The sequence below is a fragment of the Arthrobacter sp. B055-34 genome (genome assembly GCF_059090425.1).
Map to the genome: position 1 here is coordinate 172,046 of NZ_JBNHFQ010000005.1, position 196,554 is coordinate 368,599.

General features: G+C 61.3%; 155 protein-coding genes, 6 tRNA genes, 1 other RNA gene, 4 pseudogenes and 1 riboswitch (1 of these 167 running past the window's edge). Of the genes and pseudogenes, 64 read left to right on the forward strand and 102 right to left on the reverse strand.

Translation table 11 applies throughout. The features are described from left to right. The 7 genes from AC5RWO_RS11670 to nrdH all read right to left on the reverse strand — a co-directional run. Positions 1-993, reverse strand: the 5' portion of a protein-coding gene (locus AC5RWO_RS11670) for a ThiF family adenylyltransferase (protein ID WP_498731535.1). The gene continues 756 nt to the left of window position 1, outside the view; the window shows 993 of its 1,749 coding nt (coding positions 1-993); it begins with the start codon at positions 991-993; its stop codon lies beyond the left edge, outside the window. After that, positions 990-1,985, reverse strand: a complete 996-nt coding sequence (locus AC5RWO_RS11675; protein ID WP_498731536.1) for an SMODS domain-containing nucleotidyltransferase — start codon at positions 1,983-1,985, stop codon at positions 990-992. Before AC5RWO_RS11675 ends, AC5RWO_RS11670 begins: the two co-directional genes overlap by 4 nt. Then, positions 1,972-3,036 (reverse strand): CBASS cGAMP-activated phospholipase, encoded by a 1,065-nt coding sequence (locus tag AC5RWO_RS11680; RefSeq protein ID WP_498731537.1) that lies wholly within the window; start codon positions 3,034-3,036, stop codon positions 1,972-1,974. Before AC5RWO_RS11680 ends, AC5RWO_RS11675 begins: the two co-directional genes overlap by 14 nt. Positions 3,037-3,617: 581 nt before the next feature. Beyond that, entirely contained in the window at positions 3,618-4,592 is a 975-nt protein-coding gene (nrdF, locus tag AC5RWO_RS11685; RefSeq protein WP_101632650.1) for a class 1b ribonucleoside-diphosphate reductase subunit beta, read from the reverse strand. A 159-nt stretch (positions 4,593-4,751) separates the two neighbouring features. Then, a complete protein-coding gene (nrdE, locus tag AC5RWO_RS11690; RefSeq protein WP_498731686.1) occupies positions 4,752-6,872 on the reverse strand; it encodes a class 1b ribonucleoside-diphosphate reductase subunit alpha in 2,121 nt (706 codons plus the stop codon). A gap of 17 nt (positions 6,873-6,889) precedes the next feature. After that, a complete protein-coding gene (gene nrdI, locus AC5RWO_RS11695; RefSeq protein WP_498731538.1) occupies positions 6,890-7,375 on the reverse strand; it encodes a class Ib ribonucleoside-diphosphate reductase assembly flavoprotein NrdI in 486 nt (161 codons plus the stop codon). A 28-nt stretch (positions 7,376-7,403) separates the two neighbouring features. Beyond that, entirely contained in the window at positions 7,404-7,649 is a 246-nt protein-coding gene (gene nrdH / locus AC5RWO_RS11700; protein ID WP_074702172.1) for a glutaredoxin-like protein NrdH, read from the reverse strand. 497 nt (positions 7,650-8,146) lie between these two features. Between nrdH and AC5RWO_RS11705 the strand changes: the two genes are divergently transcribed. Next, positions 8,147-9,070 carry a LysR family transcriptional regulator gene (locus AC5RWO_RS11705; protein ID WP_498731539.1) on the forward strand — a complete coding sequence of 308 codons (924 nt, stop codon included), beginning with the start codon at positions 8,147-8,149 and terminating at the stop codon, positions 9,068-9,070. A gap of 85 nt (positions 9,071-9,155) precedes the next feature. Here the strand turns inward: AC5RWO_RS11705 and metE are convergent, their stop codons facing one another. From metE to AC5RWO_RS11775, 14 genes are all read right to left on the reverse strand, one after another. Next, positions 9,156-11,495 (reverse strand): 5-methyltetrahydropteroyltriglutamate--homocysteine S-methyltransferase, encoded by a 2,340-nt coding sequence (gene metE / locus AC5RWO_RS11710; protein ID WP_498731540.1) that lies wholly within the window; start codon positions 11,493-11,495, stop codon positions 9,156-9,158. 79 nt (positions 11,496-11,574) lie between these two features. After that, a complete protein-coding gene (locus AC5RWO_RS11715; protein ID WP_498731541.1) occupies positions 11,575-12,525 on the reverse strand; it encodes a methylenetetrahydrofolate reductase in 951 nt (316 codons plus the stop codon). Between the two features lie 432 nt (positions 12,526-12,957). Then, a tRNA-Ala gene (locus AC5RWO_RS11720) sits at positions 12,958-13,030 on the reverse strand. A gap of 340 nt (positions 13,031-13,370) precedes the next feature. Beyond that, positions 13,371-13,760: a ribosome silencing factor gene (rsfS, locus tag AC5RWO_RS11725; protein ID WP_498639481.1), complete on the reverse strand. Its 390-nt coding sequence runs from the start codon at positions 13,758-13,760 to the stop codon at positions 13,371-13,373. A gap of 31 nt (positions 13,761-13,791) precedes the next feature. Beyond that, complete coding sequence (locus tag AC5RWO_RS11730; protein ID WP_498731542.1) at positions 13,792-15,204, reverse strand: hypothetical protein; 1,413 nt, start codon at positions 15,202-15,204, stop codon at positions 13,792-13,794. Between the two features lie 35 nt (positions 15,205-15,239). Further along, a complete protein-coding gene (gene nadD / locus AC5RWO_RS11735; protein WP_498731543.1) occupies positions 15,240-15,908 on the reverse strand; it encodes a nicotinate-nucleotide adenylyltransferase in 669 nt (222 codons plus the stop codon). Positions 15,909-15,915: 7 nt separating this feature from the next. Further along, positions 15,916-16,143, reverse strand: coding sequence for a hypothetical protein (locus tag AC5RWO_RS11740; RefSeq protein WP_498639486.1), 228 nt, complete (start codon positions 16,141-16,143; stop codon positions 15,916-15,918). A 137-nt stretch (positions 16,144-16,280) separates the two neighbouring features. Further along, positions 16,281-17,600 carry a glutamate-5-semialdehyde dehydrogenase gene (locus AC5RWO_RS11745; protein ID WP_498731544.1) on the reverse strand — a complete coding sequence of 440 codons (1,320 nt, stop codon included), beginning with the start codon at positions 17,598-17,600 and terminating at the stop codon, positions 16,281-16,283. Positions 17,601-17,657: 57 nt separating this feature from the next. Further along, positions 17,658-18,788, reverse strand: a complete 1,131-nt coding sequence (gene proB, locus AC5RWO_RS11750; protein WP_498731545.1) for a glutamate 5-kinase — start codon at positions 18,786-18,788, stop codon at positions 17,658-17,660. Then, positions 18,778-20,358 (reverse strand): GTPase ObgE, encoded by a 1,581-nt coding sequence (gene obgE / locus AC5RWO_RS11755; protein ID WP_498731546.1) that lies wholly within the window; start codon positions 20,356-20,358, stop codon positions 18,778-18,780. Before obgE ends, proB begins: the two co-directional genes overlap by 11 nt. A gap of 130 nt (positions 20,359-20,488) precedes the next feature. Further along, a complete protein-coding gene (gene rpmA, locus AC5RWO_RS11760; protein WP_169996650.1) occupies positions 20,489-20,752 on the reverse strand; it encodes a 50S ribosomal protein L27 in 264 nt (87 codons plus the stop codon). Positions 20,753-20,807: 55 nt separating this feature from the next. Next, the gene (gene rplU / locus AC5RWO_RS11765) at positions 20,808-21,116 is read right to left on the reverse strand and encodes a 50S ribosomal protein L21 (protein WP_498731688.1); all 309 of its coding nucleotides are present in this window, start codon (positions 21,114-21,116) and stop codon (positions 20,808-20,810) included. A gap of 221 nt (positions 21,117-21,337) precedes the next feature. Beyond that, complete coding sequence (gene thiD / locus AC5RWO_RS11770; RefSeq protein ID WP_498731547.1) at positions 21,338-22,813, reverse strand: bifunctional hydroxymethylpyrimidine kinase/phosphomethylpyrimidine kinase; 1,476 nt, start codon at positions 22,811-22,813, stop codon at positions 21,338-21,340. 66 nt (positions 22,814-22,879) lie between these two features. Then, positions 22,880-22,978: riboswitch (TPP riboswitch) on the reverse strand. 82 nt (positions 22,979-23,060) lie between these two features. Next, positions 23,061-26,468, reverse strand: a complete 3,408-nt coding sequence (locus tag AC5RWO_RS11775) for an Rne/Rng family ribonuclease (RefSeq protein WP_498731548.1) — start codon at positions 26,466-26,468, stop codon at positions 23,061-23,063. Between the two features lie 422 nt (positions 26,469-26,890). On the opposite strand from AC5RWO_RS11775, the gene AC5RWO_RS11780 reads away from it, so the two are divergent. Next, positions 26,891-27,547 carry a vitamin K epoxide reductase family protein gene (locus AC5RWO_RS11780; protein ID WP_498731549.1) on the forward strand — a complete coding sequence of 219 codons (657 nt, stop codon included), beginning with the start codon at positions 26,891-26,893 and terminating at the stop codon, positions 27,545-27,547. Between the two features lie 109 nt (positions 27,548-27,656). Here AC5RWO_RS11780 and ndk read toward each other — a convergent pair whose 3' ends face one another. The 6 genes from ndk to AC5RWO_RS11810 form a co-directional block, all read right to left on the reverse strand. After that, entirely contained in the window at positions 27,657-28,073 is a 417-nt protein-coding gene (gene ndk / locus AC5RWO_RS11785) for a nucleoside-diphosphate kinase (protein WP_498731550.1), read from the reverse strand. Positions 28,074-28,143: 70 nt separating this feature from the next. Further along, on the reverse strand, positions 28,144-28,611 hold the full coding sequence (locus tag AC5RWO_RS11790; protein WP_498731551.1) for a DUF4233 domain-containing protein: 468 nt from the start codon (positions 28,609-28,611) through the stop codon (positions 28,144-28,146). A gap of 3 nt (positions 28,612-28,614) precedes the next feature. Then, positions 28,615-29,967 carry a bifunctional folylpolyglutamate synthase/dihydrofolate synthase gene (locus AC5RWO_RS11795; RefSeq protein ID WP_498731552.1) on the reverse strand — a complete coding sequence of 451 codons (1,353 nt, stop codon included), beginning with the start codon at positions 29,965-29,967 and terminating at the stop codon, positions 28,615-28,617. Further along, positions 29,964-33,251, reverse strand: a complete 3,288-nt coding sequence (gene ileS, locus AC5RWO_RS11800; protein WP_498731553.1) for an isoleucine--tRNA ligase — start codon at positions 33,249-33,251, stop codon at positions 29,964-29,966. Before ileS ends, AC5RWO_RS11795 begins: the two co-directional genes overlap by 4 nt. 346 nt (positions 33,252-33,597) lie before the next feature. After that, positions 33,598-34,341, reverse strand: coding sequence for an SDR family oxidoreductase (locus tag AC5RWO_RS11805; RefSeq protein WP_498731554.1), 744 nt, complete (start codon positions 34,339-34,341; stop codon positions 33,598-33,600). A gap of 18 nt (positions 34,342-34,359) precedes the next feature. Further along, positions 34,360-34,719: a DUF488 domain-containing protein gene (locus tag AC5RWO_RS11810; RefSeq protein ID WP_498731555.1), complete on the reverse strand. Its 360-nt coding sequence runs from the start codon at positions 34,717-34,719 to the stop codon at positions 34,360-34,362. Positions 34,720-34,821: 102 nt separating this feature from the next. Here AC5RWO_RS11810 and valS point away from each other — a divergent pair, with 102 nt between their 5' ends. Then, positions 34,822-37,443, forward strand: coding sequence for a valine--tRNA ligase (gene valS / locus AC5RWO_RS11815; RefSeq protein WP_498731556.1), 2,622 nt, complete (start codon positions 34,822-34,824; stop codon positions 37,441-37,443). A gap of 293 nt (positions 37,444-37,736) precedes the next feature. On the opposite strand, the gene AC5RWO_RS11820 is transcribed toward valS, so the two are convergent. The 10 genes from AC5RWO_RS11820 to AC5RWO_RS11865 all read right to left on the reverse strand — a co-directional run bounded on the left by AC5RWO_RS11820 (position 37,737) and on the right by AC5RWO_RS11865 (position 45,995). Next, positions 37,737-38,357: a DsbA family oxidoreductase gene (locus AC5RWO_RS11820; RefSeq protein ID WP_498731557.1), complete on the reverse strand. Its 621-nt coding sequence runs from the start codon at positions 38,355-38,357 to the stop codon at positions 37,737-37,739. A gap of 55 nt (positions 38,358-38,412) precedes the next feature. After that, entirely contained in the window at positions 38,413-39,705 is a 1,293-nt protein-coding gene (gene clpX, locus AC5RWO_RS11825; protein ID WP_498731558.1) for an ATP-dependent Clp protease ATP-binding subunit ClpX, read from the reverse strand. A 51-nt stretch (positions 39,706-39,756) separates the two neighbouring features. Next, positions 39,757-41,049, reverse strand: coding sequence for an ATP-dependent Clp protease ATP-binding subunit ClpX (gene clpX, locus AC5RWO_RS11830; RefSeq protein ID WP_498731559.1), 1,293 nt, complete (start codon positions 41,047-41,049; stop codon positions 39,757-39,759). A 206-nt stretch (positions 41,050-41,255) separates the two neighbouring features. Then, positions 41,256-41,930 (reverse strand): ATP-dependent Clp protease proteolytic subunit, encoded by a 675-nt coding sequence (locus AC5RWO_RS11835; protein WP_074702141.1) that lies wholly within the window; start codon positions 41,928-41,930, stop codon positions 41,256-41,258. A gap of 51 nt (positions 41,931-41,981) precedes the next feature. Next, the gene (locus AC5RWO_RS11840) at positions 41,982-42,581 is read right to left on the reverse strand and encodes an ATP-dependent Clp protease proteolytic subunit (RefSeq protein ID WP_498731690.1); all 600 of its coding nucleotides are present in this window, start codon (positions 42,579-42,581) and stop codon (positions 41,982-41,984) included. Positions 42,582-42,833: 252 nt separating this feature from the next. Further along, a complete protein-coding gene (tig, locus tag AC5RWO_RS11845) occupies positions 42,834-44,255 on the reverse strand; it encodes a trigger factor (protein WP_498731560.1) in 1,422 nt (473 codons plus the stop codon). A gap of 54 nt (positions 44,256-44,309) precedes the next feature. Continuing rightward, positions 44,310-44,382: transfer RNA gene (locus AC5RWO_RS11850), tRNA-Pro, on the reverse strand. A 111-nt stretch (positions 44,383-44,493) separates the two neighbouring features. After that, positions 44,494-44,564, reverse strand: a tRNA-Gly gene (locus tag AC5RWO_RS11855). A gap of 64 nt (positions 44,565-44,628) precedes the next feature. Next, on the reverse strand, positions 44,629-45,516 hold the full coding sequence (locus AC5RWO_RS11860; protein WP_498731561.1) for an Fpg/Nei family DNA glycosylase: 888 nt from the start codon (positions 45,514-45,516) through the stop codon (positions 44,629-44,631). A 5-nt stretch (positions 45,517-45,521) separates the two neighbouring features. Then, positions 45,522-45,995 carry a ribose-5-phosphate isomerase gene (locus tag AC5RWO_RS11865; protein WP_498731562.1) on the reverse strand — a complete coding sequence of 158 codons (474 nt, stop codon included), beginning with the start codon at positions 45,993-45,995 and terminating at the stop codon, positions 45,522-45,524. A gap of 252 nt (positions 45,996-46,247) precedes the next feature. Between AC5RWO_RS11865 and pepN the strand changes: the two genes are divergently transcribed. The 3 genes from pepN (at position 46,248) to AC5RWO_RS11880 (ending at position 51,459) form a co-directional block, all read left to right on the forward strand. Then, entirely contained in the window at positions 46,248-48,809 is a 2,562-nt protein-coding gene (gene pepN, locus AC5RWO_RS11870; protein WP_498731563.1) for an aminopeptidase N, read from the forward strand. Positions 48,810-48,934: 125 nt separating this feature from the next. Further along, positions 48,935-50,938: a DUF6541 family protein gene (locus AC5RWO_RS11875; RefSeq protein ID WP_498731564.1), complete on the forward strand. Its 2,004-nt coding sequence runs from the start codon at positions 48,935-48,937 to the stop codon at positions 50,936-50,938. A 50-nt stretch (positions 50,939-50,988) separates the two neighbouring features. Continuing rightward, a complete protein-coding gene (locus AC5RWO_RS11880) occupies positions 50,989-51,459 on the forward strand; it encodes an OsmC family protein (RefSeq protein ID WP_498731565.1) in 471 nt (156 codons plus the stop codon). Between the two features lie 67 nt (positions 51,460-51,526). On the opposite strand, the gene AC5RWO_RS11885 is transcribed toward AC5RWO_RS11880, so the two are convergent. After that, positions 51,527-51,970, reverse strand: coding sequence for an SRPBCC domain-containing protein (locus tag AC5RWO_RS11885; protein ID WP_498731566.1), 444 nt, complete (start codon positions 51,968-51,970; stop codon positions 51,527-51,529). 232 nt (positions 51,971-52,202) lie between these two features. Between AC5RWO_RS11885 and AC5RWO_RS11890 the strand changes: the two genes are divergently transcribed. Beyond that, positions 52,203-52,661: a globin gene (locus AC5RWO_RS11890; RefSeq protein WP_498731692.1), complete on the forward strand. Its 459-nt coding sequence runs from the start codon at positions 52,203-52,205 to the stop codon at positions 52,659-52,661. 37 nt (positions 52,662-52,698) lie between these two features. Here AC5RWO_RS11890 and AC5RWO_RS11895 read toward each other — a convergent pair whose 3' ends face one another. Both AC5RWO_RS11895 and AC5RWO_RS11900 read right to left on the reverse strand, forming a co-directional pair. Further along, complete coding sequence (locus tag AC5RWO_RS11895) at positions 52,699-53,340, reverse strand: DUF8185 domain-containing protein (protein ID WP_498731693.1); 642 nt, start codon at positions 53,338-53,340, stop codon at positions 52,699-52,701. Between the two features lie 19 nt (positions 53,341-53,359). After that, complete coding sequence (locus AC5RWO_RS11900; protein ID WP_498731567.1) at positions 53,360-53,848, reverse strand: acyl-CoA thioesterase; 489 nt, start codon at positions 53,846-53,848, stop codon at positions 53,360-53,362. A 124-nt stretch (positions 53,849-53,972) separates the two neighbouring features. Here AC5RWO_RS11900 and AC5RWO_RS11905 point away from each other — a divergent pair, with 124 nt between their 5' ends. Further along, positions 53,973-54,875 (forward strand): acyl-CoA thioesterase, encoded by a 903-nt coding sequence (locus tag AC5RWO_RS11905; RefSeq protein ID WP_498731568.1) that lies wholly within the window; start codon positions 53,973-53,975, stop codon positions 54,873-54,875. Positions 54,876-55,005: 130 nt separating this feature from the next. Here the strand turns inward: AC5RWO_RS11905 and ettA are convergent, their stop codons facing one another. From ettA to AC5RWO_RS11920, 3 genes are all read right to left on the reverse strand, one after another. Then, entirely contained in the window at positions 55,006-56,688 is a 1,683-nt protein-coding gene (gene ettA, locus AC5RWO_RS11910) for an energy-dependent translational throttle protein EttA (RefSeq protein ID WP_074703383.1), read from the reverse strand. Between the two features lie 106 nt (positions 56,689-56,794). After that, positions 56,795-57,142, reverse strand: coding sequence for a DUF6993 domain-containing protein (locus AC5RWO_RS11915; protein WP_498731569.1), 348 nt, complete (start codon positions 57,140-57,142; stop codon positions 56,795-56,797). 190 nt (positions 57,143-57,332) lie between these two features. Beyond that, a complete protein-coding gene (locus AC5RWO_RS11920) occupies positions 57,333-57,899 on the reverse strand; it encodes a single-stranded DNA-binding protein (RefSeq protein WP_498731570.1) in 567 nt (188 codons plus the stop codon). Positions 57,900-58,094: 195 nt separating this feature from the next. On the opposite strand from AC5RWO_RS11920, the gene AC5RWO_RS11925 reads away from it, so the two are divergent. The 6 genes from AC5RWO_RS11925 to AC5RWO_RS11950 all read left to right on the forward strand — a co-directional run bounded on the left by AC5RWO_RS11925 (position 58,095) and on the right by AC5RWO_RS11950 (position 64,925). Next, positions 58,095-58,167 (forward strand) — tRNA-Arg (locus AC5RWO_RS11925). Between the two features lie 68 nt (positions 58,168-58,235). Continuing rightward, positions 58,236-60,173: a glycosyltransferase gene (locus AC5RWO_RS11930; RefSeq protein WP_498731571.1), complete on the forward strand. Its 1,938-nt coding sequence runs from the start codon at positions 58,236-58,238 to the stop codon at positions 60,171-60,173. Positions 60,174-60,233: 60 nt separating this feature from the next. Then, positions 60,234-61,640, forward strand: coding sequence for a glucuronate isomerase (gene uxaC / locus AC5RWO_RS11935; RefSeq protein ID WP_498731572.1), 1,407 nt, complete (start codon positions 60,234-60,236; stop codon positions 61,638-61,640). Beyond that, positions 61,637-63,079, forward strand: coding sequence for a mannitol dehydrogenase family protein (locus AC5RWO_RS11940; RefSeq protein WP_498731573.1), 1,443 nt, complete (start codon positions 61,637-61,639; stop codon positions 63,077-63,079). The genes uxaC and AC5RWO_RS11940 overlap by 4 nt, the downstream gene beginning before the upstream one ends. Before the next feature lie 110 nt (positions 63,080-63,189). Then, positions 63,190-64,419 (forward strand): D-mannonate dehydratase ManD, encoded by a 1,230-nt coding sequence (gene manD / locus AC5RWO_RS11945; protein ID WP_074702126.1) that lies wholly within the window; start codon positions 63,190-63,192, stop codon positions 64,417-64,419. Continuing rightward, on the forward strand, positions 64,416-64,925 hold the full coding sequence (locus tag AC5RWO_RS11950; RefSeq protein WP_498731574.1) for a gluconokinase: 510 nt from the start codon (positions 64,416-64,418) through the stop codon (positions 64,923-64,925). Before manD ends, AC5RWO_RS11950 begins: the two co-directional genes overlap by 4 nt. On the opposite strand, the gene AC5RWO_RS11955 is transcribed toward AC5RWO_RS11950, so the two are convergent. Then, a complete protein-coding gene (locus tag AC5RWO_RS11955) occupies positions 64,922-65,932 on the reverse strand; it encodes a LacI family DNA-binding transcriptional regulator (protein WP_498731575.1) in 1,011 nt (336 codons plus the stop codon). The genes AC5RWO_RS11950 and AC5RWO_RS11955 overlap by 4 nt on opposite strands. A gap of 289 nt (positions 65,933-66,221) precedes the next feature. Here AC5RWO_RS11955 and AC5RWO_RS11960 point away from each other — a divergent pair, with 289 nt between their 5' ends. The 4 genes from AC5RWO_RS11960 to AC5RWO_RS11975 all read left to right on the forward strand — a co-directional run bounded on the left by AC5RWO_RS11960 (position 66,222) and on the right by AC5RWO_RS11975 (position 72,192). Beyond that, positions 66,222-67,238 (forward strand): TRAP transporter substrate-binding protein, encoded by a 1,017-nt coding sequence (locus AC5RWO_RS11960; RefSeq protein WP_498731576.1) that lies wholly within the window; start codon positions 66,222-66,224, stop codon positions 67,236-67,238. Positions 67,239-67,271: 33 nt separating this feature from the next. Continuing rightward, positions 67,272-67,778, forward strand: a complete 507-nt coding sequence (locus AC5RWO_RS11965; RefSeq protein WP_498731577.1) for a TRAP transporter small permease — start codon at positions 67,272-67,274, stop codon at positions 67,776-67,778. An 8-nt stretch (positions 67,779-67,786) separates the two neighbouring features. Next, positions 67,787-69,097, forward strand: coding sequence for a TRAP transporter large permease (locus AC5RWO_RS11970; RefSeq protein WP_498731578.1), 1,311 nt, complete (start codon positions 67,787-67,789; stop codon positions 69,095-69,097). Between the two features lie 215 nt (positions 69,098-69,312). Continuing rightward, positions 69,313-72,192 (forward strand): GH25 family lysozyme, encoded by a 2,880-nt coding sequence (locus tag AC5RWO_RS11975; protein ID WP_498731579.1) that lies wholly within the window; start codon positions 69,313-69,315, stop codon positions 72,190-72,192. Here the strand turns inward: AC5RWO_RS11975 and AC5RWO_RS11980 are convergent. From AC5RWO_RS11980 to AC5RWO_RS11990, 3 genes are read right to left on the reverse strand one after another with little or no spacing between them, the layout of a single operon-like run. Continuing rightward, positions 72,189-73,643, reverse strand: coding sequence for a glycosyltransferase family 2 protein (locus tag AC5RWO_RS11980; protein ID WP_498731580.1), 1,455 nt, complete (start codon positions 73,641-73,643; stop codon positions 72,189-72,191). The two genes, AC5RWO_RS11975 and AC5RWO_RS11980, sit on opposite strands and share 4 nt — an antisense overlap. Positions 73,644-73,685: 42 nt before the next feature. Next, positions 73,686-77,138 (reverse strand): CDP-glycerol glycerophosphotransferase family protein, encoded by a 3,453-nt coding sequence (locus tag AC5RWO_RS11985; RefSeq protein WP_498731581.1) that lies wholly within the window; start codon positions 77,136-77,138, stop codon positions 73,686-73,688. Continuing rightward, on the reverse strand, positions 77,138-78,664 hold the full coding sequence (locus tag AC5RWO_RS11990) for a stealth family protein (RefSeq protein ID WP_498731582.1): 1,527 nt from the start codon (positions 78,662-78,664) through the stop codon (positions 77,138-77,140). The genes AC5RWO_RS11985 and AC5RWO_RS11990 overlap by 1 nt, the downstream gene beginning before the upstream one ends. A gap of 158 nt (positions 78,665-78,822) precedes the next feature. On the opposite strand from AC5RWO_RS11990, the gene AC5RWO_RS11995 reads away from it, so the two are divergent. Next, complete coding sequence (locus AC5RWO_RS11995; RefSeq protein WP_498731583.1) at positions 78,823-80,025, forward strand: CDP-glycerol glycerophosphotransferase family protein; 1,203 nt, start codon at positions 78,823-78,825, stop codon at positions 80,023-80,025. Then, on the forward strand, positions 79,964-82,150 hold the full coding sequence (locus AC5RWO_RS12000; RefSeq protein ID WP_498731584.1) for an acyltransferase family protein: 2,187 nt from the start codon (positions 79,964-79,966) through the stop codon (positions 82,148-82,150). Before AC5RWO_RS11995 ends, AC5RWO_RS12000 begins: the two co-directional genes overlap by 62 nt. A 6-nt stretch (positions 82,151-82,156) precedes the next feature. Here AC5RWO_RS12000 and AC5RWO_RS12005 read toward each other — a convergent pair whose 3' ends face one another. Further along, positions 82,157-83,605: a glycosyltransferase family 2 protein gene (locus AC5RWO_RS12005; RefSeq protein WP_498731585.1), complete on the reverse strand. Its 1,449-nt coding sequence runs from the start codon at positions 83,603-83,605 to the stop codon at positions 82,157-82,159. Positions 83,606-83,840: 235 nt separating this feature from the next. Here AC5RWO_RS12005 and AC5RWO_RS12010 point away from each other — a divergent pair, with 235 nt between their 5' ends. The 4 genes from AC5RWO_RS12010 (at position 83,841) to AC5RWO_RS12025 (ending at position 88,357) form a co-directional block, all read left to right on the forward strand. Continuing rightward, entirely contained in the window at positions 83,841-84,824 is a 984-nt protein-coding gene (locus AC5RWO_RS12010) for an acyltransferase family protein (RefSeq protein ID WP_498731586.1), read from the forward strand. A 56-nt stretch (positions 84,825-84,880) separates the two neighbouring features. Then, positions 84,881-87,022: an acyltransferase family protein gene (locus AC5RWO_RS12015; protein WP_498731587.1), complete on the forward strand. Its 2,142-nt coding sequence runs from the start codon at positions 84,881-84,883 to the stop codon at positions 87,020-87,022. 571 nt (positions 87,023-87,593) lie between these two features. Continuing rightward, the gene (locus tag AC5RWO_RS12020) at positions 87,594-87,923 is read left to right on the forward strand and encodes a hypothetical protein (RefSeq protein WP_498731588.1); all 330 of its coding nucleotides are present in this window, start codon (positions 87,594-87,596) and stop codon (positions 87,921-87,923) included. A 5-nt stretch (positions 87,924-87,928) separates the two neighbouring features. Then, the gene (locus AC5RWO_RS12025; protein WP_498731589.1) at positions 87,929-88,357 is read left to right on the forward strand and encodes a hypothetical protein; all 429 of its coding nucleotides are present in this window, start codon (positions 87,929-87,931) and stop codon (positions 88,355-88,357) included. Between the two features lie 4 nt (positions 88,358-88,361). On the opposite strand, the gene AC5RWO_RS12030 is transcribed toward AC5RWO_RS12025, so the two are convergent. The 11 genes from AC5RWO_RS12030 to mptB form a co-directional block, all read right to left on the reverse strand. Then, on the reverse strand, positions 88,362-89,597 hold the full coding sequence (locus AC5RWO_RS12030) for an IS110 family RNA-guided transposase (protein ID WP_498731590.1): 1,236 nt from the start codon (positions 89,595-89,597) through the stop codon (positions 88,362-88,364). 772 nt (positions 89,598-90,369) lie between these two features. Continuing rightward, complete coding sequence (locus AC5RWO_RS12035) at positions 90,370-93,162, reverse strand: glycosyltransferase (protein WP_498731591.1); 2,793 nt, start codon at positions 93,160-93,162, stop codon at positions 90,370-90,372. A 95-nt stretch (positions 93,163-93,257) separates the two neighbouring features. After that, entirely contained in the window at positions 93,258-95,900 is a 2,643-nt protein-coding gene (locus AC5RWO_RS12040) for a CDP-glycerol glycerophosphotransferase family protein (protein ID WP_498731592.1), read from the reverse strand. Between the two features lie 75 nt (positions 95,901-95,975). Further along, positions 95,976-96,437 carry an FAD synthase family protein gene (locus tag AC5RWO_RS12045; protein WP_498731593.1) on the reverse strand — a complete coding sequence of 154 codons (462 nt, stop codon included), beginning with the start codon at positions 96,435-96,437 and terminating at the stop codon, positions 95,976-95,978. A 91-nt stretch (positions 96,438-96,528) separates the two neighbouring features. Further along, positions 96,529-97,452, reverse strand: coding sequence for a glycosyltransferase family 2 protein (locus tag AC5RWO_RS12050; RefSeq protein WP_498731695.1), 924 nt, complete (start codon positions 97,450-97,452; stop codon positions 96,529-96,531). Positions 97,453-97,457: 5 nt separating this feature from the next. Beyond that, a complete protein-coding gene (locus AC5RWO_RS12055) occupies positions 97,458-98,282 on the reverse strand; it encodes a CDP-alcohol phosphatidyltransferase family protein (RefSeq protein ID WP_498731594.1) in 825 nt (274 codons plus the stop codon). After that, positions 98,279-99,346: a glycosyltransferase family 2 protein gene (locus AC5RWO_RS12060; RefSeq protein ID WP_498731595.1), complete on the reverse strand. Its 1,068-nt coding sequence runs from the start codon at positions 99,344-99,346 to the stop codon at positions 98,279-98,281. The genes AC5RWO_RS12055 and AC5RWO_RS12060 overlap by 4 nt, the downstream gene beginning before the upstream one ends. 5 nt (positions 99,347-99,351) lie before the next feature. Then, a complete protein-coding gene (locus tag AC5RWO_RS12065) occupies positions 99,352-100,143 on the reverse strand; it encodes an ABC transporter ATP-binding protein (RefSeq protein WP_498731596.1) in 792 nt (263 codons plus the stop codon). Then, entirely contained in the window at positions 100,127-100,975 is an 849-nt protein-coding gene (locus AC5RWO_RS12070) for an ABC transporter permease (protein WP_498731597.1), read from the reverse strand. Before AC5RWO_RS12070 ends, AC5RWO_RS12065 begins: the two co-directional genes overlap by 17 nt. An 87-nt stretch (positions 100,976-101,062) precedes the next feature. Then, entirely contained in the window at positions 101,063-101,497 is a 435-nt protein-coding gene (locus AC5RWO_RS12075; protein WP_498731598.1) for a DUF3224 domain-containing protein, read from the reverse strand. A 94-nt stretch (positions 101,498-101,591) separates the two neighbouring features. Further along, entirely contained in the window at positions 101,592-103,121 is a 1,530-nt protein-coding gene (gene mptB / locus AC5RWO_RS12080) for a polyprenol phosphomannose-dependent alpha 1,6 mannosyltransferase MptB (protein WP_498731599.1), read from the reverse strand. A 229-nt stretch (positions 103,122-103,350) separates the two neighbouring features. Between mptB and orn the strand changes: the two genes are divergently transcribed. The 5 genes and pseudogenes from orn to def all read left to right on the forward strand — a co-directional run bounded on the left by orn (position 103,351) and on the right by def (position 105,295). Then, positions 103,351-103,965, forward strand: coding sequence for an oligoribonuclease (gene orn / locus AC5RWO_RS12085; RefSeq protein WP_498731600.1), 615 nt, complete (start codon positions 103,351-103,353; stop codon positions 103,963-103,965). Positions 103,966-104,139: 174 nt separating this feature from the next. After that, a tRNA-His gene (locus AC5RWO_RS12090) sits at positions 104,140-104,212 on the forward strand. Positions 104,213-104,393: 181 nt separating this feature from the next. Further along, positions 104,394-104,528, forward strand: a pseudogene (locus AC5RWO_RS12095) (acyl-CoA dehydrogenase family protein); the annotation flags it as partial. Next, positions 104,486-104,668, forward strand: a pseudogene (locus AC5RWO_RS12100) (acyl-CoA dehydrogenase family protein); the annotation flags it as partial. The pseudogenes AC5RWO_RS12095 and AC5RWO_RS12100, both read left to right, overlap by 43 nt. Positions 104,669-104,722: 54 nt before the next feature. Further along, positions 104,723-105,295 (forward strand): peptide deformylase, encoded by a 573-nt coding sequence (def, locus tag AC5RWO_RS12105; RefSeq protein ID WP_498731696.1) that lies wholly within the window; start codon positions 104,723-104,725, stop codon positions 105,293-105,295. Between the two features lie 27 nt (positions 105,296-105,322). Here def and AC5RWO_RS12110 read toward each other — a convergent pair whose 3' ends face one another. From AC5RWO_RS12110 to rnpB, 4 genes are all read right to left on the reverse strand, one after another. Next, positions 105,323-106,663, reverse strand: a complete 1,341-nt coding sequence (locus AC5RWO_RS12110; protein ID WP_498731601.1) for a glycosyltransferase family 2 protein — start codon at positions 106,661-106,663, stop codon at positions 105,323-105,325. A 130-nt stretch (positions 106,664-106,793) separates the two neighbouring features. Further along, a complete protein-coding gene (locus AC5RWO_RS12115; RefSeq protein ID WP_074702090.1) occupies positions 106,794-107,003 on the reverse strand; it encodes a hypothetical protein in 210 nt (69 codons plus the stop codon). 122 nt (positions 107,004-107,125) lie between these two features. Next, complete coding sequence (locus AC5RWO_RS12120) at positions 107,126-108,601, reverse strand: glyceraldehyde-3-phosphate dehydrogenase (RefSeq protein ID WP_498731602.1); 1,476 nt, start codon at positions 108,599-108,601, stop codon at positions 107,126-107,128. Positions 108,602-108,825: 224 nt separating this feature from the next. Further along, an RNA gene (gene rnpB / locus AC5RWO_RS12125) (RNase P RNA component class A) lies at positions 108,826-109,213 on the reverse strand. A gap of 69 nt (positions 109,214-109,282) precedes the next feature. On the opposite strand from rnpB, the gene AC5RWO_RS12130 reads away from it, so the two are divergent. Both AC5RWO_RS12130 and AC5RWO_RS12135 read left to right on the forward strand, forming a co-directional pair. Beyond that, positions 109,283-110,056 carry a YaaA family protein gene (locus tag AC5RWO_RS12130; protein ID WP_498731603.1) on the forward strand — a complete coding sequence of 258 codons (774 nt, stop codon included), beginning with the start codon at positions 109,283-109,285 and terminating at the stop codon, positions 110,054-110,056. 4 nt (positions 110,057-110,060) lie between these two features. After that, on the forward strand, positions 110,061-111,836 hold the full coding sequence (locus tag AC5RWO_RS12135) for an accessory Sec system protein Asp2 (RefSeq protein ID WP_498731604.1): 1,776 nt from the start codon (positions 110,061-110,063) through the stop codon (positions 111,834-111,836). Positions 111,837-111,855: 19 nt separating this feature from the next. Here AC5RWO_RS12135 and AC5RWO_RS12140 read toward each other — a convergent pair whose 3' ends face one another. Continuing rightward, positions 111,856-112,596: a zinc ribbon domain-containing protein gene (locus AC5RWO_RS12140; protein WP_498731605.1), complete on the reverse strand. Its 741-nt coding sequence runs from the start codon at positions 112,594-112,596 to the stop codon at positions 111,856-111,858. Between the two features lie 83 nt (positions 112,597-112,679). Next, entirely contained in the window at positions 112,680-113,594 is a 915-nt protein-coding gene (locus tag AC5RWO_RS12145; protein WP_498731606.1) for a Nif3-like dinuclear metal center hexameric protein, read from the reverse strand. A gap of 100 nt (positions 113,595-113,694) precedes the next feature. On the opposite strand from AC5RWO_RS12145, the gene msrA reads away from it, so the two are divergent. The 4 genes from msrA to AC5RWO_RS12165 all read left to right on the forward strand — a co-directional run bounded on the left by msrA (position 113,695) and on the right by AC5RWO_RS12165 (position 117,044). Next, the gene (msrA, locus tag AC5RWO_RS12150) at positions 113,695-114,219 is read left to right on the forward strand and encodes a peptide-methionine (S)-S-oxide reductase MsrA (protein WP_498731607.1); all 525 of its coding nucleotides are present in this window, start codon (positions 113,695-113,697) and stop codon (positions 114,217-114,219) included. 117 nt (positions 114,220-114,336) lie between these two features. Beyond that, positions 114,337-115,272: a cysteine synthase A gene (gene cysK / locus AC5RWO_RS12155; protein ID WP_498731608.1), complete on the forward strand. Its 936-nt coding sequence runs from the start codon at positions 114,337-114,339 to the stop codon at positions 115,270-115,272. Positions 115,273-115,315: 43 nt separating this feature from the next. After that, positions 115,316-115,903, forward strand: a complete 588-nt coding sequence (gene epsC, locus AC5RWO_RS12160; protein WP_074702081.1) for a serine O-acetyltransferase EpsC — start codon at positions 115,316-115,318, stop codon at positions 115,901-115,903. A 154-nt stretch (positions 115,904-116,057) separates the two neighbouring features. Beyond that, positions 116,058-117,044 (forward strand): diaminopimelate dehydrogenase, encoded by a 987-nt coding sequence (locus tag AC5RWO_RS12165; protein WP_498731698.1) that lies wholly within the window; start codon positions 116,058-116,060, stop codon positions 117,042-117,044. A gap of 67 nt (positions 117,045-117,111) precedes the next feature. Here the strand turns inward: AC5RWO_RS12165 and gnd are convergent, their stop codons facing one another. From gnd to AC5RWO_RS12195, 6 genes are all read right to left on the reverse strand, one after another. Further along, a complete protein-coding gene (gene gnd / locus AC5RWO_RS12170; protein WP_498731609.1) occupies positions 117,112-118,548 on the reverse strand; it encodes an NADP-dependent phosphogluconate dehydrogenase in 1,437 nt (478 codons plus the stop codon). 159 nt (positions 118,549-118,707) lie between these two features. Next, positions 118,708-119,658, reverse strand: coding sequence for a serine hydrolase (locus tag AC5RWO_RS12175; RefSeq protein ID WP_498731610.1), 951 nt, complete (start codon positions 119,656-119,658; stop codon positions 118,708-118,710). Positions 119,659-119,816: 158 nt separating this feature from the next. Continuing rightward, positions 119,817-119,889 (reverse strand) — tRNA-Val (locus AC5RWO_RS12180). A 62-nt stretch (positions 119,890-119,951) separates the two neighbouring features. Continuing rightward, positions 119,952-120,839: an NAD-dependent protein deacetylase gene (locus AC5RWO_RS12185; protein WP_498731611.1), complete on the reverse strand. Its 888-nt coding sequence runs from the start codon at positions 120,837-120,839 to the stop codon at positions 119,952-119,954. A 7-nt stretch (positions 120,840-120,846) separates the two neighbouring features. Beyond that, a complete protein-coding gene (locus AC5RWO_RS12190; protein WP_498731613.1) occupies positions 120,847-121,305 on the reverse strand; it encodes a peroxiredoxin in 459 nt (152 codons plus the stop codon). Between the two features lie 4 nt (positions 121,306-121,309). After that, positions 121,310-121,729, reverse strand: coding sequence for a DUF3052 domain-containing protein (locus tag AC5RWO_RS12195; RefSeq protein WP_498731614.1), 420 nt, complete (start codon positions 121,727-121,729; stop codon positions 121,310-121,312). A gap of 398 nt (positions 121,730-122,127) precedes the next feature. Between AC5RWO_RS12195 and aceE the strand changes: the two genes are divergently transcribed. The 6 genes from aceE (at position 122,128) to fabF (ending at position 130,148) form a co-directional block, all read left to right on the forward strand. Next, positions 122,128-124,869, forward strand: coding sequence for a pyruvate dehydrogenase (acetyl-transferring), homodimeric type (aceE, locus tag AC5RWO_RS12200; protein ID WP_498731615.1), 2,742 nt, complete (start codon positions 122,128-122,130; stop codon positions 124,867-124,869). Between the two features lie 164 nt (positions 124,870-125,033). Beyond that, a complete protein-coding gene (locus AC5RWO_RS12205) occupies positions 125,034-126,311 on the forward strand; it encodes a PucR family transcriptional regulator (protein ID WP_498731616.1) in 1,278 nt (425 codons plus the stop codon). A gap of 94 nt (positions 126,312-126,405) precedes the next feature. Continuing rightward, the gene (locus AC5RWO_RS12210) at positions 126,406-127,386 is read left to right on the forward strand and encodes an ACP S-malonyltransferase (RefSeq protein WP_498731617.1); all 981 of its coding nucleotides are present in this window, start codon (positions 126,406-126,408) and stop codon (positions 127,384-127,386) included. A gap of 11 nt (positions 127,387-127,397) precedes the next feature. Further along, positions 127,398-128,450, forward strand: a complete 1,053-nt coding sequence (locus AC5RWO_RS12215; protein ID WP_498731700.1) for a beta-ketoacyl-ACP synthase III — start codon at positions 127,398-127,400, stop codon at positions 128,448-128,450. 122 nt (positions 128,451-128,572) lie between these two features. Continuing rightward, positions 128,573-128,818: an acyl carrier protein gene (locus tag AC5RWO_RS12220; protein WP_074702064.1), complete on the forward strand. Its 246-nt coding sequence runs from the start codon at positions 128,573-128,575 to the stop codon at positions 128,816-128,818. A 94-nt stretch (positions 128,819-128,912) separates the two neighbouring features. Further along, positions 128,913-130,148 carry a beta-ketoacyl-ACP synthase II gene (gene fabF, locus AC5RWO_RS12225; protein WP_498731619.1) on the forward strand — a complete coding sequence of 412 codons (1,236 nt, stop codon included), beginning with the start codon at positions 128,913-128,915 and terminating at the stop codon, positions 130,146-130,148. Between the two features lie 122 nt (positions 130,149-130,270). Here fabF and AC5RWO_RS12230 read toward each other — a convergent pair whose 3' ends face one another. The 4 genes and pseudogenes from AC5RWO_RS12230 to AC5RWO_RS12245 all read right to left on the reverse strand — a co-directional run. Further along, positions 130,271-130,774, reverse strand: a complete 504-nt coding sequence (locus AC5RWO_RS12230; RefSeq protein ID WP_074702062.1) for a DUF3145 domain-containing protein — start codon at positions 130,772-130,774, stop codon at positions 130,271-130,273. A 206-nt stretch (positions 130,775-130,980) separates the two neighbouring features. Continuing rightward, positions 130,981-131,934 (reverse strand): tyrosine recombinase, encoded by a 954-nt coding sequence (locus tag AC5RWO_RS12235; RefSeq protein ID WP_498731621.1) that lies wholly within the window; start codon positions 131,932-131,934, stop codon positions 130,981-130,983. A gap of 88 nt (positions 131,935-132,022) precedes the next feature. Then, on the reverse strand, positions 132,023-133,228 hold the full coding sequence (locus tag AC5RWO_RS12240; RefSeq protein ID WP_498731702.1) for a DNA-processing protein DprA: 1,206 nt from the start codon (positions 133,226-133,228) through the stop codon (positions 132,023-132,025). Continuing rightward, positions 133,228-134,535: pseudogene (locus AC5RWO_RS12245) on the reverse strand (YifB family Mg chelatase-like AAA ATPase); the annotation flags it as partial. The pseudogene AC5RWO_RS12245 and the gene AC5RWO_RS12240, both read right to left, overlap by 1 nt. A gap of 19 nt (positions 134,536-134,554) precedes the next feature. Here AC5RWO_RS12245 and AC5RWO_RS12250 point away from each other — a divergent pair. The 5 genes from AC5RWO_RS12250 to AC5RWO_RS12270 all read left to right on the forward strand — a co-directional run bounded on the left by AC5RWO_RS12250 (position 134,555) and on the right by AC5RWO_RS12270 (position 140,694). Next, positions 134,555-135,964 carry a recombinase family protein gene (locus AC5RWO_RS12250; protein ID WP_498731622.1) on the forward strand — a complete coding sequence of 470 codons (1,410 nt, stop codon included), beginning with the start codon at positions 134,555-134,557 and terminating at the stop codon, positions 135,962-135,964. Between the two features lie 130 nt (positions 135,965-136,094). Next, complete coding sequence (locus AC5RWO_RS12255; protein ID WP_498731624.1) at positions 136,095-136,415, forward strand: helix-turn-helix domain-containing protein; 321 nt, start codon at positions 136,095-136,097, stop codon at positions 136,413-136,415. Next, a complete protein-coding gene (locus AC5RWO_RS12260; protein WP_498731625.1) occupies positions 136,412-138,877 on the forward strand; it encodes a phage/plasmid primase, P4 family in 2,466 nt (821 codons plus the stop codon). The genes AC5RWO_RS12255 and AC5RWO_RS12260 overlap by 4 nt, the downstream gene beginning before the upstream one ends. Positions 138,878-139,035: 158 nt before the next feature. Next, a complete protein-coding gene (locus AC5RWO_RS12265; protein WP_498731626.1) occupies positions 139,036-140,412 on the forward strand; it encodes an NUDIX domain-containing protein in 1,377 nt (458 codons plus the stop codon). Positions 140,413-140,421: 9 nt separating this feature from the next. After that, positions 140,422-140,694 carry a hypothetical protein gene (locus AC5RWO_RS12270; protein ID WP_498731628.1) on the forward strand — a complete coding sequence of 91 codons (273 nt, stop codon included), beginning with the start codon at positions 140,422-140,424 and terminating at the stop codon, positions 140,692-140,694. 1,476 nt (positions 140,695-142,170) lie between these two features. On the opposite strand, the gene AC5RWO_RS12275 is transcribed toward AC5RWO_RS12270, so the two are convergent. The 3 genes from AC5RWO_RS12275 to AC5RWO_RS12285 are packed head-to-tail and all read right to left on the reverse strand — an operon-like array spanning position 142,171 to position 143,986. Continuing rightward, a complete protein-coding gene (locus AC5RWO_RS12275) occupies positions 142,171-142,629 on the reverse strand; it encodes an HIT family protein (protein WP_498731629.1) in 459 nt (152 codons plus the stop codon). Continuing rightward, a complete protein-coding gene (locus tag AC5RWO_RS12280; protein WP_498731630.1) occupies positions 142,626-143,459 on the reverse strand; it encodes a macro domain-containing protein in 834 nt (277 codons plus the stop codon). The genes AC5RWO_RS12275 and AC5RWO_RS12280 overlap by 4 nt, the downstream gene beginning before the upstream one ends. Before the next feature lie 17 nt (positions 143,460-143,476). Then, on the reverse strand, positions 143,477-143,986 hold the full coding sequence (locus tag AC5RWO_RS12285; RefSeq protein ID WP_498731632.1) for a TIR domain-containing protein: 510 nt from the start codon (positions 143,984-143,986) through the stop codon (positions 143,477-143,479). A gap of 177 nt (positions 143,987-144,163) precedes the next feature. On the opposite strand from AC5RWO_RS12285, the gene AC5RWO_RS12290 reads away from it, so the two are divergent. From AC5RWO_RS12290 to AC5RWO_RS12310, 5 genes are all read left to right on the forward strand, one after another. Further along, positions 144,164-146,290 (forward strand): hypothetical protein, encoded by a 2,127-nt coding sequence (locus tag AC5RWO_RS12290; RefSeq protein WP_498731633.1) that lies wholly within the window; start codon positions 144,164-144,166, stop codon positions 146,288-146,290. Then, a complete protein-coding gene (locus AC5RWO_RS12295) occupies positions 146,290-147,909 on the forward strand; it encodes a class I SAM-dependent DNA methyltransferase (RefSeq protein ID WP_498731634.1) in 1,620 nt (539 codons plus the stop codon). Before AC5RWO_RS12290 ends, AC5RWO_RS12295 begins: the two co-directional genes overlap by 1 nt. After that, entirely contained in the window at positions 147,902-149,098 is a 1,197-nt protein-coding gene (locus AC5RWO_RS12300; RefSeq protein ID WP_498731635.1) for a restriction endonuclease subunit S, read from the forward strand. The genes AC5RWO_RS12295 and AC5RWO_RS12300 overlap by 8 nt, the downstream gene beginning before the upstream one ends. Before the next feature lie 188 nt (positions 149,099-149,286). Further along, entirely contained in the window at positions 149,287-152,484 is a 3,198-nt protein-coding gene (locus AC5RWO_RS12305) for a type I restriction endonuclease subunit R (RefSeq protein ID WP_498731636.1), read from the forward strand. Between the two features lie 112 nt (positions 152,485-152,596). Continuing rightward, positions 152,597-156,217 carry a tetratricopeptide repeat protein gene (locus AC5RWO_RS12310; protein ID WP_498731637.1) on the forward strand — a complete coding sequence of 1,207 codons (3,621 nt, stop codon included), beginning with the start codon at positions 152,597-152,599 and terminating at the stop codon, positions 156,215-156,217. Between the two features lie 120 nt (positions 156,218-156,337). Here the strand turns inward: AC5RWO_RS12310 and AC5RWO_RS12315 are convergent, their stop codons facing one another. Beyond that, the gene (locus AC5RWO_RS12315) at positions 156,338-156,796 is read right to left on the reverse strand and encodes a DUF2510 domain-containing protein (protein ID WP_498731638.1); all 459 of its coding nucleotides are present in this window, start codon (positions 156,794-156,796) and stop codon (positions 156,338-156,340) included. Positions 156,797-157,105: 309 nt separating this feature from the next. On the opposite strand from AC5RWO_RS12315, the gene AC5RWO_RS12320 reads away from it, so the two are divergent. The 3 genes from AC5RWO_RS12320 (at position 157,106) to AC5RWO_RS12330 (ending at position 166,410) form a co-directional block, all read left to right on the forward strand. After that, on the forward strand, positions 157,106-159,247 hold the full coding sequence (locus AC5RWO_RS12320; protein ID WP_498731639.1) for an AAA family ATPase: 2,142 nt from the start codon (positions 157,106-157,108) through the stop codon (positions 159,245-159,247). A gap of 3 nt (positions 159,248-159,250) precedes the next feature. Next, on the forward strand, positions 159,251-161,008 hold the full coding sequence (locus tag AC5RWO_RS12325) for an McrC family protein (RefSeq protein ID WP_498731640.1): 1,758 nt from the start codon (positions 159,251-159,253) through the stop codon (positions 161,006-161,008). A gap of 95 nt (positions 161,009-161,103) precedes the next feature. After that, positions 161,104-166,410, forward strand: coding sequence for a PDDEXK-like endonuclease domain-containing protein (locus AC5RWO_RS12330; RefSeq protein WP_498731642.1), 5,307 nt, complete (start codon positions 161,104-161,106; stop codon positions 166,408-166,410). Between the two features lie 334 nt (positions 166,411-166,744). Here the strand turns inward: AC5RWO_RS12330 and AC5RWO_RS12335 are convergent, their stop codons facing one another. Beyond that, positions 166,745-169,351, reverse strand: a complete 2,607-nt coding sequence (locus AC5RWO_RS12335; protein WP_498731643.1) for a hypothetical protein — start codon at positions 169,349-169,351, stop codon at positions 166,745-166,747. Positions 169,352-169,781: 430 nt separating this feature from the next. Between AC5RWO_RS12335 and AC5RWO_RS12340 the strand changes: the two genes are divergently transcribed. Together AC5RWO_RS12340 and AC5RWO_RS12345 are read left to right on the forward strand one after the other, a co-directional pair. After that, positions 169,782-170,135, forward strand: coding sequence for an alpha/beta hydrolase (locus AC5RWO_RS12340; RefSeq protein ID WP_498731644.1), 354 nt, complete (start codon positions 169,782-169,784; stop codon positions 170,133-170,135). Next, positions 170,132-170,287, forward strand: a complete 156-nt coding sequence (locus AC5RWO_RS12345) for a hypothetical protein (protein WP_498731645.1) — start codon at positions 170,132-170,134, stop codon at positions 170,285-170,287. The genes AC5RWO_RS12340 and AC5RWO_RS12345 overlap by 4 nt, the downstream gene beginning before the upstream one ends. 107 nt (positions 170,288-170,394) lie before the next feature. On the opposite strand, the gene AC5RWO_RS12350 is transcribed toward AC5RWO_RS12345, so the two are convergent. Further along, a complete protein-coding gene (locus AC5RWO_RS12350; protein ID WP_498731646.1) occupies positions 170,395-171,051 on the reverse strand; it encodes an ATP-dependent DNA ligase in 657 nt (218 codons plus the stop codon). 266 nt (positions 171,052-171,317) lie between these two features. Continuing rightward, positions 171,318-172,715: a hypothetical protein gene (locus AC5RWO_RS12355; RefSeq protein ID WP_498731647.1), complete on the reverse strand. Its 1,398-nt coding sequence runs from the start codon at positions 172,713-172,715 to the stop codon at positions 171,318-171,320. 164 nt (positions 172,716-172,879) lie between these two features. On the opposite strand from AC5RWO_RS12355, the gene AC5RWO_RS12360 reads away from it, so the two are divergent. The 5 genes from AC5RWO_RS12360 (at position 172,880) to AC5RWO_RS12380 (ending at position 178,028) form a co-directional block, all read left to right on the forward strand. After that, a complete protein-coding gene (locus tag AC5RWO_RS12360) occupies positions 172,880-173,962 on the forward strand; it encodes a hypothetical protein (RefSeq protein ID WP_498731649.1) in 1,083 nt (360 codons plus the stop codon). 1,331 nt (positions 173,963-175,293) lie between these two features. Continuing rightward, positions 175,294-175,551: an Hsp20/alpha crystallin family protein gene (locus AC5RWO_RS12365; RefSeq protein WP_498731703.1), complete on the forward strand. Its 258-nt coding sequence runs from the start codon at positions 175,294-175,296 to the stop codon at positions 175,549-175,551. 721 nt (positions 175,552-176,272) lie between these two features. After that, positions 176,273-176,638: a hypothetical protein gene (locus AC5RWO_RS12370; protein WP_498731651.1), complete on the forward strand. Its 366-nt coding sequence runs from the start codon at positions 176,273-176,275 to the stop codon at positions 176,636-176,638. A gap of 123 nt (positions 176,639-176,761) precedes the next feature. Continuing rightward, a complete protein-coding gene (locus AC5RWO_RS12375; protein WP_498731652.1) occupies positions 176,762-176,914 on the forward strand; it encodes a hypothetical protein in 153 nt (50 codons plus the stop codon). 343 nt (positions 176,915-177,257) lie between these two features. Next, positions 177,258-178,028 carry a hypothetical protein gene (locus AC5RWO_RS12380; RefSeq protein WP_498731653.1) on the forward strand — a complete coding sequence of 257 codons (771 nt, stop codon included), beginning with the start codon at positions 177,258-177,260 and terminating at the stop codon, positions 178,026-178,028. Positions 178,029-178,082: 54 nt separating this feature from the next. Here the strand turns inward: AC5RWO_RS12380 and AC5RWO_RS12385 are convergent, their stop codons facing one another. From AC5RWO_RS12385 to ffh, 18 genes and pseudogenes are all read right to left on the reverse strand, one after another. After that, positions 178,083-178,310, reverse strand: a complete 228-nt coding sequence (locus tag AC5RWO_RS12385) for a hypothetical protein (protein WP_498731654.1) — start codon at positions 178,308-178,310, stop codon at positions 178,083-178,085. 110 nt (positions 178,311-178,420) lie between these two features. Beyond that, positions 178,421-178,669 (reverse strand): annotated as a pseudogene (locus AC5RWO_RS12390) (magnesium chelatase domain-containing protein); the annotation flags it as partial. Beyond that, positions 178,669-179,025, reverse strand: coding sequence for a YraN family protein (locus AC5RWO_RS12395; protein WP_264668384.1), 357 nt, complete (start codon positions 179,023-179,025; stop codon positions 178,669-178,671). The pseudogene AC5RWO_RS12390 and the gene AC5RWO_RS12395, both read right to left, overlap by 1 nt. A 129-nt stretch (positions 179,026-179,154) precedes the next feature. After that, on the reverse strand, positions 179,155-179,481 hold the full coding sequence (locus AC5RWO_RS12400) for a DUF2469 domain-containing protein (RefSeq protein WP_074702055.1): 327 nt from the start codon (positions 179,479-179,481) through the stop codon (positions 179,155-179,157). Between the two features lie 89 nt (positions 179,482-179,570). Further along, on the reverse strand, positions 179,571-180,284 hold the full coding sequence (rnhB, locus tag AC5RWO_RS12405; RefSeq protein WP_498731655.1) for a ribonuclease HII: 714 nt from the start codon (positions 180,282-180,284) through the stop codon (positions 179,571-179,573). Continuing rightward, positions 180,281-181,036 (reverse strand): signal peptidase I, encoded by a 756-nt coding sequence (gene lepB / locus AC5RWO_RS12410; RefSeq protein ID WP_498731656.1) that lies wholly within the window; start codon positions 181,034-181,036, stop codon positions 180,281-180,283. Before lepB (AC5RWO_RS12410) ends, rnhB begins: the two co-directional genes overlap by 4 nt. Before the next feature lie 2 nt (positions 181,037-181,038). Next, a complete protein-coding gene (lepB, locus tag AC5RWO_RS12415; protein WP_498731657.1) occupies positions 181,039-181,665 on the reverse strand; it encodes a signal peptidase I in 627 nt (208 codons plus the stop codon). A 120-nt stretch (positions 181,666-181,785) separates the two neighbouring features. After that, on the reverse strand, positions 181,786-182,145 hold the full coding sequence (gene rplS, locus AC5RWO_RS12420) for a 50S ribosomal protein L19 (RefSeq protein WP_074702050.1): 360 nt from the start codon (positions 182,143-182,145) through the stop codon (positions 181,786-181,788). A gap of 232 nt (positions 182,146-182,377) precedes the next feature. Then, positions 182,378-183,169: a tRNA (guanosine(37)-N1)-methyltransferase TrmD gene (gene trmD / locus AC5RWO_RS12425; protein WP_498731658.1), complete on the reverse strand. Its 792-nt coding sequence runs from the start codon at positions 183,167-183,169 to the stop codon at positions 182,378-182,380. Continuing rightward, on the reverse strand, positions 183,170-183,718 hold the full coding sequence (rimM, locus tag AC5RWO_RS12430; RefSeq protein WP_498731659.1) for a ribosome maturation factor RimM: 549 nt from the start codon (positions 183,716-183,718) through the stop codon (positions 183,170-183,172). A gap of 111 nt (positions 183,719-183,829) precedes the next feature. Next, the gene (locus AC5RWO_RS12435) at positions 183,830-184,072 is read right to left on the reverse strand and encodes an RNA-binding protein (RefSeq protein ID WP_074702047.1); all 243 of its coding nucleotides are present in this window, start codon (positions 184,070-184,072) and stop codon (positions 183,830-183,832) included. Beyond that, entirely contained in the window at positions 184,073-184,513 is a 441-nt protein-coding gene (rpsP, locus tag AC5RWO_RS12440) for a 30S ribosomal protein S16 (protein ID WP_074702046.1), read from the reverse strand. A gap of 201 nt (positions 184,514-184,714) precedes the next feature. Next, positions 184,715-185,197, reverse strand: a complete 483-nt coding sequence (locus tag AC5RWO_RS12445; RefSeq protein WP_498731660.1) for a hypothetical protein — start codon at positions 185,195-185,197, stop codon at positions 184,715-184,717. 74 nt (positions 185,198-185,271) lie between these two features. Continuing rightward, a complete protein-coding gene (locus AC5RWO_RS12450; RefSeq protein ID WP_498731661.1) occupies positions 185,272-186,159 on the reverse strand; it encodes a VOC family protein in 888 nt (295 codons plus the stop codon). 101 nt (positions 186,160-186,260) lie between these two features. Further along, complete coding sequence (locus AC5RWO_RS12455; RefSeq protein ID WP_498731662.1) at positions 186,261-187,466, reverse strand: hypothetical protein; 1,206 nt, start codon at positions 187,464-187,466, stop codon at positions 186,261-186,263. 47 nt (positions 187,467-187,513) lie between these two features. Then, entirely contained in the window at positions 187,514-188,224 is a 711-nt protein-coding gene (locus AC5RWO_RS12460; protein ID WP_498731663.1) for an alpha/beta fold hydrolase, read from the reverse strand. A gap of 9 nt (positions 188,225-188,233) precedes the next feature. Further along, positions 188,234-188,767: an NUDIX hydrolase gene (locus AC5RWO_RS12465; protein WP_498731664.1), complete on the reverse strand. Its 534-nt coding sequence runs from the start codon at positions 188,765-188,767 to the stop codon at positions 188,234-188,236. Between the two features lie 91 nt (positions 188,768-188,858). Further along, positions 188,859-190,445, reverse strand: coding sequence for a signal recognition particle protein (ffh, locus tag AC5RWO_RS12470; RefSeq protein WP_498731665.1), 1,587 nt, complete (start codon positions 190,443-190,445; stop codon positions 188,859-188,861). A gap of 88 nt (positions 190,446-190,533) precedes the next feature. Between ffh and AC5RWO_RS12475 the strand changes: the two genes are divergently transcribed. Beyond that, complete coding sequence (locus tag AC5RWO_RS12475; protein WP_498731666.1) at positions 190,534-192,102, forward strand: glucose-6-phosphate dehydrogenase; 1,569 nt, start codon at positions 190,534-190,536, stop codon at positions 192,100-192,102. 98 nt (positions 192,103-192,200) lie between these two features. Here the strand turns inward: AC5RWO_RS12475 and AC5RWO_RS12480 are convergent, their stop codons facing one another. Continuing rightward, entirely contained in the window at positions 192,201-192,539 is a 339-nt protein-coding gene (locus AC5RWO_RS12480) for a P-II family nitrogen regulator (RefSeq protein WP_498731667.1), read from the reverse strand. Next, positions 192,536-193,834 carry an ammonium transporter gene (locus AC5RWO_RS12485; protein ID WP_498731668.1) on the reverse strand — a complete coding sequence of 433 codons (1,299 nt, stop codon included), beginning with the start codon at positions 193,832-193,834 and terminating at the stop codon, positions 192,536-192,538. Before AC5RWO_RS12485 ends, AC5RWO_RS12480 begins: the two co-directional genes overlap by 4 nt. A gap of 177 nt (positions 193,835-194,011) precedes the next feature. On the opposite strand from AC5RWO_RS12485, the gene AC5RWO_RS12490 reads away from it, so the two are divergent. Together AC5RWO_RS12490 and AC5RWO_RS12495 are read left to right on the forward strand one after the other, a co-directional pair. Further along, the gene (locus AC5RWO_RS12490; protein WP_498731669.1) at positions 194,012-195,292 is read left to right on the forward strand and encodes an MFS transporter; all 1,281 of its coding nucleotides are present in this window, start codon (positions 194,012-194,014) and stop codon (positions 195,290-195,292) included. A 177-nt stretch (positions 195,293-195,469) separates the two neighbouring features. After that, positions 195,470-196,267, forward strand: a complete 798-nt coding sequence (locus tag AC5RWO_RS12495) for a dioxygenase family protein (protein ID WP_498731670.1) — start codon at positions 195,470-195,472, stop codon at positions 196,265-196,267. Positions 196,268-196,554: the final 287 nt, after the last annotated feature.

The window sequence follows — 196,554 nt, forward strand, 5'->3', positions numbered from 1 at the left end:
AGTAACAGCAGGGCGCTCATCGGACACTTTGCACCATTCGATAGGAATCTCGGGAGGAATTGCATCGGGTGGAATAGTCGCGGCAACGCCATGCTGACGCGCAACTTGCCGTAGCGCATTTGCAGTTGACGGCAACAGCCTGCCGCCGAGGAGGTGTGGAGGGCCGCCGGCAGGATGTGGAACCGCAAGCATAAAGTACTGCGGTTCGTCGTGGCCAGCGCGAGACGCACAGGCTACAAGTCCTGTGAACAGCGTTGACGACTGACCAACCGAAATGGATGGACGCCCCCTTTGCTTATCCAAGTGTGGGTCATCAAGGTACTCCAGAAGGGTCCTCAACGTCCGCCCCACTCCGAACGGAAGATCGCTGGCCAGGGTAAGGACAGGTAAGCGCGGGTTGGCGGCGATGCCTCGTTTGAACCCTAGGTCAAAACGGCGATCTGATCGACGCGTCAAATAACCCAACTGGAAGCTCTCAGACGGTGCGGACTCCCTGACGACTATGGTTGGGGTTTTGGGGGTCTGATGCAGGACACCACCCACAGCGTGATACATCGCGCTGGAAGCATCGAATTTCCCGCCCACCGCGTCTGCCAGCCATGTCCAGAGACGGTTGAGGAAAGCTTGAATGCCCCCGGCAGGGTCCCACTCGCGGGCAGGATCAAGATATAGGCACAGTCGCTGACCCTGCAGGACGTGAGGGTAGCCGGCAAACCTCAAATGATCGACCTCAACCTGTGGTGGTTGGAGAATCGAGGGTGGGATGCGGACAAACATTTCCTCGTGGTCGCGGAGCGGGAGGCCTTCGGGCTGGCGGTTAAGCTCTGCGGAATTCAGCCGCAGGGTGATGCTCACAGCACCGTCTTCACATGGCTTGGGACCGGACACGACATGCAGGATATCCGGCTGCTCGGCCGCGGCCATGCGCAGTCCGGTGACCGCATCCTTCTGCCATTCCGACAGTGGGCGGCGCACCGACCGCCGCTTGGTCATCCGGCCCGGCCCGTTCGGCCAGTGGTCGTGGTGGAGATCGCGGCGCTGATCCCGAACTTGGGGCTGGTCACTCCAGAGCTCGGCGCCTTGAATCCTGGCCCAAAGATGCCCTGCCAAAGGCTTACGCTCGTATTCTTGTCCGTCTCGCGGTAGGCAGCCTCCATTTCTGCTGCATGTGCATGGATTCGGTCACGGAAGTAGGAGTAGGTGTTTTGGTCCCATCTGTGATCAAAGGTTGCTCCGGAACCGGAAGGATCGGCAATCGAGGGCTTGTACGGCCTTGCCTGCAGCCATGCGTCGAGGTCCTTGACGATGTGCAGGAGCGCTGTGGGCACGCTGCTGTAGTAGCCAGGATTCAGGAGCTTGTTGATCGGGGATACCTGTTCACCGACCAAGGTAGTCAAGATAATAGAGCGGGTCCCGGTGAAAGAGTTCTTATGATCGCGGAGGTATTTGAGTAGCCGAATGACCTTGCGGAAGTTGCCGTTGGCAATTTCGTCCTTATTCCGCATCCAGTCCGTGAATCCCTCCGGATTAGTGTCCTCCCACTGATCCAAGTCGCGGTTTACGATAACTTCCCGGCCGCCGGCAAGCTGGAGATAGGGGACGATGTCGACGTGCATCGAACTTGCGTAAGCGAGCTGAACGCACCGGCATTTCCTCGAGTGCGGCATCTCCTTATAGACGCTGTTGCGGTGAAGCGCGGCATAGACCTTGTCAATATAGGTCTTGGGACTGGCCGACCAGTCCGGATTCTCGTCCATGAGTAGCATGATGTCTGCGTCGAACTCTTTGGTGCCTAGCGGCTTAATGATGGTTCGGTGTGCCCACGAGCCTTGGCGGATCTTGCCGCGGACCAGTGAACCAACTTCTTCATCGGCTTTCAGAGCCCTGTAGATTGAGTCGACTCGGCTATCGAGCAGATCCAAGCTGGGCTGGGGCAGGTTCACAGTGTCCCTGAGAAATGCATCGAAGTAGTCAAGGTGTTGCATGATTCTCCTCAGTGCTAGGTAAAGCGGTGGAGGTCGGGTGTTTCGCAAGCGAGACGTAGGGAGCGGCGTAATGCCCTGCGAACCTTTCAGTGAAATCGGGGCTCAAATCTCGGCTTGCAGACGCCGCGAGGCCGGCTAGGTCGCGTGGATCAGCGTTATCCAGTGCGTATAGGCCACCAGGGACAAGAACATCAAATCGACTGTAGTGGTCCCTTCCGACCAGGTGTTCAGCGATGCCCTGGCCGCCTCGGCTGCTGGCGTTCAGGACGAGGGGTACCGCGCGTCTGGCCCAGCCGGCTATTCCGCCATCGTCAAGCCGCTTTGAATGGTTGGTGAGTTCGTCCATTGTTCCGATGTTTAGAACGCGGATCGCTGACAGCGGGACATCGAGCATGCTGACTGCCTCAGTAATAGCCACAACGGATGGGTTGTTTGCCCAGATGCCGCCGTCCACCAGTCGGTGCCCATCCACACGCGCGGCGGGAAAATAGGTAGGCGCGGCTGAGGTAGCCATTGCCACGTCGACCATGGGAATCTTCCAATCCCTGACGAGGCGGGGATGGTGCGGCGTTTTGAAAATGTGAACGCCGCCCTTTTGCACGTCCCAAGACGGAATGATCAAGCGCTTCTGGCTATCGCCCAGGAGCCGATTGCCCAAGACATCGGTAAGGGCTCGTCGAAGTGCAGCTCCGTCGTATGCCGGGCGGGCTAGTCTTGCAGGCAGGCGCCACCAGCGGCGACGTGAGGCCGGAAAGACAGTTTCGACCAGACCGGTGTAATGTTCCACTATCTCGGACGGCCGCATGCCGGCCGCAAGTGCCAGTGCGACGATCCCGCCGGCCGATGTTCCAGCGATCAGGTCAAAGGTGTCAGTAACGCGGACATCGAGATCTTCCTCTAATCGGGCTAAAACATGTGCGGTAAAAAGGGCCTTGGCGCCGCCGCCGTCGAGTGCCAGGATTTGGAAGCGGTCCGATAGAGTCGTTGCAGGTTGAGGAGATCCGGTTTCGTACTTATTCATCATCACTTTCCTCGGAATAACAGCTTTCATCCGGCGGCCCTTGGACGTTACAGGCGGCAGCTCGACCGTCTACGCCAACTCGATTTCTACTGTGCATTCGAGCCAGATGACCGTATCCTTGCCTACCGCAAGATCGTTCGAGTCTGCTCATTCGGGATCCAGCCTTATGCGTTGAGTGCCCGTCTGGCGATCCACGCGTAAAGACGAGGAGGATCGCCAGACGGGCTCAAACGATTCAGCCAGCGGCGTCGACCGGCAGCCGACCGCTGGTGGATTTCCGTTGCCTGTAGGCATACATCGACTAGCCGGAATCCACGCCTAAGTTGACTGGCTACCATGATCCGGCAGGCTCAATCCCTGCTTCGGACTTCCGCAGAAACTGTCGGTGTAGTTGGAAGACTTCAATTGCCCTGGTCATTTTCTTCCAACTGGGCCTGCATCTCACATCCATCGCCAACGACACCGGTCTTCGTCGACTGTTCGTCCAGCCGCCCACCAACTTCGGCTCTCACAGTTCTTAGTACCCACCTATCTGAGCAATGCTCAGATAGGTGGGTCATTTTGCTCAGATACCGTGAAATTGCTCAGATAGGTCGGGATCTCACAGCCCCTTAGAAGTCCCAGTCCTCGTCTTCGGTGTTGACGGCCTTGCCGATGACGTAGGAAGATCCGGAGCCGGAGAAGAAGTCGTGGTTCTCGTCCGCGTTCGGGGACAGTGCCGACAGGATGGCAGGGTTCACGTCCGTCAGGGACGACGGGAACATGGCCTCGTAGCCTAGGTTCATCAGCGCCTTGTTGGCGTTGTAGTGGAGGAACTTCTTCACGTCCTCTGCCAGCCCCACGCCGTCGTACAGATCGTGGGTGTACTGCACTTCGTTTTCGTACAGTTCGTAGAGCAGATCGAAGGTGTAGTCCTTCAGTTCCTGCCGCTTGGCCTCGTCAACCTTCTCCAGTCCCTTTTGGAACTTGTAGCCGATGTAGTAGCCGTGCACAGCCTCGTCGCGGATGATCAGGCGGATCAGGTCGGCGGTGTTGGTCAGCTTGGCCCGTGACGACCAGTACATCGGCAGGTAGAAGCCGGAGTAGAACAGGAAGGACTCGAGCAGAGTGCTGGCGACCTTACGCTTGAGCGGGTCATCGCCGGTGTAGTAGTCCACGATGATCTGCGCCTTCTTCTGCAGATTCTCGTTCTCGTTGGACCAGCGGAAGGCCTCGTCGATCTCCTTCGTGGAGCACAGCGTGGAGAAGATCGAGGAGTAGCTCTTGGCGTGTACCGACTCCATGAAAGCGATGTTGGTGTACACCGCCTCTTCATGCTGCGTGATGGCATCCGGAATCAGGCTGACGGCGCCGACGGTGCCCTGCACCGTGTCCAGCAGGGTCAGGCCGGTGAAGACCCGCATGGTCATTTCCTGCTCGGCCGGGGTCAGCGTGGCCCAGGACTGCACGTCGTTGGACAGCGGCACCTTCTCCGGCAGCCAGAAGTTGTTGACCAGACGGTTCCAGACCTCCACGTCCTTCTCGTCCTGGATGCGGTTCCAGTTGATGGCCTCAACGTGGTGGAGCAGCTTGACCTTCTCCGTCATTTCTAACCCTCGGATTCCTTTTGTGTTTACTTCAAGTCTAGTTCGCGCGGTGTGGCGGTTAAGCGCCGAAGCCGCGCCCTTTTGGGAAAGGGCGCCGCTCGGTGGGCGTACGACGGCGGGCGCGCACCCGCCGTCGTACTTTTCAGTTGCTTTGGGCTACTACAGCATGCAGCTGACGCAGCCCTCCACCTCCGTGCCTTCCAGCGCGAGCTGGCGCAGGCGGATGTAGTAGATGGTCTTGATGCCCTTGCGCCAGGCGTAGATCTGGGACTTGTTGATGTCCCTGGTGGTGGCGGTGTCCTTGAAGAACAGCGTCAGGGACAGGCCCTGGTCCACGTGCTGCGTTGCAACGGCGTAGGTGTCGATGATCTTCTCGTAGCCGATTTCGTAGGCGTCCTGGTAGTAGTCCAGGTTGTCGTTGGTCAGGTAAGGAGCCGGGTAGTAGACGCGGCCGATCTTGCCTTCCTTGCGGATCTCGATCTTCGACGCCACCGGATGGATCGAGGACGTGGAGTTGTTGATGTAGGAGATCGAGCCTGTCGGCGGGACAGCCTGCAGGTTCTGGTTGTAGATCCCGTGCTCCATGACCGAGGCCTTCAGCTCCCGCCAGTCCTCCTGGGTGGGAATGTGGATGCCGTCGAAGAGCGCCTTGACCTTCTCGGTCTGGGGCTCCCAGACCTGGTCCGTGTACTTGTCGAAGAACTCGCCGCTGGCGTACTTGGACTTCTCAAATCCGCCGAAGGTCCGGCCGGTCTCGATGGCGATCCGGTTGGACGCACGGATGGCGTGGTAGACCACGGAGTAGAAGTAGATGTTGGTGAAGTCCAGGCCTTCTTCAGAACCGTAGTAGACCCGTTCCCGGGCCAGGTAGCCGTGCAGGTTCATCTGGCCCAGTCCGATGGCGTGCGACTGGTCATTGCCCTTGGCGATCGACGGCACGGAGCCGATGTTGGACATGTCCGACACCGCGGTCAGGGTCCGGATGGCCGTCTCGATCGTCCGGCCGAAGTCCGGCGAGTCCATGGTCTTGGCGATGTTCAGCGAGCCCAGGTTGCAGGAAATGTCCTTGCCGGTCTCATCGTAGGACAGGTCGTCATGGTACGTGGTCGGCTGCGAAACCTGCAGGATCTCCGAGCAGAGGTTGGACATGATGATCTTGCCGTCGATCGGGTTGGCCCGGTTCACCGTGTCCTCGAACATGATGTACGGGTAACCGGACTCGAACTGGATCTCCGCCAGGGTCTGGAAGAAGTCGCGCGCCTTGATCTTGGTCTTCTTGATCCGGCTGTCATCCACCATCTCGTAGTACTTCTCGGTCACCGAGATGTCCGAGAAGGGCATGCCGTAGACCTTCTCCACGTCATACGGGGAGAAGAGGTACATGTCCTCGCCCTTCTTGGCGAGTTCGAAGGTGATGTCAGGAATGACGACGCCGAGCGAGAGGGTCTTGATCCGGATCTTCTCGTCCGCGTTTTCACGCTTGGTATCCAGGAACCGGTAGATATCCGGGTGGTGCGCGTGCAGGTAGACGGCACCGGCGCCCTGGCGCGCGCCGAGCTGGTTGGCGTAGGAGAAGCTGTCTTCGAGCAGCTTCATCACGGGGATGACGCCGGAGGACTGGTTCTCGATCTGCTTGATCGGTGCGCCGACCTCGCGGATGTTGGTCAGGGCAAAGGCGACGCCGCCGCCGCGCTTGGACAGCTGCAGGGCGGAGTTGATGGAGCGGCCGATGGACTCCATGTTGTCTTCGATGCGCAGCAGGAAGCAGGAGACCAGTTCACCGCGCTGCTTCTTGCCTGCGTTGAGGAAGGTCGGCGTGGCCGGCTGGAAACGGCCCTCGATGATTTCGTCCATCATCTGGGTGGCCAGCTGCTCGTCGCCGCGGGCGAGGTGGAGAGCCACCATGCAGACGCGGTCTTCGTAGCGCTCCAGGAAACGCTTGCCGTCGAAAGTCTTCAGCGTGTAGGAAGTGTAGAACTTGAAGGCACCCAGGAAAGTTTCGAAGCGGAACTTCTTCTTGTACGCGCGGTCCCACAGGCCGCGCATGAAGTTCATGGTGTACTGGTCAAGCGTTTCACGCTCGTAGTAATCGTTCTTGACCAGGTAGTCCAGTTTCTCCTCAAGGTCGTGGAAGAAGACGGTGTTGTTGTTGACATGCTGGAGGAAGTACTGGTGTGCCGCCTCCCGGTCCGCCTCGAACTGGATCTTGCCGTCGGGACCGTACAGATTCAACATGGCGTTGAGCTCGTGGTAACCCAGGCCCTTGTACGCCGCGGGCAGCTCCGGCTTCGAATCCGCTACTGCTGGGTCTTCAACTGTCGTTTCCAAAAGTCTTCCAATCCTTGTTTCACACGCTCGACGTCGTCAGGCGTGCCCATGAGCTCAAATCTATAAAGGTGCGGTACGTCGCATTTGGCCGCGATCTTGTCCGCGGCCAGGCAGTAGGTAGTACCGAAGTTCGTGTTTCCGGCGCCGATCACGCCCCTGAGCAGCGACCTGTTCCCCTCGTTGCGGAGGAACTTGAGCACTTGCTTGGGAATCGAATTGCGGCCTGATTCCCCACCGTAGGTGGGAACGATCAGAACATATGGTTTCCGGGCATAAATCGTTTCTTCCTGGGTGCGCAGCGGGATTCTTGCCGCTTCCACACCCAGCTTCGTGACAAATCGGTGCGTATTTTCCGATGCCGAAGAAAAGTAGACCAGTGACGCACTGGTCGATGAACCGGGGCCTGCTCCGGAGCCATGCGTCGTGGCTCCTTCGGCCATCAGCGTAGCTGCCATGGAGATTGCCTCCCGACTTTGTTGGAAATCAGGCCACCGAGGTAGCCGCAGACTGGGCGAGCTCGGCGATCTTGTCCGGGCGGAACCCGGACCAGTGGTCCTGCTCGGTGACGACTACAGGAGCCTGCATGTAGCCGAGCGAACGGACGCGCTCCAGTGCAGCCGGATCCTGGGAGAGATCAACGCTCTGGTAGGCGATGCCCTTCTTGTCCAGAGCTCGGTAGGTTGCGTTGCACTGCACGCATGCTGGCTTCGTGTAAACCGTTACAGTCATGGTCCCTCTCCCCTAAAACTTGGTGACTATTAGTCGCTGTCTGTCGGGATTCAAGTTGGTAGTTCAGGTGTTCCTGAGTCTGTCCCTGCCAGCGGTTTCAATCTACTACATCCACTACATCTAGTGCACGCTTCTGGGGCGAACCCCTAGATGATGTATTACAAGTATGTCATTTGTGCGTCCGTCAGTCCACAGGCATTGGGGATAATTCCTGCTCCCGGCCCTTGATTTGGCGCAGTTTTCACTCCCCCGTCCACAAGCTGTGGACAACGATCCCCACAGGAACAAATAGTTCGTGTCGCCGATTCTTCGGGCGTGTCGAATAGCGTCGGCCGTCACCATGGCCAGTGGCCGGTTGCACAGATGTGCTGGATGGATGCTGCTCGCGCTGTAATTGTTGCTCCCGCCGACACCGGCTCTGCCAGGTTCAGCTCTCCTGCCCCCGCCGGTGCATAAGATGCCATTAATACAACATTCGCCGAGCGTGAGGAATTCCGATGGTCAACCCGGTCCATTTGCGCACGCTGCTGGAGGTGACCCGGCGTGGTTCATTCGCTGCCGCGGCCGTGCAGCTCGGCTATACGGCCTCCGCCGTATCGCAGCAGATGTCCGCTTTGGAGCGGGAGGCCGGTGTGACCCTCTTTGAGCGTTCCGCCCGCAGCGTCCGCCCGACCGAGACCGCATTCGTCATGGCCCGCCATGCCGCGAAGGTCCTGACCGACATCGACGCGCTGCTGGCGGCAACCTCGCGCACCCATGACACCACCGCCCAGGAAGTCCGGCTGGGGATTTTTCCAAGTCTGGCTACGTATGCGTTGCCAAGACTGCTCCGCCTGCCGCAGTGGCCCAATCTGGGCATCAATCTGAAAGTTTTCGTGGCGGAACCGGCCCAGACCATCCAGGGCCTACGGACCGGCGGCGAACTCGATCTGGCGCTGGTGTATCAAGTGGGCCAGGGTGGACTGGCCTGGCCGCATTCGATCAACAGGCAATGGCTTGGCGACGATAATTTCCGCGTGGTCCTGCCCGAATCGTGGGGGCTGCAGGCCGGCTCCCAGGTCTCCGCGTCGCAGCTGGCGGAAATGCCCTGGATCATGCATCACCCCGGCACCTCCGATGCCACGGTGATCGAACGGCTCTTCGCCAGCTGCAACCTCCACCCGCGGGTGGTCGCCTATTGCGACGATTTCAACGCCAGCCTGGAAATGGCAGCCGCCGGATTCGGCGCGGCCCTGGTGCCCGAACTGGCCATGCAGCACATGGACAACGGTGTGGTGGTACTGGATGTGCCGGAAATCCGGCTTGCCCGGAACATTTTTGCCCTGCTCATCAATGAAAAGCAGAATGCCCAGGTCGGCCTGTTCATGGAACAGCTCTCCGACATTCTCCGCGGCCTGAGCATCAGCCCGCGGCGCCGCTGATCCCGCTCGGGCCGCCGGTGTAAACGCGATGTCCCGGCCGGCAGCAGCCGGCCGGGACATCGCGTTTTGGGTGTGTTGAAAAGTTCTATCCGGCCAGGCTATCCACCAGTGAGGCGCGCACCGTCCGGGCGGCCTCCACGAGGCTCTCCAGGGAGGCCTTGGTCTCCGGGTAGGCACGGGTCTTCAGACCGCAGTCCGGGTTGACCCACAGCTGCCGCACCGGCACATGTGCGACGGCGGCACGCAGCAGCTCCTGAAGCTCGTCTGCCGATGGAATTCGCGGCGAGTGGATGTCGTAGATACCCGGTCCCACTCCCCTGGCAAAGCCGTGCTGCTCCAGATCCTGAACTACTTCCATCCGGGAGCGGGCCGCCTCGATGCTTGTCACGTCCGCATCCAAGGCATCGATGGCGTCGATGATCTCGCCGAATTCGGAATAGCACAGATGCGTATGGATCTGCGTAGCGGCGGCAACGCCGGAGGTAGCGAGTTTGAAGGAGCCGACAGACCAGCGCAGGTAGTCCGCGTGTTCGCGCCGGCGCAGCGGCAGGAGCTCCCGCAACGCCGGCTCATCGACCTGGATGATTTTGGTGCCGGCTTCCTGCAGGTCCGAAATTTCATCCCGCAATGCCAGCGCCACCTGGTTGGCGGTCTCCTCCAGCGGCTGGTCGTCCCGGACAAAGGACCAAGCCAGAATGGTCACCGGTCCGGTCAGCATTCCCTTCACCGGCTTCTCCGTCAGCGACTGTGCGTACCGCGTCCACGGAACCGTGATGGGTGCCGGCCGGCTGACGTCACCCCAAAGAATGGAGGGGCGGGTGCAGCGGCTGCCGTAGGACTGGACCCAGCCGTGCACCGTGACGTCGAAGCCGTCCAGATTCTCGGCAAAATACTGCACCATGTCGTTGCGCTCCGGCTCTCCGTGGACCAGCACGTCGAGACCCAGTTCTTCCTGCAGTTCGACAACGCGCTTGATCTCGTCCTTCATGAGCTGCTCGTAGGCACCGGCCGCCAGTTCCCCCTTGAGCGCGCGGGCACGGGCCAGCCGGATGTCGCGGGTCTGCGGGAAAGATCCAATGGTGGTCGTAGGCAGTGCGGGCAGCCGGAGCGCGTCCTGCTGCGCGATCCGCCGGCTCTCGAACTCATCCCGGGTGAAGTCGGCCGGGACCAGTCCCCCGGTCCGGGCGCGCACTGCGCTTTGCTGGACGCCCGGAGACTGCTGGCGGGTTTCCAAGATGGCTGCAGCGGCGGCCACCTCTGCGGCAATCGCTTCCGGCTTGCCTACCGCGCGAGCCAGCGTGCGGACTTCGTCCACCTTCTGGTCCGCGAAGGCGAGCCAGCTGCGCAGGACCGGGTCCAGCTGCTGCTCCTGCTCCGCATCGTGCGGCACATGGAAGAGCGAGGTCGACGTCGCGACGGCGAGCCGGTCGACAGACTCCTCCAGACGTCCCAGCTTGGCTGCTGCGGCGGCCAGATCTGCCTTCCAGATGTTCTGGCCGTCCACCAGGCCTGCGACCAGCACGGTGCTGCCTAAAGTCTCCAGCTCCGCCGCGGCGGGGACGGCGCCGTTGACCAGGTCTAGGTGTAGGGCATCGACACCGGAAGCCGCCAGCACGGGCAGCTGCCCGCCCAGCGAGCCATAGGACGAGGTCACCAGCAGCCGCGGCCGCTGCGGGGCCTGAAGTTCCTTGGCCAGTGCGGTGTAGGCCAGCCGGACCGCATCCTCCAGCTCCCCTTCGGACAAGTCGTGGTCGGCCACCAGGGCCGGCTCCTCGAGCTGGACCCACTCGACCCCGGCCGCCGCCAGGGCGCGAAGCACCTCGGCGTAGACCGGCAGCACGTCGGCCAGGCGCGACAGCGGCTCAAAGCCCGCGCCGGCGTCGTCCGCCGCTTTGCTCAGCAGCAGGAAGCTGACCGGCCCCACGAGCACCGGCCTGGTGGTGAAACCTGCCTGACGTGCCGCCGTGAAGTTCTCCACGATCCATTCATTGGCGAGGCGGAATGCCGTCTCCGGTCCGAGTTCGGGGACCAGGTAGTGGTAGTTGGTGTCGAACCACTTGGTCATCTCCAGCGGAGCGCGGTCGGCGTCGCCGCGGGCGAGTGTGAAGTAGGCGTCGAGTCCCAGGTTCCCCTCGCCGTCGAACAGGTCGGCGAAGCGTGACGGCACCGCGCCCAGCGTCACGGCGGTGTCCAGGACCTGGTCATAGTAAGAGAACGACGCCGGGACCGCCGATGCCTGGGCGTCCAGACCGAGTTCGGTCAGGTGCGCGTAGCTGCGGTGGCGCAGGTCCTGGCAGGTTTGCTCCAGCTCGGCTGCAGTGCTGGCGCCGGACCAGAAGTTCTCCAGAGCCTTCTTCAGCTCCCGGCGGGGTCCGATTCTGGGGTAGCCAAGGATGGTGGCAGCGGGAAAAGTATTGTCAGTCATGGGATAAGTCCTTAATTCTGATGTAGCGCAGAAGATGGGTTGCGGCGGTGGCGCTTTGGGCGCCGTCGTGCGTGAGGTTTTATACCCGGGCCAGCACCTTGTGGCGGACCGGGGCAGTCGGTCGGGACAGCTGCAGTTTCTCCAGCAGCTGGAGGGCGGACACATGCTCGTTGAAGGTATAGACATGCAATCCGGGAGCCCCGGCGTCCAAAGCGGCGTTGGCGAGATCGACGGTGGCCTGGATCCCGATGCGCTGACGCGTCGAGTCATCACGGGCGCTGGCCAGCCGGTCGCGGACGGTAAGATCCACGTCGATGCCGGCCAGCTGCGCAAGCCTGTCGAGCCGACGCACACTGGTCAGCGGCATGATGCCGGGAATGATTGGGATGCGGACCCCAGCCTGCCGGGCACGACGCAACAGCGACGAATAATCGTTGGCGTCGAAGAAGATCTGCGTAATTGCGAAGTCCGCGCCCGAGGACTGCTTGGCCAGCAGCACTTCGACGTCGTGCTCGAAGCTGGGCGATTCGGGATGGCGGCTGGAGTAGGCAGCCACACCGATGGCCACTTTCCCGGCCGCCAGGTGGGCGGTCCGTTGGCGTTCAATCCGCCGGATGAGTTCAACGAGTTGTTGCGCGTACCGCAGTTCTCCCGAGGGACGTCCCGAACTGCCGGCAGGGGCATCCCCGCGCAGCGCCAAGATACCCCTCACTCCCCTGCCGAGGATCGCCTCGATGGTGTGCGCCAGCTCCACGCCGCTGCTCCCGACACAGGTCAGGTGGGCCAGCGGCCGCAGCCGGGTCTCGTTCTGCAGTCGTTCAAGCAGCTCCAGGGCGGTCCCCCGGTTGGAGCCTCCGGCACCGTAGGTGACCGAAACGTAGTCAGGGGCAGTGCTTTCGAGTTCGCGGATGGTTCGCCAGAGGGCTTCGTTTGCCTGCGCATTCCTGGGCGGAAAGAGCTCGTAGGACAGGGCGGGATGGTTGGTGATTTCCGCCTCGAGGTGCGGAACCGTGGGGGTTGGCGGTGACATTTGTATCCTTACGGTGAGGTCACACGCGGTTGCGGAGAATCCAGGGCGGAAGAACCGCCGGAGGCAACCCAGCACACGTGCTAGTTCGGAAAGGAGCTCAGGAGCCGGCCTGCGTTGCATGCGGCCGCACGCAACGGGGACTCCTGTGCCAAATGTCAGACCCACACCCGGGGCACCCACACCCTCATCGAGAGGGTCGCTGACCTGTTACGGAAGTAACTTGTCCAGAACTCTACGCACGGGCAGCAGAGCCGACAAGCAAACGGCCGATGTTGACGGCACGTTTCCGTTCTTGACGGCGCCCGCGGCATATGTGACGGGCAGAGCGTCATCCCAAAGAAATGTGACGTGCATACAAGGGGCCGGTAAGCCCGATGGTGATTGCCGGGAAAAAGAAAAGAGCCGCTCAATCTGAGCGGCCCTTTTCATCGGTGGAGCTGAGGGGACTCGAACCCCTGACCCCCTGCATGCCATGCAGGTGCGCTACCAGCTGCGCCACAGCCCCGTTTCCGGTTTCTACCGTGTTGCCCTGACCGGTTTGTTTCCTCCCCGTGCCGCAGCAACTTGAATATTCTATGCAGAGGATCCATCAGATTCCAAATCGAGGCCGCCTCGGCGCCGACTCCCGCATAAACCGCGCCATTCCGCGGCTTTCGGCTCTCAGCTACGAGGTTATCGACGCCGACAAGGTCTGGGTTTGATCTAAATCACATCGCTGTTATTCGCCGGGCCACAGTCACGGCGGCATTTCCCACTGTACGGGCGTGCAAATGCAAAATCCCCGGACTACCGATAACGGTATCCGGGGATTCAGCTCAAAGCCTGAAGCTTCGAGCGTTACTCAATCACTCGCCGTCGGACGCTGTTGCCGGCGCTTCGTCGAGCTGCAGGTCGATCGGCGGGCAGTCCTTCCACAGTCGCTCCAGGGCGTAGAATACCCTGTCTTCCTCGTGCTGGACGTGGATGACAACTGTGGCATAGTCGAGCAGCACCCAGCGCCCTTCGGACCGGCCTTCGCGGCGGACCGGTTTCAAATCATGCTTGTGCAACTCTTCTTCGATGCCGTCAACGATCGCGTTGACCTGGCGCTCGTTGGAGGCCGAAGCAATCACAAAAACGTCAGTGATGGCCAGACGCTCGCTGACGTCGAGGGCGATGATGTCCTGGCCGATTTTGTCGGAGGCAGCCTTGGCAGCCATCCGCGCAATGGAAATCGAATTTTCTGAGGCTGCCATAGGGCTCCTTTTTGGTTAGGTACTAGTGGAACTAATTGCTGAGACCGACGATCATCATAATCAGTCCGGTGATAAAGGCTGCTCCGCCGAGCACCAGAGCCGCGATGACAGCAATCCTGGCGCTGTTGGCCTGGCCAGCGGTCCGTGCGTCCAGTGGGTCCAGGCCATGAGCGCTCCTGGCACTGAGCGGTTCCACTTTCCTGCCGCGCCCATCGGCGACGGCTTCGGCCTGGGCCAGCAGCCTGGACCTGGCTGGCGCTGCCGGTGCGGCCGGCCTCGTGCCCGGTTCCGCTGGTCGAGAGCCGGACGTTGACGGTTTTTGTCCCGGTGTCGCTGGCAAGGACTTGGACTTGGCAGAACTGTTCGGGACAGGGCCGCTGTTGCCCACGGGCTTTCCTGCCGGGGATGGCTTGTCCGCCGGCGCGGGTCTTTCTGCGGGTTCGGGCTTCCGCTGGGGTCCATCCGCCCGCTTCGGGGCCAGCGGCTGGGCCGGTGCAACTGGCCGCATCGGAACGCCTGTCCGAGAGTCCGCGGCCCGCTCCGGCGCATTGCTCACCAGCGGAACGTTGGACGTCGGGGACGGACGCAGAACATGTTTATCGCTGCCAGGCAGACGCACGAATTCCATCGGAGCCGAGGCGATATCACCCGGCCCGGCGGTCTGCCGCCGCTGCTGGTTCTCCTGGCTCAACCGCTGTTTGTCCGCGGCCCGGCGGTTCAGCACCGCCGCACGCTCGGCCAGGGCCTTCTGCTGGGCAAGGATATCCAGATCCACGGTCCTGGGATCCTGGTCCTTGCGCGCCTCCATCATGGAGGCGAGGTTCTTGGCCTGGCCCATCAGCAGTTCCCTGGCCACCAGAGCCTGCTCCACCGTCAATTTTCCGGCGTCGACGGCTTCAGCGGCAGCGTCCGGCAGCGCCGCTTCATCAGTTGTCTGGGGCTCCGCTGCACCGGCGGCTGCGCCAGTGCTCCGGCGGCGGCGCTCCCGGCGTCCGCCCTCGATGGGGGGGCGGTTGGGCCGGTACTGCGCATCGGCCTGCGGTGCTTGAACGGGACGGTCCTTTGCCGGCGCCTCCCCCGCTGCTGCCGAGGCAGGCTTGGCGGGCCGGTTCGTGGGGGCGGCTACCGGCGGGCGGGACGACCCCTCGGTCTGCACGCCCTGTTCCCGTTCCAGTTGCTGCCGCCTCAGTTGGCGCCGGGTAGGTTGCGCCTGCGCGGCAGGAACAACGGGAATCGCCTCAGTCAGGGCACGGTAAGCACGGTGTGCTTCACGATCCCGGGCGCGGGCTTGGGAAGACCGCTCGGTGCCTTCGGACGGGCCCAACGGCGGGGTCGTACTGCCCGCAGTTCCCGCCGGCGTACCACCGCCGTCCGGAGTCCCGCCGGGCCCACGCTGCAGCCGGGCTTCTCTCCGGCTGCGCGGCGTCTGCGATTCCTTACTCATTGATAACTTTTCACCCAGAATGTGGAGGTATACGGCTAGTTTGTTGCAGGGAACCGATCAGCCGGTTCCAGTGCCCGGTAGAGACCGTATTTGGCAATGTACTGTACTACGCCGTCCGGAACGAGGTACCAGACGGGTTGGTCTTCGGCCACCCGGTCCCGACAGTCGGTCGACGAGATGGCCATGGCCGGGACTTCGAGCAGGCTGACGTCCTTGCGGCCCAGATCATGCAGCTCGTGGCCAGGACGCGTGACTCCGACGAAGTGCGCCAGCGACCACAATTCGTCGATGTCTTTCCACGACATGATCTGGGCCAGCGCGTCCGCACCGGTGATGAAGTACAGCTCGGCTTCCGGACGGGCGGCCCGCAAATCACGCAGCGTATCGATCGTGTACGTCAATCCGGGACGGTCGATGTCCACCCTGCTTACCGTAAATCGCGGGTTCGAAGCGGTGGCAATCACTGTCATCAGATACCGATGCTCCGCGGGTGAAACAGACCGGGACGATTTCTGCCAAGGATGACCCGTGGGGACAAAGACTACTTCGTCCAGATCGAAAACCGCCGCCACCTCGCTGGCCGCGACCAAGTGTCCGTGGTGGATCGGATCGAACGTGCCGCCCATGACCCCGAGCCGGAATTTGCGGCCAGAGGCTCTGGTGCCAGGCAGCGTGGCCGCTATTCCAGTTGAGGGGGAAGCCATAGGCACTTTAGCGCTGGGCTTGGCCGTGATCGTGCTTGTTCGGGTGCTGGCGGTGCGGGTCCGCATGCTCCTCGACGGCGGAGTGGCGGTGGCCGACACTGGTAAAGGCGACGGTGGAGAACATCATGATCAGGAAGACCACGAAGATTCCGCCGCCGATGACGAGCGGCGACACCGGAAGTTCAACGTGGGCCTCGCTGGCCACCAGCGCGGCGCCGAATACCTGAGTCAGCATATTTTCTCCCTTGGGAATGGATGGACCGCCTGGGCAGGCGGAAGTTCAGTTCTGTCTAATGGTACGCGTTCGCGCGGCGGAACACCCACCGGCGCGCGTCGGAGCGGCAGGTTCGGGCTGGTGGCCGCGGGGTGTGCTTAGTCCCGGATCTGGCCTTCGCCCTGCACGATCCACTTCGTGGTGGTCAGTTCCCGCAGGCCCATGGGGCCACGGGCATGCATCTTCTGCGTGGAGATGCCGACCTCGGCGCCCAGGCCCAGCTCGCCGCCGTCGGTAAACCGGGTGGAGGCGTTGACGATCACCGCAGCGGAATCAATCTCTGCTACGAAACGGTCGGCGTTACCAAGATCATTGGTAATGATGGCCTCGGTGTGCCCGGTGGTCCACCTGCGGATGTGATCGAGCGCATCGTCCATCGAGTCCACCATGGCGACGGCGAGGTCCATATCCATGTATTCACGGCCCCAGTCTTCATCCGTTGCCCGCTCGACCCGGATTCCGTCCGGCACGATCGCGGCTATGCGGTCATCCACGTGGAGCCGGACTCCGGCCCCCGCGAGCGAGCGGAGCACGTCCACCCCCGCGCCAGCGCCCGAATGCAGGAGCAAAGTTTCTACGGTATTGCACACCGACGGACGCTGCGTCTTGGCGTTAAGCAGGATCTCCACCGCCATTTCGGTGTCCGCGGATTCATCCACGTAGATGTGCACGTTGCCTTCACCGGTTTCGATCACGGGCACCTTGGCCGTATTGAGCACGGTCTGGATCAGCTCGCGGCCGCCGCGCGGAATGAGCACATCCACCTTGCCGCGGGCCTCCATCAGGGCTTTCGCACCCTCGCGGCCGTACTCGTCAACACTCAGCACCGCATCCGCCGGCAGGCCTACCCTGTCCAGCGAATCCCGGATGATGCCCAGCAAAGCAACGTTCGTCTCGGCTGCCGCGCTACCGCCCCGCAGGATGACGGCGTTGCCACTCTTCAGCGCCAGGCCGGCGATGTCCACGGTGACGTTGGGACGGGCTTCGTAGATGGCGGCAACCACGCCCATGGGTACATGGACCTGCCGCAGCCGCAGGCCATTGGGCAGCGTCTGTCCGCGCATCACGGTACCGACGGGATCCGGCAGGCCGGCCAGGCTGTGCAGTGCCGACGCGAGCGAGTCGATCCGGGCAGGATCCAGCTTCAGGCGGTCCAGCATCGCTTTGCTCGTGCCGTTATTCCGGCCTTTCTCGACGTCCAGCCGGTTCGCATGCAGCACAATGTCGCGCTTGGCCACCAGCTGCTCGGCGATCTCTACCAGCGCCCGGTCCTTCCACGCCCGGTTGGCACGGGCCATCCGCCGCGAAGCCGCGCGCGAGCGTTCGGCAATACTATGGACGGCGGCAGTGACATTCGGCTGCTCTGCAGCGGACTGCTCGGTAACGGCCGGGATCTGGGAGTCAGCTGTCTGGGTCATAGTCCGATTTTAGCCGTTATAGTCCTTGACCGTTTTCGCGTTACGTAGCCTGCGGTCCTACAGGACCACGAGGTCGTCCACGTGGATGACCTCGCGCTCATACTGGCGCCCGAGACTCGCCCCCAACTCTTTGGTGGAGCGGCCCAGCATCCGGGGCAGCTCGTAGGAGGAGAAGTTCACAAGTCCGCGGGCGACGATATGCCCGGCCGAGTCGGCCACTTCCACCGGGTCTCCCGGTTCGAAGGTGCCCTTAACCGACGTGATGCCAGCCGGCAGCAGCGAGCGGTGGCGTTCGCGCACGGCCTGCACGGCGCCGTCGTCGATTGTCAGGCGGCCCTGGATGGAGGCCAGGTGCGCCAGCCAGAGCAGCCGCACCGGGCGGCGCGTACCGTTGGTGCTGAACCACGTGCCCACGTCCTCGCCCGCCAGTGCCGCGGCGGCATTGGCCGTTGCCGTTACCAGCGCGGGAATGCCGGACTCCGTAGCCATGGCGGCGGCCTCGACCTTGGTCACCATTCCCCCGGTGCCCACGCCGGCCGTGCCTGTGCGGCCGATGCTGACCCCGTCCAGGTCGGCGGGCCCGGAAACGTGCGCGATCCGCTTGGCCCCTGCCTTCGGCGGCCCGTCATAGAGGGCATCGACGTCGGAAAGCAGGACCAGCGCATCGGCCTTGACCAGGTGGGCCACCAGCGCCGCCAAGCGGTCATTGTCGCCGAACCGGATTTCATGCGTGGCCACGGTGTCGTTCTCGTTAACCACCGGAACGACGCCCAGGTGCAGCAACCGGTTCAGCGCCCGGTAGGCGTTCGCATAGTGCTGGCGGCGCATCAGGTCTTCGGCGGTCAGCAGCACCTGGCTGACGGCCACGCCGTGCGCGCCGAAGGCCTGGGTATAGCGGGCCATCAACAACCCTTGGCCCACGCTGGCAGCCGCTTGCTGGGTTGCCAGGTCACGGGGACGTCGCCCCAGACCCAGCGGAGCCAGTCCGGCCGCGATGGCACCTGAGGAAACCAGGATCAGCTCCGTGCCGGTGTTCCGGCGCGCGGCCAGCACGTCCACCAGGGACAGCAACGCGTCCTCGGAGATTCCCCCGGCCACGGATGTCAGCGACGATGAGCCGACCTTAACTACTACCCTGCCGGCGGTCCGCAGCAGTGTACGGTCCGCCGGTTGAGCGCTAGCTTTCATCGTCTTCTTCCGATGCCCCGCTTCCGGCGTGGTGCTTGTAATTGACTGATTCGGTCCAGATGCCAGCCTTGCGCTCGGCTTCCAGCTCCGCGCGTGCCGCGGCCCTGGCATCCTTGCGCTCCTGCTGTTCTTGACGCTTCTGGCTGCGCGTGGGACGGCCGCTGAAGTCGTCCAGCCGGATATCGGTCCCGCGCGGTGCACCGGCCAGAAGCTCGGCGCCGCCCATCATGGTCGGCTCCCAATCGAAGACAACGGCGTCGTCTTCGCCGATGACCACGGTGGATCCCGGCACGGCGCCGGCTTTGAAGAGTTTGTCCTCGACACCCAGTTTGGCCAGGCGGTCCGAGAGGTAGCCCACGGCCTCGTCGTTGTTGAAGTCGGTCTGCTTGACCCAGCGCTCCGGCTTTTCGCCAAGCACCCGGTACAGCGGCTCGAGGTTCTTTTCTTCCTTGCGGATGATGAACCCGGCCTCGTTGACGGCCCTGGGCCGCAGAACAACCTTGACCGGCGCCGGCGCGGCTGCCGCCTCCTGGCGTGCCGCGGCAACGATATCCGCCATGGCAAAGCTCAGTTGGCGCAGTCCCTCGTGGCTGACCGCAGAGATTTCGAAGACTTTGTAGCCGCGCTTCTCCAGTTCAGGCCGGACGAATTCCGCCATGTCCTTGCCGTCGGGCACATCCACCTTGTTCAGCGCCACCAGCCGGGGCCGCTCGTTCAAGGGCACGACGGCGCCGTCGGCGCCGGCGTAGCTGAGGTCGACGGCGTAGGCAGCCAGTTCCGCCTCGATAGTCTCCAGATCGGAGATCGGATCGCGGTCGGCTTCCAGGCTGGCGCAGTCGAGAACATGCACCAGGGCGGCGCACCGCTCCACGTGGCGCAGGAATTCGTGGCCCAAGCCCTTGCCTTCGCTGGCACCGGGTATCAGTCCGGGCACATCGGCGACGGTGAATCGCACCTCGCCGGCCTGGACTACGCCCAGGTTGGGCACCAAGGTGGTGAAGGGATAGTCGGCGATCTTCGGCCGGGCGGCGCTCAGGGCCGCAATCAGGCTCGACTTACCGGCCGAGGGGAAGCCCACCAGCGCGATATCCGCTACAGTCTTCAGCTCCAGGACGATGTCCCGCTCGTCGCCGGGGACCCCTAGCAGGGCAAAGCCGGGAGCCTTGCGCTTCTGCGAGGACAGCGAGGCATTGCCCAGCCCGCCCTGGCCACCGGCCGCCGCCACATACTCGGCGCCTTCGCCGATGAGGTCGGCCAGCACTTCGCCGTCCTTGGTCTTGACCACGGTGCCGTCCGGGACAGGCAGGATCAGCGTTTCGCCGTTGCTGCCATGGCGCAGATCGCCCTTGCCGAAGTCGCCGTTGCTGGCGTGCCGGTGCGGTGCGTGGTGGTAGGACAGCAGGGTGGTGGTCTGCGAGTCGACCCGCAGGATGACGTCGCCGCCGTTGCCACCGTTACCGCCGTCCGGACCGCCCAGCGGCTTGAACTTTTCACGCTTGACGGAAACACAGCCGTGGCCCCCGGTTCCACCGGATACATGCAATACAACCCGGTCAACGAAAGTTGCCACGTTTATCTCCTTTTACTTCAGGTGATCCCGGTTCACACCGGATGTGCCCATCAGTGATTCTAGTCTGGTTAAACACCAGTGAGGCGGACCCGCGGCCCGCCTCACTGGAAAGCTGATTTACTGCCGAAAATTACTCCGCAGCTGCTGCAGCAACGATGTTCACAACGCGGCGTCCGCGGCGAGTACCAAACTCAACCGCACCGGCCTCGAGGGCGAACAGGGTGTCGTCCCCGCCACGGCCGACGTTGGCGCCCGGGTGGAAGTGGGTGCCGCGCTGGCGGACGATGATCTCACCAGCGGAAACAACCTGGCCGCCGAAGCGCTTTACGCCCAAGAACTGAGCGTTGGAATCGCGACCGTTGCGAGTAGAGCTCGCACCTTTCTTATGTGCCATTTGCTATGCCTACCTTTTTTGTCTATGGAAACTGCTGGAAGCCTGCCGACCGCAGTTACGCGATGGAGGTGACCTTGACCTTGGTCAGTTCTGAACGGTGACCCTGGCGCTTCTTGTAGCCGGTCTTGTTCTTGAACTTCTGGATGACAATCTTCGGCCCGCGAAGATTCTCAATGATCTCTGCAGTGACCTTGACCTTGGCCAGTTCATCAGCTGCAGAGGTAACCTTGTCGCCATCGACCAGGAGCAGCGCGGGCAGCTCGAAGGCGCTACCGGCTCCACCGGGGACGCGGTCAAGGGTTACGAGGTCTCCGACGGAAACCTTTTCTTGGCGGCCGCCTGCGCGGACAATCGCGTACACCACTTGGGAACTCACTTCTCTCGACGTTTAATACAGTTATGCGCTTTGAATACAGGCGGTAAAAGGATGCCTGCCAGCACTGTGCAGTGACGCCTACGGGATTTACCCTTCGAAGGCGTTCGCACCGAAGATCAAGATTACGCTATTTCCGCTATTTCCTGCAAATGGCGCCCGGGCGGCGTGCCGCGGAACTGCACTGTTAGCTCGCCCACACCGGCAGTGGCTCAAGCATAGAGCCTTGGTGCATCGAAAAAGTGGAGCTCGTAGCGGGCCGAATGCTCGAAGGCGGCCATCATCCGTTCGCGCTCCTGCTCCGGCATCTGCTGGGCAGCCGCGTCCATGATTGCCACGGCCTGCCGGGTGGCTTCCGCGAAATCGTCGTCCGCATAGGTCTCGATCCACGCGCCGTAGGGGTGGCCGGAGGCTCCGGCGGACTTGTACCGGCCGTACAGTTCGCTGCCGACGTGTGCATACAGCCAGTAGCACGGCACCACGGCGGCCACCAGCTCGGCGTAGCTCCCCGCAGCGCTGACGGCAAGCAGATGGTCCACGTAGGCCTTGGTGACCGGTCCTTGTGCCGGCGCTATGTTGCGCCCGGCGAGCCATTCGCGGTGCAGCTGCGCCTCGACTTCAAGGCAGTTGTGTGCGCCCTTGGCCCAGAACAGCTGTTCCTGCTCGGTGGGCGCCAGCGCGCTGGCACGGGCCAGTGCCCGCGAGTAGCCATTAAGGTAGCGCGCGTCCTGGGCCAGGTAGTAACCGAACTGCGATTCGCTGAGGGTTCCTACCGCGAGCGACCGCACAAAATCCAGTTCCATGATTTCCGCCCGGATGTCTGCGGTGCGTTCCCAGGCTGCCGTGCTGAACCGGTCCGCCGGACGTGGCGTGTGCTGATGGAAATGGTGGATGGGCCCGCTGCCCTTCCCGACCTCCAGCTCGTCCGCGCGCACCAGCGCGCCGAACAGCCATTCCTTCACCTCCTTGAGCGACTCCGTCCAGTCCCCCGTCCGGGCCTGCACCGTGGCCATCGCCGCCGAGAGCGAGCAGCCGGTCCCGTGCGTGTTTTTCGTCCGCACCCGACCGGTGCGGAATTCAACCACCTCGCCCGCCAGCCGCCCGTTCACGTCCACCAGCGCATCGGGGCAGTCCTCCGCGGGCAGGTGTCCACCCTTGACCAGAACCATGACGCCATGCCTGCGCGAGAGCTCCCGCCCCTGCGCCAGCGCCTCCTGCCAGTCGGCGGCCGTCTCGGCACCGAGCAGCACCGCCAGCTCCGGCAGGTTCGGCGTCACGAGGTGGGCCTGGTTGAGCAACCCGCGCAGCGCTTGCTCCGCTTCCGCTGCCAGCAGTCGGTCTCCGCTGGTGGCCACCATCACCGGGTCCAGAACAACGACGGCGGGGCTCACCTCAGCGAGCCAGCGGCCTACCGTTCCAATCACCTCGCTGTCACCAAGCATGCCGATCTTCACCGCGTCGATGCAGACATCGTCGCTGACCGCGGCCAGCTGCTCGGCGAGGAATGACGGCGGCGGTGTATGGACGGAGCGGACACCCTGGGTGTTCTGGGCTACCAGTGCGGTCACCGCGGCCATCCCGTAGCCGCCGTTCGCCGCGATGCTCTTCAGGTCTGCCTGGATCCCGGCGCCGCCGGTCGGATCGGTTCCTGCAATGCTCAGCACTCTGGGTGTGGTTCGAATGGTCATGGCTGCTCCGTTGCTGCTCAGGGCGGAACACGCACGGCAGACTTCCATGCTGGCCAGCCAGCGGCCCGAAGACTGCAGCGACATCCCTCCGCCAGTCCTAACTGGTTCAGGTTCAACGGGTCTCAAATCTCAGCCGGCTAGTCGCCGGCACCCCGTGTCACTGCTGCCAGCCTAATGCATCAGGGGCGGTCCTTTCGACATGAAAGGACCGCCCCTGATGCATTAGCAGGAATTGCTCAGTGCTGGATCAGAGTTCCGACGCAGGAACTCCGACTCCCAGAATCACCGGCTGCACCGGAGTCTTCTTCTCAGCCTCCGGCTTAGCCGCCGCTTCTTCACGGTCCGCCGACGCATCGGCGCCGCCCGCTCCGGAGACCGGCTGAACCGCCGGGGCAGCCTTCGCGGACTGCTCCACGCCGTCCCGCTGCTCAATGGGTGCCTGATTCGCGGCTCCCTGGGGACTGCTCGCGGCACGACGACGGCGGCCGCGGCGCTCCGGCGGCGCCGTCGCCTCAGGTTTCGCCTCAGGCTTTGCCTCCGGTCCCGGCTCTGGTCTCGTGACGATCTCCGGACTTACCTTGTTGAAGGCATCCGTCAGGCTCGCAAGCGTCAGGGCCGGCTCCTCACTGGCCGCCAACAGGCTGTGCTCGGCACGGGGCAGCACAACCTTTTCGCCGTTGATGGTCAGGACCGGAGCCTCGGGGGCGGCGTCCGGTTCTGCCTTGCGCGCAGCCGATTCTGACTTGAGCGCAGCCTCGTGTTCCTCCGCCTCATGGGCTGCGTGGGTCGCCGCGGCGATGGACGCCAGTGCGGCACGGGCCGCCTGCGCCTTGGCTTGCCGCTCGGCGTCGTCCTCATGCTCCGGTTCCACAACCGCGTCAGGAGCGGAGGGCGCGCTGCCCTGGTTGTTCTGGCTCTTGCTCCGGCGCTTTTCGCTTCGGGACGGCTTCTCCGGCCGCCCCGGCTTTTCGGCGCGGACAAGGTGCTGATGATGCTCGGCAGCAACTGCGGCACGGCGGTGCTCCAGCGGTTCGTCATGGGTGACGACGCCGCGGCCGCCGCAATGCTCGCAGTTCTCGCCGAAGACCTCCAGCAGCCCGGTACCCATCCGCTTGCGGGTCATCTGGACCAGGCCCAGGGACGTCACTTCGGCTACCTGGTGCTTGGTCCGGTCGCGGCCCAGGCATTCCACCAGGCGGCGCAACACCAGATCGCGGTTGGCCTCGAGCACCATGTCGATGAAGTCGATGACGATGATGCCGCCGATGTCGCGCAGGCGCAGCTGCCGGACTACCTCTTCGGCCGCTTCCAGATTGTTCTTGGTGACGGTCTCTTCGAGGTTGCCGCCGGAGCCGGTGAACTTGCCGGTGTTGACGTCAACCACGGTCATGGCTTCGGTGCGGTCGATGACCAGCGAGCCGCCCGAGGGCAGGAAGACCTTGCGTTCGAGGGCCTTGTGGATCTGCTCGTCGATCCTGTTGGCCGCGAAAATGTCCTCTGCGCCGGTCCACTTCTCCAGCCGGTCCACGAGGTCTGGTGCCACATAGGTCACGTAGGCCTCGATGGTGTCCCAGGCCTCTTCACCGGACACGATGAGCTTCGAGAAGTCCTCGTTGAAGACGTCGCGGACCACCTTGATGGTCAGGTCAGGCTCGGCATAGAGCAGTTCAGGCGGCAGGGTCTTATTGGAGGTCGACTTACGTTCGATCCCTTCCCACTGCGCACGAAGCCGGTTGATGTCGTTCATCAACTCTTCTTCGCTGGCGCCTTCGGCCGCGGTGCGGACAATGACGCCGGCGCCCTCGGGAACGTGTTCCTTCAGGATCTTCTTGAGCCGGTTGCGCTCCACGTCAGGCAGCTTCCGGGAGATACCGGTCATGGATCCGCCGGGCACGTAGACGAGGAAACGTCCGGGCAGCGAGATCTGGCTGGTCAGGCGTGCGCCCTTGTGGCCTACCGGGTCCTTGGTGACCTGGACGAGCACCGAATCGCCGGACTTCAGTGCGTTCTCGATCCGGCGGGGCTGGCCCTCCAGATGCGCGGCTTCCCAGTTGACCTCACCGGCGTACAGCACGGCATTGCGGCCGCGCCCGATGTCAACGAATGCGGCTTCCATGCTGGGCAGCACGTTCTGGACCTTGCCGACGTAGACGTTGCCGATCAGGGAGTCCTGCTGCGTCTTGGACACGAAATGCTCGGCCAGCACGCCGTCTTCGAGGACGCCGATCTGGATCCTGTCATCGCGCTGGCGGACAATCATCTGGCGGTCCACGGATTCGCGCCGGGCAAGGAACTCTGCCTCGGTGATGACCTGGCGCCGCCGGCCGGTTTCGCGCGATTCACGACGGCGCTGCTTCTTGGCCTCGAGACGGGTGGAGCCCTTCACCGAGGAGACACGGTCGCTCGGCGGGGTCTCGCTGACCGGACGCGGAGCGCGTACACGGGTCACTGTGTTGGGCGGATCATCGTCCTGCCCGCCGGTGAGTTCGAGGTCTTGGTCGCCGCGGCGCCGACGACGACGACGGCGGGCAGTTACGCCGTCACCGGACTCCGCCGGGGCTTCTTCAATGTCTTCGCCCTGGGTCTCTGTCTCGGTCTCGGTGCCGGTTTCGGCCGCGTCGGCACGGTTCCGGCCCTTGCTGCGGCGGTTCCGGCGGCTACGGCGGCGGCCGCTTTCTTCATCCTCGTCAGCCTCTTCCTCGGCGGCGGCCGGACGGACAGGGCGGACAGCGGTCAGGTCCGGCGCATGGAAGAGGACCTGTACGGGCGATTCGGGGACGGCGAAGGGGCTCAGCACTGCTGGCTCGTTGGCCTCTTCCGCCTGTTCCTCTGACGCCGGCGCGTTCTCGGCAGCCTGGCCGGAAACCGGCTCTGCGGCAGACGGAGCTGTGGTGGACGAATCCGTGGGGGACGCCTCCGGTTCGGCCGCGGCCGGGCTCTCCTGCGGAGCTTTCGGAGCCGCCGTCCGGCGCGCACGGGTACGGGTACGCGTGGCGGGCTCGGCGGTTTCCGAGGAATCTGCTTCGCTAGGCGCCGATACAGTCCCGGATTCGGCGCCGGCTGCGGACTCTACACCGGTGTCGGCGCTGGCATCCGATGCCGTTTCAATGGCGGCTTCCTGCGCGGGGGTGCCGGTTGCGCTGTCCGCGGTGACCTCAGGAGTTCCGGTCCGGGGCTGCGCCTTCCTGCGCTTGCGTGGCGCCTTCGCCTCGGCGGCGTCCTCGGCCGGCTCTGCTGCCGGAGCTGTATCGGCAGCGGCCATTGCGGGGGGCACTGTCGGCATGGGCGGAACTGCGACGCCCGCTGCTGAACCTTCGTCGACCGGTGCCGTCTTGCGGGTCCGGCGCACACGGGTCTTCGCCGGTGCAATTGCTTCTTCCCCGGCGGCCTGGCCGGCGGCTGCTTCCGCGGGCTCCGTTGTGGCATCCGTAGCCGCGGTGGCGGCGACGGCGGTACTCTCCGTCCCTGCTGTCGACGCAACTTCCGCTGTTTCCGCCGCGGGCTTGCGTCGGGCGCGGGTAGCTCGCTTGACCGGAGCCTTGGCCGTGGGTTCGGTTGCTTCTGGTGTTGCGATTGCGGCGGCGCTGTCTGCGCCCGCCGCTCCGGGAGTATCCGACTGATCGGATGTTGCCGGGTTTACCTGTTCATTATCCATTTATTACTGCACTCCAGCCCCTGGAGGCACCGGCCACATTCCGGCACCGCCAAGGAAAGTAGCCGGTTATCCTTCGGGCCACGTGGCCACCCGTCACCGGAAGTCCTTGTCGTATCTCCCGAGCTCGCGCCATCTGTGGGGCGCGGTACACTCAGGGACCAGCGGCGCTTTTCCTACTACCGCATATTTCTCTTCATCGGTAGGGTCATCTGGCGGATTCCGCAGGGCCCATCCGGATGATGGGCTCCGATACCGGAAGCATCGCCGACAAACCTGGAAGCCTGTCGCTGGACCGGTAGTGGCATGTGGTTCCATTACCAGCCAAGAGCCATTCTCTCATATGGGCCCGGTTTTCGTTATCATTTGGCGCTTCTGCAGCGGTTAGAATCGTCCCAGACATTCCCTGATGGAAGAGGAGTCCGGTGAACCACCATGCGGCCGACGCCGAAAGCGGCGCAGAAACCGTCCCGGCCGGACATCGTCCGGACAACGCCGTGGCGGTACATTCGCGGCACAAACCCTTCGCTTGGCTCCTGCTCGCCACCGGCGTCGTCGGTTGGATCGCCTCGGCCATCCTTGTCCTGGAGCGGCTGGCTGTCTACGTAGACCCGAACTACATCACCAGCTGCGACGTCAATCCGTGGGTGTCCTGCGGCGAAGTCTTCAAGACCTGGCAGGCAGCGATCTTCGGGTTTCCGAATCCGTTCATCGGGATCGTGGCCTTTGCCATTCCGATCACGACGGCGATGGCAATGCTCGCCGGCGCCCGGCTCCGCCGGTGGTACTGGATCGGTCTGCAGGTCGGCGTGACCCTGGGATTCATCTTCGTGGTCTGGCTGTGGAGCCAGGCACTGTTCGACATCTTTATCCTGTGCATCTACTGCATAGTGGTTTGGGCCATGATGATCCCGATGTTCGTCATGGTGACCGTACGCAACCTGGTGCATGGGGTGATCAAGGCGCCGGCTGGCGTGGTCGCCTTCGCCAGCGACTGGGCGTGGACCCTGACGATCATCCTCTGGGTAGCCACTGCGGCGAGCGTTTTCATCCGCTTTATGAACGTGTTCCTTGGCGGCTGAGGCAAGCCGCAGTGACGTGCTGATAACCCCCGTACCGCAAAGGCCGCGCACATCCGGCGAGGATGTACGCGGCCTTTGCCGTTGCGGCCGGAGACCGGCTGCGGGAGGTTCAGCTGAACCAGATACCGATCTCGCGCTCTGCGGATTCAGGCGAATCCGAGCCGTGGACGAGGTTCTGCTGGACCTTCAGGCCCCAGTCACGGCCGAGATCGCCCCGGATAGTCCCCGGTGCCGCCGCCGTCGGTTCCGTGGATCCGGCCATCGAACGGAAGCCCTCGATCACGCGCTGCCCTTCGAAGACAGCTGCCGCAACCGGCCCGCTGAGCATGAACTCCACCAGCGGCTCGTAGAACGGCTTGCCGACGTGCTCGGCGTAGTGCTGCTCCAGCAGTTCACGGGTTGCGTTGACCAGTTTCAGCTCGACCAGCTTGTATCCCTTGGCTTCCACCCGGGCCAGGATGGTTCCGGTCAGCCCGCGGGTCACACCGTCCGGCTTGACCAGTACAAGAGTGCGTTCAACGCTCACGTTTTCTTCTCCTCAAATCGCTTCAGTTCTGGCTCGAGAGCCCGTTCAATCCTATGCGACGCCACCGGGGCTAGCCTTCTGCTGCCTCCGGCCCCGGCTGCGGCCTCTCTTCCGGGTGGGTTCGTTCCCATTCGGCTTGTTCGGCGTCGCGCTGGGCATTCTCCCGGTCCAGCCGCATGCCCGTCCTGACGCCGTACCACCATGTCAGCGCGAACAACACGCCGACGACAAACATCATCGGCTCGACGAACCCCGTGGCGATGATCAGCAGCTGCAGGATCCAGCCCAGGGCTATTCCGGCCGGCTTGCGGACCAGCGCGCAGCAAAGGACCAGCACCAGGGCCAGCGCAATGCCGACGCTGAGAATCACCGGCTGCGGGAAGCGGTCCTTGTGCAGCCCGAAAGCCACGAGGGTCCCGAAGAACACGACGAAGGCCTCCAGCAGGAGCACCGTCGAGGCGAACATGACCTTGATGGAACGCCGCTTCTTCGGCATATCCGGACGCCATTCACGTTGTGCTTTTGTCAGTTTTGCCATGTGTTATTTCCCCAGCAGTATGCGTGCATCGGCGACCAAGGTGATGGACCCCGTGATCAGGACTCCGCCGGCGAGATCGTTCTGCGCTTCGGCCCGTTCCACCGCCCATTCGATCGCGTCGTCCAGCTTCTGGGCCACATGGATGGAATCTTCGGCAAATCCGGCGGCCATCGCATCCTCCGCCAGCTGCTCGGCCGGGATGGCACGCGGCGAGTTGGACGCCGTCACGCAGATCTCGTCCACCAGTTCGCCCAGGTGTTCCTTGAGCTGCTCGAGGAGGCCGATGGCGTCCTTTTCCTGCAGCACACCGACGATCGGCACCAGCCGCGAGAGGTTGAAGGCCTCTTTCACCGCGGCGGCCGTGGCGCGCATGCCGTCCGGGTTGTGGGCGGCATCGACAATGACGGTGGGCGCGGTCCGGACCACTTCGAGGCGGCCCGGCGACGTGACCTGGCCGAACCCTTCGCGCAGCAGGTCGATGTTCAGTTCCTTCACGCCGCCGCCCAGGAACGCCTCAAGGGCTGCCACCGCGACTGCAGCATTCTGCGCCTGGTGTGCCCCGTGCAGCGGAAGCAGCAGGTTTTCGTAGCGCCCTGCCAGACCGGCGATGGTTAGCTGCTGGCCGCCGACGGCCATGAGCCGGGACTCGACGCCGAATTCGACTCCTTCGAACCGGAACGGCACGCCCACGTCACGGGCTTTCTCCAGCAGCACCTGGGCCGCATCGGCCGGCTGGGCCGCGCTGATCAGGAAACTGCCCGGCTTGATGATCCCGGCTTTCTCCAACGCGATCTCTTCGGTGGTCTCCCCCAGCAGGTCCGTGTGGTCCAGCGAGATCGGGGTGATGACGGAAACCTGGCCGTCGATCACATTGGTGGCATCCGTGATGCCGCCCAACCCCACTTCAATGACCGCCACCTCAACCGGTTCGTCCGCAAAAACGGCGATCGCCAGAATGGTGACGCACTCGAAGTAAGTCAGCCGCGGCTCGCTCGCAGCAGCCAGTTCGGTATCGACGATTTCGAGATAGGGACGGATTTCATCCCAAATGCGCACGAAGGTCTCGTCCTTGACCGGCTCGCCGTCAATGCTGATCCGTTCGGTCACCTTGGTCAGATGCGGGCTCGTGTAGCGCCCGGTCCGCAGACCATGGGCACGCAGTCCCGCTTCGATAATCCGGGCCGTGGACGTCTTGCCGTTGGTACCGGTCAGGTGGATGCTGGCGAACGCCTTGTTCGGCTCCCCCAGGATCTCCATAGCCCGGTAAAGGGGCTCCATCCGTGGCTCCATTTTGTTTTCCGGAGCACGGCTGAGCAGTTCTGCGTAGACACTCTCTACACCGAATTCGTCGCTCATGATTTTCCCTCTACCTTCTCGACAGTGACTTCCTGGCCGTTGTCCGAAGGCACCAACACCAGCTCGACGGTCAGTGTTTCTTCGGAGACCAGCGACTCATGGGTGCCCAAGGCATCCAGCACCGCCTGCTCTGCGCTGACCGTGGTGCGGATCCTGTCGCTGACCACCAGATCGGCGTCCTTGCGGGCTTGCTGGATGGTACGGACAAAGTCGCGGGCCACACCCTCGGCTTCCAGATCCGGGGTCACTTCCGTGTTCAGCACCACGAAACCGCCGCCGGGCAGTACCGCGACGGAGGCAGAACCTCCACCGGCGCTGTCCGTGACGACCGTTTCCAGCGTGTATTCCTGCGGCTGGAGTTCCAGTCCGCCGGCGGTGACCATACCGGCGTCGTCCACGGACCAATCTCCGGATTTGGACGCCTTGATGGCGGTCTGGACATCCTTGCCCAGCCGCGGACCGGCGGCCCGGGCATTAACCACAAGCTTCTGCTCGATGCCGAACTCCTCGGGGGAAGCGGTACCGGCGTCGATCAGGCGGACGGACTTGATGTTCAGCTCGTCCTTGATGATGTCCTCGTATCCGCCGGCCAGCTCTTCGGCACCGGCGGCAACGACGGTCAGTTCGGACAGCGGCAGCCGCACCCGCAGGTTCGCCGCCTTGCGCAGGCTGGAACCCGCGGAGCAGATGATCCGGGTGCTTTCCATCCGGGTGACCAGATCCGCCTTGGCCGGGAACATGCCGGCATCGGGCCATTCGGCAAGGTGCACCGAGCGGCCTCCGGTGAGCCCGCGCCAGATTTCCTCCGTCACCAGGGGAAGCAGCGACGCCGCGGAACGGCACACCGCTTCGAGGCACGTGAAGAGCACGTCGAACGCGTCCTGGTCCTCGTCGAAGAACCGCTGGCGGCTGCGGCGCACGTACCAGTTGGTCAGCGTGTCCAGGTACTCGCGCAGCGCGTCGCAGGCTCCCGAGACGTCGTAGCTGTCCAGGCTCTCCGTGATGGAGCGGACCAGGTCGCCAGTATGGGCCAGGATGTACTGGTCCAGGGAGTCCAGGGACTCGATCCGTCCGGTGTCGCCGGCAACGGTTTTCGCCTCGTAGCCGGCGCCGTTGTCCGCGGTGTTGGTGTAGAGCTTGAAGAAGTGCCACACGTTCCACAGCGGCAGGATGACCTGGCGGACGCCGTCGCGGATGCCCTGTTCGGTGACGATGAGGTTACCGCCGCGCAGGATCGGCGAGGACATCAGGAACCAGCGCATGGCGTCGGAACCGTCGCGGTCCAGCACCTCGGAGACATCCGGGTAGTTGTGCAGGCTCTTGGACATTTTCTGCCCGTCCGACCCGAGCACAATGCCGTGGCTGATCACGTTGCGGAACGCCGGCCGGTCGAAGAGTGCGGTAGCCAGGATGTGCAGCGTGTAGAACCAGCCGCGGGTCTGGCCGATGTATTCGACAATGAAGTCACCCGGGTTGTGGTGCTCGAACCAGTCCTGGTTTTCGTGCGGGTAGTGGACCTGGGCGTACGGCATCGAACCCGAGTCGAACCAGACGTCCAGCACATCCTCCACGCGGCGCATGGTGGACTTGCCGGTGGGGTCGTCCGGATTGGGTCGGGTGAGTTCGTCGATAAAGGGCCGGTGCAGGTCCGGCTCGCCCGCCTCGTTCAGCGGCAGCCGGCCGAAGTCGGCTTCAATCTCGGCCAGGGAGCCGTAGACGTCCTGGCGCGGGTAGTCTGGGTTATCCGATTCCCAGACCGGAATGGGGCTGCCCCAGTACCGGTTGCGGCTGATGGACCAGTCGCGGGCGTTTTCCAGCCACTTGCCGAACTGTCCGTCCTTGACGTTGTCCGGGATCCAGTTGATCTGCTGGTTCAGCTCGACCATCCGGTCCTTGATCTTGGTGACCTCGACGTACCAGGACGAGATGGCGCGGTAGATCAGCGGGTTGCGGCAACGCCAGCAGTGCGGGTAGCTGTGCTCGAAGCTGGCTTGGCGGACCAGCCGGCCCTGGGCCTTGAGGACACGGGTGATCGGCTTGTTGGCCTCGAAGACCTGCAGCCCGGCGATCTCCGAGAGCGGCCCCTCGCTGAAGTAGGGCAGGAACTTGGCGCCTTCGTCCACGGAAACGATAACGGGGATGCCGTGGGATTCGCAGACCCTCTGGTCATCTTCACCGTAGGCCGGAGCCTGGTGCACCAGACCGGTACCGTCAGTGGTGGTCACATAGTCCGCCACGACGAAGCGCCAGGACGTCCCGGTGCCCCATTTTTCGGCGTCCGTGTAGTAGTCCCACAGCGGTTGGTACTGCAGGCCGTCCAGCTGGGCGCCGGTGTAAGTTGCGGTGACAGCGTCGGCTGCGGCAGCGCCGTCGTCGTACCCCAGGTCCTTGGCGTAGCTGCCCAGCAGGTCCTGCGCGATGAGGAACTTATCCCCCTCGGCGGTGCTGCCGTTGGGGCCAACGGGGACCACTGCGTAGGTGATTTCAGGCCCGACGGCGAGGGCCTGGTTGGTGGGCAGGGTCCAGGGCGTGGTGGTCCAGGCCAGGGCGTTGACGCCGGCCAGCTCGGTGCTGAGCGCGCTTTCACCCGCGATGATCGGGAAGGTCACGGTGACGGTCTGGTCCTGGCGGTTCTTGTAGACGTCGTCGTCCATGCGCAGCTCATGGTTGGACAGCGGCGTCTCGTCCTTCCAGCAGTAGGGCAGCACGCGGTAGCCGCTGTAGGTCAGGCCCTTTTCATGCAGCTGTTTGAACGCCCAGATGACCGACTCCATGTATTCGACATTGAGCGTCTTGTAGTCGTTCTCGAAGTCCACCCAGCGGGCCTGGCGGGTCACATAGGCCTGCCACTCGCTGGCATACTTCATCACCGAGGTGCGGCAGGCATCGTTGAACCTGTCGATGCCCATGGTTTCGATCTGCTGCTTGTCGGTCATGCCGAGCTGCTTCATCGCCTCCAGCTCGGCGGGCAGGCCGTGGGTGTCCCAGCCGAAACGGCGTTCAACCCGCTTGCCGCGCTGGGTCTGGTACCGGCCGACAATGTCCTTGACGTAGCCGGTCAGCAGGTGACCGTAGTGCGGCAGGCCGTTGGCAAAGGGCGGGCCGTCGTAGAACACAAACTCGTTGGCGCCGTTTTCGCCGGCGTCGCGCTGGTCGACCGAGGCCTGGAAGGTGCCGTCTTCTTTCCAGTACTTGAGCACCAGTTCCTCGATCTCCGGGAATTTCGGGGAGCTCTGGGCAGCGGCTGCGCCGGCGGTGGTGGCCTTGGGATAAATCTGGGGCATATTCGTCATCCTGGAAAGACAGCTAGCAAGCGTGGACACTTCCTGCGAGGACGTGCTCTGAACCAAGCAGCCGTGCCAGTTGTCTCAACTCGCCCGGCGGCCGGGAGCGGAACCCGCGGTACCACCTCACTTGCTGACCTCCCCGGGCTCCTCGCGGAACCTGAAGGGGCAGCCCCTCATTCACTGCTGTGACGGGCTTACCCGTCCGGTTCTACTGGGTGCCGCGCCGGTTGGCATGGAACTGTTCTTCCGGAAGCTCACCGGTGATGGCCGGGTCCAAGCTGTTGCCTTCCAGTTTAGATGGCTGCGGCCTCCAATGTCGAAACATCGGCGGCCTGGTGGCGCTTCAGCGCCGGATCAGCTTATGTGCCGCCGCCTGCGCGACCGGCCGGATGACTATCTGGTCCAGATTGACGTGATGCGGCAGATTCAGCGAATAAGCGACGACGTCGGCTACATCAGCGGCGACAAGCGGCTTGTCCACGCCCTGGTAGACCTTGTCCGCCGCGGCCTTGTCCCCGCCGAGCCGGTTGAGCGAGAACTCCTCGGTGCGGACCAGACCCGGGGCGATCTCGATTACGCGCACGTTGTGTTCTGCCTCTTCGAGCCGCAGGGTATTCGCCATCGAGTGCTCTGCAAACTTGGCCGCCACGTATCCGCCGCCGTTTTCGTAAGCCGCCAATCCCGCCGTCGAGGTCAGCAGCAGCACAGAACCTTCGCCGTTTTCGCGCAAGGCCGGGAGGAACCCCTGGATCATGCGCAGCGTGCCGAGGACGTTGACGTTGTACATGCGCTCCCAGTCGGCCAGCTTGCCCTCAAGCATCGAATCCGCGCCGAAGGCGCCGCCGGCGATATTAACCAGCGCATCGATTCCGCCGGTTGCCAGCACATCCTCGACCAGACGGTCCACGGAGGCAGCATCGGTAATGTCGGCGGCATAAGCCGTGGCCCCGGTTTCGGCGGCCAAGTCTTCGAGCCGCTCCGCCCTGCGCGCAACAGCGATCACATCCCAGCCACTGTCACCCAGCGCCCTCACCGATGCCTCGCCGATGCCTGAACTTGCCCCGGTCACTACTGCACGTTTGCTCACAGGACCAGCGTAAGCAGGTCAGGTGCGCAATCTCGCGTTTAAGTACTCGTGTATCACCACCGCCTGGTTGTGTTCTTCGTCCTTCGCGCTGAACAGCAATGTCATCCGGCTGTGTTTCCCTGCGGCGTCGATCAGGACCTGGAGAGCATCGGACTGCCGCAGCTCCTCGCGGTAGGCCTGGGCAAAATCATCGAATTTTTCCGGATCGTGACCGAACTCCTTGCGGAGCCCGTCGGAGGGACCAATGTCTTTGAGCCATAGATCGATGTGCGCGTCGTCCTTCTTGATACCCCGGGGCCACAACCGGTCCACCAGCACGCGGTATCCGTCTGCGGGTTCGGCTTCTTCACAGATGCGTTTGATCCGGATGTTTCCCATAGCCGCATGCTACGCCGGAGAGCGCGCTTCCGGCAGGAGCCCCGTGAACAGGTCCATACCGCGGATATGAATCCGTTCCCGCTGTCATGGGAGAATGACCCCATGGCTGAACATGAACCGGGCACAGACACGCCCGCAACCGTAAACGTCCCCGACAAGCCGGCCCTCGAGGGCCTTGAGGCTGTCCTCACCCAGCGGTGGCGCGAGGAAGGAACCTACAAGTTCAATCCGGACACTACCCGGGAACAGGTCTACTCGATCGACACTCCCCCGCCGACCGCGTCGGGTTCGCTGCATGTGGGCCACATGTTCTCCTACACGCAGACCGACGTTCTGGCCCGCTTCCAGCGCATGCAGGGCAAGAACGTTTTCTATCCGATGGGCTGGGATGACAACGGCCTGCCCACCGAACGCCGCGTGCAGAATTTCTACGGTGTCCGCTGCGACCCGTCCGTGCCGTACAACCCGGATTACCAGCCGCCGGCGAAGCCCGCAAAGAACCAGCGGGATTTCGACGTCGTGTCCCGGCGGAACTTCATCGAGCTCTGCGAGGAGCTTGCCGTCGAGGACGAAAAGGTCTTCGAAAACCTCTTCAGCACGCTCGGCCTGTCCGTCGACTGGGAACTGACCTACCGGACCATCGACGACGTTTCCCGCGCCGTCTCCCAGCGTGCCTTCCTGGCGAATCTGACCGCCGGCGACGCCTACATGGCCGAAGCCCCGACGCTTTGGGACGTCACGTTCCGCACTGCGGTTGCCCAGGCGGAACTCGAAGACCGGGAAATGCCCGGGGCGTACTACCGTTATGCCTTTGAAACCCCGGACGGCGAAAAGATTCACATCGAAACCACCCGGCCCGAACTGCTGGCCGCTTGTGTGGCACTCGTTGCCCACCCCGACGACGAGCGGTACCAGCCGCTGTTCGGTACGAAGGTCAAATCCCCGTTGTTCGGCGTCGAAGTAGAGGTCAAGGCCCACCCGCTGGCTAAGCCGGACAAGGGCGCCGGCATTGCCATGGTCTGTACCTTCGGCGACCTCACCGACGTCACCTGGTGGCGTGAACTGCAGTTGCCTACCCGGGCCATTGTGGGACGGGACGGCCGCATCGCCGCCGAAACTCCGGAATGGATCACTTCCGAAGAGGGCAAGGCAAATTACGCCGAGATCGCCGGCAAGACTGTCTTCTCCGCCAAGGAGAAGGTCGTCGAACTGTTGGACGCTGCCGGAGAACTGGACGGCGAGCCGAAGAAGATGTCCCACCCGGTCAACTTCTACGAAAAGGGCGACAAGCCGCTCGAGGTCGTCACGTCTCGCCAGTGGTACATCCGCAACGGCGGCCGCGACGCCGACCGCCGGGAGCGGTTGATCGGCCGTGGCCGGGACATCGAGTTCCATCCGGCCTTCATGCGTTCCCGCTACGAAAACTGGATCGAAGGACTTAACGGTGACTGGCTGGTCTCCCGCCAGCGTTTCTTCGGGGTTCCAATCCCGGTCTGGTACCCCTTGGATTCCGCAGGGAACCCGGAGTACGAGAATCCCGTGCTGCCGGCGGACGAAATGCTGCCAGTGGATCCGGCAGCGGAAGCAGCCCCGGGTTACGACGAATCCCAGCGCGACGTTCCCGGTGGCTTTACCGGAGACGCCGACGTACTGGACACTTGGGCGACGTCCTCGCTGACACCTCAGATCGTGGGTAAGTGGAGCCGCGACGAAGAGTTCTTCGGTAAGGTCTTTCCGTTCGACCTGCGTCCGCAAGGCCACGACATCATCCGCACCTGGCTCTTCTCCACTGCAGTGCGTGCGGACGCGCTCAACAACTGTGCACCGTGGAAGCATGCCGCGATCTCCGGCTGGATCCTGGACCCGGACCGCAAGAAGATGTCCAAGTCCAAGGGCAACGTCGTGGTTCCCACGGATGTCCTTGAGCAGTTCGGTGCCGATGCGGTGCGCTACTGGGCTGCTTCGGCCAAGCTGGGCGCAGACACGGCCTACGAAATCGCACAGATGAAGATCGGCCGCAGGCTGGCCATCAAGCTGCTCAATGCCTCCAAGTTTGTACTGAATCTGGGGGCCACCGAAACGTCGGTCATCTCCTCCGAGGCATCGGTGATCACCAACCCGCTGGACAAGTCGCTGCTGGGCCAGCTGGCCGATGTGGTCGAGCAGGCTACCGCGGCATTCGAGAAGTACGACTACGCCCGGGCGCTCCAGATCAGCGAGAGCTTCTTCTGGTCCTTCACCGACGATTATGTCGAGCTGATCAAGGACCGTGCCTACGGCGGCGCCGGTGATGCGGAGCAGGCAAGTGTGCTGGCGACGCTGGCCACAACCCTGGACGCCCTGCTGCGACTCTTCGCGCCCTTCCTGCCGTTCGCTACGGAGGAAGTGTGGGGATGGTGGCGCGCCGGTTCCGTCCACCGCACCGAATGGCCGACGACGGCGGCGCTGTCAGGCATCGCCGCGGACGCCGACAAGGATTTGCTCGGCACGGTCGGCCTGGCCCTGGGCGGTATCCGGAAGGCAAAGTCCGAGGCCAAGGTCAAGCAGCGTACCGAGGTCGTGACTGCTTTGATCAGCGGATCCGCGAAGCAGGTGGCACAGCTGGAAGCCGGTCTGGGCGATCTGAAGGCTGCAGGCAACGCCAATGAGCTGAAGCTCACGGAAGCCGACGGTGAACTAACCGTCTCCGGCGTCGAACTCGCCGCGGCTGAAGAGCCGGCGTAACCGGCCGTTAACGAGGGGAAGCCCCATCAGCGTTTAGCCGTTGGTGGGGCTTCGACTCGATGATTCATGTAGTGACATTCAGAATCTCCCGAACTCCGCAGAACTTCAGGTCTTCCAAGCCTTGTCACCGGCTGGCAGTTGGTGGAACTGAGTCCATTCAACTTGTCTCTGAATCTTTGGTGTTCGTTCCCGCATCTTTTGGGGGATGCGTATAAATATTTATACTCCCCCGCAAGCCGACACGCCAGAGGCATCCGGAATTTTTTCCCGCGCGCCCTCCGGCGTGCCGTTGCTTAGCTGAACTCAGGACTGGTAGTGCGCGAACGCTTGATCTCGTAGAAGTACGGGAATTCCGCCAGCGCTACGGCTCCGTCGAAGATCCGGCCGGCCGCATCTCCGCGGGGAATCCGGGTCAGCACCGGTCCGAAGAAGGCGGTTCCGTTGAAAGCGACTACCGGGGTTCCGACCTCGTCGCCCACCAAGCTGATGCCTTCCTCATGGCTGGCACGCAGCTGCTCGTCATACTCATCGGAGGTGGCAAATGCCGCCAGATCCGCTGGAAGGCCCACCTCCGCCAGCGATGCCGTGATGACGGCTTCAATGTCCTTGTTGTCTTCATTGTGGATGCGGGTGCCCATGGCGTCGTAGAGCCGCTTGACGTAGTCGGCTCCGTGCAGTTCCCGCGCGGCAATGATGACACGGACCGGACCCCAGGCGGTCTTCAGGAATTCCTTGTAGTTGTCGGGCAACTCATCCCGGCCATCGTTCAGTACGGCCAGGCTCATGACGTGCCAGTCCACCTTGACCTCACGGACCTTTTCAACCTCAAGCATCCAGCGTGAGGTGATCCAGGCGAACGGGCATGCGGGGTCGAACCAGAAATCAACGGTCGATGGTGAGTTGTTGTCGGACATACTTGGAACTCCTTATCGTGGAAACACTTGTGGTACCAAAATGCGCAACCCGGAATCAGGCGGATTTGTTCCGGCGCAGGGCAGCAACGTCCTGCGGGATCAGGATGGGATTGCCTTTACCCTTGATGACGTCGCCGGTAATGACCACGGAAGCGATATCCTGCCGGCTCGGTATCTCGAACATCACCGGCTGCAGCGCTTCTTCCACAATGGCGCGTAGTCCACGGGCACCTGTCCCCCGCTTGAGGGCGAGTTCCGCCACCGCTTCGAGGGCCTCGGGCTCGAATGTAAGTTCCACGCCGTCGAGGTGGAACATCTTCTGGTACTGCTTGATCAGTGCGTTCTTTGGCTCTGTCAGGATCTGGATCAGCGCCGGACGGTCCAGTTTCGATACCGAGGTGATCACCGGCAGGCGTCCGATGAATTCCGGTATCAGTCCGAACTTGAGCAAGTCCTCCGGCATGACCTGCCCGTGGCTGTCCACGTCCTTCGAAACCTCACGCAGTGCGGCGCCAAAGCCGACTCCCTTGCCTCCGGATCTGCTGTCAACGATTTCCTCGAGTCCGGCGAAGGCGCCGGCCACGATGAAGAGCACGTTGGTCGTATCGATCTGGATGGCTTCCTGCTGAGGTTGCTTCTTGCCGCCCTGCGGCGGAACGGAGGCCACGGTCCCCTCCAGGATCTTCAGCAGTGCCTGCTGGACACCTTCACCGGAAACGTCGCGGGTGATGGAAGGGTTCTCGCTCTTGCGCGAGATCTTGTCGATCTCGTCAATGTAGATGATCCCCTGCTCGGCCTTCTTGACATCATAGTCAGCGGCCTGCAGGAGCTTGAGCAAAATGTTCTCGACATCTTCGCCGACGTAGCCGGCCTCGGTCAGCGCCGTCGCATCGGCTATGGCGAACGGGACGTTGAGACGGCGGGCCAGGGTCTGCGCGAGAAAAGTCTTGCCGCAGCCCGTCGGGCCCACCAGCAGGATGTTGGATTTGCCGACCTCGACGTCGGCCAGGGTGCCGGCATCGGCGGATTCAGGAGAAGCTTCGGATACCGGAACCGGCTGGGTACGCTTGTAGTGGTTGTAGACCGCAACAGCCAAGGCGCGCTTCGCAGGCTCTTGCCCGATGACGTACTCCTGCAGGGACTCGAAGATCTCCCGCGGTTTGGGCAGTTCGAAGCCGACAGGCTCGGCCGCTACCGAAAATTCTTCCGCGAGCATCTCGTTGCACAGCTCGATGCATTCGTCACAGATGTAGACCCCGTGGCCCGCGACCAGCTTCCGGACCTGTTTCTGGCTTTTGGCGCAGAAAGAGCATTTGAGCAGGTCGCCGTTTCCACCAATGCGGGCCATATTCCATCCTCTACCTGGTCGTCTGTCTGGATTGTGCGGCGCCCGTTCCGGTCAGGCGGACTTGTTCCGCCGCTTGGCAACAACGTCGTGGGAAATGAGGGAGGGCTCCCCCTTGCCGTTCACCACATCGGCGGTGATCACGACGGAAGCGATGTCTTCGCGGCTGGGCAGATCGAACATCACCGGCTGCAGGGCTTCCTCGACAATGGCGCGCAGTCCGCGGGCACCTGTCCCCCGCTCGAGCGCGAGCTGGGCCACTGCCTCCAGAGCCTCCGGTTCGAAGGAGAGTTCAACGCCGTCCAGTTGGAACATCTTCTGGTACTGCTTGATCAGTGCGTTCTTGGGTTCGGTGAGGATCTGGATCAGCGCCGTGCGGTCAAGGTTTGACACCGTGGTGATCACCGGCAGTCGGCCGATGAATTCGGGGATCAAGCCGAACTTCAGCAAGTCTTCCGGCATGACTTCGCCATAGCTGTCGGCGTCCTTGCTGGCGTCGCTCAGCGGGGCGCCGAACCCGATGCCCTTGCGTCCGGCGCGTGAACCGATGATTTCTTCCAGGCCGGCGAAGGCGCCGGCCACGATGAAGAGCACATTGGTGGTGTCAATCTGGATGAATTCCTGATGCGGGTGTTTCCGGCCGCCCTGCGGCGGAACGGAGGCTACGGTTCCCTCGAGGATTTTCAGCAGCGCCTGCTGGACACCTTCGCCGGAAACGTCGCGGGTGATGGACGGGTTCTCGCTCTTGCGAGAGATCTTGTCGATCTCGTCAATGTAAATGATGCCCTGCTCGGCCTTCTTGACGTCATAGTCAGCGGCCTGGATGAGCTTGAGCAGAATATTCTCGACGTCCTCCCCGACGTAACCGGCCTCGGTCAAAGCAGTTGCATCCGCGACAGCAAAGGGAACGTTGAGCCGGCGTGCCAGGGTTTGGGCCAGATAGGTCTTGCCGCAACCGGTAGGGCCGATCAGCAGAATATTGGACTTGCCGACCTCAACGTCGTCCAGCGGACTGGTGTCCCCGAGGTTCGCTGAGCTCTTGGGCGCGTGCCCCGACTGGATGCGCTTGTAGTGGTTGTAAACGGCAACAGCCAGTGCCCGCTTCGCCGGTTCCTGTCCGATAACGTATTCCTGCAGGAAGTCGAATATCTCACGCGGCTTGGGGAGCTCGAAGGAACCGAGGTCCGAAACCTCGGACAGCTCTTCTTCGATGATCTCGTTGCAGAGCTCAATGCATTCGTCACAGATATAGACGCCGGGGCCAGCGATCAGCTTCCGGACTTGTTTCTGGCTTTTGCCGCAGAAGGAGCACTTAAGCAGGTCAGCGCTCTCACCAATGCGAGCCATATTCAGTCCCCTTACTTGGTCCTACTGGAATCGGTCAACGCCCGGGAGCGGCAGGTGGAGCTCCCATGCTCAGACGAATGAAGGCGGCTGACTAGCTTCCACTCTAAATCACTTGGCTGACAGTTTCAGTAACCACAGAGCCCGTGGTGCCATGTTAAGCACCACGGGCTGAGCGGATCAGCAATGAAGCTGCCGACACACAATCATTAGGCCTTGTTGATGGCCGGCTTGTGGATCTTACGCGAATCGAGGACCTGATCGATCAGGCCGTAAGACAGTGCGTCCTCGGCGGTCAGGATCTTGTCACGCTCGATGTCGACGTTGACCTGGTCCGAGGTCCTGCCGCTGTGCAGCGCCAGAGTGTCTTCGAGCCAAGTGCGCATACGCATGACCTCGGCTGCCTGGATCTCCAGGTCAGAAGCCTGCCCGCGCTCACCGCCCCCGAGTGCCGGCTGGTGGATCAGCACGCGCGCGTTCGGCAGCGCCAGGCGCTTGCCCGGGGTACCCGCCGCCAGCAGCACGGCGGCAGCGCTGGCCGCTTGTCCGAGGCACACGGTCTGGATCTCGGGACGGATGTACTGCATGGTGTCGTAGATGGCCGTCATCGCGGTGAAGGAGCCGCCGGGCGAGTTGATGTACAGCGTGATGTCGCGGTCCGGATCCGTGGATTCCAGGACCAGCAGCTGCGCCATGACGTCGTCCGCCGAGGCATCGTCCACCTGCACGCCGAGGAAAATGATCCGGTCCTCAAAGAGCTTGGTGTAGGGGTCCTGGCGCTTGAAGCCGTAAGGCGTGCGCTCCTCGAACTGCGGCAGCACATAACGGCTGGTCGGAAGGTTGGCTGCGTGGCCGCCGGCAGCGGCAGCAAAATTGTGGTTCATCGTGATTCTCCTGCTTCTAATGATCGTAGGGCCGTGTCGCAGAACCTGCGATCATGAATCCTGTGAAGTTCCGCCGCCGCCGGTAACGCCGCCGGCGTGGGCCGAAATCTTGTCGAAGAAGCCGTACTCAAGGCCTTCCTCGGCGGTAAACCACTTATCGCGGTCATTATCCTTGAGGATCTGCTCCACAGTCTGGCCGGTCTGCTCCGCGGTCAGCTCCGCCATGACCCGCTTCATGTGCAGGATCAGCTCGGCCTGGATCTTGATGTCGGACGCAGTACCGCCGATGCCGCCGGAGGGCTGGTGCATCAGAATGCGGGCGTGCGGAGTAGCGTAGCGCTTGCCCTTGGTTCCCGAGGACAGCAGGAACTGGCCCATGGAAGCTGCCAGGCCGGTGGCCACCGTGACGACATCGTTCGGAATGAACTGGATGGTGTCATAAATGGCCATGCCTGCCGTCACCGAGCCGCCGGGCGAGTTGATGTAGAGGTAGATGTCCTTGTTAGGATCCTCGGCCGAAAGCAGCAGCAGCTGGGAACAGATGGCATTGGCGTTCTCGTCCCGCACTTCCGAGCCAAGCCAGATAATGCGTTCCTTCAGCAGGCGGTTGTAGATGTAGTCTTCCCGGGTGGCCGGGTCGACGGTGGCCATCTTCGGAGTGGTTGATTCACTGGACATTCTGAAATACCTCTCGCTTGTCCCCACAGGCTGCACCGGTGGCCGGTGCAGTCCCCAGGTTCTTTTTCCTTCTTGGACACTAACGCGGATCAGTGCCCGTTTCTGCCTTATTTACGGGCTGTTCGCTGACGGCGCATCAGCGCGCCGGGACCATGCAGGCAGGTGGTTAAACGCAGCAACCGCCCACCCCGTGAAGGGCAGGCGGCCGCCATGAAACTCTGCTGTTTAGGCCTTGGACTCGGCAGCGCTGTCGTCCGTGCTCTCCTCCGAGACACCCTCTGCCGGAGCTTCCTCCGCCTGAGCAGCTTCTGCCTGCGCAGCCTGGATCATGTCCTCAACGTTCGGCTCTTCTTCGCCGGCGGGGCGGACGAAGTCGCTAAGGTCGACCTCGGCACCGTTGGTGTCCGTAACCTTGGCCAGCTCCAGTACCTTGGCCAGGGCCTTGCGGCGGCGGACCTCGGAAACCATCATCGGCACCTGGCCGCTCTGGTCGATGAGCTGTGCGAACTGGTTCGGATCCATGCCGTACTGGCTGGCGGAGGAAACGATGTAGTCGATCAGCTCTGCCTGGCTGACGCCGACCTCTTCCTTATCCGCCACGGCGTCGAGGATGATTTCGTTCTGGAAGGCACGCTCGGTGTTCTGGCGAACTTCGGCGCGGTGCTCATCGGTGTCGTGCTCTTCGCTGCCGTCGCTGTTCTCCGGGCGGAAGTGCTGCTCGAGCTGCTCTTCAATCACGGACTCGGGAACGGGAACCTCAACGAGTTCCATCAGCTTGTCCAGCACCTTGTCGCGTGCTTCGACGCCCTGCTCCATGACCTTGCTGTCGGCAGCCTGCTTTGCCAGGTCTTCCTTCAGCTCGGCGATGGTGTCGAATTCGCTGGCCAGCTGGGCAAAGTCATCGTTTGCCTCCGGCAGCTCGCGCTCCTTGACGGCCTTGATGACAACCTTGACCTCGGCTTCTTCACCGGCGTGCTCGCCACCGGCCAGCGTGGTCATGAAGGTGGCGTCTTCGTCGGCGCTCAGGCCGGTTACGGCTTCGTCCAGGCCCTCGAGCATGGTTCCGGCGCCGACCTGGTAGGACAGGTCCGCTGCGGAATCGACCTCTTCGCCGTTCACCTTGGCGCTGAGGTCCATGGTGATGAAGTCATCCTGGGCGGCGGGACGGTCGACAGACTTCAGCGTGCCGAACCGGCCGCGCAGGTCGTCCAGGGCCTTTTCGACGTCGGCGTCGCTGGCTTCGGCAGCTTCCACGGTGACCTCGAGTCCGGAGTACTCCGGCAGTTCGATTTCGGGGCGGATGTCCACCTCGACGTGGAAAGACAGCTGGCCTTCGGTGGCAGCCGGGTCCGGGACCTCGGTGATCTCAACCTCGGGGCGGCTCAGGGGGCGGATGCCGCTCTCCTGCACAGCGTTCTGGTAGAAACCGTTCAGGCCCTCGTTGATGGCCGTCTCGATGACGTAGCCGCGTCCAACCCGCTGGTCGATGAGCTTGGAGGGAACCTTGCCCTTGCGGAAGCCAGGCACCTGGATCTGGGAGCCGATTGTCTTGTAGGCCTCGTCAATGCTGGGCTTGAGTTCCTCAAAGGGAACCTCAACATTGAGCTTGACCCGGGTGGGGGTGAGGTTTTCGACAGCGCTCTTCACAGCGTTAGAACTCCTGATAGCTATAGGGGTTGGATCTGCACCAAGAATACAGAGTCGGGGCGACAGGACTCGAACCTGCGATCTCCTGCTCCCAAAGCAGGCGCGCTAGCCACTACGCTACGCCCCGTAGTGCACGGCAAGTCTACGGCCTAAGCAGACTCCGTGCACAATCGGCGGCGGCAAAAGGACTGCCGCCTTAACGAAAAAGACGGACCGCTGCCGGCCCGTCTCATCGCAGAGGGGATGACGGGAATCGAACCCGCGTAATCAGTTTGGAAGACTGAGGCTCTACCATTGAGCTACATCCCCAGGACGTTGAAACTCTAGCATGACCACGGACCTGTTTCGCAAATCGGCGGGAGCGGCGCTCCGTTCAGGCCTGCTGGCAGTCCGGACACCAGTAGAGCTTGCGGTTTCCCATCTCCGCCAGCACCACGTCAGTGCCGCAGACGCGGCAGCCGAGCCCCTGGCGCTGATAGACATAGTGCGCGTTGTCCGGCCACACCGGCCGCCCGCTGCCATCCCGATGTTCGGCGCGCGTGGTGATGATCCGCCCGTCCCGGACACCGTCGTGCATGACCAGGGCAATGTCCTCCCACAGCAGTGCCGCTTCCTCCACTGACAGGCTTTTGCCCGGGCGCCAGGGATTCAGCCCGCCGCGGAACAGCGTCTCCGCCCGGTAGATGTTGCCGACACCGGCGATGACATCCTGGCTCATCAGCAGTGTGCCCACCGCGGAGCCTTTGGATGTCAGCCGCTGGACAAACTCGTCCGGGCCGGCATTCGGCTGCAGCGGGTCCGGCCCCAGTTTGGCGACGACGGCGGACCGCTCGCCTTCGGTGATCACTTCGCAGGCCGTCGGCCCACGCAGATCCGCCCAGCCGTGCGCTGACACGAGCCTGGCTCTCACCTGGCCCACAGGCTCCGGCGGACCGTCGTACGCAGGGTGGGAATCGTCGTCGTACGCTTCACGCTCCCCTACCCGGCGCGGGGCACCAATGCTGGAGGCGCCGCGGAAGGTCTGGTCGCCGCCGAAGTCCCAGGCGCCGTAGAGACCCAGGTGGACGCGCAGAATCAGCTCGTTGTCGAAGTGCAGGAACAGTTGCTTGCCGTGCGCGCGGGCAGCTTCCAGGATGTGTCCGTTGATCCGCTCCGCGCCGGCGGCGAAGCGGCCCTGCGGACTGCTGACGGCGAGGCGCTGACCGCCGAAGACGGAATTGAACTGGGCGGCGAGGCGGTGGACCGAGTGGCCTTCAGGCATGTGCTTTAGGCGGGAACTTCGCCGGTGGTTTCGTACGCGGCGATCTTGCCGATCCGCCGCACGTGGCGTTCGGCGTTGGAGAACGGCTCAGCCAGGAACGCTTCGATGATCGCGGTAGCCTCTTCGACGCTGTGCTGGCGGCCGCCCACCGCGACGACGTTTGCATCATTGTGCTCGCGCGCCAGTTTGGCCGTGTCCAGGTTCCAGGCCAGCGCCGCACGTGCGCCCTTGACCTTGTTGGCCGCGATCTGCTCGCCGTTGCCGGATCCGCCCAGCACGATGCCGAGGGCATCCTGGCCCGCAGTCTGGTCTGCCACGACTGCGAGCGCCGCGTTGATGCAGAACGACGGGTAGTCGTCCTCGGCGTCGTATTCCTTGGGGCCGTGGTCGATGACCTCGTAGCCTTTGCCGCTCAGGTGGTCGATCAGATGGTGGCTCAGCTCGAGTCCGGCGTGGTCGGTGGCAATGTGAACGCGCATATACGGTCCTTCAGGCGGGAGGGGCGGAAGAATGACGGCTTCAAGCCTACTCTGAACCAACGTGCTTGCCAGCGGCCAAGGCCGGACCGGCGCCGCAACGGAACCGCAACTTTTCCTTCATTGCATCACGCCGGTGCTGTACATCCACGGGCCTGGTGAAAGAATGGCCGCACTGTGCACGGGTCCTTTCAGAGCGCCCCTGCACTCCGCACCGTCCCCGCCGGGACCCGCTACGACACTGGAGGCATCACTTTGCCAGGTTTGAATCTGACCCGCGCCGAAGCCCGCGAGCGCGCCGCATTGCTCAACGTCGAGTCCTACGACGTCACCCTGGACCTGACCCGGGGCGAGAAGGTCTTCGGCTCCACAACCGTTGTGAAGTTCTCGGCAACGGCGGGTGCGTCGACTTTTATCGACGCCATCACGGATACGGTGCGCTCCGTAACGCTTAACGGTGTGGATCTGGATCCCGCGGAGGTTTCCGACGGCGTCCGCATCCAGCTGCCCAACCTGGCGGCATCCAATGTCCTCACCATCGACGCGGACGGGCTGTACATGAACACCGGCGAGGGACTGCACCGCTTCGTGGACCCGGTGGACAACGAGGTCTACCTCTACAGCCAGTTCGAGGTGCCCGATTCCCGCCGCATGTTCGCCGTCTTTGAGCAGCCGGATCTGAAGGCTGCCTTCCGGTTCACGGTAACTGCGCCGTCGCACTGGGACGTCATCTCCAACTCCCCCACGCCGGAGCCCGTCCCCGCCGGGTCCATCGAGGAAGGCGGCGCTGCGTCCACCTGGGACTTCGAGCCGACCCCGCGCATCTCCTCCTACATCACCGCGCTCATCGCCGGCCCGTACCAGTCGGTGCGCAGCGAGCTCACCAGCTCCGACGGCCGCACCGTTCCGCTGGGCGTCTTCGCCCGCAAGTCGCTGATGCAGTACATGGACGCGGAGAACATCTTCGAACTCACGCGCCAGGGCTTCGCGTTCTACGAGAAGCAGTTCGGCACGCCGTACCCGTTCGCCAAGTACGATCAGCTCTTCGTCCCCGAGTTCAACGCCGGCGCGATGGAGAACGCGGGTGCCGTGACCTTCCTGGAGAACTATGTCTTCCGGTCCAAGGTGGCCGAGGCCATGGTGGAGCGCCGGGCCATCACCATCCTGCACGAGCTCGCGCATATGTGGTTCGGGGACCTGGTAACTATGCGCTGGTGGAACGACCTGTGGCTGAACGAGTCTTTTGCCGAGTTCATGTCCACGCTGGCTGCCGCGGAGGCCACCGAGTGGAAGCAGGCCTGGACCACCTTCGCCTCGATGGAGAAGTCCTGGGCCTACCGGCAGGACCAGCTGCCCTCCACGCACCCCATCGTGGCGGACATCCCGGACCTGCAGGCCGTACAGGTGAACTTCGACGGCATCACCTACGCCAAGGGAGCTTCCGTCCTGCGCCAGCTCGTGGCCTGGGTCGGCCAGGAGCAGTTCATGGTCGGCGTGCGCGAATACTTCGGCAAGCATGCCTGGCAGAACACTGAGCTGGCGGACCTGCTCTCGGAGCTGGAGGTATCCAGCGGCCGCGACCTGAAGGAGTGGTCCGCGCTGTGGCTGGAGACCGCCGGCGTCAATACAATGCGACCGGAAATCACAACGGACGACGGCGGCAAGATCACCTCATTCGCGATTCTCCAGTCCGCGGTACCCGAGTTTCCGACCATCCGGCCGCACCGGCTCGCCGTCGGCTTCTACAACCTCGATGCCGAAGGCAAGCTGGTCCGCACCCACCGCGAGGAGCTCGACGTCGACGGCGAGCGCACGGAGGTGCCCGAACTAGCCGGCCTCGAGCGGCCTGCCCTGGTGCTCCTGAACGACGATGATCTGGCCTACGCCAAGATCCGGCTGGACGAGGTCTCCCTCGCGACCTCGAAGGTCCACGTGAAGGACTTCACCGAGTCCCTGCCGCGGACCCTGGTGCTCGCCTCCGCCTGGGACGCCACCCGCGACGGCGAAACCCCGGCTCGGGAGTACGCGGAGCTGATCCTGAACAACATCGCCTACGAATCCGATTCCTCGGTGGTGCTGGTACTGCTGCGCCAACTGTCAACCACGCTGGCCTTCTACGTCAACCCCGCGGACCGCAAGCGCCTGACCCTCGCTGCGGCTGACCAGCTGTGGGAACTCAGCCAAAGCGCCGAGGCCGGCTCCGACGCCCAGCTGCAGTTCGTCAAGGCCTTCGCCCTGCATGCCCAGACCGATGCCCAGCTCGACGAAGTGGCTTCGCTGCTTTCCGGCGAGCGGGTCCTGGACGGCCTCACCGTCGATGCTGACCTGCGCTGGGAGCTGCTGACGTCGCTGGTGGCCGGCGGCGAATTCGGGCAGCCGGAGATCGACGCCGAGCTCAAGCGCGACGCCACGGCCACGGGCCAGCGCGCCGCCGCCCTGGCCAAGGCGGCCATCCCCACAGCCGACGCGAAAGCGGCGGCCTGGGACGCCGTCGTCGTTCGTGGTGATCTGCCCAACGCCACCCAGCAGTCCGTCATCGCCGGTTTCAACCGGGTCCACGACACTGCCCTGCTGGAGCCCTACGCCGCTGCGTACTTTGCCGCGGTCGAGGACATTTGGAACACCCGCACGCATGAGATCGCGCAGCAGATTGTGGTGGGGCTCTACCCCTCGCAGCTGGCCACGCAGTCCACCGTGGACCTCACCGATGAGTTCCTCGCGGCGCTCGGCACGGGCTCGCCGGCACTGCGGCGCCTGGTGCTGGAAAGCCGCGACGGAATTGTGCGGGCGCTGAAGGCCCAGGCCGCCGACAAGTAACGACGCCGATAGACCGTCCCCCGACGGTCGCACAGTTCAGGACATGCCTGCGGGACCGGTTCCCCGCAGGCATGTCCTGTCTATATTCTGGCTGGAGGCAGTGCACCGGGCTGCGAGGTGAATCTATGTCCTGGATTGCGATCGGCCAGCTGACCGCGCTTCTGGCGGTCGTTTACATCCCGGGGTACATGGTCCTGCGCGGGCTACGGCTCAACCAGCTGAGGGCCTTGGTCGTCGCCCCCGCGGTCTCGGGGTCACTCGCAGCTGTCGGAACCTCGCTGTGCCTGATCATCGGTATCCGCTGGAGCCTGACGATGCTCCTTGCCGTTAGCTTGTTGGCTGCCGTGCTCGCTGCTTGCCTCTACCTGCTGATCCGGCCAAAGCGGATGCCGCCTGAGCCAGGACCTACCTGGCCGACGCAACTCCTCATAGCTGGCTCGCTGATTGCTGCGGCGGTCCTCAACGGGTGGACCATGCTCGATGCGATGAACAACGTCGATAGAGTCAATCAAGCCTGGGACCCCAGCTTCCACGTGAACGCTCTCCGCTGGATCAAAGAGAACGGGCAGGCAACGCCTTGGGATATCAATCCCATCTACAGCCAGGGAACAGGCTCTTTCTATCCCGCCGGCTGGCACGCGCTGGTGGCACTATCACCAGGTGACGTCGTTACTTCAGCGAACCTGGCCACGCTCATCGTGGCGTGCATCGTGTGGCCGACTTCGCTGACGTACCTGGCCGTGGCTCTGTTCCCGCAACAGAGACTGACATGGGTGCTGACGCCAGTCGTGGCCGCAGGCGTCATTGCGTTTCCCATCATTCAGCAGAGCCGCAGTGCGCAATGGCCCAATTCGTTCGCCGTCGCGTTGGTGCCGGCAGTGCTCGCTTTGGGGATCGAGCTCGCTGCCACTCGGTACCAACAGCGCACAGATCCGCCCGTGGACGTTCGGCCCACCCATCCGGACGGGCGAAACCAGACCGTGAAATCACTGGTGCTCGTGCTAGCGACCGCGGGTGCTGCCTGGATTCATCCCGGTGCCATCTTCGCCCTGATCGCGTTGGGCTGTATCTACGTACTGCGGTACATCGTCCTGATGTACAGGGCCAGCTGGTTGCAGGACCGGCGGCACGGACTTCTCTGGGTTGCCTTCTGGGCTCTTGCTACAGGTGGCACAGTCTGGCTGGTCAGCACCTCCCCCATTGTGGCTGGCATGGCGGACAACACTGCCGTCACAGCGCCGTTGCCGGACGCCGCCGAGCGCCTGTTTTTTGATCTTCCCAGGTCCCCCGATGACGAGCGGATCCAGCTGGGTGACTACAACTTCTGGATCGGCCCGCTGGTTGTCCTCGGCGCCTTCGGTGCAATGCGGCGGAAAAGAAGCTGGCCAGCTGCCGTTGGCCTTGGCGTAACTGTGGTTCTCTACCTGGCCGCCCTGCACCCTGCCAGACCGCTCTCGTGGATGACCGGCCTTTGGTACCACGACGCCGTCCGTATCGCTGCTGTCTCCGCCGTCGTCGCCTGTGTCTTTGCCGCTTATGCCCTCGATCAAATTTTCGCGGCGCTGATACGGTATGTGCCGGTCGATGGACGAGGTGTTGCCGCGGCTGCCGTCGTAGTCGCAGGCGTCTGTACTGTAGTAGCTTCCGGTGCCTTCCGCTATGACACACGTCTGGTAGCGGCAGCGCCTCATTATGACATTGAGTCAGACGAGTTCGGACGCAGCATGCTGTCAGGCGAGCAAGACTTCATCAAGTCGTTGGCCGACGTCCTGCCGGCTGACGCAACCGTCATCGGTGACCCGTTCAACGGATCTACCTTCATTTATGCGCTCACCGGACGACATGTCGTCTACTCCCAGTACGGGTTTGCAGACCGCACGTCGGACGAAAAGTTCCTCCGATCACGCTTCCGGGACATCCATCGCGATCCGGAGGTGTGTGCTGCCTTGAAGCGCGTTGGCGCAGAGTACGTGTACTTAGGCGGTGCCGAACGGGCGCGGCAGTTCAATCCATACCTTCAGTGGCCCGGTTTTTATGGCGTGGACGTTTCCCAAGGATTCGAATTGTTGGCGTCTGCCGAACACGCTGCGCTGTATAAAATCACGGCGTGCAACCGCAGGAGCATGTAGCGACACATTGGCTTCCGGCACATGGCTTCTTTACGTGCTTTAATCCGGTCATGGACCTCAGCAACCACCGCTACCGCATATCGCTCGCCTGGACGGGCAACCGTGGCGAAGGCACTTCGTCATACCGGAGCTATGGACGTGACCACGTCATCACGGCGCCGGGACTTCCGGATCTTGCCGGCACCGCCGACCCCACCTTCCATGGGGACAAAGACCGGTGGAATCCGGAGCAGCTCCTGCTCACCGCACTGTCCCAGTGCCATATGCTCTCCTACCTGCACCTTGCGGTGAAAAACGGCATCGTGGTGACCGAATACACGGACGACGCCGAGGGCACCTTGCACCTGAACCGGGACGGCAGCGGCGAATTTACTTCCGTAACGCTTCGTCCGCGCGTCACTGTTGCGGACCCGGCCCATAACGAACTCGCGCAGAAGCTGCACCACGACGCGAACCAGGTATGCTTCATTGCCCGCAGCGTCAATTTCCCGGTGATGCACGAACCTGTCACCGTGAACTGACCTTGTTCCCGGCCCGGCTGGCCCACGCCTAGGCGGCGCTCGGCCAGGCAAGGCGCCGGTGCGGTGTTCAGCGGCGGCGGGCCAGATCGCTCAACGTGGTGAACCCGGTGCGCCAGGCCGTGAGGTTCATCGCGGCCAGTTCACGGGCCTCCACCATCGACCCGGCGATCTGCTCGAATCCATGCTCGGTCACGAAAAGTCTGGTGCCGGTCCCTTCCGGCTCCAGCCGGAAGGTCACCACGGTACTGGCGCCCAACTGCGGTTCCGTCTCAGGCTGCGCGGCGTAGCGGTACTGGAAAAGTCCGTACGGCTGGACCTGCAGCACCTTCCCGAGGAAACGGCCATGTTCTCGCCACCTGTGTTCGATCCGGCCGCCGTTAACTGCTTCGCAGACCGCACCATCGAACGCATACCAGCGACGGATGGCGTCAGGATCGGTCAGCAGGCTCCAGACTCTCTCGGGCGGCGCATCGATGACCAGATCATGTTCGATGCTGATGTCCTCATGCATGCTTGCGCCCTCCTGATCTCGCAACAACTCCCGCCGCCACCAGACTAAGTCCTCGCCGTGGCCCCGGATGCAGAGCCACGGGGAATTAGCCGCAACGGGCCGACGTTGGAGAGAATGGGTCCAGATACCGACGAACAGGCTGCCAATAGTTATGACTGACAAAGATCTTCCCTCTGCCTCGCTGCCCGAGGCTACCCCTGCTGCCGCCGCGACGGACGGCGCTGCAACGGCCATGCCCCTGCAATCGCGGTTCGGCCAGCCCATCGCGACGCTGCAGCCGGCGGCACGGGCTGCCAACGCGTTCCAGCAGCCGGTGTACACGGACAACTTCTACGATGCCGTGGGCGGACATGAGACTTTCGTAAAGCTGGTGGACGTTTTCTATGAAGGCATCGCCGAGGACGAAGTGCTCCGGAAGATGTACCCGGAGGAGGATCTGGGGCCTGCCACGGAACGGATGCGGATGTTCCTCGAGCAGTATTGGGGCGGCCCCGGCACCTACAGCGAGCAGCGCGGCCATCCCCGGCTGCGGATGCGCCACCAGCCGTTCAAGGTGGATTTCGACGCCCGCGACCGCTGGCTGAAGCACATGCGCAAGGCCGTGGACTCGCTCGAACTGCCGCCACTGTACGAACAGACCCTATGGGATTACTTCGAGCGGGCAGCCCATTCTATGGTTAACAGCGCCTAGCTCACCGTACGGGTATTCCCGCGGCCGAGTGTAAGGCCTAAAGGGACGCGCCGCTACGAACCAGCACGTGGCCCCGGGCCGTCGACAACCGCAGCCAGCGGCCACTGCGGAACAGTGCTGCCGGTTGGTCATCCAAGAAGCCCAGGGTCAGCGCCGCGAATGCCGCACCGGCTGGCAAAGGCACGCTGGCCGCAGGCAATGACCTGCCCCAAACGGCACTGCGAGCATTATTGACAATCAACTGACCCGGTTGCGCCGGCACGGCTGCGGCCACTTCCCGAATTCCCGTCTCGGCGGCAGCCCGCAGCTCCTCGGACGGAATCTGCTCCACGGGTTCCCAGCCCGAGCGCGGCGGCAGTACTCCGGTCCAGGATTCCTTCACCTGCATCGGCGGCAGCGGCAGGACAACGTCATTCTCGGCCATCCGTGCCAGCCTGTCGGCCATCGAGGCCAGCGATACGGTCATTTCGGCCTGGGCCGGACGTCCCAGCGGCATTGTCCGAAGCCCCAGGATGGTCGGCGTTGCTTCCCCCAGCAAGCGCGGCCTCATGAGGCACACATAGGCGGCGAGGACGGCGCCGGAGACCTGCAGGTGCACGGCGCCGTCGTCGGCAGCGCGCGCCCGGGTGATGTATGTGCGCAGGTCCGCTGTCACCTGGGGATCGACCAGGCTCAGCATGATCGTCTCTTCCACGGAATCAGGCACCTGCCCTTTGCGAAGCACGACGGCGGAAGGGGACTGCCGGTCCTTGGTAACGTTCCAGCGCTTTTCGGTACAGGTCCGGCAGTGGTACCGGCCGGCCGGATTCGCGGTTCACCAGTACCATCGTGGTCTCCCCCACGGCGTACGTTGCCGAACCGTCCTCTTCGGAAACGTTGTAGCCCAGCCCAAAGCTGGAGCCGCCCACCTCCGTCACCCAGACATTGACATAGACCGGTTCCGGCCGGAAAAGCAGCGGCGCGAGGTATTCAATCTCCTGCCGGCCCACCAAGGTGAAGTTCCCCGCTCCGGCCAGATCGCTCACGGACAACTGTCCGCCGTCGTCCGTAGTCTGTCCCGAAGGGCTGCCGTGCAGCCGGACGCGTGCCGTCTCCAAGTAGCTCAGAAAGGTCACGTTGTTCACGTGGCCGTAAGAATCGATGTCGCTGAAACGGAGCTGCAACGGGAACCGGGACACTTTAGGCATGAGGCCATCTTCTCAAGCCACGGCCGCGCGGCGCGAACCGGCCGAGGTAGTTGAGCCGGGGGCCGGTGCGAACTAGTCTCGGAAGGGTTCCATTACTCTCGGGTAACGCCGGCAAGGAGATTCCATGACAGCCTCTGACGAGCGCATTGAGCCCACCACGGCCCTGCTGCAACTGCTGGACCTCTCGGACGCGGACGGCGCCAATACCGATGAGGAGATTTTCGTTGGAATTTCGGAGCCGCAGCCTCACGGGCGGGTCTTCGGTGGGCAGGTTCTCGCGCAATCGATCCTGGCCGCTGTCCGCACGGTGGATGAGGCACGGCAGATCCATTCCATGCACGGCTATTTCCTCCGCCCGGGGGACGCCAACGCGCCCATCACGTTCGGCGTGCAGAAACTGCGCGACGGGCGGTCCTTTTCAGCCAGGCGGACCCATGCCTACCAGAACGGCGTGCCCATCCTCTCCATGATCGCTTCTTTCCAGGTACCGGCCGACGGGGTGGACCATCACGAGCCCTTTCCAGAGGGCATTCCCGACCCGGAGTCGTTGCCGAGTACGGCCGATCTCCTGAGCGAATTCGAGCATCCGATCGCGCAGCAATGGGCGCACGAACGGCCCTTCGATATCCGGCACGTGCAGAGCCCCTTGTACCTCCGGGCCGAAGGCGAACGTGAGCCGACCAACGCTGTCTGGATGAAATCCAAAGGCCCGCTGCCAGACGATCTGAACCTGCATCGGGCGGCGTTAGCTTATGCCAGCGATTACACGCTGCTTGAACCGATCCTGCGGCGCCATGGAATAGCGTGGATCAGCCCCGGCATCAAGTTCGCGAGTCTGGATCACGCCATGTGGTGGCACCGGCCGTTCCGGGCGGATGAATGGTTGCTCTATGTCCAGAATTCGCCAAGCGCTTCCGGTGCACGCGGATTGGGCGTCGGCCGGGTCTTCACCCGCTCCGGTGAGCTCGTGGCCACAGTGGCGCAGGAAGGCATGATGCGCATTCCCGTCGAGGCCGTGGACGCATAACGACGCTGCGACCGAATCAAAATAGTCCGTCCGGCTGTCAGCAACCGGACGGACCATTTTCTTCAGTTGTGCGACATCTTCAGTTGCACCATGTTCCAGTGTGCCGCGTATGCAGCTGAGGGGCCGCGATTTAGTCCCGGGTAAGCCGACGGTGCGTAACGCGATGCGGCTTGGCAGCATCCGGACCGAGTCGCTCGATCTTGTTCTGCTCGTAGGCCTCGAAGTTACCTTCAAACCAGTACCAGTTCGCCGGGTCCTCTTCGGTGCCTTCATAGGACAGGATGTGGGTGGCCACCCGGTCGAGGAACCAACGGTCGTGGGAAATGACCACGGCACAGCCGGCGAATTCGAGCAAGGCGTTCTCCAGGCTGGACAGCGTCTCCACGTCGAGGTCGTTGGTCGGCTCGTCGAGGAGCAGCAGGTTGCCGCCCTGCTTGAGGGTCAGCGCCAGGTTCAGCCGGTTACGCTCGCCGCCGGAAAGCACCCCGGCCTTCTTCTGCTGGTCCGGGCCCTTGAATCCGAAGGCGGAAACGTAGGCGCGAGACGGCATCTCCACCTGACCGACCTGGATGAAGTCCAGTCCGTCGGATACGACTTCCCACAGCGACTTGTTCGGGTCGATTCCCCCACGGCTCTGGTCCACGTAGGAAATCCTGACGGAGTCGCCGATCTTCAAATCGCCGCCGTCGAGCTCTTCGAGGCCGACGATCGTCTTGAACAGCGTGGTCTTGCCGACGCCGTTGGGGCCGATGACGCCGACAATTCCGTTGCGCGGAAGGGAGAAAGACAGCCCATCGATCAGCGGGCGGTCGTCGAAGCCCTTCTGCAGGTTCTTGCCTTCGACGACAAGCTGGCCGAGGCGGGGACCCGGCGGAATCTGGATCTCTTCGAAGTCAAGCTTCCGGGCGCGGTCCGCCTCGGCTGCCATTTCCTCATAGCGGGCCAGACGTGCCTTGGACTTGGTCTGACGGCCCTTGGCGTTGGAGCGGACCCAGTCGAGCTCCTCCGACAGTCGCTTAGCCAGTTTGGCGTCCTTCTTGCCTTGAACTTCGAGGCGGGCGCGTTTCTTCTCCAGATAAGTGGAGTAGTTACCTTCGTAGGGGTAGAGATGCCCGCGGTCAACTTCGGCGATCCACTCGGCGACATGGTCAAGGAAGTACCGGTCGTGAGTCACGGCCAGCACAGCACCGGCATAGGACTTCAGGTGCTGTTCGAGCCAGAGCACGCTCTCGGCGTCGAGGTGGTTGGTGGGCTCGTCAAGGAGCAGCAAGTCAGGCTTCTGGAGGAGCAGCTTGCACAGTGCAACGCGGCGGCGCTCACCTCCGGACAGCACGGTTACGTCGGAGTCGCCGGGCGGACAACGCAGCGCGTCCATGGCCTGTTCGAGCTGGGAATCGATGTCCCATGCGTCGGCGGCGTCGATAGCCTCCTGCAGCTTGCCCATCTCGTCTAGCAGCTTGTCGTAGTCCGCATCGGGGCTGGCCATCTCTTCGGAGATCTCGTTGAAGCGCTGGATCTTGCCGTAAATCTCGCCGACGCCCTCCTGGACGTTGCCCAGGACGGTCTTTTCTTCGTTCAACGGCGGCTCCTGCAGCAGGATTCCTACCGAATATCCGGGGCTGAGCCGGGCCTCACCATTGGACGGAGTGTCCAGACCAGCCATGATTTTCAGGATGGTGGACTTACCGGCGCCATTCGGACCGACAACGCCGATTTTGGCTCCGGGATAGAAGGACATGCTCACGTCATCGAGGATGACCTTGTCGCCAACGGCTTTGCGGGCCTTGGTCATTGTGTAAATAAATTCCGCCATGCCCATAAGGCTAGTGGGTGGCGGGGCAGAACTCACATTTGAGGGCCGGCGTCTGCCATGGTCCAAGCCGCCGTTCGCGTGCAGTTAGATGCTTCAGCCGTTGCGGTCAGGAGCCATTGCCGACAAAGCAGTTTCCGGCCGGCAGAACCGGCAGCACTGACATCGCAACCTCGCCTTCACGTACCTGCCCGATAATGCATTGCTCATCTACCGGTGCTGCAGCCTCGATCGCGTCGACGGCCAGGCCCGTGGGAGTGATATCGGCCGAGACCTCAATCTCGTCTTCCGCGAATCCGGCCTCGGTCATCGCTTTGATCATCTGCGACTCATTGGGCCGGGGCGACGAAGCTGCGAGTTTCTCAAGCTGCTCCCGCACGTGCCTTTCGGCTACCTCCACGGCCGACGCTTGCGCCGTCTCGACGGCAGGTTCAGCAGTTTCAGTTGTTGCAGGCACTGTTGCGGCGGCAGGCGCATCGCTGCTTTTCGCTGAATCGGCAGCCCCCGATCCGACAGCCGAGCATCCTGCCAGCGCGAAGCCGGCCGCAAATAACCACGCGGCGTCTGCAAAGCGCGTTTGAACCGAACGTCCCTGCTGATGCGGATTTTTCACGCTGTCATTGTGTCACGCCCCGGCTCCGTCTCTCCTATCCCGCCATCCGCAGTCCGTTCTCATCCCGCTCACCAATCGAAATCGAGTTGTCATCGTTGAAGTCAGGAACTGCCTCCGTTGAAGCGTCCGTTCCCCAGTCATATACCTCTCCTGTGCCGGCGTTGACGCCGTCGGGGGACCTTTGTTCCGCACCGGGGAGCGGCCTCGCTGAGAGCTGCTGGGTTTGCGGTTCCTGCCTCGACGAAATACCGCGAACGAAATTGGTCGTTCCCCAGAACAAGTCATGACCCAGCGAGTCAGCGTCGATCTCACAGGCCGTCCCCTGCCGCCCGTCATCGCTGGTCCATTGGCGAAGCCGGAGCTTGCCAGTAACGATGACGGGTTGGCCTTTCCTCAGGCTTGATCCGATATTCTCGGCCAACTTCCGATAGCACTGCACCGTGTACCAGTTGGTCTGACCGTCCACCCATTCCTGGGTTTCGCGGTCGAATCGCCGCTCTCTGGAAGCCAGCCGGAAGTCAGCACAAGCAGTCCCGCCCCTGGTCGTTCCCGCCTTGATATCGGTTCCTATAATTCCCCGGACAGTAATGATGTCTGTCATGATCCTGCTCCTCCTCACAATGCCGGCGGAGTTACCGACATCCCCAGTCTGCAAATCCCTCCTGCCCAAAAGTAGCCATAGAAGCACGTTTGTGGAGTGCCGGACATCACGCGACGCTGTGCAGGACGAGAAGTGACTTCGAAGAATCGCAGGCAAGAGGATAAACTTGCTGACTGGCGGAGCGTTCCGCCGCCCGCCTCGGTAGCTCAGCGGATAGAGCAGGAGCCTTCTAATCTCTTGGTCGCAGGTTCGATTCCTGTCCGGGGCACGCATAATTAGCATTGCCTGCAGGGCGCATCCGGCGCACTTGCAGTCGGCCGGGGGTACATTACGAACATGCAGACGCACGTCCATTTCCCTGTGAGCACGCTTGCTCTTCAAAGAGGCGGCCTGGTGAAGGCCGTGCGGAACCGTGCCAGCGCCCTTGCGGAAGAAGGCTCGTTCGCAGGAATCCATATCGATGTCCTTGGTTTCCAGCCCCGTCTGTCCAGCACCGTCAAAATGATGAAGGATTCGGGCCACCTTCACCCGGCGGTCCAGGTCAACAGTGTCCTGTACTCGATGGACCCAAGTCCGGAGGCGGAACGTCTTAAACCATCCTTCCCATTCCGGGACAGCGGTCTCACGGGCATCAAGGATGGTGGCAATCCCCGATCGGTACGGTATTTCCGGGACGGCTTACTGGAGATGTTTGTGCGCACCGACTCGGCAGGAACTCCTGTTTACATCGACTACTTCAATTCAGAGCGGCAGCGTGTCCGGCGCGATGAGATGGACAGCGTGGGCAGACTGGTTCGAGTTGTGCATTCCCCTGTTACGCAGGGAGATTCCACGGTTCAACGCTATATAGGCCGGGACGGACAATGCTTTCTAACTATTTGGCAATCACCAGGCAAGAATGACTGGGAACAAGGCTTCCTCTTCGGCCCCAAGCCCCGGAGTTTTCCAGAAATGGGAATCCTATATACCCACGCTTTCGAACAGCTTCTAGCGCAGCACGAGAATGTTGCTATCACATCGGAATTCCGGGAAAACCTGGACATCCTCCGCGACCAGAACCTGGATGAAGTGGTGGCATCCATACGGCACCCTCATCTGAGAAAAATAGTAACTGCGCACAGCAACCATCTTGAACCTCCTTATACCGCTGGCTCCGGCGTAAGCGGCAACTGGCGCAGACTCGTTGAACGCCTCGACGAATTCGACGCGGTTGTGCTGTTGACCAAGGCGCAGCGGGAGGACATGGCAGCGGATTTCGGCCACGCGGAATTGCTGGAAGTCATTCCCCAGGTGGCTCCCCCGCGCAAAGAATCCGCCGTCTCAACGGACCCCAACCGACTGGTCCTCGTGGCCCGAACACACCCGAAAAAACGTGTTGATGAAGCTATCCGGGTCTTCCGAAAGGTCCTTGAAGGCAATCCCAACGCAATCCTCGAGATATACGGCTTCGGCTACAAGGACAAGGAAGAACGCAAGGTCCACCAGCTCATAGCGGAGCTGTCGCTCGAAGATAGCGTGCGTTTCATGCCGTTCACCAGTAATCCGGACGACATCTACGCTACGGCTGCCGCGACCCTGCTGACCTCAGCGTCTGAGGGTTTCCCCCTGATCCTGCTTGAAAGTATGTCTTACGGGGTCCCTGTAGTCGCGTATGACTCCAACTATGGACCGCGGGAAGTGATTATCGACGGTGAGAACGGGTATCTGGCGGACTTCGCCGACAGTGATGCCCTAGCTAAGAAGATCCTGCTCCTAATGCAGGACTATGGTCTACGCACCAGGATGGGAGCGGCCGCCATAGAGACGCTTGGCCGCTTCGATACAAAGCGCTTCGTTGAAAACTGGAAGCGCGTCCTAGGCGCTCCTCCACGTCCGGAACGTGTTACCCGCGTCGCTACCGATGCCGTGGTAGAGCACGTGGAATGGAGTGGTAAGAAACTGTTGGTGCAGGCTCCACGCGGAACTGCGCCCGGGACAGAACTCATCTTCCGCCGCCGGCACACAGACGGTGTCACGGTGGTGCCCGCCTCCAACGGAAGATGGATTGTGGAGCTGCCTGATAGCGAGCCGGGCGATATCTTCGACGCTTTCATCCGGTTCGCCGACCATAGCGAGAAGCGTATGGCTTTCGATATCGTCAACGTCGTCCAAAAACCGCCTATGCAAATCTATGCAACGGCCCACGGGTCATTCTCCGTGCGCCACGTCAACAACAGTGTGGTCGCAAAGGGACGTCGCTGGCTAAAGCGGAGAATCCGGGCTCAAGCGCAGTAGCCGCTGCCAACAAATGGCAACTCGTTGACCACACTTCACGTGCTTGGCAACGATAGTGCAATGTCAATCTCTCTAGCCGCCGAACCTGATCGGCTTCTACCTGCTGAACCCGGCGTCCGAAAGATCGCGCGCGGGCTCCTGGAACTTGTCCAAGACCTGCCTATTATTTCTCCCCACGGCCATGTGGACGCCGCCGTCCTGGATAAAAATTCCCCTTTCCCTGATCCTGCAACGCTGCTGATCAGCCCCGACCACTACGTCACCCGGCTCATTCATGCCAGCGGTGTCCCGCTCAATCGCCTCCGCGTCGGCGGATCCGCCGCGGCCTCTCCCCGCGATGTATGGCGGGAGTTCGCAAAGGCCTGGCCGTTGTTTGACGGCACCGCGTCCGGATACTGGCTGCGGTCCGAATTCGAACACGTGTTTAAGCTCGAACAGGAAATCTCCGAGGCGACCGCCGACGCCACCTTCGATGCCATCCAGAACAGGCTTAGTGAACCCGGTTTCCGCCCGCGCCAGCTCTTCAAGGACTTCAACATTGAGGTCCTTGCCACGACTGACGATCCGCTGGACAGCTTGGAATCCCATGCGGCGCTGGCTGCGGATGGCACGTTCCAAGGTCGGGTTCTGCCTACGTTCCGTCCGGACGCGTACTTGAACATCAGCCATCCGACTTGGATCGAAAACGTAGACCAGTTGATTACCACCGCCGGCGACGGCACCACCGGATACGCGGGCTACATCCGTGCTTTGGAAAACCGCCGGCAGCACTTCGTCGACCACGGCGCCGTCTCCGCTGATCATGGAGTCCGTACTCCGCAGACCCTCAAACTGGACCGCGCGGAGGCGGAAAGCCTCTTCAACAAGGCCCGCCGCGGGGAAGCCACCGATGCCGACCGTGACGCTTTCGAAGCCCACATGATGTACGAGATGGCGCGCATGTCAGTCCAGGACGGTCTGGTCATGACGGTCCACCCCGGCTCATTCCGCAACCACCATCTACCGACCTTCGAAAGATACGGCGCTGACACCGGCCACGACATCCCCTTTGCCGTCAACTACACCGAAGCCATCCGCCCGGTCCTGCAGGACTTCGGGACAGCAGAGAACTTCAACCTGATCCTCTTCACCCTGGATGAAACGGTGTTTTCACGGGAACTGGCCCCCTTGGCCGGCTTCTACCCCGCCGTCTACGTCGGTGCCCCGTGGTGGTTCCTCGATGCACCGGATGCAATGCTGCGCTTCCGCTCAGCCATCACGGAGACCGCCGGGTTCTACCGCTCCTCCGGCTTCATCGACGATACCCGCGCCTTCTGCTCCATCCCGGCCCGCCACGATGCATCCCGCCGGATTGAAGCTTCGTTCCTGGCCCGGCTTGTTGCCGAACACCGCGTTTCCGAGTCCCGTGCCGCCGAGCTCATCGTGGATATTGTCGATGCCGCACCGCGAAGGGCTTTCAAACTGTGACTCCACAAACCGCAACCCAGCCGCTGAACCGGCAGACCTACCGGGCAGGCACCCCAGCGCCGATCCGGATTATCCATATCGGGCTCGGTGCTTTCCACCGCGCCCACCAAGCGTGGTACACGCATAAGGTAGACGCCGACCACGAATGGGGCATCGCTGCGTTCACCGGGCGCAGCCCGCAGGCTGCCGAAACGCTTGAATCCCAGGACGGGCTTTACACCCTTATTGAGCGGGCCGAAGACGCAGACAACTACGAGGTCATCGAAAGCATCAGTGCGGCGTACGACGGCGGCAACATTGGGCGGCTCGCAGAGCTACTGTCGCAACCAACGACGGCGATCGTCACGCTGACGGTGACAGAAGCTGCGTACTACCTCGGCCCCGATGGGCAGCTCGATCTGGCGGCCGAGCCGGTAGCCGCCGACGCTGCCTTACTGGGCCAGTGGTGGAAAGCATCGGCAGCGCTCGTTGGCTCCAGCGGTTCCGGCCGTCGGGGCGTCCCCTCGTCCGCCGCTGCACGGCTACTCACCGGCCTGGATGCGCGGCGAAGGGCAGAAGCCGGGCCATTAGCCGTGGTTTCCTGCGACAACCTCAGCACCAACGGGACGGCTGCACGCAATGCCGTACACGGCCTCGCATACGCCGTAGCACCGGAACTGGCAGACTGGATCGATAAAAACGTGTCCTTCGTGGATACATCCATTGACCGGATCACGCCACGGACTACGGATGAGGATATAGCCGGCGTAGCCGCTGCAACCGGCTTTGCGGACCGGTCCCCGGTAGTAACGGAACCGTTCCATAGCTGGGTCCTCTGCGGCGAATTCCCTGCCGGCCGGCCTGCCTGGGAGGATGCCGGCGCAGTGTTCGTCGACAGGATTGAGCATTTTGAACGGCGCAAGCTGTGGTTGCTTAACGGAGCCCACTCCCTGCTGGCCTATGCTGGCCAACTCCGTGGCAGCCACACCGTAGCGCAGGCCTTGCATGATCCCGTTTGCGCTGCCTGGATCGAGGAATTCTGGGATGAGGCCGCGGAACATCTTACGGAGCCGGAGCTCAAGGTCGACGAGTACCGGGCGGCGCTGCTGGCAAGGTTTGGCAATTCGCGCATTGCCCACATGCTGGCCCAGATCGCCATCGACGGGAGCAGCAAACTGCGCATGCGCGCCGTTCCTGTGATCCGGGCGGAGCGCTCCGCCGGACGCCCTGGACGGGCAGCTGCCCGCCTGATTGCCGCATGGATCGACTACCTGACAAAAGCCAGTAACGACGGCGCGGACGTGCGCGATGCCGAGGCTGAACGCATCATGCCGCTGCTGACATTGGACGGGCTGGAACGAACTGCCGCGCTGGTGAAACTACTGGACTCGGAATTCGCCGCCGAAGACGGCGTCGTTGAAATGGTCCATGCCCTGCGCGGATCGTTCATAGACCAGTAAGGGCAACGGGCGCTAGGTCGGAAACCCGGCAACTTGTGGCAACTCCTTGCCACCCGGTTTCCGGCCTAGCTACGGTTACGTGGAGATTTGAAATCATTGAAAGGCCTATCTTGAAGATCATTGCTGCTGATGTCATTGTGACCAGCCCCAGCCGGAACTTTGTGACGCTGAAAATCACCACGGATGACGGTGTTACCGGTCTGGGAGATGCCACTCTGAACGGCCGCGAGCTGGCCGTGGCGACTTATTTGAAGGAACACGTTGCGCAGCTGCTGATCGGCAAGGATCCGCACCGGATTGAAGACACTTGGCAGTTCCTCTACCGCAGCTCATATTGGCGCCGGGGTCCTGTCACCATGGCCGCCATCGCCGCCGTCGATATGGCTTTGTGGGACATCAAGGGCAAGGTTGCCGGGCTGCCGGTCTACCAGCTGCTGGGCGGCGCATCAAGGACGGGTCTGCGCACATACGGGCATGCCTCCGGCCGCGACATTCCGGAGTTGTTCGACTCCATCCGCCAGCATTTGGAAGAAGGCTACAAGTCCATCCGTGTGCAGACGTCCGTGCCAGGGATCAAGGCACTCTACGGCGTTGCTGCCCAGGCACAGGCCACGGGTGAACGCTATGACTTCGAACCCGCCGGCCGAGGTGCACAGCCGACCGAGGAAGACTGGGACACCCGCGCCTACCTGCGCCACCTTCCTACTGTCTTCGAAGCGGTCCGTAACGAGTTCGGCCCGGAACTGCCGCTCCTGCATGACGGCCATCACCGCATGACACCGATCCAGGCAGCCAAGCTGGGCAAGTCACTGGAGCCGTACGATTTGTTCTGGCTCGAGGACTGCACGCCCGCTGAGAACCAGGAAGCTCTCCGGCTGGTCCGCCAGCACACCACCACCCCGCTGGCGATCGGTGAAATCTTCAACACGGTCTTCGATTTCCAGACGCTGATCAAAGAACAGCTGATCGACTATGTCCGTGCGGCTTCGACCCACTTCGGCGGCATCTCTCCGCTGAAGAAGGTCATGGACTTCGCCGCCCAGTACCAGGTCAAGTCGGGTTTCCATGGCCCTACGGATGTCTCCCCGGTCGGCCTTGCAGCGCAAACCCACGTCGGGCTGGCTATCCACAACTTCGGTATCCAGGAATACATGGAGCACAGCGAGAAGACCAACACAGTGTTCGAGCAGTCGATGGTCTTTGCCGACGGTTACCTGCACCCGGGCGACAAGCCCGGACTCGGCATTGAGCTGAATGAAGAAGCCGCAGCTTCCTTCCCTTACCAACAGGCCTACCTACCGTACAACCGTCTCGCCGACGGGACGGTGCACGACTGGTGACCACCTCGGGCCCCTACCACGTGGTGCTGATGGGCGTTTCCGGATCCGGAAAGTCCACTGTCGGTGAACTCCTGGCTGAGCGCATCGGCGCCGAGTTCACCGACGGAGACGCCCTTCATCCCCCGGCCAACGTGGACAAAATGGAGTCGGGTCTCCCGCTCAACGATGGCGACCGCAAGCCTTGGCTCGAAAAAATCGGCGAGACTTTTGCGCAAGCTCCGGGCTCGTTGGTCATTGCCTGCAGTGCCCTGAAAAAGTCCTACCGGGACCTTATCCGGGCCGCTGATTCCTCAGTAGTATTCATCCATCTCCAAGGGAGCCAGGAACTGCTCGAAGACCGCATGACTTCGCGCAGCGGACATTTTATGCCGCCCTCCTTGCTCAAGTCCCAGCTGGAAACGCTGGAACCGCTCGATGCGACGGAGCCTGGCGTCGTCCTTGACATCGCCGCTTCGCCCGCCGAGTTGGCGCAGTCGGCCAAGCTGTGGCTGGAAAAGGCCAGCTAACGTTTGACCTGCTTGGCCGTTGAATTACGCACAACCAATCGGGTCGGCAGGACAACCGGCTGACCCGATTGGGACTTCGCCCCCGCGGCGAACGCCAACAGGTTATTCACAGCGGTGGTACCCAAGGCATACAGGGGTGCCGCGACGGTCGTCAGTGCCGGCGTAATTAAGTCCGCGCCGTAGCTGTTATCGAAGCCCACAACACTGACGTCTTCCGGAACGCTGAACCCCTGCTGCTGCAGTGCTCGGATGAATCCGATGGCCATCTGGTCGTTGTAGGCAATGACTGCCGATGTTCGATGCTGAAGCCATTCGGCTGCCACCTCCTCGCCGCCGCGAACTGTGGGCTGAGCCGGCGCTGTGCGTCGGACATTGAGTTCAAGTTCCAGGGCCGCTTCCCTCAGGGACCGCCAACGCATCCCGTCAGCCCAGGAAGCTTCCGGACCCGCCAGATAGGTGATCGTGTCATGGCCTTGTTCGCCCAGATGCTCTGCGGCACGGCGGATCCCCCTGGCGTTATCAGTAACCACGCTGGCAACATCCGCGACTGCCCTGTTCATCACGATGGTCGGTTTCTGCTTGGCCATCATCCGGATCGCCGAATCCGACATGCGGGAACTGGAAAGCACAATCCCGTCAACCGTGGACATTGCCCGCTCCAACGCCTGGCGTTCGCGGCGGTCGGATTCCTGGGTATGTGCGAGGAGCATGGTGTAGCCAGCTTCAGCTGCCGCAGCTTCAGCGCCGCGGACCATCTCCGCGTACACCGGGTTCCGGATGTCGGCGATGACCAACGCGATCATGGATGTGCGCGTGCTACCTGGCTGCCCAGCTCCATTCATCGGCTTGGACCGGTAACCGAGCTCGATCGCGGCCGCAAAAATCTTCTGCGCCGTTTCATGGCTAACGCGACCTGGCCGGGCAAAGGCCCGCGAAACCGTGGATGAGGACACGCCTGCGACTCGGGCGACGTCGTAGATAGTCGGCGTCCCCTGAATTTCACTCATACTTGTCCTCCTGCACAACATCTTACGGGTTGGCCAAGGCAATATATGGCAACTGCTTGCCGCGCACCCTCCATTTTTGGCTGAATCATTAGAACGCATGCATGGCGCCACCTGCCATTCCGGTGCACGCACGACGAGGCGTGTGCACAGATTGGGGCGGATTCGCAGCATGCATGAGGCGGCCATTCCACTGCGGCCAGCAGCTGGAACCGGCAGCAATGAAAATGGAAAGCTGCGGATCTCCGCGGCTGTACACAATGCCCGCACAACGGGCAGGAAAAGGTAAACCATGAAGGGCAACAAAGCTTTTGCAGTGATGGGGTCCGTGGCAGCGATGGCGTTGGCACTGACAGCTTGTGGTGGCGGTTCCGGCAGTGCCGACGGCAGTGCCGACGGCAAGACCATGCGACTGGCGCTGAACCAGACCGAAACACACCCCTCTTACATCGCCCTGGACAGCTTCGGCGAACGGCTGTCGGAGTCCACCGAAGGCCGCTGGGACATCGATGTCTACGCGAACGAGACCCTCGGCGCGCAGCAGGAAGCCATCCAGCTGGTCAGCGACGGCACCGTGGAGATGGCCATCGTCTCCGGCACTCAGCTGGAAAACCTCAATGAAGACTTCCGTGTCTTCAACCTGCCTCAGGTATTCGACGACGTCGAGCACCAGATGAAGGTTGTTGGCGACGAGGAAATCACCGGGGAACTCTACTCGTCCCTCGAGGATCAGAAGATTACTGTCCTTGGCGGCTTCACCCAAGGAACCCGCAGCGTTTACAACACTGAGAAGCCGATCAACACCCCCGAAGACCTCGCGGGCATGAAGATCCGTGTCCAGGAGTCCGACGTCCATATGAAGATGATCGAGCTCATGGGCGGCTCCGCAACTCCGATGGCATTCGGCGAGGTTTACACCGCGTTGCAGTCCGGCGTACTTGACGGGGCGGAGAACAATGAAATCTCTTACCTGACGCAGAAGCACAACGAAGTTGCCAAGTACTTCTCGAACACGAACCACCTCGTTGGCCTCGACTACTTGGTAATCAACACCGATGTGCTCGCGGAAATGTCCGAAGAGGACCGCGCTGCTTTTGATGCCGAGTGGGATGCAGCGGTAACCGAGCACACCGATCTGTGGCTCTCCGAGACGGACGCGGCCATCAAGGAGCTTGAAGCCGCCGGAACCAAGTTCAACGAGGTCGATACGGAAGCCTTCCGCACCGCCCTGCAGCCGCTCATCGACGAATACGTGACCACCGACTCTGCCAAGGCCTTGTACGAAGCCACTCGCGCCGCAGCCGAGTAATCCCCTACTCAGAGAGTCACTGAAAAAACAGCTATGCATGCCATAAAGAAATTCTTCGACAAACTGCTTGCGGTCGCCTGCGTGGCGCTGTTCGCGGTTCTCGTCGTGACGGTCGTTTGGCAGGTCTTTACGCGGCAGGTCATACAAGACCCCAGCGCGTGGACCTCGGAACTGGCCCAGTATCTGTTCGTCTGGTTGGGCCTGTTCGGCGCGGCACTGGTATTCGCCGAGCGCGGTCATATCGCCGTTGATTTCGTGGTGCGCAAGCTGCCTGAACGCGCGGAGCGCGTGGTAGCCGTCTTAGTCCAAGTAGTCATCATGGTCTTTGCCGCGGTGATCCTCGTTTGGGGCGGCTACCGCGTCTCCGTTCAGTCCTGGAGTCAGGCGCTCACCGGCTTGCCGGTAAACGTGGGCCCCCTGTACATGGTGATGCCGATTACCGGCGTGATCATCATTTTCTACGCGATTTACCACACGATTGCCGTACTGCGAGGCGAAGAAGAAGCCATCGCCGAAGACGACAACCCAGACGTTATCTAGGAGAGCCCGTGGAAACAGCACTACTCGCCGGGCTCATCCTTCTCATCGGGATTGCAGTCCTTATCATCCTCAGCGTGCCGATTGCAGTCGCAATCGGCGTCTCGACGGTCACGGCAATCGTCGCCGTGCTCGGTTTTGACCGCGCGGTCTTAACGACGTCCCAGCAGATGTTTGCAGGGATCAACTCCTTCACCCTGCTGGCCATTCCATTCTTCATCCTGGCCGGCGTGTTGATGAATAATGGGGGAATCGCAGCGCGCCTGATTGATGCAGCAAAGGTACTCGTTGGGCGCGCCCCCGGATCCCTCGCACAGACCAACGTAGTCGCCAACGGTCTCTTCGGATCTGTCAGTGGTGCCGCGGTCGCTGCGGCAGCCGCCGTTGGAACTGTGATGGGCCCCAGACAGGCCAAGGAGGGCTATGATCGAAGTTTCGCAGCGGCAGTAAACGTTGCCTCTGCTCCCTCCGGCATGCTGATCCCACCTAGCAACACCTTCATCGTCTACTCGCTTGTCAGCAGTACATCTATCGCAGCACTGTTCGTGGCAGGATACGGTCCAGGCTTGTTGTGGGCGCTAGCTTGCATGTCCGTGGTCTATGTTTACTCCCGGAAGCGTCCCGAGCTTAAGTCCATGGACAAAGTCTCCTTCGGACAGGCCTTGGAAATTCTGCTCAAGGCAGTGCCGTCGTTGCTGATGATCGTCATTGTGATCGGCGGTATCCTCGCCGGCATCTTCACGCCGACTGAGTCAGCTGCCATCGCCGTCGTATACTCCCTGTTGCTCGGATTCGTCTATAAGACCATCAAGGTCAGAGACCTCCCGAGCATCCTGCTGGATGCCACGAAGACCACCGCTATTGTGATGCTTCTTGTCGGTGTCTCCACCGCTATGTCCTGGTTGATGTCCTTTGCCCGAATCCCGGATCTGATCTCGGACAGCATTCTCGGATTGACGGAAAACCCGACGATCATCCTGATCTTGATGATGATCATCCTGCTCATCGTCGGCACGTTCATGGATCCCACTCCGGCTATCCTGATCTTCACGCCCATCTTCCTCCCGATCGTCATGGAGTTCGGCATTCACCCGGTCCACTTCGGGACCATGATCGTCTTCAACCTCTGCGTCGGAACGATTACGCCGCCGGTTGGAAACGTCCTATTCGTCGGTGCCCGCGTGGCCGGACTACGGATCGAACCAGTGATCCAGCGGCTGATACCGTTCTTCATCTCGCTGGTCCTCGGACTGTTTGTCGTTGTATTCGTGCCTCAGTTGAGCATGTGGCTGCCGACCGCCCTGGGGCTAGTAGCGCCGTAGCTGAAGGAACCAGAATTCCGCACCAAGGGGCCTCCGTAACGATACGGGGGCCCCTGGCGCTGCCTCCAGACTCTCCTCGCTAAGACGGAGAAGTAACAGCCATAACTCTGGCCCCAATTTTCACATTGGTGTTACCGTTTAACCGTCGACGACCATAACTGCCGCTCGCTTGGGCAGCCATACCCCGTCGCTTGGGGAAATACCGGAGTAAAGCTATGAGCGCTCGCCCACTGTTACAAGCCCCTTTGACCGCTGCGCGGATACGGGGAAACGGGATCGCCAGCCTGACCGTCCTGTCACTGGCCGTTTCCGGGTTTATCCTCCCTCCGGCCGCCAGCGCGGCCAACGCACCACCGCCGCCGGTGGTCACTAGCGAGCCCGCAGAGGCCATTCCGTCTGTTCCTCTCAGCACGGCCACCGCTGTACCCACAACTCCGGAACTCCCCCAGCCCTCACCGACGGCTGATACACCGGAAGAACCGAAAACGGCGGAAACGCTGGCCACCAACCAGCCCAAAGCCAGCGAAGAACCAGCTCCGTTACCGTCCATTGAAACCACCCAAGATCCCCGGCCTGCGCCCACTGCGACTGGCACTCCCGAAATTGACGCTGACATCGAAGTTCCGGTGGAGGAACTCTCTCAGAAACAGCTGAGGGAACTACTCGAAGTGCTCCAAGGCGACCACGGCGCCCAGATGGGCCACGGACTTGCACAACGGCAGCAACGAGAGGCCGAGCTCAAGCAGCCGGAGGAGCAGGAAGAGCTTCAGGAGCAGCTGGACGTCCTAGAGATTGACCGGACAAGCTCCGTGCAGGCCTTGTCCGTCCCCTTGGTCAACCGCAACAAGTGGAGCCCGGACGGGATCCAGGGCATTGACGTCAGCAGCCATCAGCCTGACGTTGATTGGACCACCGAGTGGAACTACGGATCCCGGTTCGCCTACGTCAAAACCACCGAGGCTCTTTCCTATCAGAATCCAGAGTGGACGGAACAATACACCGGATCCTACAACGTGGGCATGATCCGCGGTTCGTACCATTTCGCTATCCCGAACGTTTCCTCGGGCAAGGCCCAGGCCGACTACATGGTCAACAACGGCGGCGGCTGGTCCGCCGACGGCAAGACGCTCCCGCCCCTGCTGGACATCGAATACAACCCCTACCCGGAGCTTGGCAACACCTGCTACAACATGTCGCCGAGCCAGATGGTCGCTTGGATCAAGGATTTCTCCAATACGATCAAGGCCCGCACCGGACGGCTGCCCGCTATCTACACCACGGCAGACTGGTGGGACTACTGCACTGGCAGCAGCACAGCTTTTAGGGACCATCCGCTCCACGTGGCGCATTACCCCCTGGATGGATACACCCTTGCCGAACCTTCGCTGCCCGCCGGCTGGTCCGGCTTCGATATCTGGCAGTACAGTTCAAGCGGCCCGTTCGTCGGTGACTCAAATGTCTGGCACGGCACAATGACACAGCTGCGCGACTTTGCCAGGAATGCCAGTGACAGGGTTACTACTTCAGTCCTCAGCGCAGCCCCAGGAGACCTGAACGTCGACGGTCGAAGTGATCTGCTCTCACGGCGTACCGACGGCACCCTTTGGTACTACCCCGGTGACGGCTCGGGCGGCTATGGTTCCCCCACTCGCGTAGGCGGCGGCTGGCAAATCTACAACGCGCTGATCGGAGTGGGCAATTACGACGGCGACTCGCGCCCCGATCTTTTGGCCCGCCACAACGACGGCTCGCTGTGGTTCTACAAAGGCAAAGGCGGGGCGTCTTTCGAACCCCGCGTCCTTGTGGGCACCAGCGGCTGGAATCAGTTCAGCGATGTCATCGGTGTCGGCGATATCACCGGCGACGGCCGCAGGGACCTTCTTACCAAGCGACCCGACGGAATCGTTTATGCGTATCCGGGGCGGGGTACCGGCAGGACCGCTTCACGGGTCAGGATTGCCGATGACTGGCAGGGCTATACCAAGCTGATTGCGCCCCAGGACTTTAGCGGTGACGACAACGCCGATGTGGTTGCCACAAAACCGGACGGGTCGCTGTGGCTCCTCCGTGGTACTGGTAAGGCACCCGCGTTGGGCACGTCATTCTCCAGGGAGCAACGTATCGGGGCCAGTGGGTGGCAGGCCTTCACACAAATATTAGGCATCTGGGACAATAACGGGGATGACAAGGATGATCTGCTCGGGATTTATGCCGATGGAGGTCTCGGTTTTTACGAGGGCACAAAGTTCACGGAGCCCGAAGGGTACAAATCCCGTGTCCTGACCCGCAATTCCGGTTGGGAAGTCTACAACCAAATGATCACCCCGGGAGACTTCAACGGGGATGGCCAAGCGGACCTGATCGGCAGGATGGCCGATGGCACATTGTGGTTCATCCCCGGGGATGGGAACGGCAGCTACGGCAGCCGGATACGCATCGGCCACGGATGGCAGATTTACCACGACATCATCGGAGTCGGGGACTACGACAGTGACGGTCATGCGGACTTGGTTGCCCGGCAGAAGGATGGAACTTTGTGGTTCTACGCCGGCACGGGAGGAGTGAACACGTCGAACGAGGGCTACCAGCGTCGGGTAAAAATCGGCACCGGCGGCTGGAATCAGTTCTCTTCATTGCTCGGTCCAGGTGACATCAACCGCGACGGAAACAATGACCTTCTGGCGGTACGCCCCGACGGTAGTGTCTGGCTCTATGCCGGTCCAGGCAACGGCCAGCACGGCTCCAGGACGCAGATTGCTTCCGGGTGGGATGAGTACAGCTATCTGACGGCGACCGGTGACTACACCGGTGACGGGACGGGCGACCTCATTGCCAGGAAACCGGACGGTACCCTGTGGCTGCTCGCCGGCCGGAGCACGTACTCCTCCGGTTGGTTCACTGCAGAAAGGAAGATCGGCAACGGTGGTTGGAATATGTTCGACCGCGTTCTTGGTCCCGGTGACTTCAATGACGACCGCAAGGTCGATCTGCTCGGCATAGAACCGGACGGTTCCATGTGGTTCTATGCCGGCACACAGTTCGCGACCGGGGCGGCCGTGCTACCCCGCAGGATGGTCGGTACGATCGAACATTAGCGAAGGTCGAGGCTCAGGTTTCCGTGGACGGTGGCATAACCTCTGATACCGTCCCCCAGAATCGGCAAAGGCGTGTCGCCGCCGGCCATCACGCGTTGCGGCGGTCCTGTGAAACCGTACGCCTGAGCCTCCACGAAACAATCGACAATTGTCCCGCTGTAGTCCCCGAGTATGGTCTCCGGGACAACGCCGAGATAGCTCCCGGATGCCTGCGGATCCGGCTTCAGCAGCAGGCGATCCTCCTTGCCTTGCCCGCGGCCCCGGAGGACGAGGGATAATTGTTCAAAGCTGCCGGCAGGCTCCATCCTGAATGTCAGGACTGCGGAGCGGCGTCCTACGCTAATGGACACAGTATGCGGCACCGCCCGCAGGAGTTGCTCCGAGTCGGCCAAGCGCTCAAGGCCGGCAAGATCACGCGTGCGTACCAGTTGCGACCGCTGCCGGAAAATGGGAGACAGCTCGATTTCCACTCCCTTTGGAACGAACTGTTCGACGAAGTCGGCATGTGCCTGCACCCATCGGCCCCTGATGGACCGACCGAGTCTTCCAAACCGTTCGGGATCGTAGATCCGCAAACATTTGCGCCGGTAGAGGTCAAGGATCATGAGATCAGCGCGGTCTGGGTCGGGTTCATGGTCCTTGATGATCCGTGCTATTTCCCCTACCGACCAGGTGTAGCCCTCTGGCACCGTGCGTTCCGAGCTGATGTTCAGTCCATCGTCGCGTGTCCTGATGAAGTAATAGTCGTAGTCTGCCAAGACGGATACCCTGTTGGCGAGCAAATAGCAGCGCGCCATCACCATGCCATCTTCCAACCTGACCTTGTCCTCGTGGAATCTGATGTCGTGGCGTTCCAGCAATTCGCGGCGAATCATCTTTTGCGGTGAGAGGGTCCCAAGAATCTTGCGCCTGTCGACGTCCAGTTCCGTCACCTTGAACAGTGATGACTGGACTCGACGGCCGTTGACACCAACAAGCTTGGGCACCAGAACATCCACGTCATTGTCAAAGGCATAGTCCACCATGCGTCGCAGTGTCTCCGGCCCGAGCCTGTCATCGGCATCGCAAAAGAACACATAGGGCGCCTTGCTCGCGGCAATGCCAACATTCCGAGGCTTGCCGGGCCAACCACTGTTTGGCTGATGGATCACGCGAAAGTGCGGGTTTTTCCTGACATATTCGTCCAGCAGCTTCCCGCTGACGTCAGTCGATCCATCATCAACAGCAATGACCTCGAACAGTGTCGGATCGAGCTCTTGTGCCTGTAGGGAATCGAGCATTTCTGTCAGGTACGGCATGGCGTTGAAGACCGGTATAACCACGGAAACTCTGGCAGTTTCCGCGCTTGAGCTGGGTCCGCTGTCCCCCGGCAACACCTGCGGGGCCTTGCGCTTGGCAGTGAACCTTTTCAGGCGCCGCTGAAGGGCCGCAACCCGGTCCCGAACGATCATTCGTATCCCTTTGCTGGAAGGAGTTTTAGTAACTGTAATGGCTCAGAAAAGCTGATCGACGACGCGTTCTGCGGCATGGCCATCGTCCTTGGGCGCAAATTTAGCTACGAAGGATTCGTGCTTCGCCTCGCGTTCGGGATCCGGATATGACGTCGCGTCAATGGCTTCGTACAGAGACTCCTCGGATTCCACGACAGGCCCAGGGAGTTCGGTGCTGTAGTCGAGATAAAATCCTCGGAGTTTGTCCCGGTACAGCGCCAGGTCGTAGGCGTAAAAGATGATCGGACGGCGCAGTAGCGAAAAGTCGAAGAACACTGATGAGTAGTCAGTCACCAAGATGTCACTGGCCAGATACAGCTCCTGAATTTCAGGGTAGCCCGAGACATCCAGCACTGTATCCCGAACGCTTTCCGGGATTTGAATTCTATTACTGACCAGCACATGCATGCGGAGCAGCAGAACCGTAGCGGCTCCAAACCTCTTATGGAAGCGCTCCAGGTCAAACGGCAACTCAAAAGAGAATTTGCCTGCCCCACTGCTGTCTGAGTCGCGGAACGTAGGTGCATACAGCACTACCCGTTTATTCTCGGGGATACCTAGTTTTCGCCGCACCTGTTCACTCAGACCACTGTTCTGTCCGACGGCGGCTAGAACGTCGTTCCGCGGGTAGCCTTCCTCAAGTACTTTCCCATCGTATCTAAAGGCGCTGCGGAAGACTTCCGTCGCGTATGGACTTGGAGAAAGCAGCACACTCCACTGCCGTACCGCATTGCTGACTCTGCGAAGGTAATCCTCGTCGCGGCCGTGCACCTCGGCCAAGTCATGGAGCATCCGCTTCAGTGGGGTTCCGTGCCAGGTCTGGACCATGATGGCATCTTTTCGCCGTCGTATATAGTGCGGAAAGTTCTGGTTGTTGACCCAGTACTTGGCCCTGCCGAGATACCAGTAGTATTCCGGCGACAGCCGCTTCACCACCCGGGTGTTTGCGTCCTCATGCGGCAATTTACCCCCGTAGATCCAGATCTTGGTACGTGGATCATTTCGCTTCAAGAGCTCTTCATATATATATCGGGGACTATCGGCGTACTGTTTTCCCAGACCGCTTTCAAAAACGAGTAGATTCTCATCCATCGGCATGCGCAGCACGAATTTGTAGAACTGGCGCATGGCCGGGAAATAAAACCGGCTTCGTCGAAAGCGGCCAAACACCCTTTCCCCGAATTCCGGATCAATGAATTTTCGCAGCCGGGATTCGCTCGGCTGGGCTTCCCTGACTGCATCGAAGATTCGACTGCAATTGTTCTGATCGCGATACTTTAGGAAACGCTGGGCACGCCCCACGTACTCCTCCGGCATCCGGCATCCGGATGCGAAGGTTTCTACTAGCCCAGCCATCAGGGAGTCAAGATCAAATGATATGCGCCCGGGCAGCTCGGCATCGAGATCGAGGTGCGACCCTCTCGGGCCAAGGAAGCGCTCCCTATCGAATTGGTAGTAATGGACCGGTTTCTGCAGAAAACTGAAATCGAAGCCCACGCTGGAGTAGTCGGTGACCATTACTGCGCTTTGCTTAAGCAGGTGTTGGACATCCACTTCGCCTTGAGAAATGACTCGCGCCGGAACACCTTCGAAGTGGTGGCGGAACTGTTGCATGTTCGGATGCAAGCAGAAAATGATCTCGGCGCCGAATCGCTCCACTAGTTCCTGCAGTCGCAGATCATGCAGCAGTTCATTCCATGCCTGGAAGTACTCCGACTCTGTAAAAACTGATGGATCTTGCAGCCAGTCCCGCCAGGTCGGGATGACGAGGAGCTGTTTGGGTTTGACCTCAACATCTCCGGCGAACAGCGCGTCGAAGCGAGACAGGCCGGTGACGACCACGTCTTTGTCGGCGTATCCGAAGTCGCCGACGATGTATTCCTTCTCGCGTTCAGAACTGACGACGAATACATCAGTGTCGAATCCAGGGGCTTTCTTTCCATAATTGGGAACCATCCACTTGGTACCCATGACCCCGTGCTGCAGAAAGACTTTGACGCCGTTCACGGCCCTGCGGAACTGTGGAAGCCACGTCGGGTAGAGGAAGTCCGGATGATGCGAGCCGATGAACCGTTCCGCTTGCAGGGCGAGTTCAAAGTGGCGTTTGGACCGGTATGCAACGATATTGCCCAATCCGTCCAGGTTCCGAGCTTCGGGCGAGGCAGGATCGATCACATAGTATGCATCTATTTCTGGCTTATGCTCGCGCAGGTACCGAAAAAAGTGCAGGCCCGTGTCCTGCGCCTTATAGGGGCGCTCCCCCACCAACCACACAGGCTTGATTTGTGTCCTCTTGGATAGAGGCATCCGTGTCTTCTTCTGCAGGTATTCGAAGGCCTCAGTATCCAGCAGTTCTATATGGAAAGACGTCTTCTTGGCCTTGAATGTGTAGTACGGGGTAATGCACAAGGTCTTGTCGCCACGATATTGCCAGCCGGCCCGGGACATTTTCCGAACTATGTATTTAGTCCTGCCGACCCGCACGCGATGGGGATCCTGGGCACCGCCCTCGTGGACTTCCAACCATGCATCAAGCGTATTGTCTGCGGATAGTTGTTCGTTCGAAAAAGTTCGGAGGTCCAGTCGAGCCCGAAGCAAATATTCGCGCAAGCCAAAACGTTTGGCAGTACGCTTTTCGTCCAGCTTGATACTCGTGGCGGCAACGTAACGCAGACCGCTTTCCCGGCCGACGAGTACCAGTTCCGCTTTGGTCGGACTGCCATGTCGTGCCACAAGCCTGGCGGACAGACGGATGGTGCCTCCGGCAACGGACAAACGCTTTACGTAAACCGCGTTGTACGGTTTGAGCACCCGGTTCAGGGCAAGAGTGAAGAAGCCTTGGCGGTTGACGTAACCGACGATCGTGTTGTCTGCAGCAGAGACGGCTCGCAGGAAGCCGACATTGGTGTAGAGAAACCGTCCGAAGGCCAGTCTCGCGGTGCAAGCTGCATCAGGTTCTATGGCGCCTGCTTCTAATCCTTCGCGAAATTCCGCGAAGGACATCTCCGTATCGGCCCCGCCAGCAACAACAATGTGTCGGCTGTACCGCGGAATATCGACCGCAGTGCACGAAATCTCAAGGAACAAGGGGAACAAGGATTCGGAATCAACGTCTGAATCAGGATCGTAAACATTCCCTACCAGGTCAACCTGTCGAGCCAGGTCTGCCGCCAGCCGTTCAAGATCGACCGAAGCCACGAAGGACCGAGAATTCGGCCCTGCAGGCTTTCCGGCGTCTTCCGCACTAATCAACCTGATCCAGGACTCGCCCGAATGCAGTGCCCACAGGGCCACCGGGGTAAGCCCTCGGCCCAAAGTAAATTCTGAAGTGAGTATCGAGCCATCTTGCGAGATGGCTAATTCGCGCAGTTCTTGCCGCGCCGATCCGGAGCCAGGGTCCAGGAGTCGCTCCACCTTCGACCTAACTTTGGAGAACGGAGATTTCGGATCGGACATTACTCTCCTAGTTCGAAGGAACTGGGGACGGGAAAATAGGTGCTCAGAAACTGGTGCACGAGCTGTTCCTGTAAGGCGAGGTCAATGGAGGCACCGCCGATTTCATTGAGGCAGAAAACATCGGCATCACGGTCCCTCAAGAGCCGAAGCAGCTTCACTTGAGCAGATGCCTCCCCTATATCGCAATAGCGGTACTTCAGGTTCCCCGGTACTGCCGCACCAATCATGTACCCGTAATAGTGTGCCAGCGAGGACGGAATGGATATATCTGTTGGACTCCGAAACCGTGACCGGGACGTTTCCGCATGCTTCGCAGGGAAATCTTGCTCCAGTTCACGCAACGTGCTAACTCGTTCAGGATGAGCAGTGTGCTTGAATTTGAATCGAACTGTACGGCCAAAGCGTTGCTCAATCAACGCTCGGTTTTGTTTGGCAGCACTGTCAACCGGGAGATCGGTGGAATTGGGCGTCTCTGCGTCAATCTGTTGTTCGGAGAGGAAGAACCGGCTGAGCCCGCTGCCCTCAAAAAAAAGTTCCGGCTTCACCTGGCGGCCAAAGAACACGTCATCGTTCAGATAGACGAAATGTTCGTTGAGCCCCCGGATGTGATGCAGCCGGGCTTCGATTGCATGTGAGTTGAACGTGGGCAGCGCGGCCTCTGGGAAGATTTCCTGGTGATACACCACTGTTATGCGTGAATTCGATGTGTCGAGCCATTCCGGAACCTGTCCTGCGGTCACCAGATAGACGTGGTTGATCCATGGTGCGAAATAGTCCAGTGAACGCAGCGAATAGCGTAGTTCGTCGTGCGAACGGTAGCGCTCCTCATTGGCAGAATATTGATTCAGGCCGCCAGGGTGTATCCGAGACAGCGCCTCTCCCTTTTGCGCCTGCCACTCCGGATCCCCGCCGTCGACCCAAGTATAGACAACGTCGACTGGCTCCAGCAGTTCAGTTACAGATGCACAGGCAGTTCGTCCCGGCTTCTCTATGACCTCGCAACCAAGCTCATACCCTGCCAGCAGCCGACCGTCAGCTGACTGCGGCTCAAACACGGTTAGCTGGTCCACATCAACGTGGTCGAGCTCGCTGAGCAGCAGAGGCGCACAGTGACCCAGCTTGGCATACACCGGACGACCCGGGGTGGCGTCCTTAAGAGCCTGGAGCAGTTCCGTCAACTTACCCCTACCGATCACCAGGGATGCCGGCTTGTTTGGGTTCGGTTGTTCGACCCGATACTCAATGCTGGCCCCGTCAGCCGCGAGCTGGGCTAGTTCACGGTTTGTCCTGATAGTTTCAACGGCTGAAAACCGCTCCGCCGGCCGCGCCACGAGAACTGATCCACCGGATATCACGGTAGTCACGCGGCCCGTCATGCCAGCCAGCTCCGTACGAGCGAGGAAACGGGTAGTAGATGAGCGCAAGGAAGTCTGCAGCTGAGTCCTGCCGTGGAGCACGTCGAAAACAGTCTGGACGACGGGCTGTGGCAAGTTACGTGCAATGGCGCCACGCAGTCCCGCGATCATTGATTCCTTCCAAAGCACAATTGTCCCCAAGGCCGCCCAAGATTCCTTACAGTTTACCAACAGAACGCTGAACGGATTCTGGATTCTGGATTCTGGAGATGCTCCCCCAGGCGGCTTCGGTACGCTGGGTGCTTCCCGATCCTCTAACAGGAGACACTGTGTCACTCAAAGTGAAGGCCCGCAGGAGCTTGAATCTTATAGCCGATAACTTCGGCAACTTCTTTTTGGATAAGAGGGTTCGTCAACAGCTGAATGCGAGAAACCCCGCCACACCTGCATCTTATGAAGCCGTTCTGTACTTTGCAGACGATCCCTCGAGTGCCTATCAGGTCCGGCAGTGGTTCGGCCCGATGCTTAAGCTGTCCGAACGGCATCCGGTGGCCATCCTGGTACACAAGGCGACAACTGCCGCCGCCATCATGGAGGATTGTCCTCTTCCGGTTTACCTGACTAGCGGCATCGATGAAGTCGAAACGTTTGTTAGCACCCATGAAGTACGAGCCGTGTTTTACGTCAACAACAACCAGGCCAACTTCACGGTCCTGCGGCTGACGGGGCCTGTACATATTCACCTGAGCCACGGCGAGAGCGACAAGGTCTCGATGGCTTCCAACCAGCTTAAGGCTTACGACTTCGCGTTCATTGCCGGTGAGGCATCCAGGCAACGCATACTCGCCAACGTCCCCCGTGTGGATCCCGCCAAGCTGGTTGAAATTGGCCGTCCGCAACTCGACGACGCTGTAGACAATGCACCTAATAACGACCGCGGCCGGATCACTGTGTTGTACGCCCCTACATGGGAGGGCGACCGCCGTGCTATGGCCTACGGCTCCGCGGCGTCCCATGGCCCGGCTCTTGTTCGCGCTCTCCTTGCCGATTCCCGCTACCGCCTTATTTTCCGGCCTCATCCACGCACAGGCGTGCGCCTTCGGGCGCATGGCGACTCTGTAAAACTGATCGATTCGCTGATCGCTGCGGCGGTAAAGAGGTCCCCGGACGCCGGGCACTACCGTGACCGCGATCCGGATTTCAAGGACGCGATGGCGAAAGCTGACATCTGCATCTGCGACATTTCGGCAATAGCAATGGACTGGCTCCCGCGTGGCAAACCCTTGCTGATAACCAAACCCATCGAACCGGCGGCCGTGGTCGACCCCAGGGGGATCACCAGCGTTGTACCTCTGCTGGAAGCGGTTGATGCGGAACGGGCGCCCTCCGTGCTGGACGAACTACGGTCCCGTCCCATCAGTGCCGAGCAGCTCGACTTGATCAGGCATCACTTCGGAGAGACGGACCGCGGTGCAAGCACTCAGCGTTTCCTCCTGGCCGTTGATAGAGCAATGCAGGAGCCAAGCTTGTAAAATAGTTCACCATCTGCCGATCCTTCGCCGAGCTTGCGGCCTTCAAGGAGGAAGAACTATTAGGGAAAACGTACCTGCAGCAGCCAAGAACAGCGGATTTCGCCCGGATATTCAAGGGCTGAGAGCTCTCGCCGTCTCTCTGGTTGTCGTGTACCACCTGTGGCCCGAGCGGCTCACAGGAGGTTATGTAGGCGTGGATGTTTTCTTCGTCATTTCCGGCTTCCTCATTACTTCCCACCTGATTCGCCGGCCCCCGCGAAGTGGCAAGGAAATGGCTCAGTTCTATGGGCGCAGAATCAGAAGGCTACTGCCTGCTTCTTTTACAGTCCTCGCGGCAACCGCAGTTGCAACCCGGCTGGTAGCCGCCCCCACGCAATGGGAAAGCATCGCGAAGGAAATCATCGCCTCGGCACTGTACATCCAGAACTGGGTTCTCGCTGGCAGTTCAGTTGACTACTTGGCGGAAGGAAACGAGCCGACGCCGACCCAGCACTTCTGGTCACTGGCAGTAGAAGAGCAGTTCTATTTGGTCTGGCCGCTTATCATCATGGCCGTTTTCTGGATTGCAGCCAGAGGACGAATCAAGGCAGTTGTTTTGGCCCGATACGTTATTGCCGCCGTCGTTGTTGTTTCCCTCGTGACCTCAGTGCTGGCAACAACGGCGGAACCCGGCGCTGCCTACTTCATCACTCCAACAAGAATGTGGGAGCTAGCCATCGGTGGCCTGATCGGTACCGTCACCCCATTGGCGGCCACCCGTCTAATTCCGTCGGCCAACGCGGTACTGGCTTGGGTAGGGATACTCGCAATTGTGCTGGCCGGCGTAACCTACACCGACGCCACTCCCTTCCCCGGCTCTGCAGCGCTTGTTCCCGTCCTCGGTGCTGCTTTGGTCATCCTCGCAGGGACCAACAGTAGTTTCTCCCCCACGGGCATCTTCCGTTGGACACCGGTGCAATGGCTGGGCGGGATTTCGTACTCCGTCTACCTTTGGCATTGGCCCCTTATCGTTTTGTTACCCTACGTGAGCGGCGGCGAACTTGGGTGGCTGGATAAGTCCGTCATCCTCACGGGAACGTTGGTGCTGGCGGCGCTAAGCAAGACATTCGTCGAAGACAAATTCCGTTTCACTAAAGCGGCACAGGGCCTCATACCGACCTTCCGGTTCGCGGCGGCAGGAATGATCCTGATGACCGTGTTGGGCGCAGCGCAGCTCGCGGAGGTCAACTACCGCGCGCAACAGGCGGAGCAGCGCCTGTCGGCCATAGAGACAAGCGGTGATCCTTGTCTCGGCGCGGCCGCCATCGCCAATGGGTTCGACGTCTGTGAACCAGATCCTACTGCCGAGCTAGTTCCGGAGCCCGAGTTGGCAAAGGATGACAGATCGGATGCATATGCCGATGGGTGTTGGTCCAACGCACCATTCACCGAACGGCCCATCTGTAAGTACGGAGACGGCGACAAGAAGGTGGCTTTAGTGGGAAATTCCCATGCAGGCCACTGGCTCCCCTCCCTGCAAAAACTGGCAGACAGGAATGATTGGACGATTTCAACGTTCTTGGTCTCTCGTTGCAATGTCACCGACGCGCCTCTAGAGATGGATACTCAGGAAAAGACCGACAACTGTCTCGCGTACGGCGACTGGGTTATGGAACAGACCAAGGGCGATAAGTTCGATCTTGTTATTACATCGGAAAGACAATCCGTACCTGTCCAAGGTGAGTCATGGGCAACCACGGAAGCCCCCGCCGTGGCCGGTTACAAGTCCTACCTGTCCGAATGGGCAGAGACAGACACGAATGTGGTGGTCATAAAGGATCCATTGTTCCCGGGCGGGTCGATTCCCGATTGCCTAGCGGAAAATCCGGGCAATCCAACGGCTTGCGCCGGCACGCCTGAAGACTGGTACTGGATGGACCCGTTGGAGGATGCGGCGAAAGAACTTTCTTCGCCCAATGTCGAAACCATCAATATGGACAAGTATTTTTGCGAGGACGGTATTTGCCACGCCGCGATCGGTTCAGTCGTCACCTTTTTCGACGGCTCCCACATCACCGCAACGTATGCCAAAACGCTTGCACCGTACCTGGACCAATCCTTGCAAAAAGTGCTCCAAACCCCGTAGTACCCTCTAGCGGCGGAGGTCTAGGCTTAAGCTGCCATGAATCGTGGCGTAAGGACGTCGGTGGTCTCTCTGCACGGGCAAATCCAGTCGATCGTCCACAGTGACTCGCTGAAGTTTGCCCTTCATTCCCCGACTGCTCGCCTCCGTGAAAAAGTCGACAATCGCACTCGGGAAATCGTCAAGCTGCGAATAGGGCAACTCCGCATGGAACAGGGAACCGTTGTTGTCCGCGCGTAGCATCGTGAACGAACGCTCAGTCCCTCCGTCTCGGCTGCGTACCAAGAGGTCAACCCTGTCCACGTCGCCATGTTCGAGGGAAACATCCATTGCGAGACCAGAGGCGCGCAATTCCATTCCCGTTGCCCGAGCTGATGGCTGAAGCGAGCTCTCCAGCCTAAGGTATTCCAGCATTCCCGCCACGTCCCTGTTCCGGATGAACTGCGTCTTCTGCTTGAATGGCGTCACCAGTTCGGTCTCAAGGTCTTCAGGAATGTAGCGGTCAACAAAGTCCGCATGTGCCGCCATCCAGCGCTGCTGGATCTCCGATGTGAATTTCAGGAAACGTTGCGGTTCGTAAACTCGTAGGCACTTGCGCCGGAACAGATCGAGGACGAGAAGTTTTGCCCGGTCCTTATCTTGGTCACTTTCCGTGAGGATACGGGCGATTTCCCCGACCGACCATGTGTATCCCTCGGGAATGGTCGGCGTACTGCTGATATTGGCGCCGTCCTCACGTGTCCTGATGAAGTAGTATTCATAGTCCGCGAGAATGGACGTCCGCTGGGAGAGCAGATAGCACTGGGACATCACCATGCCGTCTTCAAGCCGGACTTTATCCTCGTGGAACGTGACCCCGTTCTTGACCAGCAGATCCCGCCGCACCATTTTCTGTGGGGAGAGGGAGCGCAGGATGTCCCGAAGGTCTGCGTCTTTGACTGTCCGTTCGAAGAGTGATGCCTGGACGCGGCGGCCGCCGATACCGACCATCTTGGGAACGAGGACATCCACATTGTTTTCAGATGCATAGTCGACCATCCGCCGCAGAGCTTGCGGTCCAAGGCGATCATCGGCATCACAAAAAAAGACGTACTCCGCCTGGCTGGCAGCCATCCCCACGTTGCGCGGTTTCCCCGGCCAACCACTGTTCTCCTGATGGATCACGCGGAAATTCTTATTGCGCGCAGCGTAGACATCGAGAATTTCGCCGCTGAAGTCGGTCGAACCATCATCGACTGCAATGAGTTCGAACAGCGAAGTATCCATGTCCTGGGCCTCAAGTGAGTTCAAGAGTTCTGTGAGATACGGCATCGCATTGTAGACGGGAACGATCACGCTGACCTTGGCGGTATCGGCACTGCGACTCGGGCCGCTGTCGGTCTTGGCACTGGTCACTGGCGCCTTCGCAGCCCCCTGGACGTCGCGCCTTAAAGCAGCCAACCGATCACGAATCGCCATGGATTTACCTCAGATTCTGAACTAGAAATTTCCAACCAACTTCAAGAATTCTTTCATGACTGGAATACAGCCTGAACCTCGAGTGGCGACAAGCCTAATGCTCACGGCAACGTTGCATATCCTATTTCGAACCGCTGGAGGACCGATACTTCTGAAGAGCCAAGACCTATCCGAAGGTCATGTCGCCAAGGCCACGCGCCAGACTTGGATCGATCAAGCACGCTAGGGAGCTATCGTGCTGGTGGTGATCGGACATGCCGTTGGTATCCACCGGGATTCCAGCGATCTGGCCGTCGTAGTTTCAAATTTCGTCTATATGTTTCATATTCCGGTTCTGGTGCTACTCGCGGATTGGGGTGCCCGGAGGGCTGAGCCGAACGGGAAGACGCTGTTCAAGGTATTTTGGCAGCTTCTCGTTCCCTACGTCGTCTTTCAGCTCATCGCGTTCTTGTTCAACTACCTTTTCGAAGGCAAGTCACCAAGTTGGTCACTTACATCCCAGACGTTCGGACTCTGGTTCCTCGTGGCGCTGGCTGGCTGGCGGCTTCTGGCGCCGTGGTTCCGCGGTTTGACTTATGGAGTTCCCTTAGCCGTTGGCATAGCACTGGTGGCCGGGCTAAGCCCCAACATCGGCGGTTTGCTCTCTCTGTCACGGATCCTCGTGTTTTTGCCGATGTTTCTTGCTGGGCCCTGGCTGGTCGATAAAATTTCGCACTGGCGCCACGACAGGCGTATCCGCATCCTCGGTCTGTGCGTTGTTGTTACCGGCGGACTGGTCGCCTTGGCCATGGGACGTGATTTCTGGCGGACTCCATTCCTCGGCGACTCCGGTTATGAAGCGCTCGATGTCGGAGTTGTCGAAGGCATGCTGTGGCGGCTGCTCGTCTTGGTTGTCGGCACAGCGATGGCTGCAGGATTCATGTTAATGCTGCCTGGTAATCCCGGGACGCCTTCAAAGACTGGCGCTTGGCTCGCCACGGCCGGGCAACACACGATGTACCCATACCTACTGCATTTACCAGTTCTGACGGTAGTAGGTGCTTCTGCGCTTCCGGCTATGGGGATACCGAGCGTTCAAACGTCCCTTTTTATTATGTCCTCAGTTATCTTTTGCATCTTGACCATACAACGACCGGTCTTGGTACTGACGCGCCCCCTAGTTGAGCCGCGAAGCATGCTTCAACGACCAGCAGCGGCCACAACTCGCCAAGACGGGTAGTTTATCTTTCGCTGGCTCTTCGGCTAGGTAGGTGAACCGCACCGGTAGACTGTTGGGTGCCAATCAACCGTTCGTCAATGCTTTCACTTGGAGGATCTGCCATCACTCTTCGTACTCTGGCTGACTCGTCTGCTGCTCACAAGAAGCGGGTCGAGGACACAGGATATCGCTTCGACATCCAAGGCCTGCGTGCCCTGGCCGTGACGCTTGTTGTGGCTTATCACCTCTGGCCTCAAACATTGACAGGCGGCTATGTCGGGGTAGACGTGTTTTTTGTCATTTCGGGATTCCTCATCACCACTCACCTTGTTCGCCGTCCGCCAGGCGGAGTCAAGGATCTATGTGAATTTTGGGGCCGAAGAATCAGGCGCTTGCTTCCCGCCGCATTTCTGGTGTTGATCGCTACGGTGATTGCGTCCCGCATCCTAGCGCCGTCGACGCAATGGGCACAGATCGCAAAAGAAGTTATCGCCTCAGCAGCATATGTCCAAAATTGGGTTCTGGCTGGCAGTTCGGTGGACTATTTGGCTGCAGACAACGCCACAACACCCGTCCAACACTTTTGGTCCCTATCTGTCGAGGAGCAGTTTTACTTTCTCTGGCCAATCCTGATTCTGGCGGCCGTCTGGGTTTCTGGGCGGACAAAGATTAGCCCCCGAAATAGCATCACCGGACTCGTTCTCGCCGTTTTAGGTGGCTCCCTGATCATCTCGATCGTGGCCACTGCCACCGAACCGGGCAGTGCATACTTCATCACCCCGACCCGTATGTGGGAACTAGCTTGTGGTGCAGCAGTAGCTCTAATGGCACAGAACATGAAACGAGCAGCCCCCGGCACCGCAACGGCTATGGCATGGGCCGGGATCGTCGGCATCGTAATTGCCGGTTCCACTTATACGGCGGCCACCCTATTTCCTGGTTACACCGCGCTCCTGCCGGTTCTCGCAACGGCACTCGTCATCTATGCCAATGCAGACGGAAGCTTATCCCCTACACGAGTATTGAAGGCAAGGCCCATTCAATGGCTGGGCGGAGTTTCGTACTCTGTCTACCTCTGGCACTGGCCGCTTTTAGTCCTTCTCCCCTACGCCAGCGGAGGAAGCTTGGGATGGCTCGATAAGCTTGTCGTGGTGCTGTCCAGCCTAGTGTTGGCTGCGCTAACGAAGGTATACGTGGAGGACAAAGCCCGTGAGGCAGCACCTTCCTTACGACTAACCTCAACCTTCAAATTCGCAGCGGTCGGAATGAGTGTCATTGCGTTGCTGGGATCTCTGCAACTGGCGGAAGTCAGCTACCGGGCAGATCAAGCAAACAGGCAAATGGCGCAGCTTAGCACTGAAAACCGGCAGTGCCTAGGTGCATCCGCGTTGGCCGATCCAGACTGCTCGGTCAACGGCGAATTACGTATGGATCCTGCCTTGGCGAAGCAGGATAAACCCGCCGCCTACTCCGATGGCTGTTGGAACCACCCCCCGTTTGACACTAGAACGACCTGTAAGTATGGGGATGGCCCCACAAAAGTAGCGCTGGTAGGCAACTCTCATGCCGGACAGTGGTTGCCGGCTCTTCAGCAACTTGCCGATAAACACGACTGGACGATCACGACATTTCTCGCTAGTGCCTGCAACTTCACGGATGCAGAAGTCATCTTCGATACGCAAGCGAAGACTGATGGATGCCGTGAATTAGGTCAATGGGCGCAGAAATCTACAGGCGGGGATGAGTTCGATCTTGTTGTGACGTCTCAGCTCTCAATCCCCGTCGAAAAATCCGATCCATCAAAGAAACCGGACGAAACTGCCACTATTGGATACAGCACCTATCTGCAACGGTGGGCTGACAAGGGAACTAAAATTCTTGTCATCCGCGACACTCCATATCCAAAGGGCGCCAGCGTTGCTTCCGTCCCGGACTGCATCGCTGAAAACGAGGATCAGCCGGATACATGCTCGGGCGCCCGGGACTCATGGCTGAACGCCGATCCTCTGGCTAACGCCGCCACCCAACTAGGACAAGACGATGTCAAGATCGCAGACTTTTCCGACCTGTTGTGTCGTCAAGACCGTTGCTACGGCATTAATGGCGGCCTGGTTACCTACTTCGACGGATCACATCTCACGACGACTTACGCACGCACTCTCTCGCCCTTCATCGAAGACGAGATCACTGCGCTGGTCGGCGCCGGAGCAATGAAGTAGATATGACGCCACATAGGCTCACCACAGCTCAGAGACCGCCCTGCCGGGATACGAGCACCGGGAGCTACTGTTTCCCGCAGCCTGCAGGTGCTCCGATGCGTACCGAAGCCTGCCGGTCATCCGGGAAAACCGTGGGACCTCGGGCATGAACTCGTAGCAGGACAGCTGCCCGCACAGAGACTCATCGCAGAACCAGCGCGACTTGGACCAAAATACATCTACCGGGTTCGCGACCGGAATGTCGTGCAGCGAGGCAGGCGCCGTTCCTTACGCTGGGTCGCCACCACGCAACAGGACGGGCAATCTGGCGGCAGATCAGTGGTCACTACCGTGCGGCGCTGGCCAAAGGTGTTCGCAGAGTTCGGCGGCGGCAACTGTGGTGCGGCGGGTGGGCAGCGGGTCCAGGCGGATGGCCAGCTGGCCTGGCACGGTGGGATCATTGTCACCGGTGTGCCTGAGGAGCTGGCGGATCAGGACATGTGCTTCGTCGTTCGCGCGGGCGTAGGTCGTGTTGATCCGGAGGTCTCTGGCCAGGGCGCGGTGACGGTGTTGAATGCCGCGATCCGGATGCGTGGGTCAGCTGTTTGGTTTCGGTGTCCAGGGCCAGTTGGCCCGGGGCGATGTCGCCGAGCCGGATCCGGGGCGGGAGCGCCCGGTGCGCCGCTTTCGCGTCTTCGTGGTCCTGTTCGGCCACGCGCAGCGCGGTGACCGCGTTATGGGTTTCGTTGCTGACGCTGACGCTGCTCTGTCCCGGCTGTGGGGTGCGGGCGGCGAGCAGGCCGGCGTCGGCGGCCGCAATGGCGTGGTCGTAGCGGGCGCGGGCCGCGAGCACTTTCTGGTGCGCGGTCTTTTCGCCGGATTCGGCACCATCCGTTCGGGATCATCATCGCCGACGGTGTAGGAATCGTGGGCGTCGAGGACGAAGTGCATGCGGGCGTAGCGGAAGTGGTTTTCCTGCCGCCAGCGCGAGCCCATCCGATACAACAGCTCACCGGGCGCCAGGTCGGCCCGGGTGGTGAGCAGATGGATCTGCCGTACGCCACCTTTGCCGTTATCGATCAGCCGGCTGATCTGGCGCATCGCGAAGACTTCGCCGTCCTTTTTCACGCCGACGAGCACCTCGACCATGCTGTCGGCCGCTTCCCACCGGTGTGTGCGCCCGGCCTCGTCCGTGTAATCAACGCTCGCGAGCAGTTCGGCGGGGATCTCGGGTGGGGTGCCTTTGCGGGCTCTTCGCGTTTAGGGAATGACACGGAAATCGGGCAAATTGAACAATACGGTGGCAGCGGCAACTGCCACCCGGGTAGTCTCTATCAAGACATCCCACGGGTCTAAGGTGTCAAGCTGCGGTGGCGATGACTTCGTCGTGGGCTGCGGGCCAGGCGGTGTGTTCGTCGTAGAGCGTGTGGTGGCGTAGGCAGCCGTGCAGGATGCCTACCAACCTGTTTCCGAGGGCACGCAGGGCTTGATGGTGGGTGGCCCCGCGGGATCTGCGGGCGTCGTAGTAGGCGCGCGCGCCCGGCGAAGCGTTCAGCGCTGTGAAAGCCTGCCCGTAAAGTGCGTCACCGAGGCGTCTGTTGCGGGCGTAGCGGGCCAGTACGACACTTTTCTTGCCGGAGGCACGGGTAATCGGGCTCATCCCGGAGTAGTTCTTCCGTGCCCGTGCGTCGGTGTAGCGATGCGGGTCGTCGCCGAACTCGGCTAGCACCCGGGCGCCGAGCACAGCGCCGAGACCCGGCTGGCTCAAGTAGATCTCAGCGTCCGGGTGCCGGCCAAAAGACTCCTTCACCTGCTCTTCCAGCGCCTGAATCTGAGTATTCAGCTCAGCGATGACCGCCACCAAGGCCTTTGTAGTGGCTGTGTAAGCGGCTTCAATCCCTGGCCGGGCACCCAATTGCTCGCTCCGCAAGGCAGTGATGATCTCCTCGGCCCGGGACTGCAGGTAGCGGCGGCGACCGGCCTTCCGCAACAATGTCTGGACCTTGGACGAGGACAGTCTCCGAGCCGGCTCCGGGCCAGGGGCGGCGGCCAAAACTGCTACGGCGTCTCGTTCCGCAAGGCCGGTACCGAATGCGGCCAAGGCGGCCGGATAGTATTCGCGCAGGTTTGAGCGCAGCACATTGATCTGCCGCTGCCGGGCCCAGATCAAGGACTGATGAGAGCGGGCCAGGACTTTGACCTGTTCGGCGTCATCGCTGTCCCCGGTGATGGGGTGGTGATGGGCCCGGTCGGTGCGTACCAGCTCGGCCAGCACCAGCGCATCGCCCTTATCGCTCTTCGCCCCGGAGGTCCCATGCCGATCGCGGTAGCGGGCCGCCTGCAGTGGATTGACCGCGTACACCGTGTAGCCGGCGGCCAGCAATGCAGCAACCCACGGGCCACGGTCTGTCTCGATGCCCACCATGACCTGCTCCGGCCCGTCCTGCTCGTCCAGGTGATCGGCGACCAGTGCGTGCAAGCCTTCGATGCCTTGCACACCTTCCGGTAAGCGGCGTTGGGCCAGCAGCCGGCCCTCTTCATCGATCAGAGCAACATCGTGGTGGTCTTCGGCCCAGTCATCGCCAATGAACAGCATCTGAACCCTTCCTTTCCAACGGCATCCTTTCGTCCCGAGCCGCTTGGAGGAAGGTACCTGCTGCAACCTAATGGATCAGTGCTCAACCGGCACGTCATCCCACCAGCGCTATCGGCCCTCCTCGCTCACCGGTAGGGGCACGATCTTGACATAGGACTAAGGTAACGTCCTGGCTCGTATAGTGCTCACCCACCAGCGGCTCGGATACCAGTCTGCCCCCGAAAGGACCAACCGGTACACTCCCATTAGGCTCATGGTTCCTGTTCCAGGATGAATGTTTAGACACACTCATCCCAGCAGGGCCACAGGCCCTTTTGCTAACTACGTCAGCAGATTATTTCCCCACGAACCTCGAAGAGCCCGCAAGACGGGCACCCGGCCTCCAGCACGGCGTCGATCGGATCCGCCGCTGTCCGAAAGTCTGGATGCTGGCTCCAAGGACCCGGAAATCTCGCAGGTTGAAGATGACGCTGGCTGCGTCCGGGCATGGAACGGTAAGGTCCAATCAAGGTCGGTGGTTTCTGTCCGGGTGAATGCTTGAAGAACATCCATCCCGCAGGGCCACGGCCCTTTTCATTATCAACCCGATAGACGATTCATCACGAAGCGTGAAGAGCACGAAATGGTTGCTTAGACGCTTCCATCCCAGCAGGACTGCGGGGCGTTCTGCTATTACGGGACCAGATCAAATTCTCACGAACCTTTGAAGAGCCCAAGGCCCGCAGCATGGACCGGCCTTCCTGATTACTGGCTTGACGTCCCACAATCACCTTTACCAAGTCTCGGGGAATGCTTCGAGCAAATCGTCAAAATTAGTTAGGCTCCTTGGCAGTGAAGCTTCGCGTGCAACAGCTTCCCAATCCAGCGTTCGCACCTCGTCCGCACGAACCGATACGCGAGCAACCGCCGAACTATCAATAACAGAGAAAAAGTCCTCAAACTTAAACTCATCGCCCATAAGCGGTTTATCGATGATATGCAGCCATACCCACGGCACCCCGTACGCTTGAGCGATGATCACGCCGTGAAGTGAAGTCGAAATACATACAGATGCGGACGCAATATCGTCGATAACGGCCGACGGTGCCGAAGCTACGTCTATAAACTTAACGGCACTGGGGCTGGCAGTGTGGAAGTGTCCTTTATGCGCATAATGAGGACAGACGGCGATGTGACCAGTTTCCCCTGTTTCTGACGGCGTATAGAACCGCGGTAGGAGCAGGGCGGGGTCACCAAATACTTTAGGTACGTCCCAGCCGAGTTTTTGGGTCAGCTCATCATAGGTTTTCTGCCCGCGGACAGCGTGGATGCGCCGTGGCTTCCGCTCAGCCAGCCGACGTACGGTCTCCTCCCCCATGGGAGCTATCAGACCGGTCCCCCAAACGTCTAACCCACCGCGATCCAGATAGTTCAGCAGCGAACCAACCGTCACCAGCGTGTTTCCTATATGACGCTTTCCTTTGGTGTTCACAACGGGTTTGCCCGTTATTAGCTCCACCAACCAAGGACCGATGGTGTCACCAAAATTCGGCTTGCCGTCCCACCAATAGACGTTCAATGCGTGATCCAACTTCTGGGGTGCTGAGGCAGAATCACGGTTACTCGGGTGCTGCATAACACGCATGACCATACGTCCTTCAGCATCCGACGAAATCACGAGGTCGTCGTCATCAATCCAAGTTGGCGTGGGCAATTCGAGCGCATGGTCGACGATCCCGTCGTTCATATGCAGCTCAACGACTGAGGTTCCTTCTCCCAATGGATAAGTCACTTCAAAAATATCCGGCGAAAACCGCTGGCTGGCCAACGTGGATCCGTTGAGGGTGCTAAATGTGGGAGGAGTACTGGGGGCAGGTGAAATGCGGGCCAGGATCGATAACCAACTCGCTTCGCCGTTCCCGTCGTGCCTCATACCAATGACATCAACTGCTACTGCTCCCTTGTGGACAGTCCCATCAACATCGAAAGTGAGATTCCTATATCCAGCATTAAAGTAGGCAATTACTGAGCGCTTTATGTTCGTCGGAGACGCGGCTGTGATTCCAACTTTGCTATCCGGAACTGCATTGTTATGTTTACCGAAGCGAGTCCGTCGAGTGACGCCCTGATGCTCGACGTCGAGGAAGAGCCCCCACGCACCGCTAGCCGCTCCTATAGATGAAAGGGCAGTCAGAACGTTGGTCTCGACGGAAAATTCCCGGACCGCCGTATTTCCAACTATGTGCCAGCCCAGAAGGCTCGTCATCAATGTGACTTCCTCGGCGGTATCGCGATTGACCAGAATCGCTCGTACCGAATCCGGTGCCGTCTCGATACCAGAGAAGCCAGCGTAACCAGCAACCAGAAAGCTGGAATCTACCGCGTACAGGTCCGTCAGCTTGTGAGTGATTAGGGGAACCTCTACATCGGCGCGCAGGCGCTCGGGTACAAGCTCTTTGACGGTCGCGGGCAGGTCAACATTTACGCGCCCTTGACTAATAGAACAGGTAACGCGTCGACCGGCAGCCTCATGCTCTGCTAACGCAACAAGTGCGTCAGCTTCTCCCCTCATTAGAAGGTCGTTCTTGATCCTTCCGACTATCGTGCAGTATTTCTCAACACCCTCTGTATAGTAAGGCGCCAGTCCTTCTTGGGCTGCGGCTATGAATTGACGTCGCTCATCTTTTGACGCCTCAAGCCACAGTTTTGCCAGGGCCGCTGGCAGTGTAGACGTAAAGACGCGCCGTATCAGACGATCGCGTTTAGGTCCCAGAGTGGTGTACTGCGCCACGACTGCAGCCAACCGTGTTGTCGTTTTGGCTTTATCCGACAACGTCTGCTGACGAGACGTTATATTCTGCCCGTCGTCCCGCTTACGGATATAGCAGTACACCCTGTCAGCGAGGATAGTCACCTTGGCAGCGTTCAGATACATGGCTGCGGTGAACGGTTGATCCTCACCTATCCATTGGTCTTCCGAGAAACGCAGCGACAGCGACTCGATAAGAGACCTTCTAAAGAGTTTGATCGGGCCCAAGCTATCCCAAGCATTGGTCTCGATTACATCGGCATCCATCACAGTACGACGAAACATTTGCTCGGGTATGTGTCTCCCATTGAGACTGCCGAAACGGCCCAACACCACATCAGATGCTTCCCTGTCAGCAATCTCGACCATACGGGCTAAAGCATCGGGAGCGAGAACGTCATCCGAATCAAGGAAGAACACGTATCGTCCTGCGGCTCTTTCCAAAGCTGCATTCCGAGGCGCGCTCGGGCCGCCGGAATTCTCTTGATGGATCACGACAACGCGTCGGTCTTCCGCGGCGAGCCTATCCAAAACTGATGCGCTCGAATCGGTCGAGCCGTCATTCACCGCTACGACCTCCAGTTGGTCTCCGGGAAGTGCCTGCTTGAGCGCAGACCGGACGGTCTCTTCGATGTATCGTTCTGCGTTGTACACAGGAATCACAACCGAGACGGCAAGTCCGACACCAGACGCATCAGGAGACGCTTGCCGTCGAGGGTCACTTCGACCAGCGCCGCTCCTAACACGGTCCAAAAACTTGCCCGCATACTGTGGCATGGAGAATCCGTTCACTCTGTCTACTCATTTCCAATCAAAGGCATGGCGATACAAATGTCCTTTTCAGGAGGAACATATACACTGACCACAATCTGCTACGGCGCGGGAGTCTGCATTGTCTCCGACCTGGCCGATGACGGCTTCTTTCCGTCTGGATCGCTTCCGGCACCAATTGCCGCATAGAACATCTCTATAGCGTCGTTATTGTATGACTCCAGATCGAATTTCGAAGCCGGGACCTTACCGTCAAGGAAGTCCTGCATTCCGCGCGCCAAGGCCTTGGCCGAACGTTCGACAACCAAACCCGTTCCCGGAGGAACAGCACTGGCGACTGAACCAAAAGCGGTAGTAACAATGGGAAGCCCCAGAATCTTGGCTTCAAGGATAACCATGGGCTGCCCTTCGTAATCGCTAGACATAACGAAGCAGTCGGCCGCCGCCATCAGCCCGTAGGGATTCTGCTGCTGTCCGGCAAAAGCAACAGCTTCGGAGACACCGAACCCTGCTGCTACAGATTCTAGTTCCCTTAGTAAGGGACCGTTGCCTATCAGGAGGAGCCGGGTATCCGGGTTCGCTAAGTGAATCCTGCTAAAGGCTTCAATCAGCCTTGCATGATTTTTTTCAGGAGAAAGCCGCCCAACACTTACAAAAGTCTTCCCGGAAAAACCAGTCGGGAAAAACTCCTCCAACCAGGCTTGACGGGTGGCTTCTGCCGCAATATCTGCGGCTTTAAACTTACTTCTGAGAGAAACAACCAAGTCGGGAAGGTCTGTTCCAACCAGTAAATCGTCGGCGGACGCGAAAACGTCGACCGGCTGGTAAACCGGGGAGGTCATAGTATGGATCTTTTTGCCGTTGACCGTGTTGACTGCTGATGTGAACTTCCCGGCGGGAGCATATTCAGACAGATGCTCCTGATTCAGGCGGCTTAGTTCGCCGGATACGGACACTAGTTTATCGAAGTGCTTATAAGTTGAAAACACTGCTTCCAGGTTCGTCTTAAGCGGCCTGTCTCCGTTAATCTCCCTTTCCGCGTCGGATTTCAAGTCATTATGCAACCAGACACTATGTTGTTTGGCTTTACCCCTCAGTAGCAGATATGTCCAGAACGGCCCATAACCGCTGAAATCAACAATGTAGTCAAATTCGCTGTCCCCGAAACAGCGATACCATTCATCATCCCAAATAGGCTGTGGGGAGTTCATAAAATCAAGGTCTCGGGGAATACCTTCCCTAAGCATTGCACGGTATTTTTGCCGTTCCTTGAAACCCACATTCGGATAGCCCTGTCGAGGAAAAAGGCGCACATTTTTGTTGACCTGATCAGCATTAGCCATTTTAGTCGCATTTCGGCTGTATGAATAAAGTGCCGAGACGTCGAACCGGTCATGGTCGATACTATCTAGGAGGTTCAACACTGATGTCGTTATTCCGTTGGAAGCCATTCCTCCTAAATAGATTAGAACTCGCTCCCTGCCGTCTCTGTGATCTGTGAGTAGATCCTCGCTGTCACTGCGACCATGAAACACAGCGTTGATGAGTCTGGCCGTTGACTCCCCGTCTTCACGTGAGACATAGATTTCACGTGCGGCCGCATAACGCTGCATAACTTCATTTGATGTATCTGACGTAACGTCACCATACTGTTGAATGGCGGCGGCAAGCTCGTCAACAGTCGTGGAAACAGGGCCGGGCAGCTCCCGCGGTTCCGTATACAAGCCGCGGTCTGCTTCATAGCGGTTCAGGTCCGGAATATGGAAGAGTACCGGACGACCAGTCGCTAGGAAATCGTAAAAGATACTCGAATAATCCGTCACCAAGATATCGGTGAGGCCTAGAACAGCGTTTGTCGGTACGTCATTAGGGACTAGATACCCGAACAGATCGCTATTTTCGACTGCCGCTTTGTAAACAACTTGGTGAATCTTCAGTAGTACCCGGTAACGTGTGGGATCGATCAGCCTTTCAAGCTCTACAATCGTGCGATGCAATGCAGCTGCGTCATTGGAAGGTTCATAGAAAGAGTCACCCTTCCACGTGGGAGCATAAAGAATGATTTCGCGGCCATCGTCGTGTATGCCGTGCCGGGAAAGGTCCTCAAATAGCCGCGACCGCTCGCTGGAAGAAAGATTCTGCCGATCGATTCTTGGATATCCGGTTTCAAGAATCGTCCCGCGATACAGATTAGCCAGCTTATATCCATGAAGATACATCTGTGTTGTCATGAAGTTATTCGCAGACACAAGAAAATCTGCTTGGACAAAATTTCGGAGAATATTCCTCGTGTCCGGGCCGCCGTTTTCAACGTCGTATCCCATTTTCTTCAACGGCGTACCGTGCCACGTATTGACATACGTCTGACCTGGCCGCTTAGAAAACTGCCAAGGGAAGGTCGCGTTGTTAAAAAGATATTCGGAAGTGGCCAGCGCTTCGAAATACTCAGTCGAGCCGTATCGAACGAAGCGCACACGCCGATTACCAGAATATTCCCGCACAGTGGCTGCATAATCGTCCAGCGAAGAAAGTACCCATATATGCTTCAGATGCAGGAAATCTGGATGATCGAGCAGCGAACGGAATATCGCCTCCGGATTGCAAAGCATACCGTTGCCAGAGAAGGACTCATATAGCACTGTCCCGCTTCGAATAGGCTGCTTACGCGCTCTGGCATGGAGCTCCGATGACAGAACTTTTTTTGCCTTGCCAACGAGCTGGTCGATAGTGGCTGACTTCTTCAATATTTCCTCCGAGGATCAATGAGGTCCTCTAGTTCGCTTCGTGCATGGTGCACTGTTGGGCCGCGACGGCTACAACTAGCTCAGCTCTTTGACAATTTGGCTGATGCTGTCGAGTGTTCGCTTTAGCTCTTCAACGTGGCGCTCGTCAAATGCACTCAATACCCGTTTCATTTCTGTCGTGGATATTCCGGAAGTACGCGGTAGATAGACAACTTCTACCTTGTCTTGCAGGTCGTCGAATTTTCCCTTCCAATCTTCGCCGATACCAAAAACATCAACCCCGTATTTTTCTATGTCTTCGCGTTTCTGGCTCCATCTGTCTTCTGGAATAGCCTCACTGACGTAGCGGATAGAACGCACGATCTCAATTCGCTGATCAAAAGGAACAACGGGCTTCTTGCCCTTCACCGCGTTGAATTCGTCAGTAGAAACACCCACGATCAGGCGATCACCAAGCTCACTGAGGCGCTGCAGTATCTTTAAGTGGCCGATGTGAAACAGGTCGAACGTTCCATACGTTATGACCGTCTTGCCCATGTCTAAACCTCAAACCTTGACTTCATCTCTAATTTATCTGAATGCCATCTTAGCCAACAATGCTTAGCACTCCTCCCAGAGTGCGGCTGGGTCAGATCACGGGCCAGCGGCCCGCGGCCCCCATCCGGAAAATCGTGGACCATCTGAGTTTCCGACGCTCTTCGTTCGGGCCCCACGGATTTTGCTGCCAACCCGATCGCCAGCCAGCGAACCATGGCTTGAGCTGCTCCGGTTGCCTTCGGGAGCGCGCGACCTGCACCAAGGTCCAGGAGGCGACGTAAATCCAGCTGAAGGGCCAGTGCAGGTTCCTGCGTGCCAACCAGACTCGGTTCCGTGCGTTAAGCCGGAAAAACTCCTCATGCCGCCGGGGATCGATCACCGGATGCCCGGCGCGGAGGTCGCCGGCATACCAAGTCCGGAAACCGGTGTCCCAGACACGCCACGCGAACTCGATACCTTCATGGGCGTACCAGAATGTCGCAGGCCAACCGTTGATCCGGTCAAAAACCTCCCGGCGCATGACGATGGCCATCTCGACAACCGAGAATACGTTGCTGGACTTGGTATCTTCACCTTTGTTCAAACGCGGAATCCACCGCTGGGGCGCATCGGGATTGGCAGGATCTTCAATGCGGGGCTGGATCATGCCAATGTCCGGCTGGCTCCGAAAGAGCTGGGCGGCTTTCCACAGGAAGTGCTCGTCCGGCAGCCAGGCATCGTCGTCAAGGAAGAACAGATACTCGCCCGTTACGTGCGGCACCCCAGCATTACGCCCGGCAGGAATGCCCAGGTTCTCTTCCAGATGAAGCGGCTTGAATCCTGTGGGTATCCCCTCCGGCCGCCAGCCGTTGCCTACCACCACAACATCGAGCGAAACGCCTTGCTGTGCCTGCAGCGAGGCGAACCCACGCTGCAGGTCATCCGGGCGCGTTCCCTGAGTCAGGATTACGACGCCGAAGGTCGGCGACGCTGTGGACTCATCTCCCGCCGTCGTTCTCTCTTTGGTGCCTGCCATGGGGCTCACTTCCGCAGCCTTGGCGAGGCCATGATGGCGACGAAATGGCCTAGATTCACAAAAATCACTCCGGGTACGAGGATGTAGAGCAGCCAGCGCTCCCCCAGTACCGGCTGTGCGGCGACGAGGGACACGATCGAGGCCGCCAGGATGAGCAGGCTCATCTCCACCGAGTGCAGCACCCGGTGGAACGGCAGGAACCGTGCCAGCCGGCGCAGGTGCCCGACGAAGCTGGCGGAAGGCACGGCCTTCGCGTCCGCGGTGTCCGGCAGCTTCTCCATCCCGGCCAAGGCACGTGAGGCGTGGACCATCTCGTTCTGGGCTTTATTCAGAACGATCCCCAGTGCCAAGACAGCGCCGAGGAAAAGGTGCAGGTAGGCGACGCCCGGATTCGTTTGCAGCAGGCCGAGGTTTCCGAGGCAGCGCAGGCCGAGGGCCAACGGGATCAGGCCCTCGGTGGTGTAGTGGCCGATCTTGTCAAGGAAGATACCCTTGGGGCTCTGCGTTCCGCGCCAGCGGGCGACTTCGCCGTCGCTGCAGTCGAAATAGAGCTGGAGCTGGGAAAAGAAGACCGCAAGCAAGGGTCCCCAGACCCCGGGGATCAGGAGCGATGCGGAAATGGCCCAGCCGGACAGAATCATCAGGCCGGTGACGCCGTTAGCCGAGATCGGCGTGCGCACCAGCGCGCTGGTCAGGTAGATCGAGATGTGGCGCAGGTACAGTTCCGCGGTCCAGTGCTCGGCGTTCTTGCGGCTGCGCACCTCCGGAGGTTGGGCGACGGCGCGCAACTGCTCGAGGGTGGGCCGGGCGGGACGCTCGGTGCGGTTCATGACTTCCTCCTGCTGGTGTCCACGGTGCCGCGGGCGCCCAGGATCCGGCCGCGGATGTAGCCCAGGCCCCAGCTAATGTGGATGCTGGGCAGCACAATGAGCAGTCTGAGGCGTTCGGCCATGGTCAGCCGGGCCTTGATGGTAAGCGCGGCATAAATGATGCCCAGCACGTACAGGACCGGGACGAATCCGGCCAGCAGCACCAGCACGGCGAGCCAGACCGGCCACGTGTCCGGGACTTTCGCCAGCAGGAGTACCTCGGACACGAGGCCAAGGGCGAGCCCCAGCACAAGCAGCGGCGGCAGGAAGTGCCGTATCGACTTGCCTTCCTTGTGGCGGCGGGCGAGTTCGGCACGCCAGATGCCGGCGGCGTAGAACTGCCGGATCAGCTTATTCCAGCTAGAGCGCGGCCAATAAGTGACTGTCAGTTCCGGATCGAACCAGACGGTGTATCCGGCCTGGCGCAGGCGCAGGCACATGTCCCAGTCCTGTCCGCGCCACAGTGTTTCTTCAAAAAGCCCGACGGTGTCCAATGCTTCCCGGCGGAAAATCCCCAGGTAGGCGGATTCTGCCGGCCCTTCAGGGGCTCCGCTGTGATATGCCGCGCCACCAAGGCCGAGCGGGGAATGGTAGGCCGTTGCTACCGCCCGTTGAAAGACCGTCTTCCCCTGCGCGTCCATCAGGCCGCCAACGTCGGCGGCACCAGTGCGCAGGAGGGTGGCAACTCCCCTGGCCGTGTAGTGCGGCTCCAGTTCAGTATGTGCATCCACCCGGATGATGACCGGGTACTGCGACGCCTTGATCGCGAGGTTCAGCCCGGCCGGAGTCCGGCCAGTAGGACTCGTGACCGTGCGCAGCCGCGGTTCCTCGCGCTGCAGCTGCCGGACAACGTCATTGGTCGCATCCGTGGATGGTCCCATCGCCAGGACGATCTCCTTGGGGCCCGCGTACTCCTGGTCCAGGATGCTGCGGATGGCTCCCTCTATGTGTCCGGCCTCATTAAGGATCGGCATGATGTAGGAGACACCGGGAAGGGCGCCGATCGGTGGAAGTTCAGGTGTCAAAGGCTCTACTTCTTGGTGTCCTGATACGCATCAATGACTTCCCTTGGATCGCCGTCCATCTGCAGGACGCCCTTGTTGATCCAGATGACACGGCTGCAGGTATCAAGGATGGATTTCATGGAGTGGGATACCAGGAAGACGGTACCGGCGTTCTCGCGTATCTCACGGATTCGGGCCTCGCTGCGCTTCCGGAAACGCTGATCGCCCACTGCCAGCGCCTCGTCCACGATCAGGATCTCGTGCTGCTTGGAGGCGGCGATGGCAAACTTGAGCCGGGCCTGCATGCCAGAGGAATAGGTGCGCATCGGCAGATCGATGAACTCTTCCAGTTCAGCAAACTGGACGATGTCATCCCGGAGGCCGTTGATCTCCTGCTTCGAAAAGCCGAGCGCAAGACCGCCGAGCTGGATGTTCTTTTCGCCGGAGAGATCCGGGATCAACGCTGCGCCAACGCCCAGGAGGTTAGGCCGGGACGAGGCGTAGACAGCTCCGTTGCTAGGCGGCGTGAGACCGACCAAGGTCCGCATCAAGGTGGACTTGCCGGATCCGTTGGAACCGATCACGCCGATAGATTCGTTCTCATAGGCGGTGAACGAGACTCCCTTGAGGGCATGTACCTCACGTATTCCCCCACCGCTCCGTTTGAGCAGTGAGCGTCCCGTGCCCTTGACTGGCTTGCCGCCCGCGTGGACCCGGTACTTCACGTGCAGATCATCAACGACCACTACGGGCTTCCGGCCATTAGCAGAGGCACTCGGGTTGGCCAATTCCACTCCTGATTTAGTCGACTCGGCCATAACGCTCCTCAGCAGACCAGAAGAACAGCACGCCCGCAACGAACACCACCACGGACCAAACCGAAAAGTACAGCCAGTACATCGGATCGTAATCAAGTCCAGGCATCAGCGCACCACGGGCAATGGACAGGACCTCATGGACTGGGTGGTAGTCGAACAGCGCGATCGCCCAGGGATGGTCGGCAAGTATCGTGTCGATCGAGAAGAGCACACCCGATGTGTAGAAGAGGATCCGTGTGACTAGAGGCAGCAACTGAGTCAAATCTCGGATGTGCACGGTAAGACGTGCGCCAATCAGCGCAACACCTAGGTTGAACATGGTGAAAACCGCTACCAGCGGTATCATCAGCAGCCATTCCACGGTGATGGGCGCCCCTAACACCAGAATATAGACAACCATGACGCCCAACATCGGAACCAAAGTCATTAACTGCTGGATCACGGTGGAGACGGGCAGCGTAATGCGGGGAAACGCCAGCGACTGGACCAAGGCGCCGTTGCCGGTGATGGACTTGGCACCGTTGTTCATCGAGGTGGAAAAATACTCGAACAGGAAAACACCGATGACGATGTACATCGGAAAATTTTCCGGCCTGCTGGCACCCTGCAGGATCCCAAAAATGACTCCATACAAGATCGCGTTCAGGGTCGGCTTGATGAAAATCCAGAGCATACCCAACCGGTTGCGCTGGTTCGATGCCTCGATCTTGTACTTGGCCATGGCGATAGCGAAGTCGCGGCGCCCCCAGGCGTCAGCCAGGTATCTGGGCAGTGACGGACGGGCACCGACTCGGTGGAGTCGGTTCCGGTCCGCATATTCGGCAAGGCTCATGCCAGGTAATTTCCCTTACGCGCGGAATTGTTTGGTGCGGCACCTGGCCCGGACTCGGGCCAGGCACACATACTGAGTTTAGAGGATTTAGCCGGGCAGGCCGTTTACCGGCTCTGTACGAAAGTACACACGCAGTTCCAGGCTATGCTGACCGCTTGCGTCCTGAGAGTACGTGGCCTTGCCAACGATTCCTTCCAGGTCGCCGGTGCCGGATCCGGGAATGATGTGTCCGGCGCTGGCAGCGGCTTCGCCTTCGGCGAGGCCCCAGTGCTGGATGATCATGCTTCCCTCTTTGCCGTCCACCGTACCGGTGAATACCTCGGAAGCAACGTAGCCGGCACCACGGGTGTTTCCGGCCATCAGCAGCTCTGCCCGGCTGGTGCCGGTGATCAGTCCGTCAAAGAGTTTGGTGACGCGGACCCGGCTCAGGTCGGAGTTCGAACCTTCAATTTCGTATGGTTCCGGATCCCATTCGGTGACGTCAAAATCTGCGGCAATTACTTCTTCGGCCTCACTGGTCATTGCACCAGTATCTCCGGTATTGCCGGCGGTTGCATCTTGATGCGTTCGCGCGCGGCCCTAAATCCCACCATCGGAAGGTCCACCGAAGGTCAAATCAGAACAGCCGGTTATCGGCGGGGTCTTCGTATTTCTTCCGGAAAAGCGTGCGCGTTTTGGGGTCGAAAAACACCAGATAGACGGCGAACGCGACGGCGACAAAAGCAGCCAGCAGCCGGGCAGCGCCGAGATCGAACTCGATGTACGGGAAGATATCCAGCTGGTCGGCTATGGCGTAGACCATCAGGAAGGACGTGACGGAGTACACGGTTTTTACCTGCCAGTCATTCCGGATTCCGGTCGCTGCAAAGAGCGGGAGCAGCCAGACGACATACCAGGCCTGGATCATCGGGGCGAGAAACACCACGGCGGCCAGAGCCAGAGCCAACCTGCGAACAATCCGGTCATGTTTGCCGCGGAACATCAGATAAAGCACGACGCCGACCGACGCCACCGTGCCAGCCTTATGTACCAGCCAGGTGATCAATTCGCCGTCGAGAGAGAACGCTCCTCCGATCCCGCCGAGCACGGCGCCCAGCAGCCCGATAGGTGCGTACCAGATCCAGACGCTGCCAGGAGTGCTTAAGGCGCCTACCCAGCCGAATCCGAAGCCGTTCATCAGACCGAGGATGCCCAATAGACCAAACGATAATCCGGCGGTAAGCGCCCAGAAAGCGAATTTCCTGGGCCAGCTCGCCCCGCGTCCAGCCCAGAGCAGTCCGATGAAGGGCAGGAAGATGATGGTGATCGGTTTGATGCCGATGGAGAGCGTGACCAGCAGAACACCCAGCAGCGGCTTCTTCGTCGCCGCCAGATACAGCCCGCCCAAGGCAAGGCCCAGCATCAACGCGTCATTGTGGATGCTGGCGATGAAGGTCGTCAGGAACAGTGGATTCGCGCAGGCGAGCCACAACGCACGGTTGGGGTTGATGCCGTGCAGCTCGGCCAGTTTCGGACCGTAGTAGATGCACATCGCGGCCCCCGCCAATGCGATGATGCGGAAGAAAATGATGGAGTACTCCGGATGGCCGCCTGTCAGCCAAACGACGAATTCTTCCATCCACAGAAAGATGGGTCCGTACGGAGTTGGGCTTCTGGCCCAGAGATCGTCGGCACCGGTCTGCAGATAGTTGGAAAGCTGGTCATATCCGTCAACGTACGGATTGAGGTTGTTGACCATGACTTTGCCCTGCGCAATGTAGGCATAGACATCCCGGCTGAAGAGCGGGATGCTCAGCGCCAGCGGGGCGCCCCAGGCAGCAATCGCCGTATAAGTGGCTTTGCGCGCTTCGGCCCCCCAGACAGTGAACTGCTGTCCCAGCCGCAGCCAGGAGCGGATCATCAGCATGCCACCCAGGGCGAGGAGGACAACCGAGACGACGACGCCTTCCGGTTCAATCCGCAGCCAGATCAGCAGCGGCCACCGCCGCAGGTCCGATACCGATGCCAGCCAGCCCACTCCCAGCGAGCCGAAAAACATCATGAACGAACCAACGGTCCCCTCGATAATGCTCTTCGCCGAACGCCCCGGTCCCTCTTCGCCTCCGGCAGGCGTGGAGGGATCAGTCGCGGGCATGTTGGCGGTCATCTAAATGCAGTCCAATCAATCTGGGTGTGTACGTCGTTCGCAGCCTGTGCTTGGCCACGTGGAAAATGCACGCCTCAGAACGGTCAGGCGAATGAGGGCAGCCCGGCTGGCTCGCCGCGGCGCTTGTTGTGGATTTTAGCACCGCGGACCGGACGTTTCGTTGGAGGATCCGCAGCGGCGGCCTTGTTCTCCCGGGCACCTGCCGCTGCCGACGCGGTACATTTGAGCGGTGCCTATCTCTAATGAACATATTGTCTGGATCGATTGCGAAATGACCGGACTGGACCTCGAGGCAGATGCGCTCATCGAGGTGGCAGTGCTGGTCACCGACTCGGAGCTGAACGTGCTCGGGGACGGTGTAGACGTGGTCATCAAGCCCTCCGACGAGTCCCTTACCCAGATGAATGACTTTGTCCGGGAAATGCACACCACCTCCAAGCTGCTCGATGAACTACCGCATGGCATGGCCATGGCTGAGGCAGAAGAGATAGTCATGAAGTACATCACCGCTTGGGTTCCCGAGCCCCGCAAGGCACAGCTCGCCGGCAACTCGGTGGGCACGGACCGCAACTTCCTGGCCAGGGACATGCCGAAGGTCATTGACTTCCTCCATTACCGGATCATCGACGTCTCCACGATCAAGGAACTGTCACGCCGGTGGTTCACGCGCGCATACTTCCAGTCCCCGGCCAAGAGCGGCGGGCACCGGGCCCTCGGAGACATCAAGGACTCAATCAATGAGCTCCGCTACTACCGCCAGGCAGTCTTCGTCCCCTCCCCTGGCCCCGACTCCGCCACCGCCAAGAAGATTGCTGCCGAAGTCACCCAATCGGCAATTCTCTGATCCCACCCTGGCCGTGTTAGCTGCACCACACTTTGGCCAATTCGGGCCAAAATGGCGGGAGACGGTCAAAAGCACCCCGAAAAGCATGTAGACTTATCTGCGTTGCCTTTTGTGGTTGAAGACCGGCAGGAACCGCTAGAGTGGGATCTGCCGGGAGGAACAAAGAGGCATATGGTGGGTATAGCTCAGCTGGCAGAGCGCCTGGTTGTGGTCCAGGAGGTCGCGGGTTCAAGCCCCGTTACTCACCCCGAATGAGGCTGGTGGCTTACGCCGGTAGCTTCGCAAGAAAGCCGCCTTGGAGATGATCCAGGTGGCTTTCTTCATGTTCAGCTGGTCAAGCCCGGCAGTCAGCGAACAAGGCGCTGCCCGCACAATAGCTTGAGGAGAAGACGGTTATGGAGCGCGGTCTCTGCGAAGAAGATCATGAGATGTTTCGCGAAGTAGCCGTTGAGTTCAGTTCCCGCGAAGTCCCGCCACACCACCAGCAGCGGGGCCACGAGCACATGATGGCCCGCAAGCCTTGGAACGCTGCCGGCGAGCAACGCCTTCTGGGCCTGCCCGCGCCGGAGGAGTTCCTATCACCGACCGTTGCAGGCAGTTGCACACCGGTTACGGCTACATCCCAGAACATTCTGTCGTCCCGGCTTACCTGGCCGCACGCTTGCTCTCGATCGTCCGCGGCACCAGTGAGGTCATGCGCGACGCCGTTGGCCGGGATCGCCAACTAGCATTTCGAGCTTTCGCACTGAGGAGAAGCATGCCCGTCCGTCCAGTCACCATCACCGGTGAACCCGTCCTGCACCGACGCGCCGCCGTCGTTACCGAGTTCGACGACGACCTCCGCGCTCTCGTCGAGGATATGTACGAGACGATGGATGCGGCCCACGGGGTGGGACTGGCGGCGCCGCAGATCGGTATCGGCCTGCGTCTGTTCACCTACGAGTTCGCCAACGACGACGGCGTACCGCCGCGCGGCGTGCTGATCAATCCTTCGTTGACTCTCTCGAAGATATCCGGCGCCGAACCGGACCCCGAGGAGGAAGTCGAAGGCTGCCTGTCCGTGCCGGGACTGAGCTACCCGCTCAAGCGTGCGGAATGGGCCAGGGTCCAGGGCTTCGACGTCGACGGACAGCCAATGGACTTCGAAGCCACCGGCTGGTTCGCCCGCGTTATGCAGCATGAATACGACCATCTTGACGGCAAGCTGTACATCGATCGGCTCAATGATCGCTGGGGCCGGCGCGCACGCAAGCACATCAAGAACGAGGGCTGGGCCAAAGAAGGCCTGACCTGGATGCCGGGTGTGGACCCGGATCCGTTCGGCCACTGATCCAGCAGACCTTTCGGCCCCTTCGAGCTAACTTGGTTGCTTGGTCCGCAGGTCAACGCTCAGCTTGCCGTTGACCGTAGCATAGGTGCGTAAATCGCCCGTTAGGGATGACAGCGGCAGACTTTTGTCCACGGTGACACGACGTTCCGAACCAGTGAATCCGCCTTTCGTTGCCCGGGCGTAAAAGTCTACGATCACGGGGCCGAAACCTGCCAAAGACGCACTATCCAGCCTGGCGAGGTACTTGCCGGGTTCAGTGGGAAGAGGCTCGAACTGCTGGATGCTGCACTTATTGGATCTGCGGCCGCGGATCACAAGTTCCAAGCGGTCCAGTTCTCCGGCAGGCTCCAGCGCCACTTCCATACTGATCTGATCCGACTCCCCTGACACGCTTACAGCCCTTGCCTTGGCTTGGACAAACGGTTCGGCAGCAGCCAGTCTTCGCAGCCCGTCCAGGTCGCCGGCGCGTACAAGCGCAGACCTCTGCCGGTGGGGGAAGGACAATTGCTCTTCCAGCTCCGGGGAAATGTAGCGCTGTGCGAACTTTGCGTGTTCGGACATCCAGCGCCGGGCCTGTCGGCGGTTGATCTTGCGAAAACGGTCCGGCGCGTAGAACCTCAGGCACTTACGCCGGTAGAGGTCCAGCACCAAGAGAGCGGCGCGGTCGGCATCGGGGTCACCTTCGGTGAGGATCCGCGCAATCTCGCTAACGGAGCGCGTATAGCTCTCCGGACTGGTCCGTTGCGAACTGATGTTTGCGCCGTCGTCCCTCGTCCGAAGGAAATAATAGTCGTAGTCCGCAAGCAGGGAGGTCCGCTTCGAGACCAGATAACAACGCCCCAACACCATTCCGTCTTCGAGCCTGACCATCCCTTCGGGAAATCTGATACCGTGCTGGTCCAGCATGCTTCGACGAAACATCTTCTGGGGCGAGAGGGTCCCAAGAATTTTCCTCAGGTCAACGTCCAGGTTTGACTGACTGAATAATGCTGCTTGGACACCCCTGCCGCCGAGCCCCACCATCCGCGGCACCAAAAGATCCACGTCATTGGCCACGGCATAATCCACCATCCGACGCAAAGCTTCGGGCCCCAGCAGGTCATCGGCGTCGCAAAAGAAGATATAGGGAGCCTGGCTCGCCGCGATGCCGACGTTGCGCGGTTTACCCGGCCATCCGCTGTTCCCCTGATGGATCACACGGACGTTGGAGTGGGCAGCAGCAAAAGCATCAAGCACTTCGCCACTCATGTCCGTGGAGCCGTCATCGACAGCGACGATCTCGAAGAATGCTGGATCCAGGTCCTGCGCTGCCAGGGAGTCGAGCAAGTCAGACAGATAGGGCATAGTGTTATAGACCGGTATTACCACGGCCACCTTTGCCGTCGCGGCACTGGCGCTAGGGCCGCTGTCCCCCGCCGCAACGCGTGGACCTTGCTTCTTGGCTACGGCCCGCTTGAGTCTGCGCTTAACGGCACGGAACTTATGGTGAAGCCTCAAATCAGGAATCCGTCAATCCTGACCGGTGCTCCTTCTCGCACCGCAGATAGTCTTCCTCGGCAATGTCTTTCAACCGGGTTAGCTCGTCAACGCGCTTCTGTTGGACATCCCCGCGTGCAAACGCCGACTGCGCTTCCTTGAGCAAGCGCTGGGCCTCCTTGTAGTTAGCCTGCGCCTGCTCCCATCTCGACAACTCTGTCTTTTCAGTCATGGGCCCATTCTAGGAACGGCGCCACTGTAAAAGCCATAGCGTTACGCACCTGCCGCAAATGCCGAGAGGCCGGCGGCGTATAAAACGCCGCCGGCCTCTCGATCTAACAAGGTTCCGTCAGGTCAGCTGATCGCCTCAACCACGGGTTCCTTGGCAACAACCGGGAACAGCATCGGGTGAACCCCGGCCATTTCCTCCAGGACGCGGATGACCTGGCAGCTGTAGCCGAATTCGTTGTCGTACCAGACATAGAGGACGGCGTTCTTGCCGTTGGCGATGGTTGCGAGGCCATCGACAATGCCGGCGCGGCGCGAGCCCACGAAGTCGCTCGAGACAACTTCGGGCGAGTCGATGTAGTCGATCTGCTTGTGCAGTTCGGAATCCAGCGACATACCGCGAAGGTAGGTGTTCAGTTCTTCCTTGGTGGCATCCTTTTCCAGATTCAGGTTCAGGATGGCCATCGAGACGTTCGGGGTAGGAACGCGGATGGCGTTGCCCGTCAACTTGCCTTCAAGCTCGGGCAGAGCCTTGGCGACTGCCTTGGCGGCACCGGTCTCGGTGATCACCATGTTCAGCGAAGCGGCACGGCCGCGGCGCTCACCCTTGTGGAAGTTGTCGATCAGGTTCTGGTCGTTCGTGAACGAGTGCACCGTCTCCACATGGCCGTGGACCACGCCGTACTTGTCGTTGATGGCCTTCAGCACCGGCGTGATGGCATTGGTGGTGCAGGACGCGGCCGTGACGATCTTGTCGTCGGACGTGATGTCCTTGTGGTTCACACCGTGCACAATGTTCTTCAGGCCGCCCTTGCCCGGGGCCGTCAGCACAACACGGGAAACACCCTTGCTCTTCAGGTGCTGCGACAGGCCCTCTTCATCGCGCCAGCGGCCGGTGTTGTCCACCACAATGGCGTCGTCGATGCCGTACGCGGTGTAGTCAACCGTGGACGGATCGTTGGAGTAGATCACATTGATCAGCGTGCCGTTGGCGAGGATGGTGTTCTGCTCCTCGTCCACCGAGATTGTCCCCTCGAACGGGCCGTGGACGGAGTCGCGGCGCAGCAGGCTCGCACGCTTGACGAGGTCATTCTCGGATCCCTTGCGGACTACGATGGCCCGCAGCCGCAGGCCGTGGCCGCCGCCCGAATGGCCGATCATGATCCGGGCCAGGAGGCGGCCGATGCGGCCGAAACCGTAAAGAACGACGTCGGTGCTGACGCGGGCGTCCGCTCCACGCTTACCGACGATCTCGGCCAGCTCTTCCCGCAGGAAGTCCTTCAGTTCGCTGCCGGCGGCTTCGGTCTTGAACTTGGCCAGCAAGCGGGCCAGATCGACAGAGCCGGCACCGAGGTCCAGCTCGGTCAGGGCCTGCAGCACCGGGAAAGTTTCTTCCAACGGCAGTTCAACCTCATCGATCTGCCGGGCAAACCGATGGGCCTTGAGGATGCCGACAACGGACTGGTTGATCAGGCTTCGTCCGTGGATGGATGTGACCACGTTGTTCTCGCGGTACAGGCGCCCGATCAGCGGAATCATCGTTTCGGCAAGCGCCTCGCGATTGATCCACGTATCCAGGGCCGCTTCTGACTTCTGGTTCACAGAATTACCTTCCTACATCAGCCGGACTCTCCCTCGAGACCGGTTGGAACTCGCCGCGCAATCCACGGCGACGCCTGCAACGAAGATCCGTCTACTTCGTGCAGAGCCACAACCGCCGCAAGCGGCAGCTGTGTTGAGGACTATGCCCATATCTATTCTAGAGACTCCGGAAGGGCGCTGGTTCCAGATACGTGTGAAGTCACTCACAAGCAGCTGCTCGTAGTGGGATGGGTTGGCCTTTAAGCCGGGTTCTGTCGCCGGCGGCAGTTGCCCGCCGCCGGGTAGCAATCATCCATCTAGGGGCACCGTTGCCGATGCCCTCAAGCGGCCTACCCGGGCACTCGGGCGAGCAGCCCTCGAACGTACCCTGTATGGCCTTGCTCCGAGTGGGGTTTACCTAGCTCTCCCGGTCACCCGGGACACTGGTGGTCTCTTACACCACCTTTTCACCCTTACCAGATCCCGCCCATAGGCGGTCCTGGCGGTTTGTTTTCTGTGGCACTGGCCTGCGGGTTACCCCGAGTGGGCGTTACCCACCACTCTGCTCTGCGGAGCCCGGACTTTCCTCGGCAGCAGGTTTGCACCTGCCAACGCGATCGCCCAGCCAACCCATCCAGTTCCAAGGATACAGTCCGCGGCACGACGCGCGGACACCTCCGGCGGAATCTGTAAGCTCGTAGGGTGCTGATTCTGCTTCCTCCCTCCGAAGGTAAAACCGCCGCCGCCAAGGGCCATCCGTTCGAGCTCTCGGAACTGCATTTTCCGGAGCTGAATCCAGCCCGCGAAGAAGTACTGAACGCCCTGGCCCATGTCAGTTCGCAACCGGATGCGCTGGTCAGTCTCGGCGTCGGTGCGTCGCTGGCCGCCGAAGTGGAACGCAACACACGCCTGCACAACGAGCCGTCGGCCGCCGCCCATACCGTCTATTCGGGCGTCCTTTACGACGCTCTGGGCTACCGCACCATGACCCCGGCGCAGAAGCGCAAGGCCGACGCCGCCGTCGTTATTGTCTCTGCCTTGTGGGGAGCCATCGGCTTCCCGGACTTCATTCCTGCCTACCGGCTCTCCATGTCGGTGGGCCTGCCCGAAACAGGGAAGCTCGCCAGCTACTGGAAGAAGCAGTTGCCCGCGGCGCTGGACGCTCATGCGGACGGGCATCTGCTGGTGGACTGCCGCTCCAGCAGCTATGCAGCAGCTTGGTCGCCTGCTGCCGACAGGACGGTAGTGGTCAACGTTTTCCAGGAGCGCAACGGCAAGCGGACCGTCGTCTCCCACTTTGCCAAGCACACCCGGGGCGAGCTCGCCCGCCATTTGCTCACCCGCCGGGGCAAGGCGCCGGAAACCCCGGCCAACCTGCTCAAGGCCGCGCAGGAGAAATGGCAGGCGGAGCTGGTGGCAGGAGCCGGGCGCAAGTCGCACGCGCTGAACATCATCCTGCCGGAATCGGCGGGGTAGCAGGTTGACCGTTCAAGAACTGGAATTCAGGCACGGCAAAAGTACCGTTCTGTACAAGCGGCGCAAGGCGAAGCTGGACCGCAGGCATTTGATCGTGATGTTTGCGGGAATTCGCCCCATTGACTCGTACGAGTTCGATGGCCGGGCTTCCCGCAACAGCCAGTCGCACTGGCTATGGATCAAAGACAAATTCCACGGCCAGTTCGCCTACTACCTCTGCCACGGCATGGACTTCTCCATCGAAGATGCCATCGTCAAACTCATCGAGGCGGAGCTGGATCGGCTGGGACTGACGAAGGACCAGTGCACGCTGGCGGGCTTTTCCAAAGGTGGATTCGCGGCTCTCTATCTGGGCATCAAGTACGGTTTCAAGAATATTCTCGCCAGCGCTCCGCAGCTATTTATCGGCTCCCATGCCCGACGGCATCGGCCCGTCATTTTTGATCATATGACTGTGGAGGGTTCTACCCGGGAGCAGCAGATTCTCGACGGACTCCTCCCGGAGGCGATCGCGGCGGATGCCGGCAAGGATAGAAACATCTATCTCTTCAGTTCGCCCGAAGACCAGTTCCATGCCGAACAGATTGTTCCGGGCCTTCCATTGTTCTCCGACTACGCGAATTTCAACTACGTCGAAACCCATTCCGATCTGGTGAACGAGCATTCGGACGTCACGCGGTACAACCTGCCGCTGATCCTGTCCACGTTGTACGCTTTGGCCGAGAACGTTCCGCCGCGTTTCGGCGTGGTCCGCAACGGCCAGCGTTTGGCTCCTGACCTGGCTGCCGGGACACTCGCTGATCAACAGGCCGCGGGAGAAGTGGTGGCCAATCTCGTGTCCTGCCGGACTGGGCCCGGCCGTCTGTTTCCGGCCGGCGTCGCCTTCCCCAAAGGGCACGGCGTCGGCCACCCTGCCGCAGCGCCCGCCCAACTCGTGCTGACTGGTGCTGCCGGTTCTTTTCCCTACCCATTGGAACGAATGGGCAACCGCAGTCTCTACTTCAAATACTTTGAGGATGCGTTCGCCGACTACCGGTACGGGCAGTTCCGCACCCCCGCGGATGCCGGAATCGACGTCAGCGGGCTGCCGGAAGGGTTCTACCACCTCGAGCTGGAAATGGACTCCGAAGACGGTCCGGTCAGGGTCCCGTTGACTGCCGCCGAACAGCTGGAGGCCGAGGTGAACTGCGGCCAGCATCTGGTCCGCTTGCGCTCGGATAACGCGGGTAGCCGGGTGGACAAGAGAGCGATTACGAGCCCGACGACGGCCCAATCTGACGTCGCCCTGAACCGGACGTGGGTGCGGGGAAACCTTTTGCACGTCGAAGGCCCGTTTGCCGTGCGGGGTGTGGAAATGCCTGATTGGAGTTCTGGGCTCTACTACCTGCTGCTTTCGGACAGCGCCAGGACCTATTCCTTCAGCCTCGGTACCGGACGCATCCAAGTGCCCACCGATCCTTTTGGCGACGGATTGAGCGACTACACCCATGCTTATTTCGCCACTGAGGACTTCGCGGGCATAGACACCTCGCAGCTCTCCGCCGGAGATTACCGATTAGCCGTCTCCCTTAGCGCTGCCGGAGTCATTGCCACTAGCCACGCGCTAGCCACGCTCCGCATCCGGGCCACGTCAGAGGGCGGCCGGACCGTTACCGTGGAGCGCCCCCACTCTTCGACACGCGCGCACATTCCGGCGGTCGCGGCGGGAGGAAGGATCGTCCGGTCCTTGCGGCGCAGGGCCCGACGACGGATGGCGGCCAGGGGCGGGAGATTCAGTTAGGTTTTGCCCTCCAGCCGGTTTAGCTGGCCCACTCTGTGGAGCGGACCAGGATGCAGCCGGAATCGGGGCAGAAGACAATGTCGTCCTCGGCGGCCTTCTTGATATCGGCTAGGTCGCCCGGGCTGAGCTGCATGCCGGAACCTTCCGACTTGCCGTGGAAGAGCCTGGCTGCGCCCACGCCCCGCTGGGCGCGGGTCTTCTCATAGAGCGCCAGCAAGGCCGGCTCGAAGGTGCCGGCCAGCTCGGCGCGCTCGGCGGCTACGGCTGCACGCTCGGAGGCGATGGCGGCCAGGTCCGCGTCCCGGGTCTTCTCCAAAGCGGCCAGTTCCTCCCGCAGGGAATCATGGGACTTCTGATGGTCGGCCTGCCGCTCACGGGCGGCTTCGAGCCGCTCCATCACCTCGAGTTCGACGTCTTCAAGATCCGAACGCCGCTTGTTCAGCGACACGAGTTCGCTCTGCAGGGCGGAAAGATCCTTGGGTGATCCGGATCCGCTGTCCAGCCGCTTCTGGTCCCGGTCGATCCGCGTCTGGACCATTTCCACGTCCGTCTCGGCCCGTTGGAGTTCGCGCTGCGTGTCGCCAACCTCGGTGTTGATCGTGACAAGTTCCGAATCGGCAGTGGCCAGCTTCTCCAACAAGGCATCGATGTCCGCGTTCTTGGCCACGCTGGCGCTGCGGCGGTCCAACTGGGTTACCTTGCTGTCCAGTGCCTGGAGGTCGAGCAGCCGCAACTGCTCCGATGCTGGTGCTTTCGCCATGAAAATCCTCCGGATCCTGCCCGGCCCCTGCGGCCCGGCGTGCCTTCTAGCCTATCCTTTGCGTCCACCGCCCCGGCACGGGATCAAGACCCGGGCGTCAGAATGAAATCCCACGGATCGGTGTTGATGCCGCTGACGCTGACCTCAACGTTGTATCCCTGGTCCGTAAGCACGTTGTCCAGCGCATCGGCCGCCGGTGTGAGCCATAGCCACTCGCTGCCGAAATGCGAGACGTCGATCAGGTAGGGCCGCCCGTCGACCGCACCCTCACGAGCTTCCGACGCCGGGTGGTGGCGCAGGTCAGCGGTGACGTATACATCGGCCAGTGCCGCCCGGACAGCGTCGAAGAGCGAGTCCCCGGCGCCGCCGCACACCGCCACGGTGCGGACAATGCCGTCCTTGTCCCCTGCCACCTTCACTCCCCCGGCTACCGCCGGCAGCATGCTGAACACAGTGGCGGCGAATTCGCCCAGCGTCGTCCCGTCGGCCAGTTCCCCGACCCGCCCGATGCCTTCCTCGGGCAGGCCGTTTTCGGCGGCGGCCAGCGGCCGGACATCGCGCAGGCCCATGGCGTCGGCCAGGACATCGGAAACCCCGCCCACGGCGCTGTCGCCGTTGGTATGTACGGTCACCAGCGCGCAGCCGCCCTCGATCAGGCGGTGGATGGCGTCACCTTTGAAGTGCGAGGTCGCTACCGAGTTCACCGGCTTGAGCAGCAGCGGGTGGTGAGTGACCAGCAGGTCCGCGTCCCAGGCCAGTGCTTCGGCGATCACGTCCGCCGTGGGATCCACCGCGAAGAGGATGCGTTTTACCTCTGCCGAAGGCCTGCCCACCACGGGGCCAACAGCATCCCACGGCTCGGAGAGCGATTCGGGCCACAGCTCTTCGATGGCCAGCAGCACGTCGCCAAGAATCGGGGTCCCACCCGCTTCCGGCGCAGGCTCGCTGGACGTGTCTCCGGCGTCCTGCTTGGTCTCGGGCTGCTCATCGTCGTTCATACGTCCTTTTCTACCCCATCGGCCGGTTCGAGTGCGCGTTTTTGTCGTGACGTGGAACACATTGGGAATCTTGGCAGCCCGTCTGACATTGTTAACGACCATGAAGACTTTTGTTTTGGGCGGCGGCTGCTTCTGGTGTCTGGACGCGGTGTACCAGAAGACCCGCGGAGTGACCGAAGTGGTTTCCGGCTACACCGGCGGCCACACGCAGAATCCCTTCTATGAAGTGGTGTGCTCCGGCACCACGGGGCACGCGGAAGTCGTGGCGGTGACCTTCGACGAGACGGTGGTGCCCGAGGACGTCATTCTGGACATGTTCTTTGTCTCCCACGATCCGACCACTCTGAACCGCCAGGGGTACGACGTCGGCACTCAGTACCGCTCGGTCATGTACTACACAGACCAGGAGCAGAAGCAGTCGTTCGAAACCGCGATCGAGCGGGCCCAGCCGCTGTGGGACAACCCGATTGTCACCGAGGTGTCCGAGCTGCCGACATTCCACACAGCCGAGGAATACCACCAGGATTTTTACGCCAAGCACCCCGAGCAGGGGTATTGCCGCGTCATAATCGACCCGAAATTGGCCAAAGCCAGAAAATATTACGCCCAGTGGCTGGCGGCTTAGCCCGGCGCTGTGAGCGCTGGCTAGGCTAAACGTATCTTTGCTCCGGGCGTGTCAGCACTGCCCGCTGCGTGTACATCCATATCGGCCATGGGCCGGAAAAGGCAGGAATCAGCAATAATGGCACGTATTTACGACGACGTAACCCAGCTTGTTGGACGCACTCCCCTGGTTCGGCTTAACCGTCTGGCCGATGGGCTGCCGGCGACGGTAGCCGTGAAGCTGGAGTTCTACAACCCGGCCAACAGCGTCAAGGACCGGATCGGCGTCGCCATCGTGGATGCCGCCGAGCAGGCCGGCGCACTCAAGCCCGGCGGAACCATTGTAGAGGGCACCTCCGGCAACACCGGCATAGCGCTGGCCATGGTGGGCGCTGCACGCGGCTACAAGGTCATTCTCACCATGCCGGAGACCATGTCCACCGAGCGCCGTGTCATGCTGCGCGCCTTCGGCGCCGAGATCGTGCTGACCCCGGGTTCCGAAGGAATGCGGGGCGCGGTGGAGAAGGCCAAGGAAATCGTGGCCACCACGGACAACTCCATCTGGGCGCAGCAGTTCGCCAACCAGGCCAACGTCGCGATCCACCGCTCCACCACCGGCGAAGAGGTCTGGGCAGACACCGACGGCGAAGTAGACATCTTCGTTGCGGGCATCGGCACGGGCGGCACCATCACCGGCGCCGGCCGCCTGCTGAAGGAACGCAAACCTTCAGTCCAGGTCATCGCCGTCGAGCCCGAGGACTCCGCCATCCTTACCGGCGGCAATCCCGGGCCGCACAAGATCCAGGGCCTGGGCGCGAACTTCGTCCCCGAAATCCTGGACACGGATGTCTACGACGAGGTGCTCGACGCCCCCACTGAAGCTTCGGTAGCCGTGGCACGCCAGCTCGGCATCAAGGAAGGCATCCTCGGCGGCATCTCCGCCGGTGCCGCCGTCTGGGCCGCCCTCGAGGTAGCCAAGCGTCCGGAGAACGCGGGTAAGCTGATTGTGGCCGTGGTCCCGGACTTCGGCGAGCGTTACATCTCCACCATCCTGTACGACGACATCCGCGGTTAAGTTGTCCGGCCGCCCAGCGGTTACTGCCGATCAGAAAGCTTCCATGGGTTTCATAGCGCGACTGCGTGAAGATCTCGAGACCGCCCGGTCACACGACCCGGCGGCCCGTGGGTCCGTAGAGAACTTTTTAGCCTATTCGGGCCTGCACGCCATCTGGATCCACCGGGCGACACATAAGATGTGGGCCAATCCGTCGTTGCGCTTCCCTGCGCGGCTGCTCTCGCAGCTGGGGCGGTTTGTGACCGGCATCGAGATCCATCCCGGTGCCACCATTGGCCGCCGGTTCTTCATCGACCACGGCATGGGCGTGGTGATCGGCGAGACGGCGGAGATCGGCGAAGACGTCATGATCTACCACGGCGTCACGCTCGGCGGCCGTTCGCTGGCCAAGGTTAAGCGACACCCCACCATCGGTGACCGCGTGGTCATCGGGGCGGGCGCGAAAGTGCTGGGTCCGGTTGTTATCGGCGCGGACAGCGCGGTGGGAGCCAACGCCGTCGTTGTTAAGGACGCACCCCCGGAATCCATCATCACCGGCATTCCCGCAACGTTCCGGCACCGCGATCCGCAGCGGGAAACGACGCCCGCCGTGGACCCGGCCGAATACATCGATCCCGCCATGTGGATCTGATCTGCTGACTTCCGAAGGCCCCGGACTGCTCCTGCGGCAGCCCGGGGCCTTCGGCGTTTCCGGCCCGCTTCCACAGGGGCCGGTTGAGCTTGGCACGAAAGTGCTGCCCGCCCGCAGCTCTGCTCGGTGGGCGAACCTGATGAGCGGACTGACCATGGGTGAAACCATCCGCATCGGCATTGCCGGCTACGGAAACCTGGGCCGCGGCGTGGAGGCCGCGGTGGAGAAGAACGCCGACATGCAGCTGACCGGGATCTTCACGCGCCGCCAACCGGCGGACCTGGTACCGCTGCATCCCGGGACCGCCGTGTACGCCATGACCGACTTGGCTGCCTACGAGGAGGACATCGACGTGCTGATCCTGTGCGGTGGCTCAAAGGAAGACCTCCCTGCGCAGGGACCGGTCCTGGCTGCACAGTTCAACACCGTGGACAGCTTTGACACCCATGCGCGCATTCCGGAGTATTACGACGCCGTGGACGGCCCGGCACGCGCCAACCGGAAGACTGCGTTGATTTCCGCCGGCTGGGATCCGGGCATGTTCTCCATCAACAGGGTTTACGGCGAGGCTCTCCTGCCCGACGGCGACACGTACACGTTTTGGGGCCGGGGCCTGAGCCAGGGGCATTCCGATGCCGTCCGCAGGGTGCCCGGGGTAGCCGGCGGCGTGCAGTACACCATTCCCTCGCAGACGGCCATCGACAAGGTCCGCAATGGCAGCCGTCCGCAGCTGGAGACCCGGGAGAAGCATGTACGCGAGTGCTTCGTAGTGCTGGCAGACGGCGCGGACCCCGCGGCAGTCAAGGAGGCCATCGTGACGATGCCGCACTACTTCGACCAGTACGACACGGAGGTGCACTTCATCACGGCAGAGGAACTCGCCCGGGCCCACCGCGCAATGCCGCACGGCGGTTTCTCGATCCGCAGCGGCAACACCAGCGGCGAGCATGCGCAGGTCATTGAATACGGCCTCACGCTCGAGAGCAACCCGGAGTTCACCGCCAGCGTCCTGGTGGCCTACGCACGCGCGGTGCACCGGCTGAACCATCAGGGCCAGTTCGGCGCCGTGACCGTCCTGGACGTGCCGCCGGGACTGCTCTCGCCCAAGTCCGCAGCGGACCTACGCGCCGAACTGCTGTAATCCTGCCGAAGCTAGTGGTCCTGCCGGTGCGGCCCATCAGACCGCTCCGGCAGGACCGTTCGCCTTGTTAGTGCGTGTCCACAGCCTCGACCTCGGACTTATCGCCGCTCCACTGCGTGTGGAAGGTGCCCTCGGCGTCAACCCGACGGTAGGTATGGGCGCCGAACAGGTCGCGCAGGCCCTGCGTCAGGGCAGCCGGCAGCCGCTTGCGGCGCAGGCCGTCGTAGTAGGCCAGGGAGCTGGAGAAGACCGGGACGGGGATGCCCAGTTGCACGGCGGTCGCCACGACGCGGCGCCAGGCCGGTACCGCTGCCGCAATGGCTTCGGCGAAGGCCGGAGCGAACAGCAGGTTCTCGGGGCGGTCCTCATCGGCGTAGGCCTTCATAATGTCATCGAGCAGCTCGGCGCGGATGATGCAGCCCGCACGCCATAGCGAAGCGATTTCGTCCAGCTTCAGTTCCCAGCCGTATTCCTTCGCCGCCGAGGTGAGCATGTCGATGCCCTGGGCGTAACTGACCAGCTTCGACGCGAACAGCGCCTGGCGGACGTCCTCGACGAAGCCCTCGGGTACCTGCACCTGCTCTTCGTGGCCGGCCAGCACGTCCTGCGCCAAGGCCCGCTGGTCCCGCTGCGAGGACAAGCCGCGGGCGAAGACGGACTCGGCGATACCCGATACCGGCGAGCCCAGTTCCAGTGCCGAGACAACCGTCCAGCGCCCGGTGCCCTTCTGGCCGGCGGAATCAACAACGACGTCGATAAACGGCTTCGAGGTCCTGGCGTCCGTATGTGCCAGTACCTCCGCAGTGATCTCGATCAGGAACGACGACAGCTCGCCCTTGTTCCACTCGGTGAAGATCTCTGCCTGCTCGGCAGGCTCAATGCCGGCGCCGGACCTCAGCAGGTCGAAGGCCTCGCCGATCACCTGCATGTCCGCGTATTCGATGCCGTTATGGACCATCTTCACAAAGTGACCCGCGCCGTCGGTGCCGATCCAGCGGCAGCAGGGATCGCCGTCGTACTTTGCTGAAATCTTTTCCAGCATGGGGCCGAGGGAATCGTAGGATTCGCGCGAACCGCCCGGCATGATGGACGGACCGAGCAGGGCGCCTTCCTCGCCGCCGGAGACTCCGATTCCGACGAAGTGCAGGCCCTTCTCGGCCAATGCGGCTTCGCGCCGGCGAGTGTCCTCATAGTGCGAGTTGCCGGCGTCGATGACAATGTCGCCCTCTTCAAGCAGCGGAGTCAGCTGCTCGATGACCGAATCCACGGGTTTTCCGGCCTTGACCATGATCAGCACACGGCGTGGCTTCTGCAGCGAGTCCACCAGCTCCTGCAGTGACTCGGTGCGGACGAAGTCGCCTTCATCCCCGTGCTGGTCCAGCAGGGCATCGGTCTTCTCCACCGAACGGTTGTGCAGGGCAACGGTGTAACCGTTACGGGCAAAATTCCGTGCCAGGTTGGCGCCCATGACTGCCAGACCTGTCACACCGATGTGTGCGCTCATTACTCTCCAGTGCTTGTTTGCTTGCGTGGACCCGGGCCTGCTCGCGTGGGCAGCCCGGATAGGTATCCACGCTCCAGCCTAGTCCGGCAGCGCCCGGGCGGTTAAGCCGTTGCACTATTTTGCACGGCCAGCTCTTGGTGCCCACCGGCATTACGGGGGTCAGTTGGATCCGGCACGCCCCTGGGCTGCATCGCTGCGTTCGAGTTCATGGATGATGCCCGCAATGTCTTCGATCAGTGAGACACCGTCTTCCATCTCCGGATGGCCCGACGAGAGAACGGTGATCCCGTACTCCGTGCTGTCCTCACTGACGTAGCCGATGCTGTTGACATCCCATTTGCCGTCGTCGTCCTGCAGCCAGCCGTTCTTCAGTGCCACTGAGGCGTGGGTGGTGCCGGAAGGAACTCCCCAGTACTGGGACGATTCCACCCGGTTCATCAGTTTCTGGAGATAGGCCAACTGGTCTTCATTCAGCCAGTCGGTTCCGTAGATGACGGCGTTGACGATCTTGAGCTGGTCAGCTGCAGTGGTGGTCGACGCGCCCCAGAGGGGGCCTGCCTCCGTGCTCGTCAAGGCCAGCAGGTCGTAGGTCTCCTGCAACGCCTCGGCCCCGCCGATGTTCCGGTAGAGCTCGTTAGTGGCGTCATTGTCGCTTGACTGGATCATGCGGGCCGCCAGGTCCATCTCATCGGAAGTCAGTCCCCGGCCTTCCTCCGTGGCTTCACGGATCAGCGTCAGGACCATGGACACCTTGACGATGCTTGCTTCCATATAGCCTTGGCGGGCGTTGTAGGTCCAGGTTTCATCCGTGGCCGGGTCGTACACCGCGGCGGAGAACGTCTTCCCTGTTGCGGCTGCATACTCGTCCATTGCGGCCGAAAACTGCTGCTCATCCAGGCTGGGCTCAGGCGCCTTCGCATCCGCGCCGGCGCCTTCCTGGCCGTTCACCCGGTGATTCTCTACCTGGCTTGCCCTGGAGATGGCCTGGGCCTGCAGGTCCTCGTCCCCGCCCCGGCTGTCGACCGCTACGTCTACAGTCTGCGCGGCAAGGAGGATGGCGGCCGCACTCCCCAGGAGGGCAAAGATCGGCCGACGTTTGGTGCTAGGCATTGACTACCTTCGGATCGGAAACCGGTTTCATCTTTGCTACCACAGCAACATGGCCGGGGTCTCAACGCAACCTGTGCAGGAGCTGGACGCTGCGCCTGGAACTGGCCACGTATTGCCGTTAAATACAGCAGGGCTCCGTTGCCGGAACCCTGCGAGGGTGGGTCCTACCGGGATCGAACCGATGACATCCACGGTGTAAACGTGGCGCTCTACCAGCTGAGCTAAAGACCCAATGGTGATGTTTTGTACAGTGCCGCAGTGCGTTATCCGCCGCAACATCACAAGGAAATACTCTACCGGATAACTGGCCCGATGTGCCAACTGGACTCACTGGCATCATCTGCATCATCGGCGAACAGGGCAGGAAGCTCCGCTGTGAGGCTCTCCAGACTCTCAGAGACGCCTGCCTCGAGCTTCACCGCCGCCAGTTCATCACCGCGTGTGCTGCCGCGGTTGATGATGACCACCGGCTTGCCTGTTTTGGCGGCATGGCGGACAAAACGCAGCCCGCTCATGACCGTCAGCGATGATCCCGCCACCAGCAGTGCCTCGGCGCGGTCAACCATGGCATAGGCCGCGGCAACGCGGTCCTTGGGAACGTTCTCGCCGAAATAAACAAAGTCCGGCTTCAGCATCCCCCCGCACACTTCGCAGTCCGCGATGACAAAGTGCGCCGTGTCACCGACGTCGGCGTCCGCGTCGGGGGCCACATCGCCGGGATCGGCTGAGAAGTCGGGCCATCCGGGATTCATGGCTTCCAGTCGGTCCGCGAGTTCGGAACGGTCGATTACCCGGCGGCACTGCAGGCAGATGACCTTATCGAACCGCCCGTGTAGGTCAATCACATTTATGCTGCCGGCGTCTTCATGAAGACGGTCCACGTTCTGGGTGATCAGCCCTGTCATCAGCCCCGCATGTTCCAGGGCCGCCAGGGCGAGATGGCCGGCATTGGGCTCGGCCCGGTGCATGTGGCGCCAGCCGACATGGTTGCGCGCCCAGTACCGGCGACGCAACAGTTCATCCGACACGAACTGCTGATATGTCATGGGGCTGCGCGGCACGGAGTCCGGCCCACGGTAATCCGGGATGCCCGAATCCGTGCTGAGGCCGGCACCCGTGAGGACAGCAAGACGACGGCCGGCCATGGCACTGAGCGCCTGGTCAAACCGTCGCCGGTCCATAAGCAGCCTAAAGCTCTTTCAGCAGGCGGTGGTACTCCTGGATATCCCGCGCCTGGGTACGAGGGCTGTTGATCACGTGACGCAGGATTCCGTCCGCGTCCACGATGAACGTTCCGCGTCCTGCCATTCCGGATTCTTCGTCGAACACGCCATAAGCCTTCGCCACGCCGCCATGCGGCCAGAAATCGGCGAGCAGATCGAATTCGTAGCTTTCCTGCTCGGCAAAGGCCCGCAGCGCGAACTTATGGTCAACGGACACGGCTAGCAATCGGGCGTTTTGATCCTTGAAAGACGCCAGATCGTCACGTAGCGCGCACAGTTCGCCGGTGCAGATCCCGGAGAAAGCAAAGGGGTAAAAGACGATTACGACGGACTGGCCGCGGAGTTCGGAGAGACGGATCGGCTCCCCGAACTGGTTGGACAGCTCAAAATCCGGGGCAGCCTTGCCGACGGCGGGAAAACTCATACGGTTATTTGTTCCTCTTGCTTACGAGCCGGGCTGCCGCCCAGTCATCGGAGACTCCTGCTGACGTGGTGACGTGCAGTCCTGCCGTGGGTGCTGCTTCCTGGATATCCGACGGCGGCACGTAGCCGTCCCGTCCCGATTTCGGCGTCAGGACCCACACCACACCGCCGTCGTCGAGCATGGTGAGGGAATCCACCAGCGCGTCTACCAGGTCTCCGTCACCGTCCCGCCACCAGAGAATGGCAGCATCGACGGAATCCTGGTCGTCCTCGGAGAGCAGTTCGGAGCCAGTCAACTCTTCGATGTCGGCACGCAGATCGAAATCCACATCCTCGTCGTAGCCGAACTCCTGTATTAGGTCTCCGTCTTTGAAACCCAACTTGCCTGCCACATTGTCAACCGTGGCGGCCTCGGCCTCGCTCACTGTGCTCCTCCTGGTTGGAACTGTCTTGCAACTGTCGTACCTGCATGTACAGGACCGGGGCGGTCCTGTAATGGATACTACAAGCCAACACCCTATTGGCGGATGCATCAAGCCAGCCGCCGCGTCCGGTGTGAAAAAGGCTGCCCCTGCTGCAATTGTGATAATGCGTCCATCCACCGCGTAATCAACGGGTTCACGGGCAGCCCCGCGGCTACGCTATGGCACTATGAGCGGCTAGAGTTGCACGAAGAATATCCGCGCGCGTCCAAACCGGACTGCGCCGGGATTCAGCGACCAATGCTTCCGCTTGAAGCCGGAGACATTGCCCGCCGTAAGCGCGGCCGGGACGCTTGACCATGCACGGCGCAGACACAATCTGCACATAAGAGAGGTTGGACGTGAGCGCAGGAGAAGATACCTCGCACATCCTGAGCGGGCTGACACACCAGCTCCCGGACCGCGATCCTGAGGAAACCGCGGAATGGATCGAATCGCTGGACCAGCTGATTCAGTCCCAAGGCACCGAGCGCGCACAGTTCATCATGCGCTCCCTGCTGCAACGAGCGGGCGCCCAGAGCGTCGGCGTGCCCATGGTCACCACCACGGACTACGTCAACACCATTCCCGCCGACCAGGAACCTGCCTTCCCGGGCAAGGAAGAAATCGAACGCAAGTACCGGGCCTGGTTGCGCTGGAATGCCGCGGTGCTGGTGCACCGCGCGCAGCGGCCCGACATCGGCGTCGGCGGTCATATCTCCACCTACGCCGGCGCGGCCACCCTGTATGAAGTCGGGCTTAACCACTTCTTCCGAGGCAAGGACCACCCCGGCGGCGGCGACCACGTCTTCTTCCAGGGACACGCTTCCCCAGGCATGTATGCCCGTGCCTTCCTCGAAGGCCGCATGAGCGAAGAGGACCTGGACGGTTTCCGGCAGGAGAAGTCCAAGGCCGGCCATGCGCTCTCGTCCTACCCGCACCCCCGGCTGATGCCGGAATTCTGGGAGTTCCCGACGGTCTCCATGGGTATCGGCCCGATGAACGCCATCTACCAGGCGCAGTCCAACCGCTACCTGCACAACCGCGGCATCAAAGACACATCGGACCAGCACGTCTGGGCCTTCCTCGGCGACGGCGAAATGGACGAGCCGGAAAGCCGCGGCCTGCTCCAGCTGGCCGCCAATGAAAACCTCGACAACCTCACCTTTGTCATCAACTGCAACCTCCAACGCCTTGATGGCCCGGTACGCGGCAACGGCAAGATCATGCAGGAACTCGAAGCGTTCTTCCGCGGCGCCGGCTGGAATGTCATCAAGGTTGTTTGGGGCCGTGAGTGGGATCCCCTGCTGGCCGCCGACAAGGACGGCGCCCTGATAGGCGTCATGAACGAAACCCCGGACGGCGACTACCAGACCTACAAGGCCGAGTCCGGCGGCTTCGTCCGCGAGCACTTCTTCGGCAAGACGCCGCAGACCAAGGAAATGGTGTCGCACCTTTCTGATGAAGAGATCTGGAACCTCAAGCGCGGTGGCCACGACTACCACAAGGTCTACGCCGCCTACAAGGCTGCCACCGAGTTCGAGGGCAAGCCGACGGTCATCCTGGCGCACACCGTCAAGGGCTACGGCCTGGGCACCCACTTCGAGGGCCGCAATGCGACCCACCAGATGAAGAAACTGACTCTGGATGATCTAAAGCAGTTCCGCGACCACCTGCGGATCCCGATCAGCGACGAGCAGCTCGAAGCCGACCCGTACCGGCCGCCGTACTACCATCCAGGACAGGACTCCCCCGAGATCCAGTACCTGCAGGAGCGGCGCAAGGCTCTGGGCGGTTACGTGCCCGAGCGGCGGAACACTGCGGAGCCGATCCATCTGCCTGACGACAAGGCCTACGAGGTTGCCAAGCGCGGCTCCGGCAAGCAGATGGCTGCGACCACGATGGCCTTCGTGCGTCTGCTGAAGGATCTGATGCGGGACAAGGACTTCGGCAAGCGGGTTGTCCCGATTGTGCCGGACGAAGCCCGTACCTTCGGCATGGACTCGTTCTTCCCGACGTCGAAAATCTACAACCCCAAAGGCCAGAACTACCTGTCCGTGGACCGCGACCTGGTCCTGGCGTACAAGGAGTCCATTTCCGGGCAGATCCTGCACGCGGGCATCAACGAGGCCGGTTCCACCGCCGCCTTCACAGCTGCAGGAACCGCCTATGCCACCCACGGCGAGCCGCTGATTCCGATCTACATCTTCTACTCGATGTTCGGTTTCCAGCGCACCGGTGATTCCTTCTGGGCCGCCGGGGACCAGATGACCCGAGGCTTCATCATCGGCGCCACGGCCGGCAGGACCACGCTCACCGGAGAAGGCCTGCAGCACGCAGACGGCCATTCGCCGCTGCTCGCTTCGACCAACCCGGCGGTCGTCACCTACGATCCCGCGTACGGCTACGAAATCGGACACATCATGAAGTCCGGCCTGGAGCGCATGTATGGACCCGATTCCAAGGATCCGAACGTCATGTACTACCTGACGGTCTACAACGAGCCGATCCTGCAGCCGGCAGAGCCCGAAGAGCTCGACGTCGAAGGTCTGCTCAAGGGCATCTACCTGCTGGCGCCGGCCAAGGTTGACGGTCCTAGGACCCAACTGCTGGCTTCCGGTGTCTCAGTACCCTGGGCGCTTGAGGCGCAGCAGATCCTCGCCGATGAATGGGGCGTCTCCGCCGACGTATGGTCCGTCACTTCCTGGACCGAGTTGCGCAGGGATGGCCTGGCGGCAGAGGAAGAAGCCTTCCTGAACCCCGGCTCCGAGCCGCGCAAGCCGTTTGTCACGGGACAGCTTGAGGGCGCCACCGGGCCCATTGTTGCCGTGAGCGACTACATGAAGGCGGTGCCGGACCAGATCCGCCAGTTCCTGCCCAATGAGTTCGCCACGCTCGGTGCGGATGGCTTCGGCTTCTCCGATACCCGTGCAGCTGCCCGACGGTTCTTCAAGATCGACAGCCACTCGATCGTCGTCCGCGCCTTGGAAATGCTCGCCCGCCGCGGTGAGGTGGACCAGAACGCTCCCAAGGAAGCCTTCGACCGGTACAAGCTCAACGACGTCACGGCCGGTACGTCCGGAAACGCCGGCGGCGATTCCTGACCAAGCGGCATGAGTGGAAAAGCAGCGGAACCTCCGGAAGGGGTGCCCGCTGCTTTTTTATCTCCCCGACCCGCGTCGGGCTCGGGAACAGTTCCCGCCTTTTTAGTAGGAACCACACAAAAGAGCGAATGGAGCACAGGACGCCAAGTGCGTATGCTCAAGGCATGCCCCAGCCCCGGACCAACGCCGCAACCCCGGCCCCGCAAGCGTCGCCGAAGAGCGCGGCGCGCGGCACCAGACCGCCCTCAAGCAAGCAGCCGCCAGCTACCGCAGCCACCCTTGACCGGCTCAGGTCAAAGATCGGCGCATTGTCTACCACGACGCTCAAGCGGCTGGAAAGCGAGCTGCCCTGGTACCGCAGCCTTCGTCCCGACGAGCGGGCCGCGCTGGGCCTGGTTGCACAAAAAGGTATCGCCTCCTTCGTAACCTGGTATGAACGTCCGGCATCGCCTGCCTGGGTCATGAACGACGTTTTCGGTACGGCTCCGACCGAACTTACCCGGTCAATCAGCCTGCAACGCGCCCTGCAGTTGATCCGGGTGGTCGTTGAAGCCGTGGAGGACCAGGTCAGCGACTTGGCCGGCGGCAGCGACGAAGCATCGCTGCGTGAGGCAGTCCTGAGGTACTCCCGGGAGGTGGCCTTCGCCGCCGCGGACGTCTATGCGCGTGCCGCCGAGACCCGTGGTGCTTGGGACACAAGGCTGGAGGCGCTTGTCGTCGACGCGATCCTGCGTGGCGAGAGCTCGGACGCCTTGCGTTCTCGTATCGCCGCCGTCGGTTGGAAATCCGCCGGCAGGATTACCGTCATGGTCGGCAGCTCCCCGTCGGAACCGAGCCCGTCCTTCGTCGCTGAAATACGCCGGGCCAGTTCACGGTTTGCCGACGATACCTTGGTGGGGATCCAGGGCGAGAGGCTGATTCTGGTACTTGGCGGCATCTCCGACCAGGGCTCAGCCTTCATCCGGCTCAGCGAACTGTTCGGTCCCGGCCCCGTTGTCTACGGACCGGAAACCAAATCGTTGGTTGACGCAAGCATGTCGGCGCAGGCAGCTTTTGCCGGCCTCTCGGCTGCAAGGGCATGGCCAGGTGCGCCACGTCCTGTGGCGGCAAACGATCTGTGGCCCGAACGTGTCATGTCGGGAGACGACGCCGCACGCCGCGACCTGTACAAGTACATCTACGTGCCGCTGGTCAACGCCGGAAATGGACTCAGCGAAACGCTCTCCAGCTACCTGTCCCTCGGCCATTCCCTGGAGGCGACCGCCAGGGAACTCTTCGTCCATGCCAACACCGTGCGGTACCGTCTGCGGAGAGTGTGCGACGTGACGGGCTGGGATCCGCTGCTCCCCCGCGAGGCGTTCGTTCTGCAAACAGCCCTCGTTGTTGGCCGTCTGGTGGCCGCGGCGCGGCCCGCCCAGGAGCGCGCGCCTACTCGGCAGTAACAACCTGTCCTTGTAGACTTCCTACAAAGGGATCAGGCGAGCTTCGTTTGCCAAAACACCCTAAGAAACCCAACCTCTTTGGAAAGCTGGATAAGTGCTTGCAATTGTCTGCCCGGGCCAGGGCTCCCAGACCCCAGGATTCCTCTCCCCTTGGCTAGACGTCCCCGGCGTCGCTGAGCACCTGAGCTTGCTCAGCGACATTGCGAAGCTGGACCTCGTAGCCCACGGAACCACTTCCGACGAAGAGACCATCAAAGATACAGCCGTCGCCCAGCCGTTGATCGTCGCGGCCGGCCTCATGGCGGCCAGGGCGCTGACGGCGGACGAGCCGCTGGATCTTTCCACGGTTGTGGCCGGACACTCCGTCGGTGAAATTACGGCCTCGGCCATAACCGGCGCCCTAACGGAAAACGATGCGATGGCCTTTGTCCGCGAACGCGCCAACGCGATGGCCCAGGCCGCGGCCCAGACGCCGACAGGCATGAGTGCAGTGCTCGGCGGAGACGAGTCGGAAGTTCTCGCAGCTATCGACGCCGCCGGGCTTACGCCCGCGAACGCGAACGGCGGCGGGCAGATCGTGGCAGCCGGCACCTTTGACCAACTCCAGAAGCTGGCGGATAACCCTCCGGCCAAGGCCCGTGTCATCCCTCTGAAGGTGGCCGGCGCCTTCCATACCGAACACATGGCGCCCGCCGTCGGTGTCTTGGAAGGGCTGCGTCCGCAGCTTTCCCCTGCCTCTCCGGCACTGACGCTGCTATCCAACTACGACGGCGAACCGGTTGCCGGCGGCGAGCAGAACCTGGACAGTCTGATAGCCCAGGTCTCCAGGCCCGTCCGCTGGGATCTGTGCATGGAGGAACTGCTCTCCGTGGGCGTGACCGGCCTGCTCGAACTGCCGCCAGCGGGGACGCTGACGGGGCTGGCGAAGCGTGGCATGAGGGGTGTCGCTACAATGGCCCTGAAATCCCCTGATCAGCTCGAGCAGGCCCGTGCCTTCATCGCCGAACATACACAGCAGACACCGGCCGGCGCCGCCCTTACCAATGAACATAAGTCTGGAGACATCCACCAGTGAGCACCCCCGTCATGCGCCAGTCCCCACTGCGCGAACATTCCCGCATCCTCGGTATGGGAGCCTTCCGGCCCGATGTCATCGTCACGAACGACGATGTCTGCCAGTGGATTGAATCATCGGACGAGTGGATCCGCCAGCGGACCGGAATTGTGACGCGCCACCGGGCCGGGGCGGACACTTCCGTTGTGGACATGGCCGAGGGCGCTGCCAATGAAGCACTCGAGAAGGCCGGCATCGAAGCCTCCCAGCTCGGGGCCGTCATCGTCTCGACAGTCTCGCACCCGTACGCCACACCGTCGGCCGCTGCAGCCCTGGCAGACCGGCTGGGGGCAACGCCCGCGCCGGCATTCGATATTTCCGCTGCCTGCGCCGGTTACTGCTACGGCATTGCCCAGGGCGACGCCCTGGTCCGTTCCGGCGCGGCCGAATACGTTCTGGTGGTAGGAGCTGAGAAGCTCTCGGATGTGATCGACAACTCCGAACGGACCATCTCCTTCCTGCTCGGTGACGGTGCAGGCGCCGTTGTTATCGGCCCTTCCGACACACCCGGCATCGGACCATCGGTCTGGGGCTCGGACGGGAGTAAATGGGACGTCATCGGCATGACCCATTCGCTGAACGACGTGCGGGAGCTGTCCTTGGCGGCAGAGGCCGCGGGCTCTCTCTCCGCAGCTGCCGCACAACGGAGCGAGGACGGCAAGAAGCTGTGGCCCACCTTGCGGCAGGACGGACAGTCGGTCTTCCGCTGGGCCGTGTGGGAAATGGCAAAGGTTGCCAAGCGCGCCCTGGACGAGGCCGGGGTCAAGCCGGAAGAGCTGGCCGCGTTCGTCCCGCACCAGGCCAATATGCGCATCATCGACGAGATGATCAAGCAGCTCAAGCTTCCGGAAAGTGTCGCGGTCGCCCGCGACATCGCAGATGCCGGGAACACGTCGGCGGCGTCCATCCCACTGGCCGCGCACCGGCTGCTGCAGGAAAACCCCCAGCTCAGCGGAGGCCTGGCGTTGCAGATCGGCTTCGGCGCGGGGCTGGTCTTCGGTGCACAGGTCATCGTTCTGCCGTAGTATCGCAGTCGTTCCGCTGCATTTTCCCCTGCATGTGAACAGTTTTCCATTCCAAGCCGTATTCAGCGGTTTGACAACCCCGGCCGGACACCGTGCCGGCACCACAAGAAAAGGAGCCTTCAATGGCTAGCAACGAAGAAATCCTGGCAGGCCTGGCCGAAATCGTTAACGAGGAAACCGGCCTCGCTCCCGAGGCTGTCGAACTGGACAAGTCCTTCACCGACGATCTGGACATCGACTCCATCTCCATGATGACGATCGTCGTCAACGCTGAGGAAAAGTTCGGCGTCCGCATTCCCGATGAAGAGGTCAAGAACCTCAAGACCGTTGGCGACGCCGTAGACTTCATCGCCAACGCCCAGGCGTAAGTTTTCCCTTCACAGGGACCGGCGGCCGGGTGGAAATCGGTCCGGCCGCCGACTCTTGCATTTTTTGCCCCACACCCTTGGAGAGAATAAGTAAATGGCACGCAAAGTAGTCATCACCGGCCTTGGCGCCACCACGCCCATCGGCGGCGACGTCCCCACGATGTGGAAGAACGCTCTAAAGGGCGTATCAGGCGCCCGCACCCTTGAAGACGATTGGGTAGCCCGCTACGAACTCCCCGTGACCTTTGCCTGCCGGGCCTCGAACAAGCCGGACGAAGTACTGACCCGCGTCGAGGCCAAGCGAATGGATCCCTCCACGCAGTTCGCCGTGGTCGCCTCGCGTGAAGCCTGGAAGGACTCGGGAATCGAGGATATCGACCACGACCGGCTGGCCGTAGCTTTCGCTACCGGTATCGGCGGCGTCTGGACACTTCTGGATGCTTGGGACACCCTCCGGGAAAAGGGGCCCCGCCGGGTCCTGCCGATGACTGTGCCCATGCTGATGCCCAACGGCCCGTCAGCAGCGGTGAGCATGGATCTAGGTGCCCGCGCCGGCGCCCACACTCCTGTTTCCGCGTGCGCCTCAGGCACCGAGGCCATCGCCATGGGCGTTGATCTCATCCGCGCCGGCAAGGCCGACGTCGTCATGACCGGCGGCGCCGAAGCTGCCATCCATGCCATGCCGATTGCCGCCTTCAGCGCCATGCAGGCGCTCTCCAAGCGCAACGACGACCCTGAGCACGCCTCACGGCCGTACGATGTGGACCGCGACGGATTCGTCATGGGCGAAGGAGCCGGCGCGCTCGTCCTTGAGGCCGAGGAACACGCCCTGGCCCGCGGCGCCCGTATTTACGCCGAACTCGCCGGCTCCGGAGTTACCGCCGATGCGTACCACATCACGGCCCCGGATCCGGAAGGCCTTGGAGCGACCCGGGCGCTCAAGGCAGCTATGTTTGACGCCCGCGCCCAGGCCGTAGACGTGGTCCATGTCAACGCTCATGCCACCTCCACTCCGGTCGGCGACAAACCCGAGTACACGGCGCTCAAGGCTGCCCTGGGCAATCAGGTGGACAACGTCTCGGTCTCGGCAACAAAGTCACAGACTGGACATCTCTTGGGTGCCTCGGGCGCCGTCGAATCTGTCATGACGGCTCTTGCCGTGTACGAACGCAAGGCACCTGTGACCATCAACCTCGATAACCAGGATCCGGAGATCCCGCTGGACGTCGTGACCTCCGCTCGGGATTTGCCCAGCGGCGACATTGTGGCGCTGAACAACTCCTTCGGTTTCGGCGGACACAACGCCGTCGTCGTGTTCCGGAACGCCTGACCGTACGGGAACAGGAATTCCTGCCGTAGATTAGCAAAGGAGAGGCTGCCCAGCGGTTCGCTGGGCAGCCTCTCCTTTGCTTTGATGTTGGATGAGCGGCGAAGACGCTTGATGCAGGAGTGTCACCCGACTTGGTGAAGCCACCGGACGGGCGCGCCCTCGGCTGCATGCCGGAAGGGTTCCAGCTCTTCATCCCAAGCCTCGCCCAGTGCCAAGGAGAGCTCGTGGTACACAGCTGCCGGATCACCGGCGCCCGTCTCGTAGGCGTAGCGGATGCGGTCTTCCGAAACCATGATGTTGCCATGGACGTCTGTTGCCGCGTGGAATATGCCGAGCTCGGGCGTATGCGACCAGCGGCCCCCGTCGACGCCGGGGCTCGGCTCTTCTGTCACCTCATAACGCAGGTGGGCCCAGCCGCGCAAGGCGGACGCCAGCATAGAACCTGTCCCCTGTGGACCAATCCACGAGAGTTCGGCCCGGAACATTCCGGGCGCAGCAGGTTGAGGGGTCCAGTCAAGATCCGTTCGCTTGTCCACGACGGATCCGACGGCCCACTCGATGTGGGGGCATAGCGCTGTAGGCGCCGAATGCACAAACAGCACACCACGCGTCATCACAACAGACATCCCATCCTCCAATTTGCTGTAGGTACGTCTTCCCCAACGACCTTCAGCCCACGGACAGTTATCTGATTCCGACGCTGCTATTGCTCAGGTTGATTCGACGATACATCTATCAGTATTTCGTCAACCCGATGGATTATGTGACTCATTCTGCCGCATGTCCGGGAATTCCGCCAGCGTAACTACCGAGTTGCCATTCACCGACCGCATTAGGCGCGTGGATGTGCCTGCTTATAGCTTGCTCGCAGGCGATCCACCGATACATGGGTATAGATCTGTGTAGTCGCCAGGGACTCATGGCCAAGAATCTCCTGGACGGCGCGGAGGTCCGCGCCACCGTCGAGCAGATGGGTAGCGGTACTGTGGCGCAATGCGTGCGGGCTGGTGGCGGCGGTGTCGCCCAGTCCGGCAAACAGGCGTGCGGAAACGTCCCGCACCTGCCGCTGGTCGATCCGTTTTCCCCGGCGGCCCAGAAACAGCGCCGGACCGCTGGCATCCGTGGCCAGCGCTCCCCGACCGCGGCGAAGCCAGTCGTCCAACGCAGTAGCGGCAGGAACGCCATAGGGAACAGCGCGCTCCTTATTGCCCTTACCCAGCACGCGTACCAGCCTGCGGTCCTGGTCAAGGTCGTCAATGTCCAGTCCGGCTAACTCCCCAACACGAATTCCTGTGGCGTAGAGAAGTTCGATCAGCGCACGGTCGCGCAGCGGAACGGGCTGCCCCTCGGCCGCTTCCTCGGACAGCGTCAAGAAGAGTTGTTCCACTTGGCGCCGCTGCAGGACGTGGGGCAGCGTCCGTTGGCGTTTGGGGGCCTGCAAGCGCACTGCAGGATCGTTTCCGATCAGCTCTTCGCGCAGGGCCCACGCGGTAAACATTCGGGCGGCCGCGGCACGGCGGGCGATGCTGGACCGGGCCAGTCCGTCGGCATTCATGGTGCCCAGCCAAGCACGTAAAGTCAGCAGACTGAGTCCACGTAAATCAGTTATGGAGTTGTCCGCCGCGAAGTTGAAGAGCTGATGGAGGTCGGCGAGATAGGCACGTGTGGTGTGTTCCGAATGGGCACGTTCGGCAGTCAGGTACTTTTCAAACCCGCTGAACGCTGAGCAGAAGCTTTCCGGCCATGGCCGGCTCAATGCAGCTTCCGGCGTCTCACGAGCATTCATCGTTCCACTGTCCTCGATCCCGGTCTCGAACTCAAGACGCCACACGTTAGGCTTGGGCAGGATTTAGGAAGCTAGGACCACCCAGCATTCAGCCCCGCCGTTGCCGCCGCCAGCCCGACGAATCCTGCTGGGCAAGGGACATGATCTCCAGCCGGCCGAGCCCCGCCAGCACCGCCCTCATGGGCAACCCTGCTACAGCCGAAAGCTTCTCGACCGTGGTTCCCTGCCTCACGGGCAGTGCGTCCAGCAGGAGCAAGTCCTCCACGCTGAGACCGTCATGATCGGAGAGCGGCGCCTGCTGCTCTCCGGCTACCCCTGCATCAAGGGGTCCCGCCAGTTCAGCAACTTCCGCAGCGTTGGTTACGCAGACTGCGCTGCCGTCCCGCAGCAGCCGGTGGGTGCCCGCAGAGTTCGCCGAGTAAATGGATCCCGGCACTGCGCCGACCGGACGGCCAAGTCCAGCAGCATGGTGCGCCGTGTTCAGCGCACCCGAGCGCCACCGGGCTTCTACGACTACCGTGGTACCGGCCAGCGCGGCGATTAATCGGTTGCGCTGGAGGAACCTCCAGCGAGTTGGTGCGGCGCCCGGCGGCAGCTCGGAGAGCAGAAGTCCTCGGCTGGCGACCGTTCGGAGCAGTTCCTCATTCCCCGCCGGATAATAGCGGTCCAGCCCGCACGCCATGATGGCAACGGTGGCTGGCCAATGCCCTGGCTCCGCGGCTGCCAGGGCGGACCGATGCGCCTGGGCGTCGATGCCGTAGGCACCTCCGGAAGCCACGCAATAGCCCTTTTGCGTCAGGCCTGCTGCCAGGTCGCCGGTAGCAGAGTTGCCGTAGTTCGTGCTGTCCCTTGAACCAACCAGGGCTACGGTGCGTTCTGCTGGAGGAATTCCGCCTGAGTGTTGCCCGCGGACCCACAGGCACAGCGGTTCTGCGAGCTCGAGATCAGCCAGTGCCATTGGCCAAGACTCATCGCCTGGCACCAGAACAGTCCCGCCAAGGCGATCGATCGTGGCCAGGTCCCGATCCGGGTCCAGATCCTTAATGCGCGGATGCCAGCGCTGCAGGGCTTCGGAAAGCATTCCCTGCTGGCTGCGTGACTGTTCCCGGTTCAGCAGGCGGTACAGCTCAGCCTGCAGCTCCGGCCCCGGTTTCACCTCGCCTGTAGCGATACGCAGCCCATCCAGGGCGCCAACGGCCGCGACAAGGGCGAGTCCCACCCAGTCCGAAGGCTCCATGAGCCGCGATAAGGCCGCCCGCGCCCTGCGGTCGGCGGCCGGAGTAGTCGTCGTCATCATGCTGCACCCACCTGTTGGCGGAAAGCCAGCGCTGTGCTGACGCAGTCTCGATCGGGAACCGCCAGACCCGCCAGGTCGGCCATGGTCCAGGCCACCCTGAGCACGCGGGCATAGCCCCGGCCTGTCAGCACATCGCGCTCCATTGCCTTGTCGAGGTCAACCGTTGCCGTGCGCGAAAGCCGCAGCTCGGTCTTGAGCAGCTCGGCTGAAACCTCAGAATTCAGTTCGTGTCCCCAACGCCCCAGCCGCTCCCTTTGGGCCCTCCTGGCTTCGCGCACCCGCGTCGCAACGGTACGGCTTGCTTCCTGCTCAGCGGCGCCGGCCATGTCGGCCAGCGACAGCCGGTTGAGCCGCAGCTGAAGATCTATGCGGTCTATTAGAGGTTTGGACAACTTGCCGAAATACCGGCGGCGTTGCATGGGCGTGCAGCTGCACTCCAGTCCTTTGCCGCTGGCCATCCCACAGGGACAGGGATTCGCCGCCAGCACCAGCTGGAAGCGGGCAGGATAGGCAGCCGTCCCCGCTGCCCGGTGGAGCACCAGGTTCCCGCTCTCCAGCGGCTGCCGCAGCGCATCCAGTACGGCGCGGTCATATTCAGGCGCCTCGTCGAGGAAGAGGACGCCGCGGTGTGCCCGGGATGCTGCACCAGGGCGCGGGACTCCGGAACCGCCGCCGATGATGGAAGCAGTGGTGGCCGTGTGATGCGGGTTCTCAAATGGCGGACGCCGCAGCAACTGGGTCAAATGAGCGGCTGTATTGCTCAGGGAATGAACCGCCGTGACCTCCATGGCGTGGTGGTCCGGCAGGTCCGGCAGCAGACCGGGCAGGCGTTCCGCCAGCATCGTCTTACCGGCCCCGGGCGGACCGACGAGCATGACGTGGTGCCCGCCGGCAGCCGCAACCTCCATGGCAGTCCTGGCTTCGTGCTGGCCTGCGATGTCTGCCATGTCGGGTTCGCGGCATTCACCGGCTGACGGGCTCTCGCGCCCGGTGGGAGTTTCCTCTGCCCCTCCCACCGGAAGCAGCAGCGGGACCGGATCCGCCCCATAGGCAAGGAGCAATTCAGCCAGAGTTCCATAACTCCGGACCTTGCCCCCCGGAACCAGTTCCGCTTCCGCCCGATTGGCCGCCGCCACGACGACCTCTGGGTGGCCGTCATCAACCGCTGCCATGACGGCCGGCAATACTCCCCGGATGGGCCTCAGCCTGCCGTCAAGTCCCAGTTCGGAAAGGAACACGGTCCCGCCGCTTGGCCGGACATCACCGGCTGCCTGCAGGGCCGACATCAGAATTGCCAGGTCAAAAGGTTACTCTAGACACATTATGAAAAGCAATCGGATAGCAGGGATCTACACCCGAATTTCCAACGACCGGGAAGGGGCCGGGCTCGGCGTGCAGCGGCAGGAGCAGGACTGCCGCGAACTCGCCGCACGGCTCGGCTGGACCGTCGGCACCATCTACCAAGACAACGACATTTCCGCCTACCAGCGGAAGAAGCCGCGCCCCGGTTATAACGCCATGCTGCGCGACTTACAGGCAGGCACCGTCAACGCCGTCATCGCCTGGCACTCCGACCGGCTGCACCGCCGCACAGCCGAACTCGAACAATTCATTACCATCGTTCAGGACTCCGATGCTGCTATTGCCACCGTCCGTGGCGGCAAGATCGACCTCAGCACCCCCGACGGCCGCATGAATGCAAAAATTCTCGGTTCCATTAGCCAACGCGAAGTGGAGCACGGCCGGGATCGGATGATCCGTGCCAAGCAACAGGCGGCGGAAAAGGGCCAATGGCGTGGCGGTCCCCGCCCGTTCGGATACGAAGCAGACGGCCAAACCATCAACGAACGCGAAGCCAAGGCCGTGCAGCAGGCCGCAAGCGCACTGCTGGCCGGCCAGTCCCTGCGCTCCATCGCCAAGGAGCTAACCGCGCAGGGCTTCACCAGCACCTCGGCCAAGGCACGCCCCATCACTGACCGCTCCCTGCGGGAAATCCTGCTCCGGCCAAGGAACGCCGGATTCATCGAGGCGAACGGGCGAATACTGGATGAGCCCGCTAAGTGGGATCAGATTCTGCCGGAGGCAACATGGCGCGCCGTCGTTTCCATTCTCAAAAACCCCGACCGCCGCACCAACGCCGGAAGCGAGCGCAAATGGCCTGGATCCAACCTCTACCGCTGCGGCATATGCGGGGAACCTGTCCGCGCTTCCATGACCAGCGGGCAGCGCCGCGTCTACAGGTGCAACCAAGGCAGCGGGCACGTTACGCGGAACCTCACAGCCACCGACGAATACGTTTTCAAAGTCATCGCGGCCCGGCTGTCCATGCCCGACGCGCTGCAAGCACTCACCGCCGGTAACGACGTGGACATAGCACCACTGCGCGACGAAGCCGCAAGCCTGCGCGAACGCCTCGCGGGCCTCGGCACGGACTACGCCGACGGGATCCTAACCCCGTCGCAACTTAAGACAGCCACCCGGCGGCTCGAAGAAAAAATAGCCGGCATCGAAGAGCAGCTGGCCGACGCTGGGCGGGCAGCCGGCATGAACGACCTGCTCACCGCACCGGACGCCGCCACCGCGTTCCATGCCGCGCCGCTCGGGCGGCAGCGGGCCATCATCGACGCGCTGGCTACGGTGACCATCCTTCCGACAGGCCGGGGCCGTCCGCCCGGCTGGGAACCCGGCACACCCTATTTCACGCCCGACTCCATCCGGATCAACTGGAAGTAAGAAGTCTCACTCCCGAAGCCTCCACAAAGCCGCTTTATGTTGCAGAAACGCCACTTATGATCAAAACTACCGGCGCAGAATCCGCGCCAAGGAGATACCCCAACAAGTACAGATAGACGGAGGACACAATGTGTCCACCAAACAAACCCGTCCCGTATCGGACGAACCACCGCGGCTGAACATCAACCAGGCAGCCCAACTGCAAGGCGTCAGCGCAAGCACCATCCGGAGACAGATAAAATCCGGCGCGCTGCCAGCCGTCAAAGTTGGCCCGCATTCCGTCCGCATCCGGCGCGATGACCTCGACAAGGCCGCCGTACCCGCCGGGGCGGACCCCGTCGAAACCCACATCCAAAAACTCGTCGAATCCGCCCCGAAGCTGACCCCCGAGCAAGCGCAAAAAATCGCCGCACTGTTGCGCGCTTCCGGAAACGGCGGTGCCACGGCATGACGGCACAAGAAAGCCCCTCGGTCATATCGGGTACCGAGGGGCCATCAAATCGTCCTGCTGCGGACAATCCCATTATAGGCCAGAGTGCCGACGCTCACGCCGGCCGTACAGTCACGAATCCATTACTCGAAGACGCCGAAGCGCTCGAATTCATCCTTGCGCTAAATGCCCTCGGCGTCCCACTGTTCACCGCGCCGCCCGGCAGCAACGGCAGCGAATACGACCGCCCGCAAGGCTGGCAGCAACTCACCGCAGACGGCAACCCCGAGCGGCTGCGCCGGATGCAGCACGGCGACGCCATCATGGCCGCAACCGGCGGCCCCCTCGCCGTCATCGACGTCGACACAAAAAACGGCGCGGACCCCGACCAAGTGCGGCACCTGCTCGACAGCCTCAGTATCACCATTCACGCCGAAATCGCCACCCCATCCGGCGGCCGGCACTTCTACGTCGCCGGACACCCCGACCTGCCCAACATCGCCGCACAGGACGGCCGGCCAGGACTCTCCGGATACGCCGGCGTCGAAATCCTCTCCCACGGCCGAAACGCCTTTGCCCCCGGCACCCGCCGCGCCAGCTACCACGGCGCTGGATACCGAGTCATCACAAACGACCTGCCCACGCCGGAAGACGGCACCGACCCCGACGAAGGCGAAACCCTCGCCGCATGGGCAACGGACAACCGGACCACCAAGACGGCCGAATTCATCCCCGGCCCCGCATGGGACGGCACACCGCCGGACAAACGCCAAACGGCCTACCTAGAAAAAGCCCTCGCGCGGCAGACCGCAGAAGTCGCCGCCACGCAGCCCGGCGGCCGGAACAACGCACTGCGCAATGCCGCGCTCAAAATGGGCTCATTCATCAGCGGGGCTGGACTCAACGAACAAACCGCGTTTACACGGCTGCTCGACGCAGCCACCGCGGCCGGACTCGCGGAAGCGGAAGCCATCCCCACCATCAGATCCGGCATCGGCGACGGCCGGAAAAACCCGCGCCCCGTCCCACCGCCCAAGACCATCGAAGGTTTCGACGCACCGGAAAAAAACGGCGGCACCATGACCATCAACACCGCCACCGGCGAAATCATCGACCCGGCAGAAACACCCGCAGGGCAGCAAAACAAGTGGAACGACCACGGCCTACGCTCGCACCAGCGCATCGCCGCCAGATTCACCCAATACGCCGCCGGGCGCGCCCTCTACGTCAACGGCGCAGGCTGGCACTACTGGGACGGCACCCGCTGGGCACCCGACCACCGGGAAGCCCGCGTAAACCGCATGCTCACCAAACTGCTGCGGCAGTCCTGGGCCGAAGCCATCGGAGACAAAGACCTGCAGGCCGACGTCAAGGCCAGCATGACCGCCAGCGGATCCGACGGCGTCCTCTCCCTCGCGTCCCGGCAGTTGTTCGCAGCGCAGACCGACACAGACCCATGGCTGCTCAACTGTGCGAACGGAACCCTCGACCTGCACACGCTGACACTGCGCCCACATGACCCGGCCGACCACATCACGAAAGTCACGCGCGCGGCCTACCGGCCCGGGACCACCAGCAACCCATGGACCGGATTCCTGGCCTCATCCCTGCCGGACCCGCAGGTACGGGCATTCCTGCAACGCTACGCCGGGCTCGCACTCATCGGCCGCGTAATCGAGCACGTTTTAGTGATCGCAACCGGCACCGGCCGCAACGGTAAAGGCGTCATGGCCGGAGCGGTTTCCAACGCACTGGGCGACTACGCCGTGACCGCCAGCAACGACCTGCTGACCACCGGCCGGCATGGACACAAATCCGCCAGCGAGCTCGCCGCACAAATGGTTCTGCGCGGTGCCCGCTGGGCGGTCATGTCGGAATTGTCCAAGGGCGACCGGATGAACGAAGCCACCATGAAATATCTGACCGGGGCCGACACGATCACCGCGAAAAGCATGGGCCAGAACTTTGTGGAGTTCGCACCGTCCCACACCTTCCTGATGCTCACCAACGATCTGCCCGCAGTGGACGCCACGGCGCAGGCGGCATGGGACCGCATCCGCGTTGTCCCGTTCGACGTGTCGTTCAAAGGCCGGGAAGATACCAGCCTGCCCGAACGTCTGGAAGCCGACGCCGACGCGGTTCTTTCCTGGGCAGTGGAAGGGCTCGCGGCCTACCAGCGGCAGGGCCTGGACGAGCCGCCCGCCGTTCGCGCCAAGACCGAGACTTACCACACGGAAAACGACCCGCTGGCCCGCTTCCTCGCCGATGAATGCGTGACCGGCCCGGCGCAGTCCGTAGCTAAGCGGAAACTGGCCAACGAGTATGCCGATTGGGCTCGCCGGAACAGCGAACCGGAGCTAAGCGCCCATGCTATTGCCGCCCGCCTGAAGCAGGTTCCCGGCGTCACCGAAACACGGTCAAGCAGCGCGCGCGGATGGCAAGGACTCGGCTTGCGCGTGAAGCCCGAAAATGGCCCTGACTAGTGACAATGACACTTCATGACGATTACTCCCAGTGGTTCTCGCGGAAATCGACTCTAGGGGATCACTGGGAATAACTGTCACAAAGTGTCACCACCCCAAACACAACCACCCAAATCACCCGTCTGCTGGACGGCCCCACCCCGAAGGGAAACAAGCCCATGAACCCGCCCAGGTTCCACACCCGGTCCGGCGAATACGGACAGCACGGAGCCGCCGGAACCCTGCTGACCACCTCCCTGGACGGCCAGCCACACTACCTGTTGATCCGCCGCGCCTGCGGAACCCGGCACCCCGGCCTATGGGGAACCCCCGGCGGCGCACTCAACGACGGCGAAACTCCCGCACAGGCGGCACACCGCGAAACCCGGGAAGAAATCGGCATCGACACCGCCGCACTGCCCGGCCTCGGCGCAACGGTCTGGCACCACCCCGCCGGCGGCTGGACCTACACAACATACGTCATCCGCGCCATCCAGGAACCCCGGCTGCGGCTCAACCGGCGGGAAGTGGAAACGGCCGCATGGTGGACCGAACCCGGGCTGCACAGGCTCGCCGCCGCCGGCGAGCTCATACCCGGCCTGCCGGACGTGCTCCCCGAACTGCTCGCTAGAGCCACCCGCCTCACCCCGTCAGGCTTCCACGACCCCGACCGCACGCACCGCACCAAACCACAGCCCACACCCCTGCCCGAACGTGACAACCCCATCGAGTTCTACGACGTGCTCAACCACAGCCGCGTCTACCTGCTCCCCCAGCCGGTTCCCGGCTGGCGCGTCGAACCCTTCACCGCCGACGGACAGATCTACGACTACCACCCCGACGGCACCAGCCCCGCCGCCGAATGCCTCGCGTTCCCCAAATGCCACGGACTGGACCCGGCCTGCACATGCGGCCGGCGGATCGTCCGCGACCTGCCCGCACTGCGCGAATACGTCGCCCGGCACTCCGGGGTGCCGAACCTCGTTGGCTCAGACTGGCGGCGCGGCTACATTGCCGCCGCACTCATCTACTGCCACGGCAGCGGCCTTGCACTGCACGGACAGCTTTACAAAGACCCCAAAAAAGCATCCGCGCCCAACACACCACCCTCAGCGAAGTCTGGTTGCCCCGCGTCTACGGCGGCCACGTCGACAGGCGAGGGGGAGCCATACTCCCCGCCGGCGTCGCAAGGGCCGTCCGCGACACCTACCCAGGCATCAAAATCCACACCCTCCCCGGCGACATTTTTACCGGCAACCCCCGCCCCACCAAGACAAGGAAACCCCACCATGGCTAAGCAGCGTCACGACGTCGGTGTAACCAAACGCAGGCAAAGGGCACTCACCGCACTGCGCCGGGATCCGCTGAACAGCACCCGCCTCGAAGACCTCGCCCGCCGGCTAGTGGACCGCGGCCTGGCATCCCCCGCCATCAGCCACGACACCCGCCCTGCATGGCATAGCAGACGCCACCCCCGAGACGCAGACGACCCCATGCACCAGCTCCGGCGGGAGCTAAGCCAGACCCACCCCCGCCCCACACACCCAGAGAAGTAGGCCCCCACCATGACGCAGCACCCATTCCGCGCAGCTACCCAGGCAGACGCCGAACTGGCACAGGCAGCAGCAGACCTCGCCGCACGGCAGGCACGCCACGAACGCGACGTAACCATGGCTGTCGACCTCGCAGTTGAGGCGCAGGTTTGCCTCAAGCAATACGAGTCAAAGAGAACCGAACCAAACCTCGAGGCAATGAAGAACGCGTTCGAACGGCTAACACTGCTGCTCATCGCTGGAATACAGCCCAAAACCACATCACGGAACGCGGAAACGACATGAAAAACCCTTCAGTGTGCGCGTTTTCGGCAGGTTCATGCACAAAGCGCCCAGAAGCCCCAGGAACGCCGCAAAACGGCTCCAACGTCTTACCGTCCACGCGCGCGCTGCCATTAACCCTGGCCTATCGCCGGGCCTCAGCCGGCAGGCGATCCGGCAGGGGTAAGGGGGTCGAAATCCCACCAATCGAGGCCAGCAGGCGCGGCACGGGTAAAAATTCGTCTGGCGGCGCGTTTCAACACCCGTAGCTGTTACTGCGATCACAAATCTCGTGTGGCAGCGTGCGCGGCTCGGGCGCCCGAGGCGTCTCGTTCATGCTCAACATTCCGTCAGCGGCCACAGCTCAGCGACGGTGGCGATGGGGCGCCAAACAAAACCAAGCGTTGCCCAATGGATCATGTGCTCCATCCTCCTCAAAGCAGGACAACTCTTCGGGCCATCCAGCTACGCCGAACCAGCCGTGCCAGAACTGACAGCTCGGATTCATTCGTGGCTCCAGACCCAAAATATGATGCTTCGGGCGCCACTGCCGGGACCGGTGCGTACCGTTGTCAGCGCACAGCTTGGCTGCCGTGCTGGCCCCTCCCCTGGCCCGGGCCGGCCAGTCCGGAGCCTTCCAGCGCTATGAGTCCGTGCTGGCATCATCGATACCGGCATCAACTCACGGCTAACGGCTAACGGCTAACGGCTAACGACACGGTATGGAGCGGAAAGACGAAAAGCGATCGAACATGCCACGGGGCACGGGCACAGAGATCGCAGCAGGGCTTCCCTTAAGGGATTGGACGGAAGAAACTGCCCTGGTGAACCCCAAGGTCGAGGCCGTCCTGTGGCGCCTTCGAGATGAGACCGTCGCCTCACTGCTGCGCGAACCTCTCCGGCTAATGTGGCACGGCTACCGTGGGGTCGCCAACGCCAACGCTAGCCAGACGATGCTGGGCCGCACTAGATCCCAGGAGAAGTGTCCGACATAAAGGATCCCGTCACCGCATCAAAGGCCATGAATCTCATTCATGTAAATAATGAATGGGAGACAAGTTGATGAGGCACACCAGATACAGGCAGTCTACGACGGGTCAGGCCGCCACCAGTACCGGCGACTTATCCTGATAAACGATCCTTTTCTGAGATGTCCCGTAGGCAGAGGACGCTCCCTACCTTTACATTCATTCCGCTCAGCGAGGCTTACTAACGGTTAAGGCGACATAGCTCTGCTTTGTCTATGTTGGCGAGCCGACGTTCCCCGACAGCGCCTCCACCCTGTGAATCAAACACTGACTCGCGATTACGGGTTCAGCCGGGAAACTGTATACCCAGTACCTCCGATGGGCGCCCGCAGCTCGTGTAGTCACTGCAGCGCCGCGCGGTGGAACAACCGGTGTCCCACTTGCAAGTGACGGTATGCGTCACTAGCCTTGGCCTGTCCACCCAATAAGATCGTGGATCGAATGCTTAGCCGTATCGGCCGTCGCAAATTAGTCATGACTGGCAAACGGATATTCCACCAGCTCGGGCAAGACGCCGTGCAATCTCATTCGTCTGCTCAACAGTAAGCTCGGGGACATCTTCGAAGTCTGTGCCGCCACCTGGGAGTGTCCCTGCGATATGAAAATGGAGATGAGGGATGGCCTGATGCGCGGCAGTTCCATTGTTCTGCCAGACCGCAATTCCGGGACGCCCATATGCTTCATCGATTAACGCCGCGGCAGAAGCAACCGTGTCGATGAGAGCATGGCGCTCCTCGCGTGTCGCCTCTAGCAAAGTCGGGTAATGCCGTATGGGAACGACTAGGAGGTGGCCGATCCCTCGCTGTTCCCGTGTGACAAGTACGGCAACGACGTCCGTCCGGCACATGACAGTGAAGGGTCGTCTACCGGAGAGGTAATCGCAAAAAGCACAGGGTTCATTCTCGGGCACGTCGAGGTTGGAATCGGTCATGAAGCTGCCAGAGACGTAAGGAATGCCTGAAACTCGAGGAAGTTTATTTTGTGCCGCTCCGAGGGGTGAATGACAATGCGCAGTTCGTCTGCAAAACGTGATCGCCTGGTTCGGAGAAGGAAAGAAAGGGCTATGAGGCGGATGGATATTTCGGGAGTGAGTTCTTGGATGCGGGACTGTCCTTGGCCAATGAGAGGCACACAGATTGGGGCGCCGTTACCATATACATCCGCCTGGTCCCAGACGTTATCGAGGCTGTCCAAAACACTGCGAATTGTTCCAGTTGCTCGGTTATCCTCGTCCATCTGAGTGTATGCAGCGCAGTAATAGCGGGCCGTGCCCGGGGGTGCAAGCGTGACCGCTGTGGCCATGGGATAAACCTCCTGTTTCCCTAGCTTCTGAATGGTTCCCGACGGCGGCACCCCCATCAGAGCTTGGGCGAGGTCCTCATCCAAGCTCTGATGTGAACCGGCATAAACCTCATGAAGAAAGTTTCCCTGAACACTATCCCGCGCGATGACATCGGGAACGAGCGTGTCGAAAGTTGTGGTCATCCCGATGACTGCACTTGCGTTCTGCTTGAAGAGATCTCCAACTACCAGCCGGATGACGACATTATCCCGATAGCGCTGACTCGGGTCGGTCCTCCGCAAAGCGACAGCAGCCCAAATAGCGGCGACTATTACCACCAAGAGGATCAGCCACCATTTTCCTTCCCACCATGCCGGCGACAAGGGAGCCAAGATTCCTATCGGCACCGCGCTTAAGCCGAGTACCGATAAAAATCGTTGCCCCAGAACTTTTGCCTGCCGGCGCGTCAGTTTTGCCATCTCAGGAACTCGTCGCCCTACAGGCCCAAGCCCGAGTAGACGTTGGCCTTGTACACGCGTTCCCCTGTTGTCGCACTGGCCGCGAAGGTGGATGCGTAGTTATCAAGGGCGTACTTGATAATTGCAGGTTGGAAGGAGACCGACATGGTGTGATGATCAGCGTCCTTCAGAGGCTTCGGATAGTTGGCAGTGTTGCCGCCTCGGGAGCCATCCAAGTGCGCCACTACGATGGGCAGGTTGAACTCTAGTGCCACCTGGATCTCGTAAGCAAGAAAGGAAATCCCATCCCCTCCCTTGCTCTTGGCGCTTGGGCTACCGAGCAGAACGATCTGTTTTGCGTTCTTCATTCGCTCCCGTAAATTCCTCTTGATGGTCTCGGGCCTGCTGGTGTCACGGGCGATGTAGAGATCGTGCGCATCGTAAAAGTTGAAATCGATGTTCTTGTTCTCCCGCCAGGCTTCCATCAATCGATAGGAACTGATGTCTTCGCTTGCGAAAGCGACGTAGGTCTTATTGCTGTAGCTCATAGGTAATTTCCTCTGGATCTCGGATGGAAGCCCGCCCATGAGGATCAGCATTACCGGCGCCGGCAACGGCCCGGACCGCTGCTCCCCCTCAGGATTGGCCTAGTGAGAATGACACTAGGGCTAAATGGGGTCTGCCCGCTGCGCTTCTGCTGATAAGGCCCCTTATCAGCAAGAACCGTGAATTTATTGGGTCCCCGGCTAGGCTGGCCCTATTGCTGCAAACGCGACGCGAGAAGGACAACACACGGAGGGGGACTAGTGGAGGCTCATGAACAATCTCCTTTGCGCCTAAATCTTGTCGACATCGCCCTGCTCACCCAGGTCCAGCGTCCCGTCGTTTCCATGTGGCGTACCCGAAGCCGTGGGACGAGCACGCCCTTTCCAGCCCCTGTAGTCATCGAAAATGCCCAGGAACTCTTCGACGCCGCCGCGATCATCGAATGGCTGGCGACCACGAACCGGGGCAATAATCAGAACGTATCCGAAGATGTCGCAGCCTTCGCTGCCTTGGACGGTTTCCACCAGCAACCGGACCTATGCATGGATGGAGTAACGGCGCTGCTCACCCTCCGGAAGTTACTGGACCGGCGGCTACACGGCTTGGGCGCAAATGACTTGTTGGACGAGGCCGACACCGTGGACCCAGATGACGAATTTCTTTACTCCGAGCTCGAAGCAATGGGTATGGACCTGCCCCGTTTGGCTGCTTACAGCGATCTGTTGGCCGAAGCGGCTTACAGCCCGGAGGCTGCCTTCGAAAAGCTAATGGCAGACCGCTTCCGCAACGGTCAGCGGGAGCGGTCTGCCGCTGCCCTCAGCGAAGTGGCAGTTGAGCTCGTTACAGAGACCGCCCTCGAACTTTCCGCCATTCAAGGGAACCGGGAAGCACAGGTTTTTGTGGACGCCACGGGCGGAGGTAGTGATCTGCTGATGAGAATCGTACGGGCGGCCGGCGAGGACGCACATCTCACCCTACTCACAACCGCCAAAGACGACAGAGTATCCCGGCTATTGCTCCGTCGTTTCCGCATCCATGACGTGCAGCGGAAGGGTCTGGAGGTGGATGAGGTCGGCCGTTTCAACCTGACCGGCCGGGTGGTGCACGTGGTTCAGCTCCCTCCGCTCGGTAACCCGGACATGTCCGAAGCCCAGATCCTGGCTGCGTTGGAGAACATCATGTTGCAGATGAACGACGAGCAGCGCGGGGTAATCATCGGCCCAGCCGGCGCGCTGGTTGACGCCCTCCCGTCACGGGGACTCGATAAATTACGCTCCGGCCTCCTGCGCTTGGGCACCCTGCGGGCGGCGGTGCGATTGCCTGCAGGGCTGTTGAAGAGCAAGCCACGACAGGCTCAAGCGCTGTGGGTGCTGGGACCATCACAGTGGCACGTGGACATCGCTGAACGCTGGACCACGGTGGCGGACCTGTCAGGGCAGGAGCTCAGCGATGACGTCCGTCAGGACTTGATCAGCGATCTTGCCGCGTCGATGGGGACCCGGGCCGCCGTGCGCGCGCACTCTTTCCGGTTCGCTCGGCCCGTCTACACCCGGGCACTGCTGGCCAGCCGCGGGTCGCTGCTGCAGCTCTCGGCATCGCATTTCTCCGGTCAAACCGGCGCCGAGGCCGCTGCCCGCATCGATCACTTGGTTCGCAATCTAAATGAAGAGCCTACCCTGCCGCCGCTGAACCTGGACGTCGAAGCGGCGGACCCAGCGGGACATCTTGTCCCATCGACCATCGGTGGGATGATCGCCACCGGAAACCTGAAGTACTTGCCGGGAAATCGCGTGGACGAAGGCCTCCTAAAGAGTGGTGACACGGGTGGCGTGTGCGTCTTCGGTCTCCCCGAGCTGCTTGGCCAAGCGGCACTTGGTACCCGTCGCATTGACCAACTGGTGCTCGCCGCCAATTTTTCGGCTGCCCGACGGACCGAACCAGGTGACATTATTTTCTGTACCGGGAAGAAAACAGTAGCCAGTGTGGATCAGGAGGGCGGCGCCCTCGTAATTTTTCCGGCTCGTGCACTGCGGATCAGCGATGCCGATCCCGGCGGCCTGCTGGCCGAGGTGCTAGCGGCCGACATTAATGCTGCACCGGCCAACGGCGATCGTTGGAGGAATTGGCCAGTCCGCCGAATTCCGGAGCCCGCAAAAGGACCCCTGCGAAAAACCCTCCGAGAACTGAAGCGAGCCAGCAAGCGGCACAGACGCCGACTGGATGCCCTTACCGAACTCGAATCCCTAATTTTGGACGGCGCTGCGGGCGGCCGCCTCAAAATCGTGTCAATGAAAGGAAACGACTGATGCCTCCAAAGCAAAAAGTGGATGCGTTGCCATCGACCATGAAGGAACTGAAGGACACCCTATGGAAGGCCGCGGACAAACTGCGCGGTTCCATGGATGCATCCCAGTACAAGGACGTGATCCTCGGGCTGGTGTTCCTCAAGTACGTCTCCGACGCCTTCGACGAGCGACGCGAGCAAATTCACGCAGAACTGGCAGCTGAGGGCATGGACGAGGACCAGATCGCCCAGTTGATCGATGACGTGGACGAATACACAGGCCGCGGCGTCTTCTGGGTTCCAGCCTCCGCCCGCTGGACCTTCCTCGCCGAGAATGCCAAGGGCCTGCCTGCCATGGGAAGTGAGCCAACCAAGTCAATCGGCCAGCTCATCGACGAGGCCATGGACTCCCTGATGACCGGCAACCCTTCACTGGCCGCCACCCTCCCCCGTCTGTACAACAGGGACAACGTAGACCAGCGCCGGCTGGGCGAACTGCTGGACCTGTTCAACTCCGCCCGCTTCACTGGCCAGGGAGCCAAGAAAGCACGTGACCTCCTCGGCGAAGTCTATGAATACTTCCTAGAGAAATTCGCCCGCGCCGAAGGCAAGCGGGGTGGCGAGTTCTACACGCCCGCCGGCGTCGTCCGCGTCCTGGTCGAGGTGCTGGAACCGACCAACGGCCGGGTTTACGACCCCTGCTGCGGCTCTGGCGGCATGTTCGTCCAGACCGAGAAGTTCTTGGAAGCCCACCGTAAGGAGGGCTCAGATATTTCCGTTTATGGGCAGGAGAATAACGAACGCACCTGGCGGATGGCCAAAATGAACCTGGCCATCCACGGTCTCAACGGCAATCTGGCCTCCCGCTGGGGCGACACCTTCGCCCGGGACCAGCACCCGGACATGCAGGCGGACTTCATCATGGCCAATCCGCCCTTCAACATCAAGGACTGGGCCCGTTCCGAAGCCGACCCGCGCTGGAAATATGGCGTACCCCCTGCGAACAACGCTAACTATGCCTGGATCCAGCACATCATCTCCAAGCTGGCCCCCGACGGTTCGGCGGGCGTGGTCATGGCCAACGGCTCGATGTCCTCCAACACCGGCAGCGAGGGGGACATCCGCGCCCAGCTAGTGGAAGCCGACCTGGTCTCCTGCATGGTGGCCCTGCCCACCCAGCTTTTCCGCAGCACCGGCATTCCGGTCTGCACCTGGTTCTTCGCCAAGGACAAGAGAATTGGCACGCGAGGCTCCGTGGACCGCACCGGGCAGGTCCTCTTCATCGACGCCCGGAACCTTGGTCACATGATCGACCGCGCCGAGCGCGCCCTCTCGGACGAGAACATCGCAAAGATCGCGAAAACGTACCATGCGTGGCGCGGCACCGCTTCCGCGGTGGAGTCCGATCTGAAGTACGTCAACGAACCCGGCTTCTGCTACTCCGCCACCCTTGCGGAGATCAAGGCTGCGGACTACGCGCTGACGCCCGGCCGGTACGTAGGTGCCGCCGCGGTCGAGGACGACGGTGAGCCGATCGAGGATAAGATCGCGCGGCTCTCCAAGGAACTGTTTGAGCAGTTCGAGGAGTCCGAGCGGCTGGCCAATGTCGTGCGCGAACAGTTGGAGCGGCTCGATGCATAACTGGGCTGCCGTGCGACTGGAGGAGCTAGCCGCAGATGAGAGGAGTGCAATTTCCAAGCCATATGGATCCGCGATCCTCAGGGATGACTATCGCCCCAGCGGAATCCCGGTCGTACGAGGTGTGAATCTCGCACGAGGTGTCTTTCATGACGACGACTTCGTGTTCATCAGCCCTGAGCTGGCGGACAAAATGCCAGGTGCACAGCTCGCATCGGGCGATCTAGTTGTCACCCACAGGGGCACTGTCGGCCAGGTTTCGATGATTCCACGAGCATCTCGATATGAGCGCTATGTTGCCTCAACAAGCCAGGTAAAAGTGCGCCTCGACCCGACACGCGCAGTTCCGGAGTTCTTCTACTACTGGTTCTGTTCACCGCATGGCCGGCGCTCGATTCTCGAGAACTCCTCCACGGTGGGAGTCCCAGGCCTGGCCCAGCCAGTGGCCACGGTCAAACGCCTTATGGTGCCGTGCCCGCCACCACACACACAGCGGGCTATAGCAGAGGTGCTGGGGGCAGTTGATGACAAGATCGCCACGAACACCAAGCTCGTTGAGACTGCCGATCAATTGGCTAGGGCGACTACAAGGCACGCTACGCATCCTGAAAAGAACGTTGCGCTTCAGTCTGTAGCCACGCTGACCATGGGTTCATCTCCGGCAGGGACAAGCTATAACGAATCGGGAGAAGGATCCGTCTTCTATCAGGGAATCCGGGACTTCGGAATTCGGTACCCTGAAAATCGCGTTTGGACAACTTGCCCGGTTCGAATGGCCCAACCGGAGGACACCCTTTTGAGCGTCCGGGCACCAGTAGGACGAGTGAACCTCGCTCAAGAAGAAACCTGCATCGGTCGAGGCCTCGCTTCTGTCCGTTCCACGTCAGGAACTCCGTACACTCTGTTTCACCTACTGAAGGACTCCAGTGCTCTCTGGGCTCCTTATGAGGCTGAAGGAACCGTGTTTGGATCGATTAACAAGAAACAACTGGCGTCAATTCATATTCCAGAAGTTGTCCAGAACAATGTGGATTTTCTGGAGACACAGCTTGCAACCATAGAACGGCAGATAAAAAGTTCGCTTGATGAGAACTCGGCGCTCATAGCCATCCGTGACTCTGTCCTCCCCCATCTGATGTCCGGCAGGCTTCGAGTGAAGGAGACGGAATCAATCGTGGAAAGCTACATATGACTCTGATTGGATATGAATTACCGCAACGAGCGTTGCATAAACGCGGCGCCCGTGATTTTGAACAATCGATATTGCACCAATAGCCCTTCAACAGTGCAGGTGCCACTTGTACAAATGGTTCAAGGCTCCGCAACCGGTCGGCACTAAGGTTCCTACAAGAGAAGGTAGTCCCGGGGAGGACAAGAACGATGACACAGGCAGTCACGGGTCTCAGTGAGGCCGACTGGGAAGGGCTGACCCTAAACCAGCTTGCTGAACCGTTGGGATGGAAATCCACATCCGGTGATGTGATCGCCCCGGGTTCCGGAGAACGGGACTCGTGGGGTGAGCTGCTGATCAGGCCGCGTCTGCTCAAGGCACTGCAGAAGCTAAATCCGATGGTTCCGGTGCAGTATCTACAGCAGGCGCTAGCGGAGATGGCCCAGCCCAAATCCATCGACGCTGTCGCCGAGAACCACCGGATCCACGGTTACCTGGTGGATGGTTTCCGGCTGTCCTACATCGATTCAGACGGTACGGAGGCCAATCCGACCATCCGGCTGATCAGCTCCGACCCAGACGAGAACGACTGGCTTGCAGTCAACCAGGTGACCATCGTCCAGGGCGATTACCGGCGCCGCTTCGACGTAGTGCTCTACTGCAACGGCATGCCGGTGAGCATCGTTGAGCTGAAGAAGGCCGGCAGTGCTGCGGCGGATGTGGTCGCTGCGCATGCACAGCTGCAGACCTACCTGCGCGAGTTTCCGACGGCATTCCGGTTCTGCGTGTTCACGCTGGCCTCGGACGGGCTCTTCGCCAAGTACGGCACACCGTTCACGCCGCTGAACCACTTCTCGCCCTGGAATGTCGACGACGACGGCAACCTCGTCCGCCCCGGTGACCTGCAGGACGGCGAGACCACTACGGGTCTGGAGACCGCGCTGCTGGGTCTGTACAACCAGGAACGGTTCCTGCAGCTGCTGCGCAACTTCACCGCGTTCGACCAAGGATCGGGTGGGCTGGCCAAGCGGATCGCCAAGCCGCACCAGTACTTCGCCGTCACCAAGGCAGTGGGAAGCACGGTCCAGGCGGTAGAGAGCAACGGCAAGGCGGGCGTCGTCTGGCACACCCAAGGCTCCGGGAAGTCCATGGAGATGGAACTCTACGCCAACTTGGCCGGCCGGCACCCGAAGCTGAAGAACCCGACCATCGTGGTCATCACCGACCGCAACGAGCTGGACGGGCAGCTCTACGAAACGTTCGCCCGCAGCCTGCTGCTGCCCGAGCAGCCAAAACAGATCCGGAAGCGCTCCGAATTGCGTGAGGAGCTGAGTAACCGGACCACCGGCGGCATCTACTTCACTACGCTGCAGAAGTTCGGCCGCAACAAGGACGAGAAGGACGCCGGCTTCGACCATCCCCTGCTCTCCGACCGGCGCAACATCATCGTCGTGGTCGACGAGGCGCACCGCAGCCACTACGACGACCTGGACGGCTACGCCCGACACCTGCGCGACGCACTGCCGCACGCCACCCTGATCGCCTTCACCGGCACCCCAGTCTCCTTCGACGACCGCAACACCCGGGAGGTCTTCGGCGACTACATCGACATCTATGACCTCTCCCGCGCAGTAGAGGACGGAGCCACCATCCCGGTGTACTTCGAGCCGCGACTGATCAAGGTGGCCCTAGCGGTGAACCTTACCCAGGAGATCATCGACGAGGCCGCCGACGAGGCGACTATCGGGCTGGACGAAACCGAACGGGCCCGCATCGAGGCCAGTGTTGCCGTCGTCAATGCAGTCTATGGCGCGTCGAAGCGCCTTGCCGCGCTGGCCGATGATCTGGTGGCGCACTGGGAAAAACGGCGTCCGCAGATGGCCAAGTTCATCGAGGCACCGGGCAAGGCCCTGGTCGTGGGCGGAACACGGGAAATCTGCGCGAATCTCTACGCGGCGATCACGGCCCTGCGGCCGGACTGGCACTCGGACGAACTGGACAAGGGCAAAATCAAGGTTGTCTACTCCGGCACCGCCTCCGACATGCCGCCGGTCTCCGACCATGTGCGGCGGGACTCCGCCAACGCGGTGATCAAGGAACGACTCAAGAATGTGGATGACGAGCTGGAAATCGTGATCGTCAAAGACATGATGCTCACTGGCTACGACTCCCCTCCCCTGCACACCCTCTACCTGGACCGGCCGCTCAAGGGCGCACTGCTGATGCAGACCCTGGCCCGGGTGAACCGCACCTTCCGCGGCAAGGAAGACGGCTTGCTGGTAGCCTACGCACCCCTAGCCGACAACTTGGCTAAGGCACTGGAGGAATACACCCGCACTGACCAGGAAAAGAAGCCCGTCGGCAAGAACATCGACGAAGCCGTGGCCCTAACGGTGACCCTGGTGGAGACGCTGCGCGGGCTGCTGGCCGGGTACGACTGGAAGTCCGTATGGATGAAGGGCGGACCCAAGGGCTTTCTCAATGCGGTCACAGGAGCAGTCAACTACCTGCGCAACCCCGCCACCCCCGGAAACCAGCCGTCCTCGGACGGCGATGAGACCGTGGCCTCCAAGTACCGGCGGTTCTCCGGCCAGCTCGCCCGCGCCTGGGCGTTGTGCTCTGGAGCCGAGACCCTGGCCGAGCTGCGCCCGGAAATCCAGGTGTACGAGGAGATCCGGGTCTGGATGGCCAAATTCGACGCCGACGAGCGGCAGTCACGCGGCGAGTCGATCCCGGCCGAGATCCAGCGGATGCTCAACGAACTGATCGCCACTGCAACGGAAACCGGCGAAGTCCTGGACATCTACAAGGCCGCCGGAATGCCCAAGCCCTCCCTCGATGACCTGACGCCCGAGTTCATTGCCAAGACCAAGCAGGCCCGGAACCCACAGCTGGCCATCGAGGCCCTGCGGAAGCTGATCACCGACGAATCCGCGAAGACAACCCGAAACAACCTGGTGCGCCAGCGGGCCTTCTCCGAGCGGATCACCGAGCTGATGAACAAGTACACCAACCAGCAGCTGACCTCGGCCGAAGTCATTGCCGAACTGGTGGAGCTGGCTAAGGAAGTGGCCACCGAGGGCAACCGCGGTGCGCACTTCTCGCCGCCGCTGAACAACGACGAACTGGCCTTCTACGACGCCGTGGCCCAGAACGAATCCGCGGTGGAGGTCCAGGGTGAAGGCGTACTCGCCGAAATTGCCCGAGAACTGGTCTCCGTCATGCGACGGGACGTTCGGACCGACTGGACCGTCCGCGATGACGTGCGGGCGAAGCTGCGGTCTTCCATCAAACGGCTGCTGGTCAGGTTTGGGTACCCGCCGGACAAGCAACCGGCCGCCATCAAGCTGGTCATGGAGCAGATGGAATCCATGGCACCGCGGTTCGCGGAGGGACACCGAGGATAACTTTCACCTGTGTTGATTAGCAGAAAACCGCTTGGCAACGGCTCTGTTCCTCAATAAGAGGTGTCAAGCCAAGAGTTTTATGGGCGGGGCACGTCCGAGGCGCCGGCTATAAATGAATGTACTGTTCAGAGACTTGGAACTGATGCAGGAGGCTGACGCCGGCATGGAATGGACTTACACGATCAAGTTTCTCGCCGGGATCGGGGGAAAGCTAGCTGCAGACGCAGTGCCGGGGTTGTTCCGGAAAGAGCTGGTTGCCTTCAATGCCAAACGCAAGGCGAAGAAGGCCGGCATCATGGTCGGCTATTGGGACTTAAGGCGCCTCATCGCCGACGTGAACCTGTTCGAAACCCTCCAGTCTCCGTCGAAGAAAAAACTGGACATGCTGGTACCGAAGCTTCGCAGGTGCATAGAATCCGCGCAGGACGGAGTGACGGATGATGTCCTGGACAAGCTGCTCGAACTCATTACGGATGCGTTCTACCTGTCTTTAAAGCCGTCCCATGCGGTCCGAGTAGACGGAATCACCAGCCGCCAACATTCCAACGAGCAGTTCGAGACGTTGAAGGACGAGTTGAAGGAAGAAGCGGCAGATGTCCGCAATTTCCCGAGCAACTGTGCCAAGTTGAATGCGTACCGGGCGCAAGGAGCAGAAGATCTTCGCAATGAGTGGCCGACAATAACCAAGGTTGTGGCCGAGATTGTGGCTGCTACAGACCGAAGTCAGCAGATCCGGGACTGGACCTCCCACCGTCCGGACTGGTTGGCCGATATGCCGCCGAAGGCGCTGTGCTGGATGGCATCTGCTGCTGAAGACCACGGTGCAGGGGACGCAGCACGACAACTTTTCGATGAAGCCCTTGCTGCGGGAGTGTCTCCTCGTGGCTACTGGACCGCTCGGAAAGTACTCGCCCTGCCTCTTGGACGCCAGCAGGCCCTTGAACAGCTTCAAGCAGAAACGAATCATCCCCTTTGCGCTGCCCTGCTGGCGGACCTGCAGGATGATCAGGGCGGTGCCCTAGCGAAGATCCGCGAGTGGGAACCATCAGCCAATGAGCAGCGGGCGATGCGGCAGTCCATAATGGCCCAACTCCTGCATGCCGCGGGAAGTACCAACGAGGCGATCGATGAGGCGCTCACGGGACATGAAAAGTACGGTGGTATTGGTTGCGCGCTGCTCGCTTCCAGCTATCTTCTGGAACGTGGTTCCTCACGTAGCCAGCGCCTCTATATGAACGACCTGTCCCAAGCCTTGCAACTGGCAGAAAAAGCGAGAGACTCACGCCGCCGTTGGGGCGGCGACAGCTGTGAGGCTGCCCTAAAAATGGTGAGTGCCTACCGGCTCTTGGGGTCCTCTGAAAAGGGCTGGAGGCTATGTCTTGCACAACCTGAAGGGGAAGCAATGGATGTCGAAGCAGCCGACATTCGCCTAATCACCGAGCGTGCTCTGCTAGCCACGGAACTGGGATTTGGACAACAGGCCCGTGAACTGCTTCCGTTGCTCGGCGATGGCCCGACCAAAGACCAGGTTCAGGCATTCCTCTTAGGTCCTCTGGAGGAATCCAAGAGTGCCGTTGATTCATGGATCACCGCCCTGACATCAACGACGGACCCGACTGATGCCCTAAATATCGGTATGCGTCTCGCTCATGCTGGGGAGCCTGTTGCCTGGCCGGAATGGGTGCGCAGGGATTTTCCGTCAGAGACCCAGGAAATCGACACAATTTCGGACCTCTTTCGGGGTGCGGCCGGATCCATCCAGCAGGCCCGAACCAAGTCCGCTATATCCCGCCCTGTCGCCGCGTCCCTCGTGCGCTTTCACGAATCCAAAGGCAATTACCTCACAGGTGCCGAAGTCGCAGTCGAGGGAGGGCGCCGGTGGAATGATCCTGACCTGTGGTTACGAGCCGCAGACCTGTATCTGCTAGCCGAAGACCAGGAAAAGGCGAAGGAAGCGGCAACCAGATCTTTGGAGGCAGGAGGATCTGTCTGGCTAAGAAAGCGAAACGCATACCTGGTGCTCATAGAAGCGGAAACTTCCCTGGGCAGATGGGAACGTGGGCTGGCCGTAGCGGCGCGCCTCATTGAGCTGGAACGCGACGATCCTTCAGCCCAATGGGCGTTCGTGACATGCCAGTTCATGACTGGCGACTACCAGGGAGCCTGGGAAAGCTTCAGAACGTTCGGCAGCCCTCACCCACTAAGCAGGAGCAACACGACATTATGGATCGAACTTCACTCGAGTTTCGCCTCGTCGCTTGAATATATTGAGCATGCAGCCGAGATTTCTGACCGGTACCCGGAGGATGAGCATCTGCGAGCCGCCATTGTCAGCAGTGCAATGTATGCCAACGCGAAAGATGCCGATGAGTACCAAACCAAGACACTCCAAAAACTCATTCAGGACTTTAGAGACGATTTTCCTGAGAGCACGTTGTTTCAGGCCATCACCATCGACGAAAGCGATCCGCTCGGCTTCTTGACAGAACCTCTCGAACGGATGAGACAGATAGAAGAAGCCCTGCTGCCTGTGACGGACGGTAGCCTTCCGCTCGGCTTCGCCTCCGAGCTGACAGGTAAGAGCTATGCAGAAGTTTGCCTAATGCAGGGCGCCGGAAGGGTTAATGCCGGAGATCCGGAATTCCTCGATGCAGAAGTCCAAATCGCCGGAGAGGCCCTGGACGGGGAAGTCGTCGTTGACCTCACAGCACTGGCCACCTTGACATTCCTGAAGCAGCAACCATCGGATGATCTTCTGGGACTTTTTTCAGGCTGGAGGGTACCAACGGCCTCTATCCACGACATTCAGCGGGGCGTCTCACAGTTCGGGTTGAAAGCGACGATGACCGTAGGCATCGACTCTGCCGGGCGCCGGAAAATATCTGAAATAGGCGAAGAGGAAGCCGAAAAACGGTATGTAATGGCCCAGAGCATGCTGAGACTCAGCGAAAGCCTCTCCACGGAAGAACACTCGGAACTTTTGACTTTTCCCCGAACGGAAGCCGAAAGGCCAGACTTCGTCTGGCTTCTGGCCGCCGATCTGGCGGCCACCCGGCACGTTCCTTTCTGGTGTGATGACAAGTCGCTCCGCCAAATCGCTGCCGCGTTCGGCGTTAAGACGTTCGGAACCCCTGCTTTGCTCGAACTGCTGCGGAGGAACGGCCTGTGGCAGCAAAACGCCGTGGAAGTCTGTGAAGCAATCCTGATAAATCACTGCTACGTGGGTATCCGCTTCAACTCGCAAGTGATGGAATTGGCAGCAGCTATGGATTCATGGAGGCCGGCAGGAGCCGCTGTCGCCATCGCCGCTGCCCCTCCGACAGCACCACTAGAAGACCAGATGAAATTCGTCCTCAAGGCACTGTCAGTGTGCCTCGATGATCCAACAGCCATGGAAGGCTGGGTCGCGGCAGAGTCAGCTTGGCTAGTCTCCCTTGCCCCGGACGAACGGGCGGCTTCCCGTAATCTCTCCTTATGGTTCTCAGAACTACTTACTCAGCCATGGATGAGTGCCAGCGCTTTGCCGCACGTACTCGCAGGCCTACACTCGGTCGGCCCCGATAAGGCCGATACAAGCAACGCCGTTTCTGACGCCTTCGGTGATTACTACACGAAGCTGGCACGCCAGAGCGACCACACTGTCGCTGTCAACTACGTCCGGAACCTCGTCCGGTTGGTTCCGGCCGCGGACAGATCGACGGTCCTCCGACGAATAATTACGACGCGAGACTGACAGCCGCCAATTCGCAGGACGGATCGACTTCGGTTCCCTTTAGTTGCTAAAGCGCCAATAACGGCGCTTACGACGACGGCCGATACAAGGATTGGTTATCACCGTTCCTGTGCCCATCGACTAATCTGTCGGCTTGGTGAATTCTGTCCATCCAGTACCGTCCCACCAGCGGAGCAGATCCTTATCGCCTTGAGGATCTGTATAAAACCCCGGAGGCGGTCCTGAGGATGCTGAGGGTTCTATCGCTGCCGCTTCAGGTTCTTCGCCTTCCCGGCTGCCTTGTTGCCGCTTAGCGATTCTCTCCATCATTTCGTCGAGGTCGGACTTGTCCTTTTTGAATTCTGCATTCTGCTGCCAAGGTGCCTGTCCCAAATCTGCCGCACTTGGCGACCGATTGCTCGCTGCCTTGGCCTGCGCTGTCCGCTGCCGAGCCTTTGCCGCTTTTTCCCGCAACTCTCGCTCGGCTGTCTGCTCTTCGATTTTCCGACTTAGTTTGTCTGTGAGCGATTCTCGATGCAATGACTTTTGATGCCCGCAAACCCTGCACTTCGGCATGAAAGCCAAGCCAACCTCAGTCACTCCGCCTGTGCCGACGGCCAACATTCCACGGGTAACGTTTCGCGCACCCACATTGACACTAGTGCCCATACATTTGACACAGTCACGGCAGCCTGTGTAGACCTTCTTAGCCATATCTCCCCCATCGAGTTACCAATCAAGCAACTATCACCGCTGCGCTCCACCCATTGCAAGAAGAACACGCTTAATTGCTGCATCTCCGACGAGTAAGAAATATGCGACGCAGATAAAGACAACGCACACAAAAGTTGGCATCGGAGCGGATAGCCTGCAAGTAGCCCAAGAACCGAAATAGGGAGTGAGCGATTCATGCCTGCAGTGCAGAACAATGCCCGACGGCTTCGTCTGATCCTTGAACTACTGAGCGAACACGACGAAGGCCTGCACAAGACCACAGGCGCAGATGCCCTATATCCCGCGGCTTTCGAACGCATCCCTCTCGAAGGCACTGAGACCGAAATGGGTTCCAATGGGAGAAACCGCGGGGAGGTCAACTTAACCTGGTCCACGGTGGACCTGGTCAAAGCGGGCTGGCTCAAAAAGAGTGGAACCGGCCTGTGGAAGATCACGGACGGAGGGAAGCAGGCCCTCTTGGACTTTCCCGACGCTGTCGAGCTGGCTGCCGAAGCGCGCAGCCGCTACATCGCGTGGAGCGCGGCGACTACGAACCAGAAACAGGAACAACTGCGCACCACCATCTCCCCTGTCGATAAGGACGAGGAAAAAATCCGGGAAGCGGCCCTGCTCTTTGTTGAACGAGGGTTGCAGGGTGGTGAGTCAGTATTTGCCCCGGGGAGACAGGTTTGGGCGCGCGGACCGGTAGATGAACTGCGCGAGGTGTTTGTGGATGCACCCGATGCGGAAGCCGGCAACTTTGTCGACAAGCTTCGGTTCCAGATGTCCGATGTTTCCGACGATGCGCGCCTGTTGATGACGGAACTTGTCTGCTGGCAGCTGCTGCCCATCAGCCCCAGGCGGGTCGGTGAACGGATCAAAACGGAGCGGATCCAGTCCCTGCTCGGCTATATGGATCATCCGGTGCAGATTCCCGCCGAGATCGCTAAAGCCTTTAAGGCGGGCAGCTTTGATCCTGGACGGGCGATGATCAATCAGCTCTACCAGGCCGTGTCTATGATCATCGGGCTGCTGGATTTGTGGTTGCAGAAGGCTGAAAGCGAGCGGGAGTCGCTGCTCGGTGACGCGTGGGCGTGGAGGCAGTTCGTCAATGATCTACCAGGGCACCGCTTCCCGACTCAAAGAAACGCCCTTATCTACCTGGTCCACCCCCAGCACATCACTTCCGTTGTGTCGGCGGAACATAAGACCCAGATCAAAAACGCTTTCAGCGGTGAACTGGCCGACCCCTCCGGCGATGTTGACCGGGATCTGCTGGCCATCGTGCTCAAGCTGCAGCAAAAGACAGGGGGTCCCGTGAACTTTTACGCAGACCCTTATGAGCAGGCGTGGAGGGGCTCTGCCGCCCCGGCTCGCTCCGTTGCGGAAATCGATGTTACGGCCGAGGCGGAGGAAGCGGCCGCAGCAGGCCTACGCCACCGGTTCAGGCCTGCTGATGCTGCCCTGGCGGAAGCGGTATTCATGGATCAGGCATGGCTGCAAAGGCAACTGGATCTGTTGGAGCGTCGACGCCAGATCATCTTCTACGGCCCGCCGGGAACAGGGAAGACGTATGTCGCTCTGAAACTGGCAGGACACGTGGCCGGCGATGACAAGTACATGGAGATCGTCCAGTTCCATCCCAGCTATTCTTATGAAGACTTTTTCCAGGGATATCGGCCCGTCACTTCCGAAACCGGATCGCTCACCTACGAGCTCCAGGACGGACCGCTGCGGCGGATTGTCGAGCAGGCCGTGAAAAACCCAGAGTTCAACTACGTCCTTGTCATTGACGAAATTAACCGGGGTAACCTAGCCAAGATTTTTGGTGAGCTTTACTTCTTGCTCGAGTACCGGAACAAACCGATAAAGCTCCAGTACAGCAGGAACGACGAGGACTTCTTCACCCTCCCTTCCAACCTTTTTTTGATCGGCACCATGAATACCAGCGACCGCTCCATCGCCCTGCTTGATGCGGCCATGCGCCGGCGGTTCTCCTTCATTGAATTGCACCCCCGGAAGCACCCGGTCAATACTGTCCTGCGACAATGGCTCGACCGCGAGGACCTGCACCAGGAACCGGCGGAGTTGCTCGACCTCCTCAACAGCAAGATCAGCGATCCGGATTTCAACATCGGGCCCAGCTACCTGATGTCCGCGGACATGCCCTCGGGCTGGCTCGAAGACATCTGGGAACATGAGATCCTGCCGCTCCTGGCCGAGTACCACTACGGCGAAGACCTCGATGTTCAAAAGACCTACGGCCTTAATGCGCTGCGAGCCGAGAACGTCAACCTCGGACCCAACCCGGCAGCGGCGCATGGGCAAACCGGGTGAACCGTGGAAACGCTACATTTGCGCGAAGGAAGTGCCCCGCAGCGGCTTTGTCTCCCCGAGGACGTCGCCGCTGCCCTGAACCAGCTTGATGCCGCCACCGTCGTTCCTGCCGGCGGAGGCGACTGGTCAGTATCGAACATCCGGAAAGTCGGCGTCATCCGCGTCGGCGGATACCAGGTCGAGATTCAGCCCAAGGTCTCCATCGCTCGCCTGTTTTTCATGATGTGCTACTCAGTGCACCGCGAGTTCTGGAAGGACCAAGATGCAGTTATCAGCGCAGACGATGATCTACCGGAGATGGTCGCAGAGGCCTTTATCCGTCACGCCGCCCAGGCAACTGGCGCCGGGCTCTTGCAAGGGTACGAAACCCTCAATGAAGCCCTCCCTATCATCCGCGGACGCATCGATATTGCGGCACAGATCAATCGGCGGGCAGGCCTGGCGCTCCCCATACAGGTGACTTTCGATGAATACAGCACAAACATTGCGGAGAATCAGCTTCTCCTGGCAGCCGCCCACCGGCTGCTGCACATTCCGTCCCTCAACCAACAAACTCGAGCCCGACTCGGAAAACTGACCCGACGCCTCGACGGAGTCGCCTTCTTGCAACGCGGAGCGCCGCTGCCACGGGTACACTTCACCCGGTTGAACAGTAGATACCGGAACGCGCTGATTCTGGCAGAACTGATCTTGAAAAACTCGTCCTTGGAGCAACGTCCCGGACACGTTATCGCTACCTCATTCCTCTTTGACATGTGGCAAATATTCGAGGACTTTGTCATTACCGCATTAGCCGAAAACTTCCGCCAGATCAGTGGAAATACGGAAGCACAGGCCCGCGGCCGCTACCTCGATTCCAAGACCAGCATCGCGCTGAGACCTGATCTGCTCTGGACGGATGGCTCCGCGGCACTAGCCGTAATTGACGCGAAATATAAAAAGTCTTCCAACTATCCCAATGCCGACATTTACCAAATGCTGGCCTATTGCGTGAGGTTCGGCCTGCATGCGGGACATCTCGTCTACGCCGAGGGCGAGGAGGACCCGAAGACCCACGAGATTTTGGGACATGACACCAGCATCCACTGCCATGCAATTAACCTGGACCAACCACCCGCTGCCTTACTCGAACAGATCAGCCGCTTGGCCAGGGGAATAGCCGACACAGCAATATTTAGCGGTGCCGTCGATTTGGAACTAAACGAGGAGTTCGAATCATCCATCGACGAGGAAGGAGAGGGGTACGGGTTAAGAACGGAAAACGTGCCGGGGGTCGCCGCAGAAGGGCAACCGACTGTTAAAGCTCAACTCGGAAATAACCCCGCTGCAGATCACTTTCTTCGGTTTCTAGCCGAAGCGTCCGCTTGGCCGGGCGTGTCGGTGCACGGCATTAAGCCAAGGGGTGGCCAATCAGGAGCGCCCTTGGACTACACCCGCTACCTTCGCATTCGGCGTCGCGGGTCGCGCGTCGGCGGCTTCGTCTACACCTACCCGATTGATGGTCAAGTCAATTTTCGCCTGGCTTTCGATTCCGATGAGGAACTGCACGGCATCGCCCCTGATGCCTGGAGACCGACAACAGGGCACCCCGAGTACCGCACGTCCATCCACATCCTGGATAAAAAAACCCTGGACCAGGCACTTGAGCTCGCCAGCATGGCCTACAAAAAGACCCAACCATCGTTAGAGGATGCTGAAGAAGCGCGTTTTGAGGAAGTCGACGAAAAACAGAACATCCTTATCAAGAAATTTCGTGGATAGGACCTATCCCAATCAAACTAGAATAACGAAGTGCCGTCCTTCGATTTATTTCGTTGTTGGTTCGACGGTTTACAGGAAATAGCCAGGGGGCGGCAATGAGCGACAAAAACAGCGACAGTTCCAATGAAGTGCGGGACCATGTCCTGGAACTGATTGATTTCCTCAGTGCGTACGACGCCCGCCGAAACTTACCGGTTCGCAACCTTGCAGATTTTCGCATGTTTGGTCTACGGGATTCAGACCTTCCCGACCATCCCGCTGTAAATCTCCTCCGTGGAGTAGAAGCCCCTTGGCTTACAGTCGATTTCATCGATCTGCCGGTTCCGCCCACCGTTCCGGAACATCTGAGGCCGTTGCTGGATTCGGTTACGCCGCTGGCTGCCAACAAGAAACCCAGCGTCGTTGCTCCATGGCCGGCCAACGATGAAGAACCAGCGGCCGCAGACATCGCTGATGTGGTAGGCCCTCCTGAAGTGTCCCCGGAGGAAGCCCGGCGCCGCTCTGATCTTCTTGCTGAGGCCGCTACCTGGATTCAAACTGAATGGCTGCCATGGAGCGAACAAACACACTTAGCTTCAGCGGTGAAAAGCCTGCATCGGAACCTGTTCGAACAACGTGAACAGCTCTTGCTGGAACGGGAATCCACCGAGCTTTTGTGGGGCTTCGGCCGCGGCCGATGGGTGAAAGACGGATTCACCATTGATCACCCTCCCCTGACTTTTCCCGTCGAGATCGATCTCGACTCCCAAAATCAGCGGATGTCTGTGCGGCCGGCCGGATCTCATCAGATCGAGTCGAACTATCTGCTGGGTCTGGATCTTCACGACCGCCCATCACTGTCCGCTGCCCGGATAGCATCAACCGGGCTCGATTTGGATCCGTGGTCCGGCACAGAATGCACCGAGCTGATAACTCGGCTTGCTCGATTCATTGATGACAATGCCGTCGTCATGGAGAGCGCGACGACGGCAGGTCCTGATTTCCGCGCCGACAACTCGTGGACGCTCTTCATGCGGCGGAAAGTGCCGGATTCGCAAGGTTTCCTGGAGAAGATGCGCCAGACGTATCTTGACCCTGAAGGTCTCATACCCATGGCTCTGCAGGACATCGTCGCCCATGCGTCGGGAGTCCCAACATCCCCGGCCGATGGGACGGCTGCCTCGGAACCCTCTGCAGTCTCTCTAGATCCCCTGTTGCTGCCGTTGGCCACGAACGAGCAGCAACAGCGCATCCTCCGCCTTGCCCAAACCCACCCCGGTGTCACGGTGCAGGGACCGCCGGGGACGGGAAAATCGCATACCATTGCGAACCTAATCAGCCACTACGTCGCATACGGCCAGCGGGTTCTTGTCGTAGCGGAAAAAGAACAAGCCTTGAGAGTCCTGGCTGAAAAGGTCCCCAACGGCATTCGCGACCTGACGGTCTCCGTTCTTGGTGCCGATGAGGACAGCCGCAAGCAGCTGGAAAAGTCGATTTCAAATATTCAGGCCCACGTGAGCGTGCTGGACAAGCAGGAATCCGATGAACAGATACAACGATTGCGCAGCGAGCTCGATGCCATCGACCGCGGCATCGCCGGTACCACCAAGGACATGTTTGAAGCCCGCCAGGTAGAAACTGTCTCGCTCGAAGGCGGCTGGGCAGCAGGCACAAGTCCAACACCGCAGCAGACAGCCCAATGGCTTCGAGAGAATGCTGAACGCTTCGACTACATTGACGACCAGCTTTCCCCGTCGACGCCTTGTCCCATCACACCAGCGGAATTCCAAGAGCTTGTGGGTCTCCTGGGATCCCCAGGAGTCAGTAGGGCATCCGAGGCCCTGCAGATACTGCCGGAGCCGGCCGACCTACCCAACGGAACCCAGCTGCAGGAACTCATCGAGCACATCCGCACAGGTCACGACAGCGCCAACACCGTGAAACCCGCGTTCCGAAGCTGGGAGACCTTTGAAACGGCTGATCCATCAGAGATAGCCCTGCTCGCCTCCGATCTGGATAAAGCCGCCTCGACACTGGCCCAGATCGAAGACTCGGTGTATTCCTCCGTCCTGACGCATACTTCCGACCCCCTGAGGTCCCAGGAATGGGCCCTCTATTTGGAGCGGCTGATCGAGCTGAGAGAGGCCGCGTACACCCTGCGCCGGACGTTGCTAACACGTGCTGTGGTCCTTCCCGATGTCATGAATCCGGCCGTTCCTCAACGGTTGCAAGAAGCACATGATGTCCTGGCATCCAAGGGCAAGTTGGGCATGTTCGACCGGCAGGCAAAGAAGGCGCTTGAGTTGTTCTCGGTGGGCTCCCGGACGCCAGCCACGGCCGAGGATGTGGCCCTGTGCATCGCCGCGGTCTCCCTCGAATCAGTCCGCAGGCAAATCGCTTCCTTGTGGAGCAGTCAGTCTCCTGCCCACGGCAGCCAGGGGCTTTCACAACGCCCGGAGGATGACATAGCCGCAGAAATAGCCGTGTTCCAAAGGCTGTTCGACTACCCGAACCTGGCGGACGATCTCGATAGCCGCCTCACGCGCATCGGATATGGGCGTATTCCTCAGGCAGGTTCCGACGCGCTCACTACCGCATCGCGCCATCTGAAGTCGGGTAAGCACTGGCATGACGTATCCCGAGCGGCAGCCAAGGTCGAAATCATCCGGACGGTGTTGAATACCGGTGCCAACAAGTCCGGTGCTTCACCCCTTTTCCAGCACTTGGCGAAGGATCTCTCCACCCACGACTTCGGGTCGTGGGACGAACACCGCGACACGGTGTTGCGCCTGTTGGAAACGAGACCTTCGGCCCGCCGGCTGCTACACCTGCAATCCACGCTTGCCGCTGCTGCTCCGACCTGGACCGAGGAAATCGTTGCCGACCCGGCAGCTGCCAAGGACCCACAGAAAATCCACACAGCATGGCAGTTCCGCCAGCTCGAGTCCTGGCTCCGGGCTCTCACCAACAAAGCCAATCCCGGCGAGCTCCAGGCACAAATCGACGAATTCTCAAGTCGACGCCGCAAGACTGTCTCGGCGCTGGTCAGCGAAATGGCCTGGCGGAGACTGGCGGACAATCTGGGCCCGAAGGAACGCCAAGCATTACAAAGCTACATCCAGGCGACAAAGAAGTATGGAAAAACCGGCGGCAAGTTTGCGCAGCGGTGGATCAACGAAATGCGCCGGTCTCTGGACGAATCGAGCACCGCCGTACCAGCCTGGATCATGACGACGTCGCGGGCTTTGACGAGTTTCAAACCGGACAAAATTCCGCCCTTCGACGTCCTCATCATCGACGAAGCATCCCAGATTGGCTTCGAGGCCCTTCCGCTGCTGTCTCTGTCAAAGACTGCCATCGTCGTCGGCGACGACAAACAGACCAGCCCCGAAAACGTTGGTCTTAACCGCGAGCAAGTCTTTGAAATCATGGACGACTACCTGTCCCGGGTACCCAATTACCGAATCCTGTTCGACCCGGATAACAGCCTGTACGACCTGGCGGTTCAGAAGTTCGCTACGCCGATCATGCTCACGGAACACTTCCGATGCCTGCCCGAGATCATCTCGTTCTCAAACCAGCACGCATACAACGGACTCATCACCCCCTTGCGGGACCAGCCACCAACACCAGGATGGCCGCCCCTCGGCCTGGTCAAAGTCCGCGACGGGTACCGCCAAGGTGACATTAACGAGCCGGAGGCAGCACAGGTTGTTGAACTGATCTGTGAACTCTGCGGCAACCCGGACTACAAAGGAATGACCTTCGGGGTGGTCAGCCTCCTCGGATCCAGCCAATCAAAACTTATTTGGGAGATGCTCTACGACCGCCTCGGCCCGGAGGAGATGGAACACCGGCAAATTCGCTGCGGAGAGGCAGCCAATTTCCAGGGCGACGAGCGTGACGTCATCATCGTTACCACCGTGGTTGCGATCGACCCCTCGCTGCCCGCCAAAAGGCTCGGCTCCATGACCAGCCTCCGCGACCTGCGCCGAATAAACGTGGCTACTTCGCGCGCCAAAAATCAGATGTGGGTCGTGACCTCCGTAGAACCCGACCAACTTCCGAACGGTGACCTGCGCGCGGAACTGATCCGGCACTGCACTTCGGCCGGCACAGCCTCCGTCATGAGCGAGAACCTCTTCGACGCTTGCGATTCTGAGTTCGAGATCCGCGTAGTCCGCGACATCCTAAACAGGGGCTACAAGGGCGTGGAAGTCCAACACAAGGTAGGCAACTACCGCCTAGACATCGTCGTCTCCGGGCCCGACGGACGGCTCGCCATAGAGTGCGATGGCGACCGCTGGCACGGCCCCGATGTCTGGCACCGGGACCGGGCAAGGCAAGAGGTTCTGGAACGAGCCGGATGGACATTCGCACGCATCCGGGGCTCAGCCTATTTCCGTGATCCGGAGACAGCCATGCAGCCAGTGTGGGAACGCTTGGATTCGCTCGGCATCCCCACAGGCGATGAATGGATGACCAGCCCCCGCGGACCAGTCGTTCGCGAAGTTTTCGAAGAACCCGCAGAAACCAAAGCTACCGGTGAATCCACGAATGACTCAGCCCCCGATTTTGATCTCTGGACAAATGAAATGGCTGCCACCAAAGAGCCACGGCCCGAGCCCGACGAAGTGGAACAAAAGCCGGCCGCCACCATCGACTTCCTTCCCGCTGACCCCACTTCGCAAGAAGACGAATCCACGCAGTCACCCGCATCCGAGGGGGGGCCGGAGACAAGCGCCGCCATCACCGCTGATAGGACCGACACTCTCCGCCCAGCAAATGTCTTGCAACACCCCGATAAGCCGCACGCGGAGCAGGATCAGGACGAGAACGAAAACGCTGATGAACTCAGTGACGACAGCGAAATGGAAAGCGCCGAGACCGTCGACGGCCCTCTGACACCGCAAGGATATGTGCCCCTTGCCCCGTATATAAGCTGGAACCGCCAGGAATTACCGGCGGTCGCTCCAACTAACCTCCCCTCCATTCAACTGGGGCTGGTTTCCATCATTGGCGCAGAAGGCCCCATGATCGCCCGCCAAGCCTATCTACGCTACGTTCAGGCTTCCGGTGGTCAGCGAGTTGGACGGGAGACTCAACGGCTATTCAACCAAGCCGTCAGCCGCGCACTTCGGGCCGGGTCGCTAAAGCGCATCACCGATGGAGTGCCCGGAATCGTCAAGGCAACACTGCACACACCGGGACAGACACAAGTCAGACTAAGAGCCCTGGGACCACGCACAATATTCGACGTACCAGCGTCGGAACTACACACCTTGATGGAACTGCTCACCGCTCAAGGGGTGCTTCCGGACGAACTCCCCCGCGAAGTCCTCAACTGCTACGGCCTCCGCAAACTCACCCAAAAAACGCAGGCTTACATTCGGGAATGCCAAGAGTATGAGTGGTCCCGTTAGCGGCAGGCCAGAGCCGTAACGCCGATAACGGATCCAATTGTCACCCCGGCTCGGATTCGCTGTCCGAACCGGGATAGCTGTCATATGCCGGGTGAGCCGAAACTTGGGACGATCAGCAGATAGGTCTTCGCCCAAGCCTTCGCCTTGTTAGATCCGATGGTTTTCCCGCCAACTCTCTGCTGTATCGTCATGCCAGTGACACACCCGCTAATCAGCTGGCCGGTCTCCTGTCCATCGTCACCGTATTGAAACAGAGATAACAGCAATTACGACGTGACCACGAGCATCTTCATGGAATTCCAGCCGCCCAATTCCATCCAATTCCTGCCTGTTCCTACCTACCCCTCCCCAGAACAACGCGAGATCGGTACGCCTCGAAGATTTTCCACCACTGATTACGAACGTCTTCGTATGGCTCCAACCATTGGGTGCTGGGCAAGGTTATAGGGATCCCAAGGGCATCAAGTAAGCATTCAACTGGGATCCATGACCTGCTTTGAGGCTTTTGCCGCTCTATCGCATCTCCTACCTCACTCAGCCGGGAATAATCCTCCGCAACAAACGCTCGAATGGCTTTGACGAGCGCGGTGCGAAATCCGATTTGAGCACTATTCGCAATGTCGAATGTCTCGAGACGCTCAACGGCAGCCTTGTCATCAGTTTCGCTCCCTGGACTCAGAAGAGCGAGCGAAACTAAACAGTCTTGCGTCGCGGCATCATGTCCGACGGCTTCCGCGAAACCAAGCAAGCGTTCAACGTCTGCACGATCCACATTTCCTTCAACGACAGTCTTCCACCTAAGCAAGACGCCTGATTTCTCCAACCACTCCCTTTGTCTCCCACCCTTCTTGAGCCGATCGATGGCTTCGTGGGCACCGATCATCCAGCTTTGGGGTCGCCCGTGGGCCAATTCGATGTTCGCCTTCCCGACATCTCCACGTTCCCTCGAGAGTTGATGAAGCGTCTCAGACGCCTCACGGAAACGTCGGGCTGCTATAAGGGTATGAACACGTTCATACCTGTTGAGATCTGTTGGTGATCGCTTAATCAAGTCGTCGAAGACCGCAAGAGCCTCTTCCCACAGGTACTTATTTCGGAGGTTGTAGGCAAGATGCCGGCCGGCCGGTAACGCCAACGGATGTTTGGAACTGAATAATCTACGAAGTAGTGCCCTTCGCTCCTCTATCGGGACGCCCGAAGTTTTCGCTGTTACGAAGTCCAGCACTGATTGTCCATATTCCGTCTTTGAAACTGTCGGAATGTAATTCGAGAGACCGGAAACGGATGGACCATACACAATCGCCTTGGTCAGCCAATCACTGTAGCTCGGAGAATCAGACGCCTCAATTGCAACATCTTGGCCACAAACGATAGAAATTGCCAATCCGACAGCTGCATGGCATGACGGTCCATCACCCTTCCCTGCAGCATTAAGGTAACGCCGATGGGCCTCACTGCAAGCTCTAGTTCCGGCGGTGTACCAGTCCTGCCCCGACCAGCTAGCGATTTTTCGATGATCGCTCCAGCGGATAGCGGTGCGGATTTCATCGTGCATGCGATACGGGTAGTGCGCATCCTCCTCATAGTCGATCATCGGCCGCAGCACTGCTCGCTCCGCAGTCCCATAGTCAACATCAGCCGCGGCGGCAATCAAGCTCGAGTCGAAATACATGAACATCGAAGCAGCCCTCAAAGCTCGCTGTTCATCTGATGGAACATACTCCAGCACTCGCATTACCAGTTCGCCCAAAGAGCCGGTGACATCTGCCACCGTGACCTCTGCGCGGCCATTGAGTTGAGCGGTCAAAGCAACTACTCGTGCCAACTTCAGATACTGTGGGAGCCCTCCAGATGCGATTACAAGTTGGTCAACAACCTCGTCTGATATTGGTAGGTCGTACTTAGCCCGGCCGAGGACAATTACTTTCCTTGTGTCCGCTGATGACAATTGCCTAAGGCAGTGTTGTCCATCATGTTGTGCACCGGGGACAAGTCCAGGCCAGACAACTGGACCAGCCACATGAAGATTCGTCCTCCGTTCATCAAACCAGTCGAGCCTGTCGCGGCCGGTCATCACGAAGAGGACATTCGGCATCAACCAAACCAGCTGATTTAACCGACGTTCTCCAATCCTGCGTGGATCCAGAGTTAGGCGTTCGAGAGTGTCGACAAAAACGACGACAAGAGGTGACAACTCATCCCAACCATTTGAGAGGTCATTCGCGAGCAACCAAGCCAAGTCAACAACTAGGTCCAGTTGCGGATCAGCGGGGCTTGGGAGCTCGACGCAACGCTCTAAAAGGTTTCTGTACCCGTCGAAAGTTTCGAAGGCGAGCCTCCGCACCTTCCTATGTTTAAGCTCCCGCACCACGCTGCGCGCCGCGGTGAATCCAAGCCCGATGGCTGTATCAAACATTCCCAAGTCACTAAGTACGGCACGGAAAGTTTCACCGGCAGCGTCCGCAAACCCATTGTCTTGATGACCTTTCATGGGCAGTGATTCGCCGGGATGGGCAGCCCCCCAGTAGGCAGCAAATGCAAAGTCGAAAGCGGGCCATGATTTCCGGAGCCGGCCTAATTCTTGTCGAATGGCGACAATCGCGCCGATCACGTCAAAGTGCCCACCGGACTCCGACAAATCGATTCGGATCAGCGCATCAACGGCGGTAGAAGTCCTTGACCCCCAACCATTTATCAGTGGCAGGTCCCCTTTAGCCCACAACCCCAGCCGTTCGGAGAGCTCGGACTTTCCCACTCCCCCACTGCCGTAATACACCAGGACGTTCTGCCGCACGTTCCAATCCGCGTTTTCGCTGTCAAGTCTGCGGCGGTGAGCCAAGAGAGCCTTCTCGAACACGGTGGATTCGACCTCTCGGCCTGTGAATAAATCAGAATCGTGCGGCTCATAACCGCCCCCCATAACTCGCGGATCCATCCACATAGCAGCTCTGCTTTCTACCCCGCATACAGTGCAATATGGCTCAGCCTATGGCATTGCGTGCTACTGAGCGAGGGTGAAGTTCCTGTAGTGCTCAGCAGGCCAGTGCCAGGCAACTGTCTTTCATAGCACTTGCGCTTGCAAGAACCGGGTCCGTTGCGCTCTCGTCTCTGTCAGGTAGCAAGGGACAGCATGACGCCCAAGCGGTCGGTGCTGTAGACGACCTGTAGCGTGCCAAACAGTGACGGCCGTACAAGAAGACGTAGAAGACAAAGTATGGCCGCGATCGTTCCCGTGGATCCTGGGCGGAGCCCTGACGGGGACATGTTGCGGCGGTAGCCCAGTTCCTCCGCGATCTGGCGGACACGCAGCGCCGGTCGCCGAGCGACGACGGAATCCTCAAGAAACTCAATGGTCGCCCCCTCCCTGCGCTTTGAGCGCGCCTCCCCACCCAGTCGAGCACCTATGGCGGGCAGTCAGCGAACCCGCGGAACTTGAGCGCTACGGCGTGCCGGTGGGCTGGATGCTTCGCGATCACTACCCGGTACGCAAGAACGTAGTGCGAGCGGACATCCCGACCGCCGTGGTCTACGGGAGCGCGGACACCATCGTGCCCGCACAGCAGAGCCGGGACGTGGCTCAGGCGGCCCGGGACGCCGGAAACTACGTCATCGAGGTGGAGGTAGCGGCGGCGAACCACAACGATGCAGCACTGGCGATGGGTCCCGAACTCGTTGGTGCCCTCGTCGACGTGGCTGGCCGCGGCGGGGCGACCGGGTGCCCGTGACGGCTCAGGACGCCGAGTACAAGCGCGTTTCGGCCGCTCACCACGCACGCTTCACGTCAATGGCCAGCTGGAAGTCCCCGGCGGAAGGCGTCCAGACGCTGCAAGAGCAGATTCCCGTGCACACCTGCCTTAGTGTCTCCAACATGGACTAGTGAGGCTGTACCAGTGCCGCTTGGTCGTTCCGGTCGCCGACAGGGGGTGCTTTGATCCACTCCACCCCCTTCGACGAGCAAGCCGAGGCCGCCTGAAGCCGCATCCCTCAGGATGCGGCGGGTAAGGAGACGTCGAAGTCGACCGGGCCCCTGGGACTGAAGGATTGCGATTTTCCCTTGATCATTAATCCCTCCACTCCTGTGGCGGGCAGTTCTTTGAACCAGGTGTTGGCCTTCTCACGATCGGTGGTGGCCGGCGACAAGTCCAGCGGTGCTTCCCAGTCTTTGGCGAGCTCATCAAGCAGAGCCCGGCGGCTGTCCAGGGGTTCCCGGCGGGTGTCGTGTCCGGCCACGGCGAGGAGATCGAAGGCAACGAAGTGGGCCGGCTGCTCGCGGACCTGCCGGGCCAAGGACTTTGCCGATGTTGTCAGGCGCTGCTGCAGCACCGAGAAATCCAGCCGGTCATTGGACCAGATGACGGCTTCGCCGTCGATGAGGCATCCGGGCGGCAGCTGCACGGATGCTGCCGCAATGAGGTCAGGAAAGTACCGGGTGAGGTTTTGCCTTGGCGGGACCACAAAGCCTTGGCGGGACCACAAAGAGGTCTCTTTCCCGTCCCTGGCGAGGACAGCCCAGTAGCCGTCACACTTGGGCCCAGAAAGCAGGCCGCCGGGCAGGGCATCCGGCCGCGGCATTTTCTCCACCGCTTTGGCGAGGACAACCTCGACGGGCGGGCGCAGTCCGGCCGGAAGCCTGGTTTCCATGAGCTAACACTACAAAGCCGTTCCGTGATGTTCCTATATAGGCAGTCGCCAGCTATAGGCAGTCGCCAGCGGAAATTTGTCACCTCACAGAGCCAAGGACGCGCGAAACACTGTGCCGCATAGGGCCCCGTGACCGGACAATTCACCAGATCGGTCTTACGGCACACCGTTCTGGCCATTGCCGCAACGCCACAGGTCAGAGGGTGCTCTGTCCGCAAGGGACGGGCTTACGAACATCTTTACAAAGGGTGTCAGGTTTCGGTTTACTAGACGCCGATCTTGTGTTCTACGTACTTTTGTAGGATGTCAAGGCCTACGCCGAGCCCGCGGTTGCCGAGGTCCGCCAGGAAGCGCTTGAGACGACCGCGCGCCGCGACACGCTCGGCCCCTCGCGCACCGCCGTCCTCCAGCTCGTGAACCGCCGTTTCCAGCTGAGCGCGCTCGTGGCCGCCAAAAGTCGCAATGAGTTCGAGCAACTGTTTCGCTTCGGCTCCGAGGTTGACGGTTCCCGCGATGTTCTGGACCACCGAACCCGTAACCTCGTTGATGAATTGCGGATTGAAATTATTGACTGTTAACGAAGGACTTGGGTTCATCCTCGGCCCCTCGATAACCCCAATGGCCGCCGGAGGCGGAAGCATCTCGTCCAAAACAGCCTCTACATTCCTTCTAGTCAACCCGTCGACCTCAAGGACGATGTTCTCGAGTTGATGCTTCAAGGTCAGCATCCGCTCCTCCCTTCGTTGTTTAAGGTCGAGGCTGAGACGGCGTGCCCTGGTCGCATACCGCGACACAATGATTGTTGCTGCGTCCTCCGCTACACCGTGTTCGATCAGCTGGGCGACAGCGGCCGCTGGCATGGACACACAGTCCCCGAGGAAGGACGAGAAGTCCTCGAAGTAACGGCTCAATCCACCCTCAGGCTGACCGTCCCCACTGAAGAATTCGAACACCTGGCCGGCGGCAGTGCTGTAGCCCTCCTGACGAACGCGGCTGTGGCCCGTCTGGCCAAGCCACTCGCGAAACAGGCCGAGGAGAGCCTCCGCCTCTTGGGCGTAGAGACGACCGCTGGGGACGTAGAAGCGGAAGAGCAGGTGCCGCTCATTGTCCTCTAGGAACCCGCTCGCGATGATTGAACGTTCCACGTTCGTGCGGTACGGAAAGACGTTGAGTTGACGATCACGGAGCATGGCGTTCACGCGCTCCCGCGTGACATCGGAGATCGCTCTGAAGGGATCCTGCCATTCCTCCCTCATAGATTCGAAGAGGGCGCGATCCTCGTCGCTAAGCCCGAGAGGGAAGAAATTCTCCCTCACATGCTCATCTGCCGGAACGTCGTTGGCCGCGCGCTGCTCGTCGCTGAGGAACACTGCTTCATGGACAAGAACGACATGAGAACGGTCGGCGAGAGCATCTAGCAGGGCCCTGGACGCTTCTTCATACTCGGACCGGCACATTGCCTCGTAGTCGTTGCGCCTCAGAACGACCAGTGCGCCACGACAGTGCGGCGAAGTAATCATAGTGACGATCCTGGCCCAATTTTCAGGCTTCGAACTAAGCAGCTTCTTAAGATACAAGACACCGCTCGACCTCAATTTCGTTGTGGCCGATTCGCTGTCAACGTCTCCTATGAAAAGGAAGTAGTCAGGCTCATCCGTGGTCATCCTCTATTTCTACAGGCTTCGCGCAGTGGAGCGAAGCCGGGCCGGCCGTGTTCACTACTGAGTAGGCGTCCGAAAAGGAATTCCCTTACGATCGTTCCCGGTTTTACCGGGTGTACTTGGCGCAACAGTCTCACGCTTCGAATTTGTCACTCTAGACTGCTGGGGTGGCGAATACAGGCGAACGGTTGCAGCTGGCGGCAGCTGGCGGTGTCACGATTCTGTCGACTCTCGTGGCCCTCCACTTTTCCCAGCCGGCCTTCGCTCCGGTGCCTCCGCTGGATATGCCTGGTGCAATCTTTGTGGGCGTTAAAAAGGGGTCGGCCTCGGCACCGGTTCGAGTGGATGTTGCGTTGGGCTTCCAGCCCTCTCCGAGCCTGACCTCATTCGACATGTTCCTGAGGGGAGATGTCGACGCCGCTGTCTCGCCGGAACAAGCAGGTGACTTGATGATCGGGTTCTGTGGAGCAATGAAGGACGTTCAATTACGCAAGACGAGCGACGGCGAAGAACTCAGATTCGATCCTCCAATAGCTCCGTCGGATAGGGATCTTTCTGTAGGTTCGGTGGGACTCGAATTTTCCCTGAGCGATGACTGCGTTATGACCGTCATCAGCAAACAAGACTTCTCGGATCAAACCGTCGGAGAAGCCGGCATCGGCTGGGGCGTTGCCCTCCAGGGAGAAACGACAGCTCCGACTGAAACCGTTGCGGGCGCCCAGCACCGCTATGCCTTTCCTCGTATCGCAACCCTGACACTGCCTGTCGAGATCCTGGACATTGAGTCGGTAACTGCTGCATCCGTTGTCAGCATCAAACCTAACGGCCTTCCAGCCGAGTACGTGCCGACAGTTTCAAGCCCAGAAGTGGAAGATCCGACAGCCCCTACGTGGAGCCTTCCCCTTCAAAGTGCTGACAAAGCCGCAGGGTTTCGACTGACTGGCGTCGATCAGCGACGCGAGGCGGCCGTCCAGCGCGAGCTGTTCCTTGCCTCCGCGTCGGCAGGTACCGCGGGTGGTGGCCTGATCTGGTTTTTTGGAGCTGCTGGCCCTTTTGCCGATGCACTTCTCCGCAAATTTCGGAAAGGCGCAGCGCCTGTCATTGAAGAGGCAGGTGAGCTGACTCCATCTCCTGCCAGTGGGAACGATGTCCCGGATTCTCCGACTTACCGTCGTTTGGTCGCAGCGTCTCTACTTTCAGGCATCGCTGGATCTACGCTCGCTTGGCTGGTCAGCAGACGCAAGCCTTAGTTCCAGGGCTGATGTTCCCGCCCCAAAAGCATCTGAGGTTGTGCATGGTCACCCACCGATATCCGGAAGAAGGATAAGCTACCGGGCGCGCGTGCCTAAATCGCTGGCAGACTGAAACCGTGAACGATCGATACGAGCCTTAACGATGATCAAGCGTCCACGGAAGAGCCGTGTTCTAGCCGAGCCCGTTAGACCGACATTCTTAATCGATCTTCGTACGACCATTGATTCCGCCGTGGCGCGGAATAGGGCTCTCGTCGTTGCGGCACATTCCTATGACGGCTGGGAAGCCGGCCACGAAACCGTAAATGGATGGCGCACTCAGATTGCCCTAGTGGCCGACCCAGAAAGGGTGTTGGAGGTTTGGTACGACAACCTCGACCATGACGTGTTCGTATCAGGCGAGGTGGAGTACAAGGAATGGACCTGGGAGCCAGGTGACGAGACGTCACAACGCAAGTGCTTGGAGGAGGTGGGCCAACTTGTCGATGCCTACGCGCGCGGCCGGCTTCCACCGCCCGTCCGTCGCCGCTCAAGCTAACCCTGTAACTATTCAGTCGGTCGTCGCCGTCGCAGCTAATGGGGTGGCCCGATTCGCCGCCGACGTCAGAACTGCGTGCAACGATCGAGGATGGACGGTAGCGGATCGCTTACCGGGCTAGCCGGCGGACGTCAGTCGAACTTTTTGAGTCTCCACACGTTGCCGTCGGCCAGAGGTGCAGATAGGTAGGGCCGGCCTGGGATTCAGCTCTTGCGCTCGACAGGCATCCTGTCGGAAAGGAGGAAACTGACCGTGGTAGACGATCTCGGGCGCTTCGCTTCCGAGTACTAGCGTGAAAATCGCCAGCCGGGGCCCCTGGATATCTACATATACATAGTTACCGCGGATGCTCACCGTCCCTTCCACCCCTTCGGGCAGGTTTGAGACGATCCCCTCCATTTCCCTCGAGAGACCTGAGAGATAGCTACGTACATCCTGGTCACCAGTCATTGTCTGTTATTTTGTCGTGCTTGGTACGGCTGCGGAAATCAATGGTAGAGGATCCTCCAATGCACATCGCTACGTTGGCGCTTTGGTGGTTTGAGGAACATTGGGGAAACTTGGAGCATGGTTCCTCACCGCCGGAATGTTCTGACGCTGCGGCCGTCCCTCATGACAATGGAGACAACCATCTCGGCACGGCGAAGCCATCGGGTGCCCGTTCCGTTCCTCGACTTCTTGGTCGATGGAGTACCTATAGCGGAAGGAATCCTGGGAGACGGATCCGACAGGCTGCCTACTCGGCTGCAGCCGGAGTGGGCCGAGTTCAACCTGACACGGCAGATCGAGCATCCGGGCGCAACGCACGCTGAAGGACAACGGCGGGACGCAGTGGTTGCTCAAGGAACGCGAGGGCGGTTCCTTCCGGCGCCAGCTCACGCTGGGCCAGGACATCGACCTCGACATTGCCGCGCACTACGACAACGGCGTGCTCAGCGTGACCATCCCGGTCACCGAAGCAACCAAACGCCGCAGGATCGAAATCGTTGGAGGCCGCCGGCAGGAAGCGATCGAAGAAACGGCCAGGCAGGAGAAGTCCGGAACCTGAAACCCTGCCTCCGCCTGCAACAATCCGGCGAGGGAAAGGGTGCACCGGAGTCCACCCTTTCCCTGGCACTGCTGGCACTGCATTAAAACAGGGCTGTGTATCGGTGCCCCGCTGATAGGAGTCATCTAGACCGAGAACACGTGGATGTGTCGGAAGAGGCGCGGTTATGGATGTCCTCACGAAACCCCCGTGACCTCCTGGCGATCTTCCACCGTCATGTGCGATTCGTCGGTGAACTCCTCCACGCGCTTGCAGACGGGGTTAGGACGATGCGAGAACTAATGGATGTGGCAGCGACCGATTATCAGCTGCAGTGGACAACGCTGGATCAGGTCCGAAGACGCATTACCTGGATGTCGGCTTTGGGGCTCGCGGAGTGCAAAAGCAAACACACATATCGGATTGACCAACGCCGGGCGGGAGGCGATGGCTGGCTTGCAACTTGGCGGGCCCGAGCAACGGCCAAGGACGGTGGCATCCGTCATGACCGTCCCGGAGCCGCCTCAATCGATCGCTGCACTCATCAAGGGCCTTGCCCCGGAGGTCCTTCTGGGCAGAAACTCTTCTCTGGGATACATACCGCGGGGGAACGGCGAAACCCGAGATTGTCGAGTCCCTGTACTTGCTGGTCAGTGCGTCATCCCCCAGCATCTCAAGAGCCGACCTGCTCGCCTTCGCACAAAAAACCTTCGAATTGTCTGAAAGCTCCTTCAGCGCTGTCATGACGACCCTGAACAAGTCGGGCCTCCTTGAACAGACAGGGTTTAACATCTACTCCCCGTCAAAGCCCGCCACCGCATGGCTAGAGACCCAAAGCACCTTGGACCTCGTGCTCATCCTGCACCACAGATTCCTGTTCATGCTAGAGATCATTCCGATGCTGGCGGAGTTTGATAGGGCCCCCGACCTCGCTCGAGCTGCCTACGAGCACTATGGGATGGCAAGGGTGGACGTCGGAGGAGTCAGAACTCGACTGCAGCTGCTCAAAGCAGCCGGCCTCATCGAGGAGCGTGCCAACTGGAGGTATCAACCAACACCGTTGGGAGAACGGATTGCCCTGGAAGTTCCTCGCTTTAGACGAGTATGACGACGAAACCAATGGCATGGACGAGCCGTCCAGAGACTCAGGCCCGTCGCCAGCATTCAAATTGGCTCTTGAGTTAGAAGCAGCGGCAGTGGCCGGAGATTCCCCGATCCGCTTGGAGAAGGCATGGACGGCGCACCCCATTTCGCGGCCGACGGCGTAACGGTCAACGGCAGCCTGTGGGACCACAACGAGGTTGCCCTGCGTGCGGAAATCCGCGTCGGCGGCCTCGCAGTCACCCGGCCGAAGGCGTTCGCCGTCGTCGACCTCACCGCGTAAAGACCGGCGGACCGGACCCGCGCGGGGAGTGCTTACTCCAATTCGACTCCCCCGCGGGGAACGTCCGCCCGGTGGCGAGTACGGCCCTTGCCCTAGCGGCCCGAAAACCACCACCCGACCCCCGGCCCGGCTTGGGATACTGGCCGGCGGTCACACAGGGCCGCCCCCTGCCGCTGCTCGGGGCGGCCCGTCCAAAGACCCGCCGGGAACGAAGTCCCCCGGCGGCAGCGGCCGTCTGCTGGGGAGCATGGCCGCGCGACGGAAGGCACGGACCACTTGCGGCGGCGGTCCGGGCCTTCCCCCATGCGGCCCTGCCATAAACTGCCACTATGACATTGGAACGGTGGCAAAAAACATCCGAACGGCCTCTCATAGCCGTCTCGCTCATTTCCCTCGCCGCATGACCGACACAACAACTACAACTGTCCTCACAGCAGTTATCACCGCCATTCTTTCCACAATCGTCCTGCAGTACGTGTTTGCACCGTGGCTGGAAGCGCGCAAGGCGAGACTGCTGAAGCGTTCAGAGGCTATCGCAGACTTCGCGGACATGCTCCTTGAGGCGGCAAACATCCTCGCTCCGGTCCTCCGCGTCGGCAAACAGTTAGAAAAACCGCTCGCGGATGCCGCACGCGAAATGTGGAAACGCGACTTCGATATGGAACGAAGGAAGTTCGTTAGACAACTATCGGCCATGAATCTTCCAAAGGCACAGCGGCGCTTACTCCTCGGCCGCGTCTACAGACAGCAGACCGACACCGTCATGGATTTTTTGGAGCAAGTTGAACGGCTTGAGGATCGTCCCCTTGAACCGGCATATATTCGCCTGGTGGAGCACCAACTCCGGCTCGCCTCTAAAGCCCTCGATCCTGCAAGCGTGACATGGCTGAAGCACCTCAGCGTCCTACGCGCCGCTTACCACTTGCGGAAGATGAAACCGGTCCGTCAGGAGGCACTGGTGGCATGGGCAGAAGCTAGCAACGAGGAATCAGAGCGCCACTGGATGAGGAAGTGGAAGGAAGATCCAGAACGATTCGCACGCGTTATGGGCGAGGAAAGCGCCGAACGCTTCCGTAAAACAGCTGCCCAAAAAGGCATCAGACCGCTCAAATAGCAGGCAGACAAGAAAGGGCCGGGGCGATTCACCCCGGCCCTTTCGATCCCTGCGCTATTCGTCATCCACCCTATCTGCTGCAGCCCGCAGTGCCGCCCCAAGCCCGCAAAGCCTGGCAGCGAGGTGCCGCAATCCATGGGCTGTTAAATCGGCGTCACAGCCCTCAAGGACGACGTGGTAGACCGGCGACGACCCACGGCAGCCGAGCAAGTACCCGAGCGCGACGCCGAAATCCTGTTCCGGGCCAAGGTGCAGCAGTTCAAAACCGCGTTCGTCGATCAACTCTTCCGGCGTGTGGCCCCGGGCACCAAGCCGGGCAGCTGTTCGTGATTGTTGTGGCAACCATGGCCGTTCTTCTTTCTATCCAAGAAGTGTCTTTCTTGACACCTCGTTAGATCAAAGCCCGAGCCCTTCTTCGGCAATGAGGCCGGGATGAGGTTCACGGTGATTTTGCGTCGACTCAACGGGATTCCGGCGTTCTTCGCCGCCGCCTTGATCCGGTCCTTCGCCTCGTTCAGCGACGCGTCCGGCAAGCCGAGAAGGACAAATGCCGGGAGGGTCTGGCCTATGTCGGCTTCGACCTCGACAATGTGCCCTGACAGGCCGACCAGTGCCACGGAGAATGTTCTGCCGAGCCCCATCAGCCCACAGCCTTCACATGCTCGATGACCGGAGGCGTTTGCCCGTCATGGAGAATGGCTACGGCATCGATGCGGTACCCGGTGCCCGACATACCGTGCGCCCGCAGCCATTGCAGGGTCAGGATCTGCAGCCGCTGCACCTTGGCAGGCGTAATCGCCTCGAGTGGATGCCCATAGTCTGGACTCCGCCGCGTCTTGACCTCGGAAACGACAACCGTGGCCCCCTCCAGGGCAACGATATCGATCTCCCCCGTGCCGGAACGCCAATTGCGGTCAACCACCCGCTGCCCGGCCTGCTCCAAATACCTGGCCGCCAGGTCTTCGCCGTCTTTGCCCAGTTTGTCTTTGGCTCTCATACCCCCAGCGTGGCGGCACGGACCGGCATGACACAGGGACTTGGGCCCTTATGTGGACGTTGCTGCTGACCGTGATTGCTGTGCAGGACTAGTGCATTGGCCATTGGCCGTCGGCAGGCGGGGAAAACACTAGTTGCCGAGGTCTGCGTCCTTGGGCAACGTCAGGTCATCGGTCTTGGTCAACTCTTCGATGTTCACGTCCTTGAAGGTCAGCACGCGGACCTTCTTGACGAAACGTGCCGAGCGGTAAATGTCCCAGACCCAGGCATCCTGCAGGGTCAGGTCGAAGTAGATCTCGCCATCGGCGGAGCGGGCCTGCAGATCAACGTGGTTGGCCAGGTAGAACCGCCGCTCGGTCTCCACAACATAGCTGAACAAACCCGCAACGTCGCGGTATTCGCGATAGAGCTGCAGCTCCATGTCCGTTTCATAGTTCTCAAGATCTTCGGCGCTCATGCCACTATCTTCTCGCAGTTCGGGTAGGTCTGTGTTCCCCGCCGGGCTTCGGTCCTCACGGGAGGCGATTACGGCGGGCGAAGAACCGGTCAGAGCGGTCCTGCTCCGCTCAGTTCAACGGCGGCCATGGCCGGGCTGTCCGGCGTCAGCCGCCAGCTCTGCCTGTGCTGGCTTGAAGGTCCCTTGTCCAGAATGGCCGCGCGGTGACTGCCGGTAGCGTAGCCTTTGTTGGCCTCCCAGCCATACGCTGGGTACTCGTCGGCGAGCTTTACCATCATTGCGTCGCGTTCCACCTTTGCCAGGACACTGGCGGCGGCCACACTAAGGCACTGCAAATCGGCCTTGATCTTTGTATGCACTGGTGCGTCGCACCCGGCGCCGTCGGATACCTCGAAGAGCGATGCCTGCGGCTGTGCCGAGAGCCAGTCATAGTTACCGTCCAGGATCACGACATCCGGCCGGGCTACGGCGAGCACCTGCAGCCAGGCGCGGGTTCCGGCCAAGCGCAGCGCGGCCATCAGGCCCAGGCTGTCAATCTCGGCTGGGGAAGCGTGGCCAACGCCGTAGGCGGCGGCCCAGGTCCGGATCACCGGCACGAGAGCTTCGCGGTCCGGGGCGCTGAGCAGTTTGCTGTCGCGCACACCTCTGAGCGCCTTGGCAGTAGTGGCGTCGATCAGCACCATGCCCACGGAGACGGGGCCGGCCAAAGCTCCACGGCCAACTTCATCCGCACCGGCAATCAGCCGGTGGCCCTGCGCCTTGAACGAACGCTCGAAGCGCAGATGCGCGTCCTTCGGCGTCATCGGCTGGCCCCCTGTGCCGGTTCTGTTTCTTCCACTGAGCCCGATTCCTGGCCGGGGTTCGCTTCATCAGGCGCCGGGACGGCGTCGAACACCTCCGGATAGCTGCCCAGCACACCCATCCGGCCCAACGGCCAGGCGATCACGGCTGCCCTGCCTTCCACCGCGTCGATGTCAATGAATCCGCCGGATTCCTCGTCGCGGTGTTCGCGGGAATCGGCCGAGTGGTTCCGGTTATCCCCCATGACCCAGATTTTACCCTCGGGAACAACGACGTCGAAGGGCTGGCGCGCATTGTCGGATTCAGGATGCAGGTACGGCTCGTTGAGCGGATAACCGTTCACGGTAATCCGCCCGTCGGCATCGCAGCAGACCACGCGGTCGCCGCTGACACCGATCACACGCTTGACCAGATGCTGCTGCGAGCTGTCCGGCAGCAGCCCAACAAAGGTGAGTGCCTGCTGGAACCAGCCATCGCCGTCGTTCGATTCTCCCGGAGGCAGCCAGCTGAGGTCATCCTGGAAAACAACAACATCCCCGCGGTTGAGGCTGAACGGTTCAGGCACCAGCAGATTGACGAAAATGCGGTCGTTGACCTCCAAGGTGTCTTCCATGGAGGTAGACGGAATGTAGAAGGCCCGGAACAGGAAGGTCTTGATCAGGAACGACAGCACCAGGGCTACCGCCACGATGACCGCGATTTCGCGCAGCCAGGCCAGAACCGGGTTTTTCCGTTTGCCTGCCGCCTGCTCCATGTTCACTTTCCTTTGTCCGTTTCGGGATCGATGCCAAGAGCGGTCCGCTCCAGCGGGCCGGACCGTTCCAGCGGCCACACGATTTCCATCGGCCTGCCGATTACCCTTTCCAAGGGAACCATACCGCCGCCGGGCGCACCGAGCAGTACACGCGAATCTGCTGAGATCGACCGGTGGTCCCCCATCAACCACAACCTATCGTGCGGCACCTCAACCGCGAACTCCTGTTCGCTGGGCGCATCTCCGGGATACACATAGTCTTCAGTCACCGCTTCCCCGTTGATCATTAGCCGGCCGTCCGGAGCGCAGCATTCCACCGTGTCGCCCGGAAGCCCGATGACCCGCTTGACGTAAACCGTATCGCTGCCGATGAGTCCAAACCATTGCCCCAGTCCAAGCAGCGCGTCCACGTAGGCGGGGTTCCCGCTGTCGAAGGGCGCAAAGGAGCCGCGGCCGTCGAAAACCACCAGGTCGCCCCGCTCGATGGGTCCATAGGCATAATCAGTTCGGGAGACCAGTACCCGGTCTCCGGTATCCAGCAGGGGCTCCATCGAATCCGAGGGGATGTAGTAAACGTCGATCAGGGTAGCGCGCACCACGGCGCTGAGCACGATTGCCGCGGCGAGCACAGCTAAGACAAAACGCCAGCCCGGGAATCCGGACCGGCGTTTTGCATGTTCCCCGGACGAGGCCCGGGGAACTGGAATTTCTTGCACCACTTAGTTCAAGCTGCCCTAAGAAAGGGGAGGCTACTTGGCAGTGCCGAAGTCGCGCTTTTCCTTGATCTTGGCAGCCTTGCCGTGGCGGTCGCGCATGTAGTACAGCTTGGCACGGCGAACGTCACCCTTGGTCAGAACTTCGATCTTGTCGATGATCGGAGAGTGAACCGGGAAGGTTCGCTCCACGCCGACGCCGAAGGAAACTTTGCGGACGGTGAACGTCTCGCGGACGCCGTCGCCCTGGCGGCCCATCACGAAGCCCTGGAAGACCTGGATACGGGCGTTCTTGCCTTCGATGATGTTGACGTGAACCTTGACGGTGTCACCGGCGCGGAACTCGGGAACGTCGCTGCGCAGTGAAGCGGCGTCTACTGAATCGAGGATGTGCATTGTTATCACTCCTGGTGAACGCCACAGGTCATCCACTTTGGTCACGGCCTGAGGGTCCGGCGCGCGGCAGGACCATCAATACCGAAAGATCTGATAGACCGGCGCATCCGGAAATGGCACGCCGGTGTGTCTGGCTGTTGGCTCTACGCCCCCTGTGGCAGGCGTGAACCCAGCAAACACAAGTCTTCATTTTGCCACACCGCTGCCGGCACCGCCAATTGAGCCGGCTGGGTCAGCGGCTGGCTGGGCGCGGCGCGACGCCGGTGGCCGAAACGGTGTAGCCCTGGCTGTCGAGCAAGGCCTTGTCCGCCTTGTCCAGCGTGCCGGGATCCAGCCGCGCAATCAGGTCCGGGCGACGGCGGAGAGTGCGCAGCAGTTGCTCATCGCGCCGAAACCGGGCGATCCTGGCATGGTTGCCGCTGAGCAGCACCTCGGGAACCTCTTTGTCCCGCCACTGCGAAGGCTTGGTGTAGACGGGGTACTCGAGCAGGCCGTCGGAGTGCGATTCCTCGACCAGGGACTCCGGGTTACCCACCACACCCGGAATCAGGCGTCCGATGGCCTCCACCATCGCGAGAACGGCCACTTCCCCGCCGTTGAGGACATAGTCCCCCAGACTCATCGGCCGGACGGTAAATTTCTCCTCGGCCCAGTCCAGCACCCGCTCGTCGATGCCTTCGTACCGGCCGCAAGCAAAGACCAGGTGCTCTTCCTCCGCAAGCTCATGGGCGGCCGCCTGCGTGAACACTTCACCCGCCGGAGACGGCACGATCAGCACGGGGCGGCGGGATTCGTCCGCGGGCAGCACGGATTCGAGGGCCTGCGCCCAGGGTTCGGGCTTCATCACCATGCCGGCGCCGCCGCCGTACGGCGTGTCATCCACCGTGCGGTGTTTGTCCGTCGTGAACTCCCGCAGGTCGTGCACGTCCAGCTGCAGCAGGCCGTCCTGGCGCGCCTTGCCGATCAGGGAAAGCTCCAGGGCAGCCAGATATTCGGGAAAAATGCTAACGACGTCGATGCGCACTTAGCGCTCCCCCTCGCCGTCGTCGGGGGTGCTTTGGCTCTCGGCCGAGTTGAGTTCGAAAAGACCTGCGGGCGGGGTGACGCGGATGAAGCCGGCCTCTACGTCGACTTCGGGGACAATCTGTTCAACGAACGGAACCAGGACTTCGTCGCCGTTGGCTGCAGTGACGACCAGGAGGTCCTGGGCGGGAAGGGTGTTCAGGGCGGCGACCTTGCCGACTTCCTGTCCATTCACCAGCACCCGCAGTCCGACCAGCTCGTGTTCGTACCAGGCGTCTTCATCGTCGTCGACGTCTTCCGTATCGACGAACAGCTTGGCGCCGCGGAGCTCCTCGGCCCCGTTCCGGTCAACCACTTCCGCAAAGCCCAGCAGCAGGATGTCCTTGTTCCAACGGGCCGATTCAACCGTCAACGGCCCCAATCGCGCCGGCTCAACGACAAAGGCGGTGCCCGGAACGAAGCGTTCCTCCGGTGCATCGGTCATCACCTGGACAGTGACCTCGCCTCGTATGCCGTGGGGTTTGCCAATCCGCGCAACCTGGACCTGCATGGAATCTCCTGTCGAACTACGTCTGAGGGTAGAAAATCGGGCACAAAAACATCCGGCCCACACACCATTATCTGGTGCGGGGCCGGATGCGATGACTAATGTGAAGCGTGCTCAGCGGCGGCGGTCAGTATCCACTACATCCACGCGGACCTGCTCGCCACCGGCCAGTGCGGCGATGACGGTGCGCAGTGCGCGTGCAGTGCGGCCCTGACGGCCAATGACGCGGCCCAAATCATCCTGGTGGACCCGCACCTCAATAATGTCTGAGCGGCGGTTGGTCTTTACCATGACCTTGACGTCCTCGGGACGGTCAACGATGCCACGGACCAGGTGTTCGAGCGCTTCAGCCAGCATTTACTCAGCCTTTGCGGTTTCGTCGGCAGACTCTTCAGCCGGTGCTTCTGCAGCGGCTTCGTCGGCGGCCTCTTCCTTCTTGGCCTTCGGGGTGATGGCCTCGGGGATGATCACGGACTCCTTCTCGGGAGCAGCGAAAGCTTCCTTGGGAGCCTTGGTCTTGAGCGTGCCTTCCTGGCCCTCAATACCCTTGAACTTCTGCCAGTCACCGGTGATCTTGAGCAGGGCGGCAACCTGCTCGGACGGCTGGGCGCCTACGCCAAGCCAGTACTGTGCACGGTCGGACTTGATGTCGATGTACGACGGCTCCTCGGTGGGGCGGTACAGTCCGATCTCCTCGATGGCACGGCCGTCGCGCTTGGCGCGGGCATCCATGACAACGATTCGGTAGTGGGCTGAGAACTTCTTGCCGAGGCGCTTAAGGCGAATCTTTACGGCCACTTTTGTGGTCACTCCTGGTTCTGAAAATGGGCGAACCCGTATGTCTGCACCCGTGGGGCGGGCCGTGGTTGGGGTTCAAAGGACAAGATACTTGCGCGGAGAGAGGGGCCGCGCAGATCGAGTACCTGTCTATTGTGCCAGATACAGCCCAATCCGCGCGACTCGACTTCCCGGACCGGTGCGAGCGGCTACGAATGCCGGTCAGACGGATTCGGTACCGCTCCAGACGTAGAGCTGCTGGCGGCCGTCTTCCGCAGCATCCGCAGCGAGTTCGCCGATCCGCTTGACCGACTCCACTGCGGCGTCCCCGCTGAGCGGCATGTCTTCTTCGGACGCCCACGCGGCGGCGACGTCGGGCAGGACGGGGGCGCCGTCGTCGGACGTTTCGGCCAGCAGGTCGGCCAAGGCGCGGACCATCGACTCCGGCGCGACATAGAGGGTCTCGCTGGCGACGTCGGCAATTGCCAGTTCGTCCTCGCCGACGGAATGGACCGCCTGCCCTGCCAGCTGGCCCAACCGTTCGATTTCCCAATCGGTAATGCCATTGATCCGCGTGTGCGGAGCATCCGGAATCTCCACCTGGGCGCCGTCTTCGCCAATAGCCTCCAGCGCTTTATCAAGCGCAGCGGCGCGCTGCACCGCCGCGTCGTGGGTGGCCACAAAAACTTCAGTAATTCCGGACATAGCGCCTCCGCCTCGGATTGGATGCATTTGGTTTCAGCCTATCCTGCGCGGGGCCGCGGCCAAACTGCGCGGTATCAGGAGACGGCGACGCGCAGCTGGTTGCGCCAGGGATCCTCAAACCGAAGCTCGGCACCGGTGTGATGATGGCTGACACCGGCACTGGCAAGCCGCTGGGCCAGGGCGCCGACCTCGTCGTCGTTCGGAACATGGATCAGCACCTCCCCCAGGCCGAGGGTGTCCTTACGCGGGCCAGCGCCGCGGCTGTTCCACACGTTCATCGCCATGTGGTGGTGGTAGCCGCCGGCGGAGACAAACAAGGCCTGGCCGTGCCAGCCGGCCGTGCGCTCGAATCCGAGGGTGTTGACGTAGAACTGCTCCGCCACCGAGGTGTCGCCGACCTGCAGGTGGACGTGGCCGATGGCCGCGCCGGCGTCGTGCTGCTTGCGGACGGAGTCCTCGGTGAGGTGGCTCTGCAGGTAGGACTGGGGGTTCAAGGCCAGACTGTCCATGTGGACTTCCTTGCCCGTGGCCGTCTCGTTCCATTCCCACCGTTCGCGGGGCCGGTCGTAGTACAGCTCGATGCCGTTGCCCTCGGGATCGGTGAAGTAGAAGGCTTCGCTCACCAAGTGATCGGCGCTGCCAACGAAACGCGTGGGGTCCGTTTGGGCCGCAGAGGCGACAGTAGCGGCAAGGTCCGACTGGCTGTCGAAAAGGAATGCCGTATGGAACAGTCCCGCCTCGCCGCGCGACGGCAACTGGAGCCCGGCGGCGGGCGCCAGGTGGACCAGCGGCGTGGAGCCGCGGCCCAGATACACACCGCCGAGACCTTCCGCCACAGGATCCAAGCCCAGCGCGTTCTGGTAGTACTTGGTCATGTTGGCCATGTCCCCCACCTTGAGCATTACGGTGCCCATGGAGAGGTCGCCTGTCAACAGATCCTGGTTTTTTGCTTGAAAGTTCATGTATATAAGAATACTTGAAGCTTCACGTTTATTCCAGTCCCTGTGGCGGGGCTGCCCAGTTCCCGCATGATCCCGGCGGGCAACGGCCCCTCGGTGCAAGATTAGCGACGGCGGTTGCGCCGGGACTTGAGGAAGCTGTAGAAGACGAGCTCGCCTGCTGCCTCCGTTACCAGCGACAGCGCTCCCGCGCGCATGATTCCGTTGCGAGGGCTCCTTTGCCTGGCCGCGGCGCGGAAGAGGACTGCTGCAGCGCCGGCCGCCACGGCCGCACTTCCGGCCAGCAGTTCCGGATGCGCCAGCACGGTCCGGTGCCATTTAGCGAAGGGAGAACGTCCGGAGGTGGGAGTAGCGATGACTTCGAGCAAGGCCTTGGGCATCGGCAGCGGGGCCATCACCGTGACCGGCTGTCCCACGGCAGCCACCGGCGCTTCGGCCAGCCGGCCCGCCAGTTCCGGCAGCCCCAGGGACACCGCTGTCCGGGCCAGGATCGCGCCGTCCTCCGGCCCCTGCAGCAGGTCCCTGAGCCGGGACTCCCCTTCAGCATCAAGATCGAAGGCTTGGGCGATGCCGGTGGTGCTCGGTTCGGTGGAACGGACCAATGTTCCGAGCAATCGCAGGGCTTCCGCCGAAGCCTTATCGGTAGTGGCGAACGGTTTGGGCTGCGGCTGCCAGGCGTGCCAGAAATTGTTGCGCGGGTCGTGCACGGCACCGGGAAGCCAAACTTCAACGGCTCGCAGTCCGTCCAGATTCATTAGCGCGACCAATGGCTTGGTTTCGGCCGGCCAGTTGTAGAGCCCGGGTGCGGCTTCCCCTTCCACAAACACCACAGAGCGGCCCGGCATGGCTTCGTCTTCAAGGACCCGGAGTTCGACGCGGTTCAGCGCGCCAAACATGATCAGATCCTCGTGGCGGATCTGCCCCACGAGCACGGTGCGCAGCACCATCGAATCTTCCGCATCTGTCGCACCGGCATCCCCGAGCTCAGGCTCCTCGGCCAGCCGGAACGCGGCCTCTGCTGCGGGGGCCTGATAGCTGAAGCCATCCATGTCCACCGCAGCGCCAAGGGCCAGCGAGAAACTTTGGGCGAGCATACGGTAGTCGGGGCCCGGAACGGCTTCGCCGCCCTGGTCCAGGACAGCGACGCGTCCGGCAGCATTTCGAGCGAGAAGCATTTCAACGACCGTTTGGCCCGCCTCGGGCTGGCCCGCGGCAAAAGCACCGAGCAGCGAACGGTCCGTGATCTCTTGCATCAGGGCCGCTACGCCAGCCTCGTCCAGTGGCCACGGCCACCAAAGTTCACCGGTCATGGGCTCCCACGAAGATTCACTCATGGCATCAACGCTAGCAAGTCCCGCTAGCCGGGCTGTCCAGCGGCCAGGAAGTCGACCAACAACCCATGACCTTCCGGCGTGTCCTGCGGGCGGTGGTTGTTGGCCGCATGGCGATGCACCGCGCCAGTGGTAGCCAGATATTCCGCGACCTCTTCATAGAGCGGCTCCCAACCACCGGTCACGACGAGAGTGCGGACGCCGGGAACGATGTGCAGCGGGGCGGTCCAGGGCGGATCCTGCAGCCGGAGCCGGCTGGCCTGCACGCGGTCCGCGGCCGAGGCCAGGGGTTTCGCCGCCGCGCCAAGGACGAGGCGCGAGAATTCATGGTGGTACTGCTCATCGTCCAGCTCGTCCCTCGCGGCGAACAGGGGCTCCAGCCGCTTCCGGTGCGCCTTTGTTGCCGGCAGGTCCGCAGTCAGCGACAAACACGCAGGTTCGAACAGGGTCAGGGAGGCCACCAGTTCCGGCCTTTCCACCGCCGCCATCATCGCCGCAACGGCCCCTTGGGAATGCGCGACGAGATGACCGCCGTCGCCAAGGTTTTCCACCACTATGTCCATATCTGCACGGAAGTCCGTCCGTTGTGGAGCGGTATCCGGAGCGAATCCGTGCCGCCGGACAAACAGGCAGTCGTAGGCGCTGGCGAGACGGTGTTGGTACGGCCACGCGGCGATGCCGAAGCGACCGGTTCCGTGCACAAAAACCACACGGGGCTTGGGGCTGCTGCGCTGCATAAGGGCAGTCTAGGATCCGGAGCTGATGGTGGCGTCGAAGTCCGGAAGCAGCTCGCGTGGCGGCACGTGCCGCTGGACCGTATCGATCCGCTGCCCGTCCCGCAGCTCCAGCACCGAGAGCAGCTCATGAGCGTCGAGGGCGGCTTTCAGCTGGGCCGACTGGGGACGGCCCAGCCCGGCCAGCGCCAGGTCCGCCGCAAGGAACTCGGCCTGCCCGCCCGCCACAGCGGCGAGCGAACCGCCGTCGTAGGTCCCGCCGTCGTAAATAAAGGTGATGGCTTCCGCCGGGGAGGCCGGCGTCTGCTGGTAATCAATAGCCAAAATGCGTCCCAGCGGCAGCGACAGCGAGGTTGCCTGCAGAACTCGTCCAGCCGTTGAGCGCGGGTCCTCCCCCGATCTCACCATCCCGGCCGGCAATGATGCATGACCGTCGGCGTCAGGGTTGAGCAGAATGGAACCGCTGACGGTGCGTACCACCACCGCCACGTTGGCAGGGCGCTTCCATTGGGAACCATAGAATCCACTCAGATCGTGCCTGCTCACAAAAGCCCTTCGTAGAAGCCCCAACTCTTACCAGGATGCGGAACGGTATGCTCCCGTGGTCCGGCCGGTGCCGGCTCGGACCGCGGCGAGCCTACTTGCCCAGGAACTTTTCGAACCCCTTGGGCAGGTTCAGTGCGGACGGGTCGAAGTCTTCCTGCTGCTGGCCGAAGGCTGCGCCGGTGGGCAGTGCCTTTTTGGCGTTGGCGCGGCGCTCCTCGGCTTCACGCAGTTCCTGCGCGGCCTTGGCCGGATTTCCCGAACGCGCCTTCTTCTTGCCCTTCGAGACCTGCTTGCCTTTACGGGCACCACCGCTGAAGCCGCCCGGGCCAGCCATGCCGGGCATGCCCGGGATGCCGCCACCCTGGGCCATCTTCTTCATCATCTTCTGGGCCTGGCCGAACCGCTCCAGCAGTCCGTTGACTTCGGAGACGTGGACACCCGACCCCCTGGCGATGCGCGCGCGGCGGGAGCCGTTGATGATCTTCGGCGCGACCCGCTCGTGCGGGGTCATGGAGCGGACAATGGCTTCGACGCGGTCGATTTCGCGCTCGTCGAAGTTCTCCAGCTGCTGACGCATGCCGGCGGCGCCGGGCATCATCATCAGCATCTTCTTCATCGATCCCATCTTGCGGATCTGCTGCATCTGCGCGAGGAAGTCATCGAGCGTGAAGTCTTCCTGGTCGGCGAACTTCTGCGCCATGCGCTCGGCTTCGCCCTTGTCCCAGGACTTCTCCGCCTGCTCGATCAGGGAGAGGATGTCGCCCATGTCCAGGATGCGGTTGGCCATCCGGTCCGGGTGGAAGATTTCGAAATCGTCCAGGTTCTCACCGGTGGAGGCAAACATGACGGGCTTGCCGGTCACGGACGCAACGGAGAGGGCGGCACCGCCGCGGGCATCGCCGTCGAGCTTTGAAAGCACGACGCCGGTAAAGTTCACGCCTTCGTTGAACGCCTGCGCGGTGTTGACCGCGTCCTGGCCGATCATGGCGTCGATGACGAAGAGGACCTCGTCCGGGTTGATCGCTGCGCGGATGTCCGCGGCCTGCTGCATCATTTCCGAGTCCACACCGAGGCGGCCGGCGGTGTCCACAATGACAACGTCGTGCAGCTTCTGGCGGGCTTCCTCGACACCCTGGCGGGCGACGGCGACCGGATCGCCCGTGGCGGATTCAAATTCGGACTGCACGCCCGGGTGCGGCGCGAAGACGGGCACGCCCGCGCGCTGGCCGTTGACCTGCAGCTGGGTGACGGCGTTGGGCCGCTGGAGGTCAGCGGCGACCAGCAGCGGGCTGTGCCCCTGTCCCTTGAGCCACTTGGAGAGCTTGCCGGCAAGCGTGGTCTTACCCGCACCCTGCAGACCGGCCAGCATGATCACGGTGGGCGGGTTCTTGGCCAGGCGGATGCGCCGGGTTTCACCGCCAAGGATGTTGACAAGTTCGTCGTTGACGATCTTGACGACCTGCTGGCCCGGGTTCAGCGCACCGGAAACTTCCTCGCCGAGCGCACGCTCCTTGACGTGCGCGGCGAATTCACGCACCACCGGTACGGCGACGTCCGCGTCCAGCAGGGCACGCCGGATCTCGCGGACAGTGGCGTCGACATCCGCCTCCGAGAGACGTCCCTTGCCGCGCAGATTCTTGAAGGTCGAGGCCAACCGGTCAGAGAGTGAATTGAACACGCGCCGTGTACTTCTTTCGTCGATCTAGGCTCACAGTCCCCGGCCGCGCCGGAGTTCAACTATCTAGGGTAGCAACTGCGGGCGGGCTATGTCCCAATTCCGGAACGACGACGGCGACCGGACCGCGCTTGACGGTAACGAACCGGCGACATCGGGCGCCATAGATGGCAAGGTAGGAAAGGTGACTGCCGAACAGACCTCAACCGGGACAGAATCCGCAGAAACCACCGGCGGAGACGTGGAAATCCGGACCTTGCTCATTTTGGGTGCTTCCGGGGACCTGACCGGACGGCTGCTGCTGCCCGGACTCGGAAAGCTCATCGCCCAAGGGCGGACCCAGGGCCTGAGCCTCGTCGGCGCGGGATCCGACGACTGGGACCAGGACCGGTGGCGCGGACGCGTCGACGAAGCCTTCGGGTCCTGCACCCAGGGCGCTAACGACGCCGGACTGCGGGAACTGCGCAAAGTACAGGAAAACACCGAGTACCACACGGTGGACGTGACGGCCGAGGGTGCTCTGGCGGAACTGCTCGGCTCGGTCAAGGGACCGGCAGCGGTCTATTTTGCTTTACCGCCGGCCGTCAGCCAGCAGGCCTGCGAGGTGCTCAAGCCCGAGGACGTGCCCGAAGGCACGCGCCTGGTGATGGAGAAGCCGTTCGGCTCCAGCCGCGTCTCGGCCGCCTCGCTGAACGGGACGCTGCTCCGGCTGGTGCCCGAGGACCACATCCACCGTGTGGACCATTTCCTGGGCAAAGCCACCGTGTTCAACATCCTGGGCCTGCGCTTTGCCAACCGGCTGCTCGAGCCGCTGTTCAGCAATGAGCATGTGCAGAAGGTCGAAATCTTCTACGACGAGTCGCTGGCGCTGGAAGGACGGGCACGGTACTACGACAATGCCGGCGCCCTGCGGGACATGATCCAGAGCCACCTGCTGCAGATCATGGCGCTCATAGCGCTGAACGCCCCGGCCACGTTGCACGAGCGGGACCTGCGCGACCACATCGGCAGCGTTCTGCGTGCCAGTTCGGTCAAGCCGGACTTCGCGAAAAGCACGCGCCGCGCCCGGTACACGGCCGGCGAGGTGGAGGGCCGGAAGATCCCCGACTACGTGGCCGAAGAGGGGATCGATCCCGCGCGGAACACGGAGACGCTGGCGGAGATCGAGGTGTCGATCAACAACAGCCGCTGGACCGGCGTCCCGTTTATCCTGCGTTCGGGCAAAGCATTGGGTAAGAAGCAAAAGGAAGCCATCGTCACCTTCAAACCGGTCAATCATCTGCCCACCGGCTTCAAGGGCGTGGATGCACCCACGCGCCTGCGGATCGGCTTCGGCCCCGATACCCTGCGGTTGGAGATCGATGTCAACGGGCCGGGGGACATCTTCACGCTCGACCGCGAGGTGATGGAGACCAACCTGCACTCCGCAGATCTGCTGCCGTACGGCGAAGTCCTGGACGGCATCCTGACCGGTGACCCGATGCTCTCGGTCCGCGGGGACATTGCGGAGGATTGCTGGCGGATTGTCGAACCGGTACTGAAAGCATGGGAGGCCAACGAAGTGCCGCTGGAGGAGTACGCAGCGGGATCGAGCGGACCGGCTGGCTGGGAAACATCGCGGGACGACACGCCGATGCGGACGGTGGACGGCGAAGCCTGAGCCGGAGGGTACGGCTCACACAGAACTGCACCTCCGAAGGCCGGATCCGATGATTCGGTTCCAGCTCCCGGAGGTGCAGTGAGAGCTTTCCTGTCCTGCTAGATAGCGGCTTCCCCGCGCTCGCCTGTGCGCACCCGCACGGCTTCTTCGACGTCGATAAGCCATACTTTGCCGTCGCCGGCATGGCCGGTGTTGGCTGTGGCAACGAGGACATCCACGATGTCGTTGGCCCATTCGTTGGCGACCAGGACCTCCACTCGTACCTTCTGCAGCAGATCGACGGTGTATTCAGCGCCGCGGTATACCTCGGTGTGGCCCCGCTGGCGGCCGTAACCGCTGGCCTGGCTGACTGTGAGTCCCTGCACGCCGTAACTTTCCAGGCTGCCGCGGACCTCGTCGAGCTTCTCGGGACGGATAATAGCGGTTACCAGTTTCATGCCTTGACCTCTTCCTTGATGTGCGCGCTGCGGTCCGTGGCCGGATGCGGCACGAAAGTGCCTCCGGTGCCCAGCCCGCCGAACTCGTACGCGGTTTCGGCGTGCTGCGTCAGGTCCACGCCGATGACCTCCTGGTCCTCCGTGACGCGGAAGCCAATCGTCTTGTGCACTGCCAGACCGATGACAATCGTCATGATCGCGGTGAACGCAACGGAGACAACCGCTGCCACCGTCTGGGCCCCTAGCTGGGCGGGACCGCCGCCGTAGAACAGCCCGCCGCCGGCCCCGTCCACGGGGAGGGCAACAAAGCCAAGGGCCAGCGTGCCGACCAGTCCGGCGACGAGGTGGACGCCAACGACATCCAGGGAGTCGTCATAGCCGAACTTGTACTTCAGCCCCACGGCGAGGGCTGCCAGCGCACCGGCAACGACGCCGAGCCCGATGGCGCCGAGGGGAGAGACATTCGCGCAGGCCGGTGTGATCGCTACCAAGCCGGCGACGACGCCGGAAGCGGCGCCCAGGGACGTCGGCCGACCGTCACGGATGCGCTCGACGACGAGCCAGGCGAGCATCGCGGCGCCGGGTGCCACCATGGTGTTGACCCAGATGAGCCCCGCTTCCTCCGCAGTACCGGCGGCGCCACCGTTGAATCCGAACCAGCCGAACCACAGCAGGGCGGCACCGAGCATGACGAACGGGATGTTGTGCGGTCGCTGCGCCGGATCCTTGCCGAACCCTTTACGCTTGCCCAGGATCAGGGCCAGGACCAGGCCAGCGATGCCGGCATTGATGTGGACCACGGTGCCGCCGGCGAAGTCGATGGCTTCTCCTGCCCAGCTGCCGACAGCACCTTCTGCGCTCAGGAGGCCGCCGCCCCACACCATGAAGGCCAGCGGGCAGTACACCAGAGTGACCCACACCGGAACGAAGACTGCCCATGCGCCGAACTTCGCGCGGTCGGCGATGGCTCCGGAAATGAGTGCCACGGTGATGATCGCGAAGGTAGCTCCGTAGCCGGCGCCGATCAGGTCCTCCGTGTCCAGCAGTGTCTGCATGCCGAACGCCGCGAACGGGTTACCGAAGAGCTGGACGATCCCCTCGCCGCCGCTCATGGAGTAACCCCACAGAACCCAGACGACGGCGACCAGGCCGATGGAAATGAAGCTCATCATCATCATGTTCAGGGCGGCTTTTGCACGGGTCATGCCGCCGTAGAAGAATGCAAGGCCTGGCGTCATGAGCAGCACCAGTGCCGCGGAAATCATCACCCAGACGTGACCTGCTGACAGATCCATTTTCGCGTCCTCTCGTCCGAGGCGGGCCCATCCCGCATCTGGTATCCAGATTGCCGGTCGATTGTTTCCGCCTGTCTGGCGCTTCGTTTCAGCTGCGTTACAAGGACGAGGCCACCGTAAATCCGGTGTCACGGCCATGTTTCATTCATGTTTCGCACCGCGGATAGGCTTGATGCCATGCCCCTCTTCCGCCGCTCGGCCCGCTCCTCGGCCGAGCCCGCCCGCCCCCGGCCGCCGCGCCAGCGCCCCACTCCTATCCCCCGCGATATCAAAGTACTGGTGGCAGCCGCCTTCGTGATCGCGCTGGGTTACGGCCTCGTGGCTCCGGTACTGCCGCAGTTCGCTGCCAGTTTTGACGTCGGCGTCGCTGCCGCGTCCATCATTGTCAGCGTTTTTGCCTTCACCCGGCTGATCTTCGCCCCGGCGGGCGGGGCACTGGTGGGCCGCTGGGGCGAACGACGGGTCTACCTGACCGGACTGCTGATCGTCGCCGCCTCTACCGGCGCCTGTGCCCTGGCGCAGGGCTACTGGCAGCTGCTGCTGTTCCGCGGGCTCGGCGGCCTGGGTTCCACCATGTTCACCGTTTCCGCCACCGCGCTAATCCTCCGGCTCGCGCCGCCTGACAGCCGGGGACGCGTCTCCGGCCTCTACGCTTCAACGTTCCTGATGGGCGGCATCCTCGGGCCCGTTGTAGGCGGACTGTTGGCCGGGCTCGGTTTGCGGGTCCCCTTCGTGGTTTACGCCGTCGCACTTCTGGTCGCTGCCGCCGTCGTCGCTGTCATGCTGAAAAAGCCGGAGCGCAGCTCCGCAGACGGCACGGACTCCCCTATCCAGCCGATGCCGCTGGGCGAAGCAATGAAGGATCCTGGGTATCGGGCGGCCATCGCATCCGCCTTTGCCAATGGCTGGGCCACGTTCGGCGTCCGCATGTCGTTGATCCCGCTCTTTGCGGGCGCCGTCCTGGGCGCGGGGCCGGAAACCGCCGGGCTGGCCCTGGCAGTGTTCGCCGTGGGCAACGCCCTGGCGCTCACATTTTCGGGTAAGCTCTCTGACACTTTGGGACGCCGGCCACTGGTGATTTCCGGACTTGCCGTTGCAGGCCTGGCGATCGCCGCCATCGGGTTTACAGACTCGGTCCCGGTGTTCGTCGCTGTATCCGTGATCGCTGGTTTCGGATCAGGGCTGCTCGGACCTGCCCAGCAGGCAGCCGTGGCGGATATCATCGGCAATCAACGCAGCGGCGGAAAAGTTCTCGCGGTGTTCCAGATGTCTACAGACGCCGGTGCCATCGTCGGGCCCGTGCTCGCGGGTGCCTTGGCAGACAGGCTGGATTATGGCTGGGCCTTCGCAGTCACCGGCTGCGTAACCATCATCACGGCCCTGTTCTGGCTCTTTTTCGGTCGGGAAACCCTCGTCGTCCAGCAATCGGAGTCCTCTGCCGACGGCTCCCGCCCCTAATTCATCTGCTGGGAGCAAGAAGGCCAGACGGGCTCCTCGCTTCCGGCTTCCGGCTTCCGGCTTCCGGCTTCCGGCTTCCGGCTTCCGGCTTCCGGCTTCCGGCCAGGATCTCATCTGCCCAGGAGCTGAATCGGACATTGACTTGAAGCTTCAAGTAAAGGCCGATACGATGGATTCATGACGCAAACGATGACCCAGCCTCCGGTCCTGTTCCTCAGCCATGGCGCTCCCCCGCTTGCCGACGATGAGCGCTGGACCACCCAGCTCGCCGACTGGTCGGGCACTTTTGAAAAGCCAAAGGACATCCTGATGGTGTCGGCACATTGGGAGAACGCCCCGGTGACACTGAGCGCCACCCAGCAAAAGACCGGACTGGTATACGACTTTTGGGGTTTCCCGCAGAAGTACTACGACGTCACGTACGACGCGCCACTGGCGCCCGAACTCGCCGGAGAGGTGGCCAGGCTCGTCGGAGACCGCGGCCACCACGTCGAACAAGATGAAACCCGCGGGCTGGACCACGGCGCATATGTCCCGCTGGTGGAGATGTTCCCGAATGCCGATGTGCCGGTGGTCCAGATGTCCATGCCGACACTCGACCCGCAGGGACTCTTTGAGCTCGGCAAATCCTTGGCACCCTTACGCGACCGCGGCACTCTGATCGTCGGCTCAGGCTTCACCACACATAATCTGCGCTGGTTCAATCCTGCCGCCGGCCCTGACACCACACCGCCGGCCGCCTCAAGTGAATTCGACCATTGGGCAGAAGAAGCGATGGCCCGCGGCGATGTGGACTCGATTTTGGACTTCCTCAATAAGGCGCCCGCAGCCCAGGAAGCCCACCCGCGCAGCGAACACTGGGCGCCGCTATATGTAGCACTCGGCGCCGCTTACGGTTCAGGAGGAATTGTAGCGAAGACTGCTATCGACGGCTTCTGGTTTGGCCTGTCCAAGCGCTCCTGGACGTTGACCTAACCCCACTCCCCGAGGACGGGGAAGCGACAGGGCGCATTTTTTGCGGCATTGGGCTCGGTCGTGCGGCATCAAATCGGGTTGCCGTGTATGAATGTCGAGACAGGCTGTGGAGTCGAACAATCGCACCCGCGTGGGCAAAACGGTGGTTTCTCCACAGCCAACAATATGTGTTGTGCCCTCCACCACACCCCGGTAGAGTCGAATGTATGTTCGAGTCAATCGTTCCGGCGGAGATGGATCCGGTGAAGCCGGTTCCCGGTGATCCGGGTGCTGTGCTGGTCCGGGGC

Coding starts and splice junctions, on each gene's coding strand:
- AC5RWO_RS11675 (WP_498731536.1), bottom strand. CDS start 1,985: ATGCAACACCTTGACTACTTCGATGCATTTCTCAGGGACACTGTGAAC.
- AC5RWO_RS11680 (WP_498731537.1), bottom strand. CDS start 3,036: ATGAAAGCTGTTATTCCGAGGAAAGTGATGATGAATAAGTACGAAACC.
- nrdF (WP_101632650.1), bottom strand. CDS start 4,592: ATGACGGAGAAGGTCAAGCTGCTCCACCACGTTGAGGCCATCAACTGG.
- nrdI (WP_498731538.1), bottom strand. CDS start 7,375: ATGGCAGCTACGCTGATGGCCGAAGGAGCCACGACGCATGGCTCCGGA.
- nrdH (WP_074702172.1), bottom strand. CDS start 7,649: ATGACTGTAACGGTTTACACGAAGCCAGCATGCGTGCAGTGCAACGCA.
- AC5RWO_RS11705 (WP_498731539.1), top strand. CDS start 8,147: ATGGTCAACCCGGTCCATTTGCGCACGCTGCTGGAGGTGACCCGGCGT.
- metE (WP_498731540.1), bottom strand. CDS start 11,495: ATGACTGACAATACTTTTCCCGCTGCCACCATCCTTGGCTACCCCAGA.
- AC5RWO_RS11715 (WP_498731541.1), bottom strand. CDS start 12,525: ATGTCACCGCCAACCCCCACGGTTCCGCACCTCGAGGCGGAAATCACC.
- rsfS (WP_498639481.1), bottom strand. CDS start 13,760: ATGGCAGCCTCAGAAAATTCGATTTCCATTGCGCGGATGGCTGCCAAG.
- AC5RWO_RS11730 (WP_498731542.1), bottom strand. CDS start 15,204: ATGAGTAAGGAATCGCAGACGCCGCGCAGCCGGAGAGAAGCCCGGCTG.
- nadD (WP_498731543.1), bottom strand. CDS start 15,908: ATGGCTTCCCCCTCAACTGGAATAGCGGCCACGCTGCCTGGCACCAGA.
- AC5RWO_RS11740 (WP_498639486.1), bottom strand. CDS start 16,143: ATGCTGACTCAGGTATTCGGCGCCGCGCTGGTGGCCAGCGAGGCCCAC.
- AC5RWO_RS11745 (WP_498731544.1), bottom strand. CDS start 17,600: ATGACCCAGACAGCTGACTCCCAGATCCCGGCCGTTACCGAGCAGTCC.
- proB (WP_498731545.1), bottom strand. CDS start 18,788: ATGAAAGCTAGCGCTCAACCGGCGGACCGTACACTGCTGCGGACCGCC.
- rpmA (WP_169996650.1), bottom strand. CDS start 20,752: ATGGCACATAAGAAAGGTGCGAGCTCTACTCGCAACGGTCGCGATTCC.
- thiD (WP_498731547.1), bottom strand. CDS start 22,813: ATGACCATTCGAACCACACCCAGAGTGCTGAGCATTGCAGGAACCGAT.
- AC5RWO_RS11775 (WP_498731548.1), bottom strand. CDS start 26,468: ATGGATAATGAACAGGTAAACCCGGCAACATCCGATCAGTCGGATACT.
- AC5RWO_RS11790 (WP_498731551.1), bottom strand. CDS start 28,611: ATGGCAAAACTGACAAAAGCACAACGTGAATGGCGTCCGGATATGCCG.
- AC5RWO_RS11795 (WP_498731552.1), bottom strand. CDS start 29,967: ATGAGCGACGAATTCGGTGTAGAGAGTGTCTACGCAGAACTGCTCAGC.
- ileS (WP_498731553.1), bottom strand. CDS start 33,251: ATGCCCCAGATTTATCCCAAGGCCACCACCGCCGGCGCAGCCGCTGCC.
- AC5RWO_RS11810 (WP_498731555.1), bottom strand. CDS start 34,719: ATGGGAAACATCCGGATCAAACGCATCTGTGAAGAAGCCGAACCCGCA.
- valS (WP_498731556.1), top strand. CDS start 34,822: ATGGCTGAACATGAACCGGGCACAGACACGCCCGCAACCGTAAACGTC.
- AC5RWO_RS11820 (WP_498731557.1), bottom strand. CDS start 38,357: ATGTCCGACAACAACTCACCATCGACCGTTGATTTCTGGTTCGACCCC.
- clpX (WP_498731558.1), bottom strand. CDS start 39,705: ATGGCCCGCATTGGTGGAAACGGCGACCTGCTCAAATGCTCTTTCTGC.
- clpX (WP_498731559.1), bottom strand. CDS start 41,049: ATGGCTCGCATTGGTGAGAGCGCTGACCTGCTTAAGTGCTCCTTCTGC.
- AC5RWO_RS11835 (WP_074702141.1), bottom strand. CDS start 41,930: ATGAACCACAATTTTGCTGCCGCTGCCGGCGGCCACGCAGCCAACCTT.
- AC5RWO_RS11840 (WP_498731690.1), bottom strand. CDS start 42,581: ATGGCCACCGTCGACCCGGCCACCCGGGAAGACTACATCTACAACCGC.
- AC5RWO_RS11860 (WP_498731561.1), bottom strand. CDS start 45,516: ATGCCTGAAGGCCACTCGGTCCACCGCCTCGCCGCCCAGTTCAATTCC.
- AC5RWO_RS11865 (WP_498731562.1), bottom strand. CDS start 45,995: ATGCGCGTTCACATTGCCACCGACCACGCCGGACTCGAGCTGAGCCAC.
- AC5RWO_RS11875 (WP_498731564.1), top strand. CDS start 48,935: ATGTCCTGGATTGCGATCGGCCAGCTGACCGCGCTTCTGGCGGTCGTT.
- AC5RWO_RS11880 (WP_498731565.1), top strand. CDS start 50,989: ATGGACCTCAGCAACCACCGCTACCGCATATCGCTCGCCTGGACGGGC.
- AC5RWO_RS11885 (WP_498731566.1), bottom strand. CDS start 51,970: ATGCATGAGGACATCAGCATCGAACATGATCTGGTCATCGATGCGCCG.
- AC5RWO_RS11890 (WP_498731692.1), top strand. CDS start 52,203: ATGCCCCTGCAATCGCGGTTCGGCCAGCCCATCGCGACGCTGCAGCCG.
- AC5RWO_RS11895 (WP_498731693.1), bottom strand. CDS start 53,340: ATGCTGAGCCTGGTCGATCCCCAGGTGACAGCGGACCTGCGCACATAC.
- AC5RWO_RS11900 (WP_498731567.1), bottom strand. CDS start 53,848: ATGCCTAAAGTGTCCCGGTTCCCGTTGCAGCTCCGTTTCAGCGACATC.
- AC5RWO_RS11905 (WP_498731568.1), top strand. CDS start 53,973: ATGACAGCCTCTGACGAGCGCATTGAGCCCACCACGGCCCTGCTGCAA.
- ettA (WP_074703383.1), bottom strand. CDS start 56,688: ATGGCGGAATTTATTTACACAATGACCAAGGCCCGCAAAGCCGTTGGC.
- AC5RWO_RS11920 (WP_498731570.1), bottom strand. CDS start 57,899: ATGACAGACATCATTACTGTCCGGGGAATTATAGGAACCGATATCAAG.
- AC5RWO_RS11930 (WP_498731571.1), top strand. CDS start 58,236: ATGCAGACGCACGTCCATTTCCCTGTGAGCACGCTTGCTCTTCAAAGA.
- uxaC (WP_498731572.1), top strand. CDS start 60,234: ATGTCAATCTCTCTAGCCGCCGAACCTGATCGGCTTCTACCTGCTGAA.
- AC5RWO_RS11955 (WP_498731575.1), bottom strand. CDS start 65,932: ATGAGTGAAATTCAGGGGACGCCGACTATCTACGACGTCGCCCGAGTC.
- AC5RWO_RS11960 (WP_498731576.1), top strand. CDS start 66,222: ATGAAGGGCAACAAAGCTTTTGCAGTGATGGGGTCCGTGGCAGCGATG.
- AC5RWO_RS11965 (WP_498731577.1), top strand. CDS start 67,272: ATGCATGCCATAAAGAAATTCTTCGACAAACTGCTTGCGGTCGCCTGC.
- AC5RWO_RS11975 (WP_498731579.1), top strand. CDS start 69,313: ATGAGCGCTCGCCCACTGTTACAAGCCCCTTTGACCGCTGCGCGGATA.
- AC5RWO_RS11980 (WP_498731580.1), bottom strand. CDS start 73,643: ATGATCGTTCGGGACCGGGTTGCGGCCCTTCAGCGGCGCCTGAAAAGG.
- AC5RWO_RS11985 (WP_498731581.1), bottom strand. CDS start 77,138: ATGTCCGATCCGAAATCTCCGTTCTCCAAAGTTAGGTCGAAGGTGGAG.
- AC5RWO_RS11990 (WP_498731582.1), bottom strand. CDS start 78,664: ATGATCGCGGGACTGCGTGGCGCCATTGCACGTAACTTGCCACAGCCC.
- AC5RWO_RS12005 (WP_498731585.1), bottom strand. CDS start 83,605: ATGGCGATTCGTGATCGGTTGGCTGCTTTAAGGCGCGACGTCCAGGGG.
- AC5RWO_RS12030 (WP_498731590.1), bottom strand. CDS start 89,597: ATGCTGTTCATTGGCGATGACTGGGCCGAAGACCACCACGATGTTGCT.
- AC5RWO_RS12035 (WP_498731591.1), bottom strand. CDS start 93,162: ATGCCACAGTATGCGGGCAAGTTTTTGGACCGTGTTAGGAGCGGCGCT.
- AC5RWO_RS12045 (WP_498731593.1), bottom strand. CDS start 96,437: ATGGGCAAGACGGTCATAACGTATGGAACGTTCGACCTGTTTCACATC.
- AC5RWO_RS12050 (WP_498731695.1), bottom strand. CDS start 97,452: ATGGCAGGCACCAAAGAGAGAACGACGGCGGGAGATGAGTCCACAGCG.
- AC5RWO_RS12055 (WP_498731594.1), bottom strand. CDS start 98,282: ATGAACCGCACCGAGCGTCCCGCCCGGCCCACCCTCGAGCAGTTGCGC.
- AC5RWO_RS12065 (WP_498731596.1), bottom strand. CDS start 100,143: ATGGCCGAGTCGACTAAATCAGGAGTGGAATTGGCCAACCCGAGTGCC.
- AC5RWO_RS12070 (WP_498731597.1), bottom strand. CDS start 100,975: ATGAGCCTTGCCGAATATGCGGACCGGAACCGACTCCACCGAGTCGGT.
- AC5RWO_RS12075 (WP_498731598.1), bottom strand. CDS start 101,497: ATGACCAGTGAGGCCGAAGAAGTAATTGCCGCAGATTTTGACGTCACC.
- mptB (WP_498731599.1), bottom strand. CDS start 103,121: ATGACCGCCAACATGCCCGCGACTGATCCCTCCACGCCTGCCGGAGGC.
- def (WP_498731696.1), top strand. CDS start 104,723: ATGCCCGTCCGTCCAGTCACCATCACCGGTGAACCCGTCCTGCACCGA.
- AC5RWO_RS12115 (WP_074702090.1), bottom strand. CDS start 107,003: ATGACTGAAAAGACAGAGTTGTCGAGATGGGAGCAGGCGCAGGCTAAC.
- AC5RWO_RS12140 (WP_498731605.1), bottom strand. CDS start 112,596: ATGGCGAAAGCACCAGCATCGGAGCAGTTGCGGCTGCTCGACCTCCAG.
- AC5RWO_RS12145 (WP_498731606.1), bottom strand. CDS start 113,594: ATGAACGACGATGAGCAGCCCGAGACCAAGCAGGACGCCGGAGACACG.
- msrA (WP_498731607.1), top strand. CDS start 113,695: ATGAAGACTTTTGTTTTGGGCGGCGGCTGCTTCTGGTGTCTGGACGCG.
- cysK (WP_498731608.1), top strand. CDS start 114,337: ATGGCACGTATTTACGACGACGTAACCCAGCTTGTTGGACGCACTCCC.
- epsC (WP_074702081.1), top strand. CDS start 115,316: ATGGGTTTCATAGCGCGACTGCGTGAAGATCTCGAGACCGCCCGGTCA.
- AC5RWO_RS12165 (WP_498731698.1), top strand. CDS start 116,058: ATGGGTGAAACCATCCGCATCGGCATTGCCGGCTACGGAAACCTGGGC.
- gnd (WP_498731609.1), bottom strand. CDS start 118,548: ATGAGCGCACACATCGGTGTGACAGGTCTGGCAGTCATGGGCGCCAAC.
- AC5RWO_RS12175 (WP_498731610.1), bottom strand. CDS start 119,658: ATGCCTAGCACCAAACGTCGGCCGATCTTTGCCCTCCTGGGGAGTGCG.
- AC5RWO_RS12185 (WP_498731611.1), bottom strand. CDS start 120,839: ATGGACCGGCGACGGTTTGACCAGGCGCTCAGTGCCATGGCCGGCCGT.
- AC5RWO_RS12190 (WP_498731613.1), bottom strand. CDS start 121,305: ATGAGTTTTCCCGCCGTCGGCAAGGCTGCCCCGGATTTTGAGCTGTCC.
- AC5RWO_RS12205 (WP_498731616.1), top strand. CDS start 125,034: ATGCCCCAGCCCCGGACCAACGCCGCAACCCCGGCCCCGCAAGCGTCG.
- AC5RWO_RS12215 (WP_498731700.1), top strand. CDS start 127,398: ATGCGCCAGTCCCCACTGCGCGAACATTCCCGCATCCTCGGTATGGGA.
- AC5RWO_RS12220 (WP_074702064.1), top strand. CDS start 128,573: ATGGCTAGCAACGAAGAAATCCTGGCAGGCCTGGCCGAAATCGTTAAC.
- fabF (WP_498731619.1), top strand. CDS start 128,913: ATGGCACGCAAAGTAGTCATCACCGGCCTTGGCGCCACCACGCCCATC.
- AC5RWO_RS12230 (WP_074702062.1), bottom strand. CDS start 130,774: ATGTCTGTTGTGATGACGCGTGGTGTGCTGTTTGTGCATTCGGCGCCT.
- AC5RWO_RS12235 (WP_498731621.1), bottom strand. CDS start 131,934: ATGAATGCTCGTGAGACGCCGGAAGCTGCATTGAGCCGGCCATGGCCG.
- AC5RWO_RS12240 (WP_498731702.1), bottom strand. CDS start 133,228: ATGACGACGACTACTCCGGCCGCCGACCGCAGGGCGCGGGCGGCCTTA.
- AC5RWO_RS12250 (WP_498731622.1), top strand. CDS start 134,555: ATGAAAAGCAATCGGATAGCAGGGATCTACACCCGAATTTCCAACGAC.
- AC5RWO_RS12260 (WP_498731625.1), top strand. CDS start 136,412: ATGACGGCACAAGAAAGCCCCTCGGTCATATCGGGTACCGAGGGGCCA.
- AC5RWO_RS12265 (WP_498731626.1), top strand. CDS start 139,036: ATGAACCCGCCCAGGTTCCACACCCGGTCCGGCGAATACGGACAGCAC.
- AC5RWO_RS12270 (WP_498731628.1), top strand. CDS start 140,422: ATGACGCAGCACCCATTCCGCGCAGCTACCCAGGCAGACGCCGAACTG.
- AC5RWO_RS12275 (WP_498731629.1), bottom strand. CDS start 142,629: ATGACCGATTCCAACCTCGACGTGCCCGAGAATGAACCCTGTGCTTTT.
- AC5RWO_RS12280 (WP_498731630.1), bottom strand. CDS start 143,459: ATGGCAAAACTGACGCGCCGGCAGGCAAAAGTTCTGGGGCAACGATTT.
- AC5RWO_RS12285 (WP_498731632.1), bottom strand. CDS start 143,986: ATGAGCTACAGCAATAAGACCTACGTCGCTTTCGCAAGCGAAGACATC.
- AC5RWO_RS12295 (WP_498731634.1), top strand. CDS start 146,290: ATGCCTCCAAAGCAAAAAGTGGATGCGTTGCCATCGACCATGAAGGAA.
- AC5RWO_RS12300 (WP_498731635.1), top strand. CDS start 147,902: ATGCATAACTGGGCTGCCGTGCGACTGGAGGAGCTAGCCGCAGATGAG.
- AC5RWO_RS12305 (WP_498731636.1), top strand. CDS start 149,287: ATGACACAGGCAGTCACGGGTCTCAGTGAGGCCGACTGGGAAGGGCTG.
- AC5RWO_RS12310 (WP_498731637.1), top strand. CDS start 152,597: ATGAATGTACTGTTCAGAGACTTGGAACTGATGCAGGAGGCTGACGCC.
- AC5RWO_RS12320 (WP_498731639.1), top strand. CDS start 157,106: ATGCCTGCAGTGCAGAACAATGCCCGACGGCTTCGTCTGATCCTTGAA.
- AC5RWO_RS12330 (WP_498731642.1), top strand. CDS start 161,104: ATGAGCGACAAAAACAGCGACAGTTCCAATGAAGTGCGGGACCATGTC.
- AC5RWO_RS12335 (WP_498731643.1), bottom strand. CDS start 169,351: ATGTGGATGGATCCGCGAGTTATGGGGGGCGGTTATGAGCCGCACGAT.
- AC5RWO_RS12350 (WP_498731646.1), bottom strand. CDS start 171,051: ATGGAAACCAGGCTTCCGGCCGGACTGCGCCCGCCCGTCGAGGTTGTC.
- AC5RWO_RS12355 (WP_498731647.1), bottom strand. CDS start 172,715: ATGACCACGGATGAGCCTGACTACTTCCTTTTCATAGGAGACGTTGAC.
- AC5RWO_RS12370 (WP_498731651.1), top strand. CDS start 176,273: ATGACGACCCTGAACAAGTCGGGCCTCCTTGAACAGACAGGGTTTAAC.
- AC5RWO_RS12375 (WP_498731652.1), top strand. CDS start 176,762: ATGGACGGCGCACCCCATTTCGCGGCCGACGGCGTAACGGTCAACGGC.
- AC5RWO_RS12395 (WP_264668384.1), bottom strand. CDS start 179,025: ATGAGAGCCAAAGACAAACTGGGCAAAGACGGCGAAGACCTGGCGGCC.
- AC5RWO_RS12400 (WP_074702055.1), bottom strand. CDS start 179,481: ATGAGCGCCGAAGATCTTGAGAACTATGAAACGGACATGGAGCTGCAG.
- rnhB (WP_498731655.1), bottom strand. CDS start 180,284: ATGACGCCGAAGGACGCGCATCTGCGCTTCGAGCGTTCGTTCAAGGCG.
- lepB (WP_498731656.1), bottom strand. CDS start 181,036: ATGGAGCAGGCGGCAGGCAAACGGAAAAACCCGGTTCTGGCCTGGCTG.
- rplS (WP_074702050.1), bottom strand. CDS start 182,145: ATGCACATCCTCGATTCAGTAGACGCCGCTTCACTGCGCAGCGACGTT.
- rimM (WP_498731659.1), bottom strand. CDS start 183,718: ATGCAGGTCCAGGTTGCGCGGATTGGCAAACCCCACGGCATACGAGGC.
- AC5RWO_RS12435 (WP_074702047.1), bottom strand. CDS start 184,072: ATGCTGGCTGAAGCGCTCGAACACCTGGTCCGTGGCATCGTTGACCGT.
- AC5RWO_RS12445 (WP_498731660.1), bottom strand. CDS start 185,197: ATGTCCGGAATTACTGAAGTTTTTGTGGCCACCCACGACGCGGCGGTG.
- AC5RWO_RS12450 (WP_498731661.1), bottom strand. CDS start 186,159: ATGAACTTTCAAGCAAAAAACCAGGATCTGTTGACAGGCGACCTCTCC.
- AC5RWO_RS12455 (WP_498731662.1), bottom strand. CDS start 187,466: ATGACCGGTGAACTTTGGTGGCCGTGGCCACTGGACGAGGCTGGCGTA.
- AC5RWO_RS12460 (WP_498731663.1), bottom strand. CDS start 188,224: ATGCAGCGCAGCAGCCCCAAGCCCCGTGTGGTTTTTGTGCACGGAACC.
- AC5RWO_RS12475 (WP_498731666.1), top strand. CDS start 190,534: ATGTCCCAATTCCGGAACGACGACGGCGACCGGACCGCGCTTGACGGT.
- AC5RWO_RS12480 (WP_498731667.1), bottom strand. CDS start 192,539: ATGAAACTGGTAACCGCTATTATCCGTCCCGAGAAGCTCGACGAGGTC.
- AC5RWO_RS12485 (WP_498731668.1), bottom strand. CDS start 193,834: ATGGATCTGTCAGCAGGTCACGTCTGGGTGATGATTTCCGCGGCACTG.
- AC5RWO_RS12490 (WP_498731669.1), top strand. CDS start 194,012: ATGCCCCTCTTCCGCCGCTCGGCCCGCTCCTCGGCCGAGCCCGCCCGC.
- AC5RWO_RS12495 (WP_498731670.1), top strand. CDS start 195,470: ATGACGCAAACGATGACCCAGCCTCCGGTCCTGTTCCTCAGCCATGGC.